This window comes from Flavobacterium sp. GW823-FHT06G12, assembly GCF_058794775.1.
On sequence record NZ_JBXAHE010000003.1, the window covers coordinates 173,014 to 403,699 of the forward strand.

Annotated in this window: 194 protein-coding genes, 1 tRNA gene and 2 pseudogenes (1 of these 197 cut by a window edge); 104 read left to right on the top strand and 93 right to left on the bottom strand. The window is 35.7% G+C overall.

The window, feature by feature from the left end; all coding sequences use genetic code 11:
• Window positions 1-272: 272 nt before the first annotated feature.
• The 6 genes from AC1Q5Z_RS13440 (at window position 273) to AC1Q5Z_RS13465 (ending at window position 5,223) form a co-directional block, all read left to right on the top strand.
• Window positions 273-1,328, top strand: a complete 1,056-nt coding sequence (locus AC1Q5Z_RS13440; protein ID WP_492445266.1) for an HAD family hydrolase — start codon at window positions 273-275, stop codon at window positions 1,326-1,328.
• A gap of 21 nt (window positions 1,329-1,349) precedes the next feature.
• Window positions 1,350-2,204 carry a hypothetical protein gene (locus AC1Q5Z_RS13445; RefSeq protein ID WP_492445268.1) on the top strand — a complete coding sequence of 285 codons (855 nt, stop codon included), beginning with the start codon at window positions 1,350-1,352 and terminating at the stop codon, window positions 2,202-2,204.
• 47 nt (window positions 2,205-2,251) lie between these two features.
• A complete protein-coding gene (locus tag AC1Q5Z_RS13450) occupies window positions 2,252-2,521 on the top strand; it encodes a hypothetical protein (RefSeq protein ID WP_492445270.1) in 270 nt (89 codons plus the stop codon).
• Window positions 2,522-2,714: 193 nt separating this feature from the next.
• Window positions 2,715-3,857 carry a helix-turn-helix domain-containing protein gene (locus AC1Q5Z_RS13455; RefSeq protein WP_492445272.1) on the top strand — a complete coding sequence of 381 codons (1,143 nt, stop codon included), beginning with the start codon at window positions 2,715-2,717 and terminating at the stop codon, window positions 3,855-3,857.
• 53 nt (window positions 3,858-3,910) lie between these two features.
• The gene (locus tag AC1Q5Z_RS13460) at window positions 3,911-4,711 is read left to right on the top strand and encodes a DUF2490 domain-containing protein (protein WP_492445274.1); all 801 of its coding nucleotides are present in this window, start codon (window positions 3,911-3,913) and stop codon (window positions 4,709-4,711) included.
• A 131-nt stretch (window positions 4,712-4,842) separates the two neighbouring features.
• Window positions 4,843-5,223: a helix-turn-helix domain-containing protein gene (locus AC1Q5Z_RS13465; protein WP_492445277.1), complete on the top strand. Its 381-nt coding sequence runs from the start codon at window positions 4,843-4,845 to the stop codon at window positions 5,221-5,223.
• A 786-nt stretch (window positions 5,224-6,009) separates the two neighbouring features.
• On the opposite strand, the gene AC1Q5Z_RS13470 is transcribed toward AC1Q5Z_RS13465, so the two are convergent.
• Together AC1Q5Z_RS13470 and AC1Q5Z_RS13475 are read right to left on the bottom strand one after the other, a co-directional pair.
• Window positions 6,010-6,399 carry a response regulator gene (locus AC1Q5Z_RS13470; RefSeq protein ID WP_492445279.1) on the bottom strand — a complete coding sequence of 130 codons (390 nt, stop codon included), beginning with the start codon at window positions 6,397-6,399 and terminating at the stop codon, window positions 6,010-6,012.
• 44 nt (window positions 6,400-6,443) lie between these two features.
• Window positions 6,444-9,704 (bottom strand): PAS domain-containing sensor histidine kinase, encoded by a 3,261-nt coding sequence (locus tag AC1Q5Z_RS13475; RefSeq protein ID WP_492445281.1) that lies wholly within the window; start codon window positions 9,702-9,704, stop codon window positions 6,444-6,446.
• Between the two features lie 393 nt (window positions 9,705-10,097).
• Between AC1Q5Z_RS13475 and AC1Q5Z_RS13480 the strand changes: the two genes are divergently transcribed.
• Complete coding sequence (locus tag AC1Q5Z_RS13480; RefSeq protein WP_492445283.1) at window positions 10,098-10,343, top strand: hypothetical protein; 246 nt, start codon at window positions 10,098-10,100, stop codon at window positions 10,341-10,343.
• Between the two features lie 108 nt (window positions 10,344-10,451).
• On the opposite strand, the gene AC1Q5Z_RS13485 is transcribed toward AC1Q5Z_RS13480, so the two are convergent.
• The 3 genes from AC1Q5Z_RS13485 to AC1Q5Z_RS13495 form a co-directional block, all read right to left on the bottom strand.
• A complete protein-coding gene (locus AC1Q5Z_RS13485) occupies window positions 10,452-11,360 on the bottom strand; it encodes an SDR family oxidoreductase (protein WP_492445285.1) in 909 nt (302 codons plus the stop codon).
• Window positions 11,361-11,655: 295 nt separating this feature from the next.
• Window positions 11,656-12,225, bottom strand: coding sequence for a YciE/YciF ferroxidase family protein (locus AC1Q5Z_RS13490; protein WP_492445287.1), 570 nt, complete (start codon window positions 12,223-12,225; stop codon window positions 11,656-11,658).
• A gap of 17 nt (window positions 12,226-12,242) precedes the next feature.
• Window positions 12,243-14,384 (bottom strand): catalase, encoded by a 2,142-nt coding sequence (locus AC1Q5Z_RS13495; RefSeq protein WP_492445289.1) that lies wholly within the window; start codon window positions 14,382-14,384, stop codon window positions 12,243-12,245.
• Window positions 14,385-14,708: 324 nt separating this feature from the next.
• On the opposite strand from AC1Q5Z_RS13495, the gene AC1Q5Z_RS13500 reads away from it, so the two are divergent.
• The 3 genes from AC1Q5Z_RS13500 to AC1Q5Z_RS13510 all read left to right on the top strand — a co-directional run bounded on the left by AC1Q5Z_RS13500 (window position 14,709) and on the right by AC1Q5Z_RS13510 (window position 16,253).
• Window positions 14,709-14,894, top strand: coding sequence for a hypothetical protein (locus tag AC1Q5Z_RS13500; protein ID WP_492445291.1), 186 nt, complete (start codon window positions 14,709-14,711; stop codon window positions 14,892-14,894).
• Between the two features lie 10 nt (window positions 14,895-14,904).
• Window positions 14,905-15,561: a DUF6766 family protein gene (locus AC1Q5Z_RS13505; RefSeq protein ID WP_492445293.1), complete on the top strand. Its 657-nt coding sequence runs from the start codon at window positions 14,905-14,907 to the stop codon at window positions 15,559-15,561.
• Between the two features lie 314 nt (window positions 15,562-15,875).
• Window positions 15,876-16,253 (top strand): response regulator, encoded by a 378-nt coding sequence (locus AC1Q5Z_RS13510; RefSeq protein WP_492445295.1) that lies wholly within the window; start codon window positions 15,876-15,878, stop codon window positions 16,251-16,253.
• A gap of 280 nt (window positions 16,254-16,533) precedes the next feature.
• Here AC1Q5Z_RS13510 and AC1Q5Z_RS13515 read toward each other — a convergent pair whose 3' ends face one another.
• The 6 genes from AC1Q5Z_RS13515 to AC1Q5Z_RS13540 all read right to left on the bottom strand — a co-directional run bounded on the left by AC1Q5Z_RS13515 (window position 16,534) and on the right by AC1Q5Z_RS13540 (window position 20,144).
• Complete coding sequence (locus AC1Q5Z_RS13515) at window positions 16,534-17,190, bottom strand: SRPBCC family protein (protein ID WP_492445297.1); 657 nt, start codon at window positions 17,188-17,190, stop codon at window positions 16,534-16,536.
• Between the two features lie 29 nt (window positions 17,191-17,219).
• Complete coding sequence (locus AC1Q5Z_RS13520; RefSeq protein WP_492445299.1) at window positions 17,220-17,444, bottom strand: hypothetical protein; 225 nt, start codon at window positions 17,442-17,444, stop codon at window positions 17,220-17,222.
• 184 nt (window positions 17,445-17,628) lie between these two features.
• Window positions 17,629-18,942: a PcfJ domain-containing protein gene (locus AC1Q5Z_RS13525; protein WP_492445301.1), complete on the bottom strand. Its 1,314-nt coding sequence runs from the start codon at window positions 18,940-18,942 to the stop codon at window positions 17,629-17,631.
• Window positions 18,939-19,382, bottom strand: a complete 444-nt coding sequence (locus AC1Q5Z_RS13530) for a PcfK-like family protein (RefSeq protein WP_492445303.1) — start codon at window positions 19,380-19,382, stop codon at window positions 18,939-18,941. Before AC1Q5Z_RS13530 ends, AC1Q5Z_RS13525 begins: the two co-directional genes overlap by 4 nt.
• Window positions 19,354-19,713 (bottom strand): DUF7222 domain-containing protein, encoded by a 360-nt coding sequence (locus tag AC1Q5Z_RS13535; RefSeq protein ID WP_492445304.1) that lies wholly within the window; start codon window positions 19,711-19,713, stop codon window positions 19,354-19,356. Before AC1Q5Z_RS13535 ends, AC1Q5Z_RS13530 begins: the two co-directional genes overlap by 29 nt.
• A 44-nt stretch (window positions 19,714-19,757) precedes the next feature.
• A complete protein-coding gene (locus AC1Q5Z_RS13540; RefSeq protein ID WP_492445306.1) occupies window positions 19,758-20,144 on the bottom strand; it encodes a single-stranded DNA-binding protein in 387 nt (128 codons plus the stop codon).
• A 315-nt stretch (window positions 20,145-20,459) separates the two neighbouring features.
• Here AC1Q5Z_RS13540 and xseA point away from each other — a divergent pair, with 315 nt between their 5' ends.
• Together xseA and xseB are read left to right on the top strand one after the other, a co-directional pair.
• Window positions 20,460-21,896 (top strand): exodeoxyribonuclease VII large subunit, encoded by a 1,437-nt coding sequence (gene xseA / locus AC1Q5Z_RS13545; protein WP_492445308.1) that lies wholly within the window; start codon window positions 20,460-20,462, stop codon window positions 21,894-21,896.
• Window positions 21,871-22,080: an exodeoxyribonuclease VII small subunit gene (xseB, locus tag AC1Q5Z_RS13550; protein WP_492445310.1), complete on the top strand. Its 210-nt coding sequence runs from the start codon at window positions 21,871-21,873 to the stop codon at window positions 22,078-22,080. Before xseA ends, xseB begins: the two co-directional genes overlap by 26 nt.
• 266 nt (window positions 22,081-22,346) lie before the next feature.
• Here xseB and AC1Q5Z_RS13555 read toward each other — a convergent pair whose 3' ends face one another.
• The 6 genes from AC1Q5Z_RS13555 to dinB form a co-directional block, all read right to left on the bottom strand.
• A complete protein-coding gene (locus AC1Q5Z_RS13555; RefSeq protein ID WP_492445311.1) occupies window positions 22,347-24,722 on the bottom strand; it encodes an ATP-dependent helicase in 2,376 nt (791 codons plus the stop codon).
• A gap of 480 nt (window positions 24,723-25,202) precedes the next feature.
• The gene (locus tag AC1Q5Z_RS13560) at window positions 25,203-25,451 is read right to left on the bottom strand and encodes a hypothetical protein (protein ID WP_492445312.1); all 249 of its coding nucleotides are present in this window, start codon (window positions 25,449-25,451) and stop codon (window positions 25,203-25,205) included.
• Between the two features lie 146 nt (window positions 25,452-25,597).
• On the bottom strand, window positions 25,598-25,903 hold the full coding sequence (locus tag AC1Q5Z_RS13565) for a DUF3606 domain-containing protein (RefSeq protein WP_492445314.1): 306 nt from the start codon (window positions 25,901-25,903) through the stop codon (window positions 25,598-25,600).
• A gap of 194 nt (window positions 25,904-26,097) precedes the next feature.
• The gene (locus tag AC1Q5Z_RS13570) at window positions 26,098-26,718 is read right to left on the bottom strand and encodes an alpha-ketoglutarate-dependent dioxygenase AlkB family protein (protein ID WP_492445315.1); all 621 of its coding nucleotides are present in this window, start codon (window positions 26,716-26,718) and stop codon (window positions 26,098-26,100) included.
• Between the two features lie 56 nt (window positions 26,719-26,774).
• A complete protein-coding gene (locus tag AC1Q5Z_RS13575; protein ID WP_492445317.1) occupies window positions 26,775-29,831 on the bottom strand; it encodes a DNA polymerase III subunit alpha in 3,057 nt (1,018 codons plus the stop codon).
• Between the two features lie 3 nt (window positions 29,832-29,834).
• A complete protein-coding gene (gene dinB / locus AC1Q5Z_RS13580; RefSeq protein ID WP_492445798.1) occupies window positions 29,835-31,016 on the bottom strand; it encodes a DNA polymerase IV in 1,182 nt (393 codons plus the stop codon).
• Between the two features lie 439 nt (window positions 31,017-31,455).
• Between dinB and AC1Q5Z_RS13585 the strand changes: the two genes are divergently transcribed.
• Together AC1Q5Z_RS13585 and AC1Q5Z_RS13590 are read left to right on the top strand one after the other, a co-directional pair.
• Window positions 31,456-31,902, top strand: coding sequence for a response regulator (locus AC1Q5Z_RS13585; RefSeq protein WP_492445319.1), 447 nt, complete (start codon window positions 31,456-31,458; stop codon window positions 31,900-31,902).
• A 300-nt stretch (window positions 31,903-32,202) separates the two neighbouring features.
• On the top strand, window positions 32,203-32,343 hold the full coding sequence (locus AC1Q5Z_RS13590; protein WP_433831343.1) for a hypothetical protein: 141 nt from the start codon (window positions 32,203-32,205) through the stop codon (window positions 32,341-32,343).
• 39 nt (window positions 32,344-32,382) lie between these two features.
• On the opposite strand, the gene AC1Q5Z_RS13595 is transcribed toward AC1Q5Z_RS13590, so the two are convergent.
• Window positions 32,383-32,613 carry a DUF6965 family protein gene (locus AC1Q5Z_RS13595; RefSeq protein WP_433831341.1) on the bottom strand — a complete coding sequence of 77 codons (231 nt, stop codon included), beginning with the start codon at window positions 32,611-32,613 and terminating at the stop codon, window positions 32,383-32,385.
• Between the two features lie 638 nt (window positions 32,614-33,251).
• Between AC1Q5Z_RS13595 and AC1Q5Z_RS13600 the strand changes: the two genes are divergently transcribed.
• Both AC1Q5Z_RS13600 and AC1Q5Z_RS13605 read left to right on the top strand, forming a co-directional pair.
• Window positions 33,252-33,755: a hypothetical protein gene (locus AC1Q5Z_RS13600; protein ID WP_492445321.1), complete on the top strand. Its 504-nt coding sequence runs from the start codon at window positions 33,252-33,254 to the stop codon at window positions 33,753-33,755.
• Window positions 33,756-34,289: 534 nt separating this feature from the next.
• Window positions 34,290-38,087, top strand: coding sequence for a hypothetical protein (locus AC1Q5Z_RS13605; RefSeq protein WP_492445323.1), 3,798 nt, complete (start codon window positions 34,290-34,292; stop codon window positions 38,085-38,087).
• Between the two features lie 356 nt (window positions 38,088-38,443).
• Here the strand turns inward: AC1Q5Z_RS13605 and AC1Q5Z_RS13610 are convergent, their stop codons facing one another.
• Window positions 38,444-38,773, bottom strand: coding sequence for a DUF6965 family protein (locus tag AC1Q5Z_RS13610; protein WP_492445325.1), 330 nt, complete (start codon window positions 38,771-38,773; stop codon window positions 38,444-38,446).
• Window positions 38,774-39,241: 468 nt separating this feature from the next.
• Between AC1Q5Z_RS13610 and AC1Q5Z_RS13615 the strand changes: the two genes are divergently transcribed.
• Window positions 39,242-39,601: a PIN-like domain-containing protein gene (locus tag AC1Q5Z_RS13615; RefSeq protein WP_492445327.1), complete on the top strand. Its 360-nt coding sequence runs from the start codon at window positions 39,242-39,244 to the stop codon at window positions 39,599-39,601.
• A gap of 1,087 nt (window positions 39,602-40,688) precedes the next feature.
• On the opposite strand, the gene AC1Q5Z_RS13620 is transcribed toward AC1Q5Z_RS13615, so the two are convergent.
• The gene (locus tag AC1Q5Z_RS13620; RefSeq protein WP_492445329.1) at window positions 40,689-42,491 is read right to left on the bottom strand and encodes an O-antigen ligase family protein; all 1,803 of its coding nucleotides are present in this window, start codon (window positions 42,489-42,491) and stop codon (window positions 40,689-40,691) included.
• A gap of 92 nt (window positions 42,492-42,583) precedes the next feature.
• Between AC1Q5Z_RS13620 and AC1Q5Z_RS13625 the strand changes: the two genes are divergently transcribed.
• Window positions 42,584-44,104 (top strand): transglutaminase-like domain-containing protein, encoded by a 1,521-nt coding sequence (locus AC1Q5Z_RS13625; RefSeq protein ID WP_492445331.1) that lies wholly within the window; start codon window positions 42,584-42,586, stop codon window positions 44,102-44,104.
• A 380-nt stretch (window positions 44,105-44,484) separates the two neighbouring features.
• Here AC1Q5Z_RS13625 and AC1Q5Z_RS13630 read toward each other — a convergent pair whose 3' ends face one another.
• The 7 genes from AC1Q5Z_RS13630 to AC1Q5Z_RS13660 all read right to left on the bottom strand — a co-directional run bounded on the left by AC1Q5Z_RS13630 (window position 44,485) and on the right by AC1Q5Z_RS13660 (window position 52,014).
• Entirely contained in the window at window positions 44,485-44,787 is a 303-nt protein-coding gene (locus AC1Q5Z_RS13630; RefSeq protein ID WP_492445333.1) for a hypothetical protein, read from the bottom strand.
• 146 nt (window positions 44,788-44,933) lie between these two features.
• Entirely contained in the window at window positions 44,934-46,613 is a 1,680-nt protein-coding gene (locus AC1Q5Z_RS13635; RefSeq protein WP_492445335.1) for a SprT-like domain-containing protein, read from the bottom strand.
• A gap of 6 nt (window positions 46,614-46,619) precedes the next feature.
• The gene (locus tag AC1Q5Z_RS13640) at window positions 46,620-48,089 is read right to left on the bottom strand and encodes a T9SS type A sorting domain-containing protein (RefSeq protein ID WP_492445337.1); all 1,470 of its coding nucleotides are present in this window, start codon (window positions 48,087-48,089) and stop codon (window positions 46,620-46,622) included.
• Between the two features lie 37 nt (window positions 48,090-48,126).
• Complete coding sequence (locus tag AC1Q5Z_RS13645; RefSeq protein WP_492445339.1) at window positions 48,127-49,293, bottom strand: hypothetical protein; 1,167 nt, start codon at window positions 49,291-49,293, stop codon at window positions 48,127-48,129.
• Window positions 49,294-50,082: 789 nt separating this feature from the next.
• Complete coding sequence (locus AC1Q5Z_RS13650; protein WP_492445341.1) at window positions 50,083-50,358, bottom strand: hypothetical protein; 276 nt, start codon at window positions 50,356-50,358, stop codon at window positions 50,083-50,085.
• 621 nt (window positions 50,359-50,979) lie between these two features.
• Window positions 50,980-51,786 (bottom strand): hypothetical protein, encoded by an 807-nt coding sequence (locus AC1Q5Z_RS13655; protein ID WP_492445343.1) that lies wholly within the window; start codon window positions 51,784-51,786, stop codon window positions 50,980-50,982.
• A gap of 15 nt (window positions 51,787-51,801) precedes the next feature.
• Window positions 51,802-52,014 carry a hypothetical protein gene (locus AC1Q5Z_RS13660; RefSeq protein WP_492445345.1) on the bottom strand — a complete coding sequence of 71 codons (213 nt, stop codon included), beginning with the start codon at window positions 52,012-52,014 and terminating at the stop codon, window positions 51,802-51,804.
• 967 nt (window positions 52,015-52,981) lie between these two features.
• On the opposite strand from AC1Q5Z_RS13660, the gene AC1Q5Z_RS13665 reads away from it, so the two are divergent.
• The 8 genes from AC1Q5Z_RS13665 to AC1Q5Z_RS13700 all read left to right on the top strand — a co-directional run bounded on the left by AC1Q5Z_RS13665 (window position 52,982) and on the right by AC1Q5Z_RS13700 (window position 65,673).
• A complete protein-coding gene (locus tag AC1Q5Z_RS13665; RefSeq protein ID WP_492445347.1) occupies window positions 52,982-53,821 on the top strand; it encodes a HamA C-terminal domain-containing protein in 840 nt (279 codons plus the stop codon).
• Window positions 53,818-56,007, top strand: coding sequence for a DEAD/DEAH box helicase (locus AC1Q5Z_RS13670; protein WP_492445349.1), 2,190 nt, complete (start codon window positions 53,818-53,820; stop codon window positions 56,005-56,007). Before AC1Q5Z_RS13665 ends, AC1Q5Z_RS13670 begins: the two co-directional genes overlap by 4 nt.
• A 169-nt stretch (window positions 56,008-56,176) precedes the next feature.
• Complete coding sequence (locus tag AC1Q5Z_RS13675) at window positions 56,177-58,864, top strand: PD-(D/E)XK nuclease domain-containing protein (protein WP_492445351.1); 2,688 nt, start codon at window positions 56,177-56,179, stop codon at window positions 58,862-58,864.
• A 29-nt stretch (window positions 58,865-58,893) separates the two neighbouring features.
• The gene (locus tag AC1Q5Z_RS13680; RefSeq protein ID WP_492445353.1) at window positions 58,894-59,901 is read left to right on the top strand and encodes a nucleoid-associated protein; all 1,008 of its coding nucleotides are present in this window, start codon (window positions 58,894-58,896) and stop codon (window positions 59,899-59,901) included.
• Between the two features lie 9 nt (window positions 59,902-59,910).
• Window positions 59,911-62,460: a sacsin N-terminal ATP-binding-like domain-containing protein gene (locus AC1Q5Z_RS13685; RefSeq protein ID WP_492445355.1), complete on the top strand. Its 2,550-nt coding sequence runs from the start codon at window positions 59,911-59,913 to the stop codon at window positions 62,458-62,460.
• Window positions 62,461-62,462: 2 nt separating this feature from the next.
• On the top strand, window positions 62,463-63,539 hold the full coding sequence (locus AC1Q5Z_RS13690) for an AlbA family DNA-binding domain-containing protein (protein WP_492445357.1): 1,077 nt from the start codon (window positions 62,463-62,465) through the stop codon (window positions 63,537-63,539).
• A gap of 61 nt (window positions 63,540-63,600) precedes the next feature.
• Window positions 63,601-64,500: a restriction endonuclease gene (locus AC1Q5Z_RS13695; RefSeq protein WP_492445359.1), complete on the top strand. Its 900-nt coding sequence runs from the start codon at window positions 63,601-63,603 to the stop codon at window positions 64,498-64,500.
• Between the two features lie 132 nt (window positions 64,501-64,632).
• Window positions 64,633-65,673, top strand: a complete 1,041-nt coding sequence (locus AC1Q5Z_RS13700) for a hypothetical protein (protein WP_492445361.1) — start codon at window positions 64,633-64,635, stop codon at window positions 65,671-65,673.
• Window positions 65,674-66,121: 448 nt separating this feature from the next.
• Here the strand turns inward: AC1Q5Z_RS13700 and mobC are convergent, their stop codons facing one another.
• The 3 genes from mobC to AC1Q5Z_RS13715 are packed head-to-tail and all read right to left on the bottom strand — an operon-like array spanning window position 66,122 to window position 69,769.
• Entirely contained in the window at window positions 66,122-68,110 is a 1,989-nt protein-coding gene (gene mobC, locus AC1Q5Z_RS13705; protein ID WP_492445363.1) for a conjugal transfer protein MobC, read from the bottom strand.
• A gap of 16 nt (window positions 68,111-68,126) precedes the next feature.
• A complete protein-coding gene (locus AC1Q5Z_RS13710) occupies window positions 68,127-69,392 on the bottom strand; it encodes a relaxase/mobilization nuclease domain-containing protein (protein ID WP_492445365.1) in 1,266 nt (421 codons plus the stop codon).
• A complete protein-coding gene (locus tag AC1Q5Z_RS13715; protein ID WP_492445367.1) occupies window positions 69,377-69,769 on the bottom strand; it encodes a plasmid mobilization protein in 393 nt (130 codons plus the stop codon). Before AC1Q5Z_RS13715 ends, AC1Q5Z_RS13710 begins: the two co-directional genes overlap by 16 nt.
• A 291-nt stretch (window positions 69,770-70,060) precedes the next feature.
• Here AC1Q5Z_RS13715 and AC1Q5Z_RS13720 point away from each other — a divergent pair, with 291 nt between their 5' ends.
• The 3 genes from AC1Q5Z_RS13720 (at window position 70,061) to AC1Q5Z_RS13730 (ending at window position 72,439) form a co-directional block, all read left to right on the top strand.
• Window positions 70,061-70,351: a hypothetical protein gene (locus AC1Q5Z_RS13720; protein WP_492445369.1), complete on the top strand. Its 291-nt coding sequence runs from the start codon at window positions 70,061-70,063 to the stop codon at window positions 70,349-70,351.
• A gap of 208 nt (window positions 70,352-70,559) precedes the next feature.
• On the top strand, window positions 70,560-72,095 hold the full coding sequence (locus AC1Q5Z_RS13725; RefSeq protein WP_492445371.1) for a MauE/DoxX family redox-associated membrane protein: 1,536 nt from the start codon (window positions 70,560-70,562) through the stop codon (window positions 72,093-72,095).
• A gap of 80 nt (window positions 72,096-72,175) precedes the next feature.
• Window positions 72,176-72,439 (top strand): hypothetical protein, encoded by a 264-nt coding sequence (locus AC1Q5Z_RS13730; RefSeq protein WP_257683742.1) that lies wholly within the window; start codon window positions 72,176-72,178, stop codon window positions 72,437-72,439.
• A gap of 71 nt (window positions 72,440-72,510) precedes the next feature.
• On the opposite strand, the gene AC1Q5Z_RS13735 is transcribed toward AC1Q5Z_RS13730, so the two are convergent.
• The 3 genes from AC1Q5Z_RS13735 to AC1Q5Z_RS13745 all read right to left on the bottom strand — a co-directional run bounded on the left by AC1Q5Z_RS13735 (window position 72,511) and on the right by AC1Q5Z_RS13745 (window position 79,595).
• Complete coding sequence (locus tag AC1Q5Z_RS13735; protein WP_492445374.1) at window positions 72,511-74,841, bottom strand: alpha/beta hydrolase family protein; 2,331 nt, start codon at window positions 74,839-74,841, stop codon at window positions 72,511-72,513.
• A 336-nt stretch (window positions 74,842-75,177) separates the two neighbouring features.
• Window positions 75,178-76,560, bottom strand: a complete 1,383-nt coding sequence (locus AC1Q5Z_RS13740; RefSeq protein WP_492445376.1) for a RagB/SusD family nutrient uptake outer membrane protein — start codon at window positions 76,558-76,560, stop codon at window positions 75,178-75,180.
• 11 nt (window positions 76,561-76,571) lie between these two features.
• Window positions 76,572-79,595 carry a SusC/RagA family TonB-linked outer membrane protein gene (locus tag AC1Q5Z_RS13745; RefSeq protein ID WP_492445378.1) on the bottom strand — a complete coding sequence of 1,008 codons (3,024 nt, stop codon included), beginning with the start codon at window positions 79,593-79,595 and terminating at the stop codon, window positions 76,572-76,574.
• A 512-nt stretch (window positions 79,596-80,107) separates the two neighbouring features.
• On the opposite strand from AC1Q5Z_RS13745, the gene AC1Q5Z_RS13750 reads away from it, so the two are divergent.
• Complete coding sequence (locus tag AC1Q5Z_RS13750) at window positions 80,108-80,512, top strand: helix-turn-helix domain-containing protein (RefSeq protein ID WP_492445380.1); 405 nt, start codon at window positions 80,108-80,110, stop codon at window positions 80,510-80,512.
• A gap of 41 nt (window positions 80,513-80,553) precedes the next feature.
• Here AC1Q5Z_RS13750 and AC1Q5Z_RS13755 read toward each other — a convergent pair whose 3' ends face one another.
• Window positions 80,554-80,730: an Hc1-related histone H1-like protein gene (locus AC1Q5Z_RS13755; protein WP_131424719.1), complete on the bottom strand. Its 177-nt coding sequence runs from the start codon at window positions 80,728-80,730 to the stop codon at window positions 80,554-80,556.
• Between the two features lie 69 nt (window positions 80,731-80,799).
• Window positions 80,800-82,500: a helix-turn-helix domain-containing protein gene (locus AC1Q5Z_RS13760; RefSeq protein WP_492445382.1), complete on the bottom strand. Its 1,701-nt coding sequence runs from the start codon at window positions 82,498-82,500 to the stop codon at window positions 80,800-80,802.
• 313 nt (window positions 82,501-82,813) lie between these two features.
• Here AC1Q5Z_RS13760 and AC1Q5Z_RS13765 point away from each other — a divergent pair, with 313 nt between their 5' ends.
• The 22 genes from AC1Q5Z_RS13765 to AC1Q5Z_RS13870 all read left to right on the top strand — a co-directional run bounded on the left by AC1Q5Z_RS13765 (window position 82,814) and on the right by AC1Q5Z_RS13870 (window position 100,424).
• On the top strand, window positions 82,814-83,494 hold the full coding sequence (locus AC1Q5Z_RS13765; RefSeq protein WP_492445384.1) for a hypothetical protein: 681 nt from the start codon (window positions 82,814-82,816) through the stop codon (window positions 83,492-83,494).
• Window positions 83,495-83,790: 296 nt separating this feature from the next.
• Complete coding sequence (locus tag AC1Q5Z_RS13770) at window positions 83,791-84,675, top strand: helix-turn-helix domain-containing protein (RefSeq protein WP_492445385.1); 885 nt, start codon at window positions 83,791-83,793, stop codon at window positions 84,673-84,675.
• Window positions 84,676-84,704: 29 nt separating this feature from the next.
• Window positions 84,705-85,907: a hypothetical protein gene (locus AC1Q5Z_RS13775; RefSeq protein WP_492445387.1), complete on the top strand. Its 1,203-nt coding sequence runs from the start codon at window positions 84,705-84,707 to the stop codon at window positions 85,905-85,907.
• A 16-nt stretch (window positions 85,908-85,923) separates the two neighbouring features.
• Window positions 85,924-86,490: a hypothetical protein gene (locus AC1Q5Z_RS13780; protein WP_492445389.1), complete on the top strand. Its 567-nt coding sequence runs from the start codon at window positions 85,924-85,926 to the stop codon at window positions 86,488-86,490.
• A 275-nt stretch (window positions 86,491-86,765) separates the two neighbouring features.
• Window positions 86,766-87,218 (top strand): hypothetical protein, encoded by a 453-nt coding sequence (locus tag AC1Q5Z_RS13785; RefSeq protein WP_492445391.1) that lies wholly within the window; start codon window positions 86,766-86,768, stop codon window positions 87,216-87,218.
• A 203-nt stretch (window positions 87,219-87,421) separates the two neighbouring features.
• Window positions 87,422-87,685, top strand: a complete 264-nt coding sequence (locus AC1Q5Z_RS13790; protein WP_492445800.1) for a DUF4134 domain-containing protein — start codon at window positions 87,422-87,424, stop codon at window positions 87,683-87,685.
• An 11-nt stretch (window positions 87,686-87,696) separates the two neighbouring features.
• Window positions 87,697-88,005: a DUF4133 domain-containing protein gene (locus AC1Q5Z_RS13795; protein ID WP_492445393.1), complete on the top strand. Its 309-nt coding sequence runs from the start codon at window positions 87,697-87,699 to the stop codon at window positions 88,003-88,005.
• Window positions 88,006-88,039: 34 nt separating this feature from the next.
• Window positions 88,040-88,690 carry a DNA cytosine methyltransferase gene (locus tag AC1Q5Z_RS13800; RefSeq protein WP_492445395.1) on the top strand — a complete coding sequence of 217 codons (651 nt, stop codon included), beginning with the start codon at window positions 88,040-88,042 and terminating at the stop codon, window positions 88,688-88,690.
• The gene (locus tag AC1Q5Z_RS13805) at window positions 88,671-91,139 is read left to right on the top strand and encodes a TraG family conjugative transposon ATPase (RefSeq protein ID WP_492445397.1); all 2,469 of its coding nucleotides are present in this window, start codon (window positions 88,671-88,673) and stop codon (window positions 91,137-91,139) included. The genes AC1Q5Z_RS13800 and AC1Q5Z_RS13805 overlap by 20 nt, the downstream gene beginning before the upstream one ends.
• A gap of 12 nt (window positions 91,140-91,151) precedes the next feature.
• The gene (locus tag AC1Q5Z_RS13810; RefSeq protein ID WP_492445399.1) at window positions 91,152-91,841 is read left to right on the top strand and encodes a conjugal transfer protein TraI; all 690 of its coding nucleotides are present in this window, start codon (window positions 91,152-91,154) and stop codon (window positions 91,839-91,841) included.
• A 15-nt stretch (window positions 91,842-91,856) separates the two neighbouring features.
• Window positions 91,857-92,474, top strand: a complete 618-nt coding sequence (locus AC1Q5Z_RS13815; protein WP_492445400.1) for a hypothetical protein — start codon at window positions 91,857-91,859, stop codon at window positions 92,472-92,474.
• Window positions 92,475-92,485: 11 nt separating this feature from the next.
• Window positions 92,486-93,121 (top strand): TerB family tellurite resistance protein, encoded by a 636-nt coding sequence (locus AC1Q5Z_RS13820; RefSeq protein WP_492445402.1) that lies wholly within the window; start codon window positions 92,486-92,488, stop codon window positions 93,119-93,121.
• Window positions 93,122-93,167: 46 nt separating this feature from the next.
• Window positions 93,168-94,334: a conjugative transposon protein TraJ gene (gene traJ, locus AC1Q5Z_RS13825; RefSeq protein ID WP_492445802.1), complete on the top strand. Its 1,167-nt coding sequence runs from the start codon at window positions 93,168-93,170 to the stop codon at window positions 94,332-94,334.
• Window positions 94,335-94,346: 12 nt separating this feature from the next.
• A complete protein-coding gene (traK, locus tag AC1Q5Z_RS13830; protein WP_492445404.1) occupies window positions 94,347-94,970 on the top strand; it encodes a conjugative transposon protein TraK in 624 nt (207 codons plus the stop codon).
• A 53-nt stretch (window positions 94,971-95,023) separates the two neighbouring features.
• Window positions 95,024-95,419, top strand: coding sequence for a hypothetical protein (locus tag AC1Q5Z_RS13835; protein WP_482500983.1), 396 nt, complete (start codon window positions 95,024-95,026; stop codon window positions 95,417-95,419).
• A gap of 4 nt (window positions 95,420-95,423) precedes the next feature.
• Window positions 95,424-96,710, top strand: coding sequence for a conjugative transposon protein TraM (gene traM / locus AC1Q5Z_RS13840; protein WP_492445406.1), 1,287 nt, complete (start codon window positions 95,424-95,426; stop codon window positions 96,708-96,710).
• Window positions 96,711-96,727: 17 nt separating this feature from the next.
• Window positions 96,728-97,558, top strand: coding sequence for a conjugative transposon protein TraN (traN, locus tag AC1Q5Z_RS13845; RefSeq protein ID WP_492445408.1), 831 nt, complete (start codon window positions 96,728-96,730; stop codon window positions 97,556-97,558).
• A gap of 27 nt (window positions 97,559-97,585) precedes the next feature.
• Window positions 97,586-98,389, top strand: coding sequence for a hypothetical protein (locus AC1Q5Z_RS13850; protein WP_492445410.1), 804 nt, complete (start codon window positions 97,586-97,588; stop codon window positions 98,387-98,389).
• Between the two features lie 27 nt (window positions 98,390-98,416).
• Complete coding sequence (locus AC1Q5Z_RS13855) at window positions 98,417-99,448, top strand: hypothetical protein (RefSeq protein WP_492445412.1); 1,032 nt, start codon at window positions 98,417-98,419, stop codon at window positions 99,446-99,448.
• Between the two features lie 22 nt (window positions 99,449-99,470).
• Complete coding sequence (locus AC1Q5Z_RS13860; RefSeq protein ID WP_056253943.1) at window positions 99,471-99,758, top strand: hypothetical protein; 288 nt, start codon at window positions 99,471-99,473, stop codon at window positions 99,756-99,758.
• 83 nt (window positions 99,759-99,841) lie between these two features.
• Window positions 99,842-100,117, top strand: coding sequence for a DNA-binding protein (locus tag AC1Q5Z_RS13865; RefSeq protein ID WP_492445414.1), 276 nt, complete (start codon window positions 99,842-99,844; stop codon window positions 100,115-100,117).
• A complete protein-coding gene (locus AC1Q5Z_RS13870; protein WP_492445416.1) occupies window positions 100,104-100,424 on the top strand; it encodes a hypothetical protein in 321 nt (106 codons plus the stop codon). The genes AC1Q5Z_RS13865 and AC1Q5Z_RS13870 overlap by 14 nt, the downstream gene beginning before the upstream one ends.
• Window positions 100,425-100,464: 40 nt before the next feature.
• Here AC1Q5Z_RS13870 and AC1Q5Z_RS13875 read toward each other — a convergent pair whose 3' ends face one another.
• The 6 genes and pseudogenes from AC1Q5Z_RS13875 to AC1Q5Z_RS13900 form a co-directional block, all read right to left on the bottom strand.
• The gene (locus AC1Q5Z_RS13875; RefSeq protein ID WP_482500992.1) at window positions 100,465-101,772 is read right to left on the bottom strand and encodes a site-specific integrase; all 1,308 of its coding nucleotides are present in this window, start codon (window positions 101,770-101,772) and stop codon (window positions 100,465-100,467) included.
• A 291-nt stretch (window positions 101,773-102,063) separates the two neighbouring features.
• Window positions 102,064-102,144 (bottom strand) — tRNA-Tyr (locus tag AC1Q5Z_RS13880).
• Window positions 102,145-102,604: 460 nt separating this feature from the next.
• Window positions 102,605-102,991: pseudogene (locus AC1Q5Z_RS13885) on the bottom strand (TlpA family protein disulfide reductase); the annotation flags it as partial.
• A gap of 18 nt (window positions 102,992-103,009) precedes the next feature.
• Window positions 103,010-103,771, bottom strand: a complete 762-nt coding sequence (locus tag AC1Q5Z_RS13890; RefSeq protein ID WP_198857907.1) for a DUF4369 domain-containing protein — start codon at window positions 103,769-103,771, stop codon at window positions 103,010-103,012.
• Window positions 103,772-104,034: 263 nt separating this feature from the next.
• A complete protein-coding gene (locus AC1Q5Z_RS13895) occupies window positions 104,035-104,475 on the bottom strand; it encodes a KTSC domain-containing protein (RefSeq protein WP_095931645.1) in 441 nt (146 codons plus the stop codon).
• Between the two features lie 210 nt (window positions 104,476-104,685).
• Entirely contained in the window at window positions 104,686-104,934 is a 249-nt protein-coding gene (locus AC1Q5Z_RS13900; protein WP_289057382.1) for a hypothetical protein, read from the bottom strand.
• Between the two features lie 82 nt (window positions 104,935-105,016).
• Here AC1Q5Z_RS13900 and AC1Q5Z_RS13905 point away from each other — a divergent pair, with 82 nt between their 5' ends.
• The 9 genes from AC1Q5Z_RS13905 to AC1Q5Z_RS13945 all read left to right on the top strand — a co-directional run bounded on the left by AC1Q5Z_RS13905 (window position 105,017) and on the right by AC1Q5Z_RS13945 (window position 113,322).
• A complete protein-coding gene (locus AC1Q5Z_RS13905) occupies window positions 105,017-105,559 on the top strand; it encodes a hypothetical protein (RefSeq protein WP_289057380.1) in 543 nt (180 codons plus the stop codon).
• Entirely contained in the window at window positions 105,559-105,708 is a 150-nt protein-coding gene (locus AC1Q5Z_RS13910; protein ID WP_343584306.1) for a hypothetical protein, read from the top strand. Before AC1Q5Z_RS13905 ends, AC1Q5Z_RS13910 begins: the two co-directional genes overlap by 1 nt.
• 111 nt (window positions 105,709-105,819) lie before the next feature.
• Window positions 105,820-106,053, top strand: coding sequence for a hypothetical protein (locus tag AC1Q5Z_RS13915; protein ID WP_111289368.1), 234 nt, complete (start codon window positions 105,820-105,822; stop codon window positions 106,051-106,053).
• A complete protein-coding gene (locus AC1Q5Z_RS13920; protein ID WP_343584303.1) occupies window positions 106,025-106,423 on the top strand; it encodes a YchJ family protein in 399 nt (132 codons plus the stop codon). Before AC1Q5Z_RS13915 ends, AC1Q5Z_RS13920 begins: the two co-directional genes overlap by 29 nt.
• A gap of 106 nt (window positions 106,424-106,529) precedes the next feature.
• On the top strand, window positions 106,530-107,648 hold the full coding sequence (locus AC1Q5Z_RS13925) for a vWA domain-containing protein (RefSeq protein ID WP_492445420.1): 1,119 nt from the start codon (window positions 106,530-106,532) through the stop codon (window positions 107,646-107,648).
• Between the two features lie 158 nt (window positions 107,649-107,806).
• Window positions 107,807-109,270 carry a MoxR family ATPase gene (locus AC1Q5Z_RS13930; protein WP_343584301.1) on the top strand — a complete coding sequence of 488 codons (1,464 nt, stop codon included), beginning with the start codon at window positions 107,807-107,809 and terminating at the stop codon, window positions 109,268-109,270.
• 100 nt (window positions 109,271-109,370) lie between these two features.
• Window positions 109,371-110,225 carry an EamA family transporter gene (locus AC1Q5Z_RS13935; protein WP_343584299.1) on the top strand — a complete coding sequence of 285 codons (855 nt, stop codon included), beginning with the start codon at window positions 109,371-109,373 and terminating at the stop codon, window positions 110,223-110,225.
• Window positions 110,226-110,677: 452 nt separating this feature from the next.
• Entirely contained in the window at window positions 110,678-111,964 is a 1,287-nt protein-coding gene (locus AC1Q5Z_RS13940) for a Glu/Leu/Phe/Val family dehydrogenase (RefSeq protein ID WP_198857913.1), read from the top strand.
• A gap of 134 nt (window positions 111,965-112,098) precedes the next feature.
• Complete coding sequence (locus AC1Q5Z_RS13945) at window positions 112,099-113,322, top strand: sterol desaturase family protein (protein ID WP_343584294.1); 1,224 nt, start codon at window positions 112,099-112,101, stop codon at window positions 113,320-113,322.
• 217 nt (window positions 113,323-113,539) lie between these two features.
• Here AC1Q5Z_RS13945 and susR read toward each other — a convergent pair whose 3' ends face one another.
• On the bottom strand, window positions 113,540-115,138 hold the full coding sequence (gene susR / locus AC1Q5Z_RS13950; RefSeq protein WP_198857915.1) for a SusR family glycan utilization regulator: 1,599 nt from the start codon (window positions 115,136-115,138) through the stop codon (window positions 113,540-113,542).
• Window positions 115,139-115,621: 483 nt separating this feature from the next.
• On the opposite strand from susR, the gene AC1Q5Z_RS13955 reads away from it, so the two are divergent.
• The 6 genes from AC1Q5Z_RS13955 to AC1Q5Z_RS13980 all read left to right on the top strand — a co-directional run bounded on the left by AC1Q5Z_RS13955 (window position 115,622) and on the right by AC1Q5Z_RS13980 (window position 125,285).
• Complete coding sequence (locus tag AC1Q5Z_RS13955) at window positions 115,622-116,146, top strand: DUF5004 domain-containing protein (RefSeq protein WP_198857916.1); 525 nt, start codon at window positions 115,622-115,624, stop codon at window positions 116,144-116,146.
• A gap of 8 nt (window positions 116,147-116,154) precedes the next feature.
• Complete coding sequence (locus AC1Q5Z_RS13960; RefSeq protein ID WP_198857917.1) at window positions 116,155-117,237, top strand: hypothetical protein; 1,083 nt, start codon at window positions 116,155-116,157, stop codon at window positions 117,235-117,237.
• Between the two features lie 28 nt (window positions 117,238-117,265).
• Window positions 117,266-120,283 carry a SusC/RagA family TonB-linked outer membrane protein gene (locus AC1Q5Z_RS13965; RefSeq protein WP_343584290.1) on the top strand — a complete coding sequence of 1,006 codons (3,018 nt, stop codon included), beginning with the start codon at window positions 117,266-117,268 and terminating at the stop codon, window positions 120,281-120,283.
• Between the two features lie 28 nt (window positions 120,284-120,311).
• Entirely contained in the window at window positions 120,312-121,823 is a 1,512-nt protein-coding gene (locus AC1Q5Z_RS13970) for a RagB/SusD family nutrient uptake outer membrane protein (RefSeq protein WP_198857918.1), read from the top strand.
• 173 nt (window positions 121,824-121,996) lie between these two features.
• Complete coding sequence (locus AC1Q5Z_RS13975) at window positions 121,997-123,241, top strand: glycoside hydrolase family 99 protein (protein ID WP_198857919.1); 1,245 nt, start codon at window positions 121,997-121,999, stop codon at window positions 123,239-123,241.
• 25 nt (window positions 123,242-123,266) lie between these two features.
• A complete protein-coding gene (locus AC1Q5Z_RS13980; protein ID WP_198857920.1) occupies window positions 123,267-125,285 on the top strand; it encodes a glycoside hydrolase family 97 protein in 2,019 nt (672 codons plus the stop codon).
• A 370-nt stretch (window positions 125,286-125,655) separates the two neighbouring features.
• Here the strand turns inward: AC1Q5Z_RS13980 and AC1Q5Z_RS13985 are convergent, their stop codons facing one another.
• On the bottom strand, window positions 125,656-126,570 hold the full coding sequence (locus AC1Q5Z_RS13985) for a hypothetical protein (protein WP_492445424.1): 915 nt from the start codon (window positions 126,568-126,570) through the stop codon (window positions 125,656-125,658).
• A gap of 176 nt (window positions 126,571-126,746) precedes the next feature.
• Here AC1Q5Z_RS13985 and AC1Q5Z_RS13990 point away from each other — a divergent pair, with 176 nt between their 5' ends.
• The 3 genes from AC1Q5Z_RS13990 (at window position 126,747) to AC1Q5Z_RS14000 (ending at window position 130,042) form a co-directional block, all read left to right on the top strand.
• Window positions 126,747-127,223, top strand: a complete 477-nt coding sequence (locus tag AC1Q5Z_RS13990) for a MarR family winged helix-turn-helix transcriptional regulator (protein ID WP_278021097.1) — start codon at window positions 126,747-126,749, stop codon at window positions 127,221-127,223.
• Between the two features lie 60 nt (window positions 127,224-127,283).
• Complete coding sequence (locus tag AC1Q5Z_RS13995) at window positions 127,284-128,705, top strand: MATE family efflux transporter (RefSeq protein ID WP_488755507.1); 1,422 nt, start codon at window positions 127,284-127,286, stop codon at window positions 128,703-128,705.
• A gap of 173 nt (window positions 128,706-128,878) precedes the next feature.
• Window positions 128,879-130,042, top strand: coding sequence for a hypothetical protein (locus AC1Q5Z_RS14000; protein WP_492445426.1), 1,164 nt, complete (start codon window positions 128,879-128,881; stop codon window positions 130,040-130,042).
• Window positions 130,043-130,114: 72 nt separating this feature from the next.
• On the opposite strand, the gene AC1Q5Z_RS14005 is transcribed toward AC1Q5Z_RS14000, so the two are convergent.
• Window positions 130,115-130,549 carry a DUF6526 family protein gene (locus tag AC1Q5Z_RS14005; protein WP_278021100.1) on the bottom strand — a complete coding sequence of 145 codons (435 nt, stop codon included), beginning with the start codon at window positions 130,547-130,549 and terminating at the stop codon, window positions 130,115-130,117.
• 299 nt (window positions 130,550-130,848) lie between these two features.
• Window positions 130,849-131,334, bottom strand: coding sequence for a DNA-deoxyinosine glycosylase (locus AC1Q5Z_RS14010; protein ID WP_343584268.1), 486 nt, complete (start codon window positions 131,332-131,334; stop codon window positions 130,849-130,851).
• A gap of 168 nt (window positions 131,335-131,502) precedes the next feature.
• Here AC1Q5Z_RS14010 and AC1Q5Z_RS14015 point away from each other — a divergent pair, with 168 nt between their 5' ends.
• Both AC1Q5Z_RS14015 and AC1Q5Z_RS14020 read left to right on the top strand, forming a co-directional pair.
• Window positions 131,503-132,528: a helix-turn-helix domain-containing protein gene (locus AC1Q5Z_RS14015; RefSeq protein WP_198857927.1), complete on the top strand. Its 1,026-nt coding sequence runs from the start codon at window positions 131,503-131,505 to the stop codon at window positions 132,526-132,528.
• Between the two features lie 331 nt (window positions 132,529-132,859).
• Complete coding sequence (locus AC1Q5Z_RS14020; protein ID WP_492445429.1) at window positions 132,860-133,810, top strand: bifunctional helix-turn-helix transcriptional regulator/GNAT family N-acetyltransferase; 951 nt, start codon at window positions 132,860-132,862, stop codon at window positions 133,808-133,810.
• Window positions 133,811-133,888: 78 nt separating this feature from the next.
• Here the strand turns inward: AC1Q5Z_RS14020 and AC1Q5Z_RS14025 are convergent, their stop codons facing one another.
• The 10 genes from AC1Q5Z_RS14025 to AC1Q5Z_RS14070 form a co-directional block, all read right to left on the bottom strand.
• Entirely contained in the window at window positions 133,889-135,088 is a 1,200-nt protein-coding gene (locus AC1Q5Z_RS14025; protein WP_198857929.1) for an NAD(P)/FAD-dependent oxidoreductase, read from the bottom strand.
• Window positions 135,085-135,600, bottom strand: coding sequence for a low affinity iron permease family protein (locus AC1Q5Z_RS14030; protein WP_343584264.1), 516 nt, complete (start codon window positions 135,598-135,600; stop codon window positions 135,085-135,087). The genes AC1Q5Z_RS14025 and AC1Q5Z_RS14030 overlap by 4 nt, the downstream gene beginning before the upstream one ends.
• Before the next feature lie 2 nt (window positions 135,601-135,602).
• On the bottom strand, window positions 135,603-138,425 hold the full coding sequence (locus tag AC1Q5Z_RS14035) for an AsmA family protein (RefSeq protein WP_492445430.1): 2,823 nt from the start codon (window positions 138,423-138,425) through the stop codon (window positions 135,603-135,605).
• A 196-nt stretch (window positions 138,426-138,621) separates the two neighbouring features.
• On the bottom strand, window positions 138,622-139,521 hold the full coding sequence (locus AC1Q5Z_RS14040) for an MlaD family protein (protein WP_492445432.1): 900 nt from the start codon (window positions 139,519-139,521) through the stop codon (window positions 138,622-138,624).
• A gap of 21 nt (window positions 139,522-139,542) precedes the next feature.
• On the bottom strand, window positions 139,543-140,322 hold the full coding sequence (locus tag AC1Q5Z_RS14045) for an ABC transporter ATP-binding protein (RefSeq protein WP_281633097.1): 780 nt from the start codon (window positions 140,320-140,322) through the stop codon (window positions 139,543-139,545).
• A 1-nt stretch (window position 140,323) separates the two neighbouring features.
• Window positions 140,324-141,082 carry an MlaE family ABC transporter permease gene (locus tag AC1Q5Z_RS14050; protein WP_198857934.1) on the bottom strand — a complete coding sequence of 253 codons (759 nt, stop codon included), beginning with the start codon at window positions 141,080-141,082 and terminating at the stop codon, window positions 140,324-140,326.
• Between the two features lie 250 nt (window positions 141,083-141,332).
• Entirely contained in the window at window positions 141,333-142,577 is a 1,245-nt protein-coding gene (gene fabF / locus AC1Q5Z_RS14055) for a beta-ketoacyl-ACP synthase II (protein ID WP_492445435.1), read from the bottom strand.
• 2 nt (window positions 142,578-142,579) lie between these two features.
• Window positions 142,580-143,134 carry a TetR/AcrR family transcriptional regulator gene (locus tag AC1Q5Z_RS14060; RefSeq protein WP_343584254.1) on the bottom strand — a complete coding sequence of 185 codons (555 nt, stop codon included), beginning with the start codon at window positions 143,132-143,134 and terminating at the stop codon, window positions 142,580-142,582.
• Window positions 143,135-143,285: 151 nt separating this feature from the next.
• On the bottom strand, window positions 143,286-145,556 hold the full coding sequence (locus AC1Q5Z_RS14065) for a glycosyltransferase (RefSeq protein WP_343584252.1): 2,271 nt from the start codon (window positions 145,554-145,556) through the stop codon (window positions 143,286-143,288).
• The gene (locus AC1Q5Z_RS14070) at window positions 145,537-146,595 is read right to left on the bottom strand and encodes a glycoside hydrolase family 130 protein (protein WP_343584250.1); all 1,059 of its coding nucleotides are present in this window, start codon (window positions 146,593-146,595) and stop codon (window positions 145,537-145,539) included. The genes AC1Q5Z_RS14065 and AC1Q5Z_RS14070 overlap by 20 nt, the downstream gene beginning before the upstream one ends.
• 270 nt (window positions 146,596-146,865) lie before the next feature.
• Between AC1Q5Z_RS14070 and AC1Q5Z_RS14075 the strand changes: the two genes are divergently transcribed.
• Complete coding sequence (locus AC1Q5Z_RS14075) at window positions 146,866-147,027, top strand: DUF1328 family protein (protein WP_129747735.1); 162 nt, start codon at window positions 146,866-146,868, stop codon at window positions 147,025-147,027.
• A 69-nt stretch (window positions 147,028-147,096) separates the two neighbouring features.
• Here AC1Q5Z_RS14075 and AC1Q5Z_RS14080 read toward each other — a convergent pair whose 3' ends face one another.
• From AC1Q5Z_RS14080 to AC1Q5Z_RS14135, 12 genes are all read right to left on the bottom strand, one after another.
• A complete protein-coding gene (locus AC1Q5Z_RS14080; RefSeq protein ID WP_343584247.1) occupies window positions 147,097-147,564 on the bottom strand; it encodes a DUF1440 domain-containing protein in 468 nt (155 codons plus the stop codon).
• A 27-nt stretch (window positions 147,565-147,591) separates the two neighbouring features.
• Window positions 147,592-148,101 carry a DinB family protein gene (locus AC1Q5Z_RS14085; RefSeq protein ID WP_343584246.1) on the bottom strand — a complete coding sequence of 170 codons (510 nt, stop codon included), beginning with the start codon at window positions 148,099-148,101 and terminating at the stop codon, window positions 147,592-147,594.
• 181 nt (window positions 148,102-148,282) lie between these two features.
• Window positions 148,283-148,492, bottom strand: a complete 210-nt coding sequence (locus tag AC1Q5Z_RS14090; protein WP_198857938.1) for a hypothetical protein — start codon at window positions 148,490-148,492, stop codon at window positions 148,283-148,285.
• A gap of 13 nt (window positions 148,493-148,505) precedes the next feature.
• A complete protein-coding gene (locus AC1Q5Z_RS14095) occupies window positions 148,506-148,886 on the bottom strand; it encodes a DoxX family protein (protein WP_286969831.1) in 381 nt (126 codons plus the stop codon).
• A 286-nt stretch (window positions 148,887-149,172) separates the two neighbouring features.
• Window positions 149,173-149,913, bottom strand: a complete 741-nt coding sequence (locus AC1Q5Z_RS14100; RefSeq protein WP_343584243.1) for a GNAT family N-acetyltransferase — start codon at window positions 149,911-149,913, stop codon at window positions 149,173-149,175.
• A 74-nt stretch (window positions 149,914-149,987) separates the two neighbouring features.
• Window positions 149,988-150,593 carry a Crp/Fnr family transcriptional regulator gene (locus AC1Q5Z_RS14105; RefSeq protein ID WP_492445439.1) on the bottom strand — a complete coding sequence of 202 codons (606 nt, stop codon included), beginning with the start codon at window positions 150,591-150,593 and terminating at the stop codon, window positions 149,988-149,990.
• Between the two features lie 232 nt (window positions 150,594-150,825).
• Window positions 150,826-151,287 (bottom strand): hypothetical protein, encoded by a 462-nt coding sequence (locus AC1Q5Z_RS14110; protein WP_343584237.1) that lies wholly within the window; start codon window positions 151,285-151,287, stop codon window positions 150,826-150,828.
• Between the two features lie 385 nt (window positions 151,288-151,672).
• On the bottom strand, window positions 151,673-153,091 hold the full coding sequence (locus tag AC1Q5Z_RS14115; RefSeq protein WP_492445441.1) for a TolC family protein: 1,419 nt from the start codon (window positions 153,089-153,091) through the stop codon (window positions 151,673-151,675).
• 127 nt (window positions 153,092-153,218) lie between these two features.
• Window positions 153,219-156,383, bottom strand: coding sequence for an efflux RND transporter permease subunit (locus AC1Q5Z_RS14120; protein ID WP_286969840.1), 3,165 nt, complete (start codon window positions 156,381-156,383; stop codon window positions 153,219-153,221).
• 12 nt (window positions 156,384-156,395) lie between these two features.
• On the bottom strand, window positions 156,396-157,613 hold the full coding sequence (locus AC1Q5Z_RS14125; RefSeq protein WP_289057413.1) for an efflux RND transporter periplasmic adaptor subunit: 1,218 nt from the start codon (window positions 157,611-157,613) through the stop codon (window positions 156,396-156,398).
• A gap of 248 nt (window positions 157,614-157,861) precedes the next feature.
• Window positions 157,862-158,455, bottom strand: coding sequence for a TetR/AcrR family transcriptional regulator (locus AC1Q5Z_RS14130; protein ID WP_278021119.1), 594 nt, complete (start codon window positions 158,453-158,455; stop codon window positions 157,862-157,864).
• 476 nt (window positions 158,456-158,931) lie between these two features.
• Entirely contained in the window at window positions 158,932-159,855 is a 924-nt protein-coding gene (locus tag AC1Q5Z_RS14135) for an SMP-30/gluconolactonase/LRE family protein (protein ID WP_492445443.1), read from the bottom strand.
• A 138-nt stretch (window positions 159,856-159,993) separates the two neighbouring features.
• Here AC1Q5Z_RS14135 and AC1Q5Z_RS14140 point away from each other — a divergent pair, with 138 nt between their 5' ends.
• A complete protein-coding gene (locus AC1Q5Z_RS14140) occupies window positions 159,994-160,428 on the top strand; it encodes a cupin domain-containing protein (RefSeq protein WP_492445445.1) in 435 nt (144 codons plus the stop codon).
• A 172-nt stretch (window positions 160,429-160,600) separates the two neighbouring features.
• On the opposite strand, the gene AC1Q5Z_RS14145 is transcribed toward AC1Q5Z_RS14140, so the two are convergent.
• The 9 genes from AC1Q5Z_RS14145 to AC1Q5Z_RS14185 all read right to left on the bottom strand — a co-directional run bounded on the left by AC1Q5Z_RS14145 (window position 160,601) and on the right by AC1Q5Z_RS14185 (window position 170,942).
• Complete coding sequence (locus tag AC1Q5Z_RS14145; protein WP_492445446.1) at window positions 160,601-160,945, bottom strand: dimethylsulfonioproprionate lyase family protein; 345 nt, start codon at window positions 160,943-160,945, stop codon at window positions 160,601-160,603.
• 21 nt (window positions 160,946-160,966) lie between these two features.
• Complete coding sequence (locus AC1Q5Z_RS14150; protein ID WP_492445448.1) at window positions 160,967-161,389, bottom strand: DoxX family protein; 423 nt, start codon at window positions 161,387-161,389, stop codon at window positions 160,967-160,969.
• 231 nt (window positions 161,390-161,620) lie between these two features.
• Window positions 161,621-162,415, bottom strand: coding sequence for a helix-turn-helix domain-containing protein (locus AC1Q5Z_RS14155; protein ID WP_492445451.1), 795 nt, complete (start codon window positions 162,413-162,415; stop codon window positions 161,621-161,623).
• An 85-nt stretch (window positions 162,416-162,500) separates the two neighbouring features.
• Window positions 162,501-162,836, bottom strand: coding sequence for a hypothetical protein (locus AC1Q5Z_RS14160; protein WP_278021125.1), 336 nt, complete (start codon window positions 162,834-162,836; stop codon window positions 162,501-162,503).
• Window positions 162,837-163,275: 439 nt separating this feature from the next.
• Entirely contained in the window at window positions 163,276-166,377 is a 3,102-nt protein-coding gene (locus AC1Q5Z_RS14165; RefSeq protein ID WP_492445453.1) for an efflux RND transporter permease subunit, read from the bottom strand.
• A 34-nt stretch (window positions 166,378-166,411) separates the two neighbouring features.
• A complete protein-coding gene (locus AC1Q5Z_RS14170; RefSeq protein ID WP_492445455.1) occupies window positions 166,412-167,500 on the bottom strand; it encodes an efflux RND transporter periplasmic adaptor subunit in 1,089 nt (362 codons plus the stop codon).
• A 28-nt stretch (window positions 167,501-167,528) separates the two neighbouring features.
• On the bottom strand, window positions 167,529-168,767 hold the full coding sequence (locus AC1Q5Z_RS14175) for a TolC family protein (protein ID WP_492445457.1): 1,239 nt from the start codon (window positions 168,765-168,767) through the stop codon (window positions 167,529-167,531).
• 144 nt (window positions 168,768-168,911) lie between these two features.
• Window positions 168,912-170,267, bottom strand: coding sequence for a sensor histidine kinase (locus AC1Q5Z_RS14180; RefSeq protein WP_492445459.1), 1,356 nt, complete (start codon window positions 170,265-170,267; stop codon window positions 168,912-168,914).
• A 3-nt stretch (window positions 170,268-170,270) separates the two neighbouring features.
• Window positions 170,271-170,942: a response regulator transcription factor gene (locus AC1Q5Z_RS14185; RefSeq protein ID WP_207295750.1), complete on the bottom strand. Its 672-nt coding sequence runs from the start codon at window positions 170,940-170,942 to the stop codon at window positions 170,271-170,273.
• Between the two features lie 764 nt (window positions 170,943-171,706).
• Between AC1Q5Z_RS14185 and AC1Q5Z_RS14190 the strand changes: the two genes are divergently transcribed.
• A complete protein-coding gene (locus AC1Q5Z_RS14190) occupies window positions 171,707-171,943 on the top strand; it encodes a hypothetical protein (RefSeq protein ID WP_492445462.1) in 237 nt (78 codons plus the stop codon).
• Between the two features lie 50 nt (window positions 171,944-171,993).
• Here the strand turns inward: AC1Q5Z_RS14190 and AC1Q5Z_RS14195 are convergent, their stop codons facing one another.
• The 7 genes from AC1Q5Z_RS14195 to AC1Q5Z_RS14225 all read right to left on the bottom strand — a co-directional run bounded on the left by AC1Q5Z_RS14195 (window position 171,994) and on the right by AC1Q5Z_RS14225 (window position 180,803).
• Window positions 171,994-172,461, bottom strand: coding sequence for a hypothetical protein (locus AC1Q5Z_RS14195; protein WP_492445464.1), 468 nt, complete (start codon window positions 172,459-172,461; stop codon window positions 171,994-171,996).
• Between the two features lie 187 nt (window positions 172,462-172,648).
• The gene (locus tag AC1Q5Z_RS14200; RefSeq protein ID WP_492445466.1) at window positions 172,649-173,350 is read right to left on the bottom strand and encodes a hypothetical protein; all 702 of its coding nucleotides are present in this window, start codon (window positions 173,348-173,350) and stop codon (window positions 172,649-172,651) included.
• Window positions 173,351-173,468: 118 nt separating this feature from the next.
• A complete protein-coding gene (locus tag AC1Q5Z_RS14205; RefSeq protein WP_492445468.1) occupies window positions 173,469-174,314 on the bottom strand; it encodes a hypothetical protein in 846 nt (281 codons plus the stop codon).
• 196 nt (window positions 174,315-174,510) lie between these two features.
• Window positions 174,511-174,837 (bottom strand): hypothetical protein, encoded by a 327-nt coding sequence (locus AC1Q5Z_RS14210; protein WP_492445470.1) that lies wholly within the window; start codon window positions 174,835-174,837, stop codon window positions 174,511-174,513.
• 205 nt (window positions 174,838-175,042) lie between these two features.
• Complete coding sequence (locus AC1Q5Z_RS14215) at window positions 175,043-176,131, bottom strand: efflux RND transporter periplasmic adaptor subunit (protein ID WP_492445472.1); 1,089 nt, start codon at window positions 176,129-176,131, stop codon at window positions 175,043-175,045.
• Window positions 176,121-179,405 (bottom strand): efflux RND transporter permease subunit, encoded by a 3,285-nt coding sequence (locus AC1Q5Z_RS14220; protein WP_492445474.1) that lies wholly within the window; start codon window positions 179,403-179,405, stop codon window positions 176,121-176,123. The genes AC1Q5Z_RS14215 and AC1Q5Z_RS14220 overlap by 11 nt, the downstream gene beginning before the upstream one ends.
• A 12-nt stretch (window positions 179,406-179,417) precedes the next feature.
• Window positions 179,418-180,803, bottom strand: a complete 1,386-nt coding sequence (locus AC1Q5Z_RS14225) for a TolC family protein (RefSeq protein ID WP_492445476.1) — start codon at window positions 180,801-180,803, stop codon at window positions 179,418-179,420.
• Window positions 180,804-180,978: 175 nt separating this feature from the next.
• Between AC1Q5Z_RS14225 and AC1Q5Z_RS14230 the strand changes: the two genes are divergently transcribed.
• The 3 genes from AC1Q5Z_RS14230 (at window position 180,979) to AC1Q5Z_RS14240 (ending at window position 183,316) form a co-directional block, all read left to right on the top strand.
• Window positions 180,979-182,016 (top strand): sensor histidine kinase, encoded by a 1,038-nt coding sequence (locus AC1Q5Z_RS14230; RefSeq protein ID WP_278021134.1) that lies wholly within the window; start codon window positions 180,979-180,981, stop codon window positions 182,014-182,016.
• Complete coding sequence (locus tag AC1Q5Z_RS14235; RefSeq protein ID WP_492445478.1) at window positions 182,013-182,717, top strand: LytR/AlgR family response regulator transcription factor; 705 nt, start codon at window positions 182,013-182,015, stop codon at window positions 182,715-182,717. Before AC1Q5Z_RS14230 ends, AC1Q5Z_RS14235 begins: the two co-directional genes overlap by 4 nt.
• Before the next feature lie 125 nt (window positions 182,718-182,842).
• The gene (locus AC1Q5Z_RS14240) at window positions 182,843-183,316 is read left to right on the top strand and encodes a hypothetical protein (RefSeq protein WP_492445480.1); all 474 of its coding nucleotides are present in this window, start codon (window positions 182,843-182,845) and stop codon (window positions 183,314-183,316) included.
• A gap of 334 nt (window positions 183,317-183,650) precedes the next feature.
• Here AC1Q5Z_RS14240 and AC1Q5Z_RS14245 read toward each other — a convergent pair whose 3' ends face one another.
• The 6 genes from AC1Q5Z_RS14245 to AC1Q5Z_RS14270 form a co-directional block, all read right to left on the bottom strand.
• Complete coding sequence (locus AC1Q5Z_RS14245) at window positions 183,651-184,415, bottom strand: SDR family NAD(P)-dependent oxidoreductase (RefSeq protein WP_492445482.1); 765 nt, start codon at window positions 184,413-184,415, stop codon at window positions 183,651-183,653.
• 108 nt (window positions 184,416-184,523) lie between these two features.
• Window positions 184,524-185,246, bottom strand: coding sequence for an SDR family oxidoreductase (locus AC1Q5Z_RS14250; RefSeq protein ID WP_492445484.1), 723 nt, complete (start codon window positions 185,244-185,246; stop codon window positions 184,524-184,526).
• A gap of 249 nt (window positions 185,247-185,495) precedes the next feature.
• The gene (locus tag AC1Q5Z_RS14255) at window positions 185,496-186,419 is read right to left on the bottom strand and encodes a helix-turn-helix domain-containing protein (protein WP_492445486.1); all 924 of its coding nucleotides are present in this window, start codon (window positions 186,417-186,419) and stop codon (window positions 185,496-185,498) included.
• Window positions 186,420-186,645: 226 nt separating this feature from the next.
• The gene (locus AC1Q5Z_RS14260; protein ID WP_492445488.1) at window positions 186,646-187,206 is read right to left on the bottom strand and encodes a 2'-5' RNA ligase family protein; all 561 of its coding nucleotides are present in this window, start codon (window positions 187,204-187,206) and stop codon (window positions 186,646-186,648) included.
• A gap of 25 nt (window positions 187,207-187,231) precedes the next feature.
• Window positions 187,232-187,546: a hypothetical protein gene (locus AC1Q5Z_RS14265; RefSeq protein ID WP_343584182.1), complete on the bottom strand. Its 315-nt coding sequence runs from the start codon at window positions 187,544-187,546 to the stop codon at window positions 187,232-187,234.
• A 558-nt stretch (window positions 187,547-188,104) separates the two neighbouring features.
• Window positions 188,105-189,136: an AraC family transcriptional regulator gene (locus AC1Q5Z_RS14270; RefSeq protein ID WP_198857973.1), complete on the bottom strand. Its 1,032-nt coding sequence runs from the start codon at window positions 189,134-189,136 to the stop codon at window positions 188,105-188,107.
• Window positions 189,137-189,327: 191 nt separating this feature from the next.
• On the opposite strand from AC1Q5Z_RS14270, the gene AC1Q5Z_RS14275 reads away from it, so the two are divergent.
• The 3 genes from AC1Q5Z_RS14275 to AC1Q5Z_RS14285 all read left to right on the top strand — a co-directional run bounded on the left by AC1Q5Z_RS14275 (window position 189,328) and on the right by AC1Q5Z_RS14285 (window position 194,408).
• Window positions 189,328-191,634, top strand: coding sequence for a TonB-dependent receptor (locus tag AC1Q5Z_RS14275; protein WP_343584179.1), 2,307 nt, complete (start codon window positions 189,328-189,330; stop codon window positions 191,632-191,634).
• A 24-nt stretch (window positions 191,635-191,658) separates the two neighbouring features.
• Window positions 191,659-192,891: a DUF4374 domain-containing protein gene (locus tag AC1Q5Z_RS14280; RefSeq protein WP_198857975.1), complete on the top strand. Its 1,233-nt coding sequence runs from the start codon at window positions 191,659-191,661 to the stop codon at window positions 192,889-192,891.
• A 71-nt stretch (window positions 192,892-192,962) separates the two neighbouring features.
• Window positions 192,963-194,408 carry a PepSY-associated TM helix domain-containing protein gene (locus AC1Q5Z_RS14285; RefSeq protein WP_492445492.1) on the top strand — a complete coding sequence of 482 codons (1,446 nt, stop codon included), beginning with the start codon at window positions 192,963-192,965 and terminating at the stop codon, window positions 194,406-194,408.
• Window positions 194,409-194,495: 87 nt separating this feature from the next.
• Here the strand turns inward: AC1Q5Z_RS14285 and AC1Q5Z_RS14290 are convergent, their stop codons facing one another.
• Window positions 194,496-195,434 (bottom strand): alpha/beta hydrolase, encoded by a 939-nt coding sequence (locus AC1Q5Z_RS14290; RefSeq protein ID WP_492445494.1) that lies wholly within the window; start codon window positions 195,432-195,434, stop codon window positions 194,496-194,498.
• A 407-nt stretch (window positions 195,435-195,841) separates the two neighbouring features.
• On the opposite strand from AC1Q5Z_RS14290, the gene AC1Q5Z_RS14295 reads away from it, so the two are divergent.
• From AC1Q5Z_RS14295 to AC1Q5Z_RS14335, 9 genes are all read left to right on the top strand, one after another.
• On the top strand, window positions 195,842-197,311 hold the full coding sequence (locus AC1Q5Z_RS14295; RefSeq protein WP_492445496.1) for an MFS transporter: 1,470 nt from the start codon (window positions 195,842-195,844) through the stop codon (window positions 197,309-197,311).
• Window positions 197,312-197,357: 46 nt separating this feature from the next.
• Complete coding sequence (locus AC1Q5Z_RS14300; protein ID WP_198857979.1) at window positions 197,358-198,674, top strand: MFS transporter; 1,317 nt, start codon at window positions 197,358-197,360, stop codon at window positions 198,672-198,674.
• Window positions 198,675-198,772: 98 nt separating this feature from the next.
• Window positions 198,773-199,612 (top strand): 5-dehydro-4-deoxy-D-glucuronate isomerase, encoded by an 840-nt coding sequence (gene kduI / locus AC1Q5Z_RS14305; RefSeq protein ID WP_111377125.1) that lies wholly within the window; start codon window positions 198,773-198,775, stop codon window positions 199,610-199,612.
• Between the two features lies 1 nt (window position 199,613).
• Window positions 199,614-200,405, top strand: coding sequence for a gluconate 5-dehydrogenase (locus AC1Q5Z_RS14310; protein ID WP_281633055.1), 792 nt, complete (start codon window positions 199,614-199,616; stop codon window positions 200,403-200,405).
• A gap of 24 nt (window positions 200,406-200,429) precedes the next feature.
• Entirely contained in the window at window positions 200,430-201,830 is a 1,401-nt protein-coding gene (uxaC, locus tag AC1Q5Z_RS14315; protein WP_492445497.1) for a glucuronate isomerase, read from the top strand.
• 112 nt (window positions 201,831-201,942) lie between these two features.
• Window positions 201,943-202,965 carry a PfkB family carbohydrate kinase gene (locus AC1Q5Z_RS14320; protein ID WP_343584161.1) on the top strand — a complete coding sequence of 341 codons (1,023 nt, stop codon included), beginning with the start codon at window positions 201,943-201,945 and terminating at the stop codon, window positions 202,963-202,965.
• Window positions 202,966-202,977: 12 nt separating this feature from the next.
• Window positions 202,978-203,646 carry a bifunctional 4-hydroxy-2-oxoglutarate aldolase/2-dehydro-3-deoxy-phosphogluconate aldolase gene (locus AC1Q5Z_RS14325; protein WP_111425578.1) on the top strand — a complete coding sequence of 223 codons (669 nt, stop codon included), beginning with the start codon at window positions 202,978-202,980 and terminating at the stop codon, window positions 203,644-203,646.
• A gap of 221 nt (window positions 203,647-203,867) precedes the next feature.
• Window positions 203,868-205,316, top strand: a complete 1,449-nt coding sequence (locus AC1Q5Z_RS14330; protein ID WP_492445500.1) for a tagaturonate reductase — start codon at window positions 203,868-203,870, stop codon at window positions 205,314-205,316.
• A gap of 239 nt (window positions 205,317-205,555) precedes the next feature.
• A complete protein-coding gene (locus AC1Q5Z_RS14335) occupies window positions 205,556-207,178 on the top strand; it encodes a UxaA family hydrolase (protein ID WP_198857986.1) in 1,623 nt (540 codons plus the stop codon).
• Window positions 207,179-207,487: 309 nt separating this feature from the next.
• Here AC1Q5Z_RS14335 and AC1Q5Z_RS14340 read toward each other — a convergent pair whose 3' ends face one another.
• Window positions 207,488-208,516: a LacI family DNA-binding transcriptional regulator gene (locus AC1Q5Z_RS14340; RefSeq protein ID WP_492445502.1), complete on the bottom strand. Its 1,029-nt coding sequence runs from the start codon at window positions 208,514-208,516 to the stop codon at window positions 207,488-207,490.
• Between the two features lie 288 nt (window positions 208,517-208,804).
• Between AC1Q5Z_RS14340 and AC1Q5Z_RS14345 the strand changes: the two genes are divergently transcribed.
• From AC1Q5Z_RS14345 to AC1Q5Z_RS14395, 11 genes are all read left to right on the top strand, one after another.
• Window positions 208,805-210,244 (top strand): glycoside hydrolase family 28 protein, encoded by a 1,440-nt coding sequence (locus AC1Q5Z_RS14345; RefSeq protein WP_492445504.1) that lies wholly within the window; start codon window positions 208,805-208,807, stop codon window positions 210,242-210,244.
• 30 nt (window positions 210,245-210,274) lie between these two features.
• Window positions 210,275-213,403 (top strand): SusC/RagA family TonB-linked outer membrane protein, encoded by a 3,129-nt coding sequence (locus AC1Q5Z_RS14350; protein ID WP_198857989.1) that lies wholly within the window; start codon window positions 210,275-210,277, stop codon window positions 213,401-213,403.
• Window positions 213,404-213,416: 13 nt separating this feature from the next.
• Complete coding sequence (locus AC1Q5Z_RS14355; RefSeq protein ID WP_343584152.1) at window positions 213,417-215,102, top strand: RagB/SusD family nutrient uptake outer membrane protein; 1,686 nt, start codon at window positions 213,417-213,419, stop codon at window positions 215,100-215,102.
• A 99-nt stretch (window positions 215,103-215,201) separates the two neighbouring features.
• Window positions 215,202-216,140 (top strand): alpha/beta hydrolase fold domain-containing protein, encoded by a 939-nt coding sequence (locus AC1Q5Z_RS14360; protein ID WP_492445506.1) that lies wholly within the window; start codon window positions 215,202-215,204, stop codon window positions 216,138-216,140.
• Window positions 216,141-216,189: 49 nt separating this feature from the next.
• Window positions 216,190-217,413: a glycoside hydrolase family 88/105 protein gene (locus AC1Q5Z_RS14365; protein ID WP_343584148.1), complete on the top strand. Its 1,224-nt coding sequence runs from the start codon at window positions 216,190-216,192 to the stop codon at window positions 217,411-217,413.
• Between the two features lie 22 nt (window positions 217,414-217,435).
• Entirely contained in the window at window positions 217,436-218,662 is a 1,227-nt protein-coding gene (locus AC1Q5Z_RS14370; RefSeq protein ID WP_198857993.1) for a glycoside hydrolase family 88/105 protein, read from the top strand.
• Between the two features lie 163 nt (window positions 218,663-218,825).
• A complete protein-coding gene (locus tag AC1Q5Z_RS14375) occupies window positions 218,826-220,415 on the top strand; it encodes a glycoside hydrolase family 43 protein (RefSeq protein WP_492445509.1) in 1,590 nt (529 codons plus the stop codon).
• A gap of 236 nt (window positions 220,416-220,651) precedes the next feature.
• On the top strand, window positions 220,652-222,649 hold the full coding sequence (pelA, locus tag AC1Q5Z_RS14380; RefSeq protein ID WP_492445510.1) for a pectate lyase: 1,998 nt from the start codon (window positions 220,652-220,654) through the stop codon (window positions 222,647-222,649).
• 134 nt (window positions 222,650-222,783) lie between these two features.
• On the top strand, window positions 222,784-224,133 hold the full coding sequence (locus AC1Q5Z_RS14385; RefSeq protein ID WP_343584141.1) for a glycoside hydrolase family 28 protein: 1,350 nt from the start codon (window positions 222,784-222,786) through the stop codon (window positions 224,131-224,133).
• Window positions 224,134-224,592: 459 nt separating this feature from the next.
• Window positions 224,593-225,336: a rhamnogalacturonan acetylesterase gene (locus tag AC1Q5Z_RS14390; protein ID WP_343584139.1), complete on the top strand. Its 744-nt coding sequence runs from the start codon at window positions 224,593-224,595 to the stop codon at window positions 225,334-225,336.
• 1,206 nt (window positions 225,337-226,542) lie between these two features.
• Window positions 226,543-226,845, top strand: coding sequence for a hypothetical protein (locus tag AC1Q5Z_RS14395; protein ID WP_492445513.1), 303 nt, complete (start codon window positions 226,543-226,545; stop codon window positions 226,843-226,845).
• On the opposite strand, the pseudogene AC1Q5Z_RS14400 reads toward AC1Q5Z_RS14395, so the two are convergent.
• Window positions 226,788-227,861, bottom strand: a pseudogene (locus tag AC1Q5Z_RS14400) (sensor histidine kinase); the annotation flags it as partial. The gene AC1Q5Z_RS14395 and the pseudogene AC1Q5Z_RS14400 sit on opposite strands and share 58 nt — an antisense overlap.
• Window positions 227,862-228,215: 354 nt before the next feature.
• Here AC1Q5Z_RS14400 and AC1Q5Z_RS14405 point away from each other — a divergent pair.
• The 3 genes from AC1Q5Z_RS14405 to AC1Q5Z_RS14415 all read left to right on the top strand — a co-directional run bounded on the left by AC1Q5Z_RS14405 (window position 228,216) and on the right by AC1Q5Z_RS14415 (window position 230,256).
• On the top strand, window positions 228,216-228,749 hold the full coding sequence (locus tag AC1Q5Z_RS14405) for a YcxB family protein (RefSeq protein WP_492445515.1): 534 nt from the start codon (window positions 228,216-228,218) through the stop codon (window positions 228,747-228,749).
• A gap of 177 nt (window positions 228,750-228,926) precedes the next feature.
• Window positions 228,927-229,355: a hypothetical protein gene (locus tag AC1Q5Z_RS14410; protein WP_343584120.1), complete on the top strand. Its 429-nt coding sequence runs from the start codon at window positions 228,927-228,929 to the stop codon at window positions 229,353-229,355.
• 724 nt (window positions 229,356-230,079) lie between these two features.
• On the top strand, window positions 230,080-230,256 hold the full coding sequence (locus tag AC1Q5Z_RS14415) for an Hc1-related histone H1-like protein (protein ID WP_008467640.1): 177 nt from the start codon (window positions 230,080-230,082) through the stop codon (window positions 230,254-230,256).
• 290 nt (window positions 230,257-230,546) lie between these two features.
• Here AC1Q5Z_RS14415 and AC1Q5Z_RS14420 read toward each other — a convergent pair whose 3' ends face one another.
• Window positions 230,547-230,686: the final stretch of a response regulator transcription factor gene (locus AC1Q5Z_RS14420; RefSeq protein WP_343584117.1), read on the bottom strand. 616 nt of this gene lie beyond the right edge of the window; 140 of the gene's 756 nt are visible here — the last part of the coding sequence; its start codon lies off the right edge, out of view — the gene reads right to left on this strand; the stop codon is at window positions 230,547-230,549.

Sequence of the window (230,686 nt, forward strand, 5' to 3'; positions counted from 1 at the left end):
CTGGCTCTTTTTTCTAATCCTTTCTTCAATAGTTTTTTGTATCCTATTTTTATGCATTGGCTTTTAGGCCAAAAGCAGGCAGGGGCATATATAAAGAAAAAATTTTTTTTGTAAAAGCAGGGCAGAAAAAAAGTTTTAGCAAAAGGTATGAAGGGGGCTAATGATTTTAAACAATAAAATAAATATTTAGCTTTAATAAAGAAGGAGCTGAGATTCCAGTTTTTTTATTAAAGTTTCCTACAATGACAACCGGAAATATTAAATCAGATAAGATGAAAAAAATAAACGATTCATTAAGTTTTAGATTAGTCTTTTTTCTTGTTCTGCTGATTGCTGCCCAAGGATGCAAAAAAGAAGGCGTAAAAGAAGATGGTTCTGCTAAAGAAAAAACTATGGCATCAGCCTCCGGCAGTGATCCGCTTCCTTCATGGAATGATACTAAAGTGAAAAAGGATATAACCGCATACATAGAAGATATCACAAATTCGCAGAGTGCTAATTTTATTCCGGTTAAAGATCGTATTGCAACTTTCGATAATGACGGAACCCTATGGGCTGAGCAGCCTTTCTATTTCCAGCTTTTTTTCGCCTTGGATCAGGTGAAAGCTCTGGCACCCAAGCATCCTGAGTGGAAGAACAGGCAGCCTTTTAAGGCAGTGCTGGAAAATAATATGGGAGAGCTGATGAAGCAGGGCAAAGCAGGACTGCTGCAGATTGTGGCCGTCAGCCATGCAGGAATGTCTACTGATGTGTTTGAGGGAAATGTCAGCAAATGGATCAGCACCGCACAGCATCCCACAAAGAAAAAGCTTTATAAGGAACTTGTTTACCAGCCTATGCTGGAGCTGGTGAAATACCTTCAGGATAAACAGTTTAAAGTATTCATCGTATCTGGCGGAGGAGTTGATTTCATGCGCGCATGGGCGGAAGATGTCTACGGAATTCCAAAGGACCAGATAGTGGGAAGCACCCTTCAGGCAAAATATGATTACAATAATGGCAAGCCCATTATTACTAAAATGCCTGCATTGGATTTTAATGATGATAAGGAAGGAAAACCTGTCGCAATTGAAAAGTACATCGGAAAAAAACCTGTTTTTGCCGCCGGGAACTCAGATGGGGACCTTCAGATGCTGCAGTGGGCCGCTTCCAATAAATACAAGAATTTTGAATTGTATGTCCACCACACGGATTCTGTCCGCGAGTGGGCTTATGACAGGAAATCTCCTGTGGGCACCCTTAATAAAGGACTGGACGAAGGCAAAGCCAAAAACTGGGCTTTTGCGGATATGAAAAACGACTGGAAAGTGATTTTTCCGGGCAATTAGGAGGAAACTAAAATACGAGCTATGAAATTAAAAATGCTTAACAAAGGAACAGAAAACGCGAGAGATTATACAGTGCTCCTATTACTCTTGTTTGCAGGATGTTTTTCTGGATCCGCACAGGAAACTGAGGAAAATAAGGAGCCCCAGAGCGGCGGCACTTCTGTGAAGCTATCACAGGAAGTGATGAATCCAACTACCTTGGCCTGGCAGCTGCAACTGGAAGAATTTGCCATTTTTAAGACTGAAGGGCAGGATGGTTTCGCACAGAACTTCCGCTTGAGAGGAATTATTCCCATGAAAGAGGGATTCTTGATTAAGGTGCCCCAGCTGATAAGGGTGATCACTTTCTTAAATACGGCACCTGACGGAAAAACAGGATTGGGCGATCTGGTTTTAAACCAGTTTTTTGTTCTTAGCAAGAAAGATTGGGGACAGTTTGGGGCTGGCTGGAATATACAGATTCCGACACGAACCGATGATCAGCTGGGCTCTCCCCAGTGGAGTCTTGGCCCGGCTTTCACGATCACTTTCACAGATCTGGGCAAATGGCAGATGTATTGGATCTGGGAGAATTTTTTCTCGATATCCGGAAATGATAAGTACGGCTCCTCTGCTTATGCGGTTTTGCAGCCCAATGTGTTTTATACCTGGCCAAACGGTGTCTATGCCGGGATTGAGCCCGAGTGGCAGATTGATTATAAGACAGGGAAAGTGGCCCTTCCAATGGATTTCAGGGTGGGATACATATGGTCAGGCAAGTTAAAGTACAATGCCTATATCGAGCCTGAGATTATGGCCTACAGGTCTGAAGGGTATCCGAGAAACGCGTCTAATTTTGGGGTGCGATTAGGCTTTAGATGGTACCTGCCGATGTAAGTGCCATTTGAGGCTCAGGAAGTTTTAAATTAAGAATTTCGGGAAATATGGCACATAAGCATTTTAAAACGATTCTAATGCCTCTGCCGGATGAGTTATATAATATAAAATTCGCCGGGTATTTTGAATCAATCAAAGAAATGTATAAATCAGATAAAAAATTCAAAACATTATGTGATGAATACTGCACCTGTGTATCGAATGCAAAAAATTATGAGAAGCAGATCAAAAAAGATCTCCATCATAAAACGGCATCTGAAAACCTGTCACTAGAACTGGAAGAGGAAATCCTTTTCTATATTGTTAGAAACAGATAATTGAACTCCAGTTTATGATTATCCAAATAAGATGCAAGACAAAAAGCAAAAGAATGACCTGACAGTTCAATTGAAAAATGCCGATGGGCGCTGTTTTGCAGACCGCAAAAGAATAAAGGCAGCTTTAAAAATAAAAAGGCCTGTCTTTTGATCTTTCTTGACAGGAAAAAAAATATTTATTTTAGACGAAACAATGATTGATATAATACTTTCTATGTTTTTTTTTGTGGCAATAATTGCCGGGACAGCCGTTTCTTTTTTGCTGCTTTTTTTTCAGAGCCAGTATCATAAGAGCCTCTATTTGGGGTTTCTTCTGGTGAGTCTTGTCTTGATATGCCTTTACGGTTTTTATCTGTCTGCAGGAACTTACAAAAACTTTCCGGTTTTGTTTGCAGTGTCAAAATCCTTTATCTTTTTGATTGCCCCATGCTCATTGTTTTATGTCAGGGATATGCTCTCTTCTGGTATTGCCCGCAGTGAGTATGACTGGATCCATTTTCTCCCTTTTGCGATGTATTTTGCTGTTGATCTTGCTTGTACTGGAAATGTCAGCAGTTTAAAATTTATGGCTGAAGGTGGAATTGCTCTGAAAGGCCGCTTTTTTGCCCTAATGTCCGCAATATGGCTGGCTTATGCATTTTTTCAAACTGGACAAATCTTAAAATTTAATCTCTTGACTGAAGCGGAAAACTCGATCGTCGGCAGGAAGTTTCTATCTTGGATCCGAATCTTTAATCTGGCTATCCTCTTATTATTCTTATCACTGTCTGCGTATCATTTTTTATTTCTGGCAGATAATATTATAGATATATTGGGCAGCGCCACGGCGGCTTCTGTTTTATTTCTAATTGCTGGAGGGATTTACTTTTCCCCAAATATTTTCCGGAATCAGAACAGTGCAGAGGTTTTTGCTGAACCTAAAGATATTAAAACTGATCGGTTGGAATTTTACGAATCTGTGCCTTATACAAAAGAAGAATGTCTGCTGGAATTAGATTATACTGTGAATTTTGGAAAATTTTTTCTCAGAAAGGATGTTAAAATTAAAGAGGTGGCAAAAGAAGCTGGAATTGCCCCCAACATTATTTCCCATCTTATCAATTCCCAATTTGGTTTTCATTTTAACGATTATATTAATTTAAAAAGGATTGAATATTTATTGGAAAATATGGACAAGCCAGAATGGAAGGGGCTATCGCTGCAGGAGATGGCGCAAATTTGCGGGTTTGGATCCAGGACGAGCTTTTTCAGGGCATTCCAAAAGCATAAAGGGGCGTCTCCTTCAAAATATTTGAGAGAGATTGTGCAAAAAGATCAAGATGCATTATCTGTTTAAACTTTGGCAAAATGAAAAAAAGAATAGTTTTGGTGATTTAAATTCCGATGCTTATGGGCAAGTATTCAAAATGGATTTTAATGGTCTGCATGGCAGGAGGTTTTTCAGCTTCTGGGCAGACAGAAAAGCTGCAGCAGTTTTGGAATGAATATGCGTTCACCCGGGACCTTAATGAGAAATGGGTCGCTGAGCTTGACATTGGATTGAACTCGAGCGGCGTCCCGGATCATAATACCATATTCTACGGATTTACACAGTTCAGTGCGCGTGCCTGGATACATTATTATCCCGCCGACCGCTGGAAACTGTCTTTTTTTTATGCGTATTATTATAATGTAAATGTGCCGGAACTCAATCAAAACCAGGCTCCTGAATATAGGTTTGCGCTGCAGGCAACTTATAATTTATTAAAACACAACAGGCTTAATGTAAATATTAGGGCAAGGGTTGAAGACCGCAATATTCAGAATGAGGAAGGGATTTTTGAAGCGGTGGAACGTTTCAGGCTTCAGGGCCGAGCCGTTTATCCTATCAATGGAGATAAAATTGATAAAAATATCATATATGCATTTTTATCCGATGAGATTTATTTTAAGACTGAAAGTGAAATCAGCGGGAAAGAATTCCTTGACCGCAACAGGGTCACCTTAGGCTTGGGGTATAAGGCTTCGAAGGATTTTCAGATTGAAGTCTCGTATGCCAATGAATACTTGCCGCGTTCTGCCGCTGACAAACTCTACAATGCCCTGCAGGTGAATCTTACTTTTAATAATCTGCTATCAAAAGCCATTAAGCCGTTTAAGCGTAAAGAAGCTTCGGTAGATGATGGGGCTCCAAGCGGTGGTGGAGGATAATATGAACTTAGGTAGCAGTTCAGAGTCTGCCAATTTCGAGAAGTCCTGTTTTATCTGCAGGTAATTCCGCCCAACCATTATACCGCTAATAGTCGTATTAAATTGAAATAATTTTTAAAAAAAATAAGGATATGGGGAAGATGTTTCGCAAACTGACCAAGGCAGAAAGAGAGGAATGCTTAGTAAGAATAGAATTTTTCATGAATTCCAAAAAACTTTTTTTAAATAAAGATTTGTGTCTGGCCCAGATATCGGAAGAAACGGGAATTACCCGGCATAAAATTTCTTATCTGATTAATGCCGAGTTTGGGTTTAATTTTAACGATTATATAAATTTAAAAAGAATTCAATACCTGCTAGAAAATATAAATGACCCTACATTAAAGAATCTATCTATTGAAAAAATGTCGCTTATCTGCGGATTTGGCTCCCGAGCAAGCTGTTTTAGGGCACTACGCAAACATAAAGGCAAATCTTTAAAATATTTAAAAATAAGCTCGCACCTTTCATAATATTTATTTTATTAAGTTAGATCACAGATAAATCAATTTTTAAGGCTCGGCAGAGCATCAATATTACGAGCAGTTAATTTGTAACTGTTTCATGGAAAGGGTTCTTTGTAGTTAATTCTAAGTCACAACCCTTTATATTTATATTATTACTTGGCGCAAAAGAAGTTAGTAATGTTTCGAACTTATGGTTTCAAGTAGCTGTTTTATAATGTTTTAAATTGTATCTTGAATCTAGGTGCACCGATTCTGCACCCAGATTCAAATATATCTTTTTTCAATATTTTATCTGCCTAAAAATATGTAATACACATTTGAAAATGAGCTTCTTAAGTGTTGATTTTTTAAGGTTTATTATTTCTAAATAAATTGTACTAAGATTTTACCACAAATTGGTATGGTTTACTATCTTTAAAAAACGCTTTTTCTTTTTGGCGGAATTGTAGGCAACCTCAAATAAAACTTGTGCTATAAATGCTCTATTTAGCTATGAAATAAATCAATTTCTGTAATCGGTTGAACAACAAGTAAGATTAGGGCAGTAGGATGTAGTAATTTAAATGCGCCAGGATAATTATTGACTATGGTTATCTCGTTATTTTAAGCAGTACTTGATACAAGAAAGTACAGGTAATAAAACTGCTGCAGTATTGGCTGCATTCAAAGTTTCTTTATCTAGAAGTTTGTAATTGGAAAGTATATATAGTACAGAAAAAGGAAGTCTTAAAATTAAACTAAGACTTCCTTTTTATTTGTTATAGTCCAAATTGACTTTACTGTTTAAAAATTTTAGACAAGAAAATTTTCAACAGCTTTATTTAAGTCTTGACGCAGCAGTTCTATTGAATACTGTTTGGTTAAAAACTGAGATGCCTGGTTGTCCGAAGCAAATTGTTTATCTATTTCACTTGATGATGTAGTGTAGATAATTACCGGAATATCCTGCAATTCTGTCTCTTTTTTGATCTGCTGGAGAAACAGACGTCCATCCATTACAGGCATGTTCAGGTCAAGAAAAATCAGATCCGGTTTTATAAAGTCCGATGCTCTTAATTTTTCAAATGCAGCAGCACCGTTCTCGGCCTGCTGAAATACAATTGAAGGATGTTCCTCTGCTAAAATTTCCTCAAAAATTTCACGGTCGTCGGGATCATCATCAATTAAAAAAATGGTTTTCATATTTAAGTTTAAGGGGAAGTAAATATACAGTTTTCCCCGCGACTTTACTGCAATGCTCCATTTTTTTCATGCTCTTTAGGTATTATGACAGTAAAAGCGGTTCCGACCCCTTCCTGTGAGGCAGCGGTAATCTCGCCGTTATGGTTCTGCATGATTTTTCGGCACATGGCAAGTCCGATTCCCGTGCCTGAAAACTGATCGTTTCCATGCAGTCTCTGGAAGATATTGAAAATCTGCTCTGCATGCTGCGGGGAGAAGCCTATTCCGTTATCGCGTACTTCTATTTTGATATACTCCAATTCCAGATTCAGTGCATGGAGCCTCTTTTCGGATTCCGGCATAGGAGCCGAGGTAATGCTGATCTGCGGTGCAATGTCCGGTTTGGTATATTTCAGGGCATTGGAAACCAGATTACCGAAGAGCTGTGACATCTGAAGCGGAATGGCCTCCACAACGGGAAGCTCTCCAATTTGGACCGTAGCATTTTTCTGCTCAATGATCAGGTCAAAATCAGTAAGGATGTCCGTTACCACATCATTGAGGTCAACTTTTTCAAATGTCTGAGAAATACTGGAAAGTTTTGAAAACTGAAGTACGTCCTTGATCAGGTTTTCCATCCTTCTGGAGGAAGTCAGAATCTTGTCGATGTAGAAATTTACTTTCTCCGGGTTCTTTCCGAGATTGCTTTTCATCATATCGGTAAACACGCTGATTTTTCTGATAGGTTCCTGCAGGTCATGGGATGCGATGTAGGCAAACTGTGACAATTCCTTGTTATTGGCTTCCAGTTCTGCATTTGCAGATTGGAGCTCGGCGGTTTTCTCCTTTACCTTAAAAGTAAGCTCCTGTTGCAGCTGGCGTTCTTTTGTCACATCCTGCGCGGTGCCGCTAAGCGAGTCCACCTGTCCGTCCTTTCCGAACTGCACCTGCGCGTTGGCGTGGATGATGCGGTGCTGTCCTGTTATTTTGTTTATGATCTCAAATTCATAGTCATAAAATTGTTCGGCCGAACCGCTTAATGCTTCCTGGAGCGCATCGGCAACCTTATTTCTGTACGGTGCGCTGATGCGCTGCAGGAACTGCTCGGGGTCAGCGGTATTGGTTTCCAGTCCGAGCCACTCTTTAAAGCGTTCGGAGCAGGTTATGTTTTTATTTTTTGCATCCAAAGACCAGGTGGAAAGTTCGGCGAGTTCTACGGCGCCTGCCAGGGTGATTCTGGTCTCCTCGAGTTTTTTTGATGCGATGACCTGATCGGTCACATCAACGGCAATATCCATTACCCCGTAGATTTCACCTTTTGAATCCCGGATAGGAGTGTAGGTGAACTCAAAGTAATAGGTGCTTATTTCTCCATTAAGCTTCAGGTCTGCCGGCATAGCGCGGCCGTAGTAGGTCTCGCCGGTTCGGTACACATCGCGAAGAATGTCCATAAAAGGCTGACCTTCGAGTTCAGGCACCGCCTGCAGAAATGGTTGTCCGATAACGGAGCGGTCTTTTCCCCAATACCCTATCATGATGTCATTGGCGATCTCAATTTCCATATCATATCCGGTGAACAGGCAGATGCCTACGGGCGACTGTTCAATCATGGCCGTAACCTGATACTGGCTTTCGGTTACGGCTTTTCGCCCTGAGATAATCTCATCCATGTCCATGCAGAAACCCGCATAGCCGCCGTAATTTCCCTCGCTGTCCATAAAAGGATCTCCTGCAGCCCTGCACCAGATGAGTTCTCCTGTATGTTTTCTAGCCCTGAAGAGCACATCGAAGTGTGTTTTGTTTTCCAAGGCATTCAGATAGGCTTCTTTTGTCTGTTTCAAGTCTTCCTCAAAAATGGCGCGTGTCCATTTGCCGGCCAGAAGCTCCTCATAAGGAAGTCCCGTAAAGTCGATAAGCGTTTTATTGAAATAGGTAAGCATGCCCTCCGTATTGGAAAGCCATAAGCCAGTAGGCGAGCTGTCGGTCACGTTCTGGAAAAGCCGCTGGGCATCTCGCTGTGCCTGCTCCAGACGGGATTCGGCCAGTTTCAGTGCATCACGGTTTTTTTCCTGCTCTGAGATGTCGGCTATGGTGCCTGAGAACGCGGATACTTTTCCTTCTGGGCTTAAGATCCTTGCGGCCGATACCGCAATGCGGTGTATGCTTCCGTCATCCCATATCACGCGGGGCGTATAAAAAAAGGTCCCGTTTTCAATTCCGTTCTGGATGGCCTGGGACCGAAGCTGCAGGTCCTCGGGATGCACATATTTGAGAAAATCCTTGCGGTTCAAGTTCTGTTTGTTTTTCCCTGTCAGCAGCAGGCTGAACTCGGGTGAATATTCGATATGGTTATTGGCAAAGTCTACATTGAAAAGGCCAAGCCCCATGCTTTTTATGGTAAGGTCTTTAAGCTGTCTGGATTTATAAAGTTCTTCGGCCGCCTTTTTATGTTCTGTTATATCCTGCAGCGTGCCGTTAAAGCGGTACGGCTTGCGGTTCTGGTCAAACCAGGCTTTCCCCAGTGCGTGTACGATGCGGTGCATTTTGGTGCGGGGATGCACAATGGTATATTCCACATCATATTTTCCCCCTGAATCATAATCCAGCGCATGCCGGATGCTGTTAACCACACGTTCCCTGTCCCAGTCGGCTATCGCCCCGAGTGCCGTGGGCAGAAGTATTTCCTCTTCCGATTTAAGGCCGAACCAGTTTTTAAGCCTTGCGTTGGCGGAAAAGCGGTTTGTGTGAGGGTTCAGGTCAAATGTACCGAATTCTGCGGCGTTGATGGCAAACTCGAGTTCGTCCCTGTTTTCGGTAAGCTGTCGGTTGTAATTTACTTTTTCGGTGGTTTCATTGCAGACCACCAAGACCCCCTTGATCAGGCGGTCATCATCCCTGATCGGGCTGTAGCTGAAGGTCCAGTATACGTCTTCCATTTTACCGTTTCGGTAAATGGGAAGCAGCAGATCATCATACCATACACTTTCTCCGGTGCTTAAAACCTTTGTGATCAGCGGGAAAACAAAGTCCCATATTTCCGGCCAGCATTCGATGCCTTTCTGTCCCATGGCTGTGGGATGCTTCCCTTCATTGCCGAAGCTCGGGCGGTAGGAGTCGTTATAGAACTGGATCAGGTCATCGCCCCACCATAGGAACATCGGAAATTTCGAGGATACGATGGTGGCAATTGTGTTTTTAAGGTTTTCGGGCCATTTTTCAGGTGTCCCCAAAAGGTGGTTTTCCCAGTCAATATTTCTAATCAACTCGGCGGATTCTCCTCCATTTTGAAGAAAGTAATAATCTGAAGTATTTAGGTTTTGATTCAAGTCTGTTGTTTTAGGCGAAGGGGTGCTGTAATTGGCAGCAGTCTACGGTTGTCGTAAAAGTAAGCAATTTTATTCTTCCCAGTCCAGCTGATAAAACAGCAGGTCTTCTTCATATGATTCTTTGTCTGCTCCAAGTCCCTCAGGCGCGTAATAGTGTTTTTCGTATTCCATGATAGTGTTTTTTAGATAATTTGACAGCGGTTTCTTTAGAGCGCAGGTATTCTTTAAAATTAATTTCTCTGCAGTCTGGCGTTTTATATAATTTCATTTCACGGTTTTAAAATTTTCACTTTAGAAACGTTTTTTTTTAACACTAAATAGGAGAAAACTTACCGTTGAAAGGAGTATATTTGATTTGAGAATATCCATAAACCCATAACAGATCTTTCACCCATGGAAAAAGCGATACAACTGAAAGTGAGAAAAGATTTGGATGCGCATCAGCAGCACACGATCCTTAAGCTCAAAGGCAGCCTGATTTCAAAAGGCTATACTGAGATTATACATATCCAGGACCAAGATGATGAGTTCCATATCAATAGTTTTGAAACGGCTCCTGAACAACGAAACGAAGTGCAGCAGTATATTTCTGCCTTTATTAATCACGAAGACCTTGCCGGCATGGTCTCTTTCAAATAGGTGCTGCAGGTTCAGCAACTGAATATTAAAATCAGTCCCATTAATTATAAAAACAAAACCACCGCTTCAGCGGTGGTTTTGTTTTTTGTCGGGATTACTAATGTTGAATCAAGGGTTTCCTTCACCGCCATTGGCTCCGTATATCTGTCCTGTAGCATAACTGGCATCATTGGCTGCAAGCTGCACGTAAATGGACGCCAGTTCAGCCGGCTGCCCCGGCCGGCCCATCGGCGTCATCGAACCAAATTCTTTCAGTTTTTCCATTGTGGCGCCGCCGCTTACCTGAAGGGCTGTCCATACTGGTCCCGGAGCAACCCCGTTGACCCTGATACCTTTTGGCGCAAGCTGTTTGGCAAGCGATTTGATGTAATTTGTTGTTGCGGCCTTGGTCTGTGCATAATCATATAGATCCTCAGTAGGGGCATAGGCCTGTACAGAACTGGTGCCGATAATGGACGATCCTGCTTTCAGATAGGCAAGGGCTGCCTTGATGATCCAGAATGGCGCATAAATATTGGTTTTCATGGTCCAGTCGAATTCCTCTGTCGATATATCCAGTATGGAGGCATGGGTCTGCTGTCTGGCTGCATTATTCACTACGATGTCTAGGCCTCCGAGCTCCTTGGCCGCCTGATGGACAAGCTGTGCGCAGAAGGCTTCATCACGAAGATCCCCCGGAATAGCCACGGCTTTTCTGCCTTCAGCCCTGATGAGCTGGATTACTTCCTTGGCATCTTCTTCCTCTGTCGGAAAATAATTGATGGCCACATCGGCGCCTTCTCTTGCATAGGCGATTGCGGCTGCCCTTCCCATACCGGAATCTCCTCCTGTGATCAGGGCTTTTCGGCCTTTCAGCCGGCCTGAGCCTTTATAGATTTTTTCACCGTGGTCTGGTCTGGGATCCATTCTGCTGACAAGACCAGGCCAAGGCTGCGACTGCTCTTTAAAAGGCGGTCCCGGGTATTTTGTATTGGGATTTTCCGATCCATTTGATGGATGTGTCTGTTCTGTGTTCATAAGTATTGGAATAAATAGGGGTTATAGCTGCAGTTGCCAGAACTGCTCCCTGCCTGTCAGGGCTGTTCGGCGCGATATATTGTTTTTAACTTCCATAGCTGTCTGTTTTGGAGTTTCTGCAAACTCATTGATTATCATTTTTTAAATTTTGCAATCCTTCATTTGTGGCAGCAGATCTGCAGCTTCGTCTTTACCTGCATCAAATCCTGAACCTGATGCAGTGAGGATAAAAATTACGGCCGATTTCTTCCGGATATGGGGAGTGCTGCAATTGCTTCTAAGGCGATGCAATAAATTATTCTGCGGCCGCAAAATTTATGGCATTAAGGGCGGTATCGTTCAGCACGCAGTCGGCTTCTTTCTCTTCGGCCAGCGTCTGGGTCAACAGTTTGGCGGCATCGTTTTCACCCAGCGTTTTGGCAAAGGCGGCAAGAGTGCCATAGGTGGCGATCTCATAGTGCTCTATCTTCTGTGATGCGGCTATGATGCCGGCATCCCTTACTGGGCCAAGCTGTGTTTCCTCTAAAATGCTGTCGCCTTCCTTTAGAAGACCTGCCATCGCTTCGCACTTTTTTCCTTCAGGCTTTTCGCCCAGCAGTTTAAAAACCTCTTCGAGCCTTGCAACCTGATTCTGGGTTACGGCGTGATGCTCTTTAATGGCCGAGGCAAGAGCCGGCGCGGTGGCGTTCGCCTGCATTTTCGGCAGTGCCCCGACAAGGGCATTTTCAGCCCAGTAGATATCCTTTAGGCTGTCGATAAATAATGTTCTCAATTCTCCGGCTGCATCTGCTGCAGGTGCAACGATGTTATCATTGCTGCTTTTTTCTGCAGGTTTTGCATCTTTTGATTTATCTGAATTTTTCATGATCTTCTATTTAAATTTTAATTGTAAAGGTTTGGTTCACGGTCCCAGAAACGGTGTTTTTCCATTGCCGCTATAAAATCGGAGGCAAATTTTTCAGAGGCTGCCTCTGAGCTGATGATGATGCCCTGGTCTTCATTTGTGATCTTGGACGCAAATGCCGCCACACTTATTACCGCTTCCGCACGTCCGTCAGCCGCTATGACTTTGCAGTGTTTATAGGCATCGTTCAAAAATTCGTTGACTTCGTCGCTTTCTGCAAGCACGCTTAGTCCAAGGCCGTCCGGCAGGTAAACGGCATCAAAAAGTACTGATGCGGCCGTTAAATAGCTGAAATCAGCATGAAGCTCCCTGTCATTGTCGGTTAAGACTGCTCCGAGGTTAGGGGCGATGATGCAGCCTTTGGCATCGTGCTTGAGCAGCGCCGTTTTAATATTGGATACTGCGTCTTCAGAAACCCCGTCAGCGCAGATGATGGCCACTTTTCGCGAAGCGATGGTTGGGGAGTTGGTCGGGTTGTTAAGCATGCTCAGCGCATCGGAAGATTTTACGGACTGCTCCACGGTGCGGGATTCCTGCTTCCCATTTTCATTCTCAGGGGAAACCCCATGGTTCAGCGGCTTTTCCAAAACGGGTGGCACGACTGCCCCAAGTCCGGCGGCAACACTGTGCGCCAGCTGCTTGTCAATCTGGGATAAAAGCCCCAGCATTCTGATCCTAATGGCTGTGGTTTCCACTTTTCCAAGCTCAAAGCGGAGGGCTTTTACGATATGGCTTTTCTCTGCGGGGGTCTGGCTGTTGAAGAATAATTTGGCCTGTCCGAAATGATCGTTGAAACTTTCGCTTCTCTCCCTTATTTTATGCGCGTCGATGCGCTCGTTAAAACTTGCAAAACCGCCTTCGGCAATTTTTGCCTGGTATGGGCATCCGCCGCCAAGGGAGTTGGGATGATAGCTTACTCTTCCGGTGTTGATTTCCTGTCTCATATGGCCGTCGCGCTGGTTATTGTGCACAGGGGCAATGCTGCGGTTGATCGGGATTTCATGGAAGTTGGGGCTTCCCAGTCTGGAAAGCTGGGTGTCGGTATAGGAGAACAATCGTCCCTGCAGCAGGGGATCGTTGGTAAAATCAATTCCCGGCACCACATGTCCCGGGTGAAAGGCGATCTGTTCGGTTTCCGCAAAAAAGTTGTCTGGGTTGCGGTTAAGGACCATCCTTCCGATAATGGTAACGGGAACCAGTTCTTCCGGCACCAGTTTGGTAGGGTCCAGAAGGTCAAATTCATATTTGTTTTCATCTTCTGATGGAATCACCTGTACGCCCAGTTCCCACTCGGGGAAGTTTCCTGTTTCAATGGCTTCCCACAAATCCTGCCTGTGAAAATCAGGGTTCTTGCCTGAAATTTTCTGCGCCTCGTCCCATGCAACGGCGTGGGTGCCGAGTTTGGGCTTCCAGTGGAACTTTACAAAAGAAGATTCCCCTGCTTCGTTCACCAGTCTGAAGGTATGCACGCCGAATCCTTCCATCATCCTTAGGCTTCTTGGAATAGCGCGGTCTGACATCGCCCACATGATCATGTGCATGGATTCGGGCATCAGTGAGATAAAGTCCCAAAAGGTGTCATGCGCTGATGCCGCCTGCGGGATCTCGTTATGAGGTTCGGGTTTTACGGCATGGATCAGATCAGGAAATTTTGAAGCGTCCTGAATGAAAAATACCGGTACGTTGTTCCCTACCAGATCGTATATTCCCTCCTGTGTATAAAATTTAACCGAGAAGCCTCGCACATCACGGGCCAGATCAGTAGAACCCCTTGATCCCGCGACGGTGGAAAACCTGGTAAAGACAGGCGTTTTCTGTCCTTTCTGCTGAAGAAATCCTGCTTTGGTAAGTTCAGGTATGGGATTGGTCACTTCAAAAAAGCCGTGTGCGCCGGATCCTCTTGCGTGCACAATCCTTTCCGGGATCCTTTCGTGGTCAAAATGGGTAATTTTTTCCCTGAGTATAAAGTCCTCCAAAAGGGAAGGCCCTCTTTCGCCTGCTTTGAGCGAGTTGTTGTCGTCGTTGATTCTGACACCCTGATCGGTGGTAAGGAATTTATTGGTGCCGTCTGATTTGTTGATCAGCAGATCCCTCTGCTTTTCATCCTGCAAATTTTTCATATGAGGTGGAATTATTGGTTAAAATAAAAAGTAATAATCGTGGATTAAGACAGCTTAAAGAACAGCCGGCTGTCATTATCAAGGCACTCAAAGTTACCTTTACTCTAATGGCTTGAGTTACAGAATTGTGTTTGCTTTTTACAGAATTGACAGTATTTAAAATATTGAGGTTTAGTTATTTGTAAATTTTAAAAGTAAAATCTTGTAAGAATTTAAAATAATCGTATAAGAAAGCAGCCGGCAGTCGGCAGTACTTTTATCTGATCAGCCCAAGTGTGTTGTAATAGGATTTTAAAGTTTATCAGACAATAAATAATTGAAGAGATGATTTTTAGAAAAGGACAGCAGGTGCAGCAGGAATTCGGAACACAGGTTATGGAAATAATCGGTTTTATACCGGATTTGATAGAAAATGCAGCTGCGCAGCCGGAAGATGAGCAGGGAACTGTAGTGACGGGAAAATTTATGGAATCGCAGCTGTCTGCTGCTGATGAAAACAGGGACAGTTAAAAAATGCAATATGAAAGCATTTTTACGCAATAATGGCCTTTCGATCAGTTTTCTGCTGCTGTTTTTGTTTTCTTTCGGGGGACAGATTTTATTTGGACTTAAAGAAAACAACAAAGAGCTGGCCGAAGCAGGTGCTGCACAAATCGGCCTGCTTTCGTATTTTACCACAGGACATTTTATAGAAGCGACTTTTGAGAACTGGGAAAGCGAGTTCCTTCAGATGGCGCTGCTGGTGGTCATGACCATTTTCCTGCAGCAGAAAGGCTCATCGGAATCCAAAGATTTTGACAGGCAGCAGGAAGTAGACAGGAAACCTTGTGCCAATAGAAAAGGGGCGCCGTGGGCTGTCAGAAAAGGAGGCTGGATCCTGGCAGTTTACAAACATTCGCTCACTATTGCACTGCTGCTTTTGTTTTTCTTGAGTTTTGCCGCACATTTTTACGGCAGCCTGAAAGATGAAAACCAGCAGCTGCTGCAGAAAGGCCTGCCGCTGGAAACTGCGGGAGCCTATCTGGGTGATTCGCGTTTTTGGTTTGAATCTTTCCAGAACTGGCAGAGCGAGTTCCTTTCAGTATTTGCGATCATAGTGTTTTCGATATACCTGCGGCAGATCGGTTCCTCGCAGTCCAAGCCCGTTGACGCCCCGCACAGCCAGACCGGGGAATGAAAAATATAAAACTAAGCAGGTCTTCATTCAATGAAAAGCAGACTGATTACGATAGAGGCGCAGCAAAATGCGCTTTGGTTGATTATTAATGTTTTTAAACCTGCGGCAACGCGTGGCTGCAGGTTTATTTTTTATTGTTCAAGTAACAAGAATCAGCTCAGGATTTTAATTTCAAAAGGATTCCTGATCAGGGGAACACTTTCTAAATGATCCGTCCTGAAATTTTTAAAAAAAACTTTTTTACTGCAAAGGTTTTAATTTAAACCTTTACCGTCTTTTTTGCGTAATTATGTACAGCCTAAACTGGTATAGATATGTTATATAAAAATATTCTGCTTATAGACGATGACCCGGAGGATGCTGAAATTTTCATGAGCGCCGCCGATTCGCTGGGCAGAGGGGTCAGGCTGCGCTGGCAGGGCAATCCCGACAGGGCATTGGAAGAATTGAAAGACTCTGATAATCTTCCGGACCTTATTTTTCTGGACTATAATATGCCCCGCATCCATGGACTGGAGCTTTTGATAAAATTAAAGGACGATAAAAGGCTTGTGGATATCGCTGTGATTATGATTTCGACCCCCTCAGAGGCTTTTGTAAATGAACTTGTGGAAAGCGGCAAAATACTTCAGTATATCAGCAAGCCGAACACTTACAGCGAGCTTATAGCGATATTTGATTCGATATTATAAGGCAATGAAACTGCATTTGTGTTCTATACTGCAGTATCCGGGGTCAGGCTGGTGTGCCAATACTCCTCTCCGTTTCTTCCCATCAGTAAATAATATCATGTAATAGTTAACTGCCTGCGGGGCAAAAATAGGCGCTTTTTTTACGATTTTCAAGAAGCTTTGTTTCGGTCTTTTACCTGAATATACATAACTGTTTTATTGTCAGTTTTTTATCGGTTTTAGAAAGCCATAATCTTTTAGCGGTTTATTTCCCAAGATTTTGGCTTTCTTTCATTTCCTGTTATTTGGTTTCCAAATACGACTTCACGCCTTTGATATCATCGTGTACGATTTTTTCAAATAAAGGGTTCAGCAGTCTGGCGGCTGCCTGTCCGGCTATGCCAAGAGGGGCGCGGTAGGAGATGGTCACTTCTATTTCGGTCGTGTTTCCTGCCGCTTTGAAAAGCACTTTTCCAAAGTTTTTCACCGGCGCGCCTTCTATGGACTGCCAGCTCAGGAGTTTTTCCCTGTGGTCTTTGATGATTTCGGCTTTCCAGCTCAGCGATCCGATGCCTGCAGGCCCTTTTGCAGTCCATTCGGACTGAGTGCTGCTTATGGTTTTAACCGACTCCAGATGGTCCATGAATTTGGGAAGGTTTTCCAGATTGCGCCAAAAGGCATATACCTCGCTGATGGGCCTGTCGATGGTTATTTTTGTCCTGATGTTGACATTAGAGCCCTTGTCGTTTTTCAGATGGTCCACGGCGCTGTATACCGGGCAGTAGCCGCTGATCCCCCTAGCTAGCATGGCGCCGCCTGAGGTAATCTGACTTATATTTTTCTTTTCCTGTGAAAGCCCTTTGTATAGGAGATAGGAACCGGCAACGGTCATCAGGACGCGTTCCAGTTTCGATACATTTACTCTGCTTTTTGACTGTGATAGTGCTGTAGTATGCATATGTTATATTTTTAAATTTAAACTTTAGATTAGCTGTTGGTGGCTGCGCTTCCTGAGCTTCCCGCATCGCCGGAGTTATTGTTTCCGCCTTCTTCTTCGTAGCGGTCAGGATCTGTCCCGTCCTGGCCACGCTCATCGTCCCAGTCTCCCGTATTGGCATCCTGGTCTGTATTTTTATCATTTGCTGCGCTGAGCTGCTGATGGTAAGGGCATTTTTTAAGTTCCTCTTGGGTGTAATTATGTAAATTTTCCATGACTCTTATTTTTTTAAATTATGTTACCTTAAAATTAGACTATAGGGAGTGGTTTGGGCTTACAGGAAAACTGCGGATTATTATCTAATTAACATGTTGTCCCAAAAGGAATTGCCGATTCTGATAGGGGTATTTGATCTTGAAGTGTCTGCGCGCCGAAAAAAAAGCCGATACAAATATCGACTTAAAGCTGGACGGTTTTGGTTTTGTGTTTTTTCAGACGGTCTTTGACCTGATAGAGGTTCTCGCTAAGCAGGCTCAGAATCTTTTTGTGGTGCTTGGACGGCTTGTTCTTCAATCCCCTGCATTGGAGGATTTCCATACGGCTGAGCGATATTTCAATGGTTTCCAAGGATTTTTCGCCCATTTTAGCCGATAGTATCAGCGAATCCTTTCTCCTGTAATACTCATTGGTAAATATGCAGTGGTGCAGTTCATCGCCCTCTGTCATAAAATCCCTTACTTCTTCTATAACCGTAATGCAGAGTTCCCCATCATGGAATGACAGACCGAAAAAGCGCTTTTTGTCGCTTGCGTACCTTTTCTGCGCCTTTTCGATTTCAAGGCGCAGGTCGTGGAGCTTTTTCTTTCTGAGCATTTCCCTTTTTTTCTGCACCAAATGGTCATGCGCTTGGTTCAAATTCTCAGGGCAGACATACAGGGCATTAGAGAGGTCTTTTTTGAAATAACGCAACAGCTCCAAATAATCCTCCCATATCTGCACATCGGAAATCTTGTACTTGTTTCTGATGACCGTTTTGACCGCCTGCCAGTTTCGGCGGATGTTCTGTCTTGAAGCGCTGAGATAGTACTGCAAAAGATTGAGCTGTCGGGATTTTAAAAGGGTTTCGGCGATAGGGTCGTTTAAAAGGGAAGAAAACAGCAGGTGCGGCGCAATATCATAGACCGAATTTTTAAAGCCGTTGCGTTTTAAAATCGCAAGCACTTTCATCTGCGGATAGACCTTAAAAGGATTGATATAGTATTTGGCATTGCGGATGAAATCCTTCGGCTTTATTTCAAGCGGGGAATAGAATTTCCATGCATCGAGCGTGCTGGAAAACACATTGGTGGAGAGCGCCAAGGTGCGCACTTCGCCTTTTGGGTTTATCCAATGCTGCATGACCTCTTTGTGGAAATAGGTCGGCGTGAAATTCTTTTTCATGTGCTTGTGGGCAATGACCATACGCACCACCTGAAACCCCGCACAGCTCTCGATAACGGCAAAGTATTCGGTTTCCTTGAAATGCACCTGATTATAGGGCATCATTTTGAGCTTCCCTGTACAGGCAGGACAGGAAGTGAACTTGGCGCAGGTGCTCTCACAGGACGGTTTCCAGACGTGCGTGCATTCCAAACAGTAGAACTTGGAGCGGGAGAGCACGCCCCATTTGAGAAAGATATTCTGTTCCGCCCATGTGAAAACCTCAGGTCGGATGGGGGCAAGTGAGGCGCTCAGCGCCGTCAACTGCTTTTCGATGATTGTTTTGGGTATCATAGGTCAAAGAGAGTAAGGGCGGTCTGCACCGCAGGTTTTACAGTCTGTTTTACAGGGGGAGCAGGTTCGATTTTGACAGGCACAGCAGGGACTGCAGGCTGTGAGAAAAGGTCGGCGGGCGCAGGGGTCTGCACCACGGCTCTGCATGCCACAGGGGCGGGCACGCCAATTGTATCGTCAGTGTAGTACTTTACCGCCATGTCGTAGATTTCCTGATTGTCAAAGGCGCACAAGCCTGTTTTTTTGACCTCGCCGAAGATGTAGTTCAGACAGCTTTCCAAGTTTTTGGAAGCTTTTCCATAGTGTGGCGCAAAGGCTGTATCGCCCTGCGCCAAGGTGCTGAGATAGCCCTCTATGGCTTTTCTAAAATTTTCAGAAGCTTTCATAAGAAGATAGTCAAGTTTGAAAATTTCACTCAAAGAGCCTTGAATAGAGGTCATAGCAGTATTCCTCAAAGCAGAGCCAGCATACAAAAGTGTAGTGCAGGGTCTGAAAACGGTTCTCAATCGTCTCGCCGATAGCTTCCTCCAATTCGGTGCGGATATTTTCAAGGTCATCGATAAACTCGATGTAAAATGCTCTGCAGTCGTCGTGGTAGATGAATTCGGAAATCATCCCGCTGATGCACCCGCCCTGTTGCAGGTCAAGAAAAAAGGATTTCAGCTGTGCTGAGCGCTTGCCGTCATAGGAAGTGATGCTTCGCAGAATGATTTGGTTAAAGGCACCGCTTACACGATACTCGGAATAATAAGATTTTTGTAAGGCTTTCATAATATTTCATTTAGGCGTGTATAAAAATGAATGGCAGATAGGATTTAGAAAGGCAGGTCGTCGGGATTCTCCGAAACATTCTGCTTTTTGGGAGCGGGCGCAGGCGCACTATTTTTGCTTTCAGCAAATACCAGTATTTTGATATCCGAGGTATGAAAGGTCAATGAACCGTGCGCGCGGGCGTCATTCCCGATATAGACATTCAGCCCAATGCGCCCGAAGAGCTGTACGAGCGTTCCTTTACGGAGCCACTGCGCCAGACCTGCGCTGAGCCAATACGAGCAGTCTATATAGGTTACAATCTTTTTGGTTTCGGTACTTCCTTTGGGCTTGTAGCTGTCGCTTATCGCTATGGAGAAGTTCACCACCTCACGGTTTTCTTTTACCTTAAAAACTGAGGCATCTTTTACAATTCGTCCTGTGATTTCCATGACATAAAATTTTTAGTTACTACTTATTTCAAGTTTTTTCCCCATACCCCGCAACGCAAATTTTTCAAAAGAAAAAACGGGAAAAAAGAAAGCAAAGAACCAGTGGGCGCAAGGAGCCGGAGTGCTATAAGTCCCGAAGGGCGGCGAAGAGCCGTTATGCGCATGCAGGTGAGGGCGGACACTACTTTGGCTGCCCTTTTAACCCGTTTTGAATTGAAAATTGGCCTTCTTTTTTTGTGTTTTTGAGATTCCGCTCCAGAATAGCTACCTTAGCGGCGAGAAGAAAACACAAACAGCAGCAGACCCTAAAAACATATGGGACCCGAACAGTATATCAGACTCTCACAGCTCAACGACCAGATCCAGGACACGATCAATTCGCGTTTCAGGGGACAGACGTATTGGGTGGTGGCTGATATCACCAACCATTCCTTCAAGGCCGACAAGAAGATCCATTATTTCGAGCTGGTGGAAAAATCAGAGACAAGCAGCGTGATCACTGCCAAAATACTGGGCAAGAGCTGGGGAGCCGGAGCACTGAGGATCTTTGATTTTGAAACCACAACCGGACAGCGCTTCACCAACAACCTGCATGTGCTGGTGCAGGTGAGCGTGGACTACCATCCGCTTTACGGCCTTTCGGTGAACCTTCTGGACATCGACAGCAATTTCATGCTTGGCATTCTGGAGCAGCAGCGCAATGCGACCCTTGCAAGGCTGGTAAAAGAAAATGATTTCATACGCAAAGAAGGCGAGGGGTATTCCACGCTCAACAGCCGTCTGAAGCTGCCTATAGTCGTACAGAGGGTTGCGGTGATCTCTTCGAGCAGTTCTGCCGGAAACGAGGATTTCCGCCATACTATGCAGCATAACGATTTTGGGTATGTTTTTCAGATCGATGACTACCATACCGTTGTCCAGGGGGACAATAACGCCAAACTGTTCCTAAACAAGCTTATCGAGGTCTACAATACGGGGATTCCCTATGATGCCGTTGTCATTGCAAGAGGAGGCGGGTCGCAGTCGGATTTCCTGATTTTTGACAACTACAATATCGGAAGGGCGGTCGCCAAGTTCCCCATTCCAGTGATAACCGGAATCGGGCACCAGAAGAATGTGAGCATTACAGACCTTATGGCGCATACCCATACCAAAACCCCGACCAAGGCGGCGGAGTTCATCATAGCGCACAACCGCAGTTTCGAGCAGCACATACTCTCCCTGCAAAGGACCATAGCCATCAAATCCCAGCAGCTTTTCCTCGGGCATTACAAGGAACTCACCGAGATCAAAAATCTGGTCAGCCATAATGCAAGGGAATTGATCGGCGCGCAGAAAGAAGGGCTTATGCTGCAAAAGCAGCATATTTCGCAGGCTAGCCGAAACCTGCTGGCAGAAGAAAAGCAGCACCTGCTGCTGACTGCGCAAAAAACGCTGCAAAGGCCGCAGCGCATCATCCAGCAGGAAAACAGCAATCTTCAGCATCTAAAAGCGAACCTGAAGATCTTTACCAGCCAGTATCTGCGCAGCCGCACACTGCAATTGGAGGACCACCAGAAAACCATAAAACTGCTGTCCCCACAGAATGTGCTGAAAAGAGGGTATGCCGTGATACGGAGAAACAGCAAAATTGCAAACGGGGCAGAGGACATACAAGAAGGAGAGGAAATAGAAATAGTATTAAAAGATGCCATACTGAAAAGTACGGTCAACGAAAAAAGACAATATGAAGGAAAACACACTGACTTATGAGGCGGCGTCCAAAGAGCTGGCCCTGATTGCAAAAGAAATGGAAGATGAGGCCATTTCCGTGGACGAGCTTGCCGCCAAAGTAAAAAGGGCATCCGAACTCATCGAGTTCTGCCAGGCCAAGCTTAAATCCACCGAGGCTGAAGTGGCCAAAATCATCAGCGGCATGGAGAACCCAAAGGAGTAAAATATACACCCAGACATTAAAAAGGCATTTTCCGGCGTTATAGCAGCAGATATAAGCCGATCAAGCGCCTGCAGACACCTATTCTGCGGAAACGATACAAGCCAAAAATACATACAAAAGCCCAGTGTTTACATAAAAAACACCGGGCTTTTGCATTGTTAACGGATGAAACAAAAAAGCAAAAACAAAAAAGCAAAAACAAAAAAGCAAAAACAAAAAACTAAAAAAATAGATTTAGAAACATAAAATGGCAATCCTCAGGATTCTTACAGCTTCCACCACTTTTTTGTGTCTTTTTTGTCTTTTCCAGCATTTTCATTCTGCTCCTGCGTGTGGTCCGCATCAAAAACAGAATCAGACGGCAGGTTCATATTGTCCCGGGCTTCCGATGCAGAATCGTTTCCAAAAGGGTCCGGCGCTGTCTTCAAATGCTCTGCAAGCTCCAGAAGTTCCTTCGGGCCCTCAGAATCCCCATTGTGATCCCCGGTTTCTTCGGAAAAACCCGTGAGATGCCTGAAGCCGAAATCGATGGGCTTTACTTTTCCGATATCGAAAAAATCCACCAGATATTCTTTTTTCTCCAGATTTACCGCCTGTATTCTTCCTTTGTTCCAGACCGGGTGCATGACGATGTCCCCTTCCCTGAAAGAGGTGTTTTCCAAAGACTGGGCATTGCCCAGACTGTTTTTGCTGTTTTCTATGATCTGCTGGGAGAGCACCCCTTTTCGGACATAGAATTCCTCCTTGATTTCAAAAAGAAACCTTGATGGATATTTATTGAGTCCCGTGGTAAAATTAAAGCCTTCCGAATCGGTCATATAGAAGCGTTTTTCGGCGCGCGTGACGGCCACATACATGAGCCTTCTTTCTTCTTCAATAGCACGGGCCCTTCTTTCCTTGACCGACAGCGCGCTTGGCAGCACGCCTTCTGTGAAGCCGCACAGGAATACATACGGGAATTCAAGCCCTTTGGAAATGTGGATGGTCATCAATTTGACCTTGTCCTGATTGTCGGTATCGGCATCCAGATCGGTATACAGCGATACTTCCTGCAGGTATTCGATAATGTCCACCGGAGCATTGTTTTCCTTTTCGAGCAGCAGCATCGAATTTACAAGCTCCTTGATGTTTTCAAGCCTGTCCTCGTCGCCGTCTTTACGGTAGAGCTCGGAAAGTCCGCTTTTATCGAGTATAATCTTCACAAGGTCCGATATGGATTTTGTCTTGGCTGTTTCGCGCAGTTCTGCAATCTGCTCCAGAAATTCAACAGCGCCTTTTTTTGCCAGTTCCTTGTCGGTGATATTGTTTTGCAGCGCCTGCAGGAGCGATAGGTTCTGTTCGCCTGCCAGAAGGCTGAGCCTTTCAAGGAATTTTTTGCCCAGCCCCCTTGAAGGATGGTTGTGCATGCGCAGGAAAGAGAAATTATCCCCCTGTACAATGAGCCTTAAAAGGGAGAGCACGTCCTTGATCTCTTTTCTTTCAAAGAAACGGATGCCCCCAAAAATGGAGTAGGGAATATTGTCCTTGATAAGGGCCTGCTCAATATTTCTGGAAAGATGATTGGAGCGGTACAGTATAGTGATGTCCGAGTAGGAGGCCTGCTCGGCCTGCAGTATCTCCTTGATTTCAGCGGCTATCCACCGGCTTTCCTCAAAGTCATTCTTTCCGTGAAAGTGCACCACTTCAAAACCTTCAGGCTTGTCGGTTATCATATCCTTGTCCACCCTTACCGTATTGTTCTTGATAATGTGGTTCCCTATCTTCAGTATGTTCGGCGTAGAGCGGTAATTGCGGTTCATGATAATGGTCTGCGTATTTGGGAACATGCTGTCAAATTCCACCAGATATTCGGGCTTGGCACCGCGCCACTCATAGATGGTCTGGTCGGGATCCCCGACAAGGAAAAGGTTCTGGTGCAGGCGCGAGAGCATTTCCACCAGATGGAACTGGTTCTCGGAGCTGTCCTGCGCCTCATCCACCTGGATGTAATGCAGGTTTTCCTGCCATTTCAAGAGCACATCGGGATTGTTGTCCAGAATAAATGCCGTAAAATGGATCAGATCATCAAAATCCAGGGCATAGTTGCGTTTTAGCTTGTCCAGATAGATCTGGAAGATGCGGCTGGAGAGCGAATCGCTTTCGTCCGGTTCAAAGCCTTTGTTTTCAAGAATGTAGCCCAGGTAATTTGAAGTGCTTTTCTGCTTGGATATAAAGCGCAGCACCTGTTTGAAGGTCAGGTGTTTGGAATTGATCTGCAGCTCGTTGAAAATATCACGCAGTATGCTTTTCTGGTCTTCGGCGTCCAGTATGATAAAGTTCTTCGGGTAATGTATCTTGTTGATTTCCTCGCGCAGGAACCTTACGCAGAAGCCATGATAGGTGGTGATGAAAGCCAGGTCATAGGTATCGCCTATAAGCGCCTTGACACGTCTTTTCATTTCCTGGGCGGCCTTGTTGGTAAAGGTTACGCAGAGTATGTTGGAGGAGTTTATCCCAAGCCTGTCCACAATGTAGGCAAAGCGGGAGGTAAGCGCCTTTGTTTTTCCGGATCCCGCACCCGCAATAACACGCACGTATCCTTCTGTGGTTTTCACGGCCTGGAGCTGGCTGGGATTAAGGTTTTCTAGAATCGGGTCGTTCATTTTCTGCAGCAATAATTTTTTGGCCACTTTTATTTCAAAACAGGCAGACCAATGCCTGTAATGCAAATTTAGGCAATTATTTCCAAGCTGTACGGCACACTGTCGCGCAATTGTAATTTTGGATAAAACCTACTTGCAACCTGTTGTAAAATATTTATATAAAGGGTTTTATATGACGCTATCTAAACTGTCTGTTTATTATACACAGCAAACTACAGAAAGGGGAAGAGGGAGAGGCCAGACAAAATAAAAATCCTGAAGGGAACCTGCAGCCCATAAGGCCGGCAGATTCTCTTCAAGATCTTATTTCATGCTTAAGATTCCCAATCGTTACAATCTTGTTTTCTTATACTGTTTACAAGCGATCTGTGCTGTTTATTTATCATCAGCCTGATTCTGATTCATAAAATAGTCTTATAACCGTCACAGGGCATAAAAAACACCTTAATCTAATCTAAATGGCAACCAAAATTCAAGGAATCAATTATCCTCGTCATCGTCCTCAACGGCTTTTTCTTCGTCAAGGGTTCTTCTGTCAGCATCTGGATCACGCTCATCCGGACGTGGATTGTGATGTTCTGAATCTTCGCCGTGGATTCCGGTGGCATCATTTTCTTGCTGGTTGATTGCCGGATCTTTTTTCTCCATAAGTTCTGAATTTATGGAATCGTCTGCTGCGTGATAGGTACGTTCATCCTGATCGCAGCTATCGTTATTTTCTCTAGACATAATCTTCTGTTTTAGTATTATATTAAAATTTAGCAAGTATCCAATAGTTTGATTTATAATGTTGATTTTTTATTCTTCATTTAAAGTTTTAATATGGATAAAGAAAAAATAAAACTATAAATCAGTGAATACTGGTTTTTAAAAGCTTAAAGCTTTGATAATTTTGAAGGGTCTGTAGCCTCTTCAATGCTTTTCCCTTCGGGATTATGGTGATCATCATCATGCCATGGGCCGTCTTTGAGGCGGACCGCTTCCGAGGCGCTTTCCCTTAAAGCGGGATTCTCGCTGATATGCTCCACAACTTCTTCTACCGTTGTCCCTGCCGCCCTTACGGCATCTTTTAAGATCTCTTCGGGCACATTGAGCTTTTCTGCCCACTGCTGTATTTCGTTTTGATTGGAGATATCGATATGGGCATTTTCATCTTGCCCCGTTCTGTTTATATTTTCCATGATTCCTAATTTTAATGGTTTATCCAAAGTTACCTTGAGTAAATTCAAAGCTGTTATATTATAAAACAGGAATATTATAGGATTGCTATGATTTTCAATGAATTACAATCGCCATATAAACCACTGGATCAAGGGCGATAGGCATGAAAGAATAAGGCCCCATAAATCAAAAACAATAAAACAATAAAAAAAACTTAGGTTTCCCTGACCTGTCGAAAAGTAAGATTGATCCTTGGCAGGACAGGACGGGCGGTCTTGGGCACCTGATGTTCCCAATAGGTATTGGTATGGCCTGCCATGAGCAGAAAGGTGCCATGGTGCAGCGGAATTTCTATTGGCGCAATATGTTTGAGCGTTTTATGGCGCAGGCGGAACAGGCGCGTTTCCCCGAAAGTCACGGAAGCTATGTTCATGTCCTTGTTGCTCGATGAAGTCTTGTCGCTGTGCCATCCCACGCCATCGGTGCCATCCCTGTAAAGGTTGAGCAGCACGGCGTTAAAGTTTATGCGGGTTTCCTTTTCCACTCGCTCCCTGATCTGGAGCAGCTCCAAAGGCCAGTCGGGGTTGGATCTGCGTTCGGGCCTGCCCGAATCCCCGTACCATGAGATCATGCGGGGAGCCGTGACCACCTTGTCATACATCGGCATTTCATATTCCCTCCACTGGGTGCCATGATATAAGACATTGTAATAATGATCGGACTGGGCTTTGCTGAAAAAATTATCAATCAGCAGCAGGTCGGCATCGGGGACGTCAAATATTCTTCTGCCGCCATTACCCGATGAAAAAATTTCGGTGTCATCAAAAAGCATCATCTCTTTATTTTTTTAGTTCATATTAGACTGCCGCCGTAAAGCCAAAAAACAGCCTGTCAATTGCTCATTTTAAGCCTTGGAATATTGATTTCATGTTCCTGCGGATAGGGCGCGCGATGGGTCATGCTCACATCTTCGCGTATTTTCTGCTGCGTTCTGTATTTCCAGTCGTTCTCATGCTCATAGCGCGGATCCGGGATAAAGGGCATCTTGGCCATCTTGGTGACTGTTATGGTCGGGAAATGGTAATCCACCTCGACACTGCCCAGCAGCAGGTAGCATCCGCCTCCCTGAAAAGGATACGACGCCAGGCTGTCGGTAAAATGCGCCGTATCAAAAAGCTGCCCTTCAGCATCTATCCAGGTCCCGAAATACATGGCGCCCATCTTTGTGGGCACATGCTTGCGAGAGATCAGATAGGCCAGCATACGCACCTGTTTTTTATGATGGTCCAAAAGGTCCTTTGCCATCACATTGCCCCTAAAAGGGGTCTGCAGCAGGTCAAAAGGGGAGCAGGAGACCGGAAAGCCCAGAAGCTCGATCTCATCAAAGGCATCTTCAAAAGCGGAGCGCTCCAGCTCTGGCAATACAAATTCCTTAACAGGCTCCTGAAGCAGCATCGGGGTGCGGTTCTCAGGTCTAAAGTTCACAAGGATCAGACGGGCAATGACCAGCAGCTGGTTTTTTGTTTTTCCTGTGAAGCGGAATGCGCCGATGAAAATCAAGATCTGTATGGCCTCAATGCCGATGGGTATGCGGTTGATGAAATCCTCCAGTGATCTGTAAAGCCCGTTTCTTTCGCGTTCCTGCTGGATCAGAAGGGCTGTTTTGGATTCAAGGCTCTGCAGGTGCATGAAACCCAGATATACATCAGACCCGTACAGCGTAGTTTCAAATTCGCTTTTGTTCACACACGGGTTGTGCACTGCGGCCCCCGACATCTTCGCCTCATGCACATACACCTCCGTGCGGTAGAAACCACCCTGATTGTTGATCACCGCCACCATAAACTCGATGGGATAATGCACCTTCAGATACAGGCTCTGGTAGCTTTCCACGGCATAGGAGGCTGAGTGCGCCTTGCAGAACGAATAGCCGGCAAAGGACTCGATCTGACGGTATATTTCCTGGCTCAGCGCCATGGGATGCCCCTGCGCGGCGCAGGATGCAAAGAAGTTGTCCTTTACCTTCTGAAGTGCCGCTTTGGAACGCCCTTTTCCCGACATGGCACGGCGCAGGATATCCCCGTCGGCGGCCGGAAGCCCGCCGTAATGCAGGGCAATTTTGATCACATCTTCCTGATAGACCATAATGCCGTAGGTTTCCCCAAGCTGCTCCTCGAACACCGGATGGAAATATTCAAACCTGTCTGGATGATTGTGCCTGAAGATGTATTCCTTCATCATTCCCGACTGTGCCACCCCGGGACGTATAATGGAGGAGGCAGCCACAAGGGTTTTATAGTTGTCGCATTTCAGGCGGCGCAGCAGGCCCCGCATGGCAGGGCTTTCGATATAAAAACAGCCTATAGTCTTTCCCATCGAAAGGTAGCTGTTGCAGCTTTTCTCATCCTTTGAAATGGTGGTGTCACGAATATTGAGCCGCAGTCCGCGGTTTTTCTCAATGAGCTTAACGCTGTCATCAATATGCCCGATTCCGCGCTGGCTCAGGATATCAAACTTCTCAAGGCCGATATCTTCGGCCGTATGCATATCAAAAAGCACTATGGGAAAGCCCTTGGGAGGCATCTCCAGCACGGAATAATTGGTGATGGGCTCTTCAGAAATCAGGATCCCGCAGGAGTGCATGCTTCTCTGGTTGGGGTATTTCTCCAGCATCATTCCATAGCGCTGCACCTCTCGGACCACTTCATTTGCTGGATGCAGGGTCATCGGGTTTTTGGCGAGCGCATCAAGCTCTTCCTTTGGAAGCCCGAAAACCTTGCCGACCTCACGGAATATGGAGCGGTATTTGAACTCTACATTGGTGCCGCAGAAAGCCACATGCTCACAGCCGTAGCGGGAAAAGATATATTCCAGGATCACGTCGCGCTCCTTCCAGCTCCAGTCGATATCAAAATCCGGAGGGCTCTTGCGGTTCAGGTTCAGAAAACGCTCAAAGTACAGGTCGAGTTCCAGAGGACAGATATCGGTGATGCCAAGACAGTAGGCGATGATGCTGTTGGCGCCGCTTCCTCTCCCTATATGCAGAAACCCCTGTGAGTTGCTGAAACGGATGATATCCCAAGTAATGAGGAAATAGCCGCTGAATTCCAGCTGGTCAATCACCTTGAGCTCCCGGAACATTCTTGATTTTGCCTCCGCGTTATTTTTCCCATAGCGCCATTCCAGCCCCTGCTGGGCAAGGGTTGTGAGCAGCTGCAAGTCGTCTTTTTTATTGTTGGTATAGTATTTCTTGTTTTTAGGCGTTTTGAAATCAAACTCAAAATTGCACTGCCCAATAATCATTTCCGTATTGGAAATGATCTGCGGATAGTCTTCATAACATTTAAGGATCCTGTCCAGATCCACCATAACTTCTGTCTGCCTGCAGTAATCCGACTCAGAAAGGCGTGAAAGAATCACATTCAGGTCAACGGCCCGCAGTATCTTGTGCAGCTTGTATTCCGTTTTAGTGCGGAAGGTAACAGGCTGCAACACGACCATTTTGTCTGTTTTGTTCTTCCAGCTGCTCAGCACCAGCGCCTGTCGCTGTTCGGGGCGCAGGCCGATGAATTCATGTTTCTTTAGAACAGCTGGCACATTCTCCAAGGGATAGATTATAAAAATATTTTCAAAGTCGGGAGCAGACAAAGGAAGCGGGGTATTCTCAAAATTATGGCGGGTGAGAAAGCGGTTCATTTCGGCAAGTCCTGCCGCATTTTTCGCCAGCCCGATATAGCGCAGTTCATGTTCTGAGCGGAATTCCATCCCGACAACAGGCTTGATTCCTACAGCCTGGCATCCCTTGATAAAGTCATAGATTCCTGTCACGGTATTAATGTCAGTGAGTGCCATAGCCTTGACACCCAAGGCCGCAGCCTTGGATATCAGGTCTTCTAGCGGTATGGTGCCATAACGAAGGGAGTGGAAGGAATGGCAGTTGAGATACATGATTTATTTTTTGCGTTTTAGAATTTCATTTTTGGTATTGGGTTTGAAGGAGGCTCCTGCGCAGCGCATCACCGCATCAAAGCCGTAGCGGTTTTTCATCCGGTCCATCGCCTGATAGAGCGCCAGCATTTCTTCGGTATCATTGAAGAGGTCGATCTGATAAGTTCCGCGCACCAGTCCGCTGAAACGCACCCCGATCAGGCGCAGCCGCATGCGGCGCTGATAGAGCCTGTCAAAAAGATCCATTGCGGTCTGGGTCAGGATATGGTCAGCCGAAGTATACTGGACCCTGCACTGCTTGGTTTCGGTATCAAAATTGGCATACCGGATCTTTACCGTTACGGTCGAAGTGAGCCACTGTTCGGAGCGCAGCTGATAGGAAAGCTTCTCGACCATCCCAAGGATAACCCTTCCCAGTTTATCGATATCAATGGTATCCTGGGAAAAAGTATGTTCGGTGGAGATCGACTTTCTTTCCGTATAGGGCTCCACGGGATTGTTGTCAATGCCATTTGCTTTTTTCCAGAGTTCGATGCCGTTCTGTCCGATCATGCGCTGCAGCGCTTCGGCAGGCATTTCCGATAGGGTCTTGATGGTGCGTATCCCGATGCGGGAGAGCAGCTGGAAGGTCTTGTCGCCTACCATCGGTATTTTACGAACTGAGAGCGGGTTCAAGAAAGACTGCACAAGATGCTCGGGGATCTCCAGGTTCTGCTTCTGTTTTCCTTCACCGGTTCCGATCTTCGATACCGTTTTATTGACTGAAAGGGCAAAGGTGAGGGGAAGCCCGGTTTCCTTTGTGATGCGCTGTGCGAGCTCATCGGTCCATTTGTAGCTTCCGTAGAATTTGTCCATTCCGGTGATGTCCAGATAGAACTCATCAATGGAGGCTTTCTCCACCACAGGGGCTTTCTCCTGAATGATTTCGGTCACATCATGGGAGAGCCTTGAATAGAGTTCCATATCTCCTTTCATGACTTTGGCCTGCGGACAGAGCCTGAGCGCCATCTGGATCGGCATGGCCGAGCGCACCCCGAAACGGTGTGCCTCATACGAGCAGGAAGCCACAACGCCGCGCTCACCCCCGCCGATAATGAGCGGAATGCCGTTAAGCTCAGAATTGGCAAGCCTTTCGCAGGAGACAAAAAATGTGTTCATGTCGATGTGTACAATTGCCCGGTTCATAATCTTGATCATTTTATACAAACCAAAATTAGTACAGGTAATAACAATTTTTAAAAATTAAATGTTCTAAATAATAACAAAATTCAAAAATCCTTATTTTTCAGGATCTCTGAAATCGTGCTTTTTTTGCGTTTTTCCGCTTTATTCAGAATTTACGCAAAGGGAGGGCAGTTTTAGTCCGGCGCTGGCATCGGGGAAGAATGCCGGGATGAAATTTATGTTAAGGCAGGTGTCGGACTGCGTTATATTTTGATTATTTTGGAGGTATCTGGAGGATTTGCAGCGCTTTTTCTAAAAATTAGCCGTATATTTGCTTTTCACCATACATCTTAAGACATAATTCTATCGTTTGCCTATTTGCAGAGCCTTATTGATTCTTTAAGTATAACTCTTGCAGATTACCAAGGCCCTGCCTTGGACTGCCCTAAATGTGAAAGCGATGGCACATCAGAATACCCATAAAATTATTTATCACGCAGATGACGATGAGGATGACAGGCTGCTGTTTTTAGATGCCCTCGAGGATTTAAGCCTTCCTGCTGTCGTCCAGGGCGCGCGCGACGGGCAGGAACTGCTCCATACGCTTGAAAAGAACAAGGACCGCCTGCCTGATATGATTTTTCTGGACATCAATATGCCCATCAAGAACGGATTTGACTGCCTTGCGGAAATCCGAAGCAGGGAAGATGCCCTGAAAGAAGTAAAGATCATTATGCTCTCCACAAGCAATAACGCTGATAATATCGAGCTCTGCCATAAGCTCGGCGCTGATTTCTATGCCGTGAAGCCAAGCACTTTTCAGGGACTGAAAGACCTGCTCCAGAAAGTATTTGAAATGGATTGGAGCAGCATCCAAAAAAACAGCAACAGATTCCTGCTAGCCTAAGCAATATATCCGCATTATGCCTAGAAAACAAAAACTTTATCGTTCGGAAAATCACAGATCAATATGAGAATCCATTGCATCCAAAGTTTAACCTATTTCCGGCCTCTTTTTTGATTCGCTAAAGCAAATAAAGAAAAATGGAGAATTCCTGGTATCCTTAAAAATTTCTGCACTCAGAAAATTCATTATGGCATCATTCGATAAAATTCGAATTATGATAAATGGAAAGGTAAAGCTGTAAATGTTTCTCTGCCTTGCGTAATAATTTTGCGCTTATTCAAATAATTAAAATATCATATCATGAAAACGCACGAAAAGAAAAGAACGAGTGAAATAGAAAAAGCGCAGGATTCAGTAAAAAGAAAAAGCATGATCATCAATGCAATGGTTTTTTCGATACTTTCTTTTATAGCAGTCCTGCTGATTACCCAAATTGCCTAAAAGCATTTCCCTGCCGCTTTACAAAACTGAAAAATATATTTAAGGCTCTGTCTTCTGTTCTTCAGGAGCGGTTCGCTTGATCAGTAGATAAAAATCTTTAAGATGCCACCAGGCAGGGCACATTTCCAAAGGGCCGTTGAAAGTCCTTATCCCTGTATAGCAGCTTTTTAAAAAAAGCTGGGAATCGGTAATCTTTGCCCATGGCTTCCAATCCACCTCCATAGGGGGAGGCGTATTGTCAAAATATCGTTTAATTTCTTCGGGATTCATAAGGCAAAATTAGCCAAAAAGCAGAAGTCTGTCAAGACCTAAAGCCTTAGAAGGACCGTAATATCTTAGCTCTTTCAGTTTCAATTTTCTGCATCAGACTGAGCATCATAGAATTGTCAATCTGTTTTGCAAAGGCTGCTTTTTAAATCTTTCACCATTGGTTCCTACTTATTGTTTGTTTCGGTATACAGTTTCGAACCTAAAGCCGTAAAGCATTGATTTTGCTGTGTTTCTTGTTTTCAAAAACACCGTGTGCCACGATTTTGCCACAAAATTTAGGTTGATAGTCTTCAGTATATTTAACTTACTATTTTGGAGGGAAGAAATTAATTATCTAACCATTTATTAAACATTATTTATATTATTATTGCATTTGCATCTTAGAAATATGCATTGAAAATTCTCTGGAGGTACTTTTAAAAATTTGTCCTCTTCAAGAAAGGGATAATTGGGTTGTTTTTTTATCCGTTAACATTATATTTTACAGTCGCGGATTACAAATCTACGTGATCGCTTAAGCAAATTCATGAAAAATTATTTTTTACTGCGCAAAATCACCGCGTACTAAAGAAGTATTTTTGAGTAATTAATACCTAAATAGATAATTACTGATTCTAATCAAAAACAAAGCGCCAGTTATGGAAAAAAATGTTGTAAAAATAAAATCCAACAATAATGAAATTAATTTGTATTGTTTTCTTGGCGAAGCTGTATTGAAAACCCAAATGGTTGAACAGGCGTTGAGTTATTCAATTACTCTTAAAATGAATCCCGCAGAAACAAAAGAACAAGCAGATGAATGTTTAAAACAATACCAGAGTTATACTTTAGGCCAGGCTATTAAAATTGCAATTAAAGAGGAACTATATAATTTGTCATTGCAAAATGACTTAAATGCTTTTTTAAAGCAAAGGAATTGGCTGGTTCACAAAGTTATCATTGGAAATGAAGAAAATTTCAATGCCGGAAACATAAAAGAGGAATTGTTTCATAAAATTAAAGATATTTCCGATAAAGCAGAAAGTATTCTACGTGTAATACATTATGATTTGTTAGACTTTTGTTCTTCTAAAGGTAAAGATATGCCAGAAATCCACGCATTATTAAAATTAGAAGAACAAGGGATAAGAATTCGAAAGTAGATAAAAAAAGGACTCTCTGGCGTGAGCGTCATGCTCGCGAACAAGGCAGGCTATTCAAAATCAAGTATACAAAAAAAAACTACAGATTTTTCTGAATTTTTTTGTTCCAGTAGCGGAAAAAAAACTTGAAGAATGTTTTTTGCTGATGGTCTTAGAATATTGCAGTAAAGCTTTCTTTTAATAATGTTTTCTAATTATGATTTTGTCCAGTGACAGTAAAATGGATTGCCTTGGGCATTTATTTAAATAGGCAGGCTATTTAAAAGTCAGTTAGTTACTTAGGGGTGGATTTTTTCTTTCAGATTGTTCTTCAATTTTTGAAGTTTTTTATTTTGATTCTAGCCGGCAGTCGATGTCACTGCATATGAATTAGCTACAATTACGGAAAACCATAAAATTTAGTAATCAGCTTTCTTTATGTTTGTCTGAAAACTAACTATTTACCTGCTGTTAATTATGAAACACTAAAGCTGCGTGAAGAACCGGGAAATTATTTGACTTTACTTAATTTTTATAAAAAATAAAATTATACATATGAGATTTATTGATACGATTGATATTAAGAAATGGGCCGACTCCGTAGACTGCAAGTACAATCTGCCTCATTTAGTCAGAAAACTGATTTTAGCAACAATAGATAAAAAAAGCATAAAGAATATTCATTTTCCATACGGAGAAGAAGTATATACAGGCGGATTTGATGGAGAGCTTTCAACGGATACCTCGAATGTTTTTGTCCCCTCAGGAGACAGCATCTGGGAATTTGGAACAACGGACAACAAAAAGGGCAAAGCCGGTGAGGATTATGAAAAAAGGAAAAGTAATCCTCTTGGTAAAGATCCTGCTGTTACAACATATGTAAATATAAATGCAAAAAAATACCGCGATAAAGGCGGTTGGGCAGCTGAAAAGAAATTAGACGGATTTTGGAAGGATGTTGTATATATTGATGCGGTAGATATCGAACAATGGCTGGAACTTGCCCCGAGCGTTGAACTGTGGCTGGCAGAAAAATTAAGAAAACCGACTTTAGGCATTTATACCATAGATCAGTATTGGAAGCTCTGGAGTGAAAGCGGTTCCCTTAAAATCGTACCTGAAATATTGCTTGGAGAAAGCCGCAAAAACGAAGCTGAAACAGTGAAGGCGTTTTTGGCAGGGGAAGAGAAAGTACTGTATATAAAATCCATTACCACTGATGAAGCGGCAGCGTTTCCTCTGGCAGTAATACTACAGCAGGATGATATCCTAAGTTTGAAAACTGTAGTCATAGATAATAGGGACTCCTTTCATAGGTTTATCCAGACTGATGAGCAGCTGGTGATAATTGCAAAGTTTAAGCTGGAAGGCATGGAACTGCGTGAGGCAGCTGAGAAAGGACATAAAATAATTGTTCCGATAAGTCTTTCGGAAGAGGTCAATAAACCTGAAAAAATCCAGCTCTCCATCGTATCGCGTGAAAGTTTCGAAGCAGGGTTAAGAAAAATGGGTATAGACCATGAACAGGCAGATATTCTTATGAAAAGCTCGGGACGCAATATATCCGTTTTAAAAAGACTGCTGAAATTCGATCAGGGCACCAGACCAAAATATACAGAAAGCATAGAATCCAGGGATATTATGCCGATGCTACTTCTTAATCGTTTTTCAGAAGATTTTGACGGGGATAAACAGATTGTTGAAAAATTGACAGGTAAAAGCTTTACAGAATATAATCAGTTCCTAAAGGTCTTGGCCACACTGGAAGATTCTCCTGTATATTATATAAACGGCATTTGGAGACTTGTTTCTCCTACAGATACATGGCTCTATTTTGCAAAATATGCAACTGCTGATGATTTTGCAAATTTTCAGCAGGCCTGCCTTGAAGTGTTAAGCGAAGTGCTTTATAAATACTCTCTGCCAGCAGGTGAGCGCGGACAAATATTTCAGACTCGCGGAAACAGGACAAAGTTTTCGCCGAATCTCCGTGAAGGGCTATGCGAAACACTTGTTGCCATTGCAGTCTTTGGAGAAAGTTACGGAATAAATTCCATACCGGACGTTACATCATATGCTGATGGTATTTGCCAGAGTTTATTCGAGATGGACATTGTGGTATGGCGGTCGATGTCAACTAATTTAATGCTGCTGGCGGAAGCATCGCCATCAGTTTTTTTAAGAAATCTGGAAAGGATTATAAAAGACAAATCCGTTTTGGGCTTCTTCGAAGAGGAAAAAGGTTTTATGCATGCATCAAACGATCTGGCTCCTCTGTTGTGGTGCCTGGATATTACTGCCTGGTTTCCGGAGCATCTGATGAGGGTCTCAAATGCATTGTGCGAATTGGTCATAATGTCCCCTTCTAAGCTGCCGACTACAAACACGCCGTTCAATAGTCTCCAAAACATATACAGGGCATGGTATCCCCAGACAAATACGAATGCTGAAGACAGAATAAAGATATTGGAAATCCTGATCAAAAGATATCCTGATCAGCTGTATTCCCTGCTTTATAATCTAGTGGACAGTAAGCATGACACCGCATTTCATACTCCTCGTCCAAAATGGAGGCTTTTCTCCGAACTTAGGCAGATACAGGTCAGCCAGCGCGAAGTGTCTTTCATCCGGGCGTTCTGTCTTAACAAGATTGTTGAAATGTCTGAAGGCGGCATCAATAGGATTTTAGCCCTGATAAATCTATTGGATGATATGGAATGGGACAGGATAGATCAGGCATTACAAGCCATAGAGACAGCCTTATCGCTTGAGGCCGAACAAAAGAAACTGATCTTTCACCACTTTCGAAAATTGATAGGAAACCATAGAACTCATCAGACCGCCCACTGGGCGCTTCCTGCAGTTATAACCGACAAGCTGGAACAAACGGCATTGAAATTCCAGGCTGAGGTCGATGTATTGAATGATTCCTATCTTTTTGAGGAAAACTTTCCGCAGTTTATGTCGGGCAGGCAGAATGCCGATTATACAAAGCATGGGGAAGAAATCGCAGCTAAAAGGCTTGAGTTTGTGGAAAGTGTTATAGAGAAATATGGTATCCCGAAAATCTTTGAATTGGCCTGCACATTGGAATATCCATATCTATACGGCCATGTTCTTGGTTTATCAGATAAGATTGGCTCAGGGGACAGGCTCTATATCTGTCAGAAGATTGAAAGTGAGGAAGTAAAGGTATTGGCGGTTGTACAGGCCTTTATAAAAATTTCAGAAGGCAGAAACGGTTTGGCGCCTCAAATTGATATATTGAAAGAACTGATGGATTCCGGCCTTTCGGTGCAGGGGACTGTTAATTTCCTTGATTCCATGCGAGAAAGGGTCGAGTTGTGGAAATTTATAGAAGAGATGAAAAATGAAGATGTCCAGAAGCTGTATTGGGAGATACAGCAGGGGTTTATCTATACAGAAGATAAAGACGAACTGTTCTTTGCCCTTGACAAGCTGACGTACTATGGCAAGAGTATTACCATGATAAATACATTGGCATGGGCCGCTTATTCTCTGAGGGAAGCACTGACATCTGAAGAAATATTAAGCGCGCTTGAAAGGGTTTCTATCGCCGAGTACCGAGATTCATCACAATTTGAACATGATTACTTTAGAAACCTTTTGGATCTGCTGTATTCGAAAGAAGACTACGATCTGGAAAGGGCCGCTAAAATGGAGATGAAATTTATTTTTGTTTTCACTGGAGGCAGTTCCTATGCTCCTAAACCTAAAAACCTATATAAGCTGATGTCGCAAAATCCTGAGGAGTACTTTGGACTTTTAAGCCAGGTTTACCTTCCTGATGATGATGAATTCAGGGAAGCTGAATTGCAGCAAAATGAGCACGGTCCTGTATCTCAGGAAATCGTGAGGGCCGCATGGGAAATTTTGGACTCGTTTAATGTAATACCTTCGCAGACTGCCGGCGGTTCTTTAAATTTGGAGATTTTGAGGAATTGGGTGACGCAGGTACGGGAACTGGCTGAGAAAAGTTACAGGCTGAAGAGTGCCGATAACCAATTAGGCAAGCTGTTTGCCAAGCATCCAATCAAGATGGAGGAAGGAACCGGCTATCCTGTTGAAATTTATGATATTATTGAAGAAGTCGGAACCGATGATATTATATTGTCATTTAGGATCCAGATTTCAAATAATTTAGGATTCACAAGCAGGGGTGCGTTTGAGGGTGGCAATATAGAAAGGTTCAGAGCAGGATATTTCGACTCTTTGTTTGAAGAAACGAAAATCACCCATCCAAACGTTTCATTAATCTTCAAGGAGCTGGCAGACCATTACAGGTCAGATGCGAAAAGGGCGGACGAAAGCGCCTTGTTGAGAAGCCTATAGAACATTTTGGCAGTTAAAGCTTATGGAAATTTCTTGTCTAAAAGGCCAGTACTTGTATAAAACTGTTTAAAATGTGAGGATATAAGCGGTACTAAATTATGGTGCATTATGCTGCTGTTTTTTTTAATAATATTTTAAAATAATGAAAGTTCCCATAGTTTTTTGTGGAATGAAATTGTGAAAATCTTAAAAGGAAAAGCCTGCCCATTGCAGGCTTTTTCGATTGATTTAAATGTGAAATTTTCCTTCTGCTGCTAAGCCAAAAGGAAATTTCTTCTTTGTCCCAAAAAAAAACAGCCCTGCAGATGAAGGCAGGACTGATGCTTTAATAAGTAAGTGATTTTATCGGGCAGGTTTTATTCGGTGCTTTCGGCTTGAGTTTCCGTAACTGTTTCATTCGGGGAAGCATCCGCAATAGTTTCTGCGGTGGCTTGTTCTGCAGCAGTCTGTTCCATATTCTGTTCACCTAAAGGGGGGTGCTGAGAAGTTTTTTTCATCAGAATATAAAAATCTCTCAGATGCCACCATGCTGGACATCTATCCACGGGGCCGTTGAAGTTTCTGATGGTGCTGTAGCAGCTCCTCAGAAAAACCTGAGTATCGGTGATATTTGCCCATTCAGTCAGTCTTATTTCCTTAGGCGGGGGATTGTTCTCAAAATAGCGTTTTATCTCTTCGTGGTTCATGGGGCAAAATTACTAAAAAACGGCTGTCCTGTCAAGGGATGCAGTGCTTTTGTATCAGGATGTTTTTGGCTTCAAACAGTAGATAATGGCTTTCAGGTTTTAAAGCGGCGGGTATTTTGAAGTTTGAAAAATGTTTTTTAGGAGCTATTCCCGCTATCCGCTCCAATCTTCTGCGCCGAACACCGGCGCAGAAGGATTTCCACTGCTATCGGGGCTAAAAGTAGAATCCGTTTTCCTTGATTTTGCCGCAAAATTTGAATTACTGAATAGGTATAAAAAACTGATTTAATTTTTGCGGCCCTAAAAATAGCAGTTCCACTTTTAAACAAGTCAAATAAGTATTGATTAATATGAGTTAATAATAAGTGTTAAAGCGGTGTAAACTTAATGTTTGTGCTGTTTTTTAATCGTTTTTAACTGTAAACTCTTATATTAGCTTTAGAAATTAACTAACCGACTATAATTGTTATGGATAAAGAAAATGCATTTCTGCACCATGAGATATATCCCAATGCAGCTGCTATCTTCAGTGTCGATATTAAACCCATTGAAGAGATCAAAGATGACTGCATCTTTATTATAGATACCAATGTCCTGCTTCTCCCGTATGCGACTTCAAGTTCGGGATTTGGGGAAATAAAAAAGGCATTCTCTAAACTGATTGCAAAGGGCCAGCTGCTGATTCCTGCGCAGACCGCCAGGGAATTTGCAAAGAACAGGCCGGAGCATATCAAAACGCTGTTTCAGCATCTCATTACGTTAAAGAGCAAGATCAGCAAGCCTGGAATAAACCAATTTTTTGCTTCAGCCGGGCAGCAGTTATATTAAAAAAAATAACGGCAGGAAATTCAAATATCATGAAATTTTCAATCATTTTAGAGCTGGTTTTACTTTTGCAGCCGCAGAGCCGGGTCTTTCGGAAAGTGTTTCTTCTCCTAGAACTAGTTCGCAGCTTATAGAGCCGTATTCATTTAATTAAGCTGTTTTTTTAAAGAGAATTCAAAGATTTTTTAAAATTATTTATTGTAAAAGAAAGCAGTTAGGTAGTTATTTGGATTATAAAAAAACAAAAGAATAGTTTTATAATTTGCATCTTTTTATATGATTTTGATAAAAATATTTACTAAATGATTCATTTCAAAAAATGTAGAAAAATGCTTATCTTTAGAACCATCTAAAAAAACATTTATTATGATTAAGTTTTGGTCAATTACAATTTTAATATTTATTATTTCAACTTATATAATTGCGAAATTCACGTTAAAATCTTATAGAAATGAAACGGGTGAAAGAATTTGGAGATATGGTTATGGGAGATCAACTTATTGGCGTGTTCTTACCTTGTGTAGTATTGCAATAACAATTGCAACAATGTTTATACTGTATTGGGTAGGAGTTCCAATTGTTTAAAACCATGATTTATTAGACATATTTTTTTCAAAAGTAATCAAGCAGATTTGTAATCATGCCCACAAAGCAATCTCAAAACATGTAAATAACCAAAAAAGCTTCAGATTTCTCTGAAGCTTTTTGTCTGTGTAGCGGGAACAGGACTCGAACCTGTTAAACCATAAAAAAGAAATAGAACAAAAAAGCGGTATACAGTTTCGAACCTAAAGCCGGCAAGTCTGATTTTGCTGATTTTCTGTTTTTTAAAATCATGATATGCGATGATTTTGCCATAAATCTAAAAGTGATAGTCTTAAGTATGTTTAAATTGCTATTTTGTAGCGTGAAGCATCAAATATCTAACCAGTTTTGTGAGGATTATCATTTGATTTTGGCATTAGCCTCTTAAATTAATATTGTAAAAACTAGTATAAATCAATTGGTTCAATCTCGTCAGCTTCATGCTAAACTTATGGGGAATAAATTATATCAATTTCATGATTTCCTTCATAACAATAAGACTATTTTAATGATTAATCAAAATTTTGCGGGCATTTTCCTTGTATAAGTCAACTTTCTCCGATTTAATTTTTACTGGTAAATTAATTATTTCTTGCGCCAGTTTCCTTTTTTTTATGGTTTGATTTGTTTGAATATAAAATTGCAGCAATTCTATTCTTGGCTGAAATCTGAATGGTTCTATATAAATGCTAAATTTCATCAATTCTTCAGCCTTCACTAAATTCCCAACTTCTTCATATACTTTGGCCATAGCAATAAGGGCATCTGGAATTGGACATCTTTTAATGGAATTTTCCATCATATCTATCCCCAGTTTAATTTCACCTTCTCTATATTTTTCAAAACCAATTTTAAATTCAACGAAAGCATCATCTTGAATGCATTTTATTGATCTGTCATTTAATTTATAATAGAATTTTTGATTCTCTCCTGTCAGAACCTGATTGAAACTAGTTAGCGATTGTGTTTTAGTATAAAACAATATTGATATTAAAGCTCCAGAAATTATTATCGAGGCTCCTAAGAATTTAATGCATCCACCACTGGCAATTACAGTCATTTTTTTCCTGTTTTCTCCACTGAAACTAAATGCTATCGCTAAAGCCCAAACAACAAAAATCATAGCATTAAGATTATACAGCACTGAGGTAAATAGGGCTAAAAAACAGTGCGCCGCAAAAATTGAAATGCCAAATCTGGTATATCTGTTAAATTCCATATTATTAAAAACAGACATTATAATCAGGACTATTAGTACTAATCCAATAATCCCAATTTCAAATAAAATTTGCAGATAATCATTATAGCATATAGTAATATAATTAGAAACTTTTACTTCTTCCCAATTTCTATTTATATCTTTAAAATATATCGCCTTTGAATCGTTGTAAATACCGGTAAAATTAAAATTGCCATAACCCATAATAGGTTTTTCTTCAATCTTCATCAATGTGATTTTTTGTATTAAAAACCGGCCATTAACAGACTCTTTGTTAATCTGGTATAATAGATATATGCTTGAAATTAGGAGTATGCAAAAAAAAGACATAATAAGCATTCCTTTTTTTATGTTTTTCTTAAAAAAAAGAAGACATGATTCCGAAGTCCCCAGTAAAGTTAGTATCCCTATAAAAAGAGCCAGCCATGAGGCTCTTGAATCGGTAATTAGAAGCACATAAAGCATCGAAAAAGAAGAAGCAAATAAAACTGTCTTATAAATCCATGTCTTTAATGCAAAGAAAACAGCTTGATATAATGCAGCTAATAATCCCATCACCATATAGATGCCTAAAAAATTAGGATTTATAAAGGTGCCAACTACGCTAAAATAATCATTTTTAGAGCTTAAAAACTCAAATTTCTGCATTAAGGCTATTATTGATTGGGCAAAACAGCATCCCCAAATTAAATATATGGTTTTATTGAAATTTTTGTTTTTAGTCTCTTGATGTCTATAAAGAAGCCTAAACAAATAAAATAAAATTATATAGCTGATAAAGACCCAGAATCCAGTATATAATGTGCTATAGTATGAAAATTTGAAAAAATGGCAGCTACAATAAAAAGTGAATAGAAAAAATAATACATCGGCAGTATATATATTTAATTGTTTCCTTTTATATATATCAAATCCTTTAAAAACAGTAAAAAATGAAGTTACTGTTACAAAAAAAAGCTCTTGACCGTCTTTGATCGAAAAAAGTATAGAAGAATATGATATAAAGGGCGTTGCAAAAACCAAAATTAAAAATATCACCTCGATTATTCCTGTCAAATTTCTTACTAAAAAAAGTTTTTTGAATTCCATTATTTAAATTTCGTTAATGCTCAAATTTAACAATTTAATTAGTAGATTGCATTGCATTATTCTTGTTAAATTGAAAACTTTAAATAAATATCATGTTTTTAAGAAAAATAAATCTTTTAGCTTTACTTGCATTAACATTATGCTCCTTAATATCATTTTCTCAAGTTAAAAAGTTATCGCATGCAGATCGAACTGAAATCCTTAATTATTTTGAAAAAACTCAAAATAAGGAACTATATCAGGCGGCAGTATTTTTAACTGACAATATATCAAATCATTATTCTGTGTCTAATATTTGGTTGGATGAAAAGGATAATCCAATCAAATTTGAAGCAGCTAAATTTAAAGATATTGAAGAAGCAAAGCAAGAGTTTACTATTCTAAAAAAAGAAATTGGTATAAAGCCACAAAAAAAAATCATCCAAGATGTTGATGTAATTGATAAAAAAATGCTGATAAAAAACATTGAATTAGCATATTATTCATGGAAAAATAACCCGTGGTCAAAAGATTATGATTTCAAAACGTTTTGCGAATATATTTTGCCTTACCGCAGTATAACCGAACCTGTTGAAGATTGGAGATCAGAATACCAATTGGCTTTTGAAAAACTTTCTAATGATATGCAAAATCCGAATGATCCAGTAGAATTATGCTCAAAAGTTATTGAAAATCTAAAACATTTTGATTTTGTCACAAATCGATTCGATCCAAAACCCTTTTTAGGGCCTAGTGAACTTTTATTTTGGAGGCAAGGAACGTGTCAAGATCTTGCAAATGTGGCTTTATTCGCTTCCAGAGCATTAGGAATAGCGGTGACTTTTGATTACACGCCTCATTTTGCCGCATCTTCAAATAGGCACTATTGGAATACTGTAATTGACAACAAAGGAATTAATATTCCTTTTAATGGAAATCAAAACTATCCTTATTCTTGGAATCCAAATTCGAAGAGAATGGGAAAAGTTTATAGAGTAACTTATTCTGAACAACCAGGCAATTTAGCTAGCATAATCCCTGAAAGTGAAATCCCCAATGAGTTAAAAAGCAAAAACATTTTAGATGTAACATCTGAATATATTGACGTAAGTGATATCAATTACACTTTCAATGGCATTGAAAATGCAAAGATCGGCTACATCAATGTTTTTAATGTGGGAGAATGGAGACCAATATTTTGGGCAAAAATTATCGGCAAAAATTGTGTTTACAAAAATATGGGGCGAGATATCGTCTATTTGCCAGGCGTGTTTAATTCAGGGAAAATGAAATTAGTAAACTTCCCCGTTTTATTAGACAAAAAGGGTAAAGAAACTATTTTAAAGCCTAATTTTAAAGATTTATACACCGCTAATCTATCAAGATCAAATGAAGAAAAAAGCAAATATACGGATAACAATGCCTTTCAGATAATGAAGGGGGAAAAGTATCAATTGTTGGTTTGGAATGAAAAATGGCAGCTTGTGGAAGAGCAGACCGCACTGGAAGATGACCATATTATTTACGCCAAAATTCCAAAAAATGGTCTTTTTCTGATAGCTCCTTTAAAACCGAATTTTTTTGAAAGAATATTTACTGTAAACCCAACAACCGGCACAATTACATGGTATTAATATTTTTCTTAAATGCTGATCTGGAACATGCCTTTTATTGCAATGATTTAGAATCTTATAAATTAGTCTCTTTTCACAATATAGCTAGTGAACAAATAAAAAAATATATTCATTTGAATAAAATGGCAACAGTATTTTTAACAAGGCAGCTATTCTTCAATGCGACAAAAACTAAAATCTAAAAGGTCAGGGTTTACAGAAAATGTTTCCTAATCATCTAAAATATGCCATATAAGTTTTAGCACAAATTAAATAAAAGAATTAAAATTTAAGTAATGGCAAAATAAATATGAAATAAAAAAACATCAGCAAGCTATTCGCTTGCTGATGTTTAAAAATTGAATTTGTTTTTTTTTTGCACATCCAAAATTTAAGCTATTCTATTCTTCAATATTAGGGACATTACCCATTACTTTTATTTTTTTCAGTTTAATTTTCCGATTATTGAAATCTTCCTCATCTATTATGTAAACCTCTTTAAAATTATTAAGAAGTTCATTAATTTTTTCCATATTTAACAAATTAAGGAATCTATACGTCGCAATAAGGTCTTTATTTTTTTTTAAAAACGATTTTTTTTCATATTTCACTCCAGGGCTAAAGGAATAGTGGTGGGCAAATTGTAAAGAACCATGAGGGGTGCAATTCAATAAAAAAAAATAATTATCATATTCTTGGTTCACATTATTAGTATTCTCCTTATAGTGTAATTGAGTATTCGATTTTTTAAAATAGACATATACAGTATCCGAATTCTTTATTTTATCGAAATTCTGGCAATATGAGGTTGCGCTGTATAATGAAAACAATATTAAAATTAGCCTGGTCATTAATTGTTATTTAAATAGTTCTTAAGATAATTATTATACTGTATAAAGCTAGCTGTTTTTGATGAGTTTACAGTTGTTTGTATATTTCCCTGCGTATCAAAGGTCGCAATTTCATTTTTAAAAAAATTGCAATTTTGCAATCCATTCAAAGAAAGATTAATATACGCGTCTGTCCAATTGAATGGAGTTCCGCTTGCACCCTCAGGTATATGCATGCTTAATGTTAGCATGCCACTATTTTGTGCCGGTGTGACCAAAAGATCTTTCACCTCCGACAAAATTGTTTGCATGGTAGGAAGCATGAAATTGTAAATAAAATCATGCTGATCTTGTGTGCCAGGCCTAAAGCCGTTATAATAGGTGTTAATAACCATTTGAACATCCATATTATTTATGCTGGGAATATCCATGCCGATTGTTGGATCAGCTAATTTTATATTTAAGTAGGCATGTATGCATTCATGGATTATGGTTTTAGCAATTAGCATGGCATTACCGGTCTGCATTAGCGCACGGGAAATAATTATTTTATTATCCATTGGATTATTTGGTAAAATTATGGTTTCACCTGCTGCATTGTTTTTAGTATTTCCTATTTCAAATTTAACTCTTGGCTTGGAACTGTCATTAAACATATCAATAAACAATTCTTTGAATTTGGGTGATTTCATTAATTCACCATAAACATTCATGAAACGGGTTTGATAAAGAAAATCCGGATCATTCGGCCCCTTCGGTATAACGTTAGTTATATCGACATTACAGGGCGATTTTGCAGAAACCTCCGGATGTATTTGCAGCGTATTTGACCTCATGTATTCTGCAAGTATTGACTCGGCATTAGCTTTTTGACTGTCTGGCAAGCCATTTGCAACTTTTGAAACAACATTCTGCATGAATTGCTTCCTGCCATTAGCAACATCCGGTATAACTATATCGATATAATGCCTAATTACTTTGTAAGCTTCATCCAAAGTTAATGTTTGTTTATCATATAGCTTAATAGCTACCATAAAAGGAGTTCCCGAAGAAGATGAATTTGGAGTGGTCTCGGGAGGGCTGGCCCTTGGTATTAAGGGGTACGTTACCACCGGTGCGGTGACGGTCCCTGAATTGATGTTCTGGGCTGAATTACTATTTATTCCGGCCGCCTGACTGGCTGCCTGACTGGCTAATTGCGCTGCGCTTTGCGCCGCCGCTGCCGCCGCATCCGCTTTAGTTTGAGCATTAGTGGCATTATTTACTGCCGTTTGAATTGCGGCGACTTGGGCAGCAGTAGCCTGCCCCTGAGCAGCTTGAATAGCAGCATTGGCAGCTTGAGCGGCCAATACCTGGTTTTTAAGTTCTTGGGCGTATGCTAGTGCAGCTTGTGCCTGTAATTGAGCCGCCTGCGCTTGAGCCAGCGCTTGACTGGCGGCATTCTGGGCTTGGGCTTGGTTTAAAGCATTTGCCGCGGTTTGCGCTAATGAAGCAGTATTTGAAGCATTTAAAGCCTGCTGGCCTGCCAATTGAGCCGTATTTAATGAATTGACCGATTTAGTTTCTGCTTGTGCGGTTTGAGTAGAAAAGTAGCTGCAATTAGGACATGTTTGTGTATTCTCAATATCGCCTTGAGAATAACCTATTAAAGTTGTGAAAAGAATGATTAAGCAAATGTATATTCTTCTAATTTTTAGCATGTCCTTTTAGTTTTTAAAAATAATTCTAGAATGTATTTCATTATCTACCTTAATGCGTACTATATAAATGCCAGCCTGAAGTTTGGCTCCATTTAATATATATTGATGCTTGCCAAGGTTTTGCAAGTCTTCATGTTCTAAAGTGATTTTATTTACATTTCCGTTATAATTATAAACTTCAACAGAAACTTTTGCTTCTTTTTCAAGTTCATACTCTATAAAAAAATCGCTTTGAAACGGATTTGGATATAAAACAATAAAATGCTCTTTATTGTTATTTACGGATGCAAGCTGTTCATCAGTCAATTCTTCGTCCAAACCGCCAAATGGCTTCAATATAAGATACATGGGAGGACCTGATTCTTTCCACTTTTTTGAAAAAGTCTGAAGATTGCCTATTAAATATCTGGTATCGCCTATGGCTTTGAACTTCATTTCTGAAGACAGTAACTGCCACTCTATATTATTTGAATTAGGGTCATCACTGAATGACCAATCAAAATTCATCTCATCATTCTTAAATAATAGAGTGTTGTGTTCATAAATCCCAGTATTTTCGATTTTGGCCTTGCTAATTTCTAATTTGTATGAAACCTCATTGCTTTCTATTTTAAATTCGCTTGAAATAGGTATTATTCTAGTAATTTTTTTTCCGGACCAATCAAACTCTATTAATTTGCCTTTCCACTTGCCATTTAGAAATTTTCCATCAACAGTCTTTTCTTGCTCAAATGTTCTGCTTGATTCTGCTACAGTTTGGCTGATTGTCTCTTTAGAGATTACGGTATTAAATTTAGTTTCCTTTTCTTTTAATGCCTTTTCTATAGAATAATCTACTTCTTCTTTTATATTTTCCGCAATATGCTTCAAATACATATCGCTATTTATTGTCTTGCTTTTTGTAAAATAAAGAATGGCTTTGTCTTCATTTTTTTCGACCCCATAGCCAAAATAGTAACATATTCCTAAGAAATTATAAGCCATAGGCCATGATGATAATTCAAACCATTCAATAGCTTTTTTATAATTCTGAGGAACTCCAAAACCTTTAAAATGCATATATCCTAACATATATGCTGCACGCTCATTTCCATGATCGGCAGCAACGCTAAACCAATAAATAGCTTTATCAAAATTTTGGGAGCATCCTGTTCCACGTTTATAAAAATTCCCCAAATTATATTCAGCAGGAGGAAAAGCTTTTTTTGCGGAATTACTGATTAGTTTAAAAGCTTTTTCTTCGTTTCTTTCAACTCCTAGTCCCTGACTATATAATACACCTAAAAGATTTAAGCAATTTGCATCGTCTTGATCAGCACCTGATTGTGCAAGGGATATCGATTTGGGGCAATTATTAGTTTCCCCAATATCATATAAATGAGTTTCTACATAATCGCAAATATTTACTTCATTTTCTTGGGAAAATCCTACGAAATAATTTATACAGCAAATAATAAAAATCACTCTTTTTTTCATAATTAAAAATTTAAAAATTTAAAAATTTAAAATAATTTTAAGGTCTTACCTCGCTAAATTTACGCAAGGTCTCTTTAATTCCTTTTTCATGCCTAAACTCGACAGCTCTTAGCTTTTGTTGCGATAAGTCCCAATTGTATTTATAATATTCTTCAGTTACAATTTTTTCTGTATTTTTCTCATAAATTAAATCTTTCATTATTTTGCTTTGGTCCTCCGTAAATTGATAAGCATTCTTAATAATTTCAAACTCTTTCGCTGCTTCACGGTTAATCCTATTTTGCATCTGTGACACAAAAACAGTTTTGAATTCTTCTATTTTTAATATATTGCTTAATTGTTCGCGGAAGTCGAGGTAAATAGCATATTCATCATCGCCAGGGTCATGAAAATTGAAGGCATTAGCCGCATCATTCTCTCTCCATGTTTTGAGTCGCTTATCATTGCGTTCCTGCAGGATCTGTAAAGCGAGTATGATCTGATTTATTCTTTCGGCATCTACTTTAGCTTCAGCAAGTTTTTTAATCAGAGTATCTGTTTTAGTGTTTTTAGAATAAAAGAATCCAAAACTTTTTAGCAGTTCACGCTCTTTGTCTGATGATTTTATTTTTTCTTCTGTATAATTGTTCCATGATACATTATCATCATAATTGTAATATTCTTTGATAATGATTTCATTTGTAGTAGTCTCTAATAATAGTTTTTTTAGCTTTGTCTCCTGATCTTGCAGGAACTTGTATCTCTTTTTTAAAATATTAAATTTATCATCGGCAATTATTTTTATTCGAGAATTAAATTGGGGCAGGAATAATTGTTTGAATTGTTCAATTGAGATTATTTCCGATAAAGATTTTACAAATTTTTGATTACTGTATTTAGCGGTTGTTTCTTCATCATGAAAAACAAAGGGATATTTGGCATTCAACTCTTTTTGCAGTTTTGCATCTTCAGCAATAAGCTGGTCATTTTTTACAAGTAAATCTTTGATTTGCAAAATTTGACTTTTTGACAAACCGGCTTCTTTCATTGTAATTTCAAAATTATCAATGAGAGCAGACGTTTTGTTCGACTGGCTGTAAATAAATTTAATTTGGAGTAAAAATAATACAAGAAGCAAAAAAGGTAATTTTTTAATCATATGCAATTTATGGTGTCTATATGTTTTATTTGTAAAAATTTTCATCAAAATTACAACTAAAAGCATATTTTTGTAGTATTATTTTATCAAATCAATGTAGTATTTCGTCGTTTTTGAAAAGCGAATAAAATGTGACAAAAAAGACTTGGATGTGCTAACTTAGCGTGGAGTTTTAGTTAAGGACAAATTCTTTTTTTCATCATCTTTCCTTCCGTTGTTTTCAAAATCTAGAAATAATCCCCATTCAGCGAAGAGTTCCTTGCCAAAAGCTGCAGATGTCTGTAGCTTTACGTATTTTTTTGTTCTGTTAAATTCAAAAAACTTTTTTTTTCGGATTTTTTGTTCTTAATTACAAAAAAACTTCCGATTTCTCTAGAAATAAATCAGATTTTGGCATCAGTGGAACATCAGAGTAATAAGTACAGTAAGTAGTTTATTAGGAAAAGCAATCTGTCTAGTTTTGAATAATTTGCATGTTTTCTAATTTTGAATAGTTGGTAATACAGATTCGAACCTAAAGCCGTAAAGCCTTGCTTTTACTGGATTTTTGATTTTTCAAAATATCTTGTGCCACGATTCTGCCACAAAATTTGTTATGACTGTCTATTCGCAAATTTTAAAGTAAGTCCACTATAATATTTATAGTAACCTTAATTTTTTGTGAAAGAAAAGATTTCAATTTATGTTTTTAAAAATATGGACATGGCCGCTAAGAATAATTTTAAAAGTAGCAATTTTAGGCATTTCATTTTATGAAATTGGCGATAAGGAATATGTTTGTGGTTATTTATAGCCTTAAAGACGCATCGAAGCCGAAGCTTCGATGCGTCTTAAATTCTGCTTAACGGACTGATTTTAGCTGTAAGTCTCATAAAGATCGCTTACGCAGGTTCCGCACACAGACCTTCCCGTGTCAGCTGCAAACTGTCTGGCATCATCTTCATTGAGGCATGTTTTGACTTTAGTAATGTCATCTGCTCTCCGGTCTTCAATTTTCTGGCAGATACACTTAAAAAGTGCACTGCATCCGCCGTCAGGGTTAAATTTTCCTTTGAAGATGTGGATCTCATCAGTCTCTTTGTATTTGAAGAATGAGTAAGCAATTTCATTTTCTTCCTTTTTTGCTGCCATAAAATATTAATTAGGTTAAAAATCAAATTCAAAAATAGTTTCTATTAAAATAGCCATTGTACGGATTTCCGTAGTTTTAAATGAAATTATAGAAAAGTACGATGAAATCAATCCTAGACAATTCTGGTCACTGAAATAAGAGAGGTTCTGCGCAGCTCTCTTCTCATTTTGAATATGAGCGGCATCAGGATTAAAAAAGCAATTGTCCCGTGGGATGCCGATATGCTGGCTATAGAAATCGAAACCAGTAGAGATGCCAGTAGCAGGGATCCAAAAAGAAGCTTATTTATCATAAAAAGATTGATTTTTCGAAAAGTTTCCGAATTAAAGAATGAATGAGCCATATTAGTGATTTTTAAGATTACTGCCGTACATCTATTTTTAGCAAATTAAATGGTAACACAGTTTCCGTATAGGTTCGGTGTGAGGATTTTTTTTCGCACGAATAATTAGTTATTCATAAGGCCATGCCGAATGGACTATTGCAAAAGTCGGGTTAAAAACGAAACAAACTACAGGTAGAAATACCTGATTTTAAGACTGCAGAAATGTGGAAATAAATGAAAACGGAAGTATTGAAGTAGAATAAATGATGTGAACGACTCAAGCCGGGGAAGAGGCCTATTTGAAAATCTTTCTGACAAAATGATCACCGATAGTCAGGAATGCATCTCTAATGTGATTCTCTTCTTTTGCAGGCTCTTTTTTTTCTTCGCTTTCCATGTCGTTAAAGCTGCTGAATACCTCGATATCAAATTTGGAGATGGTCAGGATCTCGCTTACGGGTATGATGATTCCAAGGTTAGCGATTTCACTGGTTCTTCCATCTTTTACAAGCTTTTCTATCAGTTTGGTGTACTGCGTAGTGATCTGGAGCTTTAGATCTTCTTTGCTCCTGTATCCGCTGAAATTGGGTATTATCGTTATATGGGTCTCGCCGATGGGCTCTGAGATTCTGTGGACGTAGCCGATATAGACCTTATTGCTTTTTGTTGTAAGCATGAGGAGTTTGTTCTCATCCTTTTTTTCGTTCAGGGAGAACCAGAAGAGCCTGTCGAGCTGGTTTCCCCATTTTTCGACGGTATAGGCAAAAGAAAAGATGCGACCGAAAAAAAGGTTTAAAATTTTTCCTAGCGGGTAAGAGATTGCGAAAAAGAATATGGAGTGCTTAAGGCCCGGAACCTCTATGCCGATCAGGCTGCTTACAAAGGCGCTTACGCTTGTTCTGAAATCGATCAGAAAGGCTGATTTCAGTACAAAAAAATCAATAATGTAACCAATCACGGCAATAAAAAATGCAGCGGCGAGTGAATTGAAAATCAGTCGTTGCTTTTCAATTCTCTGGTGATAGAAGCGCGTAAGATTAAAAGTAATTAGAAATAGGTACCCAGAGAGTAGCGGCAGGATAATAAGGTCTAGTCTGGGCATAGGCTTTGGGTGCTGCTATTTGACGTCAGCCAGATGTTTTTTTGAAGCCTTATTGTATTTGTCCACAGAATCGTTGAGCTTTTTAAGTAACTCGATCGATTCCTCCTTGTCATTGAAAATATCCTCGCTTTTCATATAAAAAGCCCCGCCAGAGGTCACTCTGATTCTCTGAAGATCGGAATTATGCACTTTTTCCTTCCAGTTCTGAATTGCTTTTATAAGTCCCATGTGAATATAATTTGTATGTAAAAATAGCAATTATTTTGATTGTAAGCAAATTTCAATACGGATCATTTTTTCTTGTTTTCAGTAGTTTACGTTTATGTCTTAAATTAAGGATGCCATAATAGGACAGGTCTTTCCACGATCTTGAGAGAGAGGGTATTTTAAGGCTTCCCAAATCAGTTCTGCGTTTGATTTATTCGGTGGGTATTTCGGCGGCAGCGCTTTATATGCGATGCTCGCCTCTGTCTGCAAAGGAGTGGCAGGAATCAAGAGTAGTAATGAGCAGATAGTTCAAAAAGGTGATGTCCAGCACCGTTCATAAGGGATGTTTAAAGTTATCTTTCAAAAGAGCTTCTGTAGATTTCAAAGCAGTATTCCTCAAAGTAGAGCTGGCACATAAAAACATGATGTGGCACACGGTAGCGGTTTTTTACAGATTTCTTTAATCAATTCTCCAATTCTTCACGGATGTTTTCCAAGAAAAGCTCCACGAAGAAAAAACGGGAAAAAGAAAGCAAGAAATTAGTGGATGGTTGGAGGACGCGGAGACTTATAAGTCCCGAAGTGCGGAAAACGCACATGGAACAAGTATGCACAGGCAACATGTGGCGAGCACTATCTTGGTCGCCTTTTAAACCGTTTAGAATTGAAAATAAAATTACATGTTTAAAGTCAATATTTGCATTCCAAATAATTACTTTAAAAGTCGAGGGGTCAGAAAAAAGCAATTAAAAATTAAACTACTGTTTATTGCTTATATTAACAAAAAAATCAGGTATATATACCTGATTCCAATAAAAATTAAAAAAGTATTTTTAATTTTTATGACTGTTTACGTAAAACCGTAAAAGAAATTTAAAACCATTTTTTAAGTTTGAAAATTATTGAAATAGACTTCGTTGGTCTTTAGAACTTTATCTTTTGTAAATGAAGAATGTGAATAGATTAATAATAATAAATTGATTATTGTATGATGCGCCCATTTGAGTCTGATTTAGTCCTGTCCGAAAAAATTTCAGATACTAATCTTCGCGTTTACCATGTTGGTTTCGAATCTAATAAATTCAGACTTACACCACTTGTTGAAGTAATCAGAAAAGTGATTCCGGAGTTTGCTTTTGGATATCATGAGGGTATGACTCTGTCTTATACAGAAGTGGTGGATAGAATTGTAGAAGCTGCTAATACAGTGTATCTGACTGATAAATACAAAAAGCGTGGAGAATTTGGCGAATTAATTTTGCATCTTCTTTTAAGGGACTGGTGCAATACAATACCTCTAGTTTCAAAAATTTATTTTAAGGATTCTCATAATGCAACCGTTCATGGTTTTGACGGAATTCATATTACCATTGAAGAAGACAAAAAAAAATTATGGCTGGGGGAGTCCAAGCTTTATATGGATGGCGAGAGCGGTGTTAAGGAATTGGCAAAGGATGTTTTAAATCATGTAAATGGTAATTATCTAAAAAAAGAGTTCGAGCTGATTCGTCGCAAAATACCACAGGAAATACCTGATGTTGAATATTGGATGAATTTAATGCACAAACATAAGAATCTTGATGAAGTATTTGATACTATCGTAATACCTTTAGTGTGTACTTACAGCAGTAAGATTTTTGCAGATCATTGCGATAATACAGATGATTATTTTGCTGCTTTGGAAAAGGAATGCAGAGAGCTATTTGAAATATTTAATGGCAAGGTTGAAACTGATGTTGAATTGCTGTTATTGCTGCTGCCTGTTCCGTGCAAAGATGAACTTAATACAGAACTTGATAGCCGACTTAAAAACATGCAAAAAATATGAGTTTTGATAACTATGATGATGCTATTAAATATATAGGATCCAAATCACAATTTACTTTTGAAGAAAGCTATGAGATATTAAGCTTCATAAATAGAACTTATTCTTCTAATGTTCATGATGGCAGGGATCTAATAATTCGTTTGTTGGAAAGAGGGAAATGCATCGATGATCAATGTATAGAATTGCTAAATGATATTATCCAAAGTTATGGGCTATATCCATATATTGATGAGAAAATTCTAACGGGCAGCTCATCATTGCGGTATGAATTACATAAATCGCCCTACCTGAAAGGAGTATTCCTGCATGAAGAACAATTTGAAATTTCCACAGCCTTACAAAGCGATAAAAGTGTAGTTCTAAGTGCACCTACGAGTTTTGGAAAAAGTCTTCTTATAGAAGAAATAGTTGCAAGCAGAAAGTACAAAAATCTGGTTGTTATCCAGCCTACTTTGGCATTACTTGATGAAACCAGAAAAAAACTTTCAAAATACAATGAGTTTTATAAGATAATAGTATCTACCACACAAGAACCCTCACAAGTTACTGGTAATTTGTTTTTATTTACGGGTGAGCGTGTTGTGGAGTATCATAAATTTCCAAAAATAGAGTTTTTTATAATTGACGAGTTTTATAAACTGAGTCTTAAAAGGGGAGATGATAGGGCAATAACGTTGAATACAGCTTTGCATAAATTACTCAAACACACTTCAAAATTCTATATGCTAGGTCCGATGATTAAGGAAATACCATTGGAGTTCAAAGAAAAATATGATTTAATATGGTACCCATCGGATTTTAGAACTGTTGCTGTTGACGAAATATCTCTGGAAATCAGGGAGAGTTTAAAATTGAGGGAGAAAGAGGAAAAGAAAAAGAACGATCTCTTTGAACTTTTAATCACAACTGAGGAACCAACCTTGATTTATTGTTCATCGCCGAAAAAAGCTACTGATCTTGCCATAGAGTTTGTGGATTTTATCAAGGTAAGAAAACCTGATTTAATATCAGTTAGTGAAAATTCGGATGTGATAGAATGGTTAATGCAAAATATAAACAACACTTGGTTTCTAATTGAAGGATTACAGAGATTCACAGCAATCCACCACGGAGCCGTGCCTAGACATCTGGGAAGTACAATCGTAGATCTATTCAATAAACGACATATAAAATACCTGTTTTGCACATCAACTTTGATTGAAGGTGTTAATACCTCAGCAAAAAATGTAATTTTATTTGACAAAAAGAAAGGCACAAAAGATATCGATTTCTTTGATTATAAAAATATAGCCGGAAGAAGTGGCAGAATGAATAATTATTTTATAGGCAATGTTTATCGATTTGAAGCACGGCCAAACCAACTGGAACTAAATGTAGACATCCCTATATTTTCTCAGGATGATGCTCCACTTGAAATATTAATCAATCTTGATAATTCCGAGCTGAAAGCAACTTCAAAAGAAAGATTAAAGGAATTTGATGAGTTTGATGATGAGTTTAAAGATATCTTAAGAAAGAACTCGTCTCTTCCAATTGACGGTCAGATCAATATCTTGCGAGAAATAGAAGCAAATTTATCTGTTTATCATGATCTTTTGAATTGGGACACTTTCCCAACATATAAAAATCTACAAGCTATTACCAAGTTCTGCTGGGACAATCTGAAAAAGAAAGGGGATAATAAAGCAGGGATATTAAGTGCAGATCAACTGGCCGCACTAACCTTAAAATATGGTTTTAAAAAATCCGTCAAGGGCGTAATAGACGAATTGTTTGAAGAGCAATATTGGAAAGAAAGAATTGAAGATGAAAGAGAGAGGATAAATTATTTGTCCTATTTTGTGCTTAATATTACCAGGCACTGGTTTGACTACAAGCTGCCTAAATGGATTACTGTTGTTAACGATATTCAAAAGTACGTTTTCGAAAAGCATGGATTAAGTTTTGGAAATTATTCCTTTTATGCAACTCAATTAGAAAATGGCTTTCTGCCAAATAATCTAGCCGCTTTGCTCGAATATGACATTCCTCACTCAGCGATAGTTAAAATCAATAAAACTTTGAGAGCGAGGAATATTGAGCCAGAAGATTTAATCGCAAGTTTCAGCCGTCATGGCGCTGAAGAGAGATTGAAGCAAATTGGACTGATTCAATATGAAATTAATAAGATTAAGTCTGTAAACTAGTGAACAAAATTTCTCGAATATAAACAGTTATTGTACTTTTTTGAAACAAGTGTAATAAAAAGATAAAATATTATAATAGGAATATTTTTATATTAGCAATTTATCTATTGAATTTTTTAAAGCCTAAGCTCTTTAAAGCTTAAGCGCCATTTATAAAATCAAAAATATTATGGGAGGTAATGCAGGAATACGAGGTTATCTGATACAGACAATTATTTGTGTCTTAGATACACTCGAAAGTGATAATCATTGGACGTCAGTTACGCTTGAACCGTTAGATGAGTCAGAAAAAGTGGATATTAGATGGAAATATTCCGACGGCACTGTAAAATTGTGCCAGGTAAAATCCTCTGAGAACATCATTCGGCATTCGGCCGCCAAAATATGGTGTGAAGAGCTTGAAACCGAATCTCCAAATGCCTCTAATTATGAACTGATAGTTATTGGAAGTGTAGATCAGAAACTCTTAAAAGCAACAGAAATCGGCAAAGTAAAAATAGGAGAAATTAAACCTTTGAATACACAGGTTCTTATAGATCAGGCATCAACAAAAATAGATAGATATTATGAGGGAAAAAACAAACCTAAAGTTTCGTCGCAGGTTAGAGAACTTATAGTAAAAGCCTTAACCTTAGAATTTGGCACCAGTTCTATTATTGGAGAAGAAATATCTAGAGCTGACTTTGATAAAAAGCTTTTAGCTTGGATTGTTGCTGTTGAAAATCAGTTAGATTCTAACCCTTTTGCTTCTTTGGCACCACCTATTGAAAACCAGAATACTCCCATTAACCATAGAATAGTTAAAAAAATATTAGAGCTCATCGGCTGGCATCAGTTTGGAGAAAATTATAAAGTAGAACAGTTTAATGAGAAAACGGAGGAAGATGATGTATATACTGTTAATTTCTTTGGTGACTTTGAAAGCAAATTAAAAGAAGAATCAGGTGATTTCTTGATGATTTCCTCTCTTCACTCAGTTAAATACCCGGATTCTTCAAAGACAGAAATAACAAAATATCTTCATGATATAGATATTATATATTCAGATTTAGAAGAAAAAAATAAAATTCCTCATAGACGTTATGAATCCACCGATGTTTACAGCTTCTTATTTTGGCTGTCAACTGACAACGATGAAGTTTCGAGGGATTTTATCCATTTTAGTAAAGAAAACTATAAAAGAAACTTGCTTAATGAAAATATAACTTACTTTTTAATTGATAATAACAAAGCAAATTTTTTGATCAGCAGCATAACGACAGCGAAAAATTATAGGCCAGACGTTCCTGTTAAATTTGCGTACCCAATCACTGAAGCCAATCAGAGCCCACAGTATATAGGAGAAAGAGGGCTAAAACTTCCACCTCAATTTATTAATTCTTCTGTAATTCCAATTACGAAGGAAAGTAAATCAAAAATAAGTTTTCTTCTTTTCTGTTCTGATCCGTATTCGCCAGAAGCATTAAAGAAACTTATTTGGCTAACTATAAGCCTTACCAGCGGTTATGGTAATGAATATCGACTTTATTTTCCAGATTATAATGAAGAGGAAGATAAGAACGATGCTCTTGAGATTATCCGTTCCTTTAATGAAGAACTTTTGGATGAGAAAGTCACAATATTAAAATATCACAGTATTGATTCAGAAGCATTAGATTCCTTATCAACTACTAAATCAATCACCAATAAGAATGAAGTTTACCAAGAAGACAACCAACCATCTCTAGTTAATTCTAAACACTTAAATGAAGCTTTTATTAATATTTTGCCATATGGGGACATTATAAAACCTTTTTTAAAAACAGATGCAATAACAGCTAACGACATTAAATTTTTCCTTGCCAAAAAAGGTATTTATACAAAAAATGCAGATATTAAAAAACTGATAGAATTGATGAGTTCTCTGCTCTTCAGTCCTAAAGAACTTGAAGATTTTAAATCATATATCGATGTTAAAGGGAAAACTGTAAACAGTTCTGATGCATTTTTTAATATTAAACAGGATGAAACATTAGAGTCTGTTTTTAAGAAAGTGAAAATCAATACTGATAATCTGACGGAAGGATTAAATGTAAAAATAATAAATCCCGATAGCCTTAAGTTTGAAGCCAGTCCTGCTAAAGATGAATATAAAATGACATTGATTACAGAAACCAAAGATCCTACAAGCAGTTTATTAGTTAATACCAAACCGGGCAAGGCAGAAATAGTAATCAAGAAAAAAGACAACCAGCTGGTTGTCGTAACTGAAAATACGATTAGCAAAGCAGACAAATATATTGTAAACCGCCTTGTCAAACTTGTTGAAGATGAATTTACAAGAATAGATTTTATTGAAGAGGAGAAAATTAAGGTTATGTTTAAAAATTTCAGTTCCAATACTGAGCGGGTGAATTTTCTGCTTAGCTTCAGCAATATTGCATCTTCGACAATGTTTCACGAAGCTGATATCCAGTCAATAAAATTCAAGTTTGATGAGAATACCGAAATACCAGAGCTTTACCGTGATAAAGTGGATAAAGATCTGGTTATAAATTTTGAGGGAAAAGGACTCCAGACTCTTACTGAGCTTAGTGAGCAGAATGCGAAAGGGTCTATATTTTTAGAAGAAATGAAAGTCCTCTACAAGTTCAGTTTTTTCAATATAAAAAATGGTATGTATAAGGTTACTTTTAATTTTTCAAATGCACTGAAAAATAAACCAGAATTTGACGGTGTTTTCAAATCTGCACCGTATCTGATCAAAACTGAATCAGTAAAGGCTTTATCAAGCATTGCAAACCTCGAAAAAGAACTAGGAAAAGAAATTGAAAATCTTAAACTTGAAAAACTAAAATTATTTAATATAATAAAATGATAGATTTCACCGGAGTTAAACTACAGAATATGGCTACTCATTTTGTTGGAAACAAATTGAGGGACGAAGGAATTAAAATTTCAGCAGGAGAGGTAAGCATTCCTGAGGGAGATACAAAAAAATATCTGTTAAAGTATTTGTTGTCCTCTTTTAATGATAATGAAAAGTTCAATTTTACCAATCCTACAGAGCTGTCATTAAATGCTGTGTACACTTTAATCAGTAGAATATTTTCTGATATACATTCATTTTATGAGAATTCTATTGAACTTTCAAAGCATCTATACTCAAGTTCTACCCATCCAAAAGTAAATGGAGGAGAGTTTACGGTTTGTCTGTTTGAAAATATTCTTTTAGACGGAATTGAAACAAATGCAATAGGTCTATTTAAGACTGAGGTTAAAGATGTATTTCTAAAATTTGATTCAACAAAAGATAATTATATAATAAGATATGATAATGGGGTTAATGTAGGTAAACTGGATAAGGGCTGCCTAATATTTGAACAGCAGGTTGAAAATGGATTTAAGGTCTGCATTGTCGATTCAAATAAATCTAATGACACCCAATATTGGAAAGATAACTTTTTAAACATTAAGCCTCTTTCAGACGAATACCATTTCACTAAAAATTTTCTTTCAATTACAAAAGATTTTGTAACAAATCAGCTTTCAGAAGAATTTGAAGTGAGCAAAGCTGATAAAATAGATATATTAAATCGCTCAGTAGAATATTTTAAAACACATGATAGATTTGAGAAAAAAAGCTTTGAAGAAGCGGTGTTTGATAATCCTGAAATGATACAGTCATTTAGAAGTTATGACGAAGAGTATAGAGAAAGCAAAAATGTAGAGATTTCAGATGATTTTGCAATTTCATCGCACGCTGTTAAAAAACAGTCCCGCGTCTTTAAAAGTGTTTTGAAACTGGATAGGAATTTTGATATTTATATTCATGGCAATAAGGATTTGATAGAAAAGGGCACAGAAAAGGACGGCAGAAAATTCTATAAAATTTATTATGAAGAAGAAAAGTAATTAGTTTATATGATTAAATCAATCGAAGAAGGCCGCAGAGAAGATGGCAACAGATCAATTGCAGACAAGATAATTAAGAGGCTGCATGATTTAGAAAAAACAGTACAGAATAACCATGGTCGCTGGGCGTGGGAGCTACTGCAAAATGCTAAAGATAGTGTGGCCGAAACCGATAGAAAAGTTTCGGTCAGGATTAATTACAGCCATGATGAAATTGAATTTCTGCACAATGGAAACCACTTTACGGAAAAAGATATCAGAGGGCTAATAAACCAAATTTCGTCTAAGGAAGTTGATGAAGGAGAAATTAGTGCCCGCACCGGCAGATTTGGCACCGGTTTTCTAACTACTCACCTGCTTTCTAAAGAAGTGTTTATCAAAGGTGTAGTTGAAACAATTGAAGGTGAACTTTTTGATTTTGGTTTTCCTTTGAACCGCAATGGAAAAACCACTGCGGCACTCATACCTAATATTGAAAATGCCTGGAAGGAATTTCATTCTTCAACTGAAGGGAGTAAAATCAAACAATATAATCCGGAAGAATTTAATACCTCTTTTACTTATGTACTTGAATCCGATCAGCAAAAAGATATTGCAGATATCGGAGTTTATGAATTTATAAATTTAATCCCGTATGTCCTTTCGTTTATTCCTGAAATCTATCAGGTAGAAATAAGTGACACGACCACTGAAAGCGAGGTTATATTCATAAATGATTTGCAAAGTGAAAATAAATTTAAAAAAATAATCAAAATAGAAAACGGCAAAAAAAGTATTGTCAGATTATTATATGCAACAAACGGTAAGGTTTCAATTGCCACACGAACTATTAAAAGAGCTGATAATTTTGAAGTTTTAAATTTGGATAAAATCCCCAAACTGTTCTGTGATTTTCCATTAATAGGCACGGAAAATTTTTATTTTCCTGTAGTTGTCAACAGCTTCAGCTTTAATCCGCAAACAGAAAGAGATGGTATATGGCTGATGGGAGATAATGATCCTGAGGTTTTAGAAAATAAGGAAATTTTGCAACAAGCATTATCGCTTTACAAGGATTTAATAAATAAAATTGAGAATAAACCTTTCACGAATATTTTCAGTATTGCAAAATCCAAAATGCCTGCAACTGATGAAAAATACTTTGATACAGATTGGTATAGAGACTTTATTCAAAAACCAATGAGAAAATTCTTATTGGAAAAGTCGATTGTTGATTTAGTTGATAACAGTAAAGGTAAACTCAGTGAACTTTGGTTTCCTTCCAACATATATTCAAAAGAAACAAAAGAAAAATTATGGCAATACACATATGATCTGTTTCCAACACTTGTTTGTAAAAGAATAAATCTCCACAGCTGGATTGAGGTTGTTTGGGACGGCATTAGTAAAATCACATTTAATGACCTGATAAAGGATGTAGCAGACATAGGATCTGTCTACGAATTATCTCAAAAATTTGACAATGAAAATTCAGCTTTTGAGTGGTTGAATGAGGTTGGGGAATTTATCTTAAGTGAGGATAACAATTTACCACTGCTTGAAAAAAATGCAATCTTTCCAAATGAAAATGGAACTTTTAAGACATATAGTAAAGTTTATGTAGATTTTATAAATGACGGTGACTTAATCGAAATATTGCAGCTCCTTGGTGAAGACTGGAACGACATTTTGCTCCATCATAACATAGGATTCGGTAATTATCATGAAAAAAAGAAAACTGATATTGCTGTTAAAATCAATGAAAAACTTAAAAACATAGGTAATAAAGACCAGAATTTCATAAGAGCTATCAGCTTGTTATCTGAGTGGTTTGATAACAATCCAGAAGAAGGTAAAGATCTTTTTTCAGAAACTTACAGAAAGCGTGCAGAACTGTTTATGAATACAATTGAAGATAAAGACAGTTTATATAAAGTGATGAGAAGCAAAACAGATTTATCACATTTATCTAAAGTAGCTGAAGCAATAGAAGAGAATCCACGATTATTTGAAAATATCGAACATGCTAAGGAAATATATTCCCTTTTAAAACAGTACGATATAAATGACATTGAACAGCTGCGTGAACTTCTAAGCAATGATGCGAACGAAATACACAAACCGAATGTGTTATTGCCATTGACGCAGGAGATAATATCAAATATGGGAATATCTTCTATAGAAGAATGGGAAAATGCGATAAAAGATAAAGATCTAAAAAAAATGTTCTCTCATAAATCTACTCCTACTACAGATATGTTCGTTTACGCCCAGAGTTTAATTAAAAAAGCTAAGAAAAACATTGTAAACTATCTGAAGACATTGGATAACTATAATCTAGATCATTTGGACGATTCCACTGCACCAACAATTCTGGCAGGTATTTTAAAAAATGGTGTGCCAATAAGTATCGTTGCAAGACCAGCATATAATGGTGAAGTGATTATTTATTATGGTTCAGAACTTGATATTCTGGACTATGAGGCTTCTGAATTATGGATTGATGATGACATTAAACCTAAGGTAATCTCCTTGGGGCATCTTCTAAAAAAAGCGCAGATTGTTAAGTTTCCTGTTTAATTATGAATTTACGTAAAGAAATATATCAAATAATTGGTAGTGCTGAAAGTGAAAAACTAGAATATAAAGCAGTTTTACCTCCAGCTCGAAGTCTTGCACAAATGATAGCAGCTTTTGCAAATACTAATGGAGGAATTATTGTTTTAGGGGTCTACGAAATTAACGGAGATATAAAAATAACTGGACTAAGTGAAGATTTCCGTGCCAATGGAGTAACACATAAAGCAATTGATCTATTATCTCCAGCACCATTAATTACGTATGATTATATAATTTATGATAGTAAAAGATTGTATGTTATTGAAGTAGAGAAATCATCTGATAACATCGCTCTGGAGAATAAATTTTATATAAGAAAAGGAACTAGTATTATTCTTAGTAATCCGGAAATAAAACCAGAAGATGAGGATCAGCTTCCATTGCTTAAAAAATTAAATTCGCAATGGCTGGATTTTCGTCTATCCAGTACAAGTTCAAAATCAAAGTTTTTAGAACATTACTCCAGCGTACTCAATATTATTAATGACTTAGGAAGAGTTTTGTATCCTCATTCGATATCTATTCCGACAAATAATCAAGAAGGAAAGATCCTAATGAGAATTTTATTTTCGTCATGCGCTGACAATTTTGAAATTTATTTGACCGATCTTTTGTATGAAATTTATCTAGCAAATCCAGCAACATTAAAATCTGGTCAGCAGGTTACCATAAAAGAAGTGCTTGATTGTGCAGACATGCAGGAATTTGTACTTTATTGGGCAAAAAAGAAATTGGGTAAACTGCAAAGAGGAAGCGTAAAAGGTTTTATTTCAGATAATGTTCAAATAAGTGATCTTAAAGTACTTGATCATAATATGCAGGAAAACATTGAAAAAATTCTGCAAATTAGGCATTTATATGCGCATGGAAATGGTATTATTGATGAAAAGTTTCTCCAGTTCTATACCGGGCAATATAATTTAAATGAGGAACATCAGCTATCTGTTGAAGATATGCTCAAACATTTTTCTTATTTGGCAGAGGCAGTTAATAGTATAGATAATGCAGCAATCCTAAAGTACCAGTTAGCAGCGCTCTAATGAATAATGGACTTTATAAAAGAAGAATTATTATGAATGTGAAAGAAAGATTGAGCTTTGTATGAAATTTAAGGAGGAAGACATAGATTTTGAAAAGATAAATTGGAAACAATTTGAAGAACTATCATTTGATTTAATTGCGATGTTTTCATTTCATTCTTTAAAATGGAGGCAAGGCGGTGCGGATGATGGGAGAGATATTGAAGCATATCGAACTATTTATAATGCGATGGTCCATCAATTTGAAGAAAAGTGGTTTTTCGAATGTAAAAAGTATACTTCAGGGATTGCTGTTGCTGACATTCATGAAAAATTGGCATGGGCAAGAGCTGAGAAAGCCAATCATTTTGTAATTATAACCAATAGCTATCTGACAAAAGCATGTAGAGAATTTATAGAGAAAACCAGAAACAGCGAATCTTTTAAAATCCATGCAATTGAGGGGAAGCATTTGAAAAAGCTAATAATTAAATTTCCTGAGATTGTACGGAAATATTTCATAGACCGATATTCACAGCTTGTTCAAAATTCTTTTCAGGTATGGCTTTACCATGATTTTCTTCCAGATGAAAAAACTTTAGTTGACATTTGCAAAAATATCCAGCTTGAAAGACTTTCATATCAAGAAATAGGATTTTTATGGTTTGTGTTACATGAAAAACAATATGAATTGGAAGAATATTGCAAAAGGGAAGAATTGGAATTAATTTATGTTGATTTTGTAACACCATATTTAAAGAAAAGTGTCAATCACAGTTATCCAGTTTTAACAAAAAATGAGGTTGAAAATTATGTAGGATTAAACACCTATGGTCTTGCTTGGTTCCGATCAGAAGGAGCTGACAGATTTTATGCGTCATGCCATTATGAAATAAAGCGTACAGAATATCTTCAAGTATGTTTTATTCGTAATGCACAAAATCTTGATGTTAGGATTGCATTTAAAAATGAGGACAATTGATTTACCTACTTGGTATAAAAATAGTTTATAATTAAAAAACTATTAACATAAATCTTAACTTAAGATATACTGCGATGCTAAGGTAGGTTAATTTCATTCTCCAATTATACAATATAGTAAATATCCAATGAAATGATACAGGTTTTTAAGAACTCATGTAATTACTTTTTCAAGAATAAATCAAAACTGAATTATGCCGTTTCAATTTTTTTTATTTTAATATTCAGCTATTTCTATATTACAGTAAATTTAAATTCGGAAGGATTATTAACCGGAATGATTTCGAATATTTTTACATTTTCAAGTATTTTTTCCGTAATCTTAATAACTTTTATAATATCGAAAATATTCCAAATAAGAAATGAAAGTAGAGATATAAAAAATAAGGTTATTATGCTTTCTAATAAGGTGACTGATTTTAGAAGAATCTGTGATAAAATATTCAGCAGTTATGAGGTTTGGGATGGTAAGACTAAAGCTGTACTTGAAAATAAGTACAAAATGCTGACTTATCGCCATTTATATGATGATTACATGAAAAAAAAGCCCAAAAAATTAATAGAAGAATTTATAAATGATCAGGATTTAAAAGGAGCATACTTTTATCTTGCACTTAGGGATCTAGTACGTGTTAAAGGAAGAAGATATAATCTGGAGTTATATGGAAATTATGACGAAGATATTATTTACTCTTTTGATGTGGTTTCTGTATGGTCAGGAATAGGATGTGCTAATACTTTTTTCTATTATCTGGATCATAAATATAATTCTTATAAGAAATCAATACTTATTGATCTTTTAAGTAATCAGGAGAAAAGGGAGATTGAAAATCTGGCAAAAAAAATTAATAAGGAGAAGTATCAGGATAGAAAATTTGACAGGACGCTTCTGGTAGAAATTGGAAATGATTTTGAGATGGATTTGTTTCCAAAACTATACAGCTGTCTATACGAATTAAATGAAAGTTTTTCTAAAACCCTAAGCTATACTCTTTCTATGTTAATATATATTATAATTTTCGGTGTTTTTATACCTCTTTTCTTTCCACTATTTAAAGATTTTTTAATAATTCAAAAAGTTCTCGTTTATCTCAGTACTTTAACCATATCATTGCTTTTTTTAAATTTTATAATTGATTTTAAAAGTATCTTGAGAAAAGAAATTGAGATATAGAAAAGGCAATCTTGCGATAATAACATCGGTACTTTATTTTGTTTTAAAGAGCATTCAAACATTTAGTGGCATACTAAAAAGTGAGCTGTTTTTTGTAATGCTGACTCGTGTAAAAACTAAATTTTAAATGGCTGTGTAAGTTTGAAAAGTTTCTTCATAGATAGTTTCCTTGATACCTGCTAGTTGCTGGTTATTTTTTCATAAGCTGATAAAAGTACTTAAGAGCGGTACGTGCTAGACAGAGATGTGCAAGTCAGTTAAAGTTGCCGATGTTGATATATCTTTTCTCAAATAAAACCACTGTGTCGATAATGTTTGCCAATTCCAATCATATCACTTCGTTAGTCGGCAGATTGCTCTCAAAATCACGTTTTATGTCTTTCTTAATTCATGACGCAAATTATAGAAAAAGCAGAATCAAGTTAAAAATATCGAAAGTATGGAATGATTATTTTTTCTTTCTGATCACTAAATGAGACAGAGCAGGGTCATGAATAAGACGCTCCATTTCTGAATTGACTATTTCAGATATATCTTCTTTTATCTGCAGATAATTGCGTTCAATCATTGTATTGTTTATAGTGCGCACCGGGCTGATTCCCTGATATGAGCCTTCTTCTTTTCTAAGCTGCTCGTGATCATTTATTATTTCGGAATGAAAGGTTTTCAGCTCAATTTTACAGTCGGGATTATCGGCTGTAATGCCGACAAATTCGCCAGAGCTCAAACAGGAAATCTTCGAGGCAGGCACGGCAGCTTCCAATTGTTTCGATCTGCTGATAGAGGTGTCCGAACTATTGATGGAAAGGCTCTCGCGATCTTGCATTATTTTTCCAAAACGTTCAGACAGCTGTTTGGCCGTATCTCCATTAACCTGCCCGCTGATAATATTTCCTGTGATGTTCAATATAACATCAGCCTGTTCACGCCCGTAATCTTTGCGCAGCTGGCTGAAGTCCTGAATCCCCAAGCACGCGCTTACTTTATTGCTTCTAGCTGTGGCTATAAGGCTGTCCATATTATTGAGATAGATGGTTGGAAATTCATCAAATATAAGACTGCTTTTAAGTTTGTCTTTCTGGTTTACCTGCTTGATGAGCCTGCTTACATAAAGCGAGAGAACTGCTCCATAGGTCTGTATCTTAAGAGGATTGTTGCCCATGCATACAATCTTGGGATCTTCGGGATTATTAATGTCAAGCGTGAAGTCATTTCCAGACAGCACATAATAAAGCTGTGCACTGGAAAGTCTAGCCATGGATATCTTTGCTGAAGCCACCTGACCCTCAAGCTGCTCCATGACATTATTAAGATATGCGCTCACAAATGGATCGATCAGTATTTCTATTTCTTTTTCAGTTCTCAATAAAGTAAAAAGACTGTTGTATTCCACCTGCATCAATTCAATTACATGAGGCAGGGTGCAGAATTCGCCATTGTTGTATTTACGCAGATACCATATGACGGCTGAAAGAAAATTGATGGGCGATTCAACGAAAAAGTCTCCCTGCTTTTTTATCCATTCACGGTTCAAACCCAGAAGAATGGTGCGTGCTGATTCTGATGCGTCCGTAATGTCGTCCATTGATTTTGGATCAAGTGGATTGCATCTGTGTGTGCGGCTCAGATCATCAAAATTAATGACATAGAATTTCGGTTCAACCTTGTATAAATGCTTATTGTGAAGCCAGGTATTATAGGCTATTGTACTGAGGTCGTCAAACTTGAAATCATATACAAACATTGAGAATCCCTTGCGGATATGCTGGGTTATGATATGACGGATCACAAAATAGGATTTTCCGGAACCAGGCGTACCTGCAACCAAGATGCCCCGAAAAGGATTGATGATATTAATCCAGCTTTTTCGGACTTTGTTTTTCAAGTTATAATGTGCCGGCAGATTGATTGAATATTCATTTTCAAGGAGCCTTTCTTCCTGAGGGAATGTCTCGTTTTCCCTGTTGAAAATATCCTTGTTGTTGAGTTTTCTTTTTATAATTCTCGACAAAAGCGTACCGCCTGAGAGCAGGAGCAGATATCCGGCAGCTGTGCACAGCATATAAAGAACAAGTTTATGTTCCAGATTAAATTGTGTGATCAGGAAAAAGTAACTCAAGAAATAAGCCAGAAGACCCAAAGCAATATAGCAAAATGCAGTTTTGAAGTCCAGCTTTTCCTTCTTTCTGCCCTTTGCCCCAAACAGGGAAATACATAAAAATCCCAAAGAAAAAAACTTGGACAGATGAAAATAATCAAAGAGCCCGGTGCGAAAAATTCCGGCCAATATTTTATCAGGAAAACTGCCTGCAAGTCCCCATATTCTAAAAACATTATATCCATAAAAATAGAAATGTAGAAATAACAATATCATGCTGATAAGCCTTGTCATATCCAAAATTTTTCTAAGCGCCTGTTCATTTTCCCCTGTCTGCATAGTTCAAGTTTTTCAGTTAGTAATCCGATTGTCCTTTTCCTTTCCTTCTTTTCTTTTTTCTTTTCAGCTGAGACGGAATATAATCAGCAGAAAATTCGGGCTGAAGCACCGAATCAATTATCTTCTGCAGCTGATCTGCAGAAACAAAAGAGGAATGGTTGGGTTTATTATTTAATTCATCGCCATCCAGAATTTTAACTTCGGTTCTGCCGGTGCTACAACTTTTTATGCCGCACCTCTCTTCAATACCGGATGCTGCATATGGCTTTCCTAAAGCGCTTCCGTTAAAAACACATTTTGTTTTGTGGTCTATATAGGCCAGTCCATAAAGAATTCCCTGTTCATTTCTTCGTTCAGCAGTCTTGATTCCATCTTGGATCAGAATTCCGTCAAGATCAGAAACTGCCTTTATTTTGTTCTGCATAAAGGCGAGATCAACCGCATTTTTTACTCTCTTTAAATGGGGATTTCTCCCTGTCTTATTTGCTGCAAATCTTAATTCCAGATTTTTGAGGATGTGCTTCATGTAAAAGCTGCTGGCTTTCAAGGGAACGCCCACAGGCTGTTTTTTATCGTTCAGAATCTGGTAAACCAGACCTTTATGGAGAAACATTCTTGAATCTTTACTGCCCTGCAAAGCAGTCACGTTGTAAAGGTTCAGCACTGCATTCAATTCCCCGACAGTGGTATACTTATAATTAGGAATAACTGCGTTCAACACAGCAGCAATTGCTTTTTTTGTTTCAGCTGTTCCGTAGCCGACAGTACCGTTTTTTGCAGGTTTTATATTTAGGATCTTTTCCCTTTTATTGTCCTGTGCAGGAACCAGATGGAATGTCTTTTCAATTTCTTTACGAGCTGTTTCAGATTGGTTTCGGCCTATGTTCTGCATGTCAATTCTCTTTCCATCGGACTTTACTTTCACAGAAACAATATGGATGTGCGGATGTCCTGCATCATGATGCTGATAGATCAGGTAGGGCTGTGATCCGAATCCGATTTTTTCCATGTAAGTTTGGGCAATTTCCATCAGCTTTTCTTTCGATAGATCATTTTCGGAGGAATCAAAATTGAGCGATATGTGCACGCTACCGCGCGTGACATTGGAGTTGAGTTCCAGCTGATTTAAAAGAAGTTTCAGTCTTGAATCTTTCTGCAGTTCACATGCTGCTGCAGGATAATTTCCTTCGCCTATAAGTTCTGCTTTTCCTGTTTCGATTTTATTTTCATTGTAATTGAAAATGCTTCTGACTGATGCCCCAGTGTTTATGACTGCAACCATTTTTCTGCTAGGTTTCGGATCGTGATTCTAATATCTTCAATAGAATTGAGCAGTATTTTTTTATCTGTTTCAAAACCCAGAATCCACATTTTGAAATCAGAAATCTTGGAAAGCGAGTGCAGTTTTTTAACTGCCTGATTAAAGTTGTTTCCAATGGGATTCAGTTCTGTTCTGAGGCTTGTTAATTCAGCTATCATCTCATCAAGAGATTGGTTTCTGTATTTTAAAACAACAGGTTTTCGCAGCAGATTTTTCCGGGCAAAATCACTCAGTTTTGGACAGAGCGACTCTGCAAAATATTTCTGAAGGATCTTATATTCCTGCTCACTGAGCCTTAGATGAAGCCATCTGTTTCTGTTTTTTTTCTCGTCTTTCATCATTTTTCCTTTTCATTCGACATTACAAATCTACCAGTTTTCACTGCCAGCGAGTTCCGAGCAGAGAGGCAGCAAGATATCGGTTGTGATACAACCGGACATCTTGCAGATTGCAGGAAGGTGGCAGTCTTAAAGAGTCTGCATTATAACCTCAGACTTCTTTCAAATATTCAGACGAATTTATGCAGTAAAATCCAATGCATCCTATCACAGGTAAATTTTGCTTATGATGCTTTGAGGCGTCATTGCTAACTTTAGACTTTGATTTATTATTTTAAAAAAGCTGAAATTATGAGTACAAAGAATTATGCAGCAAAGGTGTTCGATACTGTATTGAGCATCCCTGGAATGAGTGAGCCGGTGAAGATTGATCTGAAAATTTCACGAAAAAATGTACTACTGTTATCCCACTTTATTGAGAGGGGATTACTGCTTGAAAAAGATGAAGGAAGTTTAATGGCAAGTATAGCTGAAGAGGAATTACTTGAACTGAAAAATGTCTCACTGGAATGTCTTCAGAAAGCCGGACTAGTGGAGCTTAATCAAAAACTTTTGACTTTTATTGGCGATGAAAAGTCTTAGGTAAAAAAGCTTTAGAGACTGAAAATGCTTTATGGATTTTATCTGTAAAGCATTTTTTATTTAGAAAAACGTGAAGATATAAATTGGCGTGTTTTTGATGTTTTTTGGCGTGTTTTTGATGTGTTTTCTTTCATTTTGCTGATTTACATTTGTATAAGTTTAAAAAGAAAATACTTTTATTCTAAACAATTAACTAATTGAATATTTTATGGAATTAAAAGATCAGATCAGAAAGACTACAATTGAAGTTATAAGTCTGTTATACATATTACTTTTTGTATATGCTGCGATAAGTAAATTGTTGGATTTTGAGAACTTCCAAGTACAAGTAGGGCAGTCACCTTTGGTAAGCGCATTTGCATCATGGATTACATGGGCTGTTCCAGTTTTAGAATTGATTATTTCTTTATTACTCTCTATTCGGAAATTTAGAATATGGGGACTCCTTAGTGCATTCTGTCTGATGACGATTTTTACAGTTTATATTTTTATAGTGCTAAATTATAGTTCGTTCGTTCCATGTTCCTGCGGCGGAATTTTGGAAAAAATGAGTTGGAAAGTACATCTATTTTTTAACAACATTTTTTTATTGTTGGCGGCTGTAGCAATCTATTTTCATAGTGAGGTATATGAATTAAAACTTGCGATAAATAATTTTAAACCTCTTAAAAGTATGCTATTTATTTTTTTTTGTAGCACTGGACTTATGATTTTTTTATTTCTGCGTTCAGAAAATATAATGCATTATGAAAATCCTTTTATTAGGCGATATGCAAAGCATCCTGTTGTATTTTTTTCACAAAAAGATCTCAAGTTTAATTCTTATTATATAGCAGGAATTTCGGGTGGCAGAATTTATCTGGGAAATTATACCAGCCCAAGCCGTATTGTTTCGTTTGATGAAAAACTTAATAATGAACGAATACATAAGATTATTTTTAATCCTGAAAAAATTCCTTTTAAAAGTATCAAAATAACTGTAAGTGGCAGGTATTTTTATCTTAAGGATGGAACTATACCTGTAATTTTTCGAGGTAAAATTTCTGATTGGAAAATTAACAATGAATTTAATAGTATGCCTTACTTTACGACAGCAGAACCGATGGACAGTACCACTGTAGTATTTCGTTCCAATAATGGAAAAAAGTTAGCGAATATTATTGGGATTTACAGTGCCGTAAATAAAGGAAAAACAGTGTATAAAGATTCTCTCCTTCAACAGCAGATTGATGGCGTTTTTGATACCGATGGGGTTTTAACCTATAGTGAAATAGATCGTAAAATCGTGTATCTGTATTATTATAGAAATGAATTCATTGTTGCTGGCAAGACAGGAAACTTGGCTTTACGCGGCAGAACTATCGATACTACAACTAAAGCCAAAATCAAGATTTCCTATCTGAGAAACGATACGCAGAGGAAAATGTCGGCACCTCCTTATGTGGTTAATGCCAAAGCTGCTGTATGTAAAAATCTGCTTTTTATACATTCAAAAATCAAAGGAAGATATGAAAATGATAAACTCTGGGATCAGGCAAGCATAATTGATGTTTATGATTTTAATCGAAATGCCTATCTGTTAAGCTTTCCTGTGTACAATTCAAATGATGGCAAAATGAGTTCGTTCAAAGTGACCCGCAAATATTTATATGCCGTTGTAGGCAAGAAGCTTGCAGTTTACGAATTTAGGGATAAACTAAGTAATGAAATGAAGAGCAATAATCCGAAACAGGATTTACGCTAAAAATATACTGGCCAGTATCAGGACAAAGATCGAAAACCTGTAAAAAAAGTAGATCGAAAGTTAACTTAACATTTAGTATTATGAAAACGCAAATTTTTAAAAATGTGATGCCATTTGCTGTTGCGGCAGCAGGTATCTTTGGAGCTTTTGCAACCACTTCAATGCAGAAAGCTGAGAAAGAAGTAGCATTTGTAAATGCTTACAGACAAAGTGACTGCCAGAATATTGTGAAACAGTGTGATAATCAGGAATTAGACTTCCTTTGTCGTATTGGTTCCACTCAACTATATGGTAAAGATGGCAGTGGAAATTGTGTGCAGACCTTATGGCAGGAAAATCCATAAATTGAAGCAAGTTTTTAATAACGATGCCGCACCAAATAGGTACGGCATTGTTTATTTTTTAATTATTATGATTAATCTACTTTATCAATCCAGGTGCAAATTTTTTCATCTTTGAGATAATAAGCAAACCATTGTAGAACACGCTCATTTAAATCTTTCTGGTTAATAGGGTTAAGCAGCGTATGGCCTTCGTTCGGGTAGAGAAGCATAATATTATTTTTGTATAATCTTCGCAGTGCCATATAATATGCCTTACTCTGAAATGGATCCACCTGCGTATCTTCTTTTCCGCTCCACATTAAAAGTGGAGTCTGTAAATTTCCAATGAATGCAAGAGGAGAGTTCCTGTCAAAATCAGCTCGGTCGTAAAAAGGTGTTTTTTCTCCCATGCGCCAGCCGCCTGAAGCAAAGCGCCAAATTTCCGGCTTTGCAGTATTAGTGCCAATTGTAAGATATCGGCTGTTCAGATCCGTTATGGCACCGCTGGCTATTGCGGCCGCAAAAATATTGGTCCGGTTTATGACATAGGCTGTCTCGTAGCCGCCAAATGAATGTCCCATGATGCCAATCTTTTTTGGATTGACAATTCCGCGGTCTATAATGCTTTGTGTACCAGATACAACACAGTCCAAAGTTGAAGGCCCAACATTTTGTTTTTCATGAATTATATCAGGACGGAAAACAAAATAACCATTGGTAGTAAAAACACTTGGATTGTAGCCGGATTCATTTTCAAGCGAAGGATTCCAGTATTTATGGAGTCCAGGAGACTGTGTTTCATAAATGCTGACAATCATGGGATATTTTAGTATTGGGTCATATGCTGCAGGATAATATAAGATTCCTTTTAAGCTTTCGTTTTTTGAATTTTTAAAGGAAACAAGTTCGCTCTTTCCCCAGTCAAACGCGGCATGCCGGGGGTTGCTTTGAAAAATACATTTTTTAGTCGAGTTGTTTTCTACTGATATTATTCTAAGCGGAAGATCAAACTTTTGTTCAGTACAGAAAAAAGTCTTTCTTTTTGACCCTGTAATGAGATTTGAAAAATAGGAATCACCGGCTAGAATTGTGTTAATGCTATTGGATGCATTCCAGATATAGAATCCTGTCTGTCCGTTTTGATTTTCGCCTCGCAGCAGGAGTGTTTTATTAAGATCATACTTCGGCAAGAGAAGTCCATCATAAAGATATTTACGGCTAATAGTTATGGGTTTCAAATCCATCCTGTATTTTATTTTTGATGCTCTGCCATTGGTTAATCTTCGGAATTCAGTTCCATCGGGTTTAACTGCCCACAAGTCAAATTCATCGTAAAGGAGAATTTCCTTATCCTGGGAAGTCCAGCCGGGGTTTCCATATGCGCTTTCTGCAGAAAGAAGATGTACTTTTCCAAAGAAAGACTGTCTGATTCTTGAAGTAATGTTAGTATGGGTTTTACTTTCTATATTGTAAATCCACCAATTTTTATCTTTTGTATAAGAAATGTATTTGGCCTCAGGCGATATGGAGATATCATGCATGTGTACAGACTGGTTTTCAAGAATAAGATGTTTCTCGAAGGTTTTGAGGTCTAAAAAATAATAATCTCTCGGACTTTCAAATTCAAACTGCGGTTCATATGCTTTTGGATCAGAAAGAATGGCAAATCTGCAGTCAGTAGAAAGCATTATTGACAATAATGTATTATCGGTTATTTGTATAAAAGAGTTTGCTTTAGGCATCCAGACACATACTTTTGGTGTCGTAGCGGAGCTCCCGTCACGCTGCCGCTGTGGATAGATCCATCTGTCTTTTGTATTCCAAATTTCAACTTTTGAAGTGGAATGATCAGGAAAAGTTTTATTTTGGTTTGATATGGAAAAAAATACCTTTTGAAGGTCATCTGACACCAGCATCTTATTGCGAGCAAGGCCTGCAATTGAACTGCCTTTAGGAAATGCATCCGATTTGGCAGGATCAAACTGATACAAGTTCTTGTCAGCCATTGTGTAGAGAAATATTGATGCAGAATCTCCAGTCGTCGAATTGCCGCAGAAAGCGACCGCTTTATCGTTTCTCTGCCACGTAAAATTGTCGTAATAATTTTCAGTAGCGCTCATTATCCATTCTGATGCATTTAATTTTTTTAGGTCAGTAAGAAAAACTGAATTTTTCCCATTGTAGCAAAGATTATATAAGAGGTGGATTCCAGATGTGCTAACCGAAAAAGTTGTCACATCTGATATTTCTTGAAGTGTTTCTCCTAGAGGTTTTTTTATTCTTAAAGTTCCTTTGTTTTTCTCTGATCGGCAATACACTACCAATAGGTTTGTTGGATGCGAATACTCGTAATGCTCTACGGCTTCAACAAAATCCATTTTTCCATTTTCAGGATTTATTGTAACGAGTGTGTTATTTTTCATAAAAACAAAAAGGTTATTTTTTGTAAATAAAGACATAGAGGAAGATGTAAAACGGTACGTTTTATTGTCCGAGACACTGCGCAGAAATAAGGAATCAGTTTTATTAGCGTAATTAACTGTGAAACTTACCCATTTTTCATTGGGTGCCGTTTTGTCCATTTCAAAGGTGGACCACAAAGGATAGCTGGCCGGATCTAACTTCTGTTTTACCATTACCTGCCCCGTTAAAGGGCAGGCTACTAATGGCAAAACAAAAAATGAAACAAGGGTAAAAAAAGGTATAAGCGAGATTTTAGATATTTTAAATAGAACAATTTTCAGCATGATAAAATTTTTTTAATATCCGGGATTTTGAGGAAGAAGATTAGGATTCAGATTAAGTTCGTTTTCCGGTACGGGTAGAAGTCTGTCTGTAGTGCTCCAGCCGGGTTTAATTGGCGAGAGTACTGCATCCAGCTCCTGAAATCGGCGTAAATCAAAAAAACGATGTCCCTGCTCGGTAAAGAGTTCCCATCTTCTTTCCTGAAGGATGGCGCTTAAAATTTCCTGAGGAGTTGTTGCATTCGCATCAGCGAGCCCGGCACGTCTTCTTATTTTATTCAAGTCTTCTTTTGCACCGATAAGATCTCCCTGGTGTGTTCGCGCTTCAGCTCTTATGAGGTACTGTTCCGATAATCGAAAGAGGATGGAATACTCTTTAGAAACAGGAGTGTTATTCTGCTCTTTATATTTGTAGGCATGTGACCAAGATCCATTTCCATTAGTCACTGTTCTGATCCAGCTGGCTTTACGCAGATCAGAGTTTTGAAAGGAGTTAAGCAGATATGGAGTAAGCGCCACCGTACTGGGAGGCCCCGCCTGAAAGATAAAAAAAGCTCCTTCGGCGGCATTCTGTCCTGCAGAGGATGTCTGAAGCTGCCAGATTGTTTCTTTTGAACTATTTAAAAATACCTTTGAAAGATCATTTTCCAGAATATAGAGTTCTGTCTTGTTTAGCACTGCTGAGGCTTCGTTTGATGCTTCTTCATACATTTTGCTGTAGATATACACTCTTGCTAAGAAAGCATGGCAGACAGATTTATTGGGACGTATTCTAGCGGAAGATGGATAATCATCAGGCAATAGTGCTAAGGCATCATTCAGATCACTAATGATCTTCTGATAGACCTGTTCTTCAGTTAGTCTGCTGACATTTGAATTTTTATCATATTCGGTGTCTTTGACGTATGGTATATCGCCAAAAAGATTCCGGAGGTAAAAGTGGGACAGCGCTCTAATGAATAGAGCTTCACCAAGCAGTTGTCTTTTTTGATTCTGGCTGATATTTAAACTCTTTTCAACCCCTTTCAATACTGCATTAGCCGCATAGATCTGGTTGTAAGAGTTATTCCAATATGTCAGAATAACTGCTGATGCAGGAGATACAGTATTATTATAAAATGTGAATACGGGATTGGAAGGGAGTCCATAAGCAGTCAGTTCATCTGCATAATTTCCAAGCTGATTAGAAATTCCACTGGTAGATCCATTAAGGACTCCATTATCTCTGATTTTGGAATACACATTTGTAAGGGCTGCATTTGCCGTATCGTAATTTTCAAATACAGCTTGTGCCGTAAGTTGTGATTTTGGAAGGTCAACTTCTACAAAATCATTGCATGCGCTGCAAACCAGTATTGCAGCGAGCAGTAAAAATTTTAAATTTTTTGAACGTGTCATTAGTTTGATTTTTAGAAGGTTAATTGCATTCCGGCAGTCATAACTTTCAGAGGAGACAGGTAGCCGTAAGTAGTAAATTCAGGATCTCCATCAGGATATTTTGTTATTGTCAGAAGATTTTGAGCTTGCAGCATTACCTTGCAGTTTGTGCTTTTAAGGTTTAATGGAATATCATAGGAAAGGGCAATGTTTTTAAGTCGGATAAAACTGGCGTCCGTTATTTGTGCATTGCTCAAAGAATAATTGCCGTCCGCGGTTACTGCTGTTCCGTTAATGCCGGTAGTATACATCTGATAAGTACTATTCTGTCCTTCCTGTTTCCAGCTGTCTGACATCCTAGCCTGCTGATTTGACATCAGTCCGGCAGTCCCCATTGGAAAAAAACGGTTCTGCTGTTTTACAAATTGAAAAAGAAAGTCAAGGTTCCATCCTTTATATCTTATCTGATTTTGTATGCCGCCATAATATTTGGGATTAAGATCCGCTGTAAATTGCCTGTCATAAGGAGAAGATATTTTCCCATCATTGTTTAGATCTTCAAATTCATAAATGCCGGTTTGAGGATTTACGCCTTTGTATTTGTACAATAGGGCAATATTGAGCGGTTTTCCTATTCGGTACTGCTGGCTATACGTTGAACCTTGCAGACCCGGAAAACGCAGCAACTTGTTTTGGGCAGAAGTGACATTGAAACTGGTTGTCCACTGAAAGTTTTGTTTTTGAAAGTTAACGGTGCGAAATGTAAATTCTAAGCCTTTGTTTTCAACCACAGCATCAAGATTGGCTTGAATGGAGGTAAAACCGGTTGTTCCCGGAAGAGGAATTCCGACCAGCTGATTTGAAGAGCGGTTTTGATACCACGCTGCCGTTGCAAAGACTCTGTCCTTAAATAAACCAACTTCAAGTGCGAATTCAAGTTTCTTATTGATTTCCCAGCCAAAGTTAGCGTTATAGAGTCTTGAAGGCAAAAGCCCGATCAAGCCATCATAACTGATTCCAGTTGTGCTGTAGGTATCGAAAAACTGATAATCACCTATCTGGTCATTTCCTGTAGTTCCGTAACTGCCCCGTAGTTTTCCGAAGCTCAGCCAAGATATTTTTTTTACTAAGTTCTCATTTGTGAAAAGCCAAGCAAATCCTGCCGCACCAAAATTGGCAAACTGTCTGCCTGGACCAAAACGGCTGGAACCATCCCTGCGAGCGGTCAGATTCAAAATGTAGCGATCCTGCCAGTTATAGTTCAGTCTTCCAAAGAATGCCTGGTATTTATACTGCGTTTCGTCGTTGAGCGATACTGTAATAACTTTGGCGGAGGCCAGATTATAGATTAAACTGTTTGAACTGAATCCGCTTCCGGCCTGATACAGTGTATTTGTGGTCTGAGACTGAAAGGTAGATCCTGCCAAAAATCCTATTTTTCCGTTTCCGAGTTCTTTTTCCCAATTAATCTGCGGTTCTATTATCCAAGAGCTTCTGGCGGTCTGGTTTTGAAAAAGTGCCGATCTCTGACTGCTTATGTTGTAGATGGGATTAAAAATGGTCGATGGTGCCGTGCGGGTTTCCAAGGTGGCAAGGTCAGTAAAACCAAAACTGCTTTTGATGTTGAAACCTTCAAATAAATCATAGGAAAGAACAGCATTGGCTATTAAATCTTTTGTTTTGGATTTAAATTTAGCGTTGAGGTTGGCGAGTGGATTTTCCCAAGTCTGATTTTCCCAGTTTAGAGTTCCATCCTCATTGTAAAGGGCAGGAGCATTAGGCGCAAGGAACCTTGCCACATAAGTCAAATCACTGGCAGGCTGATCATTATTTTGTGAAGTGTAGCTGCCTGAAAATGCCAATTGGAATTTATTGTCTTCTGAACGGTGATTAATATTGACCTGAGCTCCGCCTCTTTTATAATTAAATTTTCCAGGAAATACGGTAGATTCGTTGTGGTAGCTGCCACTGAGAAGAAACTGTGTTTTTTGCGAACCTCCAGAGATAGTTCCTTGATTATCGGTAATCTCTGAAGTACCGCCTAAGAGTTGTCTTTGCCAGTCGGTATATCGATTCTGGTCCCAAGTTCCGTTAATATCATAATCGGCGGCATCATACTGCGGTATTCCATCATTTAGAAAAGCCTGTTTTCGCATATCCAAATACTGCTGTGTATTCATAAGGTTAAGGAATTTTGTAACTGTTCCTGCACCTGTGCTGCTTGTTATTGTGAATTTAGTTTTGCCAGATTTTCCTTTTTTTGTACTAATTAATACCACGCCATTTGCACCCCGCGAACCGTAGATTGACGTAGCATCGGCATCTTTAAGAACTTCTATGCTTTCTATATTGTCAGGGCTTATGCTGTTAAGTGGGCTTGTTGAGGTGGGAAAAATAGAGGATGTCTGTCCGGAACCTATCGGACTTGATGAGTACGGAACCCCGTCAATGATGTATAATGGTGCATTTGCCGCAGAGCGTAGACTGTTTTGTCCACGAATTTTTATATCAAAACCGCCTCCTGCTACCCCTGTGGTCTGTGTTATATTAACTCCTGGCATTCTGCCTTGCATGGTTGCAAGAACATTTACGACAGGCTGCATTTCTATATCTTTGGAGGTAATCCGGGCAATACTCCCCGTTCGCTCACTTTCCTTTACAGAATAGTAACCAGCATTTACCCGGACCTCCTGCAGCGTAGTAGTATCGTATTCCAGTTTAATGTCAATTTTAGTTCTGTTGTTTACTGCAATAAGTTTAGTTTTGAATCCCATAAAGGAAATAACAAGTGTATCGCTAGCCAACGCATTTATAGTATATTTTCCATTGTAATCGGTAATGGACGAATTATGAGTTTTGCCCTTTATGGAAATAGTTACACCCGGTAAAGGACTTGAGCCATCGCTGACAGTACCCTGTACCTGATTTTGCTGAAATAAAACATTATTATGCCGGTCTACGTCACGGCCAAGTGATGATGAAAAAGACATTAAAAAGCCTGCAAAAAATAGGCAATAAAGCGCCTTTCCATTCTTGAAGAATGAAAAATAATTCATAATATTGGAATTGGTTAGTTAAAAGGATTTTTGATTAGCTAAGGTCCTCTGCTCTAGTTTGGTCGCTGCAGCTGAGGGCCATTTTTGTATAATTACGTCATACTTGTCTCTTCATATTTTTAGATTTTTTAGAGTTAATTTAAAAATAATTGATTTACGAAAATTTCTAAGTTGGAGAGACGCTAGAATCGGAAAATGTAAAGTACAAAAAAAGGGCAGGTACTCACTTTTAGACGTTACCGAGGTACTGGCGGTACCTTACCACGAATAAGTGAGCCCACGCCCAATATAAGGCGTGAGCATTAGCACTTATCATCTCGTGGTTATTTTAAACGCCAGTTTTCGATAACGAGATTCAAAGCGAATGCTTCAAATATTTTATGTGAAGAATCGCAAATTTAATATTCAAATATTGAATAATGAACAAATATACATAAAAAATATTCACATACTTATACGTATGTGTTAAATTTTTATTTAATCCCGTTATTTCTGAATTAATAAAAAAAAGTATGATTGTAGAGGTTATTATTTCAGAATTAGATTTTTATTTAATTGAAAAAGTCAGAGAGCTAAGAATAAAAGCAAATATCTCACAAGTAAAATTGGCTCATAAGATTGGTGTATCGGAAGGTTTCATTGGTAATGTTGAGAACCCTAAGCAAAATCAGAAATATAACATTAGGATGTTAAATAGAATTGCAAATGCATTGGAATTAAAATCTTATTCTGATTTATTTCCTGAAAAAATAATTTCTAATGATGTAGTTAAAATTAAAATAGAATTCTCAGATAATAGTACTAAAAACCTGGAATCAAGATTTAAAAGTATTAAAATTTCTCCTTGTACAGAGTCTGAAATTGAAGAGTATAATAAAAAACAAAATAGAACTAAATCTAATAAGAATTCATTATAAAAAAAAGCCTTTCAATCTTGAAAGGCTTTTTTAGATCAGAACTATTTTTTAGATTCTTCAATAGAAACTTTTCTAAATTCTTTTAAAAGTTTTTCGATCTCTAAAGAAGATTTACGAGCTCTAGCTCCTGCAGCTTTAACACCTTTCTCTGATAAAGATTCAGATTCTGTTTTGAATGTTTCAATCTCGGCATTAATTTTTGCGATCAGATCTTTCATATTTTCATGTTTTTTTAATTACGGCAGCAAATGTAAAATATTAAATCCAATGCATTGTAGAAATACCTGTTAATTAGAAGTGGTCTTTTTAATCTGGTCTATAAAATAATTTACTGGCATCCCTGTTCTTGCCAGAAAAGCGTTTGCAAACCGTTGTGTAGAACTGAATCCGGCGTCTTGGGCCAAAGCAGCGTAAGTGTATTTCCTATAAATAGGTTCCGTTCTAAGCAGGTTTATAATGTATTCTATACGCAGTCCGTTTATATACTCATGTATTCGCACATCTCTATAATAATTTAGAATAGCTGCTAAGTATTTAGTATTTGAATTGAATGCAGCTGATAAGGTAACTAAGTTCCAATCTTTATCTAGAAATTTTTTTTCGTTTTCAAACTTCTCCAGCTGTTTGAGAATTAAAGCTATAGTTTCACTACTTATATCTTTTATAGGTTCTTTTTCAATTTTATTTTTAGGTTTATTTTTAACTCCATCAAGTTCATCCATTAGAAGTTTATAATTTTTTTCATAAACTTTTCTTTTTCTGTAATGACGACGCGTCTGCCAAAATATAAAAATGAATAATAAAAAGATTATCACAACAAATATTACATCATAATATTTTTCCTTTTTCAAGGCATTTGCGATCTCTTCTTTTTCGATCAATATCTTTTCCTTTTCCGAAACAAGTTCTTTTGTATCGTACTGTTTGTGAATTTTACTGATTATATACTTATTATTCTCTAAAAGAAGTGTATCTGCCTTTAGAAGCTGATCTATGTAGTATAACTGATTTTCTAAATTATTATTTGTTTTATAATAATTAATCAAGAGTTCAAAAGCCTGCCTTAGATCCGGCCGAAGATATTTTTTTTCTTTAAAGATATTGTCAACGATTTGAAAATGCTCCACGGCTCTTTCCTTTTTGTTAAGTGACCAATAGCTTTTACCGATATAGAAATTTCCGATTGCAACATTTGCAAAATCCTTATTTTCAATTATTGCGACCAATGAAGATTCTATTTTATTTATCGATTCAGAGTAATTTTTTTTAAAATAGTCGTTGATTCCTTCTGAATGATTAAAATATGGGATCATCACAGTAGATTTTAATCTTTTGCTTTCAGAAATTCCTAAAACATTCATTTGTGTACATAAACCATAGTTCCCCAGTTTATTATAACAAAGTCCGAGCATATGAATTGAGTTGAGGTACGGTCTGGATTCTACATTTTTGTAAAAATCCACGCATTCTCGTAAAAGAGAAACTGCTTCATCATAAAACCCCACATAAAATTTAGTAAGAGCGATGCAGTATTTTACTTTATGTATTTGGTATTCATCATTTGTTTTAGAGAGATAACTATTGGCGGTTATATAATTATCCATTGCCAGTTTCTGCTGTTTAAGTCCATAAAAATATGTTCCTTTACTAAGGTATGCGGCACCAATCAACGCGTTGGATTTAGACTTCTTCGCAGTAAACAAAATGCTATCTATATATATACTTTTAATTCTGTCAGGTGAGATCAGCATTAAATTTTGATATCCATTCATGATCTCTTTGGGATTTCTTTCAATTTTAGCCTTATTAAGAAACGCATAAGCATACAACGATGCGAGTGTGCTGTCATTTTTTAGACCATAAAACCTATCGTCTAAGTACTCATAACTTTTTTGTTTTAAAGAATCAGGGATAAGAAGTGAAGCTTTTTGAGCTGATCCATAATTAAATAACAGCAAGTAAAATAAAATTAGGTTTAGTCTATTCATATGATTAAGTATTTATTAGGCATTGAAAGTCATATAGAATGATGTAATATTAATTTTACATTTTATTAATATAAAAATAATACAAACAATTGAATTACAGTGTTTCGTTTGATAAAAAGCACTGTGGATTTCGTGGAAATCCATAGTGGATTTGCCGAAAACCCATACATATTGGCTTGCGGAAGAAAAATAAGCAAAATAGTTTTGCCTTGAATTCAAAAGCAAAATGTTCAGCAAGGTGCTGGATAAAAGTTCTGCTAATCCGGATGAAAAGAACTGAGAAAACATCTCATTCATTTCAAACATCAAAATCATGAAAACTTTTTTATTATGCATCGTTACATCAGTTTTATTCATTTCATGCTCGGCAGATTCCGATATTGAAAATTCACAAGCTACTTTAGATTCTTCAAGTAATACTAAATCTTCTGCTAACACTAGTAACCCTTTTGATTTAAATGGAGAGAAAGTTTACGAGGCATTAAATGCTTATTATCTAAATAATCAACGACCAATTTCTGTTTCAGAGCTTGCAGAACAGATTAGATTTATATCTCAAAGCCTCCAGAAAAACAATCTTTTTACAAACAGACTGATTCCCTTTACTGATGAAATGGTAGAAGCTATTTTGTCAGATCCTGATAATAGTTTAATTGTTATTGTTCAGAATAGCACTTTACAGACTTATGCAAAAAATAATCTGATCAATTTTCTTCAGAACCTAATTGATAGAAGAGAAGAGGAATTTAATATTACAAACAATTACATTTTAGGTTATGAAGCAGAGGTTCTTACTGATACTGTTTTTACTTCTGAAGAAACAGAGACAATTTTAACTGTGGCATCTATTTCAAGATATTCTCTTTATTCAGAGGAGGAACGAAAGGATAAAGACTGGGATATTCTGGTAGGTAGTAAACATGCTAAAGCCTTCTTAAAGAAAAATGAACTTTCACTTGTGCTTGTAATCGTATTGCTTGAAAAGCTGCTATAACATCCGACATGCTTTAACTTAAATCTGCTAAATATGAAACTTCGCAACATTCTAAATATTCTTATGGTTGTAACCAATGTAGTGTGCCTAATTATTATTCTAGGCTTTCTATTTGACTATCATTTGGCAGATTATTATAAAAATCCAGAAATTACAGCATATATACTTTTTCGTTTTAAGATATATGTGCTGTATATCACATGCTTATTCAACCTATATTTTATTTTCTATCTATTGATTAAAAAAAGATTTAAAATTTAATAAAATGGTCGATTTGATATTTAAAGAAGGAAATTATGATAAAAAATCTAATTAATTCCAATTTACTTGATCTTTCAACTCCAGGTTTCGATATTCATATTATAAAGAAATATGATAACAGTTATCAGGTTGAGCCTTTTATAACAGAAAATTTGGCAGTACTAATGATAAGATCAGGAAACGTGAAAATTAAACTTCAGGAAATGATTCAAAACTTATCAGCACGTGATCTTATAGTGATTCCCAAGGAAACAACATTCACTGTTTTTGAAGTACGGAATAAACTTCAGCTGTATTTGATTATTTTCTCTTCAGAATTTGCCGTAAAAAACTGTCTTAAGAGAGAACTAGTTGATTCATTTTATTTATTTATAAGGAAAGAGCCTTTAAAAGCATCACTTGAAGAGAAAGAATATCAGGTGCTTTCTCTAATTTATAAGCTCATACATTATATTAATTTGGAAGTGCAAAGGACTGACATTGATTATGAACTTTACAGGATAAGTTTAAACTTATTTCTTTATGAACTTAAATTAATTTATGCGAAGTATTCATCTAATACGCTAGTTAACTTTACAAGGAAGGAAAATTTGGTCATCCAATTCTTAACGATATTATCAATACATTATAAAAAACAGCATCACGCTAAATTTTATGCAGGAGAACTTTTTATAACCAGCAAATATTTAAGTAAAGTAGTAAAAGAGGTGACAGGAAGTTCGGTAAAAGCATTAATTATCGAAGCTATTATCAGCGAAGCAAAAATTTTATTGGAAGATACTCAAAATACTTTTGCAGAGATCGCTGAAGAAATGGAATTTGCGAGTGTTTCAATCTTTGGAATTTTCTTCAAAAAACATACATCATATTCGCCTTCAGAATATCGTGCGATTTATATTGACAGATATAAGGATCAATAGTTTCGTTTGTTTCATTTTAAAATCTAAAGATGATGAACGGTAAATATCCATTAGAATGGTTTGATTCTTTGATACTGCAGACTTTTGATCCAGTAAGCACGAATATTGATAGTTTGACTGATAGTGAAATAAAAGTTATTACCGACAATATTTCCAAGGAATCTATAAAAATACAGGTGCATATAAAAAATGAAGTTTTTTCATTAAAAAAGAAGCGACATATACGCGTCACAGTCCGACAGTATCATTCCACACTAATTTTTCTGCTGGACAGTATAATGGAAAATCGATCGGAAAAGGTTATTCAATCTGAAAAAATAAGGAAGCTTGCTGATCTTATCATTTCAAGCCTGGATTATCTGATATCTTTCATCGAGGATAGATTTTCTTACTATCTGAGTCTGGACGAAAGAGTACCGGTAACTTACTTAATAGTATGCAGAAAAGAGCTATCATTAAAACTGCAGAGAATCAACAAAAGAACTTTCAACTCCCTGCAAGATGAAATGACAATTAAAGCTGTAGTGAAATTACTTCAGAATGCAATTGAAGCAGATAACGGAAAAAAACTTACTTATCGTCGGATCCTTTACTTCCGGGAGCTTTTAAAGCTTCTTGAGGAGCATAATGACGAACTGGAAAATCCTTCCATTTTCACTCCGCTTGACGAACTTTTAATCGACCATAACTTTAATTCGGTGCAATACATTTCGATCCTGACAGAAAGAATGACTGAACAGATTTACAATGTTGAAAAACAAAATGGAAAGCTCAACCTGCTTCTGCTATTTTTCAAGGATTTTAAACAGCTTCACTCAAATGTGAAAATAACGTTCGATGCCAGCCATCAGAACATCAAGGACGTTTTGGAAAACTGGTTTGTATCTGAGATCAGTTTTCTTCAGAACAAAGACGAAATTGAAGCACAAGATATTTCAACTTCCATAAAAAAAGGAAATCCCTCGCATCCCGCTGATGAAAATAAAATCCAGTGTACACTTTCTTCTGATCAAATGGGACTGATTTTGAGAGCAACCGATGAAACAAGAATATTGAAAGCAAGATCAATGAGCCTGATTTTTAAAACGATTGTTCCTTATCTGTCAACACCATTTAAAAGAAATTTATCATATCAATCAGTCAGAAGTAAGTCTTATAATCCTGAGGAAAAGGATAAAGAATTTGTGATTAAAACATTAGAGAAAATTATCAAACATATAAAAGAATATTAATTTAATTTTTGAGATTATGAAAACATTATTAAAAATAGCACTAGTATTTCTGCTTATTTTTATCTCGTGCCAGAAAAAAGAACTGGATTCTAAAACTGCAGAAAATATGATTATTAAAAAATACAAATATCCATCTGTTATAGATTTTGAAGTATTCTGCAATGATCCTATTCATGCAAGACGAATGCTCGATTCGGGACTGGAGGAAAAAGGCCTTGTCAAGATAATGAAGACAAGAGAATTTAAAGATCGTGATAAGCCTTTGATCGAATTTACAGCCTTATCAAAAAACTTCCTGCTTGAAACAACTTTAGAGGAAAGAGAATATAAAATACAGAAGGTCAAGATCGGAACGAAAAAATTTGATAAAATCATGAGCATTACTGCAGAAACTAATGACAACAGAATAGCTGTAGCCGAGTACAATGTAAAATATGATATGAATGCCTTTGGAGTATTATGGCCAGGCCTTCCTGCTGAAAAAAAAGAGAAAGCATATTTTATATTCTCAGGTAATGGCTGGCATATTATTGAGAAGAAAGATGCCGAGCTTATGATGCTTAAGAAAATTATGGAAAAATAAATAACTAAAAACATCAAAAAACAGCCTCCTACTAAGGAGGTTTTTTTATGGATATAAATTAATGCACTTCGCATAGCCCGTAATATCAGTGAGAGGTACAGAGGTACAGCTGGGGTACAGAAAAAGTTGTACTTGTAGAAGTTTTATTTCCGGAGTTACTTTGGAATGTAAAATAAACCATAATTGTTCTTACTGGTTTATTCATAGTATGAGATGATGTTGAATGATAAATGAAAAATGCTATGTTAAATTCTATTTCATGGAACAGTTACCTAGTGGCTGTTGTTACTCTATTAGTTTTGTGGTATGTGTACACAGGTTTCCGCTATTATTCTTCTGAAATAAAGCAGATTCTCTCGGGCAGAAAAAAAATTGGTTTTCCGTCATTAGGAAAAAAAACAAAAAATGATTCCTTGCCTTCTTCTGACCATGAAGATGGTAATCCTACAAATCTCAATGAAGCATTTCAAGAATCTTTTGCAACACTTGATGAGGTTAAAGAACTGTCAGCACGACTACATGAAGCAGTTTTAGAAAGCGCCGAACTGGGACGTCCAAAGCAGGAATTCAATAATTACATCAGATTAATACTCTCTGAATATCCATATGTGAAGATCTCTTCTTTACGCAGCAATGTAAATAATCTGCTTGCTTACGAAACGAAAAAGTACCCTGAACTGCTTCTCACTTCTACTGAGGCAGATCAATTATGGGAAGAAAATAATTAAATGACAGCAGGGGAATTTTCCCCGTCCGCTCTAGTGCGGTATGGTAAAATGTGACAAGGAGAATAGATGATGCGACGGCGCTGTTCCTCTGCTTTTTGAAATGGTATTAATCTTTAAAATGATGTACGATGTTGAACGATGGAATAAAGTTAAAGCGTTTTTTTAAAAGAAACAAGGTATTAATAAGCACTATTCTTTTTATTATGAAAATTAATGGGAATGGATATGCCCAAGACGGTGTTGCCGGAATAAATGAAGCTAACCAAAAGGTGAGAAGCTATTTTGACGCAGGCACAGAACTTATGTATGCAGTAGGAGCAATACTCGGACTCATAGGAGCTGTGAAAGTATATCAGAAGTGGAATGCAGGAGATCCAGACACAGGTAAAGTGGCAGCAGCATGGTTTGGCAGCTGTGTGTTTCTGGTAGTGGTTGCTACTGTGATCAAATCTTTCTTTGGAGTCTAAGCAGCTTTAAAATGAGCAGTGTTTATCAGATTAACAAAGGAATCAATCAGTCAATTGAATTTAAAGGCTTGAAAGCCCAATACATATGGTATCTGGGCGGAGGTGTCGTGGGACTTATGATTGTTTTTGCAGTGCTTTTCATAGTCGGCATTCCCTCTCTTGTCTGTGTGGCTTTAATTGGTACGGCAGGAACTGTGATGGTGATTAAGATTTATAAAATGAGCAGGAAGTATGGTGAATTCGGCATGATGAAAGCTTTAGCTGCAAGGCAGATTCCTAAGTGTATTAAGGTGCGGAGCAGGGCAGTTTTTGTTAAGTGATAGTTATAGAACGTTATATAGATGGAGGTGGATTATGAAGGTCTTAAACTTATATGCCGGAATTGGCGGAAACAGAAAAAATTGGGATGAGATATCGGTTACGGCAGTTGAGCTGGACCCTGCACTGGCAGCTTTGTACGCGCACAACTTTCCAAATGATAAAGTGATTGTAGGGGATGCACACCAGTATCTTTTGGATCATTATAAAGAATTTGATTTTATCTGGTCATCACCGCCGTGCCAGTCACATTCCTCTTTCCGGCAGAATATCTGCGTGAGATACCGAGGAACTCCTGCTGTATTTCCCGACATGAGACTGTATCAGGAAATTTTATTTCTGAAGCATAATGCTGAGTGTCTTTGGGCCGTTGAAAATGTCAAACCTTATTACAAAGCGCTTATCGAACCTGATGCTGTTCTTCAGCGTCATCTTTTCTGGTCCAATTTTCCGATTCCACAGTCGGAAACAAAGACAGTGATTAAAATACGTTACGCACAGATTCCTGAACTTGAAGAGTCGTTAGGTTTCTGCTTAAAGGGATCCAATATTTCAAACAAAAGGCAGGTGCTTCGCAACTGTGTGGATCCAAATCTTGGGCTCCATATTTTAAATATCGCCAGAAGTCTCTATATGAAAACTATGAAGATTAGTAAAACTAAGAAAAATGGAAAAGGAGTTAGATGATGTTTTACCTATTATGGACGTGCAGCATGACTGCATTTTATCAAAGCAGGGTGATATAACAGTGGTTTTTAAGGCGGATCTGCCGGAAATTTTTACAATGTCGGACCAGGAATATGAGGCGTTTCACCAGTCATGGATAAAGGCGATAAAAATTCTGCCGAAGTTCACAGCTTTTCATAAACAGGACTGGTTTTTAGAAAGCAGCTATAAAGCAGATTTTGATAATGAAGACAGCAGTTTTTTAACCAGAAGCAGTGAGCGTTTTTTTAATGAGAGACCCTTTCTTGATCATTCCTGTTATATCATGATTACAAAGAAACCAGCAGGAAGGAAAAATTCCAGTTCGTTATTTTCTAATCTTATAAGAAATAATCTTGTACCTGATGAAACACTCACTATGCAGTTCCTTCAGGACTTCATTGACAGTACAGGCCAGTTTAAAAGAATCATGGAAGACAGCGGGTTCATAAGGCTTAGAAGACTTCGAAATGATGAGTTGAAAAGCCAGAGCAGAAACACAGGCCTTCTTGAAAAGTATTGTTTTCTTTCTGAAAATGAAAATTCGTATATCTATAATGATCTCAAGTTTTCAGACGGGATGCAGATAGGGGATAAGCATAGCCAGCTGTTTACTCTTGGGGATGCTGCTGATCTGCCGGCGCTCTGCGGTTCAAGAATCAATTTTGACCGTTACTCAACAGACAAAACAAAGTTCAGCATTGGATTTGCCTCAACACTGGGCCAGCTGCTGTCCTGCAATCACATATACAACCAGTATATTTTCATTGAAGATTCGCAGAAAACAATCCAGAAACTGGAGAGCAAAAGATTAAGGCTTCAGTCATTGTCTGCTTACAGCAGAGAAAATATGATTGCAAGGGACGCAACCAACGATTTTTTGAACGAAGCTATCGCGCAGCAGCGACTGCCTGTGAAAGCGCATTTTAATGTTCTCGCATGGACATCTGAAAAAGAAGAACTCAAAGACATAAAAAACAAAGTGTCATCTGCGCTGGCGCAGATGGATGCAGCCGCCAAACAAGAGACAGTTGGAGCTCCGCAGATTTACTGGGCGGGGATTCCGGGAAATGCAGCAGATTTTCCCATGAATGATGCCTTTGACACTTTTACCGAGCAGGCTGTCTGTTTTCTGAATATGGAAACGGGTTACCGATCCTCACTGAGTCCCTGCGGAATACGACTGGGAGACCGGCTGACGGGAAAGCCTGTTCACGTCGATATCAGTGATGAGCCAGTGAAAATGGGAATCTGTACTAACCGAAACAAGTTTGTGTTGGGGCCTTCTGGAAGTGGGAAATCCTTCTTTACCAATCATATGGTCAGAAGCTATTACGAACAGGGCACTCATATTGTTCTGGTGGATGTCGGGCACAGCTATAAAGGCTTATGCGATATGGTAAACGGCTATTATTTTACCTATGACGAAAAGAATCCTATCCGTTTCAATCCATTTTATATCGGGGAAGGAGACAGTCTTGATACCGAGAAAAAGGAAAGCATCAAAACGCTTTTGCTGGCTTTGTGGAAGAAAGATGATGAAACGTTTAACAGAAGCGAATATGTGGCTCTTTCCAATGCCCTGCAGCTGTATTTCGAAAAACTGGATAAGGATGAATCCATCTTTCCTTGTTTCAATACTTTTTATGAGTTTTTAAAACAGGAGTTTGTAACGGTTCTTCAGGGTGATAATGTAAAAGATAAGGATTTTGATGTGAATAATTTCCTTTATGTGCTTCGCCCTTATTACAGCGGAGGAGAATTTGACTATCTGCTTAATGCTACTGAAAATCTTGATCTGCTAAAAGAGCGCTTTATTGTATTTGAACTGGACAACATCAAAGACCATCCCATTCTTTTTCCTGTAGTAACCATAATAATCATGGAAGTATTCATCAGCAAGATGAGAAAACTGAAAGGCATACGAAAAATGATCCTTATTGAGGAAGCATGGAAAGCTATTGCGAAGGAAGGAATGTCGGAATATATCAAGTATCTTTTTAAAACTGTGCGTAAGTTCTTTGGCGAGGCGATAGTAGTGACACAGGAGGTTGAAGACATTATCTCTTCACCCGTAGTGAAGCAGGCAATCATCAACAACAGCGACTGCAAAATTCTGCTGGACCAGAGCAAGTATCAGAATAAGTTTGACCAGATTCAGGAACTGCTTGGGCTGACTGACAAGGAAAAAGCTTTGGTGCTTTCGGTGAACAAAGCAAATGATCCTTCCAAGAAATACAAGGAAGTTTTTATCTCGCTTGGCGGGATGCTGTCCAAGGTATACAGGACAGAAGTATCTCTGGAGGAATATCTTGCCTACACTACAGAGGAAAGCGAGAAAGTAAAAATGAATGCCTATGCCCAGAAATTTGGAGGAGACATCAAAAAAGGAATAGCCGCTATGGCGCAGGAATTAAGAAGCGGAACTTAAAGTATAAGAAAAATGAAAACGAAAATTAAAGCTGTAACATTTTTAATGTGCTTCTTTTTAGTAAGCATGCCTGCAAGACCAGCAGAAAAGACAGCAGCCCTGCCGATACTGGAGATTGTAAAAGCAGTTACCAAGAAAGTAATTAAGGCAATTGATCTGGGTATCCAGAGAATGCAGAACAAGACCATCTGGCTTCAGAATGCACAGAAACAGATTGAAAACACGCTTTCAAAACTGAAACTCGATGAGATATCGGACTGGACAAAAAAACAGCGTGATCTCTATAAGGATTATTACGACGAACTGCAGAAGGTGAAATCAATCATTACCTACTATCAGAGGATTAAAGAAATTTCAGCAAAGCAGACCAAGCTGATTGAGGAATATGAAAAGGCCTGGAATCTTTTTAAAAGAGACGACCATTTCAAGATTTCTGAACTTGAATACATGGAAAAAGTGTATGACGGAATTCTTGAAGAAAGCATGAAGAATATTGACCAGATATTTTTAATTATCGAATCTTTCACCACGCAGATGAGCGATCTGAAAAGACTCGAAATTATAAATACAGCAGCAGATCAGATAGATTCAAATTACAATGATCTGAGACTTTTTAACCAGCAGAATGTAATGCTCAGCCTCCAGAGAGCAAAAACAGATGCTGATGTAAATAAAGTGAAACAATTTTACGGAATTCCGTAATCAACTCTAAAACTAATGAAAAAGATAATAATGCTTCTTGTGTCTGTATTTTTATCTGCATGCCAGCTTCAAGCTCAGCAGGCAAAACAGAAAAGGATGCTGCTGCTTCAGATAGCAGCCTTGAGAACTTATGTGGATTATGCGGCAAAAGGTTATAAGGCAGTTAAAAGCGGACTTAACTTTATATCAGATGTAAAGAAGGGAGAAGTGAACCTGCACAGCGATTATTTCACATCACTGGTATCGGTTAATCCCAAAGTAAAAAAATATGGCAGGGTGGCTGAAATAATCACTCTTCAGATTGAAATTTTTAAGATATATAAAAATACTTTAGCAAGCCTCCCGCACGATGATCTGTTTCACGGAAATGAACTTAGATACATTGAAAGGACTTTCAGGCGACTGGCGGACAGCTGTGATGACAATCTTGATTTGCTGCTTCTTATCACAACCAGTACTTCACTTGAAATGAAAGATGATGAACGTATTGAACGCATTGATAAGCTTTATGAAGCCGCGCGGGAAGATTATTCTTTCTGTAAAAAATTCAGCGGTGAGATTAAACTTCTGGCATTATCAAAAGCTAGAGAAAAAAATGATGTCAAACAAGCCGAAGTTCAGCTTGGCTTATAAAATAACAAATCATGAAAAAGATACTTATATTTTTTGCAATGCTATTTCTGTTTTTTATGCCTTTTACTGGAAAGGCACAGTCAGCTGAAATCCAGCAGCTTATTTTAAATATCGAAAAGCTGTCGCAGTTTAAAAAGATATTAAGCGACTTGAAAAAAGGATATGATATTCTCAGCGGAGGGTATAAGGCCGTCAAAGATATGTCAGAGGGAAATTTTTCACTGCATAAGACTTTCCTGGATGCCCTGATGCAGGTCAGCCCAGTTGTAAAGAATTACAAAAGAGTCGGGGACATTATCGACTATCAGTTTACACTTATGAGGGAAAGCAGAAAAGGGATAGACCTTATCATTAAAAATGAAAAGTTCAGCCGTCAGGAAATCCAGTATTTTAAAAAAGTGTATTCTAATTTAAGCAGGGAAAGCCTCAGAAATTTAGACGAACTGACTTCCATCGTAACAGCTGATAAACTCCGAATGAGTGATGACGAAAGGCTTGCAGCTATAGATAAGATATATGAAGAAATGCAGCACAAGGTGCTGTTTCTAAATGATTTTAACGGATCAACATCAGTGCTTGCGCTGCAGCGTTCTAAGGAAGCTAATGATGCGAATGCGATGCGGAACAGTTATCGGTTTAAAAATTAACTCTGGCCTTATGATAAATATTTTCAAATCAGCTGTATTAGTATTAATGCTCTTTATGTTCCCTGAAACAGTTTCTGCACAGGGACTCGGAGATAATATCGGCAGTCTTCATGCAGTTCTGGAACAGCTTTACGATGAGATGATGCCGGTTTGCAGCAATCTGATTGGAGTCGGGCAGGGGCTGGCGGGATTTGCTGCAATTTTCTATATCGCTTCAAGAGTCTGGCGTCATATTGCCAATGCGGAACCGATTGATTTTTATCCGCTCTTTAGGCCCTTTGTGATCGGTTTCTGCATTATGATTTTTCCTTCTGTTCTGGCGCTCATAAACGGAGTTATGAAACCAACCGTTACTGCCACAGCTTCTATGGTTGAGGGGTCAAACAAAGCAATCGAAGTGCTGCTGAGAGAAAAAGAAAAAGCAGTCAAAGAAAGCGCACCCTGGAAAATGTATGTCGGAGTGCTTGGCACAGGCGACCGTGACAGATGGTATAAATACACCCATGATGGCGCAGATCCTTCAGATGAAGGACTTATGGAAGGAATTGGAAATGATGTAAAATTTGCAATGGAGAAAGCTTCGTACAGTTTCAGGAATTCTGTAAAAGAATGGGTGAGCGAAATTTTGAGAATTCTCTTCGAAGCTTCTTCATTGTGTATTGATACTCTGAGAACATTCCAGCTTGTAGTGCTGTCCATTTTAGGGCCACTGGTATTTGGAATCGCAGTCTTTGACGGATTCCAGCATACTCTGACGGTATGGCTTGCCAGGTATATAAACATTTATCTCTGGCTTCCCGTTGCCAACATTTTCGGAAGCATTATCGGGAAGATTCAGGAACAGATGCTGAGGCTTGATATCTCACAGATTAATACTGCGGGAGATACTTTTTTCAGCAGGACCGATATCGGCTACTTAATTTTCATGATTATAGGAATTGTGGGGTACTTTACTGTGCCTTCCGTGGCCAATTATATCGTGCATGCATCAGGAGGAAGCGCATTGGGACAGAAAGTGACAAGCCTGTTTGGCGGATCAACTTCTACTGTGATTGGAGGTGCTGCCACTGGAGCAGGAATGGTAATGGATTCAATGGGAAATGCAGCAGGCAGAATGAGCCAGAGCATGTCATCTTCAGCAGCTGCGTCGCCTTATTTTGAGGAAAAAGGAAATTACATGAGCGACAAGCTCAAGGGAAACTCTAAAAATTAAAAGCACTCGATTATGTTTAGTAAAATGAAAAATATAGATACTGCTTTTCGTCATATAAAAGGATTTACAATGCTGGTTATCCTTTGCTGCGCTGCCATAACCTCTTATTCTGTTTATAAAAGTTTCAGTTCCGTCGCTTTGATGCAGGACAAGGTTTATATCCTCGCAAATGGAAAGGCGCTTGAGGCATACGCATCAGACCGTAAGGATAATGTACCTGTTGAAGCAAGGGATCATGTTAAGACATTCCATCAGTTTTTCTTCAGCCTTGACCCAGATGATAAGGTAATCAAAGCCAATGTAACAAAGGCCTTGTATTTGGCTGATAATTCTGTCAAGCGCATATATGATGATCTAAAAGAAAACGGATATTATTCGGGAATTATATCAGGAAATATCAGCCAGACTGTTATTGTAGACAGCGTAACCTTTGATATTAATGAATATCCCTACCGCTTTAAGTGCTTTGCCCGGCAGAACATCATAAGAACAACAAGCATATTGAACAGAAATCTGATTACGGAAGGAACGCTGCGAAATGTTTCAAGGAGCGATAATAATCCGCATGGTTTTCTGATTGAACGCTTCAATACTCTTGAGAACAAAGATCTTGGAACAGTAAACCGAAAGCCATGAGAAGTCTGTTGCGAAAACAAAGACAGAATGTAAAGTCTTCAAGGTCATATCTGATGATCACATTCTGGTGGGTAACAAAAATGAATAGGCTGACTAGAGACCTTTCAAATTCACAGCTTAAGTTTTCAGTAATCATTTTTGCGGCCCTTGGAACGATTTTATGTGTTTATAACGCATTGAGCGGTTTTCTGTCAGAAAGTCAAAAATCAATGAACATTGATGCAGTAAAAGTGCTTAAGCCTGCTTATAGTGATGAGGGAGGCCATATGCATGCTCTGGATCTGCCATTTAACAAATATGCTGAGAGATCCGATATCAGCAGATATATTGACAGTGTGATAAATGCAATAGACTTAACCGATTTGTCTAAAAATCAAAATTCCAACGCTGAAGATTTTAGCATCAGTCCGAAGCTCAAGTCAACTAATTCATCTAACTATAAAAAATAAGATTATGGAACATAAAACACTTTCAGCCAGAGAGAAAAAGAATCGCAGTATGATGCTGGTTCTTCCATTGCTTGTTCTTCCATTTATAACCATGCTTTTCTGGGTGCTTGGAGGAGGCAAAGGAACAGAAAATCCAATTTCAGGAATTGAAAAAAAAGGATTTAATATGCTGCTTCCAAATCCAAAACTAAAGGAAGATTCCAGTTTGGATAAAATGAGCTATTATGACCAGGCATCAATTGATTCGATAAAACTGCAGGAACAAAAAAAGAAAGATCCTAATTATTCGGTTGGTGCGGAAGATAATGATAATCTTGAATCAAAACGTTTTTTTGATACGGATGAGGTTGCATGGAATGATAAACAAAACGGACTGAAAACAGACTATCTAAAACCAGAGAATGAAAAGAAGATGTACCAGAAACTTGAAGCGCTCCAGAAAGCTATTGCTGAACCTCCAAAAGAATATCAGAGCGGTCAGGATATGAGGGAATTTCAGTACCAGAAAATGCCTCACGGTGAATCAGCCGAGTTGAATAATCTTGAACAGCTCATGGCAGCCATGAGTGCGCCTTCTGAGCCTGATCCTGAACTTGCCCAGCTTGGCGGCATGCTGGAAAATATTCTGGATATCCAGCACCCAGAACGTGTACAGGAAAAACTGCGTCAGAACTCAAAGCTTCAAAAAGGAAAAGTTTTTTCAGTGAACAGAAAATCTGAAGAGCAAAACCTAAGCTCTCTTCAGACCAACAAAGTAAATTATGAGCAGTCAGCAAATTCATTTTATTCGCTTGATGGTGAAATCAACGATGAACAAAATCAGAACGCAGTGGAGGCAGCTGTTCATGAAACGCGGACGATTGTCAACGGTTCTATTGTAAAAATCAGACTTGCAAGTGACGTTTTTATCAATGGCGTACTAATTCCAAAAAACAGTTTCGTTTTTGGGACAGCGTCACTTAAGGGAGAAAGGCTTGAAATAAAGATCAATACCATAAAATACCAGAATTCCATTTTCCCGGTTGAACTATCCGTCTTTGATATAGACGGCATTAAAGGCATTTACATTCCTGGAACCATAAACAGGGATGTAGCAAAAGCATCCGCTGACAGGTCCATGCAGAGTATTGGACTGGCAGGAGTCAGTGATTCTTGGGGAGCTCAGGCGGCAGGAATGGGAGTGGAGGCAGCCAAATCACTTTTAAGCAGGAAAGTTAAGCTGATAAAAGTAGCAGTCAAGGCAGGTTACAAAGTGCTTCTCTACGATGAAAAAGAAAAGAATGAACAATAACTTTAAACTAAAAGAAAATGAAAAATTTAAAGACACTATTTATCACATTTATTTTTCTGGCTGGTTTTTCAGTTTCTGCACAGTATGATGCTAAAGCCGAATTTAATAATATACAGCTTAGCTATTCAAAAACCACCAGCATTTTATTTCCGTATGCGGTAAAAAGCCTGGATGTCGGAAGCCGTGATGTTCTGGTGCAGAAAGCTAAAGGAGTGGAAAATATACTGCTTCTTAAAGCTGGAAAGCAGAATTTTCCGCAGACTAACCTGACTGTTGTAACTTCCGACGGTAATCTTTACAGTTTCATTTTAAATTTTGATGATCTGTGTCCTACATTAAATGTGGATGCACGGTTACGAATTGGTGACGATAAATCGCTGCTGTTTTCCCTTGAGAACGAGAACCAGAAAGAAATAAAAGAATATGCTCTGCTTGCTCTATCAAAGAAAAATAAGGTAAGTGGACTGGTTTCAAAAAATGCAGAAATTGAGTTTAAGGTTGACGGCATATTTATTCATCAGGACGTGATGTATTTCAGAGTGTTTTTAGGGAATGATTCCAGAATTAATTACGATGTGGATCAGCTTCGTTTTTTTATCCGAGACCAGAAAAAATCCAAAAGAACTGCAGCTCAGGAAATAGAATTGACACCGCTTTTATGCACCGGAGAATTTAGCAGGATTTCCGATAAATCTGAAACTACAGTAGTATTTGCCATAGCTAAATTTACGATACCGGAAAAGAAGAAATTCACAATGCAGGTCTTTGAGAAAAATGGAGGCAGGCATCTGGAACTTAACATAAAAAACAGGCACCTGGTAAATCTTGAAATACTGGGTAACCTATAATCAGTACTAATTTTAAATGTGAATATCATGAACGAGAAAAATGTACAGTATCTGAAAGACCAGTTAAAATATACTGGATTCGGAGAAACTTTTGATGCTGAATTAAGAGAGAATATTCAGAAAGGGGATAAGGGCTTTAAATTGATGCATACTGGTATTATGAACAATGGTGTCTCTAACAAAGATACAGTCACCGTTGAACTGAATTTTAAAAAGTCCGACCAGAGCGATATGTATTTTTTCAATTCCTATCAGGTTAATCTCCAGAAAGAAGATAATAAGCCGGGATTGGAACAGACTTTTTATATTAATAATGACAATACCAGCATTACTCTCAAAGAGGCGTATAATTTGATGGAGGGCAGATCGGTCAATAAGGATTTAAAGAATAAGGACGGTGAAGCCTATAATTGCTGGATTCGTATGGACTTCAAAGAAAGTGACGACCGTGGAAATTTTAAACTTCAGCATTATCATCAGAACTATGGATATGATCTGGAAGCTTCGCTGGAAAAGCATTCGATAAAAGAACTTCTGACACCTCAGTACAAGGAAGATCTGATGAACTCTCTGAAAAAAGGCAATCTGCAGTCCGTAACTTTTGTGGTGGGAGGAGAGGAGAGAAAACAGTTTGTGGAAGCTAATCCCCAGTTTAAGACTATTAAGGTTTATGATTCTTCTCTGCAGAGAATAAATGACCGTGAAAGCAAGAACGAGAAGCAGTCGCAGTCCAAAGGAAAGAGCGCAGACCTGGCTGACAATTCCGATGAGACCTCTCAGAAAGAAAAAAAAAGTAATTCCCGTTCAAAAAAAGCGGGCAGATCGGTTTAAGGTGGTTAAATAAATTAAAACTGAGTTATGTCTTCTGAAAACAATCGAGTAGAAAATGAGATAAAAGTCTGGCAGTCCAAGGAAGAAAAATTAAAATTTTTATTTCAGAACAGCCCGCAGATAGAACGCTCTTTTGGAATAGAGAAACTGAAATTTTTTAAGATGCTGCTTTTTAAATATGAAAAGACGAAAGCTGTAGATGAAAAAATAACTGTCAGGTTTCTTAAGCATGAATATAATAAATTGAAGCATCAAGTCTATCCCAATATCATTGTTAGGCTTGTAAATGAAGCGCTTAGTGCTGTCGCTTTTCAAAGGATAGATAAGCGGGATTATCTTAGAGATCTGGAATTAAACAAAAAGACGTTGGAAGACCAGCTGATAAAATGCGGTTTTCATGAGGCTTATGGCAAAGTATTGGCGAATATGCAGGAACAGCTGTTAAATTTTACTGTTCCTGTTTCTTATCACATCTCAGAAAATGAGCGGCTTGAACATTCACTTCAATTTGTAAAAGATGCGCAAGGGGCCTATCAATTTGATGGATTCAGATCAATTCTTCATACAGATTCATCGCCATCCAGTCGCAGCGTTCACTACTTTAAGAATGAAAAATCTGAGGACTTTAGTGCAGCTGAAGCATACGAAATGCTTGCGGGAAGAGCAGTTCTAAAAAGAGGAACTTGGAAACAGTTTAACTTCAACGACAGGGATCTTATTGACAATTATAGAATACATGAATTTCCAGAATCGTATGGATACAATGTAAGCGATGCTTTAAGGACTGTTCCTCTTAAAAATGATGACTATGAGACATTCGAATCCCTGGTCGATTCTTTGAAAAAGGGGAAGAGGGAAGAAGTTGTTCTTATGATACAAGGGAGAGAAATGAAGGTTTTTTTGGAAGCAAATCCACGGTTTAAAACCTTGAATTTTTATAATGACAGAATGCAGAAACTTAGTCTGGCAGAAATTAAAAGCGGCTGTAAAATTAGCCCGCTGCTGAAACCACAGCACAATATTGAGACTCAGACCGCAAAAAAATCTCATCATATGTGATGTTTATTTATCTTATACAGTTATGGAAAATCTTAAGCTTTTATCGGGATTTTTTCAGGCAATTGAAAATGATTTCAGAATCAGCACAACTCACATTGCAATTTTTGCCGCCCTGCTTCAATTTCGGGCAAACAGGAATTTTATAAACCCAATACAGGCATACAGTATTGAAATCCAGAATATCGCTAAGGTCGTATCTCCAAAAACTTATCATAAATGCATGCGCGAATTAGATGATTACGGTTATCTTATTTATGTCCCGACAAAGAATAAGAACAAAAGAAGCAGTGTTTATTTTTATCTGGAATAAGCTTTGCGGCAATTTTTTAGGAATGACGATGATCTTTTTAAGTATATGATTTAATTTTTTGTAACGTATTAAGCCGGTATTTTATGGAAGAACTTATAACGAAAGACGATTTAAGGCAGTTTGGACTGTTAATGACCGATACAATCCGTAATGCGGTTTCGGAAGCTTTTAATGCTGAAATTATTGAAAGGGAATCTGAGTGGCTGAAAAGTAAGGCTGTCCGCAGGATGCTCGACATTTCTGCCGGATCTGTTCAGACTCTTAGAACATCCCAAAAAGTACGTTTTAAGAAAGTGCTTGGATCCTATTATTACAATAGAGAAGATATTCAAAAACTTTTTAGGGATGAAAAAGACTAAGAAATTAAAAGAAAGCAATATCATGGAATATCTTTCAGTTTATATTGCTGATCCAAAGCTTAATGTGTGGCATTTGTCAATTTTAACGGCAATATTAGGATTGGGTTACAGACAGGGGCAGGGTAGGAGGATACAAGTCAGCCGAAGTAAAATTATGGAAACGGCGCATGTAAATACACTGCCGACTTATCACAAATATTTTAAACAGCTGCAGGATTTAGGTTATATTAAATACAGCCCGTCTTATCATCCGGGTTATAAAAGTGTAGTTAAACTATATAAAAAGAGGCTATCTCAGAATTGTTGAGATAGCCTCTCTGATTTTAATTACGATATGAAAGCAAGTTTCAAGAAGTTATGTTGTATTTCTTTTTAATTGCCTGGATTTCTTTTTCAAGTCTTCCGAGAACCGCTAAATCTGGTTTTGAAATCTTGGAAGCGTTTTTGTTCAGCTTTTTATTCAGAATAGACATTTCACGACCGATTGTAGCCTGCTCAGTTATAGCATATGCCTCAGTCTGTTTTACCGATGCATGACCCAGCAGTTCTTTAACTACATTAATAGGGACGTTGTTATTTAATGTCACAGTGCTTCCAAAAGTACGGCGGGCCATATGCGTGTTTAATGTAAAAGGAAAGCCACACAAGACTGCCACCTCTTTTAGATACTCATTCATTTTCTGGTTGGATGAAACAGGAAGCACGGTTCCACGCTGGATACACAGCGGGTGCTCTTTATATTTTTCAACTATTTTCAGTGCTTGGGGAAGAAGAGGTACATTAAATGATGAGTTTGTTTTCTGCCTTTCGGACATAATCCATAGATTCCCATCAATGCCTTCTTTGATATCAGTTTTCTTTAATTGATAAGCGTCTATGTATGCCAGGCCAGTGTAGCATTGGAAGACAAATACATCCCTTACGACATTGAGCCTGTCAGTTGTGAAATAATGACTTTCAAGTTCGTACAATTCCTGTGCGGTGAGTGGTTTTTTTACCAGTTTTGTTTTACGTCCCTTAAAGTTCTTAAATGGGTCCTTGGTGATTAATTCCTTATCAATGGCGCGGATTACAATCTTTTTGAAATTTGCAATATACTTTAGGGTTGTGTTGTTGCTGCAGTCTCGTACAGTTCTAAGGTAAAACTCGAAGTCCTTTACAAACTCGAGATTCAAATCCGCAAATTCAAGATCGTGCTTTTTTAGCTTGAATTTTATAAAAGCAGTCAAATGGTTTTTAGTAATGGTAAACCGGTCAAGGGTGCCTTTTGCATAGCCTTTTCCAAGAAGCGCCTCCATTTCATCATTATGCTTTTGAAATTCTTCGAGCACCTTAATCTTTGGCGCTGTCCTTCCCAGAACCTCGTCCATAATTTTCTCAGCGGTTATGGTTTTGCCGCTGTACATCATTTCGGTTTTGATTTCATTGATTTTTAAAGTCAGCGAATCCAAAAAGAAGTTCAGCGACTTTGCATCTTCCTTTGAGCCGACCGCTCTTTCGAACCTTTGATCCCATCGTGTATTATCCCATTTTCTTTTCGTTGAGCTTTCCTTACGGATACCGTCAACAGTTATTCTGAAATATACGATCCATTCTTTACTTTCTATTTTGGGTCTTTTTAAAAAGAATCCCAAACCAAAACTGCTTTCCAACATAATCCTACTTTTTAAATTAATAAATGTAGAATAATATTACTGCCAAATCAAGTCGTTAATCTCGTTAACCCCTGTAATATAAGGGATTTTTACTGTTTCTGGTGCACTTTTCAGCGCGCCGGAAAGTGCACCGATTCTGCACCTTTAATTTTGTGAGGATTTATAAATATTGAAAATAGGCCTAAAATAAAAAAAACCTGCAAATCGTTGAATTTGCAGGTCTTCAGACATTTTTTGTGGCTTTTTGAAAAGATTGAAAACTTTAAGTTTTCCGCCTTTTAGGCCTTTCCGTGGGGAGAGCAGGATTCGAACCTGCGAAGTTCACACAGCAGATTTACAGTCTGCCCTCGTTGGCCGCTTGAGTATCTCCCCGATCTCAGCTTATTGTGCTTTGTTGTTCTTAGCGGTGGCAAAGATAGCAACGTTTTCTACATTTCCAAACAAAAAAACGACTTAATTTTAAGTTATTTTAAAGTTATTTTTTAATTATCTGGAATTGAATAAAATAAAAACAAGCTAAATTTAGTTTTTTTTTAAAATTTCACGAAAGAAAGAATATTCTTAAGTGTTGTCTATGGTTTTTACTTTGGATTTTTTCTTCAATAAAGTTGCCAGGCATTACTTTTATTGATGTCTTAGACGGAATATTGAGAATATAATTTCTAATTTAATCTTGATTTGTAATTGTCTTTTTCTAATCGAAAAAAAGCAGGCAGTTTAAAAATTGTCATTGTAAATAACCTTTTTAAGACGAGCTTCTGTTTTTAAGGCAATATGTCATAAAACAAAAAAATCTCCACGAGGGAGATTTTTTATTATTTTAAATAGAAGATTATTTTGCTAGCAATTCTTGAATTTTTGCTTTTAATTCATCGCCTCTTAAATCTTGCGCAACTACTTTTCCTGATGCATCAAGAATAAAAGTTGCAGGAATTGCTTCAACATTATATTGTCTTGCAATTGGTTCATCCCAAAATTTTAGATTAGAAACCTGAGTCCAAGTTAAACCATCTTTTGCAATAGCTTCTTTCCATTTTGCAGCATCTTTATCAAGAGATACCCCGATAATGTTTAATCCTTTAGAATGAAATTCTTTGTATAAAGCCACAATATGCGGATTTTCCTGTCTGCATGGTCCGCACCATGATGCCCAGAAATCTACAATAGTTGCTTTTCCTAGACTTTCTTTAAGCGAAACCATTTTTCCTTCTGGATTCGGAGCCGAAAAATCTGCTCTTCATTTACCGCTACCTACCGCTGGAGCTGTAGCACCAACTGATGGCATTTTTGCTTGACCAAATCTAGTTTTGATTTCTTTTCCTGGAGCAGTATTTTTTATAGACTCATCTAAACCATTGTAAAGACCTTCTAATTTTTTCATATCAGCAGTTGGATCATTCAATAAACTTTGAATAATTAAAGCTGTAATGAAAGATTTTGGGTGATTTTCAGCATAAGCTAAATATTTCTTTTTGCTACCGTCTTGTACTTCTTTTTGGATTTCCATGTACTGTTTCATCAAGCCATTGATAGTTGCTGTATCTTGAGCTTGTTGAGCTTGTTTCATTTTGTCGTTGTTCTTTTTCTGGAAATCAATTAAACTTTTTTGAGTTTTGTTCATTTCTTCCATGAAAGTTACGTACTCATCATTGTTGTAAGTTCCAGAAATTTTAGATTTGTGGATACTATCTTTATCAATAGCAATTTTAATTTCCCCAGTTTCTAAGATAAATGGGATAGGTCCGTTAGCACCTTGTAATATTAATGTATGGAAAGCTGGTTCAGTAACTTTTCCTTTAATTTCAAATTTTCCGTTTTCAACTTTTACTGTATCAAGAGAAACTGGCATTCTTGTAGCAGGATCCTGACCTTGCAAGATAATAGTTTTTCCATTTTCAATTCCTGTAGCAGTACCAGTAATAAGGTATTCTCCATCTTTAACTTTACTGCAAGAAATGATAGCTGCAGAAGCTGTAAGTACAAAAAGTATTTTTTTCATTATAAAAAATTAATTAGTTAATTGATTTGTGCAACAAAAGTATCTAAAATTATAAAACATACAGAATTTTGTAACCTAAAATTTTGTTATAGTTTTTTTTGTCTTAAAATGCATGAAATCAGCATGTTTGTTGGTCTAATTTGATCAAAAACTCTTAATAAGAAACTTATTTGGACTATCTGTGTTCAAATATTTGAATTTTAGGCATAAAAAAAGCACTCGTTTAATAGAGTGCTTTTTTGTAAAATATAGTAGAATAAAAATTATTCTTGATTTGTTTTCTTTCTCCAAGTAAAAGAGTTTAATATATGTCTTTTAGCGAATCTTGCTGGAGAATCTGCATTTACCATTTTTACGTAAGTTGCTTTTGGAACACTAATGTATTCGTAAACACTTCCGTTAGAAAAGTCAATAATTAAACGACCTTCAACAAATTTATAATCTGTGATAGAACAAGTTGAAATTGTTTCTGTGTACTCAGGTAAATTAAGTTTGATAGTATCAGGGTGAATACTTACTAAAAAGTGGTAAGCTTCGATAATCGTTTTACTTTTTTCTTCTGCTTCTTTTAAACCAGCTTCATTTCCCACAAATTTATCAGGATGAGATTCTTTCATCGCATTACGATAAATTGTCTTTAAATCTTTTAACTCTGCAGTTTTTTCTACGTTTAGTAACTTGCGGTATTCAACTATTTTTTTCATAAATAAAAGGTAACTACTTGTCTATTAGTTTGAAATCGTTTTGTTTTAGTTCAAATCGACAAATTTTTTGCAAAGGTACACTTTTTTTTAACTTTTCAGTTTTGATCGAAAAAATATTCTTTTTGAATTATGAATTATGAATTATTAATTATGAATTATGAATTCGTAGATTAAAACTCATAACTCATAATTCATAACTTATAACTAACTTTAGTTTTCCGGTTTATGATTTGCTTTATCGAAGTTCCTTGATTTTTTAGGGTATTTATCGTAGCTCATGTCGCTTGGGTTTTCAATAACAGACTTTATTGTAATCCAATCGCCTTCTTTAAATTTAGCTTGAACCATTTTGTAGTCTAAAAGATATACGCCACAGAAATAATTATTATTTTCATCTTTTTCGATAATGCCAGTAAAAACTCCTTTTTGAGGCATATTTTGTTCTAAATCTTTAGACATGATTTTTTTGTTTTGAATTAAAGGAACAAAGGTAAGCAATTAATGTTTTAGGGAGTTCGCTGTAATCTGAGTATATTTGCACATGCAAAAAAACTTTAAACCACATCCTAATTCTTTTAAAAATACGTTTTGTGCTTTTAATGAAGTACTTGCAAATTCAATTCAAGGATTGAAAAAACAATTTGAAAGCAAAGCAGGAAGTACCTATTATTATACAGAAGAAGGAATGTATCGCGTTTCGAATCATTGGGGAAGATTGGCCAATAGTAAATGGCGTTTAATTGCCCGAAATCCAGAAACGGAATCAAAAACTAAAATTGGTTTTGCAAAGTGGGAAGAATTTTATCCTGATAATGCCGAAGAAAAGCTCTACTATATTAAAGCCGATTTTGAAAACAACCTTGCCAATTACGAGCACAAAAATAATCCTGAATATGACGGAAAAGCAGTTTTAAGAACGAGTTCTGAAACCACAAAACGGTTGAAACAGATTAGAAACCTACAGCAGCTGACCAATTGGGCAAAACATTTTGACTATGACGATATTGATGATTTGCGAAAACAAATTATCAACGAATTGATTTTTACTGAAAAAACGTTAGAACAAATTAAAAGAGAAGTGTAATGGGACGTAATAACGAAAGGAACATCAAAAAGCACAATGATAAATTGCACAAAGCCCAGGCAAAAGCCAAACAAGCAGAAATTGCAAGAAAAGAAAAATTAAAGGAAATCGTAAAGAAATTCAACGAAAGTAAAAACGAAGACAATTAAAAGAAAAATTTTGCCATAGATTAAAGGATTTACACAGATTATATTTTTTTGAATTATAAAAAATCATTTTTAATCCTTTAATCTGTGGCAAAAAATAAAACACAAAACCATATGAATTCAAAATTCGAAACACTAAAAGCAAACGTACAGGAAATCATTGATTTGATTGCTGCGAAAAACGATAGAGAAGCAAACAATAAATTATTGGAAGTAAGCGAAACACTTGACGAAATGATTGATTTTGCTGAAGAAGATGAAGAGGTGAGAGAAATCACTCGTTATCAGGTTTTGTTGAATCAACTTCATGTAAAAATTAATGGAGAAGAACCAGTTGATGGAGAATAAAAAATGTTTCTGCGATACAGGATTGCTTTTTGAAAACTGCTGCGGATTGTATTTAAGTGGCAATCAAAAAGCCCCTTCAGCATTGGCTTTAATGCGATCTAGATATTCGGCGTATGCAACTCACGATGCCGATTATCTTATGGAAACAACTCATGTTTCTGAAAGAAAATACTATTCAAAAGCTGAAATTTTAAGATGGGCCGTTTCTAATAAATGGCAGAAACTCGAAATATTGAGTTTTACTGAAAATACGGTGGAATTCAAAGCTTATTTTTTAGATTCAAACAATAATCCGCAAGTACATTACGAATTCTCTACTTTTAAATTCGAAAATGGTGCTTGGTATTATGTAGACGGAAAGTTTGAATAATTATTATATCTAACACTGTTAGCAGCAGATTTTGGTTAAATATTTTAACTAAAAATTAATAAACGATTCGTTTTTCATAATTCTAAAAAGATGTAATTTTAGATTTATGAAAAACGAATTTAAAAAAGGCTTTTATTTTAAGACTTACGAAGCTCCTTTTCAGTCTCCGTTTGACAAACTTTTTACGATTTTTAAAGAGTTAATCACCTATACTTCGGGCGATTTTGATGAAGCAATAAACTGGCTTCGGGAACTGGACAAAGAATACAAACTTACAGACGAAAATTATACAATTGACGACTTTATTGAAGATCTGAAAAAGAAAGGATACATTAGAGATGAAGTAAAAGGAGATGGAAGTTCTGGTTTCGGAATTACTGCAAAGACCGAAAGAGCCATTAGACAGCAAGCTTTAGATCAGATTTTTGGAAACTTGAAAAAATCTGGGAGCGGTAATCATAAAACAAAATATGCGGGAAGTGGCGATGAGCACACGGGAGAATTCCGTGAATATAATTTTGGAGACAGTTTAGAAAGAATTTCTTTAACTGAAAGTCTTCGAAATGCTCAGGTTAATAATGGTGTCGAAAGTTTTATGCTCACTGAAAATGATTTGATCGTAGAAGACGCCCAATACAAAGCGCAAATGAGTACGGTTTTGATGATCGATATTAGTCACAGTATGATTTTGTATGGTGAAGACCGAATAACTCCTGCAAAAAAAGTGGCTATGGCATTGGCTGAATTAATTACAACAAGATACCCAAAAGATACCTTAGATATATTGGTTTTTGGTAATGATGCCTGGACAATTCCGATTAAAGATTTGCCTTATTTGCAAGTTGGACCTTATCATACTAATACAGTTGCAGGTTTGCAATTGGCGATGGATATTCTACGCAGAAAGCGTAATACCAACAAACAGATTTTTATGATTACAGACGGAAAACCAAGCTGTGTTCGCGAACGTGATGGTTCTTATTATATGAATAGTAATGGTTTAGATGAATATATTGTCGATAAATGCTACACACAGGCACAGCAGGCAAGAAAGCTTCATATTCCGATTACGACTTTTATGATTGCTAGAGATCCGTATTTACAGCGTTTTGTGAATCAGTTTACTGAGGCTAATCAAGGAAAAGCATTTTATACCGGAATTAAAGGTTTGGGTGAAATGATTTTTGAAGATTACGAAGCTAATAGGAAGAAGAGGATTAAGTAAAGTTGCTAAGGTTCTAAGATGCTAAGATTCTAAGGTTTCTTTGCATACGCATATAAACGTTGCGTATATTGTAGAGACGCACCGCAGTGCGTCTAAGCACAGTAATGACACAAAGCATTGTCATTAAAAAATAAATAAACAAACTATATTTCAACACAATGGAAATAAATACTATAAAGACATTAGGTCAATTAAAAGCCACTGGATATAAAACTACAAGCATTAAGGATGAATTGCGAAATAATCTTCGTGAAAAAATCAAATCGGGAAAACCTGTTTTTGAAGGCGTTCATGGATTTGAGAATACCGTAATTCCAGAATTGGAGCGCGCAATTTTATCTCGTCATAATATTAATCTATTAGGACTTCGCGGTCAGGCTAAAACACGTTTGGCGCGCAAAATGGTAGAATTATTAGACGAATATATTCCGTTTGTTGAAGGTTCAGAAATTAACGACGATCCGTTAAATCCAATTTCTCGTTTTGCAAAAGATTTAATTGCTGAAAAAGGAGATGAAACACCGATTTCATGGTTGCACAGAAGCGAACGTTTCTTCGAAAAATTGGCAACTCCAGACGTAACGGTTGCCGATTTAATTGGTGATGTCGATCCGATAAAAGCGGCAAATTTGAAGTTGTCGTACGCAGATGATCGTGTAATCCACTTCGGAATGATTCCGAGAGCGAATCGCTGTATTTTTGTTATTAATGAATTGCCAGATTTGCAAGCCAGAATTCAAGTAGCGTTATTCAACATATTGCAGGAAGGTGATATTCAGATTAGAGGTTTCAAATTGAGAATGCCTTTAGATATGCAATTTGTTTTCACTGCAAATCCAGAAGATTATACCAACAGAGGAAGTATTGTAACACCTTTAAAAGATAGAATTGGTTCACAAATTCTAACGCATTATCCGGAAAGTATCGAGATTGCACGAACAATTACTGAGCAAGAGTCTAAATTAGATCAAAATCAGACTGATGTTGTATATGTTCCGAGTTTAGCGAGAGATATTTTAGAACAAATTAGTTTTGAAGCACGCGAAAGCGAATACATTGACAATAAAAGTGGTGTGAGCGCCAGAATGAGTATTACGGCCTTCGAAAATTTAATTAGTACAGCCGAGCGTCGCGCTTTGATTTCGGGAGTTGATAAGACAACATTACGTTTATCGGACTTTGTGGGAATCATTCCAGCAATTACAGGTAAAGTAGAATTGGTTTATGAAGGAGAGCAGGAGGGAGCCGATGTTGTGGCCGAAAGCTTAATTGGTTCTGCAATCAGAACTTTATTCCCTGAATATTTTCCTAAAATCGAAAAATTGGAAAAACCAGACGAAAAAACGCCATACTCTGATGTGGTAGAATGGTTTTTCGCGGAAAGTGGTTTCGAATTATTGGATGATGCTTCAGACAAAGAATACAAAAGTATTTTAGATGAAGTAACGCCATTAGATGAGTTATTAAAAAAATATCAACCTCAATTGGCAAAAGAAGATGTTTATTTTATGAAAGAATTTATTCTTTGGGGATTGGTAGAATATAAGAAACTGAGCAAAGACCGTTTTGCAAAAGGAAGTCAGTTTAGAGATATTTACGGAAGTTATATTAGTAAATTTTAAAAACATAATATTAAAATATAATCTGGTCTAGCTGGTTTTTTAAAACCGGCTGGACTTTTTTATTTTACAATAGCTACTTTTACAATCCAAAAATAAATTTATGTTATTCCTTATATTAAGTATTCTTTGCAGTGTTATTGTAGGTGTTATATTCAAAATTTCTAGAAAATATAATGCTAATCCATCACAAATTATTTCGTTTAATTATATCGCTGCGATTACGCTTTGTTACCTTACTTTTGCGCCAGATCTAAATGCATTAGACAATAATGCGCCATTAGAAATCTACACTTCTGTTGGAATTTTACTTCCGATTTTATTTCTGTTTTTAGCACTTTCTATAAAGTATATGGGAATTGCAAAGACAGATGCAGCACAAAGATTGTCGTTATTTATTCCTATTCTAGCAGCTTGGCTTTTGTTTAATGAAGGATTTAATACTTATAAAGTTATAGGAGTTCTAGTTGGTTTTGCTGCACTTTTGTTCATTTTAAAAAAGCCAGCGGACAACGCAGAAAACAAATGGATTTATCCAGCAACAGTTTTACTTGGTTTTGGAGTTATTGATATTCTTTTTAAGAAAATAGCCTTATATACAGTTGTCCCTTATACAACATCTTTGTTTTTTGTATTTCTAATTGCTTTTGCTGTTTCTATTCTTATAGTGATTTACAAGTTCTTTATACCAAAGGAAAATTTTGTTTTAAAAAGCATTCCTTTTGGAATATTGGTCGGCGTTTTTAACTTCGGAAATATATTATTCTACTTAAAGGCTCATAAAGCATTTGCAGAAAATCCGTCAACGGTCTTTGCAGGAATGAATATGGGCGTAATTATTTTTGGAACTCTTATTGGTGCTTTTTTCTTCAAGGAAAAGCTTTCCAAAATCAATATTTTAGGTTTGTTTTTGGCTCTTATGGCAGTTGTTTTCATATTTTTATCGCAATTACAGTAATTTTTTTAGTTCATAAACCTTTAGTTTACAGTTGTTTTTGTAAGTAAATTAAAAATCTTTCAAATTAACTCTACTAATTCTATAGAATTTATAAATATATTTTTGTAGCTTTGTCTCAACAATGAAAAACTATAGTCAAAATATAAGAACGTCTTTTCCATGCTGCTTTGCGATGTGCTGCCTGATGAATCACGTTTTGAAATGGCGTTAATAGAGAAAGTACTTGTTAGTTATTTTTTTTTTTAGCCTTTCATTGCACCATGAAAGGCTTTTTTTTGAATCATTAAAAAATCAAGATATGAGAACCAACAGAAATATGAAAATTTTGATGCGCCGTTGCCTAATCAAGATTCCGTGTTGCATCGAATTTGAATAATAAAAGAGAACGCGTCTTCAAAAGAGAAGAAGATCAATAAAAATAAAAAGATAACCCAAACCTAACACTATATATTATGAGTTCAGAAATTATAAAACACAATCCGTTTCAATCGATGATTGATCGCTTTAATATCGCTGCAGATATTTTGAATTTAGATGATTCTATCAGACAAAAATTGCAACGCCCAGAAAAACAAATCACAGTAAATTTTTCTATTACATTAGATAATGGAAATGTTCAGAACTTCGAAGGATACCGCGTAATTCACAATACAGCTTTAGGTCCTTCAAAAGGTGGAATTCGTTACGATACTGCTGTAAACTTGGACGAAGTAAAGGCACTTGCCGCCTGGATGACCTGGAAATCTGCTGTAACTGGAATTCCCTTTGGTGGTGCTAAAGGCGGCATTATTTGCGATCCGAGAAATCATTCTAAAACAGAATTAGAAAAAATCACAAGAGCTTACACCAAAGCTTTATCCGATATTTTCGGACCAGAAAAGGATGTTCCTGCTCCAGATATGGGAACTGGCCCAGACGAAATGGGTTGGTTAATGGATGAATTTTCGTTATTGCACGGAAGACCAATTCATGCTGTAGTTACAGGAAAACATCTTCATTCTGGTGGATCTTTAGGCAGAGTAGAAGCTACTGGAAGAGGAGTGAGTATTATTACGCTTTTGGCGCTTCAAAAACTAAAAATCAGACCTGCAAGAGCTACGGCAGCAATTCAAGGTTTTGGAAATGTTGGATTGCATTCTGCTTTGTTTCTTCATGAAAAAGGAGTGAAGATTGTAGCTGTAAGTGATGTTTCAGAAGCATTTTACAATCCGAACGGAATTAATATTCCAGAATTGATCTTGTATTATAATCTGAATAACAAAACGATAAAAGGTTATCCGAATTCGGTTGCTATAAAACATGAGGATTTATTGCTTTTAGATGTTGATGTTTTGATTCCGGCTGCAAAAGAAGATGTTATTACGCAGAAAAATGCTGGAGATATTCAAGCCAGAATTATCGTTGAAGGCGCCAATGGTCCAGTTGCTTCAGATGCAGATCAAATTTTACATGATAAAAATATATTAGTTGTTCCTGATATTTTAGCCAATGCTGGTGGTGTTACCGTTTCTTATTTCGAATGGCTTCAGAATTCGCTTTTGGAGTCTTGGAGAATTCACCAGATCAATAAACGTCTGGAAGATATTTTAGAGAAAGGTTTTGAAACTGTTTTTAGAGTTGCAGTAAAACACAATGTAACGCCTCGTATTGCTGCTTATATTATTGCTTTGAAAAAAGTAGCCGAAACACAATCGGTTAAAGAAGTGGCACTGGAAGCACCTTTATTTAAGCAAAATTAAAAATCAGGTTTAGTTCGTAAAAGATCATTTTCGTTGATTACGTTTTTTGTCTGCTAAAAACGTAATTGATGGAAGTGTCTTTTTCGTTTGAACTAGTAATTATAATTTTTTAGAATCGAAAAGTATCATACAAAATGAAAAACATCAATTTTCTAGCATTTGCCATGCCGGCCTTTTTTCTTTTTTTATTTTTGGAATATAAGCTTGCTCAACGCAGAAAAAGGCCTGAAATTTTTAACTATGAAAGTTCTGTTTCCAATATTTCCATCGGAATTGCAGAGCGTTTGATTAACTTATTTGTTGCGGCGAGTTTTTACCAATTGTATTATTTGATTTATGACGATTATAGAATATTTGAGATTCCGAGTAATGCTTTAGTTTGGTTTGCACTAATTCTTGCTACAGATTTCGTTTGGTATTGGTACCATCGATTAGGACACGAAGTCAATTTTTTCTGGGCTGCGCATATTGTGCATCATCATAGCGAAGAATTTAATTTTACAGCTGCAGCTAGAATTACGACATTTCAAGCCATTATTAGAACGGGATTTTGGTGTATTTTGCCATTAATTGGCTTTCATCCTAAAATGGTTATTACAATGTTGATTGTTCACGGTGCTTACTCTTTCTTCACACATACACAACTTATTGGTAAAATAAAATGGTTAGAATATGTTTTTGTAACACCTTCTGTTCATGGAGTGCATCATGCTTCTGATGAAAAATATTTGGACAAAAATTACGGAGATATGTTCACTTTTTGGGATCGCCTTTTTGGAACTTTCCAAACGGAAGAAGAAAAACCAAAATACGGATTGACGCATCCTTTGAAAAGCTACAGTTTCTTATGGCAACATTTTCATTATTACTTCGAAATCTACGAATTATGGAAACGCTCCAGTGGATTCAAAGCCAGATGGAATGCTATCTTCGGAAGTCCAGCCGATATGGATCAGGATATTCGACCAACTTTAGAAAAACGTTTTCTTCAGGATAAAACAGCTCCAAACCAACGACTTCGGTTTAAGAATTACCTTTATATTCAATTAGGGTTTTGTACGTTTATTTTAACCATTTTCACTTATTATTTTGATTATTTAGAAAGCTACGATAAAATATTTGTGCTTTCGCTGGTCATTATAACTTTAATCAATTGTGGCGCTTTGCTAGAACAGCGTAAATGGATTTATTATCTAGAATATGCTCGTATAGCCTTGATCTCAACTTATTTTCTATATGAAGAAGATTTAATCGCATTTTTCTTTGTTCCAATTGCCGTAATGATTTTTGCAGAGCAGTTATTTTCGCTAAGTAAGATTTATCAAAATACAATTTTGCAATTGGAATCAGTGGAATAATTTTTTTAGCCACGAATTCACGAATTATTTTTTATTATCTATTCGTGTAATTGACCCGCATAAATTTCACGCATCATTTTAAATAAAAATTCGTGAATTCGTGGCGTTTTTTCCTGCAAGGTTTTCAAAACCTTGTAGGTATTGAATGTTTTTAAGATGGGTTATAATAAATATTATAAGACCTACAAGGTTTTGAAAACCTTGCAGGAGCACAAAATTAAATCGTCTTAATTTCCATAATCTTCTGTTCAAAAGTATCTTTAAAGTCGGATTTACTTTTAATTCTCGTTTTGTATGTATAAATTGTAGCTACAGAAAGTTCAAGAAATTCGGCCATTTGATTGCTGTCTTGGATTCCTAATCTGTATAAAGCAAAAATTCGCAATTCGGTATTTAAAAGTTCGCCTTTTTTGACAATGCATTTATGATCGTTCGGGAATAATTTATTAAAATCTGTTACGAATGTAGGGAACAATTTCAAGAAGATTTCATCAAATTGATGGAAGAGATTCTCGCGTTCTTCTTTTACATTGTAACGTTTTAAACTCGCAATAACTTCATCTGTTTTTTTAGTGATGATTTTATGCAACGTACTTTTCTGTATATGGTCTATTTTATTAATGAAGGCCGATGTTGCCTTAATAAAATAGGTAATATATTCTTCTTTAATGGCATTGGCTTCGCTCAAACTCACATTCATTTCCTGCAACTGCAAGTACGAATCGGCCATAATTTTTCTGGCTTTGTTCTTTTCTTTTAATTGTTTGAAAATTATGCCAAGGAAAACGAAAATGATAACCGTTAAGATCGTCAAAAGAATAATAATCTTCTCTAGTTTGTCATTTTTGTCTTTTACATTATTTAATTGCGCTTTTTCGATAATAGGTAAAATCGACGAAATCTCAATTTTTCGATGTCTTGCATTATAAAACGTAGCATCATCCATTGCAATATTGATGTACTCGTTTGCTTTATCCAAATACCCCATTTTAAAAAGTTCATTGGCTAAATTTCGGAGTGCAACGGTTTCTTTCGTCGCATTTTTAACATCGGCAATGGCGGCAAGAGCCAAATATTGAATGGCTTTTTTGGTATAACCCCGTTCAGAATAAATATATCCGAGACTGGAAGTCGCAATTCCGTAATAATCTGGCGGAAGATTGTAGTTGTTAATCCAATAACTGAAAGCGAATTCGGCACCGCGCCAATCTTGTTGTTTCAAGCGTTTTAGGCTTTCGGCAGCCCAATATTCATTCGTATTGGTTCCGATTAATTCTAAAGCTTTCTTTAAGAAATGATTTCCTTGCTGTACATAATGAATATTAAAGCGCTGATCACGGTTGTAATCGGCTAAATCGTAGTAAGCACGAGCTTTTATGTTATAATATTCAAATTTATTTCTTTGATCCAGTTTGGTATCGTCTATAACATTTAGTGTGTCAATTGCTTCTTTAAAAAGCCCAGAAGATAAAAGCACAAAGCCTTCTTTGATTCGGCTTTTAGATAAAAACTTTGGATCTTTTAGAATCTTAGCCTTGATTTTGGACTGCTCTAAATAATAATATGCAGAGTCGTACTTAAAAGATTTGTATTCATCAAACAATGACATATAGCAATTATAAAGCTCTTCGTTGTTTTGACTAAGGGTAAATTTAGATACGCTTTTCTTTAAAGCTTCTATTTTTCGATATTTCTGTTTCAGGTAAATGTCTTTTTTCAAGAGAACCTGATCTAATTCTTCTAAATAAGGATTGTTCTCTTTCGCAGCAAGAGAAAAACCTCCTAAGAAGAAAAGCAGCATCAATATTCTTCGCATGATTTTGTTTTGGTTTAGGGAAAAGATTGGTTGATTGATATAGTTAGTTAATTCGATTTAAAATTAAGAATAAGTTTGAGATTAAGCTAAACCTGTTTTTTTAGAATCTTGTAAATTGTTTAATAAGATAGCTTTGAAAGGGGATTTTCTGGGTGAAAATAAGCTGTAAATGTTAAAAACAGGTAATTTATTTGCAATTATACAATAAAAACTAGTTATATATATGCATAGTGAAAAAAATATCATGATTATTTTACATATTGTCATTTTTACCATTAAAAAATAGCCGATTTTCATCTAAACAGCGTCTTGATTTTTTACTTGTTAGTAAAAATATAAAATATTGATTATTAGTTAGTTGTGTTTTTTATTGTTTGAATTTCATCTTGATTTTTATCAGATTTTTTTTTTAGGATTTATTTAACGTCTAGTTTCGCTGTATCCTTTTGAAGGGGATAACAAACTAACAAAAACCAAAAATTTATGAAATGTAAAAGTCTTTATTGGCTAGCTTTTATGATGTGTTTTTTTGCAATCGGATGCGATAACACAGATGACGGAAGCTATGTAGCACCAATTACTCTTTATGAAAAAGTAAACGGGAATTGGGGATTAACAAATCTGAAAATGGTTGATGAAGTTGCGAAAGCAAATAATATTCAGCCAAACGAAGAAAACTTGAGTACTTATTTTAACTACGAAGATTTTAAAATCAAATTTAACGTAGATGAAAAGAACAATCCAACAAGTTATGAAGTAACAGGAGATGTCCCTCCGTTATTTGCTCCTAAGGGATATTGGGCACTTAGCTCAGAATTTCAATCGTCTATCACTGGTGTTGGAACAAAAATCTATCTGTACAGCGATGCACAGAAAACGCAGAAAATAGATGAACTTAGATTAGTTTCGGTTCCAGGAAAAACCAGAGAAATGCAGATTCAATTGGTACGTTCTTCTGGCGGTGTAGATTTCTTGTCTTATGTGTTTAAATTAAATGCTATTAATTAAAAAGTAATATGAAAAAGTTTATATATACAATTTTACTTGCCTTGTTGATGGCTCCTAATTTTATTCAGGCACAAGAAGCTGCTGGAGCTGTTGGGGCAATGTCATCGTATCCTGCTGTTTACAAATATGATGAACAAGTTACTTGGTATTTTGATATGTCGGCATCGACATTTGCTGAAACAGAAGATTTATATATCTGGATTTGGTCTCCATCTGAACCAGATGCTGGACACTGGGAAAACTCGTCTGACTTTGCAAAACTGAAATACGAGGGAAATAAAATCTGGAGTTTTACGCTAACTCCAACACTTTATTTTTCTAAAACTCCAGAACAAATTGCTGCGAGTGATGGATTTTGGTTTCGTTTAAAAAACAAAAACGGATCTAAACAAAGTGACGTAGCAAATATGGCGTACGTTGATTTTTCTTCTTTTTACACTTCAGGTGAATTATTTAGATCATATCCAACAAAACCATTAATCGATAAACCGGTAAGTATTTTGTTTAATGCAAATCTTAATCCAGCATTTGCGGGCACTCCAAGTGTACATATGCATGGTGGTTTAAATGACTGGGCTATTCAGCAAATGTATGAAGCTGCAAAACCAGATGTTGCTGCAAAAACAAAATTAAAAGACTTAGGGAATGGTTTTTATAAAATGGATTTTATTCCTAAGCAGTACTTTAATGCTCCAGATGATTTTGTAATGGAAAAGATAAACTTTCTGATGGTAGCAGAGAATTGGACAGCAAATTCTGGCGATCAGGTTATTTACGCAGGAGAATTTGTTCCACCACCGCCACCAAGTTTTGCTTTCTTTCCATCACAAATCAGTCAAAAAGATTTTCTTGGAATGTCAAGAAAAAACAATGAGGTAGGTGTAAACAAATTGATCTACACGATTACAGCTGGACCAAAAACAATTTCTGGTGAGTTTACTGGAGGAACTGCAGAAATTAAAGGTTTTGTCAATTTAGTATCAGAATTAAATGGAGTTCCAAGTTTAAGCGAAATCCATGTTTTGGTAAAAGACAACAAAGACAAAACGATTTCGGATACGACGATTCCGCTAAAAACTTTAGATAAATAATCACTATTAAATTAAAACACCAATTCTAATGAATAGTAAAAATACAAAAAGCGTCCTGCATCAAATGTGGACTGCTAAGGCAGCGGTATTGATGATTTTTATGCTTTTTCTTTCTGCTAGTACTTTCGCGCAGACGAAAAAGCAAATCTCAGGAACCGTTTATGACAATACTGGTACGGTATTGCCAGGAGCTTCTATCATTGAAGTAGGAACAAAAAACGGAACAACAACAGATTTTGATGGTAAATTTAACCTTCAGGTAGCCGTAGGAGGTGCAATCGAAGTTTCGTTCATCGGATCAACAACACAAAAAATTCAGATTACTGGAAATAGTGCTAATCTTGAAGTGCGTCTGCAAAATGATGGGTATACATTGGCCGAAGTACAAGTAGTTTCTGTAGGTTACGGAAAAGTAAAAAAAGCAGATTTAACAGGAGCGATTTCTACCGTTGGTGCAGATGAATTGCTAAAAGGAACTATTGGTTCTACAGAGCAAGTTTTGCAAGGAAAAGTAGCCGGATTAAGTATTATACGTCCTTCTGGAGATCCAGCTGCAGGTTCTACAATTCGCCTTCGTGGAGGAACTTCTCTAACAGCAAGCAACAGTCCGTTAATTGTGGTAGATGGTATTGCAGGAGTTGATATTAACGTGGTTCAGCCTTCAGACATTAAATCGGTTGACGTTCTTAAAGATGCTTCGGCAACGGCAATTTATGGTTCTCGCGGAGCAAATGGGGTAATTATGATTACTACAAAATCGGGAACAAAAGGGGTTTCTGTTGTTTACAACGGACAAACTGGTATTGGTTATGTGAGTAATAACTTAGATCTTCTTTCTGCAAATCAATGGAGAGGATATGTACGCCAGAATCAAATTGGAGATGCGGTAGATTACGGTGGAAATACAAACTGGCAAAAAGCAATCGAGCAGACAGCAATTTCTCAGTCTCATACTTTAAGTATCAATTCTGGTAAAGCAGATAGTGGTTTTAGAACTTCACTTTCTTACTTAAATAACGAGGGAGTTATTAAAAAATCTGGATTAGAAAGATTAAGCGGAAATGTTAGTGCTTACCAATTTCTTGGAGATAACAAAGAAGTAAAATTTGATATGGGATTATTTGCAAACATTGACAAATGGCACCCAATTGATTACAGAATTTTTGAAAGAGCTTATAACTTAAACCCAACAATTCCGGTTTATGATTCAGAAGGAAATTTCAGTTCGATAGTAGCAAACCTTTATCAGAATCCTGTTGAGATTTTAACAAACAGAACTTTTGATAACGAAAGACATAGACTTTTGGGTTACTTTAAAACAGATGTAAAATTCTTAAACGACTTTACTGCTACAGCAAATATTTCGTTAGAGCATAATGCAGTAAAAGGAGGTACTTACAAACCATCTTATGCAGTTATGGAAGGACAGACTGAAGGCGGTTATGCACAAAGAACTTATGATGAATATACAAATGCACAAGGTGAACTTTATGTAAATTACAGCAAAGTAATAGACAAACACAACATTGGTGCTTTGGCAGGGTATTCTTATCTTGAAAACATTTATCAAGGTTTTGGAGCACAAAGAGGTGGTTTCGTAACAGATGCTTTCAGTTATAATAACTTAGGTGCTGGTTCTAACTATCGTTTAGGCGATGTGTATTCATACAAAGGAAAATCTAATTTAGTGTCTTTTTATGCTCGTGCTAACTACGGTTACGATGGCAAATATTTATTGACTGCAACAGTAAGACGCGACGGATCTAGCCGTTTTGGAGAAAATAATAAATGGGGAACTTTCCCATCTGCTTCTGCAGCATGGAGAGTTTCTAACGAAGAATTTATGAGTTCTACAAAAGGATGGTTAGACAATTTAAAAGTAAGAGTTGGTTACGGAGTTACAGGAAATCAAGATGGAATTGGAGAGTATAAATCGCTTTCTATTTTAGGAGTTGGAAGCGACAGTTACTATGATCCAATTACAAAAACTTGGAGTTTGGCTTATTCTCCAAAACAAAATCCAAATCCTGATTTGAAATGGGAATCTACAGAACAAGTTAACGTTGGTTTTGATTTCGGACTTTTCAATAGAATTACTGGATCATTCGAATATTATTCTAAAAAGACAAAAGATTTACTATACACATACGAAGTGCCTCAACCTCCATATTTAGTTGGAACAATGTTGGCTAACGTTGGTGAAATGTCAAATAAAGGAGTAGAGTTAACTTTGAATGCTGACATTATTAGAGGAGATAAATTCAATTGGAATGCGAATTTGACTCTTGGACATAACGTTCAGAAAATCGAAAAACTTTCTAACCCAACTTATAAAACAGATGTTATCTACAGCGGATCTCTTCATGGTTTAGCAGGTATGTCTGGACAATATTCTCAAATTATTGCTGAAGGATATCCTGTTGGAACGTTCTGGGGATTCAGAAATGCTGGTTTAGATGCAAACGGAAAAATTCAATATTATAACGCGGCAGGACAAGTTGTTGACGAAAGTGCATTGGTTGATGCTGATAAAACAGATTTAGGAAATATTCAGCCAGATCTAACTTTAGGTATTGGAATGAATTTTACTTATGGAAATTTTGATCTTGGATTTTCTGGATACGGAATGTTTGGACAAAAAGCTTTAAACGCGACAAATATGATGTTGAACGATCCAACTAGATTGCCAGCTTATAATGTGCCAGATGCTTTCTTAAGCAGCGGAATTACTTCGCCTCCAAAATATTCAGATTACTGGATCGAAGATGCTTCTTTCTTCAGACTTCAGACATTGACTTTTGGTTATACTTTACCATTGAAGTACAAGAAATCTAAATTTAGAATGTATGTAATGGGCGAAAACTTATTTGTAATAACAGGTTACAAAGGTGTAGATCCAGAGATTGGTTTAAATGCTCAAGACGGAATCAATCAGACTGGAGTAATGGATAAAACTGGTTTGGCAGCTCCTGGAATTGACAGATACAACAATTATCCTAGACCAACTACTATTTCTGTTGGATTAAATTTTACGCTGAATAACTAAGCGAATTGATAACCATAAAATATTAACAATGAAAATCAAAATAACAGCAGCCATACTTTTAAGCATGCTTTTTACGGTATCATGTACTGATTTGAACGAGCAGCTGTATGATCAGGTAGAAGATGGAAATTTCGGAAATACAACCAAAGAAGTTGATGCGCTGGTAGGTGGGGCTTATTCTTCTTTAAGAGGATTCTCCGATGCAATCTCAAATAATTTTCCAACTTGCGAATATGTTTTCTTTTTGAATGAAGTAGTTTCAGACGAAGCTACAATTCCGACCAGAGGTACAAACTGGTACGATGGAGGACAATACCAAGACGCGCAAAAACATACTTGGAAAGCAGACAATAGAATGATTCTTTCTGCTTGGCGTTACAATTATACTGGAGTTGCTAAAATAAATGCGATTATTTATCAAATCGATAAATCATCTCTTAGCGATAAATCAAAAGAACCGATTTATGCAGAATTGAAAGCACTTAGAGCGTATTACTATTACAATCTTTTAGATTTATTCGGAAATGTGCCAATTGTAACCAATTTTGAAGATACATCTCTTCCAACCAATTCAACTAGAAAAGAAGTTTACGATTTTGTTGAAAAAGAATTGACAGATGCTATTCCGCATTTAAATCCAAATGTGGTATATTCTAAAATGACTAGAAATGTTGCTTATTCTATTTTGGCTAGATTGTATCTTAATTCAGAAGCGTTTATTGGTCAGCCACGTTGGCAAGATTGTATCAATATGTGCCAAAAGGTTACAGGATACAGCTTAACACCAGATTTCTTTTCGAATTTCGTAACAGAAAATCAGACTTCGCCAGAAATTATTTTTGCAATTCCTTACGATTCAAAAGCAGGAACAGTTGGAAACTACATGAACTCAATGTCTTGCCATTACAATCAGAATCTAGCTATTTCTGCAATTCCAAACAATTATCCTTGGAGTGCAAACGGAATGTGCGCGCAACCTGGAGTTTATTCTTCTTTTGCAGATACAGATAAGAGAAAAAAATGTATGCTAGAAGGCGATCAGATCAATCTTGCGACAGGAAGTGTAATCATTATGAGCAATGGAGAGCCTCTTACTTATACAGAGAACCTAACAAGTCTTGAAGATGCGAAAGAAAATGAAGGAGTTCGTTTGCATAAATACGAAATGAAAGCAGGAGAACAATGGGAACGTGATCATGATTTTGTTTTAATCCGCTATTCAGAAATTTTAATGATGCAAGCAGAATGTTACGTGCGTTTAGGTTCGCCAGATTTAGCAAGACCATTTTTAGAGCAAGTTGCGTCTCGTGCAGGTGAAGAATTGCCAGCAACAATTGATCTTAAATTTATTGATCAAGAGTTACTGAAAGAATTTACATTTGAGGGAAGAAGAAGAACAGACAACATCCGTTTCGGAACATTCTTCGAGCCATGGTGGTCAAAAGGCACAACGGAAAAATACAGAGCAATTTTCCCAATTCCAAGTACCGTTTTAACTACTAATAAAAATCTTAAACAAAATCCTGGGTATCCAAATTAGGTTACTAGAATGTCAGTCTTCCATGTTGGTTAGTCGTGGAAGGCTGACATGTTTTTAAAATGATTATCTGCGAGGCTTTATTTAGCCACAGATTAAAGGATTTTCACAGATTAATAATCCTTTTTAATCTTTTAATCTGTGGCAAAATATAAAATAACAAACAGTACATCAATATGAAAAGATATATCACATCGTTGGCTTTTGTTTTGATGAGTATTGTGATGGTTGCCGGTTGCAGCAGCGATGACAAAGGCTCAGACAAACCAGTAGAACCAGAAAAAACAAACCCTGTTGCGATTGAGAAAACCAACAGCACCAAAATTTATATGCACTACATGCCGTGGTTTGAAACCAACGAAAGCAGTGCCGATAAAAAATGGGGATATCATTGGACAATGGCAAACAAAAATCCGAACAACGTAGGGGCAAACGGCCGAAGAGAAATTGCATCGTACTATTATCCGCTGATTGGGCCTTATCACTCAGGCGATAAAAATGTGATTGAAAATCATTTATTGATGATGAAATATTCAGGAATTGACGGAATTCTCATTGATTGGTACGGTACTTACGATGTAAACGATTACGGAATGATTAAAGAAAACACAGATCAGTTAATTGAAATGCTCGACAAAGTTGGTTTAGAATATGCCATTGTATACGAAGATCGATTCTTGACAAATGTTGTAAATGCAGGAAAAGCAATTTCCGTAACCAGTGCAGCAAAAACAGATTTGGCATATGTAGAAAAGAATTATTTTTCTGATGCTAATTATATTAAGATTAATGGTAAACCGCTGTTAATGAATTTTGGACCAATTGTTTTGAAGACCCCAGCTGAATGGACAAATGTCTTTAATACTTTAACAGCAAAACCAACTTTCTTGACACTTTGGGATCACTCTTCATTGGCAGGAGAAAATGCTTCTGGAGAATATGCTTGGGTATACAAAGACAATAGTTATCTTACTAATTTCTATACTAATACCAAACCAAAATTGGGTGTAGCAATGGGAAGCGCTTATCCAGGTTTTAAAGATTTTTATGCCGCAGGCGGAGGCGGCGCTGCTATTGGATGGACAATCGAACATAACAATGGAGCGACACTTGATGAAACTTTGACTTTGGCAAAAAACGCCAATGTAAATTACCTGCAGCTGATTACGTGGAATGATTTCGGTGAAGGAACCATGATTGAACCAACGGTTGAGTTTGGTTATTCTTTTGTCGAAAAAATAAAAACTTTCGCTGGAGTAAAAAACACAGAAAGCACATTTCCAGATATCAGCAAATTGTATGATTTACGCGTACAGAAAAAAGGAAATGTCGAGGCCCAGAAAAAACTCGATCAAGCTTTTAATTATTTTGTTTCTATGCAACCTGCTAAAGCAAAACAAGTAATGAGCGAAATTAAATAGAGCTGTAATTAATACAATTTAAATAATGAAAAACAGAAAATATAGATACTGTCTTGTGGCTTTAGCATCAATGCTGGTTATGGCCTGCAGTACTAAAAAAACGTATAAAATCAGTTCTCCTGAAAAGATCTCTGAATTAACTTTTGAATTAACGCCTACTGGACAGCCTCAATATAGTTTTTCTTCTAACGGAAAATCGGTTATTGAGCCTTCTCTTATGGGATTTGAGTTTCAAGGCTTGGCCAAAATGACTGATGGTTTTGAAGTCGTTTCTACAGAAGAAAAAGCGGCAGATGAAACTTGGGAACAACCTTGGGGAGAATTCAAAAAGGTAAGAGATCATCATAACGAACTGATTGTTCATTTAAAAGAAGCAAAAGGCGAGGAGCGTTTAGTTGATATTATATTCAGAGTTTTTGATGATGGAGTTGGATTTCGTTATGAATTTCCAAAACAGCCTCATTTAGGAAAAGTTAAAATCTCTAATGAAGTAACGCAATTTACTTTTAAAGATAATAACGAAGTTTGGTGGATTCCAGTTCACCGCGAAAATAGTTATTACGAAAGTGAATATCGTAAAACATTAATGAGTAAAACAGATACGATTAATACGCCTGCAACTTTTGAAACCAAAGACAAATTGTATGTAGCCATTCACGAAGCCAACTTGACAGATTTTGCTTCAATGACGCTTTTAAAAACTACAGACAAACAGTATAAAAGTGATTTAGTGCCGTGGGCAGATGGTGTAAAAGTATATGCAGAAACACCATTTAAAACACCGTGGAGAACTATTGTTGTGGGTAAAACTCCTGGAGATGTAGCAACTTCGACTATTATGCTGAATTTAAATGAGCCTTCAAAAATTGAAGATTTATCTTGGATCACTCCATCAAAATATATTGGAATCTGGTGGGGAATGCATTTAGAAAAATATACTTGGGGACAAGGGCCAAAACATGGTGCGACAACAAAAAACACAAAAGAATATATTGATTTTGCTGCGAAAAATGGTTTTGATGGAGTTTTAGTTGAAGGATGGAATGAAGGCTGGGACGGAGACTGGACTGCAGACGGTTCTGCATTTAGTTTTGTAAAAGCATATCCAGATTTTAATTTGGAAGAAATCACCAAATATGCTGCGATGAAAAATGTTCGTTTAATAGGACATCATGAAACGGCTGGAGCAACTAAAAATTATGAAAACCAATTGGAAGATGCTTTCAAATTGTATCAGAAAATGGGAGTGAACTCAGTAAAGACGGGTTATGTAAACAAATATTTGGATAAAAAAGAATGGCATGATAGCCAATACGGAGCGCGTCATTACAGAAAAGTGATCGAAACTGCTGCTAAATATCATATCATGATCGATAACCACGAACCAATGAAAGGAACGGGTTTACAGCGTACATATCCAAACTTTATGTCTCAAGAAGGCGGACGTGGACAAGAATATAATGCATGGTCGGTAGACGGAGGAAATACACCAGAGCATTTAACAACTTTGCCATTTACAAGAATGCTTTCTGGACCATTTGATTACACGCCTGGGAACTTCAATTTTGATTACAAAACTCCATCTGGAGCAAAAGTGCAGACTACTTTGGCAAATCAATTGGCATTGTATGTTATTATTTTCAGTCCGTTGCAAATGGCTTCAGATTTACCTGAAAATTATGAAGGCAAACCAGAATTTCAATTCGTAAAAGATGTGCCTTGCACTTGGTCTGATACTAAAGTATTAGATTCTAAAATTGGAGAATACACTACAATTGCCCGTAAAGATTGGGATGAGAAGAATTGGTACTTAGGTTCAATCACAAATAGAAATGCAAGAGACTTAAAAGTTGCTTTGTCATTTTTAGATAAAGACAAAGAATACGAAGCAGAAATCTATGCAGACGGACCTGGAGCAAATTATAAAACCAATCCGTATCCAGTTACAATCTCTAAACAAAAAGTAAACAGCAAAACTGTTTTAAATATCAAATTGGCAGCTGGCGGAGGAACAGCAGTAAAATTCTCTCCAATCGAAAAATAGTTTTTTTTAAGATTCTAAGATGCTGATAATCTGAGTTTCTAAGCTTCTGAGAATCTAAGTTTATAAAGTTTTATTTTGAGTTAAGTAAGTTTAAGTTTGGCAATAAACCCGATAGCTTTAGAGTTATCGGGTTTATTTTTTTGTTTCAGGTTTTAGGTTTGAGAGACTTTGATTATAATTTTACCGCAAAGCGCACAAAGTTTTTTCGCAAAGTTCGCAAAGGTTTTTTATTGAGGTTTTGTAAAAACATATAGTTCGCAAAGCTTTGTATAAAAACTTTGCGAACTTTGTGTAATCCTTAGCGCTCTTTGCGGTTAAAAAAAACTTAGAACCTTAGCAACTTAGAATCTTAGCCTCTTAGAGAGAACCTTTATCTTGTAACTTTAACATGCTTTCCAAAAGTATACACCGCTGTTATTGTTGGTCCATTATATCCCCATTTTAAGAAACCGTTTAAACGTTCTTGAACCGTATCTATTCTAAAATTTAAACCGGTATAGCCCGCAGTAAGGCTAAAGTTATCTACTACATTATATAAAACCGATAAATTATAGCTTATGATTCGGCCGTCGGTGTCATTAATTTTTACAGCAAGATAATTTACGTTGGCATATAAACCCCAGCGTTTTCCGAGAACAAATTCTCCCCATATTCCAACATCTGGAAGCGGAGCAGTAAAATTAAAGCTATCACGATATTCTACACTTTGCGTATTAGCATTTAATTTTAGGCCTAAATCTGTAAAAAGAACATGCGCACCAATTAACAGTCCAGCCTGATATTTTGGTTTGGATAAAATAGCGTAACCATAAGCAATTCTAGCAATCTGTACATTAAAAGTACCACGAACACTTCCGTTAATTGGATAAGTATGATCTCCGAAATTAATATCTCTTTGCAGCGTTTTTGTTGCAGTTCTGTCTAGTACAAAATATTCAAAACCTAATCGGGATCTTTTGGATATACGCCAGTCAAATGTTCCTAAAAATGATACGGTCGACTTAGAAAATCCTAAATCATTTTCAAGATCAATTTCAGTTCCTATATTTCCGTTATTGCCTTCAACCTGAACTTGGGTATTATTTACAGGAAAAAATCCACCCGCAGAAACTTTAAATTTTCTATTGTGCCACGGCAGATCTTCTAAAGATGTATCTTGGAAATCATCTTTTTCAGTTTTTACAATTGTTGTTAAGTCTTCGTCTTTGCTAGTTTCCGCAACTGTTTGAGCGTTTAGCGGAATCCAAAGGAGCATCATTACCAAAAAAATAAATAATTGTTTCATTAGAGTAGTTTTTTAAGTTTTTATTAGGTAATATTTAACAATTAAAGTTAGTAAAAATAATCGTTCATTTTTGTTTTTAAGATCGAATTATTTTCACGAATTACCTGGTTGTCAGTAAAATAAGAATTTTTTTAGAAAAATAGTTGACATGTCACTCTTTTTTGTAATTTTGTCCCATGGAAATTAAACATACCGATAAAGAGAATTTTTCAAATTTTTGGAAAGAAGAAATATCAGATAGTTTCTTCTTTCAGATTCACCGTATTAAAAGAGCAATTTTTAGACGAACTAATGCGTTAATGACAGAAGCGGGAATCACCTTGCAGCTGGAGCAATTGCCACTACTGATGATTTTGCATCATAAAAGCCTTTCGCAGAGAGAATTGTCAGACAAAACAATGCGCGATAAATCGTCTATTTTGAGAAGTATTTCAGCCTTAGAGAAAAAGAACTTAGTTGAGGTGGTAAAAGACAAAATAGATAAACGTAAAAATATCGTGAGTCTTACTGATGAAGGGATTTCACTAGCAAAAAGCATCCGATTGCTGATGAAAAGAGCAGAAGAAGAGGTAATGTCTGTTTTTTCGCCAAAAGAAAGAATAGAAGCATTGAATGCCGTAAGGTCTTATGCAGATAAGTTAGAAACGCTCTAATTTTTTTTAAACTTTAAAAGTTGATATATCAACTGATTTTTAAATAATTATTTTGAATAAATGAAAAAAAATGAATTGTTAGAGGGGCCAATCCTTTCTTCATTATTAAAATTAGCAATTCCGATTATGATTGCTAATTTGCTACAAGCCGCGTATCAGTTAGTTGATGCTTTTTGGGTAGGACGCTTAGGTGGCGATGCTGTTGCAGCGGTTTCGATAAGCACACCCGTAATATTTTTAACCATTGCTTTAGGAACCGGATTGGCGATTGCAGGTTCTATTTTAATTGCACAATATTTTGGAGCAGGAAACCAGAAAATGGTTAATCACGTGGCGGCACAGACTTTGTCAATGGTAATTATCGTTTCTATTTTCTTATCGATTATAGGATATATTCTGAGTCCATATTTCTTATATCTGTTAAAGGTAGAGCCTACAGTTTATGTTGATGCATTAGGATTTATGCGTGTAGCATTTGTAGGTTTAGTTTTTAGTTTCGGATTTATGATTTTCCAATCGATTATGCGTGGAGTGGGACGTGTAACGTTGCCCGTTTATATTGTTTTGGGAACGGTTATTTTGAATTTTGCATTAGACCCGCTGTTTATTTACGGATGGAAATTTATTCCAGCTTTAGGCGTTAAAGGTGCTGCTTTGGCTACTTTATTTACACAGCTTTTGGCTATTATAATTGGATTTGCAATCTTGTTTAGAGGAAAACACGGAATTCATCTTCGCATTTCAGATTTTAAACCTGATTATAAACACATAAAAAGAGCTTTTGAAATTGGTTTTCCATCTTCAATCGAACAATCTATGCGTGCGTTGGGAATGATGGCTATTACATTTTTAATTGTTCGTTTTGGAACTTTAACGGTTGCATCGTATGGTGCGGGCTCCAACTTAATTCAGCTTATTTTAATTCCCGCCTTAGGTTTATCTATGGCGATTGCTACTCTTGTTGGACAAAATATTGGTGCTGGAAATGTTGATCGTGCTGCCGAAATTTCAAAACTAGGTGCTTATTTAGGTTTTGGATTATTGACCGGTCTCGGAATCATAGCGTATATATTTGCACCATATTTAATCGCTTTTTTTGTTCCAAATGATCAAGCAGTTATCGAAGGAGGAACAGAGTTACTGAGAATTACTTGTCTCTCTTGGGGATTTTTAGGATTGCAACTGTGCCTAACAGGAGTTTTTCGCGCTGTAGGAAACACAAAATTGCCTATGATTCTAACTTTGGTTTCGCAATGGGTAATTCAATTTCCATTGGCTTATATTTTATCTCACAATACTTCTTTAGGCAAAATCGGAATTTGGTGGGCCTTTCCAACGGCTTCTGTTTTAACTGCTCTTATTACATTAATTATTTATGCAAAAGGAGATTGGAAGAAAGAAAGACTTACTGGTAAAACCAATAAATTGATTGATAAGGTTGAAAGCGAAATTGTTAAAGAAGGATTTGATATTTCTAAATAAAGTTCCTGACATGTTAAGACACTAAGGTTCTAAGATTTTTTGAAGACGCATATTAATGCGTCTTTTTTTTAAATTTTTCTTACATTTTTTTGATATTGAAAAAACAAAATTTCAGTATCTTTCAAACTTTGTAAATAAAAACTTAGCATCTTAGTAACTTAGCAACTCTAAAAATGGCCAAAAATCTAAAGCGTTATTTCGTAAAATCTCTTATTATATTAGCCTTAATTCATTTAGCTTACTTTTTATATGGTTATTTTACTTTTGAAGGCCTAAAGAAAATAGACATCTATACCGAATTTTATCGATTTAAATTTTACGATGACGTTTCAATTTCGCACTTCTTTGTAAGTGGTTTGTTTTTACTTGTATTCTTGATATTTTTAATTCGAAACCATTCTAGAGAAAATTACAAAGGAGTAAATTTGCTTAAAATTGGCATTTGTCTACTATTTATTTCATTTCTGACCTTTTCATTTTTCGTTAGCTATAGTTTCGGAATGAATGCTAAATTGAAATCGGAATTGTCTGAAAATGATTTTAATAAAGACAAAAAACTTTTGAATGTATTAAATCCATTTTTATATAAATATACTTCGTATACTTCTGAAAAATTGTTCAATTACGAGAATATATTATATCCAAAACCTTATCCTGTAATAAAAGAAGTAGATACTATCGAGCCTGGCGAATATCCTATTACAGAAGACAATTATTATAGTATCGATACCATAAAAGTTTTAACAAGCACTTTTGATAAAACAACAAGTAAAGCAGATAGTATTTTTGAAATTATGGGTTTTGATAAAGAACAACTGCACAAAAGAATGATTTCGAAAAGGATTATAGGAGATAGCACAGCCATTATTTTTAAAAGTGTTCCTGTACATCCAGAACACGACGAGGATATTTGTATTTTCCTAGAAAACCAGTCTTTGTTTAATCCAGTTTATGGAGATTCTATTGACAAACAGCAATATCAAGCCGCTGTAGATCGATATAAATTATTATATAATACAAAGAAAGATTCGTTAACATATACTTTTCAGAAATTGGATACACTTCTGAAGAAATACAATATAGAAACAAATTTGATTCCGAAATTGCTGACTCAAGATGCATATCATTACAGAGATAATCACGGGGAACCTTTAAACAGAATTCGAAATGATTTTGATAGAAAAGCTTTAGCAGAAAAATTTACAACTTTAGATAAATTATTTTACCAACCAAATTACTTGCATCCTAATATTGCTGCAATCTACTTTGCTGTAATTGTGATAGTTTGGATCTTTTTGTTTTTGTTTTACATTCTTTTCAATAAGAAAAAGGTTTAGTAAAAATAACAACGGCAAAATCAACTTAAGTTTTAAATTGATTTTGCCATTGTCATTGCAATTAGATTTTTACTAAACTCTATGATAATCTGCTTTCCAGTGTACGATTGCTTTTTTGATTGCATTTCCAGTTAAGTTATTTTTTAAAACGTCTTCAACAAGCGGAACTAATTCGTTGTCTGGCGCAAAACGCAATGCAAATATTTGATCATCTGTAAGCTTGTATTCAAATTCTTCAAATCTTTTCCCTGTAAGGGTAAAGTAGCGGTAACGCATTTCTAAACGTACAATTCTGTTTTGAAGCGTTAGCGCATAATGCTGTCGCAGCATGTAGGCTACTGCAAAAAGAAATACAAAAGCTACGCTGATAAAACCCCATATTAAATGATCTTCTGTTGTAATAGCCAAATAAACGCTAGCAACTAAAAATAAAATTAAAACAGGATAATATATAAAATGGTGCGGAGTATAAAATCGTATATGATTGTAATATGTCTGGATTTTCATGTTTTTATGTTTAAATGGCAGCCTATAAAAACAAAGCTACTCTATATTTCTATAGAGTAGCTTTTTCCCAAAAATAAACTAACATAACCAATGTTCTCTTTATAGACTAAACTTTTTACAGTTTGCTTTGTAAATTTTAATAAGAAGAAAGCCTTTCCATTTCGTTTTTCAAATCTTCAATATGGCTTATTTTTCTTTGATGTAAAATTAGATCGAGAGCGGTTAAATTTTGTTATACTTTAAAAGGAAAAAGTTACATGATTTCAATATTCGTATTTAAATTGTATAAAAAAGAATCTTTATAATAAGGTTTTAATGACGCTCCATTCCTTTAATTTATCTTGAAAAGTCTTGCCAGCATTGGCAGGACTTGTTGATGGAAGTGTAAACGTTTTATATTCCTTTGTCAAGTGAACATATTTTTTAAAAAATGCCGCTGCCTTTTGTCCGTTAAAAAGAATACTGTCTATTTTAGAGTGAGTTGCTAAAAAATGTTCGAAATCATTTGCGATTTCGTTTTTTATGGCACTGTCCAAGCTTCCAATACGATCGCAAAATTGTAAGACATCCCATAATGCGATATCATTTTTAATTAATAAGCTTTTTCGTATTTCGTAATCATTAGAAAATTCTTCTCCCAAAATCTGAAACATAAATTTCCAAAAGTTATTCTGATTATGACCATAATATTGATTGAGTTCTAGAGATTTTGTTCCAGGCATAGTGCCTAAAATCAGAATTTTAGAATTTGGAGAACTAATAGGAGCAAAGGAAAAACTTTTCATGTTTTAATAAATAATGGCTTATGTTAAAATAAACATTTATAAGGAATTATAAAACAAAACTGAAAAATTATATAACATTTTTGGCCTGTCTTTAAGCGAACTTTGATTCTCAGATTTTTAGCAAATAATCTGTTTAAGGAATTATAGAATTTTAAAATCCGGCGAACCATGAAAATTGTTACTATAAATACAGAAAAAACTCAAAATATATTTGATGAACTTCAGACTAGTTTTGGCGGAAAGGTGACTTTTGATTTAGACGAATATGCACTTAAAGTAGAAAACGACTTTGCAGAAGGTTCTATTATTGGAGCTTCCTTTAATGATAATATCTCATACGTTCAGTTTGATATGACATTTTCTGGAGATGTCAGACTAGATTTTCTAAATGTAAAATCGTCTCCTATTTATTTTGCTTATTGTTCTAAAGGTAATCTTTCGCATAGTTTTGGGTTAAGTGGAGAAGAGCGAAAATTGAAAACCTTTCAGACTGCAATAGTAACATCAAAAGAAAATCAAGATAATGTTTTATTTTTTGAGAAAGGAAAAAAAACAAAACTTACCTTAATTATTGTCGGAACTGAGATTGATGATACCAATCAAGCCCATTCTTTAAGTCAGCAAGTAAAAGATACTTTTTTTGAGAATAATCAAGTAACAGATTTCTTTTACATTGGATCATATAATTTGCAGATTGCAGAAAAAATAGAACAGCTTAATTCTATTACACAAAAAGGAATTGTTAGAAATTTGTTGAAAGAAGGAATAATGAGAATTATTCTTGCAATGGAAATACAACAGCACTCTGATGATTTATATGCTTTTGCAAATGAGTCAAACGGATTGACTTTGAGAGAAATGGAGGAAATAAAAGAACTTTCAGAATTCATAAAAACAAGCCCGGAAGAAGCCTTTTCAATCAAATCTTTGAGTAAAAAATCTGGATTATCGCCAAACAAACTTCAAGAAGGCTTTAAAATGATTCACAATCGTACTGTCAACGATTATATTACACACATGCGTGTTCTTAAAGCCGAAATCCTAATCAGAACATCCGATCTAAATATTTCAGAAATAGTGTATTGCATTGGTTTCACCAGCAGAAGTTATTTCTCTAAAATATTTAAACAAAAATTCAACTGCAGCCCAAAAGAGTATAAGTTTAATTTGAATTCTTTGGCTATTACGGCCTAGCGGCTGGAGTTGCTGAGATTCTAAGATTCTGAGGTTCTAAGTTTTTTTGAGAGAACTTATGGTTTAGCATAAAAAAAACTGTCGCTAGCTAAAAAGCATAATTATATTTTAAGTCGCTAAGATTCTAAGTTTTTTGGAAAAGCTCAGAATCTTAGCAACTTAGTATCTCAAAAAAAAGTACTGTCGCTAGCTCTAAAGCACATTATATATACAATAAGGTTCTAAGATTCTAAGTTTTCAAAAAAAAACTTAGAATCTTAGAACCTTAGTTTCTTAGTATCTAAAAAATTTATACATTTGCATAACTAGTTATATAATTAATTATTTGTTTATGGGATTTTTTGATAAAGTTGGAAAAGCGGCGTTAGGAAGTCGTTTACGTTTAATGACTGCTATTGTTATCGATGATGCTGCCAAAATATATGAATTGTATGGAGTAGATTTTGTACCGAAGTGGTTTCCTGTATTTTATACATTGGCAGAAGAACGTGAAATAACCATTACTGAAATTGCTAATGAAATTGGTCATTCTCAGCCTTCTGTCAGCAAAATTATTCAGGAAATGATTGGTGCAGGATTAATTCAAGAAAGCGCAAAAACAGATGATAAGCGCAAGAACAATGTAGCACTTACTGAAAAAGGAATTTTAATTTCGAAGAAAATCAAGCAGCAGCTAGAAGATATTGATGTTGCAATTGAAGGGATAATTACTGAAAGCAAGCACAATTTGTGGGCAGCATTGGAAGAATGGGAGTTTTTACTAGAGCAAAAATCTTTAATAAAAAGAGTTAGCGAACAAAAGAAAAAAAGAGAAAGCAAAGATGTAAAAATTGTAGAATATAAACCAGAATATCAGCAAGCTTTTAGAGAATTGAATGTAGAGTGGATCTCGAAATATTTTGAAATGGAAGAAGCCGATTATAAAGCGTTGGATAATCCTGAAGATTATATCTTGAAAAAAGGAGGAAAAATTCTAGTGGCTTTATATGAAAATGAACCTGTAGGAGTTTGTGCTTTGATTAAAATGAACAATTCCGAATATGATTTTGAAATGGCAAAAATGGCCGTTTCTCCAAAAGCACAAGGAAAAAGCATTGGTTGGCTTTTAGGAAAAGCAATTGCCGAAAAAGCAAAAGAACTCGGAGCTAAAAAAATATATTTAGAAAGCAACACGATTCTAAAACCCGCAATAAACCTATATTATAAACTTGGTTTCGAAAAAGTTTTCGGTCTTGAAACGCCATATAAGAGATGTAATATCCAGATGGAGTTAGTTCTTTAAGTTGTTAAGGTTCTGAGATACTAAGACTCTAAGAAAAAAAACTTAGAACCTTAGTATCTCAGTATCTTAGAATCTTTTCTATCTTCCAAATCGATAATAATCTAAATCTGTATTTTTTTTGTTATTGAGAGAATCCAGGATTGAATTCATTCCGATTACACTGAAAGTAATTCCGTTTCCTCCGAAGCCTAGAATATAATGTTCATTTTTTCTCGGATTTGGCTTCCCGAAGTAAGGAAGACCGTCTTTGGTTTCTCCAAAAGTGCCTGCCCAAGAATAGTCAATTTTAAAATCTAAATCTGGAAACCTTTTAAAAAATTGCTTTAAAAGATACGCTTCTTTTTTAGGAAGCAATTTATCTCGTTTTGTTGTATCCTTAAAATCCTCATCGCCGCCGCCCATTATGATACGATTATCTTCTGTAGTTCGAATGTAATGATATGGAGAGGCTGTATCCCAAAAAATAGTGTTTTTAAAATGCTCTGGAAGATCAGACTGACTTTCAGAAGTGATAACATAAGTACTTTTTAAATCAACTACTTTTTCTTTTAAAGTTTCTGTGCTTTCATAACCGGTGCAATGTATAATGTGATCGGCAGTAATAGTATGTTTGGAATCTGTAGTGGCAAGAATTCTGCCTTTTTGATGCTGAATGGAAGCAATGTTAGTTCGGTCAAAAATTTGCATTCCTTTTTCATGGCAATGAAACAAAAGATCGGTTGCCAGTTTAAAAGGATCCATAACAGCGGCTGTTTTAGATTCTACCCCAGCAATTGCGTTCAATCCCATTTTTTGCAATTCAGATCTGCTCAACCAGCTTATTTCAAAACCATGCTGTTTTCTGGCTTTGAATTCATTTTTTAAATAGGGAACATCTTTTTTTAAAGTAGTGAAATAAACACTTTTTTTAAACTCAAAACCACAATCGCAACCTACAGTATCAATTATGTTTCGAAGATCAAAAATGGCTTTTTTTCCGTTTTGATAACTATCTATAGCACATCTAGCACCACGAAGTTTTATTAGTTGATGTAACGGAACATCAATTTCATACTGTAATAAGGCCGTACTGCCTGAAGTGCTTCCACCGCAGACATCGCGACGGTCTACAAGAACAATTTTTTTTCCTTCATTTAATAATTTATACGCTGTTAAAGCTCCTGTTATGCCACCACCGATGATTAAAATGTCGGTATGGATATCAGAATCTATTGAAGGGTAACTTTGTTTTATGGCATTTTTTAAAGGCCAATAGGTTTCAGTAGAGCTCAGTTTCATTTTTTGGTTATTTTTTTAGTGGTGCTTTTGGCAGGTTTTTTAGTATTATTTGGTTTATTATTTTTTTCTTTTTTACGGCTATGAACTTCTTCTGCTTCTGCAATAGAGTGGGACGTTCTTATAGTGATGTCTTTTTTTGCCAATTCGCTAAGGTGATGGTAATATTTTTGAATAATGATCATTTCTTCTTCAGTCATGTTTTCTATATCAACAAGACTATTGCTCGATAAATCGTTGGATGCCACTAATTCGTTTAGTTTTAATTGAATAGCAAGCGAATCTTTATTTTGCGCTTTTTGAATTAAGAAAACCATCAAAAAAGTAATGATGGTTGTACCTGTATTAATAACCAATTGCCAAGTTTCGGAATAATCGAATATTGGTCCAGAAGCAGCCCATGCGATAACAAGAAAAAGAGCTCCAATAAAAGCTGGTGTGCTTCCGGCAGCTTTTGAAACTTTAGAAGCAAACTTTTCGAAAGCGCTGCTTTTATGTTGAGATATAGAATTCATTATTATTTTGTTTTGGGTTTGCTGACTTTTTCTTTTCGAATTACTTTATTGTTTTTTTCATCATAAACGGCAGGATTAATTTCCTGTCCAGTTTTACTGAATATTTTAATTTTGGGAGCTTCATGCGTTCCAGTAATTACAATTGGAAAACCTATGATTCCGAAAAGCGGAAGTCCTAAGCGCATTCTAAGATCCAAAAGTCCGTCAAAGCTTGTAGTTCCTTTAATGGTGGGCCTAAAGCTGGCTACATTAAAAGTAAATGGCTCAATTTTTATAAGGTTTTTGTCGATAGTCGATTTAATTTCAATTCCTTTCATATCGGGATTGTCCAAACCGCTTTGTCCTGTTTTAGAGCTAATTCCGTCAAAAAGTTTGAGACCTTTAATTTTTACATCACGCAAATTTATTGTTCCTCCGCCTTGCATCGATTCATAAATTGGTCCCATATTTCCGTTCAAATCTCCTTTTACACTGTAGTCAACAGAAACTATTCCGTGTGCTTTTTCAGCAGCAGTAACCATGTCATGAAACATCGGAATTTCTTTGTATGCTCTTTGAACATCAAAATCTTTTGCTGTAAAATGAGCATCAAAATGTGCCGAAGTTGGAGATTCGTCTTTGTATAATGCATTAATTCCTAAAACACAATCAATGATATTAAAGGTAATGTTTTCTAAGTAAAATCCTTCTTTTTTTATTCCTATTTTTCCGTTTAATTTGTTAAAAACCAATTTGTTATACTCTATTTTGTCTGCGCTGGCATCTAAATTGACATTTAGGTTTTTTGGAATAATGACAACACCGCTCATTTTTGGGTGATCTTCTTTGGCATATTCTACTTCTAGGTTTCGATCCTTGTTTTCGCCGTCTTCAAGCGCCATAAATTCATCAACATTAATTAGTTTTGATTTTAGGTTGAAGTTTCCGCTCAAAGTCCCTTTCGATTCTAAAAAGTAATTGATCGTATTTAAGAGATAACCATTAATATCAAAATCTGATTTTCCATATGAAGCATTAAATTTTTCAAACCACATTTTCTCATTCTGAAAACGGAAATGTCCTTCTTTGATAAAGAAAGCTTTTGGGAACAATTCAGATGTTGCTTTTATATTTTTTAGCAATAAAGTCCCTTTGTTATCGAGTTTATCATATTGGCCAGTTGTGGCATAACTTTGTTTTCCTTTTAATGAAAGATTAGCTTTGGCGTAACCAGTCAAATCAAGACCTTTTTGAGAGAATACCTGATAGATTCTGCCCACATTCAGTTCGCCTTTAATTTTGGCGTTATAAGCCAGATCGCTAAAATCAGACAATGTAGCATTTACATAGACAGGGTTTCCTTCAAAAACAAAAGAAGCAGGCGCTACGGCAACAATCAAATCCTGATAGGTTCCCGCTTTATTCAGCATATTGGCTATAAAAGTGATATTGGTAATAGGATTTGGATAATATTTCGTTTTCAGCCATCCGTTTCTTAAAGAAATACCGCCGATCGTTTTTGGAAATAATTTTTTAGAAGTGCTAAAAACTCCTCGTGCCTGAATATCGGTTTTTAGAATTCCTTTTAAATCAATATTTTCCAATCCTAATGCGGCGTCAACAACAGCAAGGTCCAAAGCGCCTTTCACGCTTGCATTTATCGACATTTCGTTTAAACCTTTGCTGTGCAGATAAGCATTAAAATAATCTTTTTCGCCCACTTTAAATTTCAAGGTTCTCAAATTAACGAGCAATTGTTCGGTGTCCAAAGACGGAAGCATCGCATTCAAATCCATTTGAAAATCGGTTAAAGGAACTGGCGCATTTTTATAATTTACCGAACCTTCATTAATTTTTAAATTGAAAGCTAAGTTTGGTTTTTGTTTTTTCGAGACATTATAATCTCCTTTGAAAGTAAGCAGTAAATCGCTTCTTCCTGAAATTTCTGTTTTTTCTAACCAAGTCAAATATTCAGGAGGCATTACAGAAAGTAAATCTTTTACAGTGGTATTTTCTGAAGCTGCCTTGATATTGATTTTATAGCCATCTCTTAAAATGCTAAATATTCCCGTAAATTTTAATGGTAATTTATTAATGTGAAGTTCGTTTTTCTGCAAAATAAAAGTAAGCGCATGCGTATTGATTCGAGTAATTAAATCGGCACTCACTTTTTTTCGTCTTAAATAACCTGTCCGGTCATAATAGAAATCAAGATTATCAATTTTGGCATCAGTTGCAAGATCAAATATGTCTTCGCTTAGATTTCCTTTTCCGATATAATTAAAGCCTTTTGCATCAACTAGAATTTTTGCAGAACGATCATTATATTTTACATGACAGTTTTGTAAATCAATGCGTTCTAATCGAATTGCTGTTCCTTCTTCTGGAGCATTTGGATCTTCTTTCTCATTTTTTCTGTCTTCTGGAGCAACATAAATATTATAATTAGCTTGACCTTTTTCGTTAACCATTACATTGATTAAAGCATCTGAAACATATAGTTTATTGATTTTAATTTCATTATCAAAAAGCAGTCTTTTAATATCAATTCCAAAAGCAACTTGATCTGCTTTTAATAAAGTATCATTGCTGAAAGGCTTAGATCCCATTAAAGACAAATCGTCTAACGAAACAGTCAATGAAGGAAAATGTGTAAAAAACGAAAGTTTAGATTTAGTAAATTCCAATTTGGTATCCAGTCGCTCATTGGCAATTTTCTTCACTTCCGAAGCAATTTTTCCAGGAAATAGCAACGGAATAATGAACAGCAAAAACAAAATTACTGCAATCGTAATTCCAGTAATTTTTAAAACTTTTAAGGCGGTATGTTTGAATGAACTAGGCATATACTTTTTTTAATTGTGAATTGTGAGTTGTGAATTATGAATTGTGATATGCTGGATTTTTAATTTGTCCTCCTGAGCGGAGTCGAAGGATCGCATGCTTAATCTATTCTGTGTGTTCTAAAGGGCGTGTCCTTCGATTTCGCTCAAATGACATAAAGTGAGAATTGGAATTTGGAATTTTAGATTTAACACATATTTACTTTTTCTCAGTTTCAGCTTTTTTAGCTTCTTCCTGTTTTTGCTGTTCCTCTTTTTTTTGCTGTTCCTCTTTTTTTTGCTGTTCCTCTTTTTTTTGCTGTTCCTCTTTTTTTTGCTGTTCCTCTTTCTTTTGCTCGTCTTGCTTCTCTTTTTTTGCTTCTTTCTTCTCTTCCTTTTCTTTTTTAGCTTCTTCTTGTTTCTCTTTTCTTTCTTCTTGCTTTTCCTTTTTCTCCTTTTCTTTTTTCTTGAAGTAGCCTCTAAATAGAAAATTGCTTTTTGCAGCTTCCATATTTTCGCTGAAACCTTTTGTTCCTGTTTCTAGATTAGAAAGTGTGTTGGAAACGCTGTTTGCCATTTTATCATCTTTAACCAGTCTTGCCAAAGCTCCGTTTCCGTTGTTCATGCTGTGGCTGAAAATGGCTATTTCGTCTGAAATCACGCCAATATTGTCTACGCTTTTCTTTACGCTTTTCATGATGTCCTGCATTTCAATTCCGTCAATAGAAGCAATCTGTCCGTTGTCTTCAATCATTTTTTGAGATTTGTTGCCAGGAGAAATAGTTAGCACTTTGTCGCCCATTAAACCATCAGAACCGATACTGGCTGTGGCATCTGTTTTAATGAATTTTCGAACCTCTTCTTTCATTACCAAAACTACCCTAACAATAGAGTCATTTTTTAACTGAATTTGCTCTACTGTGCCAACATTAATTCCAGAAAAACGGACGTTGTTTCCGACTTCTAAACCGCTCACCGTTTTAAATTGAGAGCTAATGTGAAAAGTTGAGCCAAAAAGATTCTGCTGTTTTCCTATGAAATATACAGCCATTATAAAAAGCAGTAAACCTATCGTTACAAACATTCCTAGCTTCCAAGTATATCCAGATTCCTTTTTCATGATTTCTATTATTTATTTTGCTTATTCAAAAAATGAGCGTACCCATTCGTCTTCGTCTTTTTCTAATTCTTCGTATGTTCCTTCGGCATGAATAACTCCGTCTTTTAAAACTACAATTCGATCGGCCGTCATTTTTGCGCAGGCCATATCGTGTGTGATAATAATCGAAGAAGTTTTTTGTTTGTGTTTGATATCTAAAATCAATTCGCTGATTTCTCTTGACGTTATCGTGTCCAAACCAGTTGTAGGTTCGTCATAGAGAATAATTTCAGGTTTTAAGATTAGCGTGCGCGCCAGACCAATTCTTTTTTTCATTCCGCCCGAAAGCTCAGAAGGCATTTTGTCTACAGCATCTGCCAAACCAACATTTTCTAATGCTTCCATTACTTCGTTATCAACTTCTTCACGGCTTAAATCGCGTTTGTGTTTGGTCAAGGTAAAAGCGAGATTTTCTCTAACGGACATCGAATCGTAGAGTGCTCCACTTTGGAACAAAAATCCGATTCGGACTCTAATCTCATTCAGCTCGCTTTTTGAAATATTAAGAACGTTTTCATTAAAAACTTTAATTTCGCCTTTGTCTGGTTCGATCAATCCCACGATACATTTTATGGTAACCGATTTTCCAGAGCCTGAACGTCCTAAAACCACCAAATCTTCACCTTTATTCAAAGTGAGATTTACGCCTTTTAAAACGGCATTATCTTTTCCAAAAGTTTTGTGCAGATCTTTAATCTCAATAATCGGAGTTAGATCTTTTTCTTTTGTTTTAGGTTCTTTATGTAATTTTTCCTTCATCATTTTAAAAGAATAAATCGGTTATTTGAACAGCAACCATATCAATTATAAAAATGCTTAATGATGCTGTAACTACTGCAGAATTTGCTGCTCGTCCTACACTTTCTGTTCCGTTGGAAGCGTTAAAACCTTTAAAACAGCCAATAATTCCAATAATAAATCCAAAGAAGAAAGTCTTTAATGTTGCTGGAAACAGATCTAGAAATTCTAAGGATTGAATAATTTGAGTTAGAAAACGGTAAAAATTGACATCTCCGTGAATGTTTATTCCAACATATCCTCCAATGATTCCAATCGCGTCAGCAAAAAATACTAGGATAGGAACCATCAGAGTACAGGCTAAAACTCTAGTTACCACCAAATAGTTATATGGATTTACAGCCGAAACTTCCATAGCATCAATTTGTTCAGTTACTTTCATAGATCCTAATTCGGCACCAATTCCTGACGAAATTTTTCCTGCACAAATCAATGCTGTAATTACAGGAGCAATTTCTCTAATCAGCGAAAGCGCCACCATTCCCGGAAGCCAGGATTCTGCTCCAAATTTTACCAAAGTCGGACGAGATTGAAGCGTAAGCACTAAGCCCATAATAAAACCGGTAATAGCAACCAATGGCAGAGATTTGTATCCTATAACATAACATTGTTTTAGGAACTCTCGGGTTTCATAAGGCGGAATAAAAACCTCCTTAAAAAACCTTTTGGCGAATATTGTGGTCTCTCCAATTTCGGCGAATGTATTTTTAATAGCAAGGATCAAAATGTTCTGTTTTTAAGGTGAATGATGTGAATTGAAAATCAATTATTTAACATTTTTTTCAAATCATTAAATGATATAGGAAAGTTAGCTCAATACTTGTTAAAATATATTACACAACTTTTTAGCAGCCTTATATAATTTTCATAAACTCACAATAATTAAAACAGTTTGACGTTTGTGACCGCAAATAAAAAATCCCTTTCCAAATAGAAAGGGATTTTTAAAATAGGCAAGTATTATACTATGACATTTATTCTGTAAACTTCTTAAATATTGAACTTGCTACATGTCCGCCAAAACCAAATGTATTGCTCATAGCGTAGTTAACTATTCTCGATTGTGCTTTTCCGAGAGTTAGATTAAATTTATCTGCAAAATCCTGTTCTACATTTTGAGTGTTTATGGTTGGCGGTACAATGTTTTCTTGAACAGCTTTTATACAGGCAATCGCTTCTATTGCTCCTGCACCGCCAAGTAAATGTCCAGTCATGGACTTTGTTGCACTTATATTTGCATTCGGATTTATTCCAAATACTTTTTCTACAGCTTTAAGCTCGCTTAAATCGCCAGTTGGAGTAGAAGTGGCATGAGCATTAATGTAGTCGATTTTATCTGGAGTGATTCCAGCTTCTTCAAGCGCAAGTTCCATTCCTAAAACAGCTCCTTCTCCTTCAGGATGAGTTCCTGTTAAATGATAGGCATCTGCAGCTAATCCACCTCCAACAATTTCGGCTAGAATTACTGCATTTCGTTTTATAGCATGTTCATAGCTTTCTAGAATAACAACACCAGCTCCTTCACCTAAAACAAATCCGTCTCTTGTTGAATCAAAAGGACGTGAAGCCTTTGTGCAATCATCATTTAATGTCGATAATGCTTTTGACGCATTAAAACCGCCAATTGAAGATTCTGAAACTGAAGCCTCAGATCCACCGCTGATAATCATATCTGCTTTGCCCCAGCGAATGTAATTGAATGCATCTATAATAGAAGTATTACTCGCAGAACAAGCAGCAGCTGTGGTATAGTTGACTCCTCGAAGTCCATATTTAATAGAAATAACTCCAGAAGCTATGTTGACAATTCTTTTTGGTATGAAAAACGGACTAAATCTTGGTGTGCCATTTCCTTTGATATATTCTCCAATTTGTTCTTCAAAAGTAGAAATACCGCCATCGCCGCATCCCCATATTACACCAATTCGATTTTTATTTAAGGTGTCAAAATCAATATTAGCATTTTTTACAGCTTCGTCTGCTGCGTGTAAAGCGTATTGAGTAAAAAGATCGTATTTTCTAATTTCTTTTTTTTCAAATAAATGCTGCGAATCAAAGTTTTTAACTTCGCAGGCAAATTTGGTTTTAAAATGTGTGGTGTCAAATCTTGTTATTGGAGCGGCACCACTGACTCCGTTAATTAATGAATTCCAATATTCTTCAACGCTATTTCCAATAGGAGTTACTGCTCCTAATCCTGTTATTACAACTCTTTTCATTGTTATTTAGGTCTTAATTCTGTTAATATTGTTTCTTTTACCAACTCAAAATCGTCATCGTTTGTAAGTCTTGAAAGTTGGACTATTGCTACCATATTAGTAATTATCATTAATGCTTTTGTTCGTGCCGAAGTTTGAAAATCAAATATTTTCTGTTCTTTTCCCTCAGTTAGCACTTCAGTCAGCCAGTCAATTACCAATTTGGCAAATATTTTTAGTTCCTCTTTTATTGATTGGTCTAGTGTATTTAAGTCTGTTGCCAGTGAGCCGACAATGCATACTTTATTGTCATGCTTAATTTTTGTATGTACAGCGAGAAAGGATTCAAGTTGTATCAAAGGTGATTCGTTAACCACCTTTTCCTTTAAAGTTTCATATCTGGCAATATGTTCTTTAATAGTTGCTACCCCAAGATCTGATTTTGTCGGGAAATGATAATGAATAGAAGCGGTCTTTATGCCTATATCATTTGAAATATCTTTAAAACTAAATGCATTATAGCCTTTGTCTCGAATAAGTTGATCTGCTTTATCAATAATATTTTCCTTTGTTGTCATAGCAGTAATTTTTTTGACAAAGATACTACCTATTAGTAGGTAGGCAAATTTATTTTGTTATTTTTTTTATAAACAAAAAATCCCTTTCATTAAGAAAGGGATTTTCAGGGTTTAAAAAAGTGAAGTATTTGGTTAGCTTCAATATCTTTTCTTATAAATTTATGGCGATACCGCTTCGAGATTTCATTAACGGAATAACGCGTGATTGTGACAGGGCTAGTTTTTCCATTAATAATCTTGCAGTCAGATAACAAACAGTAGATTCTGCACCTTGATTTAAGTTTACATTGTGTTTCTCAAGTCCGTCGTAACCGCCGCCGCTTACTGGATTATACATAATTTGGTTCAAATGATTTTTGCCTAAAAACCAGTTAAATGCAGCTTTCATTTTCTTTTTATATTCTGGAGTTTTAAAGGCATTGTAAAAGGCATTTAAACTCTGAATGGTGTACGTAACATCAATTGGCTGTTCGCCGTATTCGTGTGGTTCAGAACCTTTATGATGCCAGCTTTGGTTCGAAATGGCTTTGAAAGTTCCTTCTTTGAAAGTTTTAGAAATTAGGAAATCTAATGAATCTAATGCTACTTTTTTGTAAACCGGTTTATTGGTAATTAAATAAGCGTAAAGCATAGATTCTGGCAAAATGCTGTTTCCGTAAGTCAGATAATTTTCAAACCATTGCCAGTCTTCTGTTGCTGTATCTTCATAATTTGCTAGAAGTTTAGCATTCAATTTATTGATGATTGCTGCTACGTATAAATTAGGAATGGTTGAATGGTATAAATACAACCCTTTTGTAGCAAAACCAATTGAACGTGGCGACTGAATATTTTCGGCCCATTTTAGGGAATTCAATAAACATCTTGTGGCTTTTTTGGTAATTGCTTCAGGCAGAATATCCGACATTGAAACTACCGTTCCTAACGCCCAGATAGCTCTGGCATTAGAATCTTCCAAATTTACTTCGGCATTTTGCTCAATATGTTCGCGGTTTTCTTGATCGACATAATTGATAAAATCTCCTTTTGGTTTTTGGCAACGTTGAATAAAATCTAAATAGATTAAAATATATGCTAGATCATCTTTGTCCTGAGTTAGTTTATAATGCATGCAAAACGCAATTAAAGCTCTTGCATTATCATCTAAAGTATATCCTGAATCTAAATCTGGAATAGAAATTTTACTAAACTGAATAATTCCTAATTCGGTTGTTAGTTTTTTGATGTGTTTTAACTGAATAGGAGGATAGCTGTATTTAATTTCGGATGGATTTTTAATCAGTTTCTGATAGGTATTCATTTGAGTAATTCCAACATTTTCCCATGAAGAAGCTCTCATTTTTGTAAAAGAACTAATACCCATTTCATGTCTCAAATTTTCATCTTCGATTAATTTAATCGCTGCTTCCGCAAATTGATCAGAATTTCCAATATCACACAAAATTCCAGAATCTGAAGTTAATACTTCTCTTGTATGCGGAATTTTAGAAGCTACAATTGGACAAGCGCAACTCATGGCATAAGCAAAAGTGCCACTCACTGCCTGATTGGGATCTTTTGATGTAAACATATAAATATCTGTCGCTTTTAGATATTCTAAAAGTTCATCAGTATCTAAATATTGATTGATAAATCTAACATTGTTGTGAAGGTTTAATTCTTTGACGATAGCTTCTAATTTGTCACGATAAGCATCAACCCCATCTTTGATTAAGTTTGGATGCGTTTTGCCAATGATTAGATATAAAGCATTTGGCGCTTTTTCAATAATTTTTGGTAAAGCCTGTAAGCCTGTTTCTATATTTTTACCTTCGCCCAAAAGTCCGAAAGTAGAAAGCACTAGTCTATCTTCAATGTTTAATTTTTCTTTTGCCTGTTTTGGAGTTTCATATATTACAATGTGGGTTCCGTGAGGTACGCAAGTAATTATTTCTTCATTGATGTCGTAGTCGTTGATTAGAATTTCTTTGGATTTATTGGTCATTACAAAAACCGAGTTGCTGTAGCTTAACAGCAGTCTCACAAAAGTTCTCAATTCGTCATTCGGATTTGGAATTACGCTGTGAAAAGTAAAAGTGACAGGGGCTTTAATAACATTTAAAAAATCTAAAAGATGATCTCCATAATTTCCTGAAAACAAACCAAATTCATGCTGAATATGAACTAATTTCACAGTTTCATCGTTATTGATTTCTTCTGCTACTTTAGCATATTCTGCTCTATTTTTTGTGTTTAAGGTAAATGCTTGCGTTGGTTCTTCAATAGGCTCTGTAACCAGTTCGCATATTTCGCATTTTATAGATTTACCGTAAACATCTGTAATTCCTTTGATGGTATCTTGCGTATAAGTTGCTATGCCGCATTGCGTTGGCGGAAAAGTTGATAAAAAAACGATTTTTGATTTATTTGATATTGTCTTCATGAGGATTCTTTTTTAGCTCGGTTAATAACTCGCTTAGGTTCAAAGATGCCACCGCAATCTCATCATCGGCAGCGCCATAATAAATATATAGTTGGCCGTCAAAAATAGCAGTTCCTGTGGGGAAAACTACGTAATTGACATAACCATGTCTTTCATAATATTCGGATGGAGTAATAATGGGTTTTGGCAATCTTCCAATTACTTTTTTTGGATCTTCTAAATCCAGCAAAACAGCAGCAGCGTGATAAACCAAACCTTTTACTCTTTTTTCGGCAGCATGATAAATTAAAAGCCACCCGTCTGCCGTTTCGATCGGAGGAGCTCCTGGACCAATATGACTGGTTTCGTGATCATATTTTGGTTCCATTACAATGTGATCTGGAAGATTCTTTAAATACTCTTTCCAAAAATCTTCTGTTAATTCTGATTTCTTTTCAAACGTAACAATTTGAATAGATGGAAATAAGCGGTGCAGCGCAACAAATTTTCCATTTATCTTCTTCGGAAAAAGAACTACATTTTTATCCCAGACATACAAATGCTCTTTCATTGTTTCCGTTAACGGATAATTTCTCTCTGTATTAAACGCCAATATTCTGGCGATGCTTGGGTTTTGCAAATGCTTTCTAATAAGATTGGTAAATTCGTTTAGAATGAATCTTGGTGTAATAATTCCTTTCTTTTTAAATTTTACCAAATCCTTAGAAACAGCCAAAGCGCCACAGGCATTTAGACCATCATAAGTAACATAAGTCATATAATACAGATCGTCTATTTTAGTAATTCTGGGATCTTCGACTCCATGAATTTCATAAATATATTCTGGAAGAAAAATCGGATTTGAACGTCTTTCTACCAAAGTTGTCGGTCCTTCAAAACGACAATAACCAATAGTAGAGAAGTTTCCTTTTTTGGCTGCTCTGTAAAACATGTGCACATTATTTCCGTCTTGATATATGGCAGGATTTAAAACGCCTAATTCCTCAAAAGTTCGATCTGTTTTTTGTAAAATGACGCCATGTTTCTTAGCTTCTTCCATTATGCGTATAAATTTTATTTAAAATTACTTTGAGATAGAAGTGATGATTAATGCAATCCATTAAAAAATTAACTCAAAAGCATAAACATGGTAATTCTGTAAGGCTGGTAAATAATCGTGAAAGTGGCGCGTAGTCTAGCTTTGGTTTGGTTTTATTGGGATAATATTTAAGTGTATAGAGTTAACAGGATTTGTAGGAATAAAAGAACTTTGAAATAGACAAAAAAGGCTTATAAAACAGTCGTATTAAGAACTTAAAAAATCAATATTATGTTACGTTGGACAGTTATATTTATAATTCTTGCTATTATAGCTGGAATTTTTGGTTTTGGCGGAATTGCTGCCGGAGCTGCAAGCATCGCAAAAATTTTATTCTTCATCTTTTTAGTCCTGTTTATTATTTCATTGATTACAGGCAGAAGAAAAGTTTAATTTTTAAGATTCAAAGGCTCAAAGTTTTTAACCTTTGCAACTCTGAGCCTTTGTAACTTTGGACCTTATTTAATACCATTTTGCATAGTATTTTCTTGTTATAAAAGCAATCGGAATTCCGACACAGCAAATTACAATGAGAATAGAAAGCAAAAGCGGGAAATCTAAATTCTTCTCTGGTAAAACCGGAAATACTATTGGCAGAACCAAGAGATTCATTACAACCCAAATAAAGAAACCATAAGAAATACCAGATAATAAGGTATTTATTTTGAAAAAAGGGATGTATGGGAAAATCTTAAAATAAAACCAGGCAAAAATAAAAGCAATTAGAAAATGAAGTCCCAATCCAACGAGAGTCATTTCTGAACCGCCTGTATAAGCTTCTTTCTTAAAAATGCCACTTGCAATAGATTGTAAAATTTTTTCGGCTGTTGTTTTATGTAGTATTCCTGCATAAATCAAAATAGCAGCAGTAATGTCTAATGTGCCTGCAACTAAACCAGATGAAACAATGGTTCTAACTTTTGATCTCATAAAAGTAAATTTGAGTTAAATACTAATCTATTGTTTTTTAATATGCTCATAAATCGATTTTAACTGATGAGTGTGTCTCTTCGTATGCACAATTGCAAAATGAAGCCATTCATAAATCGTGAAAAAGTCAAATCCAGGCACTTTAGAATCTAAACAAGTCAATGTTAAATCGTAAGTTTCTGCTGCTTCAAATAAATCATTTTGTATTTTTTTGATGGAAGCCAGCAGTGTGCCTTTTTCATATTCAACATCAGGAGGCTTTATGTTTTCGGGCGATTGGTATTTGGTAGTGAAGTCTAAAAATATATTATCAAGAGTTTTTACGTTTTCATCGGGTTCTCTGGTTGTTTTTTCTGTTTTTCCTGCAAAAAGCATGGTCAAGCCAGAGCAGGCCAGAATAATGTGCTGAGTGGTTTGCCCAGCAGTCCAGCTCCCTTCAAACGGAACAATATTGATTTCTTCTTTTGAAAAGGAAGAAACTAAATCGTGCAATTTACTGTAGGTTTCAAGTATGGTATTTTGAATAGCGCTCTTCATTTTTTTTAATTTTAGAAATAGAAAATTCGACAGTTCGTGTTTACCGATTGGTTTGCTAAAAACCTCAGTGCATTATCTGTGAAATTAAATTTATAGAAATTAGGGGAAATGATACTCTTTCAAATATACAATAAAAAATATTAAAATATTGTAAATCAAGTATTTGATAAGTGTTAATTTTTTAAGGAAGCGCTTCGCAGAAGTAACCGTGCGAATTAACAATGTCGATAATTTTTGTATTAGAAAAGGTAGGTGCGTGAATGCGCAGTATTTTGTCGCAATCTTCTAAATCGAAGTTGATCGAGCTGTTTGGATAATGCTCAAGAAGCTTCTCAATGATTATCGAGCATTGAGATTCTTCTTGAACATTTGTTTTAAAAACTTCAATCATAAGGTTTTGGTTTTTAGAGCGCTATGTTTTTATAACGGTGTATTCTATGATATGTTACATAAGATACGATTAAAATTGCAAAAACGATTAGAGGAAAGAAACCTTGAAAACCTATTCCGTCAACAGCAAAGTGACTTATAGAGGCAAAAATAAAGTCAAATGCAAATCCTGCATAAGCCCATTCTTTTATTCGTCCTGGCACTTGCGGAATAATTAAAGCTAAAACTCCAAGGATTTTAAATACAACTAAGGCATTTCCAAAATATTCAGGATAACCTAAGTGTCTAATTCCTTCCTTAGCCATTTCTGATTGAGAAGTTAAAGCTGGCATCACGCCCTCAAATAAAAAAATAAGAATTGTAGTAGTCCAAAAAATAATTTTTGTTGTTTTCATTGGGTATTTGTTTAAAAGGTTATTAGTTAATGTATTACAAATCTAATAATGTTTTTCTTTTAAAGAAATACACATTTGCGACTATTTTAGGGGCATTTTGGACAGAATTAATTATGAGTTATGAGTTATGAATTACTAACACTAAGTGCAGAAATACTTAATGGATTCAGCATGTGTCCTTCGACTTCGCTCAGGAAGACATAAATGAGAGTAAGGTAATCTGCGAAATCTTTGAGAAAAATTAAAAGAAAATAACCGTAAAGCAAGCAAATTGGAATTTTGATTTTTAAATATTGGGTTTTAAAAAGTAGTTCGTTATCAAAAACAAATCTTCGAAGCCTAATCTTGTATAAATGCCTTTTCCTAAAGGAGAAGCTTGTAAATGTGCATATTTAGTACCAGCGTCAATGGCTTCGTTGATGGCAAACTTCATTATTTCTTCCGCTAAACCTTTTTTGCGCATTTCTGGAATTACTCCAACACCATGAATTCCCATAACATTTCCTGTTTGAAAAAGAGTAAGCGTTCCTATTGGTCTCTCATCTACATGAACCAAATAGAATTGGACATTTTCATAATTATGAACCAGCGTTTCTTTACTAATTACATAACTAAAAGATAACGGATAAATATCTGACCATGTTTCAGCATCTTTTTCATTTAAAACTCTCTTAAAAGTCAGATTCTTTTCAAGAGGAAATTTTTCTCCCAGTTTTAAAGCCATTGCCATTAGCTGAATTCGTATTTGAAATTGGTTTTTATCGAAAACTTCTTTTGAATTGCTTCCGAAAATATCCCAATACGGAATGATCAATCCTGGATTTTGGTCTATAATTTCAAGAATCTGTGGCAGATTTTCTTCTGTAATATCTTCTCTGAACCACAGTCGATTTGGCCAACCTGAGTTTTTTATCTGACTGAATTGAAACGGATCGTTTTTATGATAAGAAAGGAGAGGAGTAGCAACAGTTCTCCAAAGTGTTGTAAGATTGTCAATATTATCTTTTACAAGGGCTGTATTTTTCATTTTTTCGAACATCGAATTTAAATCTATAGCAAAGATAAAACTAGCTTTCTTGAAAAACCTTTACATATGTTGATTTAAATATCTTTTTCCAGACTTTTTCTGATTCTGCTTAGCTGTGTTGGTGTAATGCCCAAATGCGAAGCAATATGCAATAAAGGAACACGATCAGCGATTGTTGGATGCGTCTCAAGAAGATTAAGATATCTTTCGGTTGCATTTTGCATTACTAGCGCCACTTCCCTCTGTTCTTTTTCGATAATCCAGTTTTTTTCCAAATATGCAATGTAGAAGTTTTTAAGATCATCATTTTCGGTAATCAACCGAATGTATTTTTTGTAATTAAGTTGGATTAAAATACAGTCTTCTAAAGCTTCGATCGTAAAGTCGGAAGGAGTTTGCAGCATTGATGAAACTTTAGAGCATGCAAGCCTGTTTTCGAAAAAAAGGTTTTTGTTATAAAAATTTCCTTGCTCATCGGTAATAAAAGTTCGTAAAATTCCTTTAGCAATAAAATACATATTTTTGCAGATTTCCCCATTTTCTAGTAGTATTTCTCCTTTTTTGATTGTCTGAAAATCTGTCAAGCCTTCAATCAATTTCCATGACTGTTCAGAGATAGGAGCGTAACTTTCGAAATATAATTTTAGATTGTTGAGGTATGTTTCTTTGTTGAAAGTCATTTTTTTTTTGGATTTGCCGCGAAGGCGCTAAGACAGAAAGTTTTTGTTGCAACGAATTTCACGAATTTTCACGAATTATTTTTCGAATGAAATGAAAATTAGTAAAAATTTGTATAATTACTGGCAGTCATAAAAAAATCTTCGTGGCTTGTCGTCTTCGCGATAAAATAAAAAACCGCTAGAAAACTTAAAGTTTTATAGCGGTTTCTCAAAAGAATATTAATTATTTGCATTAATCAGCATAATGAAAAATGCTTTTTTTAACTGTATTATTTATTTTCTCTAGTGTTACTTCTGTCACACCACCTTCGTAATTCATCGAAATAGCTACTTTGTCTTTAAAAATTTCATAATCAATAGAGATTAATCCTTCTTTGTTTACTTCAATAGATTTTTTTTCAGTTGGAAGAGTAGTTAAATAATACTCTGATTCATCTACTTCTTTGTTTTTAATGATGTTTTGATAAACCTCATTAATATCTGTATCTTTTAGAATGCATTCTCTTCCAGATCCCATTTCTACTTCTATGTCTTTACAATCTCCTTCTTCTGGATTCTCCTCTTTTATTTCTTCTTTGACTACGGTAACAGTATCAGCCGGAGTTTTAGCTGATTCTAATTCTTTCTCTGAATTGTTTTGTTTGCAATTTGTAAAAAGTAAAGCTAAAAGAGCGAAGCATGCTATTTTTTTCATTAGTTTAATTTTTTTAATTCGTTATTGTGGCGTAAAGGTTAGAAAACATGGGGTTTTGTTTGGCAAAAGTAAGAAAAATAAGTTTTATTTTGTTATTTAAACAAAAGAGAAATCGCACTAGAAATTCTACAAAGATTTGTCTTCCTGAGCGAAGTCGAGGAACACATACTTAATCTATCTAGTGTGTCTAACTAAGCGCATCCTCCGACTTCGCTCAGGAAGACATAAAATGAGAAAAAATCCGCAAAATCTGCGAGAGACTTTAAAAAAATCTTCGTGTCTTAGTGCCTTCGTGGCAAATTTAAAAAAGCAAAAAACGCCATGAAACCCAAAGGTCTCACAGCGTTTTCATCTCAAAAAATAAATAATTAACGGGTAACGGGTATTATTTCCAGCCTCCGCCTAGAGCGCGGTACAAATCTGTATTGGCTGTGAGTTGTTGTCTTTTAAGATCAGCTAATTCTAATTCGCTTTGTAAAAGATTTGCTTGCGCAGTTAAAACTTCAAGATATTCTGCTAATCCGTTTTGGAATAACAAGTTTGAATTTTTAATTGCCTGCTGCAACGTTTTTACTTTTTCTTTTAAGAACTTTTCTTGTTGCTGTAATTTTTCCACTTTTACCAAAGCATCCGAAACTTCGCTAACAGCTACCAAAACTGCTTGTCTAAAACTTAAGACTGCTTTTTCTCTTTCTGCTACAGCGATATTATATTGCGTTCTAACTCTTTTATTGTTTAGAATTGGTTGAGTTAAGCCACCTGCAACAGTTCCGAATAGAGAAGCTGGAATATTGAACCAGCTGCTCGTTTCGAAAGAGTTCAAACCGCCTTGCGCCGTAATTCTAAGAGCTGGGTATAAATCCGCTTTTGTGATACCGACATTTGCGTTTGCTACTTTAAGGGCTAATTCAGCACTTTTTACGTCTGGTCTTCTGCTTACTAATGAAGACGGAATTCCAATTGCTGGATTGCTTTTAATTTCAATTGAATTTAAAAGAATGGTTCTTTGTTTTGAATTTGGGAATGAACCGGTTAAAACACTTAAAGCATTTTCTTGAATAGCAATATTTTGTTCCAATAACGGAATCAATTGTTCTGAGTTTAATTTCTGTGCTTCAGACTGTTGAATTGCTAAAGTGGTTACTTGACCAGCATCATATTTTAACTTAATAATATTGGTCGTACTGTCGTTTAATCTTAGGTTTTGCTGCGCAATTTTTAGTTGAGCATCTAGCATCAATATATTGTAATAGCCTCTTGAAACATTAGCAACAATATTAGTCTGCAATGCTTTTTTTACTTCTGCAGATTGAAGATATCCTGCGTAAGCTCCTTTCTTTTGGTTTCTGATCTTTCCCCAAATATCAGCTTCCCAAGAAAGTGAAGCTCCAGCAGAATAATCATCAATATGTTTAGCGCCTAAAGCTTGATTCAAGTTCATTCCTGTAAAACTATTGTCAGAAGGATTGCTTGTATTGGCATTTACAAATAAATTGACTTGAGGAACATTTCCCCATTTAGATTGTGTAAATCTGTATTGCGCAATTTCGATGTTTTTCTCTGCAATAAGCAGGTCGTTATTTCTAGCAACCGCGCTGTCAATCAATTCAACAATATCTTTTTCTGCAAAGAAGTTTTTCCACTCAATATCGGCAATACTTGTTGTATCACTCGAAACCGATGCATTCCTGAAATTTTCAGGAAATGCATCTTTAGGAGTTTCAATATCCTTTGAGACTTTACAGGATATTATTGTCGTGATCAGAATGGCGAAGGTCACGATTTTGGTTATATAATTTTTCATTGTCTTTTTATTAGATTTCTGTACAAGTATCTTTTCTAGTTTCAAGATCTTTCGAGATTCTGTATGATATGTATCCGATGCCAAATATGATGGCAACAAGGATTGTCGTTATATAGTTTTCCATATTTTATTTTTCTTCGTTGTGAACTACAGCGATTGGTTTTCCGCTGAATTTTTCTTGTAAATGCTGGAACACAATGAATAATACTGGGATAATAAATAATCCTAGAATTACTCCAGAAAGCATTCCGCCCGCTGCTCCAATACTAATCGAATGATTTCCTTGAGCCGATGGGCCTTTTGCACTCATCATTGGCACAAGACCTACCACAAAGGCAAGAGACGTCATAATAATTGGTCGCAGACGTAATTTTGCTGCACTAATTGAAGCTGCAATTAAGCCTTGTCCAGATCTTCTTCTTTGCGCTGCAAATTCCACAATCAAAATGGCATTTTTAGCGAGAAGTCCAATCAGCATGACAAGTGCAACTTGTACGTAAATGTTGTTTTCGATTCCTGTTAAACCAATAGCCACAAATACTCCAAAAATACCTGCAGGAATTGATAAAATAACTGCTAGAGGAAGGATATAACTCTCATACTGTGCAGCAAGTAAGAAATAAATGAATATCAAACACAGTAAGAAAATTGTAGCCGATTGACCTCCCGAAGAAATCTCTTCACGCGTTTGGCCCGAGAATTCAAACCCGTAACCTGCAGGCAATTGTTGTTTTGCTACCTCTTCAATTGCTTTAATGGCATCTCCAGAACTAAATCCAGGTTTCGGAATGGCATTAATAGAAATTGAGTTAAACAAATTATATCTAGAAGCGGTTTCAGAACCATAAATACGAGTCAGTTTTACTAAAGTATTTATTGGTACCATTTCGCCGGTTTTATTTTTTACGAATACACGATCAATTGCAGTTGGATCTGCTCTATCGGCAATATCAGCTTGAACGACCACACGGTAATATTTACCAAATCGGTTGAAATCTGATGCCTGCGCGCTACCAAAATAAGCTTGCATAGTCTGTAAAATGTCTTTTACATTTACACCTAATTGATTCGCTTTTTCGTCGTTGATATCCAATTGTAATTGTGGATAATCAGCTTTAAAACTTGTAAAGGCAACCGCAATTTCAGGACGTTTCATTAATTCGCCGATGAAATTTTGAGAAATACCACTGAATTTATCCAGTTTTCCTCCAGTTTTATCTTGAAGAACCAAATCTAAAGCTTCAACGTTACTAAATCCTGGAACGGTTGGGAAACTGAATACGAAGAAACTTCCTCCAGAAATCTCACCCAATTTACCGCGAACCTGATTCATGATTTCGTCAATGTTTTTAAGAGAACCACGATCTTCATTTGGTTTTAGCAAAACAAAAACTACAGCAGCAGATGGGCTTGTTGAATTTGTTAATAAGTTGAAACCAGAAACCGCTGTTACAAATCGTGAAGATTCTAAACCTCTTAAAGTATTTTCAGCTTCAGTCATTACTTTTTGAGTTCCGTCAAGAGATGTTCCAGAAGGTGTATTTACTGAGATTGCAATAAATCCTTGGTCTTCTGTTGGAATAAATCCAGATGGAGTTGTTTTAACCATTAACACAGTTGCTAATGTAATTAAAGCCAAACCTCCTAAACTCAACCATTTTCTTCTAATTAAGAATTTAAGTCCGCCAACATAACGATTCGTAAGCGAGTCAAAACTGCTATTGAAAGCGCTAAAGAACTTTTCTTTAAATCCTTTTTTCTCATACGGTGCATCGTGATCGTGAGATCCGTGATTGTCTTTTAAGAACAATGCCGCAAGAGCTGGACTCAATGTTAAGGCATTAACAGCCGAAATTACAATTGCAATCGCCATCGTAAAGGCAAACTGACGATAGAAAACTCCTGTTGAGCCTTCCATAAAACCAACCGGCAGGAATACAGCAGCCATTACCAGCGTAATCGAGATAATAGCACCCGTTATTTCGTGCATTGCTTCATGGGTTGCGATTTTTGGAGACAAACGTTTATGCTCCATTTTCGCATGCACCGCTTCGACTACCACAATGGCATCATCGACCACAATACCAATCGCCAGAATTAATGCGAAAAGCGTTAAAAGGTTGATCGAAAATCCGAATAACTGCATGAAGAAGAACGTTCCTAAAATTGCTACAGGTACAGCAATAGCCGGAATTAATGTTGATCTAAAATCTTGCAGGAAGATAAATACCACGATGAAAACTAAGATGAAAGCTTCAACTAAGGTATGTTCAACCTGTTCGATTGATTGGTCTAGAGATACTTTTGTACTATAGAAAATATTGTGTTTTATGCCTGTTGGAAAATCTTTAGAAGCTTTTTCCATCATTTTATTAATGGCAATCTGAATATCATTAGAATTTGATCCAGCTAACTGAATAACCCCAATTACGATTCCTTTTTTACCATTTAAACGTGTTAAACTGGTGTAAGAGTAAGCACCTAATTCTACTCTGGCAACGTCTTTTAGACGAAGAACAGAACCATCAGGATTGGAACGAATCGCAATATTTTGGTAATCCTCAGGTTTGGTTAGTTTTCCTTTGTATTTAATTACGTATTCAAAAACTTCCGTACTTCTTTCTCCAAATTTTCCTGGTGCAGCCTCCAAACTTTTGTCCTGAATCGCAGCCATAACTTCGCTTGGCGTTACTTTGTAAGTAGACATCTGTGTTGGATTTAACCAGACACGCATAGAATAGTCTTTTACACCACCAAAAATACTTGCAGAACCTACACCCGGAATACGTTTCAACTCGGGAATAATATTAATCTGAGCGTAATTAGCAATAAAAGTTTGATCATATTTAGCTTCATCTTCGGTATACATACCAATTGCCATGATGAAACTGTTTTGCTGTTTAGCTGTAATAATACCTTGCTGAACAACCTCTGCAGGAAGCTGGCTTGTTGCCTGTGCGACACGGTTTTGTACGTTTACTGCAGCTTGATCGGCGTTTGTTCCTAATTTGAAGAAAACAGTAATAGCCAAAGTACCGTCGTTACTGGCAGTAGAACTCATATAAGTCATGTTTTCTACACCATTTATAGACTCTTCTAGAGAAGGCGCCACAGAACGTAAAACCGTTTCTGCGTTAGCTCCAGGATATACCGCCGTTACCAAAACTGATGGAGGCGCAATATCAGGAAACTGTTGTAAAGGCAGTTTAGTTAAACCAAGTACACCCAGAATCACCAATAAAATGGAGATAACAGTTGCAAGTACTGGTCTTTGTATAAATATTTTGAACATTTGATTTTATAATTATTTTTTGTTAGTTACTTCGGCAACTTTAGTTGATTTTTCAGGCTGAATCGCTTGTCCGTCCTGAAGTTTGTCAATACCGCTCAACACGATTTGGTCACCAGATTTTACACCGTCTTTAATTAAGTAGTTTGCACCACTTTTCCCTACAACGGTAATTGGCATTTTGGTTACTTTGTTATCTTTTCCAACTGTGAAAACAAATACTTTGTCTTGCATTTCAACAGTAGCTGCTTGCGGAACCAAAATCGCATCATTGTGGTTTAATCCTAAACGGATTCTTCCTGTGTTTCCAGAACGTAAAATTCCGTTAGCATTTGGGAAAGTCGCTCTAATCGTGATGGCGCCTGTAGTTTTATCAAACTGACCGTCAACCATATCGATTTTTCCTGTTTTTGGATAAGCACTATTATCAGCCAAAATCAAAGTAACAGGAGGCAATTTTTTAATTTTATCACCTAATGAACTTCCAGCATATTGCTCTTTAAAGTTGATGAAGTCGGTTTCACCTAAAGAGAAATAAGCAAATACTTCATGAACATCAGATAAAGTGGTAAGGGCTTCAACATCAGTTGCAGAAACTAAACTTCCTTGTTTTTTAGGCAATCTTCCAATGTAACCGCTAACAGGAGCTGTAACATTTGTATATCCTAAATTAATTTTAGCAGAACCTACCATTGCTTTTGCTTGTTCGATATTAGCGGCAGCAATTTTTTGAGAGGCTTTGGCTGTTTTTAACTGATAATCAGAAACTACTTTGTTCTGAACAAGTGGAGTCAATTTATCAACTTCTAAGTTGGCGTTGATTAAAGCCGCTTCAGCTGCATGAAGACTTGCCAAAGCGTTGTTTAACTGCTCACGAAACGGACGCTCATTGATTTTAAATAACGTTTGGCCTTTATTTACGTAAGCACCTTCATCAACAAAAATTCTGTCAAGGTTTCCGCTTACTTGTGGGCGTATTTCAACATCAACAGTTCCTTGTATAGAAGCAGGATATTCAGAGTCAGTGATTGTGTTTGCACTAGTTATAGCCAACACTGGTAAAACCGGCGGAGGTGGAGCAGTAGGAGCCTGATTTTTATCGGCACAGCTGCTTAAAACTAATGCCAAAATAAAACTGGTTATAATTACATTTTTCATTTTCATTGTGGTTTTAATTGGTTGAACATTTTCTCGGGTAAAAAATTTGGGAATTCTGGAATTCTCGGGATTCATATTTAATTGAATTAAATTATCTAACATTGTTAAGTAAATGAGCACAAATTTCCATACTTTAATGATTTTCAATTCTGTTCTTAAATCGGTATTAAATTATCTAACGTTGTTAAGTAAAAGTCTAAAAAAAGAGTTTTTATTACCTCTATTAAATTTTCTAACAGTGTTAAGTGAAGGTTATAAAAAAAAGGATTTTATATTATCCGATTAAATCATTTTACACCGTTAAGTAAAAATTGAAAAAAATATTATTGTATTGATTTGATGATACCACCAATGGCATCTTTCAAAATTTGGGCATTAATTGTTTCTAAAATATCACTTTTGTTAATGATATTAATGGCGATTAAACCATGAATAACAGAAAAGAAAGTGAAGTACTTTTGTTTTATGATATCTTGACTCGGATTGCTGTCTTTCATTACTTCAGCAATCACTTGAGTAAATAATTTGTAAGGTCCCTCTTGAGCCGAACATCGTTGTGCACAGCACGTCATTTGAACACCAAACATTAACTGATACATTTCAGTATTAGTAAAAGCGAAGTCCCAGTAAGTCATCCACATGGCTTCTAATTGATCTTCGGGTTTTTCAAACTTATCTATTGCAACTTGCAATTCTTTAGTCAATTTGACAAAACCTTTGCCGGTTAGTTCTTCTAAAATTGCTTCTTTATTCGAGAAATATTCATAAATAATAGGAGCAGTATATTCGATTCTGTCGGCAATTTTACGCATACTCAAACCATTCCAGCCTTCTTCTTTTACGATATCATAAGCAGCGCCAAGGATATTGTTCCTTGTCTCTTCTTTTTGTCTTAAAATTCGATCTTTGCTAGCCATTGTATTCAAGTATTAAATCGTTTAACACTGTTAGGCAAATGTATGGCAGATTTTCGAATTTCAAAATATTTTTGTCATAATATTTTCTTATTGTTCCATAGATGGATTTGGAAGCCTTGAATTTATTGAGGTTTTCGCTTTTAATATTTTTTAGAAGCAGGACATTTTCGTTTTTAAGAACGTTTTGTCCCGCTCTACATTATATTTTTTGTGGTGAACCCCACCACAAAAAGATGCCATTTCGATCGGGGCTAGGAGAGAACATAAATTTTTTCATTAGAACTTTGTCAAAGTTTACCACAAAGTTTGTCATTTCGACGAAGGAGAAATCTTCACAAGTAGCTCGACAAAGATTATCGATTTAGATTGTGGAGTTTCTTGTGAAGATTTGCTTCGCCTATTCGCTATCGCTCTGGTCTCGTTCCTTGAAATGACAGATTGTGAAAAATCGATAATAAAATCGATAATAAAATCGATTATTTCATTCCTCGAACGTTCGTTTCTATCGTATAAACACTTTTACCAGCAGTAATAAATAATGTCTTGAATTTTTTCCCTCCAAAACAGACATTGGCTGTCCAAGGTTCAGGAACATCAATATTAGCTATTTTTTCTCCTTGCGGATTGAATATGGTAACTCCTTTTCCGCATAAGTAAATATTTCCCGACTCGTCTATTGTCATTCCATCTGAACCTGATTCAGTAAACAGCGTTTTTTTACCTAAACTACCATTATTTTCGATTGTATAAGAGTATGTTTTATTACCTGCTATATCCGCAACGAATAAGGTTTTTCCATCCGAAGTTCCAATAATGCCATTTGGTTTTACAAGATCATTCTCAACGTTGATAATTTTGGATTTATCTGGAGATAAATAGTAAACGCATTCTTTCTCTATTTCTTTGGAGGTATGTGTCCAGTAATCTCTTTGGTAAAAAGGGTCTGTAAAATAGATGCCGCCTTTTGGATCAACCCAAAGATCATTAGGGCCATTCAGTCTTTTTCCTTCGAAGTTGTTTAGTATTACAGTATAATTTTTGTTTTGGTCTATTTTCCAAAGTTCATTTTTTTCATCGGCGCAAGCCAAAAGATTGCTTGCGTGATCAAAATACAAGCCGTTAGCTCTTCCAGCATTTTCCATAAAAACAGAAAGTTTACCCTTAACCGACCATTTCATAATTCTATTATTAGGCTGATCTGTAAAATAAATATTTCCTTTTTTATCCGAAGTAGGTCCTTCTGTAAAACTGAATTGACTTGATAGTTTTGTGAGAACTGCACCTTTTGCTATTATGGATTGGCTTTTTTCTTTTGATGTCTGAGCGGATATAAAATTTGTAAAAGTTAAAGTAATAAGAAATAAAAAGTATGATTTTATTTTAAGTTGGAGTGGGTTCATTATAAAAAGGTTTAAATCTTGCTTTTGAAGTGGTTTTAAAAGTAGTTTTTATTTCTGAAATTAAATGCAAGGAAATTAGAATTTTATTTTAATCTCAATTTATCAAAAGCATTTTTTCGTAACATTACAACAAAAAAAATGAAAACGCTAACTATCTTAAAAACCACAATTGCTGTTTTATTTTTCCAACAAATCTTTTCTCAGGAAGCCAAAAAAGAAACAGCATCGCCACAATACACAATAGAAAATTGTGTCAATCACTTTGAGTTAGAAAAAGCTACCAAAACAAAAGTCGGATACCAATATTGGTTTGCTAATAAAGATTTCACTCAAGAAAACACTTTGAAAATGAGCATTGTCGAACCTGGAAAATCGACACACGCGCCACATCACCATCCTGAAGAAGAATTTTTCTATATTTTAGAAGGAACTGCCGAATTCTTCCTTGACGGAAAAACCGTTACAGCTGGTCCAAATACGAGCTTTTATTGTCCGCCAAATGCCGAACACGGAATTAGCAATGCTGGAAAAACAGATTTGAAATATTTGGTTATTAAAAAGGATTTAAGGTAAATATATTGCAGAAGTTCAAAAAAAATGTAATTATTTAAATTGCCTCTAGCTTTAGCTGGAGGTTAATAATTTAGTAAATGAAAAAGGCTTTAGCCAAAAAACACATTTGGTTAAAGCCTCAATAAAGAGTTACAAATAAGCTTCCAGCTAAGGAGGCTGCCGAATATTTTATTTATTTCAATACAACAACTTCTTCAGGAATCATAAACAAAAGCGTACAGCCAGTTCTAGAAAATACAGAATGCGTACTTCCTGGAGGCATGTATAAATAATCGCCTGCTTTTAGTTCGTCTTTTCCAGAGCGTACTTCGCCTTCCAGAACATAAATTTCTTCACCCGCTGGATGTACATGATTTGGGTACGACGCGCCGGGCTCAAATTTTAAAAGAAAAGTAGGTGGACGGTTAGTAGCAGCATCAAAGCGTAATGCTTTAACATAAATTCCGTCTGTTTTTACACCTTCTTCTTGAAGTGGTTTCCACTCTAATTCATTGCTTTTTGTGATTTTAGTTTCCATATGTATTCCAATTTATATTAGTTAATTTTTCAAAAGATATTCATCCAAACTCCATCGGTATTTGTCGGCAGTTGCTAAGAGAAAAGCGCCCGTTGAAAAGACAAATACAGAATAATCAAGAGGATCTTTTATTCCAAAAGAATAAGTCATTGCCATCGCAAATAGAAAAGTTAATATAGAAGCGCCGAGAGCAGCTTTTCTGGTCTGATATCCAATAAGTAATAAAGTAGCAAATAAAGTTTCCAGAAAAGTGCTTGCAATTGCAATTGACGGAATGAAACTTTTAGGTAAAAAAGAATTTACTTGTTCGGCGTAAGCCAGAAAATTTTCCCAGCCTGAAGATTGTTTCCCAAGCAAACCCAACCGACTCGAAACGGTAGATAAAAATCCAATTGGCATTGTGATTCGTAAAAGCAAAATGGCATAATCTTGATATCTTTTCATAAACTATTTTATTAGTAATTAATCAGATGCAAAGATCAAGCAGTGGTGCTTTTTAAAGAATAGAGAATCTTGGAAAAAACATGTAATTATGCTTGAAGCCAAAAAATCTTTTGACTAATATAACGTACTATTTGTCATTTCGACGAAGATTTCTCATTCGTCGAAATGGCATAAAATGAGAAAAAATTTTGCGACTTTGCGAGCAATTTTCTGCGTTCAACAAAATAATCGTTACAGCTGAACAGCTTTCTCCTTATAAGATTTCGGAGAAATATTGGTGTGTTTTTTAAAGAAGTTTGAAAAATAGAAAGGATCATTAAAACCTAAAGCATAAGCGGTTTCTTTTACCGATAATTTCTCATAAGTAAACAAACGTTTTGCTTCAGAAATAATTAATCCAAAAATGATATTTTGAGCTGTTTTATTACAATGCAGTTTAGAGAGTTCGTTTAATTTGGCTTCGGTGGTGCCGATTAAATTGGCAATTTCATTTACCGAAAGATTTTTATCAAAATTCCCTCGAATAGCTTCTAGAAAATGAAGAAACAAAGCGTCTGGTTTGTAGATTTCTTCTCCCAATTTTATTTTAGAACGATTGATTTCGATTAAAATCAATTGAATTCTAGAATGAATAGAGATGAGGTATTGATACGGTTTTTGGGCAATTTCCTGCTGACTAAGCTGTAAAGCATCGACAACCAATTTGTCGTCATCTACTTTTATCACTTCATTCATTGCAAAATGACAGAACAAGCTATTATGAAAAATGAGTTCGATGTCATTATCATTTTTGCAGAAGAAATCATAAGTAAATTCGAGAACAAATCCGGTTGCATTGTTGCTGTTTTTTATAAAATGAATTTGACCAGATGTTATCGTTAAGACCGAATTTTTGGTGATTACATATTCGTTTTCATCTACCGAAAGCGTTATTTCGCCAGATGTACAAAAAAGAAGGACATATTTTAATACACGTCTAGGATGCTTTAAATCTTCTGCTTGTTCAAACGTCTTTATTTCAATCATTTGCTTTTGATTTTTAGCGCTAAGTTCGATAAGATTTTACAAAGTTGTTATGTATTTAAAGAAATTGTTTTCTTACAGAATAGCATCAATCAGCATGTTTTGCAAAATAATTAGAAGCCATTTCCACAATTGCCTCTTTTGTTGCAAAGCTATATTGTACTCCATGATTGAGTGTATAGGAATCTCCAAGTTGAGGATAATACTGTTTTCCATCTATATGAAAGGGATCTAGAACGGAGAGCCAGAGATTACGATGCAGATCTTTGAAATAAAACTGGTCTCGATTTGAGACAACTAAGATTGTCCCATTGTCATTGTCAAGAATTGAAGTATTGTTGCTTTTTTCATAATCGCCCAAAATAGTAATATTGGTATTGAATTTTTTGGACAGTAATTCGATAATTTTTTTTGTTAGTGGCATAAGATGTGGTATTTGATTTGTCTTTGAAGTAGTAAATTTAAAATCGTGTGTTTTATTAATATTACCCCTAAAAGTTTTTTTTATATTAAAATAAGCTTTTTTTCTAATTACAAAAGCCTTGAATAAAGAAAATTAGTTTTTTAAAAGCTAAATAAAAAAGGACAGCGACTAAAGAAGTGCTGTCCTAAAGTAAATTGTAATTCCGCATTTTAAAACCAAATCAAAATTTTTAAATGTGTGCAGTGACAACGATTAAACATAAAGTCAAACGAAAGTTATTTTGTTTTAATCGCTTTCTTTGGTTTCTTTATCACAGTAGTTGATCAAAAAAAATAATTATATATCGTTATAAGGTATTTTTCTAATTTGATATATTAGAAAAAGCACCTTTAAACAATAAGTATAAAGGTGCTTTTTGTAAATTTATAAATAAGCAAGATTACGATTCTGTATTTGTATCTTTTTTACGATAAACCAGATAAAAAACTTGTGGTAAAACCGTTAAGGAAAGAATCATACAGGTTATTAATCCGCCCACAATCATAATGGCAAGAGGTTTTTGAACCTCAGACCCCATTCCTGTTGATAAAGCAGCTGGTAACAATCCTAGAGATCCCATTAAGGCAATCATGACAATTGGACGTATACGACTGTAAATTCCATGAGAAATGGCGTCTTTTAAATGCATTCCAGCGCGCATGTTTTCTCGAATCATTCCAATGAGGACAATACTGTCAATCGCGCTGACTCCAAATAGAATGATAAATCCAATTCCTGCCGAGATTCCAAAAACGGTTCCTGTTACCCAAAGTGATAAGAATCCGCCAATAAAAGCATAAGGCATTGCTGTTACGGCAATCATAGTGTCTTTGAAATTACCAAAGTTGAAATATAATAGACATAAAATCAAAACTAAAACAACAGGAACAATCATAGCCAATTGTTTAGAGGCTCTTTCTTTGCTCTCAAATTCTCCAGCCCATTTTATTACATTTTCTTTCGGCAGTTTTACTTCAGCAGCTACTTTTTTCTGTGCTTCTTCAATGGTACTTCCTAGGTCACGTCCTTGTATATTAAATCCTACGGCAATGTAACGGCTATTTCCTTCACGATAAATAAAGGTTGGACCCGTTTTATATTCTACGGTTGCAATTTCTTTTAACGGCACTTTTTTGCCATTCATAGTAGGAATTAGAATGCTTTCAATTTTTTCTTTAGAGTCACGATATTCTTTCTCAAAACGTAGCGTAATATCAAAGATTTTTTCGTCATCATAAAATTTGGTTGCGGCTTGACCTCCAATTGTCATTCTAATTACAGCTTGAGCATCGGCAGTTGTAACAGCATAGCGCGCCATTTTTTCGTCGTCTAACTGAATTCTTAATTCTGGTAAACCAATGTTTTTATACACATTAATATCATCAATTCCTTTTACGTCTTTGATGGAATTTGCAACTTTAGCAGCCATTTCTTCCAATTCAAAAAGATCATTCCCAAAAATCTTTATCGCAAGCGGACTTTTTACACCAGCGACATATTCTTCGACATTATCCTGAATGGGCTGGCTAAAACCAAATGCAATTCCAGGATATACATCGAGTATTTTTTTAATTTCGGCAATTAATTCATCTTTACTGATGTCGTGTTTCCATTCGTCCTTATGTTTTAATTCGATATGAAATTCAATATTGAAAAACCCAGTTGGATCTGTTCCGTCATTTGGTCTTCCAGTTTGCGAAAGGACAAATTTAACCTCTTCAAATTTTCTTATTTTGGCTTTCATTTCCTGAGTTAATCGAACCGATTCGTCAAGATTAATGCTATTTGGCAAAGTGGCTCTCACATAAATTGCACCTTCATTTAGCTTCGGAATAAATTCTGAACCATAAAATGCAAATCGTACTGCACAAATAGTTAATAAAGCTAAGAACGAATAAATAGTAACTTTACGATGTCTGGTACTCCATTTAAAGAGTTTGTAAAGATTCTCTCTAAAGAATCGCGAAATCATATTTTCTTTCTCTACAATATTTTTTGTCAGCATGACTTTACACATTGCAGGCACATAGGTTAGGGACAAAATTAGCGAACCTAACAGCGCATAACCTAGTGTAAAGGCTAGGGGAGAGAACATTTTTCCTTCTACTTTTGTAAAAGAGAAAATTGGCATTAGAGCAATAATTAAAATAATTAAAGCGAAGAAAATATAAGTAGCAACACTACCCACGCTTTTCTTGATTAGTCCCATTTTACTCATGCTGTTAAAGCGTTCCATGCCAACTTGATGTGCTTTCTTTTCGAGCGAGACAAAAACTTGTTCTACAATAACGAGTGTTCCTTCGAGCAAAAGCCCGAAATCTAAAGCTCCCATCGAAATTAAATTGGCAGGCAATCCCTGAATTCGAAGCATTATAATAGCAAACAAGAACGAAAGCGGAATTACCGAGGCTACAATCAAAGAAGTTCTCCAGTTGTAAAGGAAAATAAACACAATTAAGGAAACTAATAATATCCCTTCGGTAAGGTTTTTTGTAACGGTTTTTACCGTAGTATTGACCAATTCAGTACGATCAATAAACGGAACTATCTTTACATTTTTAGGTAAAACTCTTTCATTAAGTTCGTCCAAACGTACTTTAAGTTTTTTGATTACTTCACCTGGATTTTCTCCACGTAACATTACCACAATTCCTTCTACAACATCATCATTGCCATCTAAACCTACTTGACCTAATCTAGGTTTTGCAGACACAGAAACTTCTGCTACGTTTTTTACCAATATTGGCGCTGAACCTTTAGTTTCAATTAAAATATTGCCTATATCTTCAATCTTATTGATTAAGCCAACGCCTCGTACAACGTAAGCCTGATCGCCTCGTTTGATTACATCTCCACCAACATTGATATTGCTTTTTGAAACCGCTTCGTAAACATCTAAAGCCGATAGATTGTAATTTTCTAATTGTGTTGGATTGATTTTGATTTCGAACATTTTTTCTTCTCCGCCAAAACTTACCACATCGGCAACGCCGGGAACAGAGATTAATTCTCTTTCGATAATCCAATCTTGAATGGCTTTGATTTCCTTAATAGGCAAGTCACTTTTAATGACATATCTAAAAATTTCGCCTGTAGCTCCAGATGGCGGATCGATTTCGACATCGGCACCTTCTGGAAGATCTAATCCGTTAAGACGGTTTGAGGCATATTGTTGTGCGTAAAAATCTTCGACCCCATCATCAAATAATACGGTTACAACCGATAATCCGAAAAGCGAAATAGAACGTACTTCCGATTTTTTTGGAATCGTGTTCATTTGTTTCGATATCGGAAGTGTGATGAATTTCTCTACTTCTTCGGCACTTCTTCCCGGCCATTGCGTAATGATTCTGGCTCTCGTATTGGTTACATCGGGAAATGCTTCTATGGGTGTGTGAATATAACTTACTATTCCGGCGGCTAATAATATGACTGTCAGAAAAAAAACTATAAGGGAGTTTTTTAATGAAAAAGCCACTAAACCTTGTACAAATTTTTTCATGTTTTGTAGGGTGTTTGTCCTTTTTTAGAAATACTTAGTTTTTTAATCTTTCATGAATTAAAAGCTGATTTTTGGTAATTACCATTTCGCCTTCTTTTACATCTTTGTCAAAATAAAGCCAATTGTTATTTTTAATAACTGGATTAATTTCTCTGGTTTCTATTGTACAATCGTTTTTGTAGATTAAGATATAATCGCGATTGTTGTCAAAAATGGCCGCTTTAGCAGGAACGGCAACTAAGGCTTCTCCGCCTGTACTTTTATCGATAAGAATATCTGCTGTCATACCTGGTTTTAATTTTAGGTTTGCATTTTCAAGTACCACTCTGGCTTTTAAAACATGTTCATCTTCATCAAAAACTTTAGACATCATTTTTATTTTTCCTTTAAAAACTTCTCCAGGATAAGCCGTAGTAGTAACATCGACTGGCATGTTTTCAGTTACGTTTTTTAAATTACTGGTATATACATTTACCAAAACCCAGATTTCTTTTAAATCTGATATTGTAAAAAGTGAATTACTGCCATCTGTTACTTGCATTCCTGGACTAATGTTTTTATCTACAATATATCCTTCAGTTGGCGCTTTGATTTGAAAAACAGACCTTTCGTTACTAGCACTAAACATAGCAAGGTTTGCTTTTACATTTTCTAAAGACGATTTTAAAACATCCAATTCGCTTTGTGCCTGCATCAAATCTTTTTGAGAAGAGATTCCGTCATCATACATCGATTTAACCGATTGTAAATTGCGTTGCGCTACTGCGATCTGAGATTGCAACGATCGGCTTTCAGATTGCATGCTGTTTAGTTCTGTACTTTTTATCTCGGCTAAAACCTGTCCTTTTTTGACATAATCGCCCAATGAGAAATTGGTTTTAGTTATAATTCCTTCCACAAGACTGTTAAACTGAACCACATGATCGCCGTTATAAGTAATATTTCCGGTAAGATTAATAGATTCACTTACAGCACGTTTTTGAATTGGTTCTATAGTGATTTTTTCTTTTAATTCTTTATCAATACAAAATTTGTCTGCAGTTGTCTCTTTAACTTCTTCTTTTTTGCCACATCCGTAAACGAGCAATAACCCAAGCATCGGGAGTAAAATATATTTCTTCATTATGTTATTATTTTTTAGATAATTCGGTTTAATTGATTTCTTCACCCGCGATATAGCGTAATTCTTCAAGATTGTTGTTGAGATCTTTTTTAGAGTTTAATAAAATGGTTTTGTTGTCTAGATACGCATCAACAAAATCAAGATATTCGAGCATGCTGGTATTTTTTTGCATGAAATTTTTTCGATAAGCTTCTAATAGTTTGTCCAAATCACCTTCGTAACTGGCATCAACATTATCGTACAGTTTTTTAGTAACTAACAAATCCTGATAAGCTTGCAAAACTTCTGATTGTACGGTTAATGTCTTTTCTTCAGTAGCCAATTTACCTTGCTCAACAGTCAGTTTTGCGACTTTTATGTTTCCTTTATTTCTATTAAAAAAAGGAAGATCAACAGAGAAGCCAAGACCAACAAAATCGTTCATTAAACTCGCACCACGGTCATAACTCACGCCAAGTGTAACATCGGGAGTTCTCATGGCTTTTTCATATTTATATTTAATGTCGTTATAGTCGTTTCCGAGTTTAAGAACTTTCATATCCGGACGATTTTCTACTGCCGAGGCCATTAGATTTCCTATATTGATATCTTCTATATTTTTATTTGCAGGAACAAAACCTTCGTCAGTCAATTTGATGAAACTTGCAGGAGGAAGATTCGTTAAAACTTTAAGTTCTTTTTGTAATGAATTGTTGTCTTTCTGTAAATCGCTGATTTCTTTTAGAAATTGAAGTTCAGATGCTTTTAACCTAATGTATTCGGCCTTGCCAATATTGCCTTGTGCGACCTGATTGCCATATGCTTTAATCAGGGTTTGCATTGACGAAAGCTGTTTTTTATAAATAGCTTCCTGAGCTTGCGTGTATTGCAGTTCGGTAAGATTGCTTCTAAACTCGATTTTGAGATTTCGCAAAAAAGTTTTGAAATATTCTTTGGCAATATCTACACCCACTTTTTCCATGGCGATCATTTTTTTTCGTTTTCCCGCAGTCTGAACCAATTGCTCAAGTTCGGCATTGATTTGTTGCGTTTTTCCGTAGTTTCCCCATAGAACGGGCAATTGTTGAGCAGTAGCATTGCTCCAAAGATTAATTTCTCCAACGGTCAATGTCGGATTTGGCCACAATTTTGCCTGAATAACTTGCGCCTCAGCAATGTCGATATTCAGTTTTTCGGAAATAAGAGAAATGTTCTTTTCCAGAAATATGGCTTCGGCCTGATTTCGAGAAAGAACAATTGTATCGCTGATGGCTCCAATTTGTGCCATACTTTTGAGTGATACAATTAAAAACAAGGTTAAAAATATACGTTTCAAATTGAGTAGATTTAATAAGATGCAAAGCTATTTGCTACGTATTAAGCCCTAATTTGATGTCTGTTAGAAACCAGTAAGAGTTGGATTAGAAAACGATTAGAGTTTCGGGAAAATCAGTGTTACGGTGGTTCCAAACGTTTTTTTAGAAGTAATTGTAAACTCAATATTATTTTGTTTGAAGATTACATTGGCTAATGTCAAACCAATTCCGCTTCCTTTTATATCGCTTACATTTTTACCTCTGTAAAAGGTTTGTTTGATAAATTGAAGATCTTCTTCGCTAATGCCTTTTCCTTGATCTTCAATGATAATTTTTAGCTGCTGATTTTGTTCTAATAAACTGATTTTTATCGGATTTCCTTCGGAATATTTAACGGCATTTTCGATGATATTAAACAATGCAATTTTAATTTCGTTAGAATTTCCTTGTATAGAAAGCAGTTTATCATTCAATACTTCTAATGCAATTTGAATTTGCCCTTTTAAATGATAAGAGGCAGACAATTGATCGTTGATGTCCCAAACCAATTCGTCGACTCTGAAAATTTCGTTAAGTTCCATATTATCACGAAGCCCCGAAAGCATCATCAAAGTATTCATTGTGTCTTCTATTTGATAGACGTTTTCTAATACTTTCTGAGACATTTCTTTGTATTCGGCACTGGTTCTGTCTTTTTGGGCAAAAACTTCAAGGTTTCCAGAAATGGCGGTTAAAGGCGTTTTGAATTCGTGTGAAACATAATTAATGAAGTTTTTCTGAATGATAAAAGTATCCGAAAGACGTTTCAGCAGATTGTTGTACGTTTCTATCAATTCCTGAATATCATCTTTGGTATTAGACGAAACAATTTGTTTGTCTAAAGAAGAAGCCTGAATCTCATTAACTTGATTGATAATGTTTTTGATTGGAGTATAAGCCAAATTAGAAAGCAATCGGCTGACCAAATAAATGCTGACTAATCCCGAAATTAAAACCAAAATCATAATGATTAATAATCTATCTGTCATGGTTTTGAAATCGGTATCGTTTTTTTTGACGAAAACTACAAAATCTCCTTGATTGTCATGATAGTAGGTTCCGAAGTAAAAATGATGTTTGGACTTAAAACTTAGTTTTCTGTTTTTTCTAATGTAATCTAATCGTTTTGAATTTATATTGTGATCCGAAGTTTTATCGCCGTATACAATTTGGTTTTTCTCGTTGTAAACACGTGAAACTATTTCTAGTGAATTTTCTTTAAACTGCTGTCCAATAATTAAATGCTGATTTTTTGGAAGTTCGTCTTTCTCTAAATAGAAAATTCCTGTAAGAAGACAGGTTTTCTGCAATTCGTTATAAACTATTTTTTCAGAATAACTGTAAAAAGAAAAATACGTGATCAGCGAAGCAATGACAAACACAACGCTGAATGTCAAAGAAGAAATTAAAGTAAAGCGATTACGGATTTTCATAAATTATTCTTTTAGCATATAACCAATTCCTTTTATGGTGTGAATGAACTTATGATTGTGTTCTATTTTGTTTCTTAAATACGAAATATACACATCGACCACATTGGTATTATTGTCGTAATTAATTCCCCAAACCGCAGTTAGAATCTGAGTTCGCGACATTACTTTATTTCTGTTTTCTAATAAATACAAAAGCAGTTTATATTCTCTCGGCGAAAGATCGATCAATTCGTTATTTTCTGTGACTTTATGTTCGTCTGGATTAATGGTTAAAGTTCCGCAGGTGTATAAAGTTTCGGGTTCGTTGTAATTAAATTTTGTTCTTCGCGTAAGCGCATTCACTCTCGAAATGAGTTCTTTAAAGTGAAAAGGTTTTACAAGATAATCATCGGCACCAGAATCTAGTGCAGTAACTTTATCATCGGTATTGCTCAATGCGCTGAGCATTAAAATAGGTGTGTGAATCTTTTTAAAACGCATTAATTTTGTCAGCTGAATACCGTCAATTCCCGGAAGCATGATATCCATCAAAATAATATCCCAAGTATTTTCTTGTACAAGGTCGCGCGCCATTTCGCCTGTTTCGGCCAAATGCACCGTAAAGTTGTTTTCTTCTAAACCTTTTATAATAAATTCGCTGATGCGTTTATCATCTTCAATGAGTAAAACATTCATAGATGCTATGTTAAGTGTTGCTGTTTGGATAAAAGCCGAAATGCTTAAATCCAATAATCTGATAAAGTGCTTTTGAAAAGATTATCAAAAATAACATTTATTTTTTGAAAGATATATGTTTATGTAAATTGTTGAGTGCTTTTGTTGTGGTCATATTGCAGATAAAATGATTCGATCTTTTGGATCTTTTTGCTAACCAGGATTAAAATCCCGTGTTACAAAATAAACCGAGCTTATGGCTCTTTAAAAATTCCGTTAGGAATGAAAAGTATTGTAGCAACGGATTTTAATCCGTTGAAAAAAATGATCGATATTAAGAATTAGTTCCGTAGGAACGATACATATATTTATAAATTCATAAAACGTTCCGCACCAAAAGCTGCAGCGGAGCAACATATTGTTGATAATATTTCACCCCGCTGGGGCTCTTTTGGAATGGGATGAATTGGTTTCTATAAATATTTCGTCCCGCTGGGACTTTCTCTAGACAATTGATATAATTGTAAAAATGATTATTTCTAATAACGATTTTATACATTTGGTATATTCTAAAGTTGATAAATATAGAAATGGTATTGAAAGAAAAATCTTTCTTTTTAAAATATTTTCTCTACATTTGAAGTTCCTAAAAAATTACGACTTTAAATTAGAGCAAGATTTGCCCTTGTATTATGTGTACGGTATCGGAAACGACCGTAAACGCCGTCGTAAGCGTTAGGAACACTAAGATGCAAGGGTTTTTATATTCCTAATATTACGACATTATGAGTAGAAAAAACACCCTTTCCAAAGAAGCCGAAACAAGGCTGATTGATTTTTTTAACCATATTATAGATCCAGAAGATATGGCTAAAATCTTAAGACAAGTAAATTGCATTTTAGCTCTCGGCGTAATGCGACAACACGAAACCCTCCAAATAGGACTACCAAATTTTGAAGACAATTATTATTGGCTCAATGAATTGGCGGAGATTTTGAATCCTTATTTGAGTGAGGAGTAGAGTTTGTGAAATGTAAAAACCTCGATTTTTTAAGGTCGAGGTTTTGATATTTATATACGATAATCCTTTTCAAGTAAAGATTTTATTTCAATAAACTCCTCAATGTAATTATTTTTTACTGTGTGAAAATTATCAACATAATTATTTAGAATTATCTCATTGGAAGGCTCATAATCTAAATTTTCTAAATGATAAATTTTGATGATCGCTAGTATTTTATCTAAATTTTCTAAAGTGAAATAATTACCATCTTCATTTATTTTTATAATTATATTTTCAATATGATTGATGATGTTCTCCTTTAAGTCATTTGAAATTATAAACTCATTAAAATCAAGAAAGGCAAACATGTCTATAAATATATTATCGATGTTTTGCACGAGCTCCTTTTTTAATTCAATAAAATCTTTATTATCATTTTTAAGTTCGTTAAAGAGGAAAATATAAAATACTAACAAAAAGCCATCTTTGACCCAAAGTGTTCCATACTTGTATTTTAATTGACTTTCTGATGGCATTTTATATCTAATTTTTTATTCAAAGTCAAATTTAAAGTAAAAAGTTTAGTCCTCTTACAATTATTTTTAAGTTTAGAAACTCTAATTATTCACGAGCGAGACGCTCGCGCCAGCTGGGGGTAAGATTAGAAAACAAATAAAACCTCGATTTTTTTATGATTGAGGTTTTTATTTTTGAAACTAAAAACTAGCTGTAGTTATATTCATCAAAATGAATTATGGGTTTTATGTAAGGTAGTGAAGAGATACAAATACCATCGATTTCTTGGTTTAGCATTTGTTCTTTATTTTCATAATTAAAATAGATGATGTAAGTAAAATATAGATATTTAATTGATCTGAAAGTTGAATAACGTGACGTGATTGCAGAGTACATCCAACTTGCAAACATTGGGTTTTCAAATTCTTCATAATTGTCAATAATATTTTGCGTAATTAAAGCTTTTCCAAATTGCATATCATCGTCGTCGTATGAAAATCTGCAATTTATTGGATGTTCTTTATTGATTCTTGGAATTAAAGAAATTGAAACAATATTTATATCATTAGTATCAGTTGTGAAATATACTAATGCATTGGAAAATGTATATCTGTAAGTGTAATACTTTGAGTCGTTTTCCAAGTATTCTTGATCAACATACTCTTCCACTTTAGTTAATGGTTGACCAAAATCTTCTATTACTTTAAAAATTGTTATTTTACCTGGAATGTAGTTATAAAGAAAATCTTTAGCTAAATATTTGTTCTTTACCTCACCTAGAAGTTCTTTATTTTTGTTGTCTTTATTTTTGCTTTTTTTCTCTAATAAATACTGAATAAGAAGTATTAAACCTCCGGATACAATTCCGCTAATTATTCCACTTATAATTGTTTCTAGAAAAGGGGTCATTGAAAGTTTTTAAAATGAATTATTTTATTCGCTCTTTTATTCTTTTCAAGTATACTGCAAATATTCTTAAAATCCATTTACTGGCACGAATGTTTCAAATTTGTAATTAATTTGTATTTTATTTTTCAATAAATATTTTGGAAATTAAAGTATCTGAATAAATTAAATTTTCCATATTATATTTTAAAAGAAATCTAATATTTCCAATTTGTTCTTTATCTGAATTTTTAAAATTAAAAACTTTCAATCCATCGAAAGCTAATTTTCTTTTTATTTGAATATTATAAATTCCTTTTTTATTCGTTTCATTGATAATTGGATTGTTTATTGATGTTTCTAGAATTTCAAAATTGGGAGGGATTCCTTCTAGTAAGTAGTAATCGTTAGTAATATTAAAATCTATTAATTGTATTTCTTTTTCTAAAACAAAATTAGTCCCTTGATATTCCGCAGTTATATTTAACTTATCAAGCGTAAACAATTCTTCATTCTCAGAAGGAACTCTATAATTTTCGATTTTTAAATAAGGTTTAATGATTTTTGAGCTATTTAGATTTAAAAAATTAAATGTTGTTCTTGTCACTACAAACTGTAATGCTAGGCCACCTAGTACAGTTATAATTATTCCAATGATAATTTCCTTTAGATGAATCTTACTAAAAATTATCGATAGTTTAGATTTACCATTAAGATTTTCTAAATATTCTAAACCCTTAAGAGAGATTGAATATTTACATAAAATTGTTGAAACACCGTCAATAGCTAAACTTGTAGATTCTTCTAACATATTAACCCATCCATTTTTTATCATTTCTTGTAAAACTTCTTGCAAAGATTGTTGCCCTTTTGTATATTTAATTTCAATAAGCAAAGTATCAAGTTTTACGGGATAATGTTTTTTACTTAATTCTTCAAGTATTTGTAATACTAAATCTTTTCGATTTTTAACTTTTTCTTTTTTCAAAATAGTTTATTCTTTTTGCGAAGTTAGAATTTTAAACTTATCCTAAAAAATGAATAAAAGGATGAATAAAAAATTAATAATTGAAATGAAACATTTTAGCTTTTTAATTTATTATCCTATTTACTTGCATTAGCGTTTCGCTCGTGTACACTATCGATGAAAACATTTGTATGTAAGCTTTCGCTAAGTATAATATTTAATCTTCTAATATTCTTATTTTTTCTTGAATCAGGTTTAGTAATTTGTTTAAATCTCCCCCAAAATAATGAGGCCTGCAAAATTCTTCATAAATAACTGCTCTACCATAATCGGAAACTTTAGGACCTCCAGTATATAGTTCATAAACTTCCCAGTTTTTTTTGATATGCATATCTGCTAGACGAATCGCACTGTCAACTTCTCTTTCTGCATCATTCCTAATTTTTTTATTTTTTCCATTTTTATATGTTGGATATGCCATTAAGAAATCTGAGTGAATCTTGTCTAAAATGTTGTACAGATTTTGCCATTCTTTTTTATTCATTTTTAGTAGTTTAAGTTATTTCTAAGTTATCAAAAATATCAATTTATCAATCTCAGCAACCACGTATTTTTACCTGAATTTATTAAACAAAAAAAGGACAGTCCTTCAAAAAGAAGAACTGCCCTTTTAGGCAAATTTTTAAATTTGCATTCCTAAGAATGCGTACAGTTTTTGGTAATCACTAAATTGAAGACTAAAACGCAGGTTATTCGTTTATGACATCGCCTTCCTTAGTTTCTTCGCTGGCAATTTTTACCAGTTTATCGTTTGGAGTTAAGTCACCGAAAATTTCAATTTTATCTTCGATTTCTCTTCCTTTTTTAATGTCAACTCTTGTGGCTTTGTGGTTTACTACTTTTACCACATATATTCCTTCTGCAGAACTTACTACTGCCGATTTTGGCACTACAAATGTGCTGTCTTTCGCGTTAAGCGGTAAAAGAACTTCGGCAACCATTCCAGGTAATAAATTTCCTTTGGTGTTATGAACGTCCATTTCGACCCTTTCAGAACGCAATTTTAAATCTAAAGCGCCAGACATTCTGGTAATTTTAGCTGAGAAAGTATCTGGCAACGATTTTACATTAAAACTCATTTCGTCGCCTGGGTGCAAATATCCTGTATACAATTCTGGAACAGAAACTGCCAAACGCAATTTGCTTTGCTCTTGAATCGTTAATAAAGGCAAATCTGAACCTTTTCCTGCTGGCCCAACAAATGTTCCTAAATTCACATTTCTAGCTGCTACAACACCATCAAAAGGCGCACGAATTTCTAAATAACCTCTCATGATCGAGATTTCTTTGTGTGCTGCAATTGCTGCCTGATATTGCGCATAATCAGAATTCTTTTTACCGCTTGCCATTTCTAAATCGTTTTTAGAAATCGTTCCTTCAACCTTGCTGGTTTCGTACAAACGGTTGTACGTGCTTTTGCTGGTTGCGTAAATGGCTTCCATAGATTTCAATCTCGATTCAGCCGCTGCTACTTGCGAGCTTATTTCTGGTGCTTCTAAAACAATTAAAAGCTGTCCTTTTTTTACTTTCGTTCCAATATCAACTTTTAAAGTTTTTACGAAACTGCTCACTTTTGCATACAAATCAACTTGTTGAAAACCGGTTAATTCAGCTGGCAAACGCAATTCTGTTGTTAGTTTTTCTTTCGATAAAAGGAAAGTTTCAACTTTAGGTTCTATTTCTGCTTTCGCAGTTTCTTCTTTTTTCTTTTCACAGCTGCTTAATACAACTAGTGCTGTAAATAATAATGCAGATGATTTTATAATATTACTTTTCATTTTTTGGTTTTAATGATGAGATATAATGGATGCTTTCTTCGTCTTCAGGATCTAAAGAAACAGATTGTGTCGATGTTTTTTCTTGTGCCCACGCAAATATCTGCGGAAGGATTAATAATACGGCAAAAGTAGAAAATAATAATCCACCGATAACCGCTCTTCCTAACGGAGAAACTTGATCGCCTCCTTCGCCATGTCCAATTGCCATTGGCAACATACCCATAATCATCGCAACAGATGTCATGATAATCGGACGAAGACGCAACGCAGCAGCTTCACGAGCAGATTCTAAGGCATTTCCGTTTATTTTTCGAAGCTGTTCGGCATTCGTGACCAAAAGTACGGCGTTGGCAATAGAAACCCCAACCGACATGATGATTCCCATATACGATTGTAAGTTTAATGTTGAACCAGTTAAAGTAAGCATTAATAACGATCCTAAAACTACGGCAGGAACCGTTGTTAAGATTACTAACGAAACTTTGAACGATTGGAAATTAGCGGCCAACATTAAGAAGATTACGAATACGGCAACCAATAATCCTGTTTGTAAACTACTTAATGTTTCGGTCAATACAGTACTTAATCCAATTGGCGTAACAAACAAACCACGAGGCAATTCGCCTAATGAACTAATTGTTTTGCTCACATCTTTTGAAGCCGTCCCCAAATCGGTTTTATAGATGTTTGCTGTAACGGTAATGTATGGCATAGCCCCTAAGTTATCATTTTCACCGCTTACAAAGCCCGGTGTAATTTTAGCAACGTCACTTAAAACAGGACGAAGCGAGTTTTTCAATACTGGAATTTCTCCAATATCGGTTTTGCTTTTCATTTTATTTAATGGCACTTGAACCTGAACAGAATACGATAATCCTGCTTTTTCATCAACCCAGTTATTTTTCTCTGTATAACGAGAAGATGAGGTTGAAGCCACCAATGAACGCGAAATATCATTCATATCAACTCCTAATTCAGCAGCACGGGTTCTGTCAATATCAATATTCATTGCTGGATAATGAATTGGCTGTCCGATTTGCACGTCTCTGAAATACGAAATTGCTTTTAACTTGTTTACAATTTGAGTCGCGTATAATTCGTTTTTCTTTTTGTCTTTTCCGGCAACTCGAATCTCAATTGGAGTAGGAGAACCTTGGCTTAAAACTTTATCCGTCAATTCGATTGGCTCAAAAGAAAGTTTAGTGTCTGGTAATACTTTTTTAAGTCTTGCTCTAAATTCATCTTTAAAATCATCCATATCTTCATGATAGTCTTTTAAACTTACTTGGAAAACCGCTTCGTGAGAACCTGCCATGAAAAGGTAAATCGGGTTAATCGAGAATAGAGAAGGGTGTTGTCCGACATAAACAGATGTAATTCCGATATGTTCTTTTCCGACCATTTTTTCCAATTCTTTCAAAACAACTCTAGCTTGTTCTTCTGTTCTTTCCAAACGAGTTCCGTCAACAGCACGCATTCTTAATTGGAACTGACTTGAATTGGTTCTCGGGAAAACGTCTTTTCCGATAAAACTAATAAACAAGATTGCCAAAGCAGTTGCAACAACCAGATACGTAATACTTGTTGCTTTTTTGTGAACAAACAAACGGTCTAAAGTTCGCATGAAACGAATCTTGAAACGTTCGAAAGCACTAATTTTTCCGTTGTTATTAGTGTCTGCTCTTTCTACATAATCCTTTTTCTGAGTGATTAGGTTTTGTTCCGATTCTGGCGTTATACCGCTGTCGTTAAACTCAGCTTCATCATCTGTAATTTCTGGTCCGTGTGCATGTTTTTCATGTCCTTTCATCATCCAGTTAGCCATTACAGGAACAAAAGTTTGAGATAATAAGAATGAAATAACCATTGAGAAACCAATTGCCAAAGCCAAAGGCAAGAACAACGCTCCTGGAATACCAACCATTGTAAATGCTGGCGCAAATACGGCTAGAATACAAAGTAAGATCAATAATTTAGGTAAAGCAATTTCCTGACAGGCGTCCCAAATGGCCAGCGCTTTTGGTTTCCCCATGTCGAGATGCTGGTGAATGTTTTCGATGGTTACGGTACTTTCATCCACCAAAATACCAATCGCCAATGCCAATCCTGATAGAGACATTAAGTTGATCGTTTGTCCGAATAATTTCAGGAATAAAACTCCAGAAATAATCGAAATCGGAATCGTCATAATTACGATTAATGCTGCACGACGGTCGCCCAAGAATAATAAAACCATTAATCCCGTTAAAACCGCACCAATAATTCCCTCAGTAATCAAACTTTTAACCGAGTTGATTACATAAACCGACTGGTCAAATTCGTACGTAATGTTCACATCTTCAGGAAGTGTACTTTGAATTTTAGGCAATTCTTTTTTCAATTTCTGAACCACATCCCAAGTCGAAGCGTCTCCCGCTTTTGCAATACTAATATAAACCGAACGTTTTCCGTTTACTAAAGCGTAACCCGCTGTAATATCGGCACCGTCTTTTACAGACGCAACATCGCCTAATTTCAAGTTCTGAACACCGCCTTTGAATAACGGAATCTGCTCAAAATCTTTAACTTCTTTAATCGTATTATTTGTTGGCGTAATATAGTTTTTGTCGCCCATACGCACGTTTCCAGATGGAGCCGTTTGGTTGTTTAAACGAATCGCGTCAACAATCTGGTCTGGCGTCATATTATGAGAACGCAATAAATCTGGATCTACGTTTACCTCAATAGTTCTAGGGCTTCCTCCAAAAGGTGCTGGTGATAATAAACCAGGAATTGCAGTAAATGAAGCACGAACATAAACGTTGGCCAAATCCTGTAATTCGTTGTTTGAACGTATTTTACTGCTCAATACCAATTGACCAATTGGAAGTGAAGAAGCATCAAAACGAATGATAAACGGAGGCTGTGTTCCCGGAGGAAAAGCCGCTTGGATTCTGTTGGAAAGCGCACTTAACTCGGCAGCAGCCTGAGCCATGTTTGTTCCTTCATAATAGGTTAATTTCATAATCATTAACCCCTGAATATTTTTGGTTTCTACCGATTTGATACCATTCGAGAAAGGTAAAACGTTTACGTAGTTTTTGGCAAAATAAGCTTCCATCTGATCTGGCGTGTAACCTCCAAACGGATGCGCAATATAGATAACCGGCAAATTCATTTTTGGCAGAATGTCTACCTTAATGTCTTTGATGGCACCAATTCCGAAGAAAAATAGACCCGCAACCAATACTAAAATGGAAATGGGTTTGCGGAGTGCAAAACGTATTAAATTCATTAGGATTTATAATTAAAATTCATTTATAAATAAGTCAAAATTTCCTGTCGCAGCGACTTTTAGTAAGTACGATTGCCACACGTTATTATTGACAATATCTCGATCGATTTCAGCACGATTTAAAACATACATCGTTTGTGTTAAATCAGTCAAATCAGTTAAACCGTTTTTGTATAAAGTCGATTTCTGGAGGTAAGCTCTTTTTGCAGCATCAACCTGAATTGGTGCTTCGGCATAATTTTCCAAAGTAATTTTGATCTTATCTTCGGCAAAATTCAATTGCGATTTCAATTCTCTATCTGCTTGATTGTATTCTTCCTGCATGGCTTGAGAAACAAATTTCTGAGCACTTACTTGTTTGCTTGATCTAAATGGCGTGGTTAAATTCCACGTGATTCCAACTCCAATTAAATAATTGGTACGATCTGGATTTACGCCATCCCAATAATTTCTTGTAAAAGCATTTTGATTGGTTGCGTACGAATTATCAAATCCTGAAGCTCTGGTTTGTAAAACCCCAAAAGCACTCATTGTCGGATAATAAAATCTCTTATACAATTTAACCTGCTGGTTGCTGTAATCGATTTTCGTTTTATAGAATTGTAATAAAGGGTGAAGACTGTCTGTAGTAACTTCTTTTGTTACTAATTCCTTTGGGATCTGAGTTACAAATAAAGTATCTGTAACGAAATCCTGAGGTGCAACACCCATTAAATCGACTAATTTGTTGTTTTGTTCTTTAACGAAGTTTCTAGCAAGATTTAAAGCGATTTTAGCTTTAGAAACTTCTGCAGTAGCCAAAGTAGAATCTACTCCTGCCAATAATCCGTTTTTAACTCTCGCGGCAGCAGTCTTTTTGAAAACTTCTGCACGATCTAAGTTTTTTTGCTGCGAAATCACTAATCTCTGGCTTGCCAATAGATTGAGATAAGCAGCCGAAATTTTGATTTCCTGCTGGAATTTTTCCTGCTGTAAATCTTTTTCTTTAGCCTGAACATCAATTTTAGATAAATTGATTTTTTCCTGTGTTTTTCCGAAGGTGAAAAAATCCCAGTTCATGTTGACTAAATAAAGCGCGCCAAAAGCCGAGTTCCAGTTTTGCTCTGGTAACGGAAGTCCTGATGAAGCAACTCCTAAACCTCCAAAACCATACAACGGTCCATTTTGTCCGTTTACGGTTCCGTAATCCTGCTGTGCCGATAAGTTAAGGTTTGGCAGGTAATCACGACGACATTGTTTTAGAGTCTCTTTTGATGCATTGGTGTAATTGTTTTTTGCTCGGATAGAACCGTAGTTTTCAAGACCTATCTTTATTGCTTCTTTTAAAGACAGGGTTTGAGCATAACCGATTGAGGCAAAAATCAATAAAAATAATAAGGTAATTTTTTTGAAATACATAAACTCAAGGTGTGAATAGAAATGTTTTTTGATGCAACAAATTTATTTCTCTTGTACTGATAAAAGTCAGGTTAAGTGATGTACTGCACTAGTAAATGACGAATTGAATTGGTCATTTTTTGAAAAAAATAATTAAATAATTGTTCGTACTTTGTAAACTATTTCAAAATTAAGAATGAACAAAAGAATTGATAACATACTGGATAACAAATGGTGGCAAGAGGTTGCCGTTGTCCTTTTTTCATTTACAATATATACCCTAAAAAATGATTGGATGTTATTTAGTTCTTTCATTTCGATTGCAATGGGTGTGTTTTTTTATTGCATTTTGTACATGCATGCCCAATTTAATCGATTTTTTCTCCTTCCGATTTTATTTAAAGCAAATAAACCTTTTACGTATATCATTTTAACGCTATTTGGAGTTTTTGTATTTTCTGTCATTTTGTATGAAATTACAAAAATGGATATGTTTGCCAATTGCCATTTATACCAAAACTCGCATCAGAGAAGTTATGCGTACCAATTGGCTAGTGTTTTGGGAACTTTGGTCTGCATTCTGAGTCCGATTATTGTTTTTAAGTTTTATCGTATTCACAGAAAACAAACCGATGCGGCTTTATTGTTCAATCAAATGCAATTAAATTCATTGAAAGGGCAATTAAATCCGCATTTTTTATTCAATACATTTAATACCCTTTACGGAATCAGTCTTCAGTTTCCCGATAGAACGCCCGATTTAATTATGAAAGTTTCACAATTAATGCGTTATCAATTGGAAAGCAATAGTAAACAATGCGTATCTTTAGAAGACGAATTGGAGTTTATAAACAGTTATGTTCAGCTTGAAAAAGAACGTGTTGGTTATAGATGTGACATACATTTTGAAAGCAAAGTAGATATTGAATACACTTATAAAATTTCTCCGATGCTGTTAATTGCATTTATCGAAAATGCTTTTAAACACGGAACTTGTGCTATTGAAAATTGCTTTGTAAAAATCACGATTTCTGTTGAAAACGGATTATTACATCTTCATGTTGCCAATTCAATTCCGAAGAAAAACGATGTGGTTTCAACTAAAATCGGTTTAAAAAATACCATTGAACGTTTAAATTTAATTTATGGGAAAGATTATAAATTAGATGTTAAAGACGATAAACAGACTTATATTGTAGATTTAGAAATACAGCTTAAAAAGTTTGTAGGATGAGAGAAACAAAGAAATGCATTATCGTAGACGATGAACCCGCTGCGCATTATGTTTTAGCCAATTATATAAAACAGAATCCACAGTTAGAATTGGTTTTTCAAGGCTATAACGGCATTGAAGCGATGAATTATCTCAGAGAAAATCCAGTCGATTTAATGTTTCTGGATATCAATATGCCTGAAATTTCAGGAATGGAACTGCTTAAAATTCTTCCATCGCATCCTAAAACTATTTTGACCACAGCATATTCTGAATTTGCACTTGAAAGCTACGATTACGGCGTAATTGATTATTTGCTAAAGCCAATCTACTTTCCTAGATTTCTAAAAGCAATTGACCGTTTTTTTGCGACCGAAAGTGTAAAACAAAAGGCAGAAGAAACCGTAAATTCGGTAAGTGTAAAAGTAGATGGTTATTTGATGGATATTGAATTAGATCAGCTTTTATACGCGCAGAGTTTTGGCAATTATGTAAAACTTCACACAACCAAAAGAACTTATCTGGCTTCTATTACCACAACAGAGTTTGAAAAATGCCTGCCAGAAAAGAGTTTTATGCGTATTCATAAATCTTACATTGTTGCTTTAGATAAAATTGATGCGACAGAAAAAGATTTTGTTGTTATTAAAAACGAAAGAATTCCAATCGGAATTACTTATAAAAGAGAACTAACAGATCGATTAAAAAAGCTTGAATTGTAGACACGATTTAAGCTCAACTTTAAAGGAGTTTATTTTTTTGTAAAATCATATTTTCTTCTTGTTATTGTAATAAAAAAAGTGTTAATTTTAATACGTTGTTTAAGTTTAATTAAAAAATTGAAACTATGAAAAACGTGCTTTTACTTTTTACTTTTTTATGCAGTAGTTTTTTAATTGCACAAGAAGGAACCAATATGAAAAAAGCAATCACTCCTCCAGAAGAAGTTCGATTAGCTTTTGAGAAAGAATATCCAGGAAAAGTGCCAGTTTGGTCTGAAGAATATGTTGGAGATGATGCAGATGAGATTCGATTTGAAGCACGATATAATGTAAATAATACAACAAAAGCGGTTGCGATTTATGATAATTTAGGTAACATGAAAGCTTTTGAATTGCAGATTGCATTTAGAGATCTTCCTGTACAAGCACAGTCTTATTTGAAAAAAAATTACAAAGCCAAAGCAATTTTAGAAATTGCTAAAGTAGTAGACGATAAAAACAAAACAACTTACGAAGTTGGCGTAACAAAAGATGCTAAATTTTATGATCTTGTTTTTGATAAAGATGGAGGTTTTGATGTCTCCATAGAAAAGAATTAAGAAGACCTTACTAATTCAAATATTATTGAAATGGCAAACCCGATAAGTTTTTTAAGCTTATCGGGTTTTGTTTTGTGTTTTTTTGTTTCAGGTTTCAAGTTTGAAGTTTCAGGTTGATATTCTTTGTGTGTTTTAACCGCAAAGTGCGCAAGGTTTTTTCTAAGCTGTATGTTATATAAACGCAAAGTTCGCAAAGCTCTATGTAAAAACCTTTGCTCCCGATAGCTATCGGGATTGCGTAATCCCTAGCGTTCTTTGCGGTTAAACTTGAAACGTGAAACCTGAAACGTGAAACCTGAAACCTGAAACCTGAAACTTGAAACTTGAAACCTCCTTACAACATCATTCCTCCAGAAACTTCGATTCTTTGAGCATTTACCCAGCGCGCTTCTTCGGTACATAAAAATGCTACAACGCCGCCAATATCATCTGGTAATCCAACTCTTCCTAAAGCAGTTAAAGAAGCAATCTGTTGGTTCATTTGTTCATTGTCGCGAACTACTCCGCCGCCAAAATCAGTTTCAATGGCGCCAGGCGCAACTATATTGGCTCTAATTTTTCTAGCTCCTAATTCTTTTGCCTGATATTTAGTTAAAGTTTCCATTGCGCCTTTCATAGAAGCGTATGCCGCATAACCAGGGAATGAAAATCTTGCTAAACCAGTTGAAATATTTACAATTCCGCCGCCGTCGTTCATTACGTTAAGTCCTTTTTGAGTTAAGAAAAATGGACCTTTAAATTGAATGTTAGTCAATTGATCAAATTCGGCTTCAGTTGTTCCAATGAAAGAATTATGAATTCCTATTCCCGCATTGTTTACTAAAAAGTCGAATTTATCTGTTTTAAAAGTGTCTTTCAAAACTGTTTTTACTTGTTCAAAGAAAGTATCAAAAGTTCCTGATTCTGCAACATTTAATTGCAATGCAGCAGCTTTTTGCCCCAGACTTTCAATTTCTTTTACAACTAAATCTGCTTCTTCTTTTTTGCTATTGTAAGTGATAATTACATCCAATCCTTTTTTTGCAATTGCTATTGCCATATTTTTCCCTAAACCTCTGCTACCGCCTGTAACTAGAGCTATTTTTGTATTTACTGCCATTTTTTTATAATTGTTTAATTTGTAAAATGTTAGATGTAAAATGTGAGTTGTGAAATGCTAGATGTGAATGTCTCTGTCTTTTTACATTTCACCTTTCACATCTTACAATTATGGATGCATTGCATTAAAATGATTTCTCAACTCTTCTGCGCTTGCGTTTAATCTTGTTTCGCTTGTGCCGAAAGTCAATTCTTGTTTTCCTTCTTTCAATTGCTCGAAAATCGATTCGATGAAACTGCTTACACTTGGATGCGCATCGTGAAGTCCGATTCCGCCTAAATCTGTGTTTAAGGCTGGTGGAATAATTTCAATTACTTCGATATTTTTCTCTTTTAATAAATGACGAAGAGAAAGCGTAAACGAACGGAAAAATGCTTTTGTAGCCGAATAAACCGGAACTTTTGCAAAAGGAGAAAATGCCAGTCCAGAAGTTGTATTCATTACGGTTTTTAGCGATGGCAACTGAATGAATAATGAAGTTAAATGTAAAGGCGCTTCAATATTAGTAGTAAGCTCATTTTTCATGTTTTCATAAAAATCAGCATCAGTTATCGACATCCAGTTTTGGATTCCTGCATTGTTAACTAAAACATTTAAATCGGGATGATTTTCTTTGATCCAATCGTAAAGTGCAATGCGTTCTTCTTCTAAAGATAAATCGCATACTTTGGTAATAACAGTTGGAAATTTTTCTTTTACTTCTGCTAATAGAGAAGCTCTTCTTCCACAAATAATTACAGTATTGTTTTCTTGAATGAATCGTTCTGCAAGTCCAAGTCCGATACCGCTTGCACCGCCTGTAATTAAAATTTTGTTGCCTGATAATTTCATCTTTTCGTTCTTTAAATTTGATGAGACAAAGGTAGGAGCGAAGTAGAGTTGGGGAGTTGTAAATATCAAATAGATGTTTGCGAAATTCAAATCACGAGTAGTAAAATCCAATTTTTAGAAATTCCAAATTCCAAAACTTTGTGGAGTTTCTTGCGGAGATCCCTCGTTCCTCGGGATGACAAACAGTATGGTTGCGACTCGTAAAACTTGAAACCTGAAACTTGAAACCTGAAGCTTGAAACAAAAAAACTAACTCCTAAAAGCAATCGGCGTATAAGTGGTTTGTTTTTTAAAGAAATTTGAGAAATGCGCTAATTCTTCAAAACCAAGTGAATAAGCGATTTCAGAAATATTCCAATCGGTTTGTTTCAAGAGTATTTTAGCTTCGTTTGTTAATCGGTTTGTAATTAATTCTGTTGTGGTTTTTCCGGTGTTTTCCTTTAAAACCTTATTTAAATGATTCACATGTACAGATAAACGTGCTGCGAAATCTTTTGCTGTTCTCAATTCTAATCGCTGATTTGGCGATTCAATTGGGAATTGTCTTTCCAACAATTCTGCAAATAAAGAAGAAACTCTAGCTGCTGAATTGTGCTTAGAATATAATGCTGTAATAGGTTGTAATTTTTGTCCGAAATGAATTAATTCTGCAACATAATTTCGAATTAAATCGTATTTGTAAATGTAATCAGAATTAATTTCTTTTTGTATTTTATTGAAAATCAAACTAACTTCTTCCACTTCGTCATCAGAAAGCTGAAAAATTGGATATCCGTCTGAAGCAAATATTGGCAATTCGTCCAGATCTATTCCACTTTTGTTTTTAGATAAAAATTCACTTGTGAAAACACAAAACTTTCCGCCTTGATTGGTGTCTTGTGGTAAATAGTTATACGGAATTTTTGGAGTTGCAAATAACAATCCTTGTTTTTCGATTTCGATTACTTTATCGGCATATTCTGCTTTATTGTGTCCTCTAATTAAACTTATTTTGTAATAAGCTCTTCTGTCATAAGGCATTCCAGGTTTTCCTTTCATGCGTTCCAAAAGTTCCTTTACATCAAAGACATTAAAGTGGCCTATTTCTTTTTGAATGTCGTTTGGCAATAACGAAGTGGGGTCAACAGTTGAACCTTCGGTAATATCTTGGTAAAATGAATCTAGGGATTTCATATCGTAATGAATTGCGAAATTCAAATATACAAAAAAATGTTTTTTGCCACGAAGACGCTAAGGCACAAAGTTTTTTTTAAGATCCCTCAAATTGTAACGCGATTCAAATCAAATTCACAGTTCCCGTGTTTTAAATCACGGGCTATAACCAAAATGATTACCTATTGTTAAACAATTTCGCAAAAACAAAAAAACTTTGTGCCTTAGTGCCTTTGCGGCAAAACCTTTAAAACAAACTTCCCTGTACAAACTCAGGCTCTGGATTGCTTCCAAAAGGAATAGCATCAATCACAAAAAACTGTTTCACTTTGGGATCAAATTCCCTTAGAACAATTTCGTTGCATTCAAATTGGAGAGCAATTGTAGCAAAAAGTTCAAAAGCAATTTTAAGATTTTCGGGTGTTAATCTTCGTCCGATTGACATATGCGGATCATCACTTTTTTTGAGCTGTAAAGATTTCAGTGTTTCGTGAATCTTTTTCATTATGGGCTTTAGATTGTTTTTAGATTCTTCGTTTGGAGCAATAAAAAAAGCTCCAGCATTTTCATAAGAACCAAAATGATCTAAATATACTTGAGAAGGCGTAAAAGTATCGCAGATTTTAATTAGCTTTTGCTTTATAGAATCGAGTTGAGATTCCTCAATTTTAAATTCACAAATCGTAATATGTGCTTCAGAATTACAGCTGTTGTACCATTCAATTTTACTTTTCAGTAAATCTTTCATTTTTTTGACACTATCAACAACTGGTTTTGAGTAGAATACTACAGAATATGTTTTTTCCATTTTTTAAGGGCTTTGAAACACAAATTTAAAGCTTTCCTTTCAAATGCAGTCGATGCAGAATTTCAGATTTTAATAAACCGCTTCCGCCTCCAAAATGCTCGATTACTTCTACATCTGGCTGGTTTTTTAGGCAGAATGAAGTAAATTCTTTCTCAACATGGTCTTCAATTGCCGAACTCAAAAGCACTATATCTATTTTATGGTTTTGAAAGTATTCTTGTGCTTCTTTTTCATCATTAAAAGCAATTGCATTCCAGTTTTCATCTGCATTAACAAGACGAAGTAAAATGGCCAAAATAGCTTCATTTTTTCCGAGTAATAAAAATTGTAGCGTTTTCATTTTTGTAGCTTCTAAGTTTCTAAGATACTAAGTTTTTGGCTCCAAAATATCTCGTTAACCAATTTGGCAACTATTTAATTGGAGTTACCTGCAAATGTAGGCAGGGTTTTATAAAAAGAGACTTAATCTAGGACAAGAAATATGTTTTTTAAATCTTTTTTGCGGTGAATTTGAGCAAGAATCTAGTATTTTCTTTTACAAATTTTCGTTAAAGTGTATTTTGGCAATGTTTTGCAGAACAATTACTTAAGGTTTTTGGCTTCTGTTAATGTTGTTAATTTTTTCATACAATGTGGAAAACCGTAAGGTTATCTGTTTTTATGCCTGTAATTTTGGGCTGTTGAAATTTAAGAACAATGTTGTTTTTTACCTTTTTTAGAATGCCATTATTTAAGTTTTAACAATTCATGTTTTTTGGAGAAACATTTTTTTTGAATTAAATTTTGACATATTCATTTGATCGTGGGTAATTGTATAAGAGTTTGCACTATACATTAATGTCTAATTTTTAGGGTTTTAAGAGGAAGTCGACGGACTGAATTTTAGAACCCTTTTTTTTTATATTATAAATGAAAAAGCAAGCAGCCAAAATTGAATAATATCAGTATTGATTTTGAATTTTTGAGGCGAAAATCCGTAATAGCTTTTAAAGGCTGCCGAAAAATGAGAAACGTCTTTGTAACCGCATTTGTATGCTGCTTCGCTTACTGTAGCGGTTTTGCTTTGAAACAATTTTTTGGCATGTTCCATCCTCAGTTTAATAATATAGCTTTTTACAGTGGTTCCAAAACAAGCTTTAAACCCTTTTTTTAATTTGAATTCGTTTAACGAAATAAGTCTGGAAAGTTCAGGTAGAGTAGGAGTGTTTCGATAATCGTTTTCTAATATTTTTTTTGCTTCTAATAATTTGTTGTAATCTTCTTCGTTTATTTTTTCTGTTGGTAAGGGTTTGGTAATTAATGTTTCAAGTTGATGAATAAGAAGTTCTTTAATCTTACTTTCAATGTAAATTCTTTTTAAAACACCTTCTCTAGTACAATTTTTTATTTCTGATGTTACCCACTTAATTGGCGATGTAAACGGAAGATATTTAGAAGTTAAATAGCAAGATTGTTTTTGAAGGATTTTTTTTGAAAATTTTTCATGCAATTGCCAATCTTCGTTTATGATATTGTAGTAAAACTCCTTGGATAAAATAATAGACATATAATTTACATCTTTATGAGCTGGAATTTTAAAAGACCCCTTAAAGTTATTGGTGTAAAAGATATTATGGGTGTTTTCTTTAGAATACTTTTCACTTTCCAATTGATCAATATGAGTCTCAACATTACTGCTGTAAATAAAATTCATAACGATCGATTCTTCATCAATTTCAAAAATAAGAGTTTTAGAATTTGAGAAATACAATTGTGTATCAAGGAGAACCAATCCTTCTGTGATAAGATGACGGCTAATTATTTTTTCTGAATCACCATTTTGTATGTTGACATTTTCCTCCGTTAAAACACTTTTCGGATAATATTTATCTCCAATTTGAATTTTAATTATAGGCGTTTCAGAGGTTAGAAGTGTGGCTTTGATTTTCAAAATATAATCCGTTTTTACAAAATAATAATCCGTTTTTCCCTATCTTTTTTAAAGACGTTGATGGTACTTTTGCAGCAAAGTTATTTATAATTAGTCTAATTAAAGATATGTCAGCTCAAAAATTTTTATTTGCCAGTTTATTTTTTCTATCCACGTTCTTATCATTTTCCCAGCAAAATCAAGGCTTTGCAGTGACTGGTCAAGTTGCTGAAAAATCTGGAGCAACGATTCCGTTTGCGACAGTATTTATTGAAAAAACGAATTTAAGTATGATTTCCGACGAAAACGGGAACTTTACTTTCAAAAATGTTCCATCTGGAAAACACACTTTGAAAATTTCTGCAATAGGATTTTCAACTTTAAAAAAAGCGATAGAAGTTTCTGGTAATCCTGTAAATGTTTCCATTCATTTAGAAAGCGAATTAAATGAATTAGAAAGCGTTACAGTGATGGGCCGTACTGCAACCGATAAAGTAAATAAACAAGCCTATAGTGTTACTGCAATTGATGCTAAAAAACTTCATAATACAACATTAGATCTTTCGCATGCTTTAGACAGGGTTTCGGGAGTTCGTGTTCGTGAACAGGGTGGAGTAGGTTCTCAGTCAGAACTTTCTATTAATGGTTTCTCTGGAAATCAAATTAAGGTCTTTATTGACGGTATGCCGATGGAAAACTTTGGTTCTTCTTTTCAGCTAAACAATATTCCAATCAACCTTGCTGATCGTGTAGAAGTTTACAAAGGTGTGGTGCCAATCTGGCTTGGAGGCGATGCTTTGGGAGGCGCTGTAAATATTGTTACAAACACAAAGCCAAGAACCTATTTTGATGCTTCTTATTCATTTGGATCTTTTAATACACATAAAACTGCTATCAACGCTGGATATACTGCAAAAAGTGGTTTTACGACCGAGATTAATGTTTTTCAAAACTATTCAGATAATAATTACTGGGTAAATGTTGAAGCAGCAGATTTAAAAACGGGTGAATATTTTCCAAATGCAAGACTAAGAAGGTTTCATGATACCTATCATAACGAAACTGCAATTGTAAATATTGGTATTACCGGAAAAAAATACGCCGATAAATTAATGATTGGTTTTACAGGAGGACAAAATAAAGCAGATATTCAGACTGGTGCTAGAATGAAAGCTGTTTTTGGCAGCCGTTATAGACAAGGTAATATCTTAATGCCTACTATTAAATATCAAGTAAAAGATTTGTTTACAAAAGGCTTAAATGTAAACGTTAATGGTAATTACAATTTTGGTGAAGAACAAACTGTAGATACTGTATTTATCAAATACAATTGGTTTGGAGATTACATTAAATATAACGGAGAAGGAGGCGAAAAGCAAAGAACCTTAATGAAAATGCGTGATCATAATGGTATTGTAAATGCCAACGCAACTTATAGTCTAGGCGAACGCCACTCTTTTATGCTTAATAATACTTTTACGACTTTTGATCGTAAGCAGGAAGATGAATTAGTGCCTGAATCTATTGCTTATCAGCAGCCTAGAAAAACACAGAAAAATATTTTAGGTCTTGGTTATAAATTCGATTATAACAAAAAATGGAGTACCTCTGTGTTTTTAAAAAACTACGATTTATATACCAAATATTCAAGAAGTTATAATCCAAGCGGAAATGCTGGAGATATAGCGTATCAACAATTTGAAGATAAAACTTCTACACTAGGATATGGACTTGCTAGTAGTTATTACTTAAAACAAAATTTACAGTTAAAAGCTTCTTTTGAAAAAAGTTATCGTCTTCCAAACTCTCAAGAACTTTTTGGAAGTCCAAACGATAATATTGCGTCAAATATTGATTTAAAACCAGAATCTAGCTACAACTATAATTTAGGAGCTAGCTACCAGACGAACTTTAATAAAGTGAATGCATTAACATTTGACATCAACTTTATGTATCGTGATGCCAGAGATTTTATTCGTAACACATTGTTTACAAATCAGGTAGATAGTTATTCTGTAAATCTTGGAAAAATGACCAATTACGGTGTTGATGGAGAGATAAGATATTCGTACAGAAAAAGGTTTACAAGTGGTTTCAATATGACGTATCAAAATTTGCGTAATATGACTAAATACGAGCCAGAACAAACAATTGTATCTTGGTTTTATAAAGACAGAATTCCAAACATACCCTATATGTTTGGTAATGTTGATGCTACCGTATTTTTTAACGATGTATTCAGACAAGGCAATAATTTATCTGTTGGGTATAATCTACTTTATGTACATACCTATTATTTGTCATGGCCAAGTATGGGAACAAAGGACGGAAAATTAGAAATTCCAGTGCAGTATAATCATGATCTTAATTTAGTTTATACAATGGCAGATGGTAAGTATAATATCGCTTTAGAATGCAAAAACGTCCTAGATAATAAGCTATACGATAATTTTTCACTACAAAAACCAAGCAGAGCTTTCTATATAAAATTCAGATATTTTTTCACCAAATCAAATTAATAAAATTTTAAATCCATAATAATTATGAAAAGAGGTAGCAAATTAGCTTTATTCGCAGCTTTTATAGCTTTTACAACATTCTCATGTAGCAGTGACGAAAATTCAGGAAACGGAACTGGTGGCGGAGTCGATACTGGTAAAACGAAATATATCATTACAGCAACTACTGGAGCGGTTGGAATTGCAGATTATTTATTAACTGCAGACGATGTAACAACAGGTACAGTAAGTACAATTGGTAATGGTATTGAACAAGACGGAACTTACCGTTATTATATTACAGCTGAAAATAACTTTTTTAGTTTATTATACGGGCAAGGAAATCCAGGTGCTGTTACTACTTACAACTTAACTGCTGAAGGTAAATTGCAGAAAAAATCTGATTTTCAGGCAGAAACTGTACACGTTTTCGCAGCTGTAAATAAAGATATCTTAACCGTAAAAGTTCCAAGAAGCGGTGCTGCATCTATTGCTCAAATGTATAAAATTGATGCTACAAAATCACTAATTACAGGTGAAGCTCAACAAGATACTAAAATATTGGCTGGAAATGGAGAAAGAGCTTTCTTTACTTGGGCAACCCAAGTAGGAGACAAAGTATTTATGCCTTATATGAGTATTAAAGGAGACGGACTTGATAACTTCGGAACAGCAAATCCAGACAGTACTTGGGTAGCAGTTTACAACTATCCAGAACTTAAATTAGAGAAAGTAATCAAAGATAACCGTACAAGTTATTTAGGTGCTTACTTTACAAACGGATTATTTCAAGATGAAAATGGAGATGCTTACGGATTCTCTGGAGCAATTGCAACAAGCAATACTGTGATGACTTCTACAAAACCATCTGCAGTTGTAAAAATCAAAAAAGGAACTACAGAGTTTGATAAATCTTATTTCTTTAATGTTCAAGAAAAATCAGGAGGATACAAAATTTCTTCTACAACTTACATTTCTAAAGGTAAATTCTTATTGTTAATGTATGGAAATGTTGGGAAAAATAATGGCGCAGTTAAAATGGCTATTGCTGATGTTTATAACCAAACTTTTACATGGGTAACAAATACGCCTGAAACATTAACTTCTGTTACAAGTCGTTACAACATTACTACAGAAGATGGAAATTCTGCTATTATTGGAGTTAATACTCCAGAGGGAAGCTGGATTTATACTGTTAATGGTACTACTGCTGTAGCGACAAGAGGTATGAAAGTTGAAGGAGGTCAAATTACTGCAATTCAGAAATTAAAATACTAATTTTTTTGCCTTAAGTCCTCATTTTATGAGGGCTTTCGGTTTTTTTATTTATCCTATTTATCTATCCAATTATGTTTTCTTCTTCAAAACCAAATAATAAGAAAAAAAGTAAAAAGTCGCTTTTTAAGCGTATCATGGCCTGGCTGCATTTGTGGCTTGGTTTGGCATCAGGAATTATTGTAGTTATTGTCAGTCTTACAGGTTGCATTTATGTTTTCGAAAATGAAATCAAAGATTTTATTGAAGATTGGCGTTTTGTAAAGCCTCAGAAAGAGGCATTTTTACTTCCGTCTCAATTGGTTTCGATTGCTGATAAAAAAATGAAAGATAAGAAAGCTACAAGTGTAACTTTTGGTGCAAAAGATGAAGCTGCGATTGTAGGTTATTTTGTGGAGAAAAAAGAAGAAGGTGAAGGAGGCAAAGGTGAAAGAGGAAATAAAAGAGGAAATAAAAGAGGTGAGCATAAAAAAGATTTAACTCAAAATCAGGAAAAAGCAAAATCTGATTTGAAGCCTCAAGGGAAAAAAGGTGAAAAGGGTAAGGAAAAGGAAAAAAAAGGTAAAGGAGGAAGAAGATCTGGAACTTTTATAAGCGTTTACATGAATCCGTATACTGGAGAAATATTAAATGTAAAGACTTTTTCGAGAGGAGATTCGCCAGATTTTTTCAGATGGATTTTAAACGGACACCGCGCATTATGGCTTCCATATGATATTGGAAGACCAATTGTTGGAGTTGCTGTTTTAATTTTTGTCGTATTATTAATATCGGGCATCGTTTTGTGGTGGCCGACAAAATGGATTAAATCTATTATTGATAAAAGTTTTAAAATAAAATGGGATGCCAGTTTTAAACGTGTCAATTATGATATGCATAACGTATTTGGTTTTTACAGCTGCATCTTCCTGTTTTTTATTGCCATAACTGGCTTAGTATGGAGCTTTGGATGGTGGAGTAAATCTTTATATTGGGTTACATCTGGAGGAAAACCGTTGACAGAAAATCGCGAATCTCCAAAATCGGATACAACCAATGTAAAAACATTCAATATCACAACAGCCGATAAAGTTTTATTGAATTTAAGAAAAGAAAATCCGCAAGCTGCCGGAATTATGATTAGTATTCCAGGAAAGCCAGCAGATCCAATTGGTGCTTTTGTTTACAAGCAAAGACACACTTTTTATAATATGGATAGATATAGTTTTGATCAGCAGAGTTTGAAAGAAATTTCGATTAAAACACCTTTTTCAGGAAAGTATATTGAAGCCAATATTCCAGACAAAATCAGACGTATGAATTACGATATTCATGTAGGAAGTGTACTGGGGCTTACAGGGAAAATTGTTGCATTTTTGGCCAGTTTAATTTCTGCCAGTTTACCCATCACAGGATTTATTATTTGGTGGGGAAAACAGAAATTTGGTAAAAAGAAACCTGCTGCAAAACCAAAAGTGGCAAGTAAAGCAATTCCTGTTCCTAAACTGAAAAATACAGCAGAGCAAGAAATCACTGCTTAAACATATAAAATTGGTTTTTATAATTCCTTTTTTGTTTTTTTTTTTTGATAAAAGGCAAAACTTGTAAAAGTTTTGCCTTTCTTTTTTTTAATTATATCCGTTTGCTTTTAGCCATTCAGCACAATCTCTAGTCCAGAATTTGTTGGTGTCGCTTACACCTAAACCAAATCCGTGGCCTCCTTTTTCATAGATATGCATCTCTGCCGAAACTCCATTTTTCTTTAAAGCTAAATAGTAATTAATACTGTTTTCTGGTATAACAACAGTATCATCTGTAGCATGAATTAAGAAAGTAGGAGGTGTTTTAGAAGTCACTCTCTTTTCGTTTGAATAAGCATCTATTAGCTCTTTTGAAGGATTGTTTCCAAGTAAATTGGTTTGAGAGCCTTTGTGGGTAATTGCATTTTCCATTGAAATTACTGGATAAATCAACAATGAAAAATCGGGACGAGCACTAACCTTATAATCAGATTCATAAACTTTATCGTCATAATGAGTCGATGCGGTCGAAGCCAAATGCCCTCCAGCTGAAAAGCCTAAAATTCCCACCTTGTTTGGGTCAATATTCCATTTTGTTGCATTTTGCCTTACATAGCGAATAGCCTCTTGAGCATCTTGCAACGGTCCGACATTTTTATTTTTCATAGTTAAATCACTCGGCATTCTATATTTTAGTACAAAAGCTGTAATTCCTAAACTATTAAACCATTCAGCGACTTTTGTTCCTTCTTTATCAAACGCTAAGTGTGTGTAACCTCCGCCTGGGCAAATTACAACAGCAGTCTGATTTGGTTTTGTTTCTTTAGGAATAAAAATGCTTAAAGTAGGAACAGAAACCTGACTTGTACTTTGCATTTTTCCATCTTTTAGTTCTGGCTTTTCTTTATACTCTGGTGCTTTTATTTCGTCTGGAATTTTATTCCAAAGCGCAATCACTTGATTTTGTGCATTAATAGAAAATAGTCCTGAAAAAAGAAGAAAGCTAGTAGCGATTCTTTTTAACGATTGTGTTTTTATTGTTTTCAATTTTACTTTTAATTAATTGTTTTACAGTTGGTTATTTGGTTTTATGATAGAAATTCAGTATTTAGAATTTAAAAGATAAAAATAAGGAGAAATATAATTGCAAAACATGTGTTTCGGGACAATTTTACCCCATAAAAAGGATGAATTTCGCCTATTAGCTTTTAACAAATATATTGTTTAATGTGTAATTTTGTATTCTTTTTTTTATGTATTATGTTTATTTTAGAAGCTAAAATATTTTTTTATACAATATTATTTGGATTATACAGATTAAAAACTATATTTGTGCAATCGATTACATTATTTCTTTTTAAAGGTGTTAATATATTGATTATATTATTTTTAGAAAGCAGTAAATATAGTCTTTAAGATTACCAAAAATTACAAAACTATAATACCCACTTACTATGAATCAAACCGAAACTGTTGCTGTAAATCAAGGCATCAAAACAACTGGAAAATACCGTTGGAGTATTTGTGCATTGCTATTTTTTGCAACTACAATTAATTACCTAGATCGACAAGTACTGTCGTTAACATGGAGCGATTTTATTGCGCCAGAATTTCACTGGACTAATAACGACTACGGAAATATTACCGCTTTGTTTTCTATTTTTTATGCAGTTTCATTATTGTTTGCGGGTCGATTTGTAGATTGGTTGGATACTAAAAAAGGATTTCTTTGGGCAATCGGAATCTGGTCAGTTGGAGCCTGTCTTCATGCTTTCTGCGGTATTGCAACTTCAGGAATTATTACAGGAGAATGGTTTGTGGGCTTTCATGGTTCAAAAGAAATAATTAGTACAATAAGCGATACAGCATTGGTAATCAATGTAAGTGTTGCTTTATTTATTTTTGCTCGTTTCGTTTTAGCAGTTGGAGAAGCAGGAAACTTCCCTGCAGCGATTAAAACAACAGCAGAATATTTTCCTAAAAAAGACAGAGCTTTTGCAACGAGTATTTTTAATGCAGGAGCTACAGTTGGAGCTTTAGCAGCGCCAATTACAATTCCGTTTATCGCAAAATCATTCGGATGGGAAATGTCATTTATTATCATTGGAGCTTTGGGATTTGTTTGGATGGGATTCTGGATGTTTATGTACGATAAACCAGAAAAACATTCAAGAGTTTCTCCAGAAGAATTAGCTTATATTCAGCAAGATGATATTGCAGACAGCAAATTAGTTGGTTTCGTGCCAGAAACAAGTACAAAAGTTTCTTTAGCAGATTGCTTTAAATACAAACAAACTTGGGCTTTTGCATTTGGTAAATTTATGACAGATGGTGTTTGGTGGTTCTTCTTATTCTGGACTCCAGCGTATTTAAGTTCTGTGTATGGAATGGATTCTACAGAAGCGGCATTGCCTTTATTTGTGCTTTACATGATCACATTATTATCCATTATTGGAGGTTGGTTGCCTACGTATTTCGTAGAGAAAAAAGGAATGAATCCGTACGAAGGAAGAATGAGAGCAATGTTAATATTTGCATTTTTCCCATTATTGGCTTTGATCGCACAGCCATTAGGATATATCAGTTATTGGGTTCCGGTAATTATTATTGGAATTGCGGGTGCTGCACACCAATCTTGGTCGGCAAATATTTTTACAACAGTAGGAGATATGTTCCCTAAAAAAGCTATTGCAACCATTACGGGAATTGGAGGTTTAGCAGGTGGAGTTGGTTCAACGTTGATTAATAAAGGATCTGGAGTATTGTTTGATTATGCGAAAGATACCAATATGGCTTTTATGGGATTCAAAGGAATTGAGGCTGGATATTTTATCATATTTTCTATTTGTGCAGTTTGTTATTTAACAGGCTGGATTGTAATGAAAACCTTGGTTCCAAAATACAGACCGATTACAGATCTCTAAAGAGATTTCTCAAAACTAACTAACCAACCTAAACCGCAACCACATCATGAACCAAGCTAATGCAGCAATAGGAAAATACCGTTGGACTATTTGCAGTTTAGTTTTTTTTGCTACAACTGTCAATTATCTGGATAGAAATGTAATAAGTTACCTTAGGCCTTTTTTGGCAGAAGCGTTTCACTGGACTCCCGAACAGGAGGTTATAGATTACTCTAACATCGAACTGGCATTTAAAATTGCATACGCTCTCGGAATGCTGGTTGCAGGAGGAATTATTGATAAGTTGGGGACTAAGTTGGGTTATGCCATTGCAACAGGATTATGGAGTTTAGCCGCAATTGGACATGCATTGGCAACAGGAACAGGAGGTTTTTTAATTGCTCGAGTGTTTTTAGGAGTTACAGAAGCAGGAAACTTTCCGGCAGCAATTAAAGCGACTGCAGAATGGTTTCCGCAGAAAGAAAGAGCTCTGGCCACAGGGATCTTTAATTCAGGAAGTAATATTGGTGCTATAATCGTACCTTTAACTGTTCCTCATATTGCTGAAAAGTATGGATGGCAATGGGCATTTATCATTACAGGAATTGTAGGGTTTATTTGGCTTGCTTTATGGTTTTTGTTGTATGAAGTGCCTCAAAAGCAAAAACGTTTATCTCAAGCAGAATTAGAATACATTACTTCAGATCAAGTTGAGGAAGTAATAGAAGAGTCAAAAGAAAAGGTTTCTTGGATAAAATTATTATCATTTCGCCAGACTTGGGCTTTTGCAATTGGTAAATTATTGACAGATCCAGTTTGGTGGTTTTATTTGTTCTGGTTACCAGACTTTTTGATGAAGCAATATAAGCTTAATGCAACAGAAATTATCTGGCCTTGCGCATTGGTTTATATGATTGGAAGCATTGGAAGTATCGGAGGAGGCTGGCTTCCTTTGAAATTAATAAATAACAATTGGCCTGCTTACAAAGCTCGTAAAACAAGTATGCTGCTTTATGCGTTTGCTGTATTGCCGGTTTTGTTCGCTCAGCAATTAGGAACTATAAATATCTGGTTTGCAATTTTAGTAATCGGATTGGCTGTTTCTGCGCATCAGGCGTGGAGTGCCAATATCTTTACAACAGTATCTGATATGTTTCCTAAAAAAGCAACAGCATCTGTTACCGGATTAGGTGGAATGTTTGGAGCACTTGGCGGAATTTTGCTGACATTGCTGGTTCAGAAAAACATGTTTGTTTACTATACTAAACTTGGAAAAGTAGAAACTGGTTATTTTATTATGTTCTGTATTTGTGGAGCGTCGTATTTATTGGCTTGGCTAATAATGCATATTCTAGTTCCACGAATGAAAAAAGTCGAATTATAAAGAAAAATGAACAGAATTGAAATATTTTTCTCGTTTCAATTATGCTATTTAAATATAAAAATATAATTTTGTGCAATCGATTACATTAATTTAAAATTATGACAAAATATAGTTCAAGATACGCGTCAAGCCCCGAAGCTGTAAAAAAATATGACACACAGCAATTGAGAGAAGAATTCTTAATTGATGACTTAATGCAGGAAGATGAAGTGGTATTGGTTTATTCGCATTACGACAGATACATTGCAGGTTCTGCAGTTCCTGTAAAAGGCGATTTAGCTTTAGAAACGATCGATCCTTTAAAAGCGCCTTATTTTTTAGAGCGTAGAGAATTAGGAATCATCAATGTTGGAGGAAGCGGTTCTGTTGTCGTAGAAGGAACAACTTATGAGTTAGGTTTTAAAGATGCTTTGTACATCGGAGCTGGAAATAAAGAAGTGGTTTTTAAAAGTGATGACAAAAACAATCCAGCTAAATTCTATTTAAACTCTGCGCCAGCACACACAACATATCCGACTAAGAAAGTAAGTTTAGCTGAAGCTAATAAATTACAGTTAGGAACTATGGAAACGGCAAATCACCGTACCGTAAACCAAATGATTATTGGAAGCGTAGTAACAACTTGCCAATTGCAGATGGGAATGACAGAATTGAAACCAGGAAGTGTTTGGAATACCATGCCGGCTCACGTTCACGATCGTAGAATGGAAGTGTATTTTTATTTAGATATTCCACAAGACCAAGCAGTTTGCCATTTTATGGGACAGCCACAGGAGACAAGACATATCTGGATGAACAATCATCAGGCAGTTATTTCTCCGCCTTGGTCTATTCACTCAGGTTCTGGAACTAGCAATTATACTTTTATCTGGGGAATGGCTGGTGAAAACTTAGATTACGGAGATATGGATGTTTGTAAAATCACTGATTTAAGATAAGATGACAAATTTATTTGATATAAAAGGAAAAGTTGCCTTAATAACAGGAAGTACACACGGACTGGGAATGGCAATGGCAAAAGGATTAGGTCAGGCGGGTGCAACAATTGTTGTGAACGGAAATTCTTCTCAAGAAAAAATTGATAATGCTGTAGCCGAATTAAAAAGTGAAGGTATTAATGCAGTAGGCTACAAATTTAATGTAACTGAAGAGCAGGAAGTAAAAGAAGCGGTTGCTAAAATTCAGAGCGAAGTTGGACCAATCGATATTTTGATCAATAATGCCGGAATTATCAAAAGAATTCCGTTGCTAGATATGGAAGTATCAGATTTTAGAGAAGTAGTTGATATCGATCTTGTAAGTCCGTTTATAGTTTCTAAGCATGTTGCAAAAGGAATGATTGAAAGAAGACAAGGAAAAATCATCAACATTTGCTCTATGATGAGTGAATTGGGAAGAAATACAGTTTCTGCTTATGCTGCCGCAAAAGGTGGTTTGAAAATGCTAACTAAAAATATGGCAACAGAATGGGCAAAATACAATGTTCAGATCAACGGAATCGGTCCTGGATATTTTGCAACAGAACAAACCAAACCTATTAGAGTTGATGGACATCCGTTTAATGATTTTATCATTAGCAGAACTCCGGCTGCAAAATGGGGAGATCCAAGCGATTTGGCTGGAGCAGCAATATTTTTATCATCAAAAGCGAGTGATTTTGTAAACGGTCACATCTTGTATGTTGACGGCGGAATCCTTGCGACAATCGGAAAACCTTCAAACGAAGAATAATTTTCAAATTATATTTTAAAAGACATGAGCCAGAAATTCATACACGATAATTTTTTATTAGAAAATAAATATGCTGAAGAGTTATACCATAATTACTCTAAAAATCAGCCCATTATTGATTACCACAATCACTTAAATCCGCAGTTTATTGCAGAGGATAAAATCTTCGATAATATTACGCAAGTTTGGATTAATGGAGATCATTACAAATGGCGTGCAATGCGTACTTTAGGAATCAACGAACAGTTTGTTACAGGAAATGGTTCAGATAAAGATAAGTTCTTAAACTGGGGAAAAACAGTTCCGTACACGATGCGTAATCCGTTGTATCACTGGACGCATTTAGAATTGGCTCGTTATTTTGATATTTATGATTTGTTGAATGAGAAATCGGCTGAGAAAATTTATTTAGAAACTTCAGAGAAAATAAATTCTCAGGCGTACAGCACGCAAAACCTTCTTAAAAAAGTAAACGCTGAATTAGTTTGTACTACAGAAGATCCAATTGATTCGTTAGAATTTCACCAAAAATTCGCTAATAATTCGACTGGAATTAAAATGAGTACAGCTTTCAGACCTGATAAAGCCATCTTAATTGCTAATGATGGTTATAATGCATATCTGGACACATTAGGGGATGTGTCCGGTATTGCAATTAATACATATGCTGATTTACAGTCTGCTTTAAGAAAAAGAATCGAATTCTTTAATGCAAACGGATGTAAATTAAGTGATCATGGATTGAATCAAATTGATTTTGAGAACTATACAGAAAGTGAAGTAAATACTATTTTCAAAAAGAAAAGAGAAAACGGCGAATTGTCTCCAGAAGAAGTTTTAAAATTCCATAGTGCTATTTTGGTTTTCTTATCAGAAACGTATCATGAGTTTGGATGGGTGCAACAATTTCACTTAGGTGCATTGCGTAACAACAATGCTCGTATGCACAGAATCTTAGGTCCAGATACAGGATGGGATTCTATTGGAGATTATCCGCAAGCGCAAAAATTATCAGCTTTCTTAAACGCTTTAGACAGCAAAGATAAATTGACTAAAACGATTATCTATAACCTAAATCCTGCTGATAACGAAGTTATGGCAACGATGATTGGAAACTTCAACGACGGAAGCGTGCGCGGAAAAGTACAATTTGGTTCTGGATGGTGGTTCTTAGATCAGAAAGACGGAATGACAAAACAATTGAACGCACTTTCAAACATGGGCTTAATTAGCTGTTTTGTTGGAATGTTGACAGATTCTAGAAGTTTCTTATCGTTCCCACGACACGAATATTTCAGACGTATTTTATGTAATCTTTTGGGGGACGAAATCAAACGTGGTGAACTTCCAAACGATATGGAATGGATTGGAAAATTAGTTGCTGATATTTCATACAACAACGCTAAAGAATATTTCAAGTTTTAATTAAAAAATTAACCGCAATCCCGATAGCTATCGGGAGTAAAGATTACGCAAGGCTCATTAAATGAAATCCTTTTTAATCATTGTAATCTGTGGCAAAAAAAATATATAAATAATGAGTAGAGTAGTTGCATTTGGAGAAATCATGCTGCGTTTATCGACAGAAAGACATTTGCGTTTTTCGCAATCTACAGCATTTGGTGCTACGTATGGTGGCGGTGAATTTAATGTATGTGTTTCTCTGGCTAATTATGGTGTAAATGCTGAATTTGTTACCAGATTGCCTGAAAATGAAATTGGTTTTTCTGCATTAAAAGAAATCAGAAAGATGAATGTAGAGTCTAAAAACATTGTTTATGGAGGAGAACGTTTAGGAATCTATTTCTTAGAAACTGGAGCAGGAACTCGCGGAAGCAATGTGGTTTACGATCGTGCTCACAGCGCCATGTCAACCATAGAAAAAGGACAGGTTGACTGGGACAAAGTTTTGGAAGGTGCAGAATGGTTTCACTGGAGCGGTATTACACCAGCGATTTCAGAAAGTGCAGCAGAAGCTTGTTTAGAAGCGATTAAAGTCGCTCATAAAAAAGGAATTAAAATTTCATGCGATTTAAACTATAGGTCAAAACTTTGGCAATACGGAAAAACTCCAAGTGAGGTTATGCCAGAAATGTTAAAATACAGCAATGTGATTTTGGGAGATATAGATACAGCGTATTTCATGTTAGGAATCCCGAAAGTAAATCCGAATTATCAGGACGAAAAATCGCTTCCAGCAGTTTATGATAAATTGTTTGAATTGATTCCAAGTCTAAAAATTGCTGCAACAACGCTTCGTTATTCTGTTAGTGCTTCTCACCAAAGGATCGGCGGAATATTATACGATGGAAAAGCAATTTACAGCGCAGCCGTAAAAGAAGTTACTCCGGTTGTAGACCGTGTAGGAAGCGGTGATGCCTTTATGGGTGGATTAATTTATGGTTTATTAGAATATCAAAATAATAATCAAAGAGCATTAGATTTTGCAGTTGCAGCTTGTTGTTTAAAACATACAATTGCAGGAGATTATAACTTGGTTACTTTAAAAGAAGTTGAAAATATGATTGATGGTGATGGTTCTGCATTAGTATCAAGGTAATTTTAAATAAAAATGGCAAAATATTCAAGAATAGAAGTAGCTCAGACAATGAAGGAGAATGGTATGGTTCCGTTGTTTTTTCATTCTGATATTGAGCTGAGTAAAAAAGTTTTAAAAGCATGTTATGATGGTGGTTCCCGATTAATGGAATTTACTAGTCGAGGCGATTTTGCTCACGAAGTTTTCGGAGCTTTAAACAAATATGCTTTGGCAGAACTTCCAGGAATGATTCTAGGAGTTGGTTCTATTACAGACGCAGCTTCTGCTTCATTATACATGAGTTTAGGAGCAAATTTTATTGTAACACCAGTTTTTAGAGAAGATATAGCTATAGCTTGTAATCGCAGAAAAGTGCTTTGGTCGCCTGGATGCGGTACTTTGACAGAAATTGCAAGGGCAGAAGAATTAGGCTGTGAAATCGTAAAATTATTTCCAGCTGATACTTACGGGCCAGAGTTTATTAAAGCGATAAAAGGTCCATGTCCGTGGACGAATATTATGCCTACAGGTGGTGTTTATCCAACAAAAGAAAGTTTGAGTTCTTGGTTAAATGCGGGAGCAACCTGCGTTGGTTTGGGCTCACAGTTAATTTCAAAAGATATACTAGACAATAAAGACTTCGACGGACTTACTGCAAAAGTGAAACAGGTTCTTGACATTATAAAAGATATTAGAAAATAGATTAAGGGGTAATCATGCCTAACTCCTTATTTTATAAGTTTTTTTAGATTTTTAGAGATTGTAATTGAACATTACGCTTGAAAAATTTAGCTAGCCATTCCTCACAGCCGGCTTTATTTTACTCAATCGGGTGTAATGTTTCATTTACAATTTAAAAGGCAGAAATAACGAAATAAGGTTTGTAAATGGTTATTTATAAAACAATAAAGTAGAAAATCAAAATGGAAAAAATAAACAGATCAAACGCAGGACTTACAGAAAAACTTCCAGTTAAAATCGTACAATTTGGAGAAGGAAACTTCTTGAGGGCTTTTGTTGAATATGCAATCCAAAAATTAAATCAAAATACCGATTTTAATGCTGGTATTGCAGTGGTTCAGCCAATTGACAAAGGTTTAGTAAACATGATCAATGCGCAAGACGGATTGTATACTTTGTTTATGAAAGGGGTTAAAAAAGGTGAGGAAATTCAAGAAAAAGAGTTGATCACTAATATTGTAAGAGCGATTGATCCTTATGCTTCTTTTCAAGATTATTTAGCTTTAGCTAAAGAAGAAGAATTGGCTTTTATTATTTCTAATACAACTGAAGCTGGTATCGAGTACATCGCTTCAGATTTGCCAACAATGCAACCGCCAGTTTCTTTTCCTGCTAAATTGACTGTTCTTTTGCATGAAAGATTCAAACACTTTAAAGGTGCTGCAGATAAAGGTTTAACGATTATTCCTTGCGAATTAATCAATTATAATTCAGATACTTTAAAAGAAATTATTTTGAAGTATTGTGTAGATTGGAAATTGGAGCAAGAATTTATTTCTTGGTTATTAAATGACTGTTCTTTCCACAATACTTTGGTAGATAGAATTGTACCAGGTTATCCGAAAGATCAAATTGAAGAATACAACGCACAGCTTTCATATAAAGATGATTTGATTGTAAGTGCAGAAACTTTCTTCTTATGGGTTGTTGAAGGTGATGATGAATTAAAAGCAAAACTTCCATTTCATAAAACAGATTTAGATGTAAAAATCATTTCTGACATGCAGCCGTACAGAACTCGCAAAGTTAGAATCCTTAACGGAGCACATACAGCAATGGTGCCATTTTCTTTGCTTTACGGAAACGAAACTGTAAAAGAAACGGTTGATAATGCTTTTACTGGTGATTTTATCAATAAAGCATTATTTGAAGAAATCAATGAAACTTTAAATATGGATAAAGCAGAATTGGCTAGTTTCTCTGAAGAGATTTTAGACCGTTTTAGAAATCCATTCGTGAAACACTTATTGTCTTCGATCGCTTTAAATTCAATTTCTAAATTTAAAGTTCGTGTATTGCCAAGCTTAACAGGTTATGTTGATGTTCACGGAAAACTTCCTGTTCATTTAACTTTCGCTTTTGCTGCATTAATTCGTTTTTATAAAGGAACTTGGAACGGACAAGATTTACCAGTTAATGATAGTGAAGATATTACAACATTCTTCAACGGGCTTTGGAAATCTGATGATTACGAAAAAATTGCTCGTTTAACATTACAAAACAAAGGTTTTTGGGATGAAGATTTGACTGAAATTCCAGGTTTAACTAAAGCGATCACGATTGCTTTAGAAGAAATAGATTCAAACGGAGTTGAAGCTGGTTTTGCTAAGTTTCAAGAAAGAATAAAATAAATCCATTTTTGGGATTGGACTAAGAAATAGTTTGATTCAATAAATAAAAATCTAATTAAATCTGCTAAAATCTTTTGAAATCTGCGTGAAATTTTTTTGCGTATTGATTTTCACGCAGATTTATACAGATGAAAGCAGATTTGCACAGATTTAAATCTAAGCTCATGAGCAAAATTTAATTTTACTCAACGGCTTGAAAATAAGAGAAAAACAAAAAGAACAAAGAACAAAGGTTAATTATGGCAACGCAGAAAAAATTAATAAAAGTTCATCCTACAGATAACGTAGCGGTGGCTTTGGTAAATCTGACAGCAGGCGAAGTAATTGATTTTGAAGGACAATCAATTACCGTTGAGTCTGATGTGAAAATGAAACATAAGATTGCAATGGTTCCTTTTAATGTAGGAGACAGAATCATTATGTATGGTGTTTTGGTAGGTAAAGCGAGTGCAAGAATCGAAAAAGGAGGATTGCTTTCTACTGCAAACGTAAAACACGAAAGTGATAAAGTTACGGGTAAAACTGAAACTATCGGCTGGACGGCTCCAAATGTTGACAAATGGAAGGACAGAACGTGGCAGGGCTATCATAGAGAAGATGGACAAGTTGGAACAGAAAATGTTTGGTTGTTTTTTCCACTAGTATTTTGTGAAAATAGAAACATCGAAATCTTAAAAGATATTTTTGAGAAAGAGTTGATGAAACCTAAAGAAAACGATTATCAATTATTATTGCGTTCTTTAGTGAAATCAGAAACGGGTGGTGCAGGAAATCAAGAAGCTTCAAACGATGCTAATTTATTCAATAATATTGAAGTAAAATTCATCACACACCAAGGTGGTTGTGGTGGAATTCGTCAGGATTCTCACAGTTTAGCGAAGCTTTTGGCGGGTTATGTAAATAATCCGAATGTTGCTGGAGCAACTGTATTGAGTTTAGGATGCCAAAATCTTCAAATTTCAATTTTCAAAGAAGCTTTAGATGCAATTAATCCAGAGAGTAAAAAGCCTGTTTTAATTTACGATCAGCAATCTATAGGAACAATTGAAGCGATGTTGAGCAGTGTTGTAAAAGATACTTTTGAAGCTATTAAAAAAGCAAATGAAATTAAGAGAGAGCCAGCTCCATTATCTAAATTAAGAATTGGTTTGGAGTGTGGTGGATCTGATGGATTCTCTGGAATTTCTGCAAACCCAACTTTAGGAGTATTGTCTGATAAGTTGGCGGCATTAGGTGGAACAACAATTCTTTCTGAATTTCCAGAATTGTGTGGTGTAGAGCAGGAATTAGTAAACCGTTGCGTTGATGACGAAGACGGAAAACGTTTCTTGGATTTGATGAAATGGTACGAGAAAACAGTTGTTGATGCAGGTTCAGGATTTGATATGAATCCTTCTCCAGGAAACATCAAAGACGGTTTGATCACTGATGCTATGAAATCTGCTGGAGCAGCTAAAAAAGGAGGAACATCTCCAATTGCGGGTGTTTACGATTATGGGGAGTATATTAACGAGCCAGGATTAACATTGCTATGCACGCCAGGAAATGATGTTGAGTGTACAACCGCAATGGTAGGCTCAGGAGCTAATATGGTATTGTTTACAACAGGTTTAGGAACTCCTACAGGAAATCCAATTGCGCCGGTTGTAAAAATATCTTCTAACTCAGAGTTAGCGGCAAAGATGTCAGATATTATAGACATTGACACTGGTGGAATCATCAAAGGTGAAAAATCTATTGAAGAAATGTCTGATGAAATGCTTGAATTTATTATAGATATTGCTAGCGGTACTGTTAAAACTAAAGCCGCAATTTTAAATCAGAACGATTTTATTCCTTGGAAAAGAGGAGTTTCACTTTAGTTTTTTAGGTACAAAGGTACAGAGATACAAAGTGGCAAAGGTTTATATGTAGAGACGCACAGTAGTGCGTCTCTTTTTTTTGAGAAAGCTTCGGAGAAGCAAAATATTTATAGCAAAAGATTAACCGGTTACAACATAAAGCTCCAGAGGGGCGACATATGCTTAGGTTGTGAAAAAATATGTGTCGCTCCTCTGGAGCTTTATTCTCGATGACTAATTTTGATCTATAAATATTTCGCTTCTCCGAAGCTTGCATAAAAAAAGCCCATTCTAAAATGGACTTATATAACTTATATGGTAAAAAAAAAATTAAAAATTAGCTCTTGTAGAAGATTTGCGAATATGTAATTCTGGTGCAAGAACTACCTTTTTTTCAATTTTAATAGTATCTGTTTTATCAACCTGTTCTAAGAAAACACGAGCAGACATTTTTCCCATTTCTAGTGGAGACTGATCTACAGAAGTGATTGATAATTCCATGAATTTGGTAAACGGCTCGTTACTGAATCCTGCCACGCAAAACTCATTTGGAATGCTGATATTTCTATTTTGAAGTTCCTGAATTGCTCCTAATGCGGCGAAGTCACTTGAAGAGAATATGGCATCAGGCGGAGTTTGTAAAGCTAATAATGCACTTGCTGCTTCTTTACCAGCTTCGACGCTACTTTTTACATGAATAACATATTCTTCATTAAATTGAAGCCCATTATCTAATAAAGCTTGTTTGTAGCCTAAAAACCTGTTTTTGAAGATATCTAAAGACTGATCTCCAGAAAAATGAGCAATATGTCGACAACCTTCATCAATTAAATGTTTGGTAGCTAAATAACCTCCTTTAAAGTCATTAATGGTAACAGAACTTACACCATCAATATGCTTGCTTCTATCAAAAAATATTAAAGGCACATTTTTTTCCAATACATTTCTGAAAGCACTGTCATTTTCATCTGAAATACCAGTAACCGACATCATAATTCCGTCAACTTGTGCGTCTACTAATGTATGAAGGTTTTCGTTTTCTCTTTTTATGCTTTCGTGAGTTTGACAGATGATTACCTGATAACCGTGAGGATAAAGTTCTTCTTCGATTCCTCGAATAACAGAAGCGAAAAAATTGCTGTCAATACGCGGTACAATAACTCCGATATTATTACTGCGACCGCTTTTTAAAGCTAGCGCCAATTTATTTTGCTTATAGTTCATTGCAGCGGCAGTTTTGATTACCAACTCGCGCGTCGCTTCCTTTATTTTAGGATTATTGTTCAACGCTCTGGAAACTGTTGCAGCTGTGATGTTTAATTTTTCAGCAATATCGTAAATAGTTACTTTTTCACTCATTCAAAAAAAGTTTATCGGGATTATTTTAGACAAAAGTACATTTTTTTTTATTATGTAATAAAAATTGTTATCGATTACCATATCAAAAAACTAAAACGTTTTAGGTTCTACAATGATAATAAATTGTCAATATTTTTGCATTAAATGTAATTAAAATTTCTAATAAAAATTAAATATATAATTTTTTTCTAAATTAATTTGGTCTCGTAGAACTATTTTTCTATTTTCGTGTAATCGATTACATAAATCGTTATGTTTTTGACATTCAAACAAGAAAAATCTGTACAGATGATTGCAAATAAGATGGTCACATTTAAAAAGATTCTTTTTTTAGCCGCTTTTGGGCTCTTTACTGTATCATGTGCAAAACATTCCGCTTCTGGTTCTTCAGATAATCCATGGAAAAAAATGGATTTGGTTGTAAAAAGTATTCCTCAGACACATTTCGAAAATAAAGTATACAGCATTAACGATTTTGGTGCTGTTGCAGATGGCAAAACCTTAAACACTTTGGCTTTTCAAAAAGCGATTCAAGAATGTGCAGCAAACGGCGGAGGTCAAGTGTTGGTTCCGAACGGAAAATATTTGACTGGCGCAATTCATTTAGAAAGCAATGTGAATTTGCATTTAGATGATCATGCTGAGATTCTGTTTAGTTTAAATCCGAAAGATTATCCGATTGTTCATACTTCTTTTGAAGGAACTGAATTAATGAACTTTTCGCCACTTATCTATGCAAAAAACAAAACAAATATTGCAGTTACAGGAAAAGGAACTTTAAACGGTCAGGCAGATAGCACTAATTGGTGGATTTGGTCTGGAGGAAAAGATTATGGTTGGAAAAAGGGAATTCCATCTCAAAACGATCCAACCAATCGTGAGGTTTTGGTTGATATGGCAGAAAAAGGAGTTCCGGTTTCTGAAAGAGTTTTTGGTGAAGGACGCTACTTGAGACCAAACTTTATTGAATTTTTTGAATGTAACACAGCTTTAATAAAAGATGTCAAAATCATTAATTCTCCTTTTTGGATTTTACATCCAATAAAAACAAACAACATGATTATTGATGGAGTAACAGTTAATAGTCATGGGCCAAATAATGACGGTTGTGATCCAGAATATTCACAAAATATTTTAATTAAAAACTGCACTTTCAATACAGGTGACGATTGTATTGCAATTAAAGCTGGTCGCGATGGTGACGGAAGGAGAGTCGCAATACCAAGCAAAAATATCATTGTGCAGAACTGCAAAATGATTGACGGACACGGAGGTGTTGTAATTGGAAGCGAAATTTCGGCAGGAGTAAATAATGTTTTTGTCGAAAATTGTGTAATGGACAGTCCGCATTTGGATCGTGCCATTCGTATAAAAACCAATTCTAAAAGAGGCGGAGTTATTGAAGATATCTATGTGCGAAATCTGGAAGTGGGGACTGTTAAAGAATGTGTTTTAAAACTAAACATGTTTTACAATGTCTACGGATCTCAGACAGGCAATTTTATTCCAGTTATCAGAAATGTAAGCTTAGAGAATGTAACTGTAAAAAACGGCGGAAAATACAGCGTTTGGGCAGAAGGTTATAAGGAATCTCCAGTGGAAAATATTACGCTTAAAAATGTAAAAATCCAAAAGGTAGATTCTGTCTATTTATTAAAAAACGTAAAAAACATAAATTTTATAAATACCTATATCAATGAGAAAAAAGTAGCATCTATTAAAAACTAAACACTATCAATTAACCAAACTTTAAACCACATGAGTATTAAACAATTATCTAAGAAAAAAGATAAATACGGTTTTGTATTTTTCTTTTTCCTGAATTTTTTGCTGTGCAGTTCTATAAACGCACAGACAACAATAGAAGGGAAGATTACCGATGCGACAGGTATGTCGCTGCCAGGGGTAAACATTAATGAAAAGGGAACAAAAAACGGTACTTCGACAGATTTTGAAGGAAGTTTTAAAATTAATGTATCAAACAGTAAGGCAACTTTAATAATTAGCTATTTAGGATTTCAGACACAAGAAGTAAGTGTGGCTGGAAAAACTAAAGTAAATGTAAGTTTAGTAGAACAATCAAACGCATTGACAGAAGTTGTGGTTGTTGGTTACGGTTCTGTAAAAAAGACAGACCTAACAGGATCTGTTAGTACAATCAGTGCTGCAACTATTACAGAAAGAAATACGATTAGCCCATTAGAAGCTATTCAAGGTAGTACGCCTGGGGTTCAGATCTCATCATCAACAGGACGTGCAGGAGACGGATTTAAAGTGGTAATTAGAGGAAATAATTCTCTAATTGGAGATTCAAGTAATCCAAGTTTGGTAGGATCTTCACCATTATATGTTGTAGATGGCGTTCCGATGGACGGAATCGATTTTTTAAATCCGCAGGATATCGCTAGAATGGACGTTTTAAAAGATGCTTCTTCTGCCGCTATTTACGGTTCTAGAGGATCGAATGGGGTTATTATCGTAACAACAAAAAGCGGAACTAGTGCAAAAGCAGGTATAAGTGTAACTTTTGATACTTCTTATGGAAATAAAGTAGCAGCTAGATTGCCAAAAATGATGTCTGGAGAAGAATGGTGGAAATTTCATCAGGTTGCTTATATGAGTGCAACGCCTCTTACGCAAACTCCTTCGCAATTAGCCGCTTTGGCAGGAAATCAGAGCCCTTTATTGGTTTCTCGTGCAAATAGCGGTTATAATTTTGACTGGTATGATGCGGTACTTCAATCGGGAATGACAGAGAATAATTATTTAAATATTTCAGGACGTTCAGATTCAGGATTAAGCTATAATATAGGATTCGGAATTCAGAGTGATCGTGGTCTTATAGAAAATGATGCAACAGATAAATACTCTTTCAAATTAGGGTTAAATCATAAAATAAACGACAAATTTTCTACGGGCGTAAATGTAACAATTGCAAGATTAAACAATCAATTAGGTAGTGATTTAGCAATGCAGGACGCTTTTAGATTAAGTCCGCTAATGTCTCCTTGGGCAGTTGACGCGCAAGGAAATGAAAAAGTTGGAACTTTATTTTTTCTTCCGGGCAAGCTAACTTACCCTGATGGATCTTGGGCAATTAATAAGACTTCTACAGTCAATCCGTTAATGGAAATTGCGAATTCTTCGCAGACAGAAAACACTTGGCAAACAGTTGGAAATGCATATTTTCAATATCAGCCTTTAAAATGGCTTTCGTTTAAAACCACTTTTGCTGCAGGAATTATGAATAGTAAAGATTCATCTTCTTACACTGCACAAACTAATGCTGGGGTAACATTAAACGGAAAAAATTCTGCAACGCTAGAAAGTTCAGACAATTTCAATTATACATGGGACAATCAAATCGATTTGAAACATACCTTTAATGAAGTGCATGATGTTAGTGTATTATTATTGCAAAGTTTGTATTCTAATGTAGACGAAAGCTCATACATGTATTCTAATAATCAGCCTTTTGATGTTGGAACAGATAACATGGGGTCTGGCGCGCAAACGAGTTATGTTATAAAATCTGCTTATGCAAAAAACACTTTGAACTCGTATGCAGTACGTTTAAACTATGCATTTAAAGATAAATACTTGATTACAGCTTCTACTAGATGGGATGGTTCCTCTGTTTTATCTGAAGGTAATAAATGGGAAAGTTTTCCATCATTGGCTTTAGGTTGGAAACTTAGCAAAGAATCATTTTTAGAAAATAGTGCTGTTGTTTCAGATTTAAAATTACGTGCGAGTATTGGTTATACAGGAAACGATAACGTAGCAGCTTATACTTCTCAAGCGCTTTTAAACCAACAGACATTTTATGCACAAGGCTCAAATGTAGTTCCAGGATGGCAGTCAGAGAATTTGGCAAACCCAAATTTAACTTGGGAGAAAACAAGAGAATATAACTTAGGTGTAGATTTTGGATTCTTAAAAAATAGAATTACCGGTACTGTCGATGTGTATGACAGATTATCAGACAATTTAATTTACAAACAGCAATTGCCAGCAGAGTCAGGCTGGAAAAATACATTTGCAAATGTTGGGTCTGTTAGTAATAAAGGTATAGAAGCTTTATTGACAACAAAGAACATTAAATCTGGAAAAGTAACGTGGGAAACGACTTTTACATTTACTAAAAACGTAAATAAATTAGAGTCAATTTACAATCAGGATAAAGTAAGCGATATTGGAAACAAATTAATACTTGGCGCGCCATTAAACCCAAATTACAATTATGTTTATGATGGAGTTTGGCAAGAAAGTGAAGCAGCTCAGGCAGCATCTTACGGAATGGCTCCTGGTCAGGCAAGACCAAAAGATTTAAATGGAGATGGTAAGTTTAATCAAGATGATAGAACGGTAATCGGAAATCCAAATCCAGAATGGCAAGGAAGTTTTTATTCTAAATTAGTTGTTGGCCAATTTGATTTTAATTTTTCTGTCTTAACGAGTCAAGGACAAACTGTTTTGAGTACTTTCCACCAAAACTTTGCAGATGTAAGCGACCGTGGACGTCAGAAATTAGCAATGGATTACTTTATTCCAACTAATGGTGCAGGTATAGAAGCCAATGCAAATACTACAAACCCAAGACCTGGACCAGTTGCAACAGGTGCAGGAGCATATTGGACGTCTTTATTTGGATACTACAGAGACGTGTCTTACGTGAAAATCAAAAATATATCTTTAGGTTACACTTTAGATTCTGAATTATTGAAAAAACTAAAAATCTCTAATTTCAGAATTTATGTGAATGTTTTAGATCCGTTTGTGTTTACAAAATTCGACGGTTATGACCCAGAATGGGCAGCTTCTCCTTTTGGAGTAAACCGTCCGGCAGCAGTAACTACACAATTAGGATTAAGTGTTAAATTTTAATAAAGATATTCAAATGAAAAAAATACTAGTAATAATAGGAATAATTGCTGCAGCTGTAAGCTCTTGCAGTAATTATATTGAAGAAGATAGCCGTTCTTATGTACCGGCAGACGCGACATACAAAACAGCCTCAGGATTTCAATTATTGGTCAATACAAATTATGCTTGGCTGAAAGGAATTTATGGCGGAAACCCATGGCTTTTTGAAGCAGGAACAGATATGTACGCTGAAGGAAGAACTCCAGAACCAGCAGGATTGAGCCAGTATACACTGCTAATACCTTCTTCAGACAATGTAGCAGATTTGTATAATTCTTGTTATCAGCAAATTCAAGCAGTAAACAAGACCGTATATTATTCTACAGTTACAGAACAAACAGCAAATATAAATACACTTGTTGGAGAAGCACGTTTTTTAAGAGCAAATGCTTATTTCTTATTAGTGCAAACTTATGGCGGTGTTCCAATTGTTTTAGATAACATAACAACTCCAGTTTTATCTTTTACCAGAAACACAGCAGAAGAAGTATATGCACAAATTATTGCAGATTTAGATTTTGCTTTGGCCAATGTAGGAACAGCTGCTTACAGCGCATCTGGAAAAGTAAACAAAAGAGCAGTAAACGATTTATTGGCAAAAGTGTACTTAACAAGAGGATATGAAACTTTTGGTAAAGCCGATGATTTTTCAAAAGCGGCTGCTTATGCCGATGCTGCAATTGCAGGACAGGCCCTAAATATTCCGTTTAATCAATTATTTGTTACAACAGCGACAGGTGATAACGATTTGAATGCTGAAACAATTTTTTCAGTACAGTACGATAAGGCTTCAACAAGTACAGATCCTACAAAATTGGGTAACAACCAGTTTTACTATTTCAGTTCTTATTTAGGAGGAGCAGAAACAGGAGCGCCTTTAAGAAGTTATAATTTGTGTCCAACAGATTATGCTTTAGGTTTATACGAAAAAGGCGACGCAAGATGGAATGCTACTTTTATGACTGAAATTGTAGAAGGACCAGAAACAACAAACGGAGTTACAAAGACAATTTTATATTATCCGTATTACAGAAGTTCAAATCCAGCCTCATTAAAAGTAAGACATTTTTATGAGCCAAAATGGTTTACCGCAGCAGATAAAGCAGATTGGATGACTGCTAATGCTTCTAGATTATCTTCGACATTTGTATACCACCCTTGGGGAGAATATTCGGCAGCACATACTTTAATTAAAAACCTAGATTGTTATACTATTCCAGTTAAGAAATTTGATGATGCAAATCCGACAACTCCTTCAAGTACAGGACCAGTAAGCACAAGAGACATTATTGTTTCGAGACTTGGAGAAACTTATTTAATCGCTGCAGAAGCTTATTTAAAAGCAGGAAATCCAGGAACAGGATTAGACCGTTTAAATGAAGTAAGAAGAAGAGCAGGAGTTGCCAATGCAACTTTAGCTCAATTTAATATCGATTATATCTTAGACGAAAGAGGAAGAGAATTGTTAGGAGAATACAAACGCTGGTTCGATTTAAAACGTACAGGAACATTGGTAGCAAGAGCTTCAGCTCACAATTATAAAATAAAAGAAGCAAATTTTGTTGGTGTTGATGGTAAGCTTAAAATTTTAAGACCAATACCACAAACAGTTTTGGATTTAAACCAAAATAAAGATTTTCCTCAAAATCCCGGTTATTAGTAATTTGTTAGTTTTTTGAGAACTATGTTTTTTGAAGTAGTTAAAAAGGAGTTTGACTATAGGTCGAACTCCTTTCTTAACTAAAGAATTAAAGAAAAAATGAAAAAAGTAAAATTAATTATAGTATTGTTTTTGAATGTGTTTGTAATGCAAAGCCAGCAGTACAAAGTAGATACGTCGTACACTATTAAAAGCACTTTTACTAAATTAATTAAGAAATATCCGTTTATTACAATTCCAGAAATAAAAGCAAATCCAGAGGTTAAAGAAACATTCGATTTAGTTTACAATAAAGAACAAAATCGTGTTTTGCATTTTGATGCTTTTATCAATACAAAAAAGAAAAAAAATCCAGCAGTGATTATGATTCATGGTGGAGGTTGGAGATCGGGAAATAAAAATCAAATGCAGTTTATAGGAAAAGAAATTGCAGCAAAAGGTTATTCTTGTTTTGCAATTGAATACAGATTGTCATTAGAAGCAAAATATCCAGAAGGAGTTATTGATGTCAAGAACGCTATAAAATTTATAAAAGACAATGCGGCGAAATTTAATGTAGATCCAAACAAAGTTGCGGTTTTGGGCTGTTCTTCGGGGGGGCAAATGGCAGCTTTGATTGGTACAACAAACAATAATCCGCTTTTTGAAGATAAAGAATTTAAAAGCCGTTCTTCTTCAAAAGTTCATGCCATCATAGATGTAGATGGAGTTTTAGCATTCAAGCATCCAGAATCGTCAGAAGGAGATATGGCAGCATTTTGGTTAGGCGGAAAATCAGACGAAATGCCAGAAAACTGGAAAAACGCTTCGGCGTTGAGCCATACAGATCAAAATACACCGCCAGTATTATACATCTGTAGCAGTATTCCGAGATTTCATGCAGGAAGAGACGATATGATTAAAATCTTGAACAGTTATAAAATTTACAATGAAGTACAAACCATTCCAGATTCTCCGCACTCATTTTGGTTTTACGATCCTTGGTTTACACAAACAATCTCGTACAGCGTACAATTTTTAGATAAAATTTTTAAATAACTTAGATAAACTATTAGAAACCGCTAAATAAAAAGTAAAATTTATTTTTATGTGTAAATCTCTTTCAACAAAGATTAATCTAAAAAAAACAATATTTGTTTTATTGATGCTTTTTGGTTTTAAAACTATTGGGCAGACTCCAAATGATGGAGAAGCAAAAGTTATTCCTTATGATTTAAAATGGTCAGAAAGAACAGCTCTTTCTATTTTAAATAAGTATCCGCAAGCATGGCAGCTTGACGGAAATGAAAAACCTAAATGGGATTATAAAATGGGGTTTGTATTGTCTGGTTTTGAAAAACTGTATCAAAAAACAAACGATAAAAAATACTTAAACTACATAAAAGAGTATGTAGACGGAATGATTGATAGTACTGGAAATATTAAGAAATATGATATTAAAGAATACAATATTGATTGTTTGAATCCGGGAAAACTGCTGTTTAATTTGTATGGCATAACAAAAGATTCGCGGTATCTGAATATTATTGGACAACTTCGAAATCAGTTAGAAAGTCAGCCAAGAACAGCAAGCGGAGGATTTTGGCACAAGCAGATTTATCCAAATCAAATGTGGATTGACGGTTTGTATATGGCAGAACCTTTTTATGCACAGTTTACTGTTAAATACGAAAAAGGAAAAAGTCTAGATGATATTGCTAAACAATTTGAATTGGTGCAAAATCATATTGTAGATAAAAAAACAGGTTTGGTATATCAAGCTTGGGATGAAAGTAAAGAGATTGCGTGGGCAGATAAACAAACAGGAACATCGCCAACAATTTGGGGAAGAGGAATTGGATGGTATATGGTTGCTTTGGTTGAAACGTTAGATTATTTCCCAAAATCACATCCAAAATATAAAGTTTTGGTAAGCTACTTGAATCAGATGGCAAAAAATGTGAATCAATATAAAAGCGAAAATGGACTTTGGTATCAAGTTGCTGACAAGCCAGAATTGTACGGAAATTACGTAGAACCATCAGCGTCTGGAATGATCATTTATGCTTTTGCAAAAGGAGCCAACAAAGGTTATTTATCGTCAAGCTATAAATCAACAGCAAAAAAATCATTTGACAGTTTTGTAAAAGAATTTGTGAAAGTAGATAAAAAAGGAGAAGTAAACATATTGAATGTTTCATCAAATGTAGGTTTGGGCGGAAAACCATTTCGTGATGGAACAAACACGTATTATCTTATTTCCAAAACAAAAGAAAACGGTGCAATAGGCCTTGGAGCATTTTTATTAGCCGCAATTGAATTAGAAAAATAGTAGAATTTAAATATATTTTGAAATGAAAAAGAGTAGAAAGCAAAGTTATTTTATGTCGATTTTGATGGCTTGTTTTATGACCATTACAAGTTGTAAAGTAACATCGCAAGAGCCAGCAAAAACAGATATTGTAATAGGAAAGAAGCTGAAATGGTCTGATAAGATGGCCTTAACATTGATGAAACGCCATCCAGAATCCTATATGCTAGACGATGCTAAAAAACCAAAGTGGGATTATGTTCACGCTTTAGTTTTGCATTCAATAGAAGAATTATACAAAAAAAATCCAGATCCTAGATATAAAGCTTATGTTAGAGGTTATGTAGATATTTTAGTTCAAGCTGATGGAAGCATTAATACTTACGAATTTGACAAATATAATATCGATTTAGTACTGCCTGGACGCTTGCTTTTTGATGTTTATGCAACTTCAAAAGAAGATAAATATTTAAAAGCATTGCAATTAATACGTAAACAGCTTTCAGAACAGCCAAGAACACAAAGTGGGGGATTCTGGCACAAGCAAATCTATCCAAATCAAATGTGGTTGGACGGCTTGTATATGGGAGAACCATTTTATGCTGAATACACCGCTAAATTTGAAAACGGAAAAAGCTTTGATGATATCGCAAAACAATTTGAAGTAATTCAATTAAAAGCAACAGATCCAAAAACAGGATTATTGTACCACGGATGGGACGAGAGCAAACAAATGCCATGGGCTAATAAAGAAACAGGAAACTCTCCAAACTTCTGGTCTAGATCTTTAGGTTGGTACGTAATGGCTTTAGTTGATGTTTTAGATTACATGCCAAAAGATCATCCAAAAAGAAAAGAGCTGATTCAATATTTAAACAATGCCTCAGAAGCAATTCTTAAATTTCAAGATAAATCATCTGGTTTATGGTATCAAGTTACAGACAAAGGTGGCGAAAAAGACAATTACTTAGAAGCTTCTGGATCTGCAATGTTTTCATACGCTTTTGCAAAAGGTGCAAACAAAGGGTATTTGCCAGCTAAATTTAAGAAAGCAGCCAACAAAGCTTTTGACGGATTAACTACCGTATTGATTAAAAAGGTTGATGAAGATGGCGGAATCACGCTAACAAACTGCTGTCAAGTAGCTGGTTTAGGTGGAAATCCGTACCGTGATGGTTCTTACGAATATTACGTAAACGAAAGAAAAAAAGACAACGATCCTAAAGCAACAGGACCATTTATTTTGGCTGCGATTGAGCTAAATAGATAATTTTTTAGAAGTTATGGGTTTTGAGTTATGAGTGATGAATGTTCAGCTTTGTCTTGCTGAGCGAAGTCGAAGCATCTCAAAGTAACTCCTCAAAGAAAAAGTAAGTTACAAACCCGACAGGTTTTAAAAAACTGTCGGGTTTAAACAAAAAGTATAGTTAAAAATGAAAAACATAAAAATCATCCTATTCCTCTTCTGTATTATTTCTTTTCAGAAGAATACCGCACAAGTTTGGACATCAGATAATGGAGACGGAACTTATACCAACCCGATTCTCCATGCCGATTATTCAGATCCAGATGTTGTTCGCGTAGGCGATGATTATTATATGACAGCTTCCTCTTTTAATTGCATTCCAGGTCTTCCTATTTTGCATTCTAAAGATTTGGTAAACTGGAAAATTATTGGTCATGCTTTGGTAAAACAGCCGCCATTTGAAACGTACGATAGAGTACAACACGGAAATGGAGTTTGGGCGCCAAGTTTTACTTATCATAAAAATGAATTCTACATTTACTATCCCGATCCTGATTTCGGAATTTATATGATTAAAGCTAAAAAGGCAGAAGGTCCGTGGTCTGAACCGCTTTTAGTAAAAGCAGGAAAAGGATTAATAGATCCTAGTCCGCTTTGGGATACAGACGGCAAAGCCTATTTAACTCATGCTTTTGCAGGAAGTCGTGCGCAAATTAAAAGTCTTTTGGTAGTTTGTACCATGAATCCAGAAGGCACCATTGTCAATAACGATGAAGTAATGGTAATTGACGGACACAAAGATGAGGAAACAATTGAAGGCCCAAAATTTTATAAAAGAAATGGCTATTACTATATTTTTGCTCCTGCAGGAGGTGTTCCAACAGGTTGGCAGACTATTTTAAGATCGAAAAATGTTTTCGGACCTTATGAAAAAAAGAAGGTTCTAGAACAAGGTTCGACCGCTATAAATGGTCCGCATCAAGGTGCTTGGGTTACCACTCAGACAGGCGAAGATTGGTTTTTTCATTTTCAAGATAAAGATGCCTATGGACGAATTCTGCATCTCCAGCCAATGAAATGGGTAAACGACTGGCCAGTAATGGGCGAGGATTATGATAAAAACGGAATTGGTGAGCCTGTCACTACTTATAAAAAGCCAAATGTTGGTAAAAAATATCCAATAGAAGCTCCAGCAGAATCGGACGAATTTAATGAACCTAGATTAGGTTTGCAATGGCAATGGCAAGCAAACAGACAAATAAATTGGGGATTTCCGACAAGTTTAGGTTACTTAAATTTGTTTTGTAATACAACTTCTCAGAATATCTTTAATGCGCCAAATTTATTATTGCAAAAATTTCCGGCAGAAGAATTCACCGCAACAACAAAACTGACTTTCAATCCGAGATTGAATCGCGAATCGACAGGTTTGATCGTAATGGGCTTAGATTATAGCTTTCTAAGTTTTAAAAATAATGGAGGAAAATTATACCTAAGTCAGAAAACAGGAACATTTGACAAAACAGTTTCAGAAAAAGAAACGACTCCAATACAAATAGATAACAATACGATTTACTTGAGAGTAAAAATTGGAAAAGGAGGAATGTGTAGTTTCTTTTATAGTTTAGACGATAAAAATTATCAAAAAATCGGAAATGATTTTAAAGCAAAAGAAGGAAAATGGATTGGAGCCAAAGTCGGACTTTTTGCTTTAGGCGAAGAAATAAAAAATGATTCCGGAAATGTTGAAGTAGATTGGTTCCGAATCACGAAGTAAAAATGCAAAATATAGAAAAAACGTATTTTTTGATTTTTTTTTCGAAAAAACGGCTTTTATATTTTGATTCTACCGGACGAATTTTAAAAAGCAATATCAAAAGACATTAGACAACAAAAAGATGTCTTAAATACAGGTTTAAAAGATTTTTCTTACATTAAAATGAAAAAATTGCTTATTTTTTGACTTTTAGAAGAAAATAAGCCATTCCAAAAAAAGGGTTAAAACAGATTAAAATGGTGCAATTAAAAAAAACTGCTTTATTGCTTATTACATTTTTAAGCATTGGACTTCAAGCTCAAACATCTTACAAACGATGGCCTGAAATTATTCGTAAGAGTGATGCCGCTTGGTTTGCATCTGCAGATGCGAAAAGAATAGCCGAAAACGTATTGCTTTACCAAAGAGACATTGGAGGATGGCCAAAAAACATTCAAATGCAGGAAGAACTTACAGAAAAACAGAAAAAAGATTTAATTGCACTTAAAAAAACTGCTGTAGAAACCACTACAGACAATGGAGCAACATGCCAAGAAATGCTTTTTATGTCTAGAATGTATGCGCAAGTCAAAGACGAGCGTTATCAAGAATCTTTCTTAAAAGGATTAAATTACCTTCTGGAAGCACAATATGCTAATGGTGGATGGCCGCAGTTTTATCCGTTAAAAAAAGGCTATTATACGCATATTACCTACAACGACGACTCAATGGTAAACATTATGAATGTGATAAGAGCAGTCGCAGATCAGACAGATTATTACAGTATAAAACCTTCAGCAGAAATTGTCGAAAAATGCAAAAAAGCTTTTGATAAAGGTATCGACTGTATTTTAAAAACACAATATAAGCAAAACGGAGTTTTAACAGCTTGGTGCGCACAGCATGACGAAGTTACATTGGCTCCTGCAAACGCAAGAGCTTTTGAACTAGCATCTTTAAGTGGTTACGAATCGGCTAAAATTACACTGCTTTTAATGTCAATAAATAAGCCTTCGAGAGAAATTGTTACTGCAGTTAAAAGTGCTCAAGCATGGTTTGAAAAAACGAAAATCACCAATTTAGAAGAAAAAAGAGTTCTTAATGATGCTGGAAAAATTATAGACAAAAAGATGATTCCTGCCGTAAATGCTAAACCAATGTGGGCAAGATTTATGGACTTAGAAACCAATGAACCATTTTTTTGCGATCGTGACGGAATCAAAAAGAAAGCTATAGATCAGATTGGAGAAGAGCGAAGAAATGGCTATTCATGGTATTCTGATGCGCCAGAAGAAGTTTTGAAAAAATATCCAGAATGGGCGGTTAAAAACGGCACAAAAGTAGGAGCAGTAGAAAAGAAAAATGTAAACTATATCACAGTAGCTCAAGACGGTTCTGGAGATTATACCAAAATACAAGATGCTGTTTACGCTACTCCGGCATTTCCGTATGAGAAAGTGACAATTTTTGTAAAAAACGGAATCTATAACGAAAAAGTTCGAATTCCAGAATGGAATAACAATGTTATTTTGCAAGGAGAAAGTAAAGAAAACACGATTATTACATATGATGATAATTTTTCTAAAATTGGTTTAGGAAGAAACAGCACTTTTTATACCTACACTCTTTTGGTAGAAGGAGACGATTTTTCGGCATCAAATCTTACCATCAAAAACACCTCAGGCGAGCACGGACAAGCAATTGCATTATCTGTAGTGGCAAACCGCGTCAAAATTACCAACTGCAACCTTTTAGGAAATCAGGATACTTTGTACTTATCTGGAAAAGAGGCTAAACAATATTTTAAGAATTGTTATATCGAAGGAACTACCGATTTTATATTTGGAGGAGCAACAGCTTTGTTCGAAAACTGTACAATTCACAGTATAAAAAGCTCTTATATAACAGCCGCTTCAACACCAGAAGGAACCCCTTTCGGATTCGTTTTTAAAAATTGTAAACTCACGGCAAATCCAGAAGCAAAAGATGTTTATCTAGGAAGACCGTGGCGCATTTATGCCAAAACAGTTTTTATTGACTGCGAAATGGGAAAACAAATTAAACCTGAAGGATGGGAAAATTGGTCGAAACCAGAAGCAGAAAAAAACGCCTTTTATGCCGAATACAATTGCAGCGGAGAAGGATTTCAACCTTCAAAAAGAGTAAAATGGTCGCATCAGCTTTCCAAGAAAGAAATAGCACAATATTCTATTGAGAACATTCTTAAAGATAAAGTTGCGAATTGGTATTTTTAATAAAAAAGGACTAAGGTTCTGAGGAGCTAAGATACTAAGCTTCTTTACTAAACCTAAAATCAAATAGTTCCTCCCCAAAAGAAAACCGCAGTACCTTAGCATCTTAGAACCTCAGAACCTCAGAACCTAAAAAAATGAAATACCTTTTCTTAATACTCATCGCCAGTACTTGTTTTGCACAAAACAGCGATTTTCCGTCAGTAAAAGTCGATTCTATTGTAAACAGGATAAAGATTCCAGAAATCCCTTCTTTTCAAATCAATGTAATGAAATTAGGAGCAAAAGGAGATTCTGTTTCAGACAATAAAAAAGCTTTTGATAGAGCAATGGCTCTGTGTAAAAAGAATAACGGAGGAACAATTATAGTTCCTAAGGGAATTTATAAAATCAACGGACCAATTCATTTTGTAAGCAATGTAAACCTTAAAGTAGAAAAAGGAGCCAAAATTAAGTTTAGCGACAATCCCAAAGACTATTTGCCAATGGTTTTAACGAGCTGGGAAGGCACAATGCTGTACAATTACAGTCCGCTTATTTATGCTAATAACTGTACTAATATTGCTATTTCTGGCGAAGGAACTATAGATGGAGAAGGCGGAAAGATATGGAAAACTTTTAAAGCAAAAGAAAACGAAGGCAAGAATCGAAGCCGTGAAATGAATCATAATAATGTACCATTAAACGAAAGAAAATTTGGAGAAGGCTATTTTCTAAGACCGCAGATGATTCAGTTTCTGAATTGTAAAAACATATTAGTAGAAAATATCAGAATAGAAAATTCTCCATTTTGGTGTCTTCACCTTTTAAAATCAGAAAGCATAACAGTTCGAGGCATTAGCTACAAATCGCTAAACCATAACAATGACGGAATCGATCCAGAATACGCTAAAGATATTTTAATTGAAAATGTAAATTTTGATAACGGAGATGACAACGTAGCCATAAAAGCGGGAAGAGATCATGAAGGAAGAGCTAATACCGCGACTCCAAGCCAAAACATTGTCATTAGAAACTGTAATTTTAAAGGACTTCACGGCGTCGTAATCGGAAGCGAAATGTCGGCGGGTGTTCAGAACGTTTATGTAGAAAATTGCAAAACAGCAGGATATCTAAAGCGGGGAATTTATCTAAAAACGAATGCAGACCGTGGAGGATATATTAAAAATATATTTGCTAATAACATCCAATTGGACCAAGTAGAAGATTGTTTATACATTACAGCAAATTATCACGGAGAAGGCAAAGGGTATCAATCGGATATATCTAATGTATATTTTTCGAATATAACCTGTAACAAAGCATCAGAATCAGGAATTGTAATTCAGGGATTTGCAGACAAAAAAATCAAGAATATTTCTTTAAAAAATATAGAAATAAAAGAAGCGAAAAACGCCCTCTCAAACGAAAATGCAGAAAATGTCTTGATGACAGATGTGTTTATAGGTAAACGAGCAACAGTTCCAACAGCGGTTTCGAAACATTAGATTTTTTAGGTTCAAAGTAGCAAAGGAACAAAGGGACAAAGGTTTTCTTTGCGGTTAATTTGTAACGCAAAGCACGCAAAGGTTTACTCAAAGTGCACAAAGTTTTTATAAAGGAGGCAAAGTTCGCAGAGATTTTCACGTAGAGACGCACCGCAGTGCGTCTACACAAAGAATATCCATAAAGCTTTGTGTCCTCTTTGACAGAGAATATAAGTAAAATATAGAAAAAAACTTAGTGACCTTTGCGTAACCTTAGCGCACTTTGCGTTTAATTTTTACCGCAAAGCACACAAAGAAAGCGCAAAGTTTGCAAAGTTTTTATTCTTTATGTGCTTTGCCAAAGAAGGCACAAAGCTTTGTCTCTTTGCCTTCTTTATTAAACCTTTGTGCACTTTGCGTATCCTTAGCGTACTTTGCGGTAGAAAAAAACTTCGCAGTAAAAAACAAAAATAAAAGAAAATGAAAAAATACATCATCCTAACACTTTTAATTACGACAGTTAGTTTCGCACAAAAAACAACCTTGTACTGCATTGGCGACTCCACTATGGCCAATAAAAAAGATCCCGAAAAAAATCCAGAACATGGGTGGGCACAGGTATTGCAGCCCTTATTCAAAGACAATATTGTAGTGGTAAACAAAGCCGTAAACGGAAGAAGCACAAAAAGCTTTATTGCAGAAAAACGCTGGGATTCGATATATCAAAAACTGAAAAAAGGAGATTATGTCTTTATCGAATTCGGACATAACGACGAAAAAATAGAAGATCCAGCACGTTACACCAATCCGCATACAGCATACAGATACAACCTAATAAAATTTGTAAAAGAAAGTAGAGAAAAAGGAGCGATTCCGGTGTTATTAACCTCTATCTCTCGACGCAATTTTAACGAAAAAGGCGTTTTAGTGCCTACACATGGCGATTATCCATTAGAAACCCGATTAGTAGCCCAAGAACACAAAGTGCCTTTTATTGATCTAGAATACCATACAGAACTATTGGAACAATCTTATGGACCAGACAAATCGAAAGAATTGCATCTACATTTTAAGGCAGGAGACAACCCATATTACGATAAAGACAAAGCAGACGATACGCATCTTTCATTGTTAGGAGCTACAAAAATCGCTGAGATTGTTATTAATGAGATCAAGCAATCCGAAGAACCACTACTTAAAAATCTTAAAAATGGAATTAAGTAGTTGAGGATTGATAATTCTCCACTGTTAGATTTCACAATCCAAAACTCAAAACTCATAATTCATAACTCATAATTCATAACTCATAATTCATAACTCATAATTCATAATTCATAACTCAAAAAAAAAGTTTTGCCCTATAATATAACTTTTAAAACTTTTAGAAGCTATCAGACTATTATAATGAGCTGATATTTGCAACTGTAAATAGTATTCTGGTTGCGAAATTCTCAGGTTACTCTTTACAGTTTTTTTACAAGCCATAACGCAAAAAGGAGAAAATTTTTTATTTTCTCCTTTTTTATATATAATAATTGTTTTAAATGCGCTTTTTTGATGAAATAGCAGAAATGCATGTTTCATTTCTTAAAAAAGTGAATTTTTAAGAAAATGCGCACAGCTGTAAATAAGATGTAAGTATTTTAATATATTTTGTGTAACATGTTGCAAAATAACATGTTTCATATTATAAAACGAAACTTAATTAACTGTATATCAGTATTGTATGCGTGAATAATATGCTTTAACTTTATCAAATAAAATCTGAACTGCCCTTTCAGAATTAAAATATTCTGTTGTTCAAAATAAATTTCAATTCATTACACCTTTTTTAATTGAAATCTTATCGCCTTAGTAAGTTGAAGCTCTAGATAATTGCTCCCAAATCTAGTATTAGAATAAAAATGAATTAGTTCTAGTAAAAGCCTTTAAATAAGTACACTCAAGTATTTTTTGATTTTTAGCAGTTGCATATGGCAAATGAAACTGCTTAAACAGATTTTCTAAATCTTTTTAATCCCACATTTAAGTTTAGCAGATTAAAACCAGAAATGGTAAATAACTGACTTTAAAATATATTTTGTCTTCGCCTGTATATCGATATTTCATTTTTTTTCTGCTGGTTCAAATAGTGTATAGCAGTCTTTTTGTTTCTTATTTTATTGATTAGTAGATGGATATGTTTTGTTTTGAGTGCTTTTTTTTGACCAATTTGTTTCAAATTTGAAACAAATATACCTTAAACTGTTATTCTAAAATCTTCTACTGGCAATCTGAGCTTTAGAATTGAAGGAATTTTGCAGCATAATTTTCTAGTATCAAATTTTATTAAAAACAAACAATTAAAAGTAACCAATTCAATACTGTTTTAAATCTTATGTCTTGATTTGTTGAATGTTATTGAAATTCTTTTAATTAAAAAAGCGATTTATGAAAACAAAATTTACATTCGTTTTGTTGTTATTATTGTTTACAGTAGGGCAATCTTTTGCACAAGTAGTCATTAATACTACGCCTACATCTTATCAGCCCGCCACTCTGGCACAAGGAGGAATAGCGGGTACGTACAGGGTAGACATTACAAACAATAATGCAGCAGCATTGAGCGGGGCAAAACTTACTGTGACACTGCCAGCGGGTATGGAGTACGTTTCGGGCTCTATTACAGGGATCTTAATTATAAAAATTGATCCATTTGGAAAATTGTTTTGGAGAATAATTTCTCCTTTATGATTTTTGATTATGCCATGCACAACACTAAGGCCTAATCCGCTGCCATAACTGACAGGTTTGGTAGAAAAAAAAGGTTCGAATATTTTATCTTTTATTGCGTCTGGAATACCACTTCCTTGGTCTTTAATTTTAAGATATAAATTGTTTTCATCATTTTCTATAATAATCTTAACCGTGCTTTTTTCAGGTGATGCGTAAATAGCATTTATTAATAGATTAAATAAAACTTGTGTTATTTGAACAGAATCTATCTTTGCAGTTATATTTTCATCTTTAAAAATGAGCTCATATTTAATGCCTTTTTTTTGAAAGTTTGATTTTAAAAATGACAAGGCAAAAACAATAATTGGTTTAATTTGCTGTACTTCTAGTTTTTGTGGCATTTCGCGCGAGAAAAACATTAATTTTTTTACTATCTCACGAGAATAGATTACTGAATTGATAACAATCGAAATATCTGCAGCAATATTTGGATCTGAATTATGATCTTTAATAAGTTCTGCAAAACCTAAAATGTTGCCCAGAGGAGTATTTAATTCATGTGCAATTCCAGCTGTCATTTCTCCAAGAAGAGTAAGACGTTCCATGCGCTCAAGAGTTTTTCTCAAAAGAGCTTTTCTTTCTAATATTTGATGTTTTTCAATGTAATTTCCAATTTCTAATGCGATTGTATCTAATAGTTTTTGTTCATCTGAGCTAAAATCTTCAAGAGTATATTTGTATGACGGATAGTGTACTTTTATATTTCCGCATTCAATCTTATTTATAGATATACTACTACATTGAAAAACACTTTTTTCTATCTGTTGTGATGTTGAAAGATGATAATTAGTCGTGTGAATTTCTACTACAGCATCACTAGAAAAACGCCAAGCATTTTTTGTGCTAATAATAATATCATGTAAGGTCTGAATATTAATAGAGTCTGCGTTAGAAATTGTTTTTAGAATTTCATAAAGAGAAGTAAGTTCTCTCACTTTTTCTCTTAAATTTTCTTCAGTAGACGGTAAATTCATTGTAAGAAAAAAGTATATAATTAATTTTGAAAAGCACCAAAAGTAAATAAAAAAATACTATTATTATATAAAACAGTGTTTAATGTTAACTATTTGAAAATAAACTAAATAGTTTTTGTTATTATGTCTTATTCTGATGTTTTTATAGCTTTTGGAGGTAAGTTTTGAATAAAGTTTTGTGTAATGAAAATGTCAGAATTTTTTATTGATTGTTTTTGACTTTAGTTAGCTCTTTTTAGAAAATTTAGAATTATGAATTAAGTCCTATTTTAATAGTTTTAAAACTTTCGTGTCCATTTTAAGAGTTTACCTATTGATACCTTTGTTTCAACAATTGTACAAAAACAAATAAAAATGAATACCACAAACTTTTCATTAGAATTTCAGTTGAATGTTTCAGAAATAAAAATGCTTAATGATATGTATTTTAAGCATTTGTTTAAAGATCGAATCGCATTTGGTCTTCTTGTTGTTTTATCTTTAATGATCCTAATCGATTTTAGTCTAGAAATAGACTATCTTGATTGGTTAATAAGAAGTCTGCTTTTGGTTGTTGTTTTTGTAATAATTCAATTTTCTTTTATAGATGTGATTTCTAAAGCGATTTTTAAAATGACAAAAAAAATTATTGGATTAAATAGATCTTCCAATAAATATAAACTCTCTTTTACTTATTCTAATATCTGTGTCAAATCACCACTGGGAGAATTAACCCATAAATGGTCAAAAATTGAAAAAGTTATTCAAACCAAAAACTTCTTGTTTCTATATATAAAAGAACAAAACAGTTACATAATATCAATTTCTAAGAAAGAAAGCAATTCTAAGAAAATTGAGGAATTACTCTCTTTTGTAGAAAAAAATGTTATTCATGTTATCAAAGTTTGAGGCTTTTTTTTGTTTTCAGAGCAAACTATAATCTATAAAACTTATTTAAAAATGCCTTATTATAATCATTTTATGGCTTATTGTGGGAGGTAAAGAACAACGGTTAAATATAATTTTGTATACTCTTAATTCATAATTATTAAGAAATGAATTTATTGTAGATCTAAAAAGACGGGAATGAAAAAGGAAAAAATTTTAGTCCGAGATAATAAAGGAATCTTTTTGAAAATGTTTAAAAGAAAATTGAAAACTGATTTTGATTTTTTTGAAAAATCATTTTTTGATAATAGTGAAGACAAGATAAAAGAATATGATCGTATTATTTATGTAGTCTACGATAGAAATGAACTGCTTGGCTTTTTACAGGAAAACAAAAATAGAAATGTATTGGTTTGTTTATTTGACAAACAGTTTTATGCAAGTTTATCATTTTTAGAAATAATGAGCAATTTGGTACTGTTTGATGAGTATAAAACTAGCAGAGAGATTTTTAAAGAAATAAAGGCTTTTTTTAAAAAGAAATTAGAATCAACAACTGAGAAAGTTGCTTCGCAATCTAATAATGCGTTTCCTGATTATTACAAGGCAATGTATTATTTAATGTAATCTATTTTATTTTTTTATGTTTTTGCAGCACAAATCTTGAGTGAAATTGTGCCTTTTATATGCAGGATAAGTGTTGTTCATTATCCTGCATTTTTTTTAAGCAATATGTAAACTTCTTTAAAAAGAAAATTTTCCATTTAGAATTGCTTTCGCGGTTATGCTTTGCTAATTGATAATAAAATAAAGCGACTTGGAATTTTAGGAAATAATACTATGAATAATGTCGAACAAACAACTTTCAAAAAGGAACAAATTCCTACTTGCAATGTAACCAATTTATCCAAACAGCTTTCAGGTGAAATAAAAAATGAGATCAAATAATTGTAATAGAAAAATCGATTCTTTGTTGTTATTAATGATCTGTAAACTTTTCCTTTTTAATAAAAACTAATCTGGGCAGAACTACCAATAGAGTATTTTTTTCCTTGTTTGGGGATTTTTCCATGCAAAAATTAACAAATAGGAGCGTTTTAAATGCTTGTTTTAAATTAAAAACCCTTGACTAAGATACTTTATACAAAGCATTAAAACAGGTGTATTAAAAACACTTTTGTAAATAAGTATTTGACTTTGAGTTGGTTGTGTTTATTGGGTGTTGTCAAAAAATAGAAGTCAATTTATTGTAAAGAAAATGAATGAAAAACTGCATTAAATTTAACAGCAAAATTGTTGTAACTATCACACAAACTTTTATTTTTGTGGCTTAATTTAACAATATATAAGCATGAAAGATTTATTAGTAAAAATCAACGCCGAAATTGAAACATTCAAAGCTGAAGCTGAATCTTTGACTGAAAAAGGAATTAAAGCTGCTGGACCAAGAGCACGTAAATCAACTTTAGAAATTGAAAAACTTTTAAAAGAGTTTAGAAAAGTTTCTATCGAAGAATCAAAAAAATAATACAACTAAAACCTCGTCAATCGGCGAGGTTTTTTTATGCCTTTGGTTTCTTATTAAATGTGTGTGATTTTAACGTAAAGCTCGCAAAGATTTTTATTGTATTTTTTACGAGAGTTTAAAGTTCGCAATGCTTTGTGCTTACTTTTTGGATTTAGTACTTTGCGGCTTATAGAAGTGTCTATAAAAAAACTTAATAACTTTGCGAAAATCCTTAGCAACTTCTGTGTTACAAAACGCAAAGAAAAAACTTAGTATCTCAGAATCTTAGAACCTTAGCATCTTAAAAAAAATCATATCCACTTTAGTTTTGTTGCAATAGAACAAGCTTCGGCAGTATTGTTGACTTTCATTTTCTCTAGAATATTTTGTCGGTGGCGGCTTACGGTATTGATGCTAATAAATAATAGTTGCGCAATTTCTTTACTTTGTT

Excerpts from the sequence above, each read along its gene's own strand:
- AC1Q5Z_RS13440 (WP_492445266.1), top strand. The coding sequence starts at position 273 with ATGAAAAAAATAAACGATTCATTAAGTTTTAGATTAGTCTTTTTTCTT.
- AC1Q5Z_RS13445 (WP_492445268.1), top strand. The coding sequence starts at position 1,350 with ATGAAATTAAAAATGCTTAACAAAGGAACAGAAAACGCGAGAGATTAT.
- AC1Q5Z_RS13450 (WP_492445270.1), top strand. The coding sequence starts at position 2,252 with ATGGCACATAAGCATTTTAAAACGATTCTAATGCCTCTGCCGGATGAG.
- AC1Q5Z_RS13455 (WP_492445272.1), top strand. The coding sequence starts at position 2,715 with ATGATTGATATAATACTTTCTATGTTTTTTTTTGTGGCAATAATTGCC.
- AC1Q5Z_RS13460 (WP_492445274.1), top strand. The coding sequence starts at position 3,911 with ATGGGCAAGTATTCAAAATGGATTTTAATGGTCTGCATGGCAGGAGGT.
- AC1Q5Z_RS13465 (WP_492445277.1), top strand. The coding sequence starts at position 4,843 with ATGGGGAAGATGTTTCGCAAACTGACCAAGGCAGAAAGAGAGGAATGC.
- AC1Q5Z_RS13470 (WP_492445279.1), bottom strand. The coding sequence starts at position 6,399 with ATGAAAACCATTTTTTTAATTGATGATGATCCCGACGACCGTGAAATT.
- AC1Q5Z_RS13480 (WP_492445283.1), top strand. The coding sequence starts at position 10,098 with ATGGAAAAAGCGATACAACTGAAAGTGAGAAAAGATTTGGATGCGCAT.
- AC1Q5Z_RS13485 (WP_492445285.1), bottom strand. The coding sequence starts at position 11,360 with ATGAACACAGAACAGACACATCCATCAAATGGATCGGAAAATCCCAAT.
- AC1Q5Z_RS13490 (WP_492445287.1), bottom strand. The coding sequence starts at position 12,225 with ATGAAAAATTCAGATAAATCAAAAGATGCAAAACCTGCAGAAAAAAGC.
- AC1Q5Z_RS13495 (WP_492445289.1), bottom strand. The coding sequence starts at position 14,384 with ATGAAAAATTTGCAGGATGAAAAGCAGAGGGATCTGCTGATCAACAAA.
- AC1Q5Z_RS13500 (WP_492445291.1), top strand. The coding sequence starts at position 14,709 with ATGATTTTTAGAAAAGGACAGCAGGTGCAGCAGGAATTCGGAACACAG.
- AC1Q5Z_RS13505 (WP_492445293.1), top strand. The coding sequence starts at position 14,905 with ATGAAAGCATTTTTACGCAATAATGGCCTTTCGATCAGTTTTCTGCTG.
- AC1Q5Z_RS13510 (WP_492445295.1), top strand. The coding sequence starts at position 15,876 with ATGTTATATAAAAATATTCTGCTTATAGACGATGACCCGGAGGATGCT.
- AC1Q5Z_RS13515 (WP_492445297.1), bottom strand. The coding sequence starts at position 17,190 with ATGCATACTACAGCACTATCACAGTCAAAAAGCAGAGTAAATGTATCG.
- AC1Q5Z_RS13520 (WP_492445299.1), bottom strand. The coding sequence starts at position 17,444 with ATGGAAAATTTACATAATTACACCCAAGAGGAACTTAAAAAATGCCCT.
- AC1Q5Z_RS13525 (WP_492445301.1), bottom strand. The coding sequence starts at position 18,942 with ATGATACCCAAAACAATCATCGAAAAGCAGTTGACGGCGCTGAGCGCC.
- AC1Q5Z_RS13530 (WP_492445303.1), bottom strand. The coding sequence starts at position 19,382 with ATGACCTCTATTCAAGGCTCTTTGAGTGAAATTTTCAAACTTGACTAT.
- AC1Q5Z_RS13535 (WP_492445304.1), bottom strand. The coding sequence starts at position 19,713 with ATGAAAGCCTTACAAAAATCTTATTATTCCGAGTATCGTGTAAGCGGT.
- AC1Q5Z_RS13540 (WP_492445306.1), bottom strand. The coding sequence starts at position 20,144 with ATGGAAATCACAGGACGAATTGTAAAAGATGCCTCAGTTTTTAAGGTA.
- xseA (WP_492445308.1), top strand. The coding sequence starts at position 20,460 with ATGGGACCCGAACAGTATATCAGACTCTCACAGCTCAACGACCAGATC.
- xseB (WP_492445310.1), top strand. The coding sequence starts at position 21,871 with ATGAAGGAAAACACACTGACTTATGAGGCGGCGTCCAAAGAGCTGGCC.
- AC1Q5Z_RS13555 (WP_492445311.1), bottom strand. The coding sequence starts at position 24,722 with ATGAACGACCCGATTCTAGAAAACCTTAATCCCAGCCAGCTCCAGGCC.
- AC1Q5Z_RS13560 (WP_492445312.1), bottom strand. The coding sequence starts at position 25,451 with ATGTCTAGAGAAAATAACGATAGCTGCGATCAGGATGAACGTACCTAT.
- AC1Q5Z_RS13565 (WP_492445314.1), bottom strand. The coding sequence starts at position 25,903 with ATGGAAAATATAAACAGAACGGGGCAAGATGAAAATGCCCATATCGAT.
- AC1Q5Z_RS13570 (WP_492445315.1), bottom strand. The coding sequence starts at position 26,718 with ATGATGCTTTTTGATGACACCGAAATTTTTTCATCGGGTAATGGCGGC.
- AC1Q5Z_RS13575 (WP_492445317.1), bottom strand. The coding sequence starts at position 29,831 with ATGTATCTCAACTGCCATTCCTTCCACTCCCTTCGTTATGGCACCATA.
- dinB (WP_492445798.1), bottom strand. The coding sequence starts at position 31,016 with ATGAACCGGGCAATTGTACACATCGACATGAACACATTTTTTGTCTCC.
- AC1Q5Z_RS13585 (WP_492445319.1), top strand. The coding sequence starts at position 31,456 with ATGGCACATCAGAATACCCATAAAATTATTTATCACGCAGATGACGAT.
- AC1Q5Z_RS13590 (WP_433831343.1), top strand. The coding sequence starts at position 32,203 with ATGAAAACGCACGAAAAGAAAAGAACGAGTGAAATAGAAAAAGCGCAG.
- AC1Q5Z_RS13595 (WP_433831341.1), bottom strand. The coding sequence starts at position 32,613 with ATGAATCCCGAAGAAATTAAACGATATTTTGACAATACGCCTCCCCCT.
- AC1Q5Z_RS13600 (WP_492445321.1), top strand. The coding sequence starts at position 33,252 with ATGGAAAAAAATGTTGTAAAAATAAAATCCAACAATAATGAAATTAAT.
- AC1Q5Z_RS13605 (WP_492445323.1), top strand. The coding sequence starts at position 34,290 with ATGAGATTTATTGATACGATTGATATTAAGAAATGGGCCGACTCCGTA.
- AC1Q5Z_RS13610 (WP_492445325.1), bottom strand. The coding sequence starts at position 38,773 with ATGAACCACGAAGAGATAAAACGCTATTTTGAGAACAATCCCCCGCCT.
- AC1Q5Z_RS13615 (WP_492445327.1), top strand. The coding sequence starts at position 39,242 with ATGGATAAAGAAAATGCATTTCTGCACCATGAGATATATCCCAATGCA.
- AC1Q5Z_RS13620 (WP_492445329.1), bottom strand. The coding sequence starts at position 42,491 with ATGGAATTCAAAAAACTTTTTTTAGTAAGAAATTTGACAGGAATAATC.
- AC1Q5Z_RS13625 (WP_492445331.1), top strand. The coding sequence starts at position 42,584 with ATGTTTTTAAGAAAAATAAATCTTTTAGCTTTACTTGCATTAACATTA.
- AC1Q5Z_RS13635 (WP_492445335.1), bottom strand. The coding sequence starts at position 46,613 with ATGCTAAAAATTAGAAGAATATACATTTGCTTAATCATTCTTTTCACA.
- AC1Q5Z_RS13640 (WP_492445337.1), bottom strand. The coding sequence starts at position 48,089 with ATGAAAAAAAGAGTGATTTTTATTATTTGCTGTATAAATTATTTCGTA.
- AC1Q5Z_RS13645 (WP_492445339.1), bottom strand. The coding sequence starts at position 49,293 with ATGCTTTTAGTTGTAATTTTGATGAAAATTTTTACAAATAAAACATAT.
- AC1Q5Z_RS13650 (WP_492445341.1), bottom strand. The coding sequence starts at position 50,358 with ATGGCAGCAAAAAAGGAAGAAAATGAAATTGCTTACTCATTCTTCAAA.
- AC1Q5Z_RS13655 (WP_492445343.1), bottom strand. The coding sequence starts at position 51,786 with ATGCCCAGACTAGACCTTATTATCCTGCCGCTACTCTCTGGGTACCTA.
- AC1Q5Z_RS13660 (WP_492445345.1), bottom strand. The coding sequence starts at position 52,014 with ATGGGACTTATAAAAGCAATTCAGAACTGGAAGGAAAAAGTGCATAAT.
- AC1Q5Z_RS13665 (WP_492445347.1), top strand. The coding sequence starts at position 52,982 with ATGATGCGCCCATTTGAGTCTGATTTAGTCCTGTCCGAAAAAATTTCA.
- AC1Q5Z_RS13670 (WP_492445349.1), top strand. The coding sequence starts at position 53,818 with ATGAGTTTTGATAACTATGATGATGCTATTAAATATATAGGATCCAAA.
- AC1Q5Z_RS13675 (WP_492445351.1), top strand. The coding sequence starts at position 56,177 with ATGGGAGGTAATGCAGGAATACGAGGTTATCTGATACAGACAATTATT.
- AC1Q5Z_RS13680 (WP_492445353.1), top strand. The coding sequence starts at position 58,894 with ATGGCTACTCATTTTGTTGGAAACAAATTGAGGGACGAAGGAATTAAA.
- AC1Q5Z_RS13685 (WP_492445355.1), top strand. The coding sequence starts at position 59,911 with ATGATTAAATCAATCGAAGAAGGCCGCAGAGAAGATGGCAACAGATCA.
- AC1Q5Z_RS13690 (WP_492445357.1), top strand. The coding sequence starts at position 62,463 with ATGAATTTACGTAAAGAAATATATCAAATAATTGGTAGTGCTGAAAGT.
- AC1Q5Z_RS13695 (WP_492445359.1), top strand. The coding sequence starts at position 63,601 with ATGAAATTTAAGGAGGAAGACATAGATTTTGAAAAGATAAATTGGAAA.
- AC1Q5Z_RS13700 (WP_492445361.1), top strand. The coding sequence starts at position 64,633 with ATGATACAGGTTTTTAAGAACTCATGTAATTACTTTTTCAAGAATAAA.
- mobC (WP_492445363.1), bottom strand. The coding sequence starts at position 68,110 with ATGCAGACAGGGGAAAATGAACAGGCGCTTAGAAAAATTTTGGATATG.
- AC1Q5Z_RS13710 (WP_492445365.1), bottom strand. The coding sequence starts at position 69,392 with ATGGTTGCAGTCATAAACACTGGGGCATCAGTCAGAAGCATTTTCAAT.
- AC1Q5Z_RS13715 (WP_492445367.1), bottom strand. The coding sequence starts at position 69,769 with ATGAAAGACGAGAAAAAAAACAGAAACAGATGGCTTCATCTAAGGCTC.
- AC1Q5Z_RS13720 (WP_492445369.1), top strand. The coding sequence starts at position 70,061 with ATGAGTACAAAGAATTATGCAGCAAAGGTGTTCGATACTGTATTGAGC.
- AC1Q5Z_RS13725 (WP_492445371.1), top strand. The coding sequence starts at position 70,560 with ATGGAATTAAAAGATCAGATCAGAAAGACTACAATTGAAGTTATAAGT.
- AC1Q5Z_RS13730 (WP_257683742.1), top strand. The coding sequence starts at position 72,176 with ATGAAAACGCAAATTTTTAAAAATGTGATGCCATTTGCTGTTGCGGCA.
- AC1Q5Z_RS13735 (WP_492445374.1), bottom strand. The coding sequence starts at position 74,841 with ATGAAAAATAACACACTCGTTACAATAAATCCTGAAAATGGAAAAATG.
- AC1Q5Z_RS13740 (WP_492445376.1), bottom strand. The coding sequence starts at position 76,560 with ATGACACGTTCAAAAAATTTAAAATTTTTACTGCTCGCTGCAATACTG.
- AC1Q5Z_RS13745 (WP_492445378.1), bottom strand. The coding sequence starts at position 79,595 with ATGAATTATTTTTCATTCTTCAAGAATGGAAAGGCGCTTTATTGCCTA.
- AC1Q5Z_RS13750 (WP_492445380.1), top strand. The coding sequence starts at position 80,108 with ATGATTGTAGAGGTTATTATTTCAGAATTAGATTTTTATTTAATTGAA.
- AC1Q5Z_RS13755 (WP_131424719.1), bottom strand. The coding sequence starts at position 80,730 with ATGAAAGATCTGATCGCAAAAATTAATGCCGAGATTGAAACATTCAAA.
- AC1Q5Z_RS13760 (WP_492445382.1), bottom strand. The coding sequence starts at position 82,500 with ATGAATAGACTAAACCTAATTTTATTTTACTTGCTGTTATTTAATTAT.
- AC1Q5Z_RS13765 (WP_492445384.1), top strand. The coding sequence starts at position 82,814 with ATGAAAACTTTTTTATTATGCATCGTTACATCAGTTTTATTCATTTCA.
- AC1Q5Z_RS13770 (WP_492445385.1), top strand. The coding sequence starts at position 83,791 with ATGATAAAAAATCTAATTAATTCCAATTTACTTGATCTTTCAACTCCA.
- AC1Q5Z_RS13775 (WP_492445387.1), top strand. The coding sequence starts at position 84,705 with ATGATGAACGGTAAATATCCATTAGAATGGTTTGATTCTTTGATACTG.
- AC1Q5Z_RS13780 (WP_492445389.1), top strand. The coding sequence starts at position 85,924 with ATGAAAACATTATTAAAAATAGCACTAGTATTTCTGCTTATTTTTATC.
- AC1Q5Z_RS13790 (WP_492445800.1), top strand. The coding sequence starts at position 87,422 with ATGAAAATTAATGGGAATGGATATGCCCAAGACGGTGTTGCCGGAATA.
- AC1Q5Z_RS13795 (WP_492445393.1), top strand. The coding sequence starts at position 87,697 with ATGAGCAGTGTTTATCAGATTAACAAAGGAATCAATCAGTCAATTGAA.
- AC1Q5Z_RS13800 (WP_492445395.1), top strand. The coding sequence starts at position 88,040 with ATGAAGGTCTTAAACTTATATGCCGGAATTGGCGGAAACAGAAAAAAT.
- AC1Q5Z_RS13805 (WP_492445397.1), top strand. The coding sequence starts at position 88,671 with ATGGAAAAGGAGTTAGATGATGTTTTACCTATTATGGACGTGCAGCAT.
- AC1Q5Z_RS13810 (WP_492445399.1), top strand. The coding sequence starts at position 91,152 with ATGAAAACGAAAATTAAAGCTGTAACATTTTTAATGTGCTTCTTTTTA.
- AC1Q5Z_RS13815 (WP_492445400.1), top strand. The coding sequence starts at position 91,857 with ATGAAAAAGATAATAATGCTTCTTGTGTCTGTATTTTTATCTGCATGC.
- AC1Q5Z_RS13820 (WP_492445402.1), top strand. The coding sequence starts at position 92,486 with ATGAAAAAGATACTTATATTTTTTGCAATGCTATTTCTGTTTTTTATG.
- traJ (WP_492445802.1), top strand. The coding sequence starts at position 93,168 with ATGCTCTTTATGTTCCCTGAAACAGTTTCTGCACAGGGACTCGGAGAT.
- traK (WP_492445404.1), top strand. The coding sequence starts at position 94,347 with ATGTTTAGTAAAATGAAAAATATAGATACTGCTTTTCGTCATATAAAA.
- AC1Q5Z_RS13835 (WP_482500983.1), top strand. The coding sequence starts at position 95,024 with ATGATCACATTCTGGTGGGTAACAAAAATGAATAGGCTGACTAGAGAC.
- traM (WP_492445406.1), top strand. The coding sequence starts at position 95,424 with ATGGAACATAAAACACTTTCAGCCAGAGAGAAAAAGAATCGCAGTATG.
- traN (WP_492445408.1), top strand. The coding sequence starts at position 96,728 with ATGAAAAATTTAAAGACACTATTTATCACATTTATTTTTCTGGCTGGT.
- AC1Q5Z_RS13850 (WP_492445410.1), top strand. The coding sequence starts at position 97,586 with ATGAACGAGAAAAATGTACAGTATCTGAAAGACCAGTTAAAATATACT.
- AC1Q5Z_RS13855 (WP_492445412.1), top strand. The coding sequence starts at position 98,417 with ATGTCTTCTGAAAACAATCGAGTAGAAAATGAGATAAAAGTCTGGCAG.
- AC1Q5Z_RS13860 (WP_056253943.1), top strand. The coding sequence starts at position 99,471 with ATGGAAAATCTTAAGCTTTTATCGGGATTTTTTCAGGCAATTGAAAAT.
- AC1Q5Z_RS13865 (WP_492445414.1), top strand. The coding sequence starts at position 99,842 with ATGGAAGAACTTATAACGAAAGACGATTTAAGGCAGTTTGGACTGTTA.
- AC1Q5Z_RS13870 (WP_492445416.1), top strand. The coding sequence starts at position 100,104 with ATGAAAAAGACTAAGAAATTAAAAGAAAGCAATATCATGGAATATCTT.
- AC1Q5Z_RS13875 (WP_482500992.1), bottom strand. The coding sequence starts at position 101,772 with ATGTTGGAAAGCAGTTTTGGTTTGGGATTCTTTTTAAAAAGACCCAAA.
- AC1Q5Z_RS13890 (WP_198857907.1), bottom strand. The coding sequence starts at position 103,771 with ATGAAAAAAATACTTTTTGTACTTACAGCTTCTGCAGCTATCATTTCT.
- AC1Q5Z_RS13895 (WP_095931645.1), bottom strand. The coding sequence starts at position 104,475 with ATGAAAAAAATAGTTGAATACCGCAAGTTACTAAACGTAGAAAAAACT.
- AC1Q5Z_RS13900 (WP_289057382.1), bottom strand. The coding sequence starts at position 104,934 with ATGTCTAAAGATTTAGAACAAAATATGCCTCAAAAAGGAGTTTTTACT.
- AC1Q5Z_RS13905 (WP_289057380.1), top strand. The coding sequence starts at position 105,017 with ATGCAAAAAAACTTTAAACCACATCCTAATTCTTTTAAAAATACGTTT.
- AC1Q5Z_RS13910 (WP_343584306.1), top strand. The coding sequence starts at position 105,559 with ATGGGACGTAATAACGAAAGGAACATCAAAAAGCACAATGATAAATTG.
- AC1Q5Z_RS13915 (WP_111289368.1), top strand. The coding sequence starts at position 105,820 with ATGAATTCAAAATTCGAAACACTAAAAGCAAACGTACAGGAAATCATT.
- AC1Q5Z_RS13920 (WP_343584303.1), top strand. The coding sequence starts at position 106,025 with ATGGAGAAGAACCAGTTGATGGAGAATAAAAAATGTTTCTGCGATACA.
- AC1Q5Z_RS13925 (WP_492445420.1), top strand. The coding sequence starts at position 106,530 with ATGAAAAACGAATTTAAAAAAGGCTTTTATTTTAAGACTTACGAAGCT.
- AC1Q5Z_RS13930 (WP_343584301.1), top strand. The coding sequence starts at position 107,807 with ATGGAAATAAATACTATAAAGACATTAGGTCAATTAAAAGCCACTGGA.
- AC1Q5Z_RS13935 (WP_343584299.1), top strand. The coding sequence starts at position 109,371 with ATGTTATTCCTTATATTAAGTATTCTTTGCAGTGTTATTGTAGGTGTT.
- AC1Q5Z_RS13940 (WP_198857913.1), top strand. The coding sequence starts at position 110,678 with ATGAGTTCAGAAATTATAAAACACAATCCGTTTCAATCGATGATTGAT.
- AC1Q5Z_RS13945 (WP_343584294.1), top strand. The coding sequence starts at position 112,099 with ATGAAAAACATCAATTTTCTAGCATTTGCCATGCCGGCCTTTTTTCTT.
- susR (WP_198857915.1), bottom strand. The coding sequence starts at position 115,138 with ATGCGAAGAATATTGATGCTGCTTTTCTTCTTAGGAGGTTTTTCTCTT.
- AC1Q5Z_RS13955 (WP_198857916.1), top strand. The coding sequence starts at position 115,622 with ATGAAATGTAAAAGTCTTTATTGGCTAGCTTTTATGATGTGTTTTTTT.
- AC1Q5Z_RS13960 (WP_198857917.1), top strand. The coding sequence starts at position 116,155 with ATGAAAAAGTTTATATATACAATTTTACTTGCCTTGTTGATGGCTCCT.
- AC1Q5Z_RS13965 (WP_343584290.1), top strand. The coding sequence starts at position 117,266 with ATGAATAGTAAAAATACAAAAAGCGTCCTGCATCAAATGTGGACTGCT.
- AC1Q5Z_RS13970 (WP_198857918.1), top strand. The coding sequence starts at position 120,312 with ATGAAAATCAAAATAACAGCAGCCATACTTTTAAGCATGCTTTTTACG.
- AC1Q5Z_RS13975 (WP_198857919.1), top strand. The coding sequence starts at position 121,997 with ATGAAAAGATATATCACATCGTTGGCTTTTGTTTTGATGAGTATTGTG.
- AC1Q5Z_RS13980 (WP_198857920.1), top strand. The coding sequence starts at position 123,267 with ATGAAAAACAGAAAATATAGATACTGTCTTGTGGCTTTAGCATCAATG.
- AC1Q5Z_RS13985 (WP_492445424.1), bottom strand. The coding sequence starts at position 126,570 with ATGAAACAATTATTTATTTTTTTGGTAATGATGCTCCTTTGGATTCCG.
- AC1Q5Z_RS13990 (WP_278021097.1), top strand. The coding sequence starts at position 126,747 with ATGGAAATTAAACATACCGATAAAGAGAATTTTTCAAATTTTTGGAAA.
- AC1Q5Z_RS13995 (WP_488755507.1), top strand. The coding sequence starts at position 127,284 with ATGAAAAAAAATGAATTGTTAGAGGGGCCAATCCTTTCTTCATTATTA.
- AC1Q5Z_RS14000 (WP_492445426.1), top strand. The coding sequence starts at position 128,879 with ATGGCCAAAAATCTAAAGCGTTATTTCGTAAAATCTCTTATTATATTA.
- AC1Q5Z_RS14005 (WP_278021100.1), bottom strand. The coding sequence starts at position 130,549 with ATGAAAATCCAGACATATTACAATCATATACGATTTTATACTCCGCAC.
- AC1Q5Z_RS14010 (WP_343584268.1), bottom strand. The coding sequence starts at position 131,334 with ATGAAAAGTTTTTCCTTTGCTCCTATTAGTTCTCCAAATTCTAAAATT.
- AC1Q5Z_RS14015 (WP_198857927.1), top strand. The coding sequence starts at position 131,503 with ATGAAAATTGTTACTATAAATACAGAAAAAACTCAAAATATATTTGAT.
- AC1Q5Z_RS14020 (WP_492445429.1), top strand. The coding sequence starts at position 132,860 with ATGGGATTTTTTGATAAAGTTGGAAAAGCGGCGTTAGGAAGTCGTTTA.
- AC1Q5Z_RS14025 (WP_198857929.1), bottom strand. The coding sequence starts at position 135,088 with ATGAAACTGAGCTCTACTGAAACCTATTGGCCTTTAAAAAATGCCATA.
- AC1Q5Z_RS14030 (WP_343584264.1), bottom strand. The coding sequence starts at position 135,600 with ATGAATTCTATATCTCAACATAAAAGCAGCGCTTTCGAAAAGTTTGCT.
- AC1Q5Z_RS14035 (WP_492445430.1), bottom strand. The coding sequence starts at position 138,425 with ATGCCTAGTTCATTCAAACATACCGCCTTAAAAGTTTTAAAAATTACT.
- AC1Q5Z_RS14040 (WP_492445432.1), bottom strand. The coding sequence starts at position 139,521 with ATGAAAAAGGAATCTGGATATACTTGGAAGCTAGGAATGTTTGTAACG.
- AC1Q5Z_RS14045 (WP_281633097.1), bottom strand. The coding sequence starts at position 140,322 with ATGATGAAGGAAAAATTACATAAAGAACCTAAAACAAAAGAAAAAGAT.
- fabF (WP_492445435.1), bottom strand. The coding sequence starts at position 142,577 with ATGAAAAGAGTTGTAATAACAGGATTAGGAGCAGTAACTCCTATTGGA.
- AC1Q5Z_RS14060 (WP_343584254.1), bottom strand. The coding sequence starts at position 143,134 with ATGACAACAAAGGAAAATATTATTGATAAAGCAGATCAACTTATTCGA.
- AC1Q5Z_RS14065 (WP_343584252.1), bottom strand. The coding sequence starts at position 145,556 with ATGAAGACAATATCAAATAAATCAAAAATCGTTTTTTTATCAACTTTT.
- AC1Q5Z_RS14070 (WP_343584250.1), bottom strand. The coding sequence starts at position 146,595 with ATGGAAGAAGCTAAGAAACATGGCGTCATTTTACAAAAAACAGATCGA.
- AC1Q5Z_RS14075 (WP_129747735.1), top strand. The coding sequence starts at position 146,866 with ATGTTACGTTGGACAGTTATATTTATAATTCTTGCTATTATAGCTGGA.
- AC1Q5Z_RS14080 (WP_343584247.1), bottom strand. The coding sequence starts at position 147,564 with ATGAGATCAAAAGTTAGAACCATTGTTTCATCTGGTTTAGTTGCAGGC.
- AC1Q5Z_RS14085 (WP_343584246.1), bottom strand. The coding sequence starts at position 148,101 with ATGAAGAGCGCTATTCAAAATACCATACTTGAAACCTACAGTAAATTG.
- AC1Q5Z_RS14090 (WP_198857938.1), bottom strand. The coding sequence starts at position 148,492 with ATGATTGAAGTTTTTAAAACAAATGTTCAAGAAGAATCTCAATGCTCG.
- AC1Q5Z_RS14095 (WP_286969831.1), bottom strand. The coding sequence starts at position 148,886 with ATGAAAACAACAAAAATTATTTTTTGGACTACTACAATTCTTATTTTT.
- AC1Q5Z_RS14100 (WP_343584243.1), bottom strand. The coding sequence starts at position 149,913 with ATGAAAAATACAGCCCTTGTAAAAGATAATATTGACAATCTTACAACA.
- AC1Q5Z_RS14105 (WP_492445439.1), bottom strand. The coding sequence starts at position 150,593 with ATGACTTTCAACAAAGAAACATACCTCAACAATCTAAAATTATATTTC.
- AC1Q5Z_RS14110 (WP_343584237.1), bottom strand. The coding sequence starts at position 151,287 with ATGAAAAAAATAGCATGCTTCGCTCTTTTAGCTTTACTTTTTACAAAT.
- AC1Q5Z_RS14115 (WP_492445441.1), bottom strand. The coding sequence starts at position 153,091 with ATGAAAAATTATATAACCAAAATCGTGACCTTCGCCATTCTGATCACG.
- AC1Q5Z_RS14120 (WP_286969840.1), bottom strand. The coding sequence starts at position 156,383 with ATGTTCAAAATATTTATACAAAGACCAGTACTTGCAACTGTTATCTCC.
- AC1Q5Z_RS14125 (WP_289057413.1), bottom strand. The coding sequence starts at position 157,613 with ATGAATCCCGAGAATTCCAGAATTCCCAAATTTTTTACCCGAGAAAAT.
- AC1Q5Z_RS14130 (WP_278021119.1), bottom strand. The coding sequence starts at position 158,455 with ATGGCTAGCAAAGATCGAATTTTAAGACAAAAAGAAGAGACAAGGAAC.
- AC1Q5Z_RS14135 (WP_492445443.1), bottom strand. The coding sequence starts at position 159,855 with ATGAACCCACTCCAACTTAAAATAAAATCATACTTTTTATTTCTTATT.
- AC1Q5Z_RS14140 (WP_492445445.1), top strand. The coding sequence starts at position 159,994 with ATGAAAACGCTAACTATCTTAAAAACCACAATTGCTGTTTTATTTTTC.
- AC1Q5Z_RS14145 (WP_492445446.1), bottom strand. The coding sequence starts at position 160,945 with ATGGAAACTAAAATCACAAAAAGCAATGAATTAGAGTGGAAACCACTT.
- AC1Q5Z_RS14150 (WP_492445448.1), bottom strand. The coding sequence starts at position 161,389 with ATGAAAAGATATCAAGATTATGCCATTTTGCTTTTACGAATCACAATG.
- AC1Q5Z_RS14155 (WP_492445451.1), bottom strand. The coding sequence starts at position 162,415 with ATGATTGAAATAAAGACGTTTGAACAAGCAGAAGATTTAAAGCATCCT.
- AC1Q5Z_RS14160 (WP_278021125.1), bottom strand. The coding sequence starts at position 162,836 with ATGCCACTAACAAAAAAAATTATCGAATTACTGTCCAAAAAATTCAAT.
- AC1Q5Z_RS14165 (WP_492445453.1), bottom strand. The coding sequence starts at position 166,377 with ATGAAAAAATTTGTACAAGGTTTAGTGGCTTTTTCATTAAAAAACTCC.
- AC1Q5Z_RS14170 (WP_492445455.1), bottom strand. The coding sequence starts at position 167,500 with ATGAAGAAATATATTTTACTCCCGATGCTTGGGTTATTGCTCGTTTAC.
- AC1Q5Z_RS14175 (WP_492445457.1), bottom strand. The coding sequence starts at position 168,767 with ATGGCACAAATTGGAGCCATCAGCGATACAATTGTTCTTTCTCGAAAT.
- AC1Q5Z_RS14180 (WP_492445459.1), bottom strand. The coding sequence starts at position 170,267 with ATGAAAATCCGTAATCGCTTTACTTTAATTTCTTCTTTGACATTCAGC.
- AC1Q5Z_RS14185 (WP_207295750.1), bottom strand. The coding sequence starts at position 170,942 with ATGAATGTTTTACTCATTGAAGATGATAAACGCATCAGCGAATTTATT.
- AC1Q5Z_RS14190 (WP_492445462.1), top strand. The coding sequence starts at position 171,707 with ATGAGTAGAAAAAACACCCTTTCCAAAGAAGCCGAAACAAGGCTGATT.
- AC1Q5Z_RS14195 (WP_492445464.1), bottom strand. The coding sequence starts at position 172,461 with ATGCCATCAGAAAGTCAATTAAAATACAAGTATGGAACACTTTGGGTC.
- AC1Q5Z_RS14200 (WP_492445466.1), bottom strand. The coding sequence starts at position 173,350 with ATGACCCCTTTTCTAGAAACAATTATAAGTGGAATAATTAGCGGAATT.
- AC1Q5Z_RS14210 (WP_492445470.1), bottom strand. The coding sequence starts at position 174,837 with ATGAATAAAAAAGAATGGCAAAATCTGTACAACATTTTAGACAAGATT.
- AC1Q5Z_RS14215 (WP_492445472.1), bottom strand. The coding sequence starts at position 176,131 with ATGAAAAGTAATATTATAAAATCATCTGCATTATTATTTACAGCACTA.
- AC1Q5Z_RS14220 (WP_492445474.1), bottom strand. The coding sequence starts at position 179,405 with ATGAATTTAATACGTTTTGCACTCCGCAAACCCATTTCCATTTTAGTA.
- AC1Q5Z_RS14225 (WP_492445476.1), bottom strand. The coding sequence starts at position 180,803 with ATGTATTTCAAAAAAATTACCTTATTATTTTTATTGATTTTTGCCTCA.
- AC1Q5Z_RS14230 (WP_278021134.1), top strand. The coding sequence starts at position 180,979 with ATGAACAAAAGAATTGATAACATACTGGATAACAAATGGTGGCAAGAG.
- AC1Q5Z_RS14235 (WP_492445478.1), top strand. The coding sequence starts at position 182,013 with ATGAGAGAAACAAAGAAATGCATTATCGTAGACGATGAACCCGCTGCG.
- AC1Q5Z_RS14240 (WP_492445480.1), top strand. The coding sequence starts at position 182,843 with ATGAAAAACGTGCTTTTACTTTTTACTTTTTTATGCAGTAGTTTTTTA.
- AC1Q5Z_RS14245 (WP_492445482.1), bottom strand. The coding sequence starts at position 184,415 with ATGGCAGTAAATACAAAAATAGCTCTAGTTACAGGCGGTAGCAGAGGT.
- AC1Q5Z_RS14250 (WP_492445484.1), bottom strand. The coding sequence starts at position 185,246 with ATGAAATTATCAGGCAACAAAATTTTAATTACAGGCGGTGCAAGCGGT.
- AC1Q5Z_RS14255 (WP_492445486.1), bottom strand. The coding sequence starts at position 186,419 with ATGAAATCCCTAGATTCATTTTACCAAGATATTACCGAAGGTTCAACT.
- AC1Q5Z_RS14260 (WP_492445488.1), bottom strand. The coding sequence starts at position 187,206 with ATGGAAAAAACATATTCTGTAGTATTCTACTCAAAACCAGTTGTTGAT.
- AC1Q5Z_RS14265 (WP_343584182.1), bottom strand. The coding sequence starts at position 187,546 with ATGAAAACGCTACAATTTTTATTACTCGGAAAAAATGAAGCTATTTTG.
- AC1Q5Z_RS14280 (WP_198857975.1), top strand. The coding sequence starts at position 191,659 with ATGAAAAGAGGTAGCAAATTAGCTTTATTCGCAGCTTTTATAGCTTTT.
- AC1Q5Z_RS14285 (WP_492445492.1), top strand. The coding sequence starts at position 192,963 with ATGTTTTCTTCTTCAAAACCAAATAATAAGAAAAAAAGTAAAAAGTCG.
- AC1Q5Z_RS14295 (WP_492445496.1), top strand. The coding sequence starts at position 195,842 with ATGAATCAAACCGAAACTGTTGCTGTAAATCAAGGCATCAAAACAACT.
- AC1Q5Z_RS14300 (WP_198857979.1), top strand. The coding sequence starts at position 197,358 with ATGAACCAAGCTAATGCAGCAATAGGAAAATACCGTTGGACTATTTGC.
- kduI (WP_111377125.1), top strand. The coding sequence starts at position 198,773 with ATGACAAAATATAGTTCAAGATACGCGTCAAGCCCCGAAGCTGTAAAA.
- AC1Q5Z_RS14310 (WP_281633055.1), top strand. The coding sequence starts at position 199,614 with ATGACAAATTTATTTGATATAAAAGGAAAAGTTGCCTTAATAACAGGA.
- uxaC (WP_492445497.1), top strand. The coding sequence starts at position 200,430 with ATGAGCCAGAAATTCATACACGATAATTTTTTATTAGAAAATAAATAT.
- AC1Q5Z_RS14320 (WP_343584161.1), top strand. The coding sequence starts at position 201,943 with ATGAGTAGAGTAGTTGCATTTGGAGAAATCATGCTGCGTTTATCGACA.
- AC1Q5Z_RS14325 (WP_111425578.1), top strand. The coding sequence starts at position 202,978 with ATGGCAAAATATTCAAGAATAGAAGTAGCTCAGACAATGAAGGAGAAT.
- AC1Q5Z_RS14330 (WP_492445500.1), top strand. The coding sequence starts at position 203,868 with ATGGAAAAAATAAACAGATCAAACGCAGGACTTACAGAAAAACTTCCA.
- AC1Q5Z_RS14335 (WP_198857986.1), top strand. The coding sequence starts at position 205,556 with ATGGCAACGCAGAAAAAATTAATAAAAGTTCATCCTACAGATAACGTA.
- AC1Q5Z_RS14340 (WP_492445502.1), bottom strand. The coding sequence starts at position 208,516 with ATGAGTGAAAAAGTAACTATTTACGATATTGCTGAAAAATTAAACATC.
- AC1Q5Z_RS14345 (WP_492445504.1), top strand. The coding sequence starts at position 208,805 with ATGATTGCAAATAAGATGGTCACATTTAAAAAGATTCTTTTTTTAGCC.
- AC1Q5Z_RS14350 (WP_198857989.1), top strand. The coding sequence starts at position 210,275 with ATGAGTATTAAACAATTATCTAAGAAAAAAGATAAATACGGTTTTGTA.
- AC1Q5Z_RS14355 (WP_343584152.1), top strand. The coding sequence starts at position 213,417 with ATGAAAAAAATACTAGTAATAATAGGAATAATTGCTGCAGCTGTAAGC.
- AC1Q5Z_RS14360 (WP_492445506.1), top strand. The coding sequence starts at position 215,202 with ATGAAAAAAGTAAAATTAATTATAGTATTGTTTTTGAATGTGTTTGTA.
- AC1Q5Z_RS14365 (WP_343584148.1), top strand. The coding sequence starts at position 216,190 with ATGTGTAAATCTCTTTCAACAAAGATTAATCTAAAAAAAACAATATTT.
- AC1Q5Z_RS14370 (WP_198857993.1), top strand. The coding sequence starts at position 217,436 with ATGAAAAAGAGTAGAAAGCAAAGTTATTTTATGTCGATTTTGATGGCT.
- AC1Q5Z_RS14375 (WP_492445509.1), top strand. The coding sequence starts at position 218,826 with ATGAAAAACATAAAAATCATCCTATTCCTCTTCTGTATTATTTCTTTT.
- pelA (WP_492445510.1), top strand. The coding sequence starts at position 220,652 with ATGGTGCAATTAAAAAAAACTGCTTTATTGCTTATTACATTTTTAAGC.
- AC1Q5Z_RS14385 (WP_343584141.1), top strand. The coding sequence starts at position 222,784 with ATGAAATACCTTTTCTTAATACTCATCGCCAGTACTTGTTTTGCACAA.
- AC1Q5Z_RS14390 (WP_343584139.1), top strand. The coding sequence starts at position 224,593 with ATGAAAAAATACATCATCCTAACACTTTTAATTACGACAGTTAGTTTC.
- AC1Q5Z_RS14395 (WP_492445513.1), top strand. The coding sequence starts at position 226,543 with ATGAAAACAAAATTTACATTCGTTTTGTTGTTATTATTGTTTACAGTA.
- AC1Q5Z_RS14405 (WP_492445515.1), top strand. The coding sequence starts at position 228,216 with ATGAATACCACAAACTTTTCATTAGAATTTCAGTTGAATGTTTCAGAA.
- AC1Q5Z_RS14410 (WP_343584120.1), top strand. The coding sequence starts at position 228,927 with ATGAAAAAGGAAAAAATTTTAGTCCGAGATAATAAAGGAATCTTTTTG.
- AC1Q5Z_RS14415 (WP_008467640.1), top strand. The coding sequence starts at position 230,080 with ATGAAAGATTTATTAGTAAAAATCAACGCCGAAATTGAAACATTCAAA.